Genomic DNA, 230,686 nt, shown 5'->3' with positions numbered 1-230,686 from the left:
TATATACTCAAAAGCAGGTTTCTTGTTACCATCACGATCTATAAATCCAAAGTGTTTTTGCTTGTGTTTTCGCCAGGGTAGTTTACCCACTACAGTACTAGGCACCTCATCAAAATCATATAAGGTCCAGGAGAGGTAATGAATATTATTTTGTTTAATGATTTCTTGAAACTGTTTATAATAATTAGCTTGCTCTTTTTCTGAAGGACCAAAAGGACTCCAAAACCCTCTATTAGATGATAATCCAAATTCTTGCAATACTATAGGTTTTTTAATTTCGGTATTCATAATAGTGTATGCATCAGAAAAGGCATCGATATCCAGATAATAATGAAAAGAAATAAGATCTACTTCATTTTGTAATAAGCCAGCAGATATAGTGTCAGACCAACCGATTGTTATCAAATGATTAGGGTCAAATTGTTTGATCTGGTGGGTCATTTCTTTTAGCCAGGCCAATACATTTTCTTTTCCCCTGGTATCAAAATCCAGATTCGGTTCGTTCTTTATATCCCAGGCAAGGATAGCATTATGATCTGTAAAAGCACTTACAATTTGTTCTGCATGGCGATGGGTTAATGTCCAATCCAATACAGAATAATCTCCATAAAAGTCAAATAAGGTAACAATAACTTTAAGGTTTTTGGTTTCTGCCTTATCTAATACTTGTTTAAGTTTTTCTAATTTTTCGGTTTTCACCTTGGCTTTACCAAAGGCTTTATAGGGTATAAAAATTCGTATCGTATTTAAGCCTGTGTTCTTAATAATATCGAAATCGGCAGCAATCACATTCATGTCAAAATCATCACCAAACATATCCCATGGTGTCTTTTGAGGGTAATAATTAATCCCTTTGATCTGGTATTCTTTATCTTCAACAAATATTTTGTTTTCTTTAACTTTAATCGACCTATTGGTTTGTGTTACAGGGTCTGATGTATGATTTTTGTCTTTTACCATATGGCGTATTCGCCAAAAACCATCTTCTAGCATTAACAACACTTGATAGTCTGATTGTAATTTTGTTTCTAATACCAGTTCATGATCACGATAAACTCTTTGATATTCTTTTACACCGGTATCTGTTATAACCGCTAATTGGCCATCTGCACTATAAAAATCTAATGCTATATTATGTGTAGTTGTAGTGCCATGTATAGCAATATTTTTTTCTTTATTGGATACTAATGATGCAAAAATATGTTTTCGTGCACTTTTGGTATAGTAATCCTCTATTCCTTTTGGAGTATTGGTTTGATATGCTGCATTGCGTATATACCATGCATTAAGATAATCCTGTTCTATGTCTTGCAGTGTTTGTTTTTCTATAGGTCGCCCGGGATTAATGGTATCTTTCCATTTTAATTTAGGTAAATATACTCGTTCTTTATGCAAAGCCAGATGTAGCATCGAACTTCGATCTGCTCCTGTAGTAAGATAAGATAATGTCTGGCCGATGCCAAAAAGCAATAGTATAATAACTCCGACAAAGGAGATAATGATGAATGACCTATATATGTTTCTATTCCAACCCATCATTGTAGTATTATATTTTTAAATTCTTTTTGTATTCCTAAAGCTTTGATCTGCATATCGTAATTTCCTGAAACATAAAATCCTTCTTGTAATAGAAATCTAACCAGCCCATCTGAAGAAGTTTTAATTTTGGTATCTATTTTTTGATTATCCTTAAAAACATCCATCTTTACTATAGTGCCATTAGGGATTAATTGTTCCATAAAACTTACCAGGGGTCCAATAGTAATCTCTCTATTATCGTTATCAAATTTCACTTCAAAATCATCTAAAACCTGGGTATACGCTATGGTGAGTATATTACTCTCTGCCATACCCGGCACATAGGCCTTAATCTGCCACGTATCTTTATGATCGGGATGCAAAATTTTACCTACTGCCTGGCCGTTAATTGTACTTCCTTGCGTATGTAACAATACTCCTTTTGTATCTTTAATTACAAATTTCACAAGGGATCCATCACTTACGATATTGCCATGCTCGTCCTTTATGATAGATGTAATAAACTCCGTAATTTGGTTACCGTCTGCATATGCATGTTTTCGATTGCTTCTAATCTCAAAATTTTCGGGTAGTGAAGGATATACCTCAACAGAAAATTCCTTAGAAACTGTTTCGCTAACCTTCGAAAACATCAATATTCGACCTGATTGATCATAAGAAAATATGTTTGCCCAGGCAATCATATCTTTGCTCTGTAATATGCTTTCTTTTTCTATATCCAAAAATTGATGTCCAATTAGTACCGCAGTACTATCGCGCAATGGATTATCAAAAGAATCTGTAGGAATCACAATTTGCATGGTATAATCTTCTCCCCCTGCTATGATACTGGGAGGTCCTATGTAGGATTCTAAATGTACTTTTGTTTTGGTATTAGATATAATACGTATTTCCCCTTCATATAGACTTTCTGTCTCACCAAGTAAGGTATACGATACTACTCCTTTTTTCTTTGCCATAAACTCCGGAATGGTAAAACGTGTTGTATCATCTGTATCAGGATCGATCACATTGCTACCAAAAGAGGAGTGTATAAAAAGTTGGGTTCGAACAGGTGTATTAAGCTTAAAATCTAACACAATAGGGTTTCCTGCTTCAAACACTCTTTCTTTGGTTAATAACACTGCAGAATTTTCATCTTGTTTTTTTAGAACAGTTGTAAAAGCTATACTTATAGTACAAATTAATGTTCCCAAAAACAGTAGAATGATATGTTTCTTGTTTAGTTTCATTAATTTGGTGCTCCGATATACGTGTTAACTTCTAATTTAACATAACTAAACCCTTTTCCTTTTATTGGTAAAAACTGTACCGATTGATGCTCAACTTTTCTACTAGGAACTACTTTATTACTAATTAAAGTATTTAATAATCCATTTACAAAAACGTTCTTCAAATCTTTATTAATAGTATGTATCCCAGACAAATCCAATAACTGATAATCAAAATATTGTTTACGTTGCGGACGAATACCTTCTGGCAAATATTGATGATCTACCCATACCAACTCATAATTTTCATCATAATATGAAATTAATAGTAAAGGAATGGTTACCTCTTCTAATCCGGAGTTAAACAAGATTCCTTCTACATGATCATTTTTTATAGAGAGTTCATTTATGGCAACTCCTTTGTATAAATCTACTGTAGTTACATTTCCTGCACATTGTAAATTAAATTTAGCAGGTTTTTCATCAAATTTCATTACTGTGAACTGATCAGGATCGAACGTTTTAGGTTTATGATCTTCTTTATTTATCCAGGCAATTCCTTCAAAATTAATGCGAAAACTAGTAATCTCTTTAGGCATTAATTTATGTTTCATTTGATGTTTGACATTATACCTTGCTAATTTTTCATCTTTATCATTATACAATGTACCTGTGACTACAACATCTGCTGGTATATTGTCAACATTTTGTATTTCGCCAATAAGGCTATATTCATCACTACATTCAACAATTTTTGCCGATAACACCTCTAATACGGGTTGTTTAAGAACATCTTCATGATAGGTCTGTTCTGAACTAATTCTACGCCTTCCATGATTATAAAAAGCAGTGATGTTTTCTGCAAATAATTGATCCGGAGGGATATCTAAATCATATGCTAGTGGTTTCACAAACCACTTATTATGATATTTTACCAACTCATGATAGAATGTTTTATCTATTCTTTCTAATGGAGTAATCCAATGCGTAATGGCTTTAACTCTGGCTGTACTATCAGTTTGAGCAGTAATACTTACATTAATTGCGTCCATTTTGGCATACGAACTCAATAAACCATCTGTTACGGCAACTTCTAACATATATTGATCAATAGTTTTATTGCTTTTTGGGTCTAGATAAGAATATGCTCTTTCAAATTCTTTAAAATCCAATGCATCATAATACGCTTCTGTTACATTAACAGGACCTATTTGTTTTACATTTTTTATATATATCAAATAAAAACCATATCCTATAAAAATTAACATTAGGAATCCCCACAGATAAGAAGCTTTAAAAACTGATTTTTGAAATTCCTTGTAGTGTATTCCAAACTTAAAATATACAGGAAAACTCTTATGTTTAGCTTTTAAAGCATGTATCCATATCAACTGCACATTAATAATAAATGCTAGTAATACAGTGCATATAGGAATCAAACCCCACATTAATTTTTGAAACATAGGAACATCCTCTTTGGGTAAAATACTGGATAACGGAGGAACGTTTAACTTTTCCCAAACCATAATCCCATTTTCTAATTGCCGTAGTCTCTGCCAGCCACAGAAATACAAAATAGGGTCATAAAACTTATCATTAGAGAATACATATTTTAAATTATATTTCTCGGGAACAGTTAGAAACTGTTGTAAAGAACCAATACCTTCTACTCCTCTAAATTTAGAATTTTCTAAACGCTCTACTGCTCTGGTTGTTAACTCTGGCAATCTTCTTGCAGAATGATAATTACCATCGACTGTCATTGCATTAGTTTGGGCAGAAAGCCATGCCATCTGATCTCCAAATCCCAAAGGAAGGTATCTCCAGTGATCATGCTGATCCTGGCTTAAAAAATTTAGGATAGGCAGCATTTTAATTTTTTGTGGTTGCGAAGGTCTAAAATACCCAAGACTCATGGTAAAAAGTGTCATAAACACAAGAACTCCTGTAAACAATCCTCCTAAAATCCTATGATATACTCCTCCATATTTTTTTTGAATTTTTTCTTTTAAATCTCCTTCTATAAATCGGTAGCTAAATTCGCCAAACATGGGTAAAGCCATAATAGAGGCCCATAGGGTAAACCGGTCTAGTGTAAGGATATTAAACGCATTATCTCCCAACATCATCCTGGGGATTGGTGTCGTTCCTCCTGTCCCCAAAATTGTTAAAAGCGTTATCGATAACCCAAAAAACAAATATCGCTTACTATAAAATCGATACCATATATAAGGTAATAAGAATAGTAAAACTCCCCACGGAATCAAAAAGAACACTAATCCCGATGAAGTCACTTCGAGAAAATTATCTCTCGATCCATGTGGTATGGGTACTTGAGTTATTGGGTTATTTTTAGTATTAATCCAATACGGAAGAATGCAAACAATGATCAGTAGCAGTGATCCAAAACCAAAACCTACAATCCTTTTAAAAAGTGAAAGAAAGCTTTGTAAGAATATTAAAAACCTAATTTCTTTATATGACCCTGTCTTTTCTCTGGAAACATCCATGATTACCATACCGATTAACGGAAAAATGAAAAATACCATCCCAAAAATCGGGGTTACATGATGAGAAGTCACTGTAACCGCTATTAGGCTCAAAGCATTTAATAAATATTTATATTTTCCAATTTTGAGCCATAGATAAATCTCGGGTAATGCATGCAGCAGGATAGACAACCCAATAATACTGGGTAATTGACCAAAAATATGTAGTGTTTCTATAAAGACAGAAGAAAATACGGCAAGTATAGCTGTATATCCGGCAACTTTTCTATTAGAGGTAAGTACTAAGGCAAAACGATAAATCCCTGTTATAAAAAGGATAATGGCTATAATAGCTACGGTAAACAAGCCAAATTTAAGTCCACCAATATAAGAGAACAATCCAATACTTTGATGCACTAATGGTGGATATCCCATTACTGTAAACCCTGTATACCAACTATAGTTCCAGGGTTCGAACCAATTATTGGCGTAATGATTTCCAAAGAATAAATGAATCAATGCATCATATGTCGATTCTAACGTAAAAAAAATAGTGGTACCATGAAAAACCACTCCGATGAGTAATGCACTTATCAAATACTTATTTGTGGTTTTATCCATAAAGACTCGCCATAGTTTTCGATTTAAATATACGATAAAGGTTTCGGTTTAGAACAAGTCTCAAAACGAATGTAAATTAAAAATTAGCAGTTTATGACTCTGGCTCACTACAAATCAGACTGCTACTAAAAATCTATCACCTATTAAAGTATTCTCAAAACCTTCAAAATATTGGTTTTCAACAATTCTGATGTTTTAATATGTCTATAGACGAATGGTATGTCTTTCGATAAAAACCATTCGCCGATAGCAATATTCTACTCATCGAAATACCATCTCTTACGGCGCAAATCGTAGCTACATTTGAAGTATAAACCTCAAAATACTACCATTATGAAAACAGGAATTATCATACCATGCTATAATGAAGAAAACAGATTAAATGTAACTGCTTTTTTAAATTTTATACAAAAGGAAAACGATTTTCACTTATGTTTTGTAAATGATGGAAGTAAGGATAACACTGTAGAAGTTTTAAAGAAGATTCAATCTCATGATCCACTTAAAGTGAGTGTTATTGATATCAAAAAAAATTCTGGAAAAGCAGCAGCAGTAAGAGCAGGTGCCAGATACTTACACAGTAGAGGTGATATAGAATTTATTGGTTTTATTGATGCCGATTTATCTACCGATTTTGAAGATTTTGATGGGCTTTTAAAAACATTAAAAACCAACAAAAGATTAAGTTTTGTTTTTGGATCTAGAGCTAAAAATGCTTCAGATAATATCAAAAAAGATGGCATTAGATCAATGATCTCTAAATTTATTAATATTCTTATTGTATTCATTTTGGGATTGTCTATTCAGGACACACAATGTGGAGCTAAAGTGTTCAAAGCAGATCTGGTTCCTGTGATCTTTAATAAAAGTTTCTTTAGCAGATGGTTATTTGATGTAGAAATGTTCATAAAAATGAAAAAGCACTTCGGTAAAACCGAAATCATGAATAAAATCTATGAACAACCTCTTAAAAGATGGGTTCATATGGAAGATTCTAAGTTAGGATTAAAAGATTCATTAGAAATTCCTTACAGATTATTATCGATATGGTTTAACTATAACATACTTCAATCGTTACAGGTTTCATTCTCTAAAGAAATTACCGAACCTACAATAGAAGTATACGGAATGGCTACTCCAGCTTTGGCAGCCTAAGATAGAAGATTACCTTATAAAATTTGACTCGAAATTGCCCCTAAATATATCTATCAATAAAGAGCACATACTTGTATCAAGTATGTGCTCTCTTTCTTATTATATATCAACTAATAAGGTTACTTCGTAAATTTTACGATTGTATACTCTCTATTCACCATATCTCCCGATTTGCTTTCGACAGTTTCTATTCTATCAATAGCTTCGATTGACTTGAACGGTATTTTATTTGCCAAAGTTTTGATTTTATTGGCATCATATAATTCGAACCTTGAATCTACAAAAGGTAGCGTTTTCATAAAATTCATATTGGCAAATGCTATAGAACACACCCCATCTTTTTTTAAAACTCTATAGATTTCTGTTAACAAAAAGAGTGGTTTTTCCCAAAAATAAATTGTGTTTACCGACAATATTTTATCAAAATAATGATCTGAAAAAGGAATCGTATTCCCATCGTAAAGTAAAAATTTAGATTGGTTATTTTTCACAACGTTTTTATTGAGCTTCTCAGATTCAATTTTCATAGATTCTGATATTTCTAAACCAACATACGATATATCGTTGGCTTGCTTTAGAATTTCATTAAGATGAATAGCATTACCATGTCCTAATTCTAAAACACGATTCTCTTTTTCAAGTTGTAAACTCTCAATCGTATTAAGAATCATCCCTAAATTGGTTTGATTCATTTTTTTTGCTATTTCCAGACCAGAATCTCCTCTGGGGCAACTTAACTGGGATGCTATTGCTTTCAACTCTTTTTCGGTCATAGCATTTTCTAATATAAATTAATTGATAGTGTATACTGCACAATGCCAGGTAAATTGATATGCTACATTATCATATGTTCCTGGCTTTTTATCCTCGTGTGTAGCTTCAATCACATATCGGGTTTTAAAAGGCAAACTAAAGGTTATCATTCCGTTCTTATCGGTCTTTACTTTTTTTGACCAGTCTTCTTTTATAAATACTGTAACTTCTGCTTCTGCTAGAGGTTTGTCTTTAAAAAGTATTTGAAGTTTAGCCTGCTCTGATGTTGTAGAAAGATCAACTATCGCTATACTTTCGGGATTTATGGCAACCGTTTTATGTGTCGTATTTTTTCCTACTTCTACCTTAGCAACCGAATGGTATTGTGGTCTAAAAATACCATAATCATATTGAGTATAATCTAAAACTTTATATTTCTTATTATCTAAAACGATAGAATAGGTACCTTCTGATTTTGGAGTAAAGTTAGCTACATGATAAGCTGATTTTGCTTTGGTCTCTAGTTTTGTTTTATTTCCTTGTTGATCTACAACCCAAAGTGTAAAATGTTGTGCATTTTGAAATACTTCGCCATCTGTTTTTTCTGCGACTCCACTAGCAAACTCCCCAAAATATATACGTATTTCGTGTTCTTGGTTTAGCGTTCCATTAGGATTGGTTTCTATCCAAAAGAAGTGTGCAAAAGTTTTTGTAGTACATAATAGTAATAGAAGTACTAATCCTGTTATTTTTTTCATTCCTTATTTGCTTTATACTTTGATTAAAAATATAAAACACTCCTAAACGAAATTGTCCAGGAGTGTTTCTTTTCACAAAGATTAGATTAGTTAGTTACTTTAAAAATTCCTTTAAGTGCTAACCCTTGTACTTTAGCACCTTTGGTGGCAGTAGCTGTTTTAGGATCTACAATATATACATGTGTTTCTGTTCCTGCATAACTACTAAGGTAGGCTTTACCATCTTCTACATACATCGGAGATGTATATCGGTTGGCATGGGTTGGTATTCCTTGTACATCGGTAACGGTTTTATTTTCTAAATCAATAACAACCAGTTTGAAAAAATTTCCTGTTTCTTTAAATACACCCCAAGACCCAATTGTGTCGTCTATAATTATTCTAGCAATTGCTTTACCATCTCCCACATAATCCATCCAGAATAATTTTCCTCCATTAGGAGCAGATTCTACATCAAAAAAATAATCTTTATCAAATTCTGTAGCTCCATTTTTAATTCTTAAAATACCTGAAGGTTTTGTAGCAGAAGTAAAACCAGCACTTAATGCCGAAGTAGAAAACGAATAAATATCTCCATTTTCTGTTTTTTCGATCCCTGTACTGTGCCCGTTAACTCCTATCGGACTGGTTCTATCATCGTAAATTATCTTTTCTAATTCGAATTCGGGATATTTAAAAACTGCAACATAGGCTCTACCCACATCTGGTGTTACATAAGAACCATCGGCCATCCATTTATGATACGAAACAAATAGTTTTCCGTCTCTTAAAACCATACCTGTTACCCAAGGAATCGTTCCTGGATTTTTTGCAGAACCATCTCCTTTATCAATATCAATAGGATGCTCAACAATTTTTTCTAATTTACCTGTTTCTGCATTTATAATATGAAATCTCTTATCAGATAACCCACTATAAGTAAGCTCTACAGCTAATAGTGTTTTATCATCTATCGCAGAATAATTATCTAAAGTAGATTGAAATGCGAAATTTCCTTTTTCTATCAATTTACCGTCTTTATCTAATCCATAGGCAATACATTTGTCATCATCAGAATATCCTGCAGTAAAAACTGTATTCTTTACGTTATGAAAAAACCTCCAACCTTTTAATGGTGTTCCTTGCCCTTCTACAGAAATTTCACCAGTAGTAAGTGATTCTAATGACGGTAATTCTAAGATATAGTCTACCGGAGATGCATCTCCTACAGGAAACGCCTGAAAACCAACTACATATTTAGAGACAGAAGCTGGGGGTGGATCTACAATAGGTCCTCCATCATCATCGCTACTACAAGAAGTAGCTAGTATTGATACTACTGCCAGTAGCATCAAATATTTAATACAATTTATTATTTTCATTATGATATGATTTTATAGTTATTATTAGTTTTTGTTTGTTAAATAGTATCTTAGTTTTACATAGAAAGCACGCCCTGGTTGTTGTATTTCAAAATTATCGTATACTCTCTCATCTGTTACATTTCTTGCCTGTACAGAGATATTATAAGTCCCTTTTTTAAAAGAATATCCTAGCTGTACATTATGCGACAATTGTTCTGGTATAATATCTCTCTCGTTTGGGTCTCCTTCTACAAAAGAGGTAAGTGGATAATCATGTACGTAGTATGAACCCCAAGAGAATGTTATCTGATCGTTGGTAGAAAAAATATCTTTTAAATTACATCCTATTCTGGCATTACCGAATAGGTAAGGAATATTAGCTATTCGTTGATTTTTTAGAAAATCAACCCCAGAATTCTCTCCTACATTACGATCAATAATATTTTGATAGGTTGCATTAAGATCCAGAAATAGAATATCATTATATAATGTTCTAATTTCGCCTTCTACTCCTGTACTTCTCGCTGCTGCGGTATTATAAAATCTGGAAAAAATCCCTTCGGATCGAATTGCTACAAAATTCTCTGATTCTCTAAGGAAAACGTTAGTATCAAAACGTAATTTGAGCTTATTAATATCGGTATTTAGGAGAACTCCCAGGTTTGCATTATAGCTTTCTTCTGGTAATAACTCGGGGTTTGATTTCAATAAAAAACCGTCTCCAAATACCTCATAGCCATCAGGAATCCTGAATGTTTTCTCAAACGAGCCTTTTATCTGAACGTGATCTGAAAATTTATAGGTCGATGCAAATCCATATCCTAATTCTTCAAATGTATTCTCAATCTTTGTAAAACGATCAGCTTCTACTGTTGTAAATGAATCTTCGATAATACCTTCTGAGTTTAGCAAATAGCCTTTAGCGAATAAGGTGGTATTCCAGGTGGCATCAAACAGCCTCAAATCATAAGACACACCAAATATATTTTTGTTTATAATATGAGGGTCATTAAAAGGTATTCTTCCTATCCTGGCAGGATCTTCACCTTTTCTTTTAATGTAATTCTTGGTATAATTAATATTAAACTTACTCCAGTCATTGATCTTATAACTCCCATAAGCATTAATCAGATGTGTATTGTCCTTAAACTCAAATAAGGTTTTACTAAATTCAAGTTCTCCTAAATTTTGGTCTCCTCTTTCTATAAAATTACCAAACCAATCATATTTTCGTGCAGAAGTATCTACTACTTTGTCATTATTTTGACCAATAGAAGCATATAGTTTTACTTTAAATTTTTCCTTGAGTAGATTTGCTTTTTCAAAAGTGACAGAAGCTTTAATTACATCGTTCTCTGTAAAAACTTCACCAAATGGATTCTGAGGATCAATAGGATGTTGAATTTCATTTTTATTAGCCGATGCAGTAATACCGATCAGTAATTTATCTGCAAATTTTTTGTCTACAAAACCAGTTTCAACTCTGATCATTTGAGAATTATATGCATCATGAAACCGTCTTACATTATCACGCCTGATCCCTGTATCGTTACCTAGCTCATCTCTTATTTCAATACCATCTATCTTATAGTCATTATCAGAATAATTATAAAAAGAAGAAACTTTTACCGCAAAGCCTTTTTTACTATAATATTGCCCATTTATCGTAGCACGATGTGTATTAAAAGAACCTATATCATAAGATACATCGAGGAAATCATTTTTGCGTTGGTTTGTAATAATATTTACTGCGCCTCCCAAGGCATCTGCTCCTAAATATATAGGAACAACACCTTTATAAACTTCGGCTCTCTCTACTAAAGTGGCCGGAAAATTATTTAGCGACAACGAGCTTCCGAAATTTTCTAAAGGAACACCATCGATAAAAAATTTAACTTGTTTACCCGATAAACCATTTAATGAAAAGTCAAAACCAGCACCTAAACCTCCCCTTTGTCGGACATTTACACCCGGAATAGTCATTAAAATCGAGTTGACATCTACACTTACATTTTTAAGCCCTTTGGTTTGTACAACTTCAACTTCGAATGCTTTTTCTCTTGTATTTTGAGCATTAGATTTTGCTTTTACTATTACATCACTCAATTCCTTAATATCTTCTTGTAAAACAATCGTTAAGGATGTAGTTTTTGAATTGTTTACTACTATTTTCTTGATGTATTTCTTAAAACCTACAAAACTGGCTTGTAAAGTATACGATCCCGAAGGTATTTCTAAATTGAATTTACCGTCAAAATCACTTACTGTTCCTTTATTTTGAAGTTCTAGAATCTGTATAGATGCTTCGGGAATCGGATTAGAATCCTGATCCAAAATCACGCCTGTCACCCTACTCTGAGCATTACAGACCATTACGTATAAAAGCAGAAAAAAAAGAGAACTGCTTTTTCTTAAAATTACCACTGACATTACAATTTTTTTTAAACAATTTAGTTTAGACTTTATATTATTATTTATATTTGGTCTAAATAAATTTAATTGCAAAATTAGTATCTAGGGAAAGAGAAAAATGACGCATTATGGATAAAAAAAGACGCAATACAGAGTCGTCAAAAACAGCAAACTCAAACAATCAAAACAAATGCACATTACATACTGTTACAGAGCTAATTAACACCCAGGAACATTGCGGCATACTTACAAAAAAATTTCAATTCCTACCCGAATATGGAGATGGTTATATCGAGTACAATCATTTTGATGGTTTACATATAGCAATTTTTGATGTATCCTTAAACAAGGATTTCGATATTCATGGGACATATGCGATAAATGCCCTAGAGCTTTCTTACCTAATTGATGGTGAGCAAATCATTAAAATTAATGGAAAAGATTACGACCTGATTTATGAAAGCCAGGAAAGTTATCTTGTGTATGTATCTCAAACTTCTGGATCCATCAAATATCATAAAAACAAATATTTTAAAGAGATTAAGATCAGAATGAGCCTGGATTTTATCAAAAAGCATAAACTCGACTCAGAATATGGAATCCGTGAAAAATATGAATTAGAAAAACAAGACAAAGAGTTTACAAAACCTCTAGGTACCAAAACTCAGGAAATACTTGCAGAACTATTAACCGATACTCGACAAGGTCTTTTAAAACGTTTATTTCTAGAATCAAAAGTACTAGAGTTACTTTCTATACAATTAGACATACAAAAGAATTCTAAAACCGAAATCTCAAACACTGATAACCTAATTAAAAAGCTATATGAAGTTCAGTTTATTATAAGTTCTGATTTAACCAATCAATACTCTGTTCATGAATTAACTCGTATGGTCGGACTCAACGACTTTATACTTAAAAAAGAATTTAAACGTGTTTTTGGTACAACAATCTTTGAGTATGCTTTGAATTTGAGAATGAGTAAAGCAAAAAAACTATTACAACATGGAAAAAAACCAATATATGAGATTTCGGAATTAGTAGGGTATAAAAATTCTACTCATTTTACTGCAGCTTTTAAAAAACTCGAAGGCATTACTCCTAAAAAATATAGACAAAAAGGATTAGAGACCATACGGTAATACAACCTGGTTATTTATGATTGATGCTTCGTAACAAATTTGATCGATTAACTTATCTCATTATTTTCTAGGATATCTTTATATTCTTTATGAAACAAAACCCCCAAGACCAATTCTTCTAATCCATCCAAAATTTCTGGAGTTAACTTAAAATTAATTTCTACTTTAGGCGTATTACATTTAATCGTTTTATAAAAGTTTTTATTATCGCATTTTTTGCACTGACATCCTTTTCGAGCAGAGCGAATAACGGTAAGAAAAGTTTTTATTTCTTTATTATTCATCAAAACAGCAATATCACCTATTTGTAATTGTATTTTTTGTTGTGCCTCGTCTTCATCATTATTATTTTTTACCGTATAAGCGGTACCAGTACTATTACAATATAGCGGATCTAAAATATACATATCTATTAAATTTCGATATTCAAATTTATTGTATTATTTTTATTTAGAATAATTAAAAATAATATATTTTTGTAGAAATATTTAATGATAAACCATTATGAAAAAAATAGGCTTGTTCTATGGATCAGACACCGGATGTACTGATGATATTACCAAAGATTTTGTTTCTCTTTGGGATAGTGAAGCGTTAGATGTGCGAGAAATTGATGACGTTTCTAAAGAAGATTTTGATCAATTTGAAATCCTAATTCTAGGATTATCAACATGGTATGACGGTGATCTGCAAAGTGATTGGGAAGCTTTTTTTGATGATTTTAAGGAAATTGATTTTACAGATAAAGTAGTCGCTATTTATGGTTTGGGAGATCAAATTGGATATGGAGAATACTTTGTAGACGGTATTGGGATACTTGCCAAAGTCATTTTAGAAAATGGAGGAGAAATCATCGGGCATTGGCCTATAGAAGGATACCGATTTACAGATTCTGTTGCAGTCATAGAAGGAAAAGAAGATTATTTTTACGGTCTTGCATTAGATCATGATAACGAATCTCAATTAAGTGATGAACGCTTAGAAAAATGGATTCATCAGTTAAAATTAGAATTAAAGCCTTATTTGGTGGTAGAAGAAGTTGTTTTAAGTTGATCTATTTTAGACTTCTACTTTAGCTTTTCTAGATTGTGCATTTATGAGGATTTCCATTCTACGAAGGTCAAATGTGTTGATCTTCATACATGCCTCTACCCATAAATCTGTAACTTTTAAAAGTTCTTCTTTTTCTAATGGAAAAACACTTTTCTTACATTGTATGTGATGGTATTCAAAATTGAAGTTCTCGGTTATTCTTTTAATAAAGAGGTTTAAAGATACTGGTGCTGCTCCTTTTTCGGCTAGCTCTTCAATTAACCCTAAAGACTGTAAATATCTTGCTTTATAGATTCTTCCGCTTTTTATTATGGCATTGACATCTATTGCGTTTAATTTCCTATACAGTAAACTATAAGCTCCCATTCCCGGAAATAAGTTAAATTTATTTTCGGGTAAGCAAAACTGTACTTTTTCTTCTGCAATTATAAAATCATGTGCTAATGCACATTCAAACCCGCCTCCATACGCATTTCCTTCTACCAAAGCCACACTTATTACAGGTAGGCCAAAAGAAGTGTAAATATTATAAATCGCATCTATACATAAATGCGCATAAGTCGTTAGATTCTCTACATTTTTTGTTTTAATGTTCTTTAAGAAAAAAGAAAGATCTCCTCCCATATTATAGATTCCGTCATGTTCTGAAGCCGAAACAATAAATTTAAGAGGACGGTCTGGGTGCGAAAAGTATTCTTTTACCCAAATTGCGAACTCCTGAAATTCCCTAAGACCATCCAGACAAAAATTTGGCATTCCCTTATCTTTGATTTTCCAAAATAAAAGCTCTTGTTTTTTGAAATATTCTATAGTAATACAATTAAATTGTCGCATGATATTAAGGCTTTTGTAGAGATATTGATTTTTTTGTGATATTACTTTGCTTTTTTGTGTTCTTCGACCAAAACGGTTCATCAAACAGTAATTTTTGGATTCCTAGGGTTAGCATTATATAAAAAGGGATCAAAATCAGAACTCCTGTAATTTCAAATTGCTGGTATCCTAGAGCTCCCATTCCCCAACAAATAATTACCCATTGAATGATGTATATCGTAGTTACTCGTTTACTACAGTAATATAGAAACTCAAAAACTCTATTTGTTTTTATATAGGTAACTAATATATGCGCGAACCACATTAGAACTAAATTAAATCCTGCCAGATAAATAGTTCCTCCAGGCCCTAAATGAAAATAATCTCCGAAGTGATACTTAAAATTATAAAAACACAATCCGCCACCAATTAACATCAAAAGAACACCTGCTATAAACATTCTTTTAAATATATGAGCATTACTTTTATTTTTTTCTTTATACCACATTCCGAAGAACATCCCGATAAGTATAAAAGAAAACCAAGGAAATACAGCAAAATATACATTCCACTTTGCTCCCCACATTAGGTCCAGGATATAATCCACACTTCCTATTCCTAATTGGAAACCGTGTACCTCCTTGGTTACTACAGCTATTATAAATGCAATAATTAATGGTACATATTTGTTTTTTGAAAATTTGTTTATAATTCCCATAAATAATAGAGAAACTCCGGCAAGTTGTAGTATATCACCAGTAAGCAACATATAGATCATGTTATCTACAGTAACAGGAACTGTCCAGCCATAGGCTTCTATAAAAGCATCTGGCATTATCCCAATTAGAACTGGTAAAACAAATTTTAGAAAATTCATAATATACCCTGCAGCGAGAATATATAGTGCCCGTTTTATAGATAATACTATACTTTGATTTCTGGATAAAGTAAATGATACTCCCATTGCAATTAAAAACATCGGAGTTCCTTTTCCTATAAAATGAACTACTTCTCCTAGCCATGTATTTGATTGAGTAGGTATATCGCCATATATCCATAAGGTATGTACTATAATTACCATTAATACACTTACCCCTCTTGCCAAATCAATTGCTAAAATCCTATTATTATTTCTCATTTGTGTTTACGTTTGTGCTTCTTTTTGTGTTCGTTTTATTAATTCGTCTCGAATCCAGGCTTCAGATCTATAATCACTCGCTTTTTTACCTCCATCAATATGATTCCAACCGGGATACATAATCAAGTATTTTAATTTGTCTGATAATTTTTTTGCAGTCTTCATATCAGCCCAAAGCTCTTTCCATAATAGTATTTGAATTTGCCATAAACTCTCACTATTTATACTGTCTCCCATTAATCCATAAACAGGTTTTTCATCCTCTAGTTCTACTTGTAGGGTTCCAAAAATTTTATCCCAAATAGAAAAAGTCTCTCCGTAGTTTGTATCTAAGTATTTATGATTTTTGGCATGATGTACTCTATGCAAAGAAGGGGTTATAAGAATCCACTCTAACCAAGGCTGTCTACCGATTAATTTCTCGCTTACATGTTCATAAAGTCCATACAAATTAGCTATTAACTCAATGATAAAAATCATAAACGGGTCAAATCCTAATAGAGGAAGCCATAATATGGTATGCGGCATGTGCAGGAAAATAAGAAATGATCCTCGTACTGCTACGGTTAGCTTCATTTCTTCTGCAGTATGATGTACCCCATGGATACACCAAAAGAATCTAACTTTATGTCCTATAAAATGTAATACATAAAACATAAAATCATATACAAGATAAGCCAACACCCATATATACCATTCATATCCTAAGGTAAATAAACGATATTCATACCCCCACATCATTATTCCTAAAATCACAATCTTACCCAAAAAAATGTATGGAATCGATTCTAATATATAAGACACTATATTAACTACACCTTCTTTATGGCTTTCTATTTTTCTGGTTATAAATAAAATAACCCATTCTATAACAACAAGAGTTATAATAACAATTCCAGAAATACTCTGAAATTTATCTAACCATATTTGAATTGTTTCGTTCATGATTTGTTAGAATAAACAGGTTAAACTGATTTTCTTTTATGAATTACTCATAGCCAGAATCCTTACTCTATTATTACGATACTCTGCAATAGGGTTTTTAAGGGTTCCTACTAATTGTAAACTCTCTATAGGATCTGCCAGATTCAGCATTTGTTTTGTGTTGTTCAATTGTAATCTATTGAGGCAACATCTATCAAATTCTGGTGTGAAAAGGTCATATTTCTTGAATTGTCCTTCTAATTCAGGGTGTTTTCGTTGATATGTGTTTATACAATCGGCAACCAACTCCCAGAATAGTTCTTCAGGATACTCACAATATTCTTCAATGATATCTCCCATAAACCTAAAAAAGCAATCAAACACATCTGTAAAAATTGAAAGTATTTTCATTTTATCAGAAGTCTCGGTATACAGGCGTTTTACTTCTTTTGGTAGGTTTAATTCAGCATTAAAAACGATTACTTCTTCAGTAATATCTTTCATCAATACTTTTACAGGAGTATGATTTTCCATTACCATAATCAGGTTTTCGCCGTGCGGCATAAAAACCAACTCATACGCAAAGAAACAGTGCAATAAGGGGCTTAAATAACTTTGTAGATATTTCTTTAACCAGGTTGCAGTATCAAATGGAGAAGCTTGTATCAATTCTGCCAATAACGAAGTATTATCATTATCTACATGCAAAAAAGCAGCCATGGTCATTACCTGCTGACCTTCTTTAACCTTAGACCCGGGAGCTTCTCTCCATAAAGCAGAAAGCATCTTATTATGAGCATTTGTTTTACCTAAAGCTTCATAATTAAGGTTTTTAAATCCAACGGTAGCAACTTCACCCAACATAGTAAACCCAGTTTTTTTAAGGTATTTGTCATCTTTAAGCAGCTCGGTTATCCAGGTAGTAATATGAGGTGTGCTTTGCATATAATATGGAGAAAGACCACGCATAAATCCCATATTTAGAATAGATAATGCTGTTTTGGTATATAATTTATCGGGATTAGTTTTATTATATAACGTTCTTATGGATTGTTGCGCAGAATACTGATCTTCTCCTTTCCCCAGAAACACGAGATCCATATTTGCGATATCAGCAGCAAAAATGTGAATGATCTTATTATGCCATTGCCAGGGGTGAACAGGTATAAAAACATAAGATTCCATATCCAACCCTAAATCTTCTAATACATTATTAAATTTGGCGATAGTAGAAACTCCTATTTCTCGCCTCATTAGTGATTTATATTCAAAACCTTTTACCGCAGTAAATGTAGCTTTATCCCGATGGCCTGCCAACCATATAATTTGAAACGAATTATCGGTTTCGGGAGCATATTTAATATAATCTTCGGCGTCAAAACCTATTCGCCCATTATTAGCTACAAAACAAGGGTGCCCTTCGGTCATTGCGTGTTCTATTACCTGAAAACTACATTGTGCCAATTCTTTCGAGGAGCATTTTTTATTATAATATTTATATGCTGCTCCAGACAAAGTACTGGTAATTTCTTCGAGATAGGTAGGTAACATATCATCAGAAATTCCTAAAGTATATCTAAATTCTAAAATGAAATGTATGGCATCTACAGTAACCGGGTTTCCATTTCGTCTTTTTATAAGGCTGTTCTCATCAATATGCCAATGGTCAAGACTTCGCTTTTTGGCTTTAAACTCATAGGTAATTCCCGGTATATCTGAAACCAAAACAAAATGCCCCCAATATTTTTCCTGATACTGTGGTTTTGGTTGTAAAAGTAATTCGTGTGTAAATTCACTAATTGCTTTTTTAATAAGGGCTCGATTTACTTTTTTCCAAATATCGAGTCTTAGATGATCAAGATTAACTTCTGGTTGGGTTACCATATCTAACTTAGTCATTGATTTTATTTTTATGTACTATATTTTTATTGTCTTCTCGCATGAGCGCTTTCTCGTAATCTTTTTTATCACAAAAAGCCAATGCTGCTGTTTTATGAGGTAATTCAATTTCTTTATGATATTGAAATCCTGCTCGTTTATTGAGTACATGAATTTTTTCATTTCTCACATCTGGTTCTACAACAATGCGATGGGTTTGAGGATCACTAAACAGATATTCGAGAATTGTAGAAAATATATGCCAGGTAAAATTTGGAATCTTTTTTTTGATGGGGCTAACCAAAATATGCATCCCGCAATCTCCTTCCTGTACTTCATAATATGCCGAAATAGGATCTTTTACAGCAAGGTAACGTTCCATTAAAAAGATAGGTCGATTATTTAGTATACCTATGAAAGCATTATGATGACCTGATTCGACTATTTCCTGATACGCAAGTCGTACTTCTTCTAAAGTATACTCTTGCATACCCCAGTAAGTAGCATAAGGCCTGGTAACCCAATCGTGAATAATTTCAATATCTTTTTCTATATCCAAAAGACGTAGATGTATATCTCCGAGCCCTGTAATAGTTCTAGAAAAAACTGTGGTTGTTATGGTTGCTGCGTTATTCATAAAAAAGGGATCTTATACTAAAGAGCTGGGTTTTTCTTTCTTAAAAGCGGTAATAGGGTTTTGTAATCGCCCTGCAAACTGAAGTAATGCAACAGGATCATCCAGGTCAATCATCTGTTTATTATTGTTTAATTGTAGTCTGTTAAGACACGACAAATGAAATTCTGGTGCAAAAAGATCGTATTGTTTAAATTTGGCTGCTTTTTCTGGGTAACGTTCTTGATATTGCTGTATATTTTCTGCAACTAATTCCCAGAAACTCTCTTCAGAATACCCAGCATGTTCAACCAGAATATGAGACATAAATCTAAAAAAACCATCAAAAATATCTGTAAAGATTGATAGTAATTTCACATCCTCGGGAACAGGAGCATACATACGTTTCAAGTGCTCGGGCAATTTAACCTCTGGACTAAGAATACAGGCTTCTTCGGTAATATCTTTCATTAATATTTTTACCGGTATATTATTTTCTAATACCATGATGATATTTTCGCCGTGAGGCATAAACACCAAATCAAAATGATAAAAACAGTGTATTAGCGGACTTAGATATGCCTTAAAATAATTTTGTAACCATTCTGATATAGATAATTCTGAAGCAGCAATAATTTTGGGTAGTAATGCTTCTCCGGTTTGATCAATATGTAGAAAAGCAGCCATGGTCATTGGTTTTTGCCCATCATCGATCATACCCATAGGGCTTTCTCGCCATAATGAGGCCAACATTTTATTATAGTCATTATGTGGTCCAAACTCCTTGAAATATGGATTTACATAACTAACAGAACCTATCTCTCCCAGCATTTTAAACCCCGTTTCTTTAATGTAAGCATCATTATATAGTAATTCTTCTAACCAAACTGCCATTTTTGGAGCTGTCCCCAAATAATATAAAGGTAATCCTCTCATAAATCCCATATTTAAGATAGACAGGGCCGTTTTGGTATACATTTTATGGGGATTCGAAACATTAAATAATGTACGTATCGATTGTTGTGCCAGGTATTGATCTGGGCCATAACCCAAACATATTAGGTTTCCTTTGGCAATCTCTGGAGAGAATATATTGGCCAATTTATTAAACCATTGCCAGGGATGCATAGGAATAAAGTAATACTCATCCGGATCAAAACCTTTATTCTTTATTATGGTATTAAATGATAAAATAGTATCTGTATCTAATTCTTGTTGAATTAAGGTTTCGTATGGTAAATCCTCTATTGCAGCATATACGGCACTACTCTTATGACCTGCTAACCATATGAGACAAAAAGAATTTCCTGCTTCGGGAGCATATGATCTATAGTCGCTACTATCAAACCCTATTCGGCCATTATTAGCTACAAAACCAGGATGTCCCTCCATCATTGACTGTTCAATAGTTTGAAAATCTGCAGAGACCAAATCTATAGCCAAAGGATTTTTTTTCACATGTTTAAAAGCGCTTCCGTACAGAGTGCTGGTAATTTCTTCGAGATATACAGGCATTGCAGTAGTATCAATTCCTAATTTTTCTCTAAATTCTTTGATAAATAAAATAGCATCTAACCTTACCGATTTTTCGGATTCATATTTCTGAATAGAAACTTCGCTAATCCATAAATGATGTAAAGCCAACTGTTTTCCTCTAAATTCATATCGAATCTCGGGGTTATCGGCTTCCAAAGTATACATACTCCAACCATCTCCCAATTTCTCTACTACTTTGGGTTGAATAAGTAACTCATGGCTAAATTCGCATATTGCTTTTTTGATTAGTAAAGTATTTACTTTAACCCATAATTCTGGTTGTATATGGGATATAGATTGTTGGGGCGAAACGGCGTTGTCTAACGTATTCATTGCACTTCTTTTATGAATTTGTGGAAATAATTTAAGTTGGTTATGTTTTTGTCTTGTTAAGAAAGCGAGTTGTGCGGTTTTATGCGGAAGCTCAACAATAGTATCTAGTTGAAATCCTACACGTTGGCAAATCGAAAACATCTTTTTATTTCGTATATCGGGTTCTACTATAATTCGATCTACTTTTTTATTCTGAAAAACAAAATTCATGATTGTATCAAACATATACCATGTAAAGTTTTCAATTTTACCCTCGGATGGTGGTGCTACTATAATATGAATCCCACAGTCATTGCTCTGGGCTGGGTAATGCTTCCCGATAAGATCTTGTTGTGGATGGTACCGTTCTAGTACAAAAACAGGTTGATCTCTATATACACCAACAAAAATATCGTAATGATCTGGTCGTATTAATTTGGCATATTCTGCTTTTACCTTCTCAACCGAACTTTGTTGCATCCCCCAGAATAACGCATAATCCCGATTTACCCAATCGTGTAATACAATACTGTCTGTTTCAACATCAAAATGCCGTATATGAATATCACCAAAGTTCTTATATGATGACGAGAACTCATATCCTTCTTTTGCAGATGTTACTAATCCTGTATGTTCTTGTATTGACATATAAAATCTTTATGTTTTTGCTAGATTCTTTGTTCGTGCTCTAAATGTTGTTCTGATAAACATGAAATAGTACATTACCAGTGCAACAGAAAAACCTGCTAATGCTACTGTAAATGGAATTTGTAACCCGTGTTGATCTACCACAATCCCTATCGAAAAAGAAGCTAGTAATACTCCCAGATTTTGAAAAAAATGGACCTTACTGTAATCGATAGCATAAGAGTTTGGTGAACTAAACTCAAACAGTAATACATCAAAACGTACCACTCCCTGAAAAATCGCCCAACCATAAATGATCCTTCCCACGATCACAATGGTCTCAACAGGAAGTCCTTGAAGTATGAGTCCAATCATTCCCAGAAATAATGCCGATATGATACCTTTATTTTTATTTTTCGGACTATACTTTGTATTGATCCACAGCGCAATTAATGCCACAAAACCAGGTATCGCATATATGCTTCCAGAAATTAATTTACCATCATAGTCAGAAAGGCTTTCCCAGTATAACGAGAAAAAAGGGCGGATTAGAAAATCACTAAAATATAAGATCATTGTTACTAACCCAATCTTAAGGATAAAACCTTGGGGAATAATTTTATCCTTAGCATCAAGAGTCGATTGAGTTTCAATAATTTTATTTGTATCATATTTTTTGCTACGCAGTACATACATGCTTATTCCCATTTGTATAAAATCTCCAGCGGCCATCGCCAGAAAAATATAACTGGCATCAACAAGATCTACCGTTAACCCACCAATCACTGCTCCTAAAATTCCTCCTAGATGTACAACAACAGAGAGTACACCTATCGTGCTTGTGTGTTCTTTTTTGCTAATGATTTTTAAGATATAGGGGTATACCAAAAGATAACTTCCTTTAAATAATACCATAATCAAGGATATGATCCAAAAATCAATATATGAGGTTGTCCAATAACAGTATAGTGCTAATATTCCTGCTATACATTGCGTATATACCAAAATATTTAACTCAGCTACTTTTTTGGATATATATGCCCAAAAAGGAAATGCAATCATCACCATAAAGCAAATAGCAGCAAAATAATACCCTACATATTTGGGATCTGTAACCCCAAAGCGAGCTTCAAAAAACTGTGGGTAAAAAGGATGTAGCAAATAATCGCTTACCACCGCTACCAGGGTCATAAGAATAAGGATCTTTTTTAGAGTCATTGTAAGATTACAATTTATAGACCTCACAGGTCTTAAAGACTTGTGAGGTCTGATTATGGCTTACCTTAAAACAGGTTCCTCCATACTAATTTCTTCTTCCTGAGTCACTTCAAATTGCTGAAAAGCAATACGTTTTTCTATCGGGTAATACTCTTTCCCAATTAGTTCTTTAATGATGAAAGAATTGCGATAACATGCCATTCCTAAATCTGGAGTTACGAACCCATGAGTATGTAATTCTACATTTTGTACGTAGATATCCTTACCTAGCTTATCGATACTATAATTGCGATGTACATCATATCTGTTTTTATCATCCCACTTAATTCGATCTGCTATCCCTTCTATAAATTCTGGTTTTTGATAGGTATAACCTGTTGCTAATATTAATGCCTCTGTTTGGTGTCGGTATCGTTTATCTTGTTCTATTTGATGTAGTTCAAGATCAAAAGTATCGTGATTTTCATCATACGTTGCAGTAGTCAGTTCAGAATTGGTACGCAATGATATCTTAACATCATTAGTCAACTGCTTGGTATAGATTAGATCATAGATATCTGCAATTAGATCTTGATTAATTCCTTTATAGAGATGTTTTTGATTTTGAATTAAATGATCCTTTTTACGCTGTGGTAGGTTATAGAAATAATCTACATACTCCGGAGAAGTCATCTCTAGAGTTAATTTAGAATACTCTAACGGAAAGAACCTTGGCGACCTGGTAATCCAGTTTAATTGATATTCTTTTGTTTCAATTTCTTGCAATAGGTCATAAAAAATCTCTGCTGCACTTTGCCCGCTACCTAATATGGTAATAGATTTTTTGGATTGTACTACTGCTTTACTCTTTAGATATGATGAAGAGTGAAATGCTTTTCCTTCTAATTGTCTGCAACATCCCGGAACATAAGGTTGGGTTCCTGTACCTAAAACCAGCTTTCTTGCTTTGTATATTTTTAAATCATCGGTCTGTGTACATTTTGAGGTAACGACATAGTACTCTTCTTTTTCATTATATTGTATATGAGTTACTTCGGTATTAAAAAACAAGTTAGGTAGTTTTTCTATTACCCATTGGCAATATTGATTATATTCATTACGAAGTAGTAAGAAATTTTCTTTTATATAGAAAGAATACATGCGCCCTTGTTTTTTGATGTAATTCAAAAAACTAAATGGACTGGTAGGATCTGCCAGAGTTACCAAGTCTGCCATAAACGGAATCTGTAATGTTGTATCCTGAAGTAACATCCCGGGATGCCAGTCAAACTTGGGGCTTTTATCTAAAAAAACTCCTTCTAGCCCATCAATAGGTTCGGTTAAACAAGCTAGCCCCAGATTAAAAGGACCAATACCTACCGCTACAAAATCTATTATTTTAGTATCACTCATCATCGTATTATTTTAATTATTTGTGGCATAGATTAGCCCTTGTTCTTTGATCATTTTAACAACCTCTATCAGATCTTCTTTTGTCGTTCTTGGATTTAATAAGGTAAATTTTAGGTAGGTTTTACCATTTAGCTTGGTACTGGCTACAGAAGCTTTACCTGCATTAAAAAGGGTGTTTTTAATATATAGATTCACAGTATCCAAGATCTTTTCATCAGATACACCAGGAATCTTAAATCGAAATACAAGAGTGCTTAATTCTGGTTTGTGTGCTACTTCAAAATAGATATCATCCTTAATGATGTAATACACTTCGCGGGCTAGATGATGTACTCTCTCCAGAAACCCTCCCAAATTTTTAGCACCGGTTACTTTTAAGGTAAACCATAGTTTTAAAGCATCAAATCGTCGAGTAGTTTGAATGGATTTTTCGATCAAATCCGGATGTTCTTCATCCCTGTTTTCTATAGGATTAAGATAATCTGCGTAGTAAGAAATATATTTAAAATACTTTGTGTCTCTAACCAGGAAAGCACTAGAGCATACTGGTTGAAACAAAGTTTTATGAAAATCAACAGTCATCGAATCGGCATATTCTACGCCATTAAACATATGTTTATGGGTATCGGTTAACACGTAACATCCTCCGTATGCTCCATCTACATGAAACCAGATATTATACTCATTTGCAATTTTAGAGATCGTTTGCAAAGGATCAAAACTTCCAAAATCTGTTGTCCCGGCTGTAGCAACTATAGCAATTGGTATATTGCCTTGTTGTTTTTCTTTTTCTATAGCCTGTACCAGAGCATCCACTTTCATTTTCATCTTATCATCTGTTTCTACTGGTATCACAGCATCATATCCCATACCCAATAAAGCTGCATTTTTTTTGATACTGAAATGTGCTTTATTTGAACAAAAAACACGAAACTTGCTAACCTCATCAGACCACCCATTCTCTTTTAGGTTGATCCCGTAATGGGTAAATGCATAATGATCCCGTGCCATCAAAAGTGCCTTAAAATTAGATTGTGTTCCTCCACTGGTAAAAACACCATCTGATTCTGCCGGAAAATTCATTTCATTACAAATCCAACGAATCATCTCTTTTTCTATTAAGGTAGCAGACGTACTTTGATCCCAGGTTTCGATGGCTGTGTTAACAGAAGAAGCTATTAAATCCCCTACCAATGCCGGCAATAAAACAGGGCAATTAAGATGCGCTACATAATGAGGATGGTGAAAAGAAATCGCATGGTCAAGAAATACATCTTTAATCTCACGTAATGCCTGATCCAAAGATAAATTGGTTTGTGAATTTACTGAAATTCCTTCTTTACGAGACTTAAGCATTTCTGCAGATTCCCCACTATAAAAACAGTCATTATCTAAAAAAGTTTTAATATACTGAACAGCTTTTTGTATATATTCTTCGTATTCATGTTTAGAATGAGCATCAAAAAGATAGTCAACCGCGAGGTCAGGTTTAAGGGTAATTTGGGTATCCAACATTGTTATTTTTATTTAATCTAAATAAATTTTAATACAAAATTAAGTATCAATCGAAATAACTAAATGACGGGAATTGGATAAAAAATGACGTGAATATTTAACTAGGTGTTACTTAACACATATCTTATACTATTTTAAAAAAATTTAAATAAATACCAAGGTGGTTTAAACATCTGCAACTCCTAAATGCTCATGGTTTAAATGCTAAAAAGTTGAAATTTTTATAGTTTATATTCTTACTATTAAAGCATTTAAACAATCTTCAAAATTATCTACATTTACCTACCTTTCTATACCACTGCTTAGCTCGAAGTATTCTAAAAACTGTATTTTGGTATTCAATATGTAATAATAATCCAGAGTCAAAGTATCTAAGTGACTCTAATGTAAATAGTCTGAAATTTCAACATATCTAACATCTTCTCTATCTTCATAAAAATCTTTCAAAACTGCTCTATGGGCTCCTCCTATAATAACTAAAAGTCTATCTTCTTTTTGAGTTTGCATATCAATATTAGCCATAATATGAAAATTGCGTTCCCACCATTTTGAAACAAACTGCACTCCAATATAGGTTGAATCAGAAACAAACTGGGCAGTTCCTTTTAAATATTGATTTTTATTTTTTAAATCTTCTTCATTTGAATTTTTATACGCAAAATACTCTAATAATGTTGACTTTTTTAAACGCTTAGAATCTTCTCGATCATTTTCTTTGATACTTGATAGAAAAGTTTCAAACTTTTGCTTTTCATATTGTTCTGCATACTTAGACAATGGCCCAAAAGGAAGTGACATTTTTTGATCAATACAATACAGTTTTTGGTGCCCTAACTCTTTGGCAAGACGAAAACCTAATTGATCAATTTCATTAATACTTAGAGCGTATGTACCATTAAGATATTCTTTATAATCATCATTAAGTTTATCCTCTTTTCTGTAAGGGTATTCGACCATAATTTTTGTTGGCCTGTATGTTTTAAGTGCTTCTATTAACAAACGAATTTCCTTTTGCCTTTTAGCAGATCTAAAATCATCAAGATCCATCGACGAATAATCTGAAGTAGTGGCAAAATGGAATGTACCAAATAAAGCAATACCAGGTGATTGTATTTTTTCTTTAGATGATTCTAAAGGTTTGGTTTGCTCACATGACAGAAATAACAAAATAGCAGAGAATATTAATACCGGAAACAGATTTTTAGGATTCATTGGTAACACATTTATAGTAAAGATGTTAATTTACTCGAGTTGTTACAAAAAAAGAGAAGAATGATAAATAGCAATCAAAGAATGATAAGTAATGACTGCTTTTTGAAATAAAAATTCTGAATACTCCTTAAAACCAAAAAAACTCTCACAAAATGCATTGATAATTATTCATTCGCTTATATAAAAATAAGTGATGAACATTTTGTGAGAGTTTATCTACTATCTTTTTTGACTAAGAAATAGTTATTTTTTTGATTTTATGATCGTCTTAATTGGTTTACCAGCATTTTCAACAGAGTATTCATTTCCCATAACTGCAGCAACAGTAGCCGCTATTTGGTTACTGTATAGTTGTTCGGTATTTTTTACCTCTCCCAAAGCTGTTATTCCTTTTCCGAAAGCAACAATCCATACCTGTCCTGCGTTTTTTATCTTTGTTCCATGGCTCTTCCAGGTATCTAGAGGATCTGTTCCTCTACCATGATCTGTAGAGATAATAAAGACGGTATTATCTTTATAATATGTATCCTGCTGTGTAAACTCCCATAATTCTTTAATCATATTATCTGTGTTATGAGCAGCTCTTAAATAAGCTTCATAGTCTCCATCATGAGCAAAATCATCTGTTTCACCATATGCAATATACACTAAGTCAGGATGGTTTTTCTTCATGTGCTCTACCGCATAGTGATGTGTAAAAGCATCTAAACGAACTGAACTCCACGGACTAGGAACCTGATCCTGCAACTGGTTTAAAAACATTTCTCTTTGACTAAGATCATTTCCCGTTACAGCTTCAAAACCTGCATTAACAGGAACCCCAGAACGATCTTCATTTATGATATACGGAAACACATCCCAGCTTCCAAAGGCAGCTACTTTTCCTTTATAGCCTGGTAGATTATTAGTGATTTCCAATACCGTTTTATTTGGGTTATTTATCTTTTTATTACTATTGATATTCTTATCATCTGCAACTCCGGTTAAGATCTCATTGTATCCCGGATATGAAAACCACATATTGTTTGTTAAATCAACTTTACTTCCTGCGTTTCTATTTCCGTGTAGTTGCCCCATTGCAGTGATTTTTTTCCAAAAAAATGGCATCAGAACTTCTCTTCGATCTTTTGCTTTTGGCCTCCAAAAATCTGTTTTTAACTTTGTAGTATCATGTACATACGTCTTATTTGCTACCAATAATGAATCGGCACCTGTGTATAGTTCCTGCCAACGTAATCCATCTAAAGTGATCAGGATTACTTTTGGCGAATTTTCTTTTTGCGCATTACCTTTAACTGCAAACAAATGCAAAGCAAGCGTGATTACAAAAATTATATTTTTTTTCATCTGTTATTTTCTTATTTATTATGCTCTAAACATAATTTCATTACCCAAAACCTGGTAGTCATTAGTTTTCCCACCAGCCTTTTATATTAATATCATTACCTCCCATTTGAGAAACTGCCTGCTCATAACTCTCATTATTAAGTGTTTGTTCGCTATCAGGATATAAAAAACGTACAGGTACACGATCACCATTTACATTGTCTGGTCCCGGAACAATTGCTGAAGGTAATCCCGTTCTTCTGAAATCATACCAGGCTTCAAAACCAACCAAAAATGATGCTAACCATTTTTGAGTAATTATGGTTTCTAACTTATCATCATATGCCACACCTGCTTGTGCAAGATAAGTATTGATATCTTGATTAACCTCCCAATATTCAAAAGATAATCTCACTCCATTTTCGTATGATGTTTTAGCATCTGCAGTGATCCAACCACGTTGTGCAGCTTCTGCAATGATGAAATGAACTTCGGCTGCTTGTATGATCGCTGCTTTTACGCTATTTGGAGAATCATAAAAAAAAGATTGATTTATTCTGGATACATTACTGGCTCCCCCATTAAATGTTGATGCATTGTCCTCACTCAATCCATTAGTTAACCCTACAAAAAGATTAGGATCATCATCTGGGTTATCTGTTGGCTGAAACCACTTTGACAGACGCTGGTCATTAAATTGTTTTAAAATGGTCTCGCTGGTTTCACTAAGTCGGTGTTCATCAAATCCCCCGATTCTACCTGTACTTATGGGCCAAGAATCTATTTGTGTTGTTGCCGGATACGATACTGCTGCATTATCTGCATTGGTAGTTATAAAAACACCACTATCTACTATCTCTTTCATTTCTGAAGAAACATCTACTTTGTTCGAAATTCTTAGTAGATAACGTAGTCGTAACGAGTTTGCCAGCTTTCTCCATTTTTCGAGGTCGCCTCCATACAAAACATCACCACCAAGAATAGGCTGTCCTATTGCCAGTTGTTCTTCTGCTTTTTTTAAATCCAGGAGGATTGCTGTATAAATCTCCTGTTGATTATCGTATTTAGGAGTGAAGTTGTTATTTTGACCATCTATCGCTTCTGAAAAAGGAATATTTCCCCAATTATCTGTTAGAATAGAAAAGACATAAGATCTAAGAATTAATGCCATCCCTTCATAACTTGTATTTCTGGTTTCTTTTTGTAGTGAAGCTTTTAAAATAAGGTCAATTTCTGGGAGAATCCCGTAGTATTCATTCCATAATCCAGATTCTGATCCCCACTCATAACGGTCAAAACCTGTAAAATTGATTTTTGCTGTTAACTGTCCTACAATATTACCCCTATCCCATCCAGATTGTGCTGCTCTATTCGCCACAGTAGAGATCACTGTAGATAATAATAAATCTGAACTTACTTCTTCGGGTTGGTTGGGGTTAGCATTCGTTTCTTCAAAATCGTTAGTACAGGATAGTACTGATACTACTATTGTTATTATTACTATTATATACTTTTTCATCTTTATTGCTTTAGAAAGTTACATTTAGATTAATCCCATAGCTTCTAGAGCTTGGTAATGCCATATCTTCGACTCCTGGCACGATTGTTCCTCCATTAAAAGAGATCGTCTCTGGGTCAAAATGAGGGTTTTCTGTCCACAATGCTAAATTTCTACCTACCAATGACAACGAGAGGCTCTTAATAATCGTTTTCTTAAGGATTTTTTGAGGAAAATTATATCCCAATCGCACTTCTCGTAGTTTTAAGAAAGAGGCATCAAATATCCCTATTTCTTCGTTACCACGATTATAGCGCCACCAATAATAATCTCGTCCAGAAAGCACTACGTCATTTGGTCTATAGCTTCCATCTGCGTTTTGGATAACCCCTTCTGAGATGATACCTGATTCTCTCCCTACCGCTGTAAAATCCATCATTCCCGAAGTACCTCCAATAAGAGTTGTTCTAGACATAATTTCTCCTCCCTGTCTCCAATCAAACAAGAACCCGAAATTAAATCCTTTGTAGGTAAAAGTATTCTGCCAACCTACGGTAAAATCGGGATTATAATTTCCTAATTTCTTTAAGTTTGGATCCCGTACAGAAAAGCCATCTTCATTATGCACTACCTGGCCAAAAAACGGACTGTTAGGGTCGTCTACTGTTACCAGGCCTGTACCATAAATGTCACCCATTCTACCTCCGACCTGTGCTAGTACATTAACATAATTAGAGGATATCTCATAAGTATCTAAACCATCAATTAAAGATTTTACTTCACCACGTGCACTGGTAAAGTTTACATTGGTTTCCCATGTAAATCCACCTTCACTTTTAATAGGTTTGGCATTTAGCACAACTTCTAATCCTTTATTTTCGATTTCACCTGCATTAATAATCCTTGATCCAAATCCAGATGTATTAGATACCGGTAAGGTTAGAATTTGATTTTTTACAGTAGATTTATAATAGGTTACATCAAATCCCAGGCGATTATTAAAAAATCGAATATCTGCTCCAACTTCGGTTGATGAAGCTTCTTCTGGTTTTAAATTTTCGTTTCGCAATATATCTGATGCACTCACCCGTTGAAAATTACCAAAAGGCTCATTAAATGAGAATGTATTTCTAAGTGCATAAGGATCGGTATCGTTACCAACGACAGCCCAACCTCCACGAAGTTTTACAAAAGAAAACATCTCTGGCAACTCTACCATATCAGACACGATAGCACTAAGACCTACAGATGGATAGAAGTAAGAGTTATTATCTTTTGGTAATGTACTGGACCAATCATTTCTACCTGTGATATCCAGAAAAAGAAAGTTTTTATACGAAAAGTTAGCAAACGCATATAACGAATTGATTTTACGCTTGTCATTAAATTGTGTTTTTGACAATGGTTCTGCCGAATTTTCGAAATTATAAATTCCGGGAACTGATAACGAGTTTGCGCTAATCCGTTTATATCGGTTTTCTTCTTCTCTGGTATTACCTCCCAATGATAATCCCATTGTAAAATCTTCACTTAAGGCTTTATTATACTGTAGGAGAAAATCGGTGTTTTGCTCTTTAAAGAAAATATCATCTTCACGATACTGTCCTTTTGCAAATCGTTGCGTACTATAGGCACGTCTGCTGGCACGTAGTTCACTAAAATAATCAATACCTGTACGTAACATCAGAGATAGGCTTGGCGTAATGTCTATATCTACTCTGGCATTACCAAAAATTCGATTTTTATCAAATCCATTAGTGTTTTCATGTAATGTAAAAAATGGATTATCATGCCAATTGTAGTTGTAGTTAAACTGTTGTCTCCCTTCGAGGCCAGGTTGCCAATAGTTTCGAAGCGAATTCATATCTATCTGGCGCCCAAACCAAACCCATAAATACATGATATTCTCTGTACCATAAGAATTATTGGGTCTATTATTACTTTTACTATTAACGTAGTTAACCGACGAAGAGACCTTTAACCATTTTGCTAAATTATAAGAGCCATTTAATGCATATGTTCTTCTGTCGTAATCTGTATTTGGAAGAATGCCTTCACTTTCTAAATTAGTTAAGGAAAGTCTTAAATTCCCAAATTCATTACCTCCTGTTAAAGCCAGGTTTGTTGTTATTGTTGATCCTGTTCTGAAAAAATCTTCGATATTATCGGGATTAGATTTCCATGGTGTAGGAATAATTTCATCTGCAAAAGTACCATCGGGATTCCTTGGCCTTACTGCAAAATCTCCTGCTCTAAACCCACTAGTTGTTGGACTATCATGTTGAGGAATTAATTGACCATTTAAACGCGGTCCCCAGCTCTCATCGATATTATCATTGACACCTCCTCCAAATCCATCAAGAAATGCAAATTCTCCTCCTGCACCCTGACCGTATTGATTTTGATATTTTGGTATTCGTAATGCATTTTCAAAAGTTACGTTTTGAGTAAAACTAATTCCTAATCCTTTTGTTCTTTCGGCAGATTTCGTGGTAATCAAAACGACTCCGTTTAATCCACGAGATCCATAAAGAGCTGTTGCATTAGGTCCTTTAAGAATTGAAACAGATTTAATGTCATCGGGATTAATATCCTGTGCTCCATTACCATAATCTGTTTCAAGATTTCCTTCGGCCCGGTTACTAATCGTACGATTACTTATTGGGATACCATCTACCACAAACAAAGGAGAATTATTTCCTGGGATAAGAGAGCCTTCTCCACGTATTGTAATTAATGAGGTGGATCCTACACCCGATCCTCCTCCTGTTATCTGCACTCCTGCTGCACGACCAGCTAATGAGTTTGTAACATTCGTTTCTCTTGCCGTTGTAAGTTGATCTCCCTGCACTTCTTGCACCGAGTATCCTAACCGTTTTTTTTCTTTTTCTATACCCAAAGCTGTAACTACAACTTCATCCAGAGCTTCTGCAGAAGCAACGAGTTCAATACTTCCTAAATTTTTAATTTCACCTGGATGTATCGTAATTGAAATCACCTTATCTTCAAAACCAAGATAAGAAATAGCAATACTGTATTGTCCTTCCTGAATTCCAACGATTTCAAAATTACCATCGAAATCTGTTACTACCCCTTTTTGAATTTCCTGAAGCATAACATTTGCTCCGGGAAGCGGGGTTTGACCATCTGTAATTATTCCCTTAATACTAGATTCCTGACCGCTGACTACCGTAGAAAAAAAGTAAAATAATACTGAAAAAAGTGTTAATGAACTTTTCATTTGTTAAGTTTAAATTTTACTAATACTAAATTTACCAGCCAAAATTGTATATAAATTTTAATATTAGTAAAATAGAAACGTTATTTAATCATTACTATAATAATGACAAATCGTAAACCTAACGTTAAAAAGATTAACTTAATTTAACCTCGATTTCTAGTTTTAAGGAATGCCGTATTCTTTTCGAAAAAATTACTTCAAAAAGAAATAGTTGTTTAGAATGAAATATCAATCAAACTAAAGAGAAAGTTGTGGTTATGAATTGAAATTGTACAATCTTAAAAAGTGAAGTGCTAGTCAAGAAGCAATATGCAAAAAAACAATAGTTTATATATAATCCTTGTATATCGTACTCTTTGAAAAAAACTTATAATTATCGTCTATTTCTGTGTCTTCTTACATCGACAACATTAAAAATTTTGGCCACATCTTTTATATGGACCTGGATATCTTCATAATAATCATTTAAAGAATGGAGAGTTAGTATTCCTTTTTCAACATCATGCTCTATAATTCTTTTTAAAAGAATTCCTTCTTCTTTATGCACGATTACAAAATCCCATTTATTAATATGTAATTTACTACTCCAAAAATCCTGTCTTACGTCTCGGCAAAGAATAAGATCACCTTCAAGATAACTTTCATAACTACCATTATCCATCGAATCTCCTTTTACCTCAAAAAATACATAATTACCTTTATATTGCCTATCTGCCAGATATGGCATTTTTGGTAATTCTCCTACATAACTTTCATTTTCAAAACCGCTTAAATACCCCGCATATGCGTATTGGTTTACTAAAGGAATCATCATGACATTAACAGAATTTGATTTGATCTGCCCAGTATCATTAGTAGACTCTATACCATGAATCATTTCTGCTGCATCATTATTAAGTTTAATATTTTGAACCAAAGCTAATAATTCTAAAGGCGGAACTTTTAAAACATCTGATATTTTTAGAAAAGCTTCTAAAGTAATAGCTGTTTTACCTTTCATATAATTGAAAAGAGTTCCTTTCTTAATCCCTGTCTCTTCAATCAAATCCTTGATCAACTTGCCTTTTTCGTCTGCTATTTCCTTAATCTTTTGTAAATCCATATTCAAAAAAGTTAATATTATAAACTTTCCAGTTTAAAAACATATTACACATTTCAAAATAACCAAAATATTAAACTATTATTTTGTTTAGTTCAATATTTTAAACTATATTTGTATTACTCACAAACAAATATACAAAAAAATGAACAAAAAAGGATTCTCACCTATATTAAGTCCTATTAAATTGGATTACGCCTCCTACTATCCTACCCAAGAAGTTGAAAATTTTGAATTTTAAGATCAGTTGAAAGCTTATCATAGATCAGAATAAAAGTGTATTAAAAAACAGTAATCATAAAAAACTTAGTTATGGGTATTATTATTAAACACATTAAAACTATAGAACGAATAGATCAACTCACTCGTTTACAAGCCACAGGATCACCAGAACAATTAGCATCTCGTCTGGGGATTTCAAAAACAAAACTCTACCGTATTATAGATCTTATGAAAGAACTAAATGCGCCTATTTGCTATGATGTTGCTATACAAAGTTATATATATGTAGAAGAAGTAGGTTTTAAGTTCGGGTTCTACTCAAAAGAACAAAATTCTAATACCAGATCTCATCTAGCATCAGTTTTGTGATCTCTGGGAGAAGTAAACGTAATCATAACCATGTAGATTACATATTTCGACACATTTTAATCATATATAATAAGACTCTTTTCTAAAGCTTTTTTCAAATTATATATTCCTAATTTTTGATGACAATTCGTTAATTTCTGTCATGATTATTTCACTTTTAAGAAAAGTACTGCTTCTTATCATAAATAGTTGTAAACCTTCTGATTTTAAGCAACAATCATCCTATTTTCCCTTCTTTTTTATGGTAAAACCTTTACTATAATCCCAAAAAACACCACTGTAAACTCCTAAAAAACACGGGTTTATACCTATAGGAAATGTTTTGGTTTAAAGGTATCTTAGTACAAGAGTACATTCATGCTCAATACACCAACTTACACACACAAATCAAAAAGTAAATAGCAATGCCAATAAATTTCAACTATTTCTTTAAACTGGGGCTTTACCGATTTACAACCAGGAGAATTATAACATTAAGCATAGTTGTATTCTTTTTATGTTTTCCGAATCGATCATCATGCGTGTTAGCATCCTGTCCTATAGTGAAATTTAACACCTCTAATATTAATCCTATTGCTTTGAAAGAATTTCAACCTCTTGCTGTAGCAATTGAAACGGCAAAACTCAATACCTGTAAGATTGAAATTACTAGTTTTACCGGAGAATCAATTACTGTAGCTTTTTCGGGACTTCCTGCTAATCAACCATCGACATACAAAAATTTTATAGCTATTTGGGAATCATCTGTTATTCCCTGGACAGTAGAGCCCATTAAAATGATAGAAATAGGAGTTAATACCCAAAGTGGTACTGTAACTATAGATGGTCTTACTATTACATATAACAGCTATGTAGTGGGATATGGGGTAGGTTCTGGGATCGGAAATATTTGTGCCAGTGCTATCCTGGGTGCAGGAGGTATCAAAGCACCGCTATCTAATGTACATATAGGAATTGAAAATCTAGGACAAACTTCATTATCAGTTTTCTATCAAACTCTTTCGGGCTATCTCCCCAAAAAAAACGGAAATTGGGTTGGATTATGGAAAGGTTATGCTTCTCCATACAATCTACCGCCTGACGCTCTTATTAAAACAAAAATAGATAGTTACTCTAATCAAGGAATCGTAGCACTAAATAACCTATCGTTAGGTCGGGATACAGAATATACCTTAATATACTTTATGGGGGCAGATAATACGACTGCTGCAGCCATCTTAAATTTTAACACAAGTGATCCGGCATCGGATAAATAGATACATTTTTAAAACCTAAAATTAACATTTAAATCTAAACAATTATGAGTACTGCAACATTAGAAAAACAAGGAAAATCAACAACGGTATTAACAACAAAAATCGAGATTACTACCATTACGGCCAACTCTCTTGACATTACTTATGATACGCTTTCGGGGAATCAACCAAATACTTTTGGAAACCAAGTAGTATTATGGCAGAATAGTAACGAGATTCCATTTGGTACACCACCACTTCAAAGCAAGATCATACCTAGTAATACTCAGGCAGGATCGTTAAACTTTGACGGTCTGGACCTTAATAACAATAGCTATATTGTTGGGTATGCAGTGGGTCCTACACTAAACGACCCTGCACAGACTTATGGAAACATTTGTTCTTCTTCATTTATTCCTGCTGCTGGACAACCAAGTACTACTAATAATTTTGAAGGAACAATCGTTAACGTAAAACCTGGTACCACTAGTGTGTCTTTTGGTTTGGAAAACTTCCCAAATCAAATCGACCTTAAAGGTAATGGTTCATGGGCAGCTATCTGGCAAGCTGGAGCTCCTTCTTTCTACGCTCGTCCATTGTCTGCGGTTCAGATCACTAGTAATAATGGTGGGGCTTTTAACAATGTTAATATCGGTAGAGGTCTTACCTATACTATAGCCATTTTCATGAGTGGATATAATCCTACAGGGAACAGTAATCAGGAAACTATGGCTGCTGCCTATACATTTACTAATTAATAGCTATTTAGCTTAATTAGTATCTCCTTTACACTATGATGAGGAGTAAGCATTAATTAACGTGTTCAGATAAGTAAAGGCCTATGCACTATGGGCCTTTACTCACCTGAACATCAATAGTGTTACTCTTATCATTATTAATGCTTTTTGTTTAAAAACAAACTAGCAGTGCTCTTATATTCTCTTAAAACAAGGAAAAGTTTATCGCTTTTATACATCTTAATTAGTTAGACATGACAGTTTTCTCTAAGAAGTTTATCAATCAGTTATATATCGCTGAAAATGCAACAGATGATCGTGGTTTTATTGCTTTTGTTACTCCAGAAGGAATAGATCCTCCCAATGGTACTATTAACCTAAAAGATGCGCTGAGCAATACCTATTATAATGGAAACTTTGTGTTTTCTGCGCAGGCACCTTCTATTGAAAATGATACAGATGCCCAAACTTTTGTAAAAAACATAAACGAGTTAATCTCCTCTAGTTCTGCCAATAGGGCTATGATATGGCTCGAACAGATTGATATTAGTGAAATCGACAAGTCTAATACGTCGCTTATGGGACTTAGTGCAGATGGTTCTGCTTTAAATACAGGACTACAAGCACCTCTTACCTCGAGCCTAAACCTTACCATACAAAACGGGATGGGACTCATCCTAGATGATACTACCAATGTAATTACGCTTAATGGTAACCCAGGTAACCTGGTCATCAATTTTTCAGGAACTTCTGCTCCAAAAACAATTCCTACCAAAATAGGGTACATCGATTTCTCAGGAGAGTTACGTGGCTGTATACGCTTTTCTAATTTTTTTATTAACAGGCTTTCCCTTTTAAATGATCTAAAATGGGGGTTTCAATACTTATTTCCAGAAGAAGAAGGTGATGAAGATTCATTATCAGAATGGCTCCCATTAGCCCAAAGCACTCCTGCAGGAGATTATCTTGGGTTTAGTGTTGTAATCGATCCTTCAGATGTTACCAATGAAGCCTTTGATCCTTGTCCGAATGATGATTCTTCTGTATGTAATATCAATACAGCATACAACGCAAGAAGAACCTATTTTAACTTTACCGGTAAAAACAGTGATCAAAGAGATACTACTCTAAATTCGTATTTTACTTCTAACTATGGAAATGAAATAACACTACTACCTAAGCAAGAAGCTAATAATATATACAATGCTCGTCTGGTAATTTCTACAGGAGCTATAAACGATAATAGTAATACAGAAGAATTTCATTTTACTCCCGAAGGAGATTTTGAAATTCAATTTCAAAAAGAAACAACTACTGGTGAATATTACATGATGTGTGGCCTGCAAGGCACAGAATTTTTTACTTTAAGTCAAAAAGGGGATACCATTCGTTTTATTTCTAAAAATGCGGCATTGGCACCTAAATTCCCTTTTGAAGCCGCATCATCTGTAAAAGCACCAGAGTCACCAACAGCTCCCTTATTATCTCATACAAAAGAAACCTCCTGGGCAACTATACTAAACACTTCGGGTAATACGGTTACCTATGTATCTCAACCAAAAGGCTCTGCTCTTTTTGGAGAAGGTAGTTCCTCTTATAAATATCCTGATCTATTTGTTCATAATAATTTAGGCTTTACATATACCGCTAATAATACAACCTTATTTCCGATAGTACCATACCTGGGATTAACTGTTGGAAATGGAATCACTTCTTTTTCTGAATCAGATACCGAAACATTCGAAAGCCAAATCATTAGTCAAACTCGTAGAAATAACATCGGAAAAGCAAGCACGAATACATCATTGCTATCTGCAAAACAAATGGTAAATAAAAACGGAGTAACTCCCACTACTTCTACCACTCCGTCAGGGCTTTTGGCCACTACAACACAAAGTGGAGGGCAAACCTTATGGAACGAAGTTTTCTTAGGTCAGAATACAGATCATGGTGATAAGTATAAATTAGAGTTTTTAAATCCCGAAAACGAACTGGTCGAAGCACTCCAAACCAGCGACCTCTTTTTAGTTACTGCAAATTCAAAATATTTAGGAGCATTAGGTGAAGAAGACCCGCTCACAGCAACATTTAACAATATCATGAGTATTGATAGTTGGGAGTTACAGGCCAATATAGGACAAGGAAGTGAATACAACAACTACAAAAATATTATGATCATTAAGGGCCGTAAAGGCAAATTATATGATCCTAATCCTGACTCAGAAATTAGTGCTAAAGAAAGCCTGGTCGCTAATCCAAAAAAATGGACGCAACGCGATCAATTTGGTTCTCCGTCTACCATTAATTCTGAAGGCGTACAACAAGATCCAGATGCTGATCAATTGATCATACTATCACAATGGCTGCAATCTTATTTTAAAGAAACATACGAGCAATCTGACAACGAGTATTTCTCTAAGTTTAATGAAATTGCTACCGATGAAAACTGGACCGGTATTCTGGTACTGCGAATGGATATTAAAGAAATCCCTACGAATCTTCAGGGTATTATGGCTGGGATCACTAATCCCGAAGCATTTAATGCCCATCATTTTGCAGTAGAAATAAGCCCTGTAAAAAAAGGAGAGTCTAAAAACACAGGAGCTGTTGTTGATCAATCCAGTACTATGTTTGGTTTGATCTATTATGTAGACCCAGACTTTGATGACACTATCAATCCGCCAGAAACCATCTCTCCCACCACTGCAGATACTTATGACTTTAGGCTACTCTCGCTAAAAGTTTTATTCGAAAATACCGCCGTAAAAAACTTTGAAAGCTATTCTCAATTAACCATCAATAAACTTTTTGATAGTGATGTATTAAGTATGGGAAATCCAGAGAATATTTTCAAAAATATTTTACTTAAAGGTAGTTTTCAGATTAATAACGGGAATGCAGTATATAGCATGGGTAGTGTTGAAGATAATGTCTTTTTGTTCGATAGTAATATCTATAATAAAATAGAGATTACTAATGTATTATTAACTACACGAGATGCTCCAAAAGAGGGGTATGACGAGTCTTGGTTTAGTATGCAGGGATTCATCGATTATAAAATCATTGAGAATACGAGTGATCCAGAAAATGTAACCAATTTTGACATTTTCTCTTTCGGAAGCCCTGATAATGATAACCTCACTCCAAGAACCGGCCTTAATTTCAGCAATCTTGGGATTGCTATGATTTATGAAATTGAACATCCGCAGCAAAATAAATCCTTGAATTTTGATGCAGGAGAAATCACCTTTGATATCACTACCAGTACAGCCAGGAGCGAAAGTTTATTTATCAATTTTGCATTGGATCTAAAAGGTCTAATTATCGGAAACAGTGAAAAAAGCCCTCAGGACAAAGGTTTCTTAACTGTAATCCCGGATGTTAAATTATCTGGAGTCGACAACTCTGCCTGGTATGGCTTGGATTTTAAACTAAATATGGGAACTCCGGGAGAACTGGCAGGGAAGGTAAGTTTAGACTCCTTTCTGCTATTAAGTTGGGCACCAGATAGTACCGGAGATACTTATAATGCCAATATTGGTATTTCTCTACCAGGTACTGGCGGCGGAGCAAAATTGATTAGCCTGCAATCGGTTCTCAAACTCTCTATAGGACAACTTCGATTAGCTTTTGACGATAGTAAGAAATCATTCCTTCTTATGTTTACTCAAATTGCTTTGAAATTTTTAGGCTTACTCAAAATTCCGCCTAATGGTTCTTCTCTGTTTTACCTGTTTGGCAATCCTAATTCTGGAGGTAAATCATCTGGGTTAGGCTGGTATGCCATGTATAAGAAAGATGATCCAAGCTCCATAAAAAGCTTAAAAAGCAATAAGAAAACAGCGGCACTGGCAGAATAGTATAGACATGACATTTATAACCAACATATCATAATTCTGTAAAGAATTACACAAATCATAAAAATATTTTAAGATGGGCGACTTCAATGATCTTTTAACCAAATTAATGCAAGGGCAGGATACTAGTGAGTCTACTACCGATGCATCAATAAAGGACATGCTTGCACTTATAAAAAGCAAGGATGAGCTACGATTTTATGTAGATGGCACCCCTAATTTTGGGCATCAGGCCACTACAGTAAATATTATGAAAAGAATAGTTGATGCTACAGACTATTCTAAAAATATTCTAATGATCTATTCTGGTGCAGATACTCCAAAGAAATTGGCTATACTGCTTACCGGTCTTATTCCAGATGACATATCAACGACCAGCATAACTTATGGTAAAGCTACCATCACCTTTTTAGAATATAAAGATAAAAAGCCAAACCTGGAACAAATCGATTTTGGATTTACTGGTGGAGCCGATAACAGTGAAGTAAATTATGCAGATCTCTTTAATGTCACCTATTTTTTAAGACTTCAACCTTATTTATGGGAAAAAGCACCTAATCAAATAGAGCGTAAAGATAAAGACCCATATGATTTAACAAAAGAATCAGCTTCATTTGCAGAGTTAGCGTTTAAATTTCCTGCAGATTCCTTCACAACTGTTCCAGAAACCTTATGGACATGGTATGCAAAAGATCAAACCTATAATACCGATTTAAAAATAAGATCTATAAATGCCGAGTCGATTTATAATGCCCATACTACTAAAAAAGAACTTCGACTCTGGCCAATATATGGTTTACATCAGTTTTCCAGTCCGGCAGAAATGACCTTAAATCTAATTCTTTCTGCGTTTACTGCGCAAATGAGTAATAATACACCCATTGCGCTTTTTATTCTAAGCGATATTGCCAAAATACAAGAAAAATACCAGGAAATGCCTTTTGATTATGCTTCGGCATTTGCTGTAGATCTAAAAAATAGGGACAGTTCTTTACCCGCTCTTAAAGCAAAAATCCAAGAAGTATACATCGATAATGATATGTTTGGGGCTTATGCCCAATTAAGTTTAGATAATTTTATTCTTAAACTGGGGCAGCAAGTTAAACCATTAATGGATGGTGGATATACATTATCATTAGTAGAAGGTTATAAAAATGGAAGTTATGTAAAAATTGATGACCTAACCAGTACACTTACCGGAGCAGGAAATAAAGAAATCGTAGCGATCACTCTTGGGCCAGTTCCTCAGGAAGTTTACAATTATTACTACGCCAATTCGGGATTACCCGGAGTTTTTGAAGGCCAGGGATCTTCTAGTCTACCGATTAGTGTAGGACAACCTTTTTTACAAATCCCGAAAACAGGAGAAGAAGATAGAGCCAATTATCCTTCTACTTTATCTGCCGTAAACTATTCTCCCGTTGCAGAGGCGGCAAAAACTGCAGCATTAAACTTCAGAAATCAGACTTTTGACACTTATCTAAAAAAAACAAACCCCGGTAAACCTGAAGCGTATTACGATGCATTAGCTGTTTCGGGAGCGTTTATGGTAAATTCGTATACCACATCTAATGATGTACACACCTATTTCACGAATTTAGGAGTTTATTATCAAAAAGATATTCATGATAAATTAATGCTCGGTCTGGTAGGAGTAAAACTGGTCTTACCTATTGTTACGCTATTAGCATCTTCAAAAGCGCGTACCAAAACCAGTACTGACACTGATCTAATGGTCTTAGAAGAAGAAGCACTTACATTAGAAGGTGTGTATAATAAACTTATCAATAATTATAGTAATGGTGGTGTAAATATCCTAAATGCATTACCAAATACATATCTATCCTCGTTTTTCAAACTGGTCACCGGTAATTTGTTTTTTATTACTGTCGCCAAAGAGGATATTACAGAAGAAAAAGATGGAGATACGGTAACAAAAGTTACTCTATCTAAAGGAACAACAACTGCCTTCGGTCCTGATTTTAATATCACATTAAATTTTACCAGTCCCGAGGAGTCGGTTGTAACAGAGATTGAAACGGAAATAAATCAACGTTGGAATATCGACGGAATCCCCTGGATAGGTTTCGAAAAGCCCGGTTTCAGTTTAAAAATTAACGAAGCCGGAAGCGCAGTAGAAGGAGGTTTGAAAGGGAATATTATTGGGTCTGGCAAAGATGCCAATAATGATCCTATAGTACTGGAAACAATGATTAAATACCCTGAAGAAGAGAACACCTGGCTTATTACTGGCGGTTTTAGCAGTCCTCTTAGTGTATCCAGTTTTTTCCAGATGGCAGGAGGTATTAATCTGGTTCAAGTACTTCAACCTCCTTTGAATGGAATGGCAGGTTTTGGTTTAAAAGACATTCAACTACACTATAACAACCAAACTCATGCATTTGATTATATGTCGTATGCAATGAGTACCGACACCCCCTGGGAATTGTCTGCAAATCCTCCTTTTCAAATTAATCCCAGTGTAGATGTACAAGTCTACAACGTGCAGGACGTAGCGAACAGAAAAATTGAATTTACGGTAACTGGTGATTTTACAATAGGCAAAGGAACGGTTAGTATTTTAGGTACTTATCCTCATTTTAAAGTCCACGGAGGGTTAAGTGATGGCGTTATCCAGCTTAGTGACTTACTAGAATTATTTGGTACAGGACCCTTAGATTTAGAAACCGCTGTAACCTTATTAGATTTTGATCTAAAACCAAATGAAAAATATTATCAATTAAATACGATTCTCGAAGCAGATAAACCTTTAGTTATAGGACCTCTTTTCACGATTAATAAACTAACCACTAATATCATTCACAACACAGGTAACAATGAAGTGAGTATTGGTGGTGAATTTGTGGTATTACCCGAAAGTATGAAAATTGGGCTATCCCTACAATCTACTTATGCCACAGGAAGTGGTTGGACATTTACCGGCACACAGACCTCTGGCGCCCTAGAAATTGGGCAGCTACTCACTTTTTACATTGCACCAACCTGGAAACCCGAAGATGGATTTGATTATGCAATTGATGGTCTTGGTTTTAAAATCCAGACAAAAACTAAATATTGGGAATTTAGTGGTAAAACTGCTAAACCCTGGGAGATTGATTTCCTGGATCTTAGTGTAGAAGGTAATGCTATGGTAGCATATGGTAAAAAAGATGAAGAAACAGAAGTAGGATACTATGGTAATATAAATGCTAATGTTACCTGGTTAGGTATCAATTTTCAGGCATTCTATGATTTCGATCCCAGTGTAAAATCCTTTGGGATTATCTGGGAATTCTTAAAAGGTGAAGTAAAGGACATTGGCACCAATGGAAAACATCACTATGTAGCAGAATTAAGCTTTACCGAATCTACTACTATAGGTAGTATGGTAGAAAAAATGGTTTCCTGGGCAACAGGAACTCAATTTGGATTAGCTGCTCCCTGGAATCTTCTCGACAAGGTACCACTTAACAACCTGAGTCTAAAATATGATTTCACATCAAAACAGGTGAGTTTTAGTCTGGGTATAGGCCGTATTCCATTAGGATTTGCTACTATAGAATCTATTGGAGTTACTTACAAATCAAACCAAACTGATCCAAAAGATAATGGGGTGATGGTTACTTTAGATGGTAGTTTCTTATGGCAAGACGACACTAAGGAACCTTTAACCTGGGATGCCTCCAAACCAGAAACTACGCCTTCTCCTTCGGGGCAAGGCAACAAATATCTGGATTTAAAATTACTCGCATTAGGACAGCACGTTGCAATACCAGGTTTTCAGAATGTAGAAAAAGTACAGGATGCTATAAAAATTATGGCTGATCTACCACCTACAGAGCCCGGAGAAATTCCTGGTATTACTTTAGACCCTAACAGCAACTGGCTGGTAGGAATGGATTTTGGAGTACTTAAACTCGAGGAAGATAAAAAATCTACATCGGCAGTGGCATTAGCAAATGGATCTGATGCAAGTAGTAGTGGTTATTTTATCACCATGCAGATTGTTTTTAACGATCCTAATTTATATGCGCTACGCCTGGCTCTCGAAGGAGAACCCGCTCGTATTTTTAAAGGTCTGGACTTCCAGATTTTATACAAAAAAATCAGTGATACCATTGGGCTGTATAAAGCAGAAATTGCTTTACCCACAGTAATGCGAAAAATACAGCTAGGCCAGGTTAACCTTACATTACCTATTTTTGGTATAGAATTGTTCACCAATGGTGATTTTCAGGTAGATATAGGATTCCCTTGGAAAGAAGATTTTTCTCGATCATTTACCTTCCAAACCCTGATTTGGACACCAATAGGTATCCCAATCCCTGTTATGGGTTCGGCCGGAGTTTATTTTGGTAAACTAAGCAGTGCGACAACTAATAAAGTACCAGATACCACTCTAGGTACTTTTAATCCAGTTTTGGTTTTTGGTTTTGGTATGCAATTTGGGTTTGGCTATGATTTTGATGCCGGTATTTTGAAAGCAGGGTTTAGCCTTACTGCAGTAGCCATTTTAGAAGGAGTTCTGGCCAAGTACAATCCATATCAATTAACGACTACCTCATCATCTAATGATGCCCAGGTAGCAGAGGCATATTATTTCTGGTTTAGAGGTACAGTAGGAGTTATCGGAAAACTATATGGTACCGTTGATTTTGCGATCATAAAAGCTGATCTTAATATTGATATTAGATTACTGGCTCAATTAACCTTCTCTCCTTACGAGCCTATTGTAATTCAGTTATCAGCTTCGGTAAGTGTTTCATTAAGTGTAAGTATAAACCTGGGGCTATTCAAAATAAAAATGCACTTCAGCTTCTCTGCAAGCATAAGTCAAAGTATTACCATCAAAGCCATAGCAAGTAATCCACCTTGGGAGGATGCTTCTTCTGGTATGGCTTTAAAAGCATATGCGCAGAATGAGTTACAAAATGCAAAACAACTTCGTATTGCTTTACACAACCCACTTACAGTAACATTAACTCAGGTAACACCAAACTGGTCTAACCTAGAAAAAGCTGCAACGATAGCTCCACTAACAGGATACCTGGGACTTGGGCTTACTATGGCCGGTGATAAGGCTACCCAACTAAGCGAGCAACAAGCATGTTATATCGCTATGCTTTTCTTAGAATCTATGACACCACCACAAGAGGATCGTGTAGATGGATACCAAAAAGCTTTTAAAGACACTGCAGATTCTTCTTTTGAATTATTAAGTAAAGAAATCTTTAGATGGACAGTCGCTGCACTTCAGAATGGTCCTATTACTAGTGAACAAGTAGATAATACTCCTGTCACCAGCTCGCAATTAACACAATTACTAGCATATTTTAGTGATCCTTCTAATCCTAGTCCAATCCCAACAGAAGCTATAGATTCTTTTATGACAGACCAGTTTGATCTGCATATTCAGGAACAGCCACAACAAGAAACAGATGTCAATGCCACATTTTTCCCAATGGCATTGTCACTACAATTATCGACACCAGATTATGGTACCGATTACAAAGGAGTGGCCTATGATTTTGAAAGCTATAATACTATTTCTTCTACATATATAAGTGATCTTAGAAAATACTTCGATCAATTGGCAATCCAGATGCAAGAGAAAGATCCTGTAACTTTTGCTGCCTTTGCAGAAGGAGAAGATATCTCTGTCGGTAACTTTGTGTTTAGCGACTATTTCTTACTGATTGCCAAACAAATGGTTCAGAGTGCGCAGGATTCTTTAAAAGATTTTAAATATTATACCAATAGCGGAGATAGCCCAGACAGTATTGTAAAATGGATTAATGATCATGGTGATCTCTCTGGGGATATGGCGTATACTATTGCAGAACTTTTTAATGATAATTCTGGTATAACTTTAACTTCTGGCAAAACCATGTATATCTCTAAAAGTACATATACTGTGCAACAGGGGGATACTTTTGATAGTATTGCTAATCAAGCTATTTACGGAAAGAGTTTTGATGGAAATAGCCTGGCAACACTAAATAAAGAAACTCAAAATATTCTGCAAGAAGGTATCGCTATTAGTTTTACCTATAATAATTATACATACGATTACACCACTTTACCTTCTCAATCTCTAAAACAAGTCGTTGATGCTATCAATGCCACTGTACCCGAAGGAAACAAAATTGATGTCGATATTTTAATTACTGATGGTAATGTCGCCACTATAGCCAACTTACTACTTCCTGTTGCTACATTGAGCATTCCTTTAGTTACATATACTACAGTCGAAGGTGATACCCTGAGAAGTGTAGCTTCTAAATTTAATGTTACTCCAGAAGATCTGGCCAATTCTGGTGATAAAGAGCATAATAACGATAAGATTGCAGATCTATTTGATTCTGCCACTCTGGATATGGCAAATCTGGAGCAGTTTAAAGTAGGAGAACTACTTAAAGAAATTCAGGCTACTCAAGGCATTCAGCACTTGTCTGGTATGACTTCTCGATATTACCTGGCAGGGCTTAAACTTCCGGTAGATGGAGTTACACCAAACTATAAAGGAATGTGGGTAGAGGATAATAATGGTGTTTTATCATACGGGGATTTAGAATCTGCAGGACTATATGCACTAGATGGTCAGCAGTTTCCTATCCCCACTCTTACAGAAGGTAATGATTTTGAAATTACCTTTAGCAAACCAGATCCAGATGGATTAAAATGGTTATCATTTAACGGTGATGACCCTTCAAAAATGGTAATTACTATTACACCCGATAGTGATGATGCTATACGCATAAATAAGGTTGCTGAATATGCTACTAAAAACAAATTAAATACTGGTCTTAGTTTCTTAGGTGTTAATGATTTGTTTACCAATAGTGAAGCTAGTTATCCTTATACATCGGAGATTGTATGGAATGCCGCTTCTTCTATTAACCTTCCGTACGGAGGTACTCCTCCTGGTGTGCCAGCATTGAGCTTATGGCCTTTACCAGACACATTACTTCAACTTCCGGATCTAAGCACTCGGGCGGTTAATCCAAGAATGGAATTTTTAATTGGTCAATATGATGACGTTTCTAAAAAGATGATCAATCATGATGTTGCATATTATGGATTAGGATCCCTGGTAGAAGTTACTATAAAGAGAGTGCCTATCGTTTCTGATAGCCCATCTACACTAACTACTTATGAAGTAGTTGGAGCGAATAGTAATAACGCTAATATTCTGGAAAAAATAGTTAGCGAAATTGGTGATAACAATTCGCTAATTGCCAGTTTGATCCCTGCCTATGCTGTTGATTCTAATGGAAGCACTCCTAATGGTATACAGACCGATGCACAAAATGCACTCACAATGGGATTAGCCCAGGTAAACCTTTCTACGGAAACCAGGCCTGATATGGCTTTTAGTGCATTACTTAAAACTGCATCGATTCCTGAAGATGAAAAAATGCGATTGCTCAATACAGAGACAGATTTCTTACGATTATTATGGCAAGCCAGCATTACCAGAAACGGAGGATATTATTTATACTACTATAATACAGATAGTAAACAAGGGCTACCGGATCGTATTTTTGATGATAACGGGGAGGCTACATTATCATTTATCGTAATGTACAGTAAACCTTCTGAAGAAAGCCTGCAAAACACAATAACTTCGTATATGAATGTTTTTGCTAATGGGGAGGCTATTAATAAAAATAACTCTGTACTCTTTGCACAATCCAATCCGAATATCATAAAATTAGCATCTGCCAATACCCAAACATTAAGTGAACTGGCCTATGCATACTACGGAAATATTGCTGATGTCGCTACCGATAATCAAAATCTAACCCTTGGATCAGGGATTAAATTAAATATCAATGAAGGCATCTACGAAGTTGGAGTTGGTGGCAATACACTTCAGGAAATCGCTACTCGTTTTGAAACGACTGTCGCGGCAATACAGGAAATCAATAAACAAAAATCAGGTAGTGAATTACCAGATCAGTTAAACTTATTTGATTCTATTTTCTTACCGCAGCTTACGATCACTGTAGGTACCAGCCCTGGCGGCACTACTTTCGCTTCATTATCCGATTTTTATGGAGAAAATATTTCTTCTATAGCCAATTACAATCAGGATGTTATTGGGATATTTGCCGATAATCAAGATATTACAAGTACTGGTGGTCCAAAAATCAGGACGGCTAATGTTGCGGCAGGTACTACTTCTATAGATGCAATACGACCTATACCTGCTCCTGTTCCTGATAATCCAAAAACAGCAGATTTTGGAGAGTTATTCTTACAAAATGTCTATAGTTCACTCACCTATCAGGTAGTAGCTAATGATTATTTTAACAGTAGTAACATTGGTTTACCTTCTGGTCCGACAACAGATGCAGAAGATCCAGATAGTACCGATAAAAGACAGGTTCCAAAAACACTAACTGCCGATGATAACTGGAACTACCAGGTAAGCATACCTTATACTCGTTTTAGTAAAGAGGTAGTAGCTTCAGAACATGATCTCCCTGATGGGAACGATAGTCCATATTTAGGATTAGGAGATATTCTTCAAGTTAATTTTGCATGGCAGGATATTTATGGTAACAGTATTATAAGTGAGTTATCAGATCCATCGGCAACCAGTAATGAGCCATTAAATGAACCACCGGTATTAACAGGCTATACAGATGCTATTCTTGGACTTAACCAGTGGCCTTCTGTTAGTTCTTCCTGGATGGTAACCGGTGAAGAAGGGCAAGCCAAACTAGATACAGGATTAAATTTTGATCCTAGTTATTATCAGGGACTGATTTCAACAACAGCAAAAAATAGTACTACCATTCTGGGGCAATATACTGTAACTGTAGATGAGACTAGTGCTGTGGACAAAGCTAATTATACAATCGATCAAAATGTTAATATCGAGTCGATTGTTCTTAATGCCGATAAAAAATCGGTCACTATTACCGTAGATAATATTCCTGAAAATGTAGAAATAACGGTTACCATAAGTAACGTTAAAGCTGATTTAACGAATCCCGACGATACTAATGTTCTTATTTTTAACGGCTGGTCAAAATTTAGTGCTGATAATGATAAAGATCTGGCAACCTCTACAGTGATAGAACAAGCCACCAGGGATCTACAAACTTATACTCAGATTTGGTACCAGTTAACTGATCCTAATGGTATTGCTTTTCAGATAGATACTACGTTAACTTCTAATGCTTTTGTACTAAGCAAAGATGATGTGAATAGCTTGGTTCAGGAATGGATCACTTCTATATATCTATTCTTGGCTAATCGTAGTATAGGAGAAATTACTACTGCGACACCAGATAGTGATCATATGATATCTTTTGATATAGACACGACACAGGTAAACACCGAGCAAATATTCCGACTAGAGTTAAGTTTTACCATCGAGCGTACCGGAGGTTCTATTTCTGGTGATTTTGAAACTACGGGAGGTATTAAATCGGCCAGTACCATTGTTCCTCCTTTATCTAAAGCAGAGGCAGCAAAAACAACAGGTTTAGAAGACTTTGCAGCTGGATTTGAAACTGCTTTATCTAAAAATGATGTGTATCAACTTAAAGTTACTTCTGGTGTAGACCGTGATGAAAATCTAAGTAATGCCGGGGGTACAGAAATATGGGCTACCCGATTAGGTCTTGATTCGGCTACCAGTATTGGATATGAGATCAACGATACCAGTAACCCGGTGATTTTTGCACCAAAACCAATATCTAATAAACTAGAAACAAAAGACCACATTCCTATCTACTATTTTAATCCTAAGACAGGGATAGATTTTTCTACTCCTTCTACATATACCGATTTTAAAAACATTGATATGGATGTTTGGGGTAAACAGATCTTTTCGAGTATTGATAATGTATTAACTCCAGAATTTACAGCTGCTATTCAATTAGTTGATGATTTCGGAAGTACAACATTCCTCACCGATATGTTGGCCAATAAAAAACGACTGGCAGAAATCCTTAAACTATCGATGGTCCCTGTTTTTGCAGGACAGACAGCAGATACCTCCGATATTCAGGAAACCTTTTTACAACAATTATTAGTTAAACTTAGTAATGCGTATACTACTCGTGCCGGAATTCAGTTTGCCGCAACGGTACAAGCAGATACGGTTACCGAAGGTGCAGATACTCCCCAACTATACGGAAATATAAATCAGAATTTTGTCTTTATGGGAGTAGAGTTAGATCAGGATGACGCTACTATAGTGTACCTTTTCTTCTCTAATTTTATGAGTAAAGAAGAAGCAGAAACAATAAGTAACTACACCGTTTCTGATGATATAAATGTTGTAAACGCTTCATTGCTTAGTGAAAATAATCGCATTGTACGTTTAAAATTAAGTGGAGATGCTGTAATCGATAAAACTGTAGTAACTATTGTAGATACATTGTTTGATGAAGTTGGAAACGTTATTACACCTCCGCTAAGTCATACCGTACAGAAAAACGTTGATGGTGGTAACTTCAGCTCATCCTTTAGTCTAAGTTCACCAAAATTAGCGTTAAGTGAAAGTAAAGATGCCAAGTTGCCATTCCTGCTTTCTTCTCCGGATATCATTAGAGGTACCGAAAATGAAGTACTATCTTATGTAGATCTGGATATTAGCTATACTGGCTTTGCGATCGAACACCAAATTAGTTCGGTTCCGGGAATCGAAGATTATAAAGCATCATCATGGTTAAGTTTTATTTCAAAAGGCAAAAGCAAAAACAAAAGCCAAATCAATCCATTAGAAACTTCATTAGGGGCATTTAAAGTTCCTTTAATCCTAAGATCCTTCCCTACTGCACCAGCAATGGTGAAACAAGAAGCTTCTTATCCTTATATGACCAGTACTAATAATGCGATAGATGATATCTTAAATTGGAACTACCAGATTACGTATTCTCAATCTTTCCATTATCCTCAAGATCAGGTTAATTTTGAGATTCTATTTAATGTTCAGGAGAATATGACTAAAGCTCTTGGCAGTTTTGAAGATGCATTTGCACAGATGGCTGAGTTTATTTCTGTTTTCCCTAACATTAATCAGGTATTTAATGATACACTAATCAAGATCGATGCTACGACTACCGATGCTTCTCAGTTCGAATCGGCTGCAGTAGCCTTATCCTCTTATAACCAGATGGTCTCCAGAATGGCAGATGCCGCAGAAACCAGTAATGGTTTTGCTCTTAATGCCTTTAATGAGCTATTAAAACAAGGCTATACAGCAGATCCATACTCATTTTACATCAAAGAAAGTTCTACAACGATAGAAACCACTACAGGAGTATTAGTAGTTAATATTTTTGGTGCAGTACCAGAAGGAATAGGTATACCGATTGTGAATATCCCAGATTATAATGCAATTTCTATTGATCCCGAAGATGGAGCCAGTTATAGTTATTATTATACTTCTAAAGATACAGGCAAAATCCTTGAAGCTTCTATTGGGCAATCTATAGCAGATCGTGTGGTACTTATCCCTACGATGAATATCCTAAACAGACAGGATGCAGATACCACTGCAAACCTGAAACGTAATGTAGAATTGGTTCCTGGTAAACCATCGGCAGATGATTTTGTATATACGACAGGTAATATTGGGTTTTCGAATGCATTTCACCCAACTATAGATAGTAGCGAACCGCTAAATATTGCAACGATTAATAATCCGTCCAGCCCTAATGTAGGGACGTTAGAGCAACAGCTTACCATTTTGTTTGATACGTTATTAGCAGAAAATTCCCAGGATACCGTTAGTATTTTAATGAATGCTAATTATAGCTACCAGGCAAACAGTAAGTTAAGCGATATTTTCCTTCCGGTAGTTATGCAACCATTACAGTCGATACAGGTACTGGGAGATGGATCGGATAAAGCATTGAAGCAAATGATTTCTGATTGGGCCAATAGTATTAAAGAATGGTTTAGTACAAATCAGGTAGATGATACCGAAGCATCACTTTGGTTTGATCTTACTATATTTTCTAATCTAACCGCACAACCAAAACCATTAATTCGATTAAGAACATTAACATTATCACTAGATTATATTACAGACATGTAATACATATGTAAAAACAGGCGAGCCAACCAAAAACCCCATACGACTAGTTGTATGGGGTTTTTCTTCTTGCAGATATGGGCTCTTAAGGATCAGATATGCTCTTATACCAGTTCTGCTTATATCTGCTATGATAAGAATATATAACGATTTGAATATCCCATTTTAATGAGGTTTATTTGTTAGTAGAGTTTATTTTTGATATAGTTTCGCTACATAAATTTCAGCATCCGCAGAAGATTCAAAAAGTCTCACTTCTAGATCTCTATATTTACTTTTAGTCCCATCATAAGGATCTCCTTTTTTTAATGCTTGTGCAATTTTGAAATGTGTTCCTGTAGCATTTGGAAGTAATTGATGAGTCCCATAAACAATCTGCCATACATTTTCACCTTCGGTATGTGACATACCTTGCATATATATCCAATCATCTTGTGAAAAGTTACCTATTTGATATGCCCATAAGTAAGGATGTCTAGTGATAGATCCTTCAACTACTTTTTCTGTAGTCAGATTACCAATAAATAGAATGTATTTTTCACTATAATCTCTGGGAAATGTTATTGTTTGATTAATATTGGGTGAAAAGTCACCATCATTTGCAACAACATAGAAAATATTTCCGAAGTCAAAAGTTAATTCAACTCCCGAATTCCCATCAAAACTCCATCCGTCACCACTATTATTCCCATTTGGATTAGCCAACTGATTTGTGGTGTATGTGACAATTCTATATTGAGAACTGACGCCATTCTCAGCGGTTATTTTATATGTCAATGAATTACTCAAGTCAACAATACTACCAGATGATGGTTCAGAGGTTGCATTTTCTGAAACAGTTAGATTAATTTTCAAGGCAGATAATTCGAGTGGATTTGGAACTTCTAGAAGTATTGATTTCGACTCTTCATCGATAAAACCTATAATATTTTCAGAATCTTTGTTATCGATAACTAAACTTAGAATCTTACTTTCATCATTTGGAGCAATTATAGTGATAGTGTATTTCCTAATATCCCCATTCTCTGCAGTAATGGTATATGTTTTTGGAGATTGAAAACTTTGTGCAACACCTAATGCTGGTATAATTGAAGCATTTTCTGAAGTAATAATATTGGGAGAAATTTGTGTTAAATCAGTTCCATACGGCAGAGACAAATTAATGGTGTTGTTTTCTTGATCAATTTCCGCAGTATAATCCACTGAATTGATTGTTACTACGAAGGATTTTATGGTATTTTCATTATTCAGTTTTATTTCTTCAACTGCGTTATCACTATTACAAGCATTGGCTAAAAATAGTAGAGTTGCTAAAACTGGAAATAATTTTATTCTTTTCATTTCTTTTTTTGTATAAATATTAAAAATTGCTATTAACATTAATGTGTGTAGTAACAAGGCAAAATGTTACCTTGTTTTTTGATTTTTCTGAGTATTGGTTGCGAACTTTTCTTTCTGTAAGCATTGCGCCTTACCATAATTATGACAAACATTCGATTCATCATTTAGCTGCTATGATTACATTTATAGTGTTACTCAGCATTTTTTATCTCACTTTTTATCTTTTCTATCCAATCTTTATCGGTAGGTCTAACAATAATTGCTTTAAAATCAAATCTCTCACTTTCAATTCTAACACCTTCTAAATCATCAATATGTAAATCGAAACCAAAAGCTGGCGGAAATTTAGATGAGTTAATATTCCGAGACTTCAAAACTCGTCGATTTTCTGTTTGGTTTACAATTCGATTGACTTTTATTCCATAATATCCTAAAGTCAATCTTATTTTTCTTTTAGATCTAAATGATGTGGTATAAATATGGATTTTATGACCTTGATTTTGCAAATCGGAAATTAATTTATTTGCCTCTTTTCGTATTTTTTCAATTCCGAACAGCTTAGCAATTCCGTTACGCTTTTCTGTTTCAAACTCGTTCCCGTTTGGAATTAAAGTGCTGTCAAGATCAAAACTGATATTCATTTTTAATGTTGGATAATAGTTTGTGTATGATTAGCTGTGGAATGATATGCAAGTGCAATTCTGGTTAAAGAGCCTAAGATAACAAACACATGAGCCTTGTTGTGCTTTTTTTATCTTTTTCGTATCTGTATTTTGTTAGAATCCAGAATAAACTGTTCAGACTTTACATAGTTGATTTTTTCTTTAAAGATGGTTTCTTCTATATCTGACGAATTTGTAAATAGTGCAGTTTCCAGGCTTTCAATAATCTTTTTCTCCATGACAGATCTTTTGGGAATGAGATTTTCGTTCAAATATATCCTTCCGGGAAGTTTTTGGAATTCAAGAATTTCCCAATTAACGTTTTGCACAAATTCGATTTCGAATTCCTGCTTTTTTTGATTTGTACATTTTAATTTTATCGAACCTCCATCCATCCATATGGCCAGCTCTTGAATTAATATTTGAGAGGTTAAATCTATTTCCAAATCAGAAGTTTATTAATTCTACATAACATTTAGTATATATGGCAAAGCTCCGTTTAGCAGCTGTGAACATCATATACCTTGTTCTCATCAGTCTTCTTTATCATGTTTTAAATATCTTTCTATTTCTTTGAAGCAATCTCTATATTTTTGGGTTTTATTTTGACTTGTTTGACTGTAGGAAGCCAATATGTTTTTGAATAATTTTGATTTATAGATCTCTTCGTCTTGTTTTTTTCCATCGACAAGGTCAAAGTTGTTTTTTAAATACGGGTAGTAATCTTGAATGTAAAGGCTTCTCGAAATTTCATCAAATGATTCAACCCACTTATAATATTCATACAAATTGATTATTTTTTGCTTTGTATCAAAGTTTTTGATAAATCTTATATCGCCTGATTCTACAAGGTTTTGAAAAGCATTTTTTCTAAAATATGCCCCACTTAAATTAAGAAGCTCAATAGATAATTGGTTTATTCTGTTATAATCTTCTTTTTGATTGAGTAGAACAAATATCGTATCAATTTTGGCCAAATTTGATTCACCTAATTTCAATGCAGATTCAAGAAACCTTTTGTTGATTTCTGTTTCTTTTTTTATTTGTTCTAAGTGAATAGAAATTGTTTTCTCTTGCTGGTTTTCTGCTGAGCATTTGTTTAACTGAAAAGCTATAAGAATTCCAATTATTACTACTATGAATTCTAAACCGTGATTTAACCAATCAATATGTTTTTTCCTTGTATTCATTGATTTTAATTGATGAGAACAATATTTATAAAGAATATATGTCCTTTATACTCCAAATATGTTTATTCACAAATCTAGGGGATTTTTAATTAACTTAGAGCTATGTACTGCTATTTGCATGTACATTTCTGTTGTTCTCGTACCACTATGTCCTGATAAGGTATGGATAAGTCAGATGCATGGATTTACATTTTAAACCTGATCAGGATGAAGCTATTCAATTTATCAAAAATCCTGTAGATTTGCCGATAGCTCGGTAACATTTTGTCGCATTACGACACCTACTTATACTGCTGAAGCACATAAAAACTGAATGAAAATATACAAAACATTACATATTGGTGAATTTCATACAAATCACTGCGAAGATTTCTTAATTGAGGAACAAATCGGAACAAATGAAAAGCTATTAGCCGTTTTAGATGGCTGTACAATGGGAACAGAGTCTGTTTTTGCCTCAATTCTTTTCGGAAAAATTTTACGAAATATTGCTAAAAATAAATTTTATGAAGAGTTTGTAACAGATAACTCAATACAATTAAAAGATAAGCTTAAGGAAGTTGTTAAAATATTAATTCATGAGATTAAACTTTTCAAGAATCAGCTAGGACTTGAAACAAATGAACTGCTATCAACTCTAATAATTGGAATTGTCGAAACGAAAGAATCAAAAGCTGAGTTTTTAACAATCGGAGATGGCCTAATTTGTAAGGATGGAGAACTAATTGAATACGAACAAGGTGACAAACCTGATTATCTAGGATATCATTTAAGAGATGACTTTGATAGCTGGTTTGACAGCCAAGAACAAAAAGTTTCAATTTCTAATTTTAAAGATTTATCTATCTCTACAGATGGCATCTTTACATTTAAAAACCTGGAGAATAAATCAAAACAAAAACCCGAAAACGAAATTATCGAATATTTATTAATTGATAATGAAGGAGCAGAATTCGATAATTTCCTGGATAGAAAAATTCGAACGTTAAAAGATAAATGGAATCATCTGTCACCAGATGATTTAGCAATAATTAGAATAAAAAACAATACGCCAACACCGTGTTAACTATTATGAAAAGAAAAAAATGAAATTTCAGTTTTACGTCCTAACCATTATTTCTGTTTTTCTAACCAGTTGTATAAGTGGTCAAACTAACGCAACAAAAAAGAATGAATCGGCTAATTCGATTTTAAAAATTGAAATGAGTCTAAGTGCGTTTGGTGTAGAATCCGATAGTTTCCCTTCAATAGATGTTTTTATCGATTTTGAAAAGGACTCGACTAATTGTGTGAAAACTTTTTACAATCCTGCATATAAAGGTTCTACATATACATTGACTAAAAGTGAAATGGAATCCATCATCGAGCTACTAAAAAATTCTGATCTTGAAAAACTTAAAAAAAATTATACCACTGATATAACAGATCAACCAAGTTCAAAAACTGTGATTCAAACTAATAAAGCTAAATATACCATTAATGATTATGGCCTAAAAGGAGAATATCCATTACAAGAACTATATAAAATCATATATAAATATTAATAACTGCTAATAAACGTCCAGTAATTTAAAACAAATGAACTCAAAACCAATCATCCTTTTAATTACAATTCTATTTTTTGCATCTTTCAGTACTGTAAAGAAGAGTTTTGAAGGTGTCATAACTTACAAAGTCGAAACAAAATTCAAAAAAAATGATGTTCCACATCGAGACTATTTAGAGCAAAAGTTTGGAGATACATTAAAGGTATATTATAATAAAAATGGTGATATTTTTAAAAAGTACCTCAATACAGGAGAAAAAGGTTATGATTTCAATTTGTATCTAAACTCGAATAATCACTATTATGCAAAATGGAAAAATTTAGATACCATTTACCACTATAATGTTTCAGAACAAGCTTTAGAATTTGTCAATAAAACAAGTGGAAAATCAGAACAAATTTTAGGAAAATCATGTGATTATATTCAAATTGAAGGATTTGAGCCTAGTGGAAAACAAAAAGTAATACAAAAATATTCTTATAGTGGCTTTCCGTATTTAGAACCTGAACTTTTTAAAAACTTCAAAGATTTTTATACCTATGATTTGATTAAAGAAGCAAAATCACCTTTTATGAAAATGGAGCTTGATTTAGGAGATTTTATTGTTATATATACTGCAATTCAGATTGAACCGAAAGAATTACATCAAAATATATTCGTAATCCCAAATGACATTCCAAAAAAAGAATATTAATCTATTATATCATAAAGATCAGAATTGTTTAATCTCTGATCAAAAGTCTCTTGTATATTTGCTATAGCACTATTTTTTTATAAGTTTAACCAGAAGTAAAATAAATATAGAAACCAATGTGCTCAGATGCATTTACCTTGCTCTGATTTGTGATAACAATTAAAATGACACACCCTTTACGGCAACATATCGAAGAAATAATCAGCCTTACCGATGAAGAATTCGATTTTGTGTTGAGTCATTTTGAACAAATCAAAAGACGCAAACATCAATATATCGTTCAGGAAGGAGAAATTGTTAACAAAGAATACTGGATCGTAAAAGGGTGCTTAAAAAGCTATTTTATAGATCATACAGGAAAAGAACATATACTACAATTCGGGATGGAAAACTGGTGGATTACAGATTACGAGTCATTTGTAAAGCAAACCAAATCCAAAACCTCTATAGACTGTATAGAAGATAGCGAGTTACTCTATATAACTTTTGAAAATAGAGAGAAGCTAACGACCAAAATGCATAAAATGGAACGTTTTTGGGCGAAAAAAAGTAAAATGGGTCGAATTGCGCTTCAGAATAGAATCTTATCATTATTAAAAAATTCGTCTAAAGAACGATACGAATTACTACTCGAGCACTATCCAAAGCTTTTTCAACGTGTTCCCAAAAAAATGATCGCTGCCTATTTAGGGGTTTCCAGAGAGACGCTTAGCAGATTAAACTCTTAATTATTTTTACTCGTTTATCGCTTAAAGTGATATATATCACACCAAAGAAGTGACAATCCTCCTTCGTAATAATTTCATTCTACAACACCTTTGTATGACTATTAATTTAATAAAAAAGTCATGCCATACATTAACATTAAAGTTACCGACGAGCAGGTAACAACAGATCAAAAACGTCAATTAATAGAAGGAGCTACACAGCTTGTTGTTGACATACTAAACAAAAACCCAAAAACAACTCATGTGGTTATCGAAGAAATACCTATCGAAAATTGGGGAGTGAACAGCAAACAATATTTAGGAACTAAAAAATAAAGAACATGAAAAATAAAACAGTAATTATTACAGGAGCATCTACAGGAATTGGTAAAGAAATTACAAAACACTTTATTGCAAAAGAAAGTAATGTTGTTATGAATTCTTCTAACGAAGAAAACTTAAAAAACGCTTATAAGGAGCTTGGCTCTCCTTCTAACGTAATATATTTGGTCGGAGATATCAGCAAACAAGAAACAGGGCAAAAACTCGTAAGCCTGGCAATAGAAAAATTCAATACTGTAGATGTTTTAATTAATAATGCAGGCGTATTTTCTCCAAAACCTTTTTTAGATGTTGAAGAAAAAGATTTAGACCGTTATTGGATTGTAAACCTAAAAGGAACTTATTTTACATCACAAGCGGTAATTCCTCATATGATACAACAACAAAATGGTTCGATTATAAACATCGGAACCGTTTTAGTCGACCATGCCATAGATGGATTCCCTGCAACAGCTCCTCTAGCAAGTAAAGGTGCTATACATGCTTTAACCAGACAGCTTGCTGCCGAATTTGGTAAAAACAACATCAAAGTAAATACAATTGCTCCCGGAATAATTAGAAGTCCATTGCAAAGTAAAATCGGAATTGAAGATGCCGATAGCTTAGCAGGACTACATTTATTAAACCGAATTGGAGAAGCTAACGAAATTGCCGAAGCGGCATATTATTTAGCTACATCAAATTTTATAACCGGAGAAACGATTAATGTGGCAGGAGGACATACAGTTGGACACGCCATCTAAAAAAATAAATTATGTATAAAGAACATATCAAAGAAATCGAAAGTCTGATTACCAATTATTTTGAGGGAATTTTTTATGGAGATGTAACCAAACTCGAATCTTGTTTTCATAAAAACGTATATATCTACGGAGATATCAAAGGTGTAGATTACTTAAAAAGTGTAACTGAATATCTTGAAGGCGTTAAAAATAGACAAAGCCCTAAGGATCTAAACGAGAATCTAGAAATGAAAATTATAGGAATCGATATTATAGGTAAAATCGCCATGGCAAAATTACACCTTCCCATGTTAGGTTATAATTATTACGACTATTTATCATTAAGCAAAATCAATAATGATTGGAAAATTGTAAATAAGCTATTCACTCATGTGCAATAAATAAAGCGTTCATATTTTAACCCCCAAAAACCAGATTCTGACGAATTAGGATAAAAAAAGATGAGGTGTTTCTTCCAGAAGATAGAGTCCATTATAGCTATGAATTCTAATAAATCCTTTGAAGGATTAAAAAATAACCTCATATTTGCATCATAATTTTGAACCAGAAAAACAAGTTTTAAGCCTATGTTATCATTTTTTACAAATAAAAAGGACGCTGTAAAGCCGTTTTTAAATCAGGAATATAGGTAGCAAACTATACATAAGATATAAAAAACATGAGCGTCCAATAAATTTGGACGCTTTTTTTATGATCTTTTTTGCATATCCATTTCTATCAAATAAAATGGTATTTGAGAGATAAACACCAGAACAGCAATTGGTTACCAAACAGGCTAATATCCGTTAAAAAACGGACAGGGATTCTCATGCCTAAATTCAACATAAAATACTGATTGTCAATAAACTAAATTTCAAATTTTAGTTGTATAATTAAAAAATAGATTACATATTTGCACCGCAGTTTACAAATTGCAAAACCATAATAATTAATCTTTAATAACCGAAGTACTATGATTTTTACAAACATACATTGCCACACTCCAAAAGAACCAGGTTCTTTTACGAGTATGCTTCGGGACTTCACCAGTACATAATTTCCATTATATATGAGAAGAAGTCCGAAGCCATAAAGTTTCGGATTTTTTGTTTTACACTTTTGCCTGGCTGTATGGTCACATCAAGCTTGTAGAAGAGCTGTCAAAGCCGTATCAAGATTTCCTGAAACATTTTATCAAGTTTATGTCAGTAATGATAATTCATTACACCACTCATTATTGACAAATATTAAAACCTGTACTAATGGGAAAGAAACTAAGCGGAAAAGACCTAATCAAATTAGGCTTTCCAAAGAATAATAGTATTAATGTGACTTTGGGTCAGATTAATCGATATCAAAAGAGAGTAAAAAAAGAACATATATTAATTGAAGCTAAAAAGGTATTGCTCAACCCAGAAGCATACCAGGGTGATGGTGTCTGGGGAAAAATAGCAGAGAGTTTATTAAAACCCGTAGAGGTCAAAAGGCATGTATTGAAAACGACTCGATCTCCTTTTCAAATCTATGGTGAGAATGAAATTGATGAGCAAGCCAAATATCAATTGTTTGATGCTTTAAAATTACCGGTCGCAACTGCAGGAGCTTTAATGCCAGATGCACATACAGGATATGGTCTTCCTATCGGAGGAGTACTGGCAACAAAGAATGCTGTGATTCCTTATGGAGTTGGAGTCGATATTGGATGTAGAATGTGTTTAACAGTCTATCCAATAGCCATCTCTTATCTCAAAGGAAAAAAGCATCAGCTAGAGAATATACTTTCAGAACATACCAAGTTCGGAATGTATGAAACTCATAAAGTAAAGCACGACCATGAGATCTTTGAACGAGATGAATTTAAAACCATCCCGTTAGTCAAAAGACTAAAAGACAAAGCGTATAAGCAGTTAGGAACTTCGGGTGGTGGTAATCACTTTGTAGAATTTGGAGTAATTACGATTACCGATACAGCGAATGAGTGGGGATTGAAGACTGGCGAATATTTAGGAGTGTTATCTCATAGCGGTTCGAGAGGCTTAGGTGCCAATATCGCCAAACACTATACGTATTTAGCCACCAAGCAATGCCCGTTACCAAAGCATGTACAACAATTGGCCTGGTTAGATTTAGATACTCACGATGGCCAGGAATATTGGCTGGCGATGAATCTTGCTGGTGATTACGCACAAGCTTGTCATGATGATATTCATGCCAGGATAGCAAAGTTATTAGGGTCAAAACCCATAGCAAAAATTGAGAATCATCACAACTTTGCATGGAAACAAGAGGTTAATGGCGAAGAGTGTATTGTGCATAGAAAAGGTGCTACACCAGCCGCCAAAGGTGAATTAGGGATTATTCCCGGTTCTATGACGGCTCCGGGGTATATCGTAAGAGGGTTAGGAAACCAGGCAAGTTTACAATCTGCATCACATGGGGCTGGTCGATTGCACTCTAGAAGAGCGTGTAAAGAAAAATTTACAAGAAGTGAAATCAAAAAGCAACTAAAAGCACATGATGTAACACTTATAGGAGGAGGAATTGATGAGGCACCTATGGCATATAAAAACATCGAAAAAGTCATGGCAAATCAACAAGAACTCGTAGAAATTGTTGGAACATTTACACCAAAAATTGTTCGAATGGATAAATAAAAGTTATACCATTTGTATTTTGAATTTACTTGGCAAAGAAAATTAAGATTTTTTTGTTTCAGTAAAGAAGAAAAATCAAGCATAGCAGGGCTACGGTTTATTTTTATTCTGAAACTGATATGAAAAAAGAACATTTTATTCCAGTAGATTTAAAGTGCAAATGGTATTAGGGCGTTACCCAAAGGGTCGGGCTTTCGGCAGTCGCTCTCTGCGAGGAGCTTCAACAAAGCCTCAATCCCTAACGCAAAATTAAGACCTCACAGGGTTTTAAAACCTGTGAGGTCTGTAAAAAAACAAGAAAATGAATCAAAAAATTATACAAATAACAGCAGGAAGAGGTCCGGCAGAATGTTGCTGGGTCGTAGCCCAGGTACTTAAGTATTTTTTGGATGATATACGACATACAGGAGTAACCTATAGCATCATACAGAGAGTAAAAGGTATCGAAAACGGCACATTACAGTCTGTTACACTAAAACTGCAGGTCGATCAGGTAAACACTTTGGTAAATTCCTGGTTAGGCACTGTACAGTGGATAGGAACCTCAACTTTTCGTAAATATCATAAACGAAAAAATTGGTTTATCGGAATCTACGAACTAGATCTTATACCTGTAGAGAAAATAGCAGAAAAAGATATTGTATTTCAAACGATGCGAAGTTCGGGCCCAGGAGGCCAGCATGTAAATAAGGTAAATTCTGCAGTTAGAGCTACACATAAACTTACAGGTACAAGTGTCGTAGTAATGGATAGTCGTTCACAACATCAAAATCGAAAAATTGCTGTCGAACGATTAAAGAATAAAGTAACTGATGTCCAGTTAGAACAATTAAAAAAATCGATCTCAGATGAATGGGAAAACCACTTAAATGTTCAACGAGGTAATCCTGTTAGAGTATTTAAAGGAACGGATTTTAAAAAGAAAAAAGTGACGAAAACCTTTAAAAACAAACGAAATCAATTAAAGAATGATTTGTACAATCAATTAAAGAATTAGAAAATGAGTAATGTATTAGACAAATATTTATTTCAGGCATTAGACGCTTATCCTTATAACTTAGAGGAAGCTGTAGAATCTTTAAACTATGCATTGTCTTATGATGAAAAAAATCCAATTGCGTTAAGTCTTTTAGGGCAGATATATGCAGAAAGTTTGAAGAATTATGAGGTTGCCAAAGAGTACTATCAGCAAGCTTTAGCAGAAGATATGTATGCATTAGATGTATATCCTAAATATATCAATGTCTTACTTTGGAATGAAGACTATGATGAAGCCGAAAAACTAGTTGATTTTGCCCTAACCGTAAAAGGAACAGATAAGGCAATGCTATATCTAAAAAAAGGAATTCTTTTTGAGCAAAAAAAGAGCTATAAAAAAGCATTAAAATGTCTGAAATTGGCAAAAGAAAATGCCTACAATAATCACTTTATTAATGATATAAAAGAAGAAGAAGAGCGAATTAAAAATAAAATGCCAAAGCAAAAAAAAGCTAAGGATAAGTCTTCTTCTAAAAAGTCAACAAAGAAATCATAAAACACGAGGGGTCTAAAAAGCAAGTTCGATGTCATATTGAGCCAGTCGAAATATTTTTATCTTACTGGTAATCTATATGGATTTTGACAAGCTCAACCTGACAAATCAAAATATAATGACTTTTTAGTCCCTCATAACAAAGTACAAAAAATGAAAACAACAAATACTATTATAATCATAGATCTAGAAGCTACCTGCTGGAATGGGCCTATTCCTAAAGGTCAGGTTAATGAAATTATAGAAATAGGAATCTGCCTTTTGGATACGCAAACTGGAAGCATTTCTAAAAATAAAGGGATATTAGTTAAGCCCGAACAATCAGAAGTCAGTTCTTTTTGCACAGAACTCACTACGATTACTCAAGAGTTAGTAGATCAGGAAGGTGTTTCTTTTGAAACCGCTTGCGAAATGCTAAGAACTCAATACAGTGGTCATGAATATACCTGGGCAAGTTATGGGCAGTACGATCTAAATATGATGAAGAAACAATGTGCAAACAGAGGAATGAAGTATCCTTTATCACAAAATCATATTAATGTAAAAGCACTTTTTTCTGAAACCAAAGGATTACGAAGAAAGGTTGGAATGAAAGGTGCATTAGGGGTTTTAAAAATCCCTCTCGAAGGAACGCATCACAGAGGAGTCGATGATGCCAAAAATATTGCTAAAATCTTACATTGGTGCTTAAGTCAGTAAAAAACTTCTGGGGTTTTAAAATCCCCAGAAGTTTTTTGACTTGCAGAATTATTATATTTACCCAAAACTAGTAACATCCTATGCAAGACAAATTATTCGAAGATATTATTGATAATTATGATACTTTAAAATATAGCTTACTAAAAGCACAAACATTTGATGAGTCTCACTATGGGTTTCCTGAGATCTATTATAAAATTATGGAGACTGATAAGCAACGTGTAGACGCTTTTCATAAAGCATTCACTTTGAATAATAATTTCAAGGGGGCAACAGTATGTGAAGTTGGTGTAGGAACACTTCCTTTAACCAAATTATATATGCCTTATGTAAAAAAAGCATATCTGATAGAGAATAATCCGGATCTGGTTCCTTTTATTAATAAAGAAATAGCAAAACATCCCTGGGCTGATAAAGTAGAAGTCATCTATGCAGATGCATTAACTGTAAATCTGCCAGAAAAAGTAGACTTTGTAGTTGGAGAACTCATGAGTATCTATTGTGCTAATGAGTTTCAGGTACAGATATTTCAGCATATGAGAACTTTTTTAAAACCCGGAGGGAAATTGTTCCCTAACCGTATTGTGAATTTTGCTAGGTTATGCGAAGCCGAAATAGATGCAGAGATACATCATTATCCGGTAAATTTTACAAGACATCAACCAATGTTTCTAACCCAGCAGTTTTTGGTCAATGAAATTGAATTGCTTAAAGAGAAAAAGCAAGGTGTACGATTAAGTTTTTCTGTTCCCGTTTTATTTTCAGGGACTGTAAATGCACTTTATCTCGAATCTTATGTAGAAGTAACCGAGGGTTCTAATTTTACAGGCACCGATAGCCTCATGCCTCCAACAGTTTTAAAAACGACCAATACCCAGGAGGTAAAAGCCGGAGACCTGGTGCATATTGATTTTAGTTTTGATTATGGTTCTTCTCTGGATGAAATAAGTTGTGTACTTTCCTAATCCAAGATGTCAATATCAAACCCTATAATATCTCTGATTCCTAATCTTGAAGAATCATCAGGTTCTATTGGGGTTACATAATGCCATAGGTCGTTACCAAAGGTAAATTCTTCTCCGGTATCTGCCTGAAAAATAAACTCTCCGGGAGCTAATACTTTTCTATAGATCAATTCATTATGTTCTGGTGACAATTTCTCATAGACCTGGCTTTCTGCACCAATACTATTTTGTCGATTGATTACCAATGCAGACATGATGTATTGTGCTCCATCTTCATGAACTCCTTCTGGTGCATTCTCCCCTTTGATTTTTTCCTGGGAAATGGTACGCATAAAATGACTGGTAATTTGCATCTTCCTGATTTCGGGATGAATCTCTTGTACTAGGCCAGTCATTTTTTTTAATAATTCGAAAAATAATTCATTTTCAACAGCTTCTCTGCTTGCCTGCGTAAATACCCGTTTCCACACTCGAAAATCATCGACATCCTGTTCAAATGCATGCTGTACTATTCTTTCTACAAAAATGGTATCATCCCAAATTTCTATTTGAAAAGAGGCAATATTACGTTGCCGAGTAATAACCGATAAGTGATCATATTGCTGTTTTTGAGAAGCATCTAATTTTTGAATCCAAGGATCCAAAACTTTACTAGTCACATTACCCTCAAAATACGATTTATGTATCTTTTCGATCATTTCTGACTCTTCGGGAAAAGACTCTTTTAAAAAGGTAATTTGTTTTCCTCTGACCAGGTAGTTGTCGTCTTGTAATTCTTCAAAAAAGGGTTTAAAAAAATTTAGAAAAGTAGTCGTATGCATTCCTAAATCTGCAATATCCCCTACCCTAATCGGTGATTTGACAACTCGGCCTAGCTTTTTGGATATATCTTTTTCGGTTATCACTTTTGTATTTGTATTTTTTAGCAATGCATGTCAAATAGCTTTCTTTGTCGAAAACTCATTTAATTAATTGTCTAATTTTCTTCATCTTGCTGAAACCTAAGATATTCTTCTACGGTTTGATTAACAGGCGGAATATCTTCTTCTATAATATTTTTTAATAATTCTTCGGTAAGTGGTGTTATCGATACGATACGATTGGCCTGATATTCAATAATTTTTTCGAATAGATTTCTCGCTACCCGAGCATTACCAAAGCTTTTATGTCGTTTTTCATACAATTTCTCAAAAATAAACTGTAATTTTTCTTTGGCATCTTCTGTGATCACAAAATCATTTTTTGAACAAAATAACTCAAAAATACCAATGAGTTCTTTGGGTTTATAATGATCAAAAGTAAAATATCGATTAAATCGGGATTGCAATCCGGGATTAGATTCAATAAACTCTTCCATTTCGTCAGGATATCCTGCCACGATAATTACAAGCTGATCACGATGATCTTCCATTTTTTTGAGCAGTACTTCTATCGCCTCATTACCAAAATCCTTTTTATTGTCTTTGGCCAGAGAGTAGGCTTCATCGATAAATAAGACTCCATCTAATGAAGTTTTTACTACTTCTTCTACTTTTAATGCAGTTTGACCTACATATCCTGCTACCATTCCTGTACGATCAGTTTCTATCAAATGTCCTTTTTCTAGATATCCCAAATGCTTATATATTTTAGAGACTAATCGCGCTACAGTAGTTTTACCTGTACCCGGAGGCCCCATAAATACAGAATGTAAAGAATTATTCACATTTTTGAGTCCTTTCTCTTCTCGTACTTTTTGGATTTTCAGAAAATTAGAAAGTTCTTGTATGGCCTTTTTTATTGTATCTAATCCAATGAGCTCATTGAGTTCATCCATTACATCATCCAGCGTTTCATTTTCGTCAATCTCGGTATGTTTTACGCCTTCTAACTTTTCTTTTGGATGTGATAGCTTATCATTAATTTTTTTTAATACCTCGGTTTCTTTTTCAGATATTGTACCATCAGCTTTTGTAATCAAAGAAGCGATACGGTACAAAAATGCTCCCGAATTCGCAAAATGATTACTATCTAATCTTTTTAAAATTGAAGGTAGCAGAAATTCATTTTTATAATCATCTCCCAGATTAAAAAGACTAGCTGTTTTAATGATTTCAATATTTTCATCAAATGTCGAAGATTTAACAAAAGCATTGATACGCTCTATAGATAGGGAAGCTATGATATCATTGCCTTGTAATTTTTCGAATAAAAAAGCTAACAGAAACTTAATTTTTATATCGGCAATAGCATTTTCTTTATCACTTAAGGGATATATCATGTTAAACACCTTAATAATATCCTGTAAGATCACATGCTCTGCCTTAAAATGCAAGGCATCATCGGTTTTGTGAACAATGGTATTGATTGTATTCGAAAACCGTTTGTTATGATTAAGATCTTCGGCTAAATTCTGAATTTTTTCACCTTCGTGCTTTAGAATTTTTAAAAACTCATAGTCGATATCGAATTCCTGTTGGGTATCTTCTTTTTGATTGATAAAGTCTTTGAATTTATTGGTAAAATGCTCTAAATTCTTTTTTTCATCCTTTTTGATCAACATTAAATCATCGATTAGATCACTAAGTAAAGTTATGTGTTCCTTAGGAAAGGTACTAAACTCTGGTTTTTCGAATATTTCTTTAGACAGTTTAATTTTCTGATCAGCTACATGAATATTCTGAGAAGTAATGATCATATCAAGATGATCGATAGATTTTTTGGAAGAATACAGTACCAGTAAATCTTCATTTTTGATACTCAAAGTAGGGAATGTTGATGATATAGATAAAATCTTAAGGGGATTGATCGATTTTCCTTTAAAGAAAAAAGGAAGGTTTTCTTCATTCAATTTGGAAAAAAACAGATCCGTGATCTTAGTAAATTTTCTGGTATTCATTATTGTTCAGAATCAATTTGCATCATTGCATCTTCTACTTCGTGTACCAGCTCATCAAAATGTTGAAGCCTTTTGGTTTCTCGGGTTCTTTGAAACGGTAAATCTACATCAATATGTTTCACAAATTGAGATGGAGCATGTTTCATAATATAAATATCATCTGCAAGATATACCGCTTCCTGAATATCGTGAGTTACAAACAATATAGTTGGGCTAAATTTTTCCCAGATACCTATCAATAAATCCTGCATTTGTAGCCTTGTTTTTACATCTAAAGCTCCAAAAGGTTCATCCATCAGTAAAATTTCGGGATTAGACATTAGACTACGTGCAATAGCCACTCGTTGTAACTGCCCTCCTGAAAGTGTTGGGTATTGCGCATATTTCTTTTGATGACCATCTAATCCAACTAGCTGGATCATTTCCATCGCTTTTTCATCTCGCTCTTTTTTAGGAACTCCTTTAAAACGTAATCCTAACCCTACATTATCCAGAACTGTCATCCAGGGCAATGAGGAGTATTGTTGAAACACCATACTCACCCTGTTTTCTTTACTTACAGGTTGTCCTTTTACCAATACTGTTCCTGAGGTAGGTTCCTGCAACCCGGCAATATATCGAAGTAATGTTGATTTACCACATCCCGACATTCCTAAAATCACGGTAAATTGACCTTGCATAGGTTTATCTTCGACCAATAAATCCAGATTTTCTATAATATTAGTTTTCCCGCCGTCATAGGATTGAAAAACATTACGTAACTCTATGATATTGGTAGCACTAGCGTTGTCGTTAAATTGTACCATATTAATGTTTGTTGCCTTTGTTTATGTGTTTAAAAGGAAATAATATTCTATCAATCATTACAAAGAGTCTATCTTGCAAAATCCCAATAACCACAATAATAATAAGTATGGCAAATGCTTTGTCTATTCTACTTTGCCGTTTAGCTGTCCAAATCAATTCACCAATACCACCACCTTTATTAAGCATCTCTACAATAGTAATATAGGTCCATGAAATTGCCGTAAGTACTCTAATATCATCAATGATCTTTGAAAACACATAAGGGATATATACTGTTCTAATCGTCTGCCAGGATGTTGCTCCCAAAGTAAAAACAGTATTAAGATATACATTTTGTACTTCGTCTATTCGCTGAACGACTACCGGAATTAAATACACAATAATACCAAACGCCAGAAAAGATACCTTCATTTCACTACCAAGTCCCAGCCACATAATAAAAATCCCTGTTACTGCTGTGAGTGGAATAAATCGATATGAATTGATAATTTGGCTGAACAATCCTCTAAACAAAGGAATCAATCCCAATATAAACCCGATAGGGATAGATACCAGAATAGCGAGCAGGTATCCAAAAAAATTAAGTTTGATAGAGTAAAAAGTATTTCCGATAACATCATCATGCTGATTAAGGTCGGGAAAAGCCTTTATGACCTTTATTGGAGACGGAAGTAAAGGATATACTTTATTCTTTTTTAAACCAAATGATTCTAATTCTTTTGTACCCATCTGCTCTAACACATCATAATTGGCAACAAGAAGAGAATCACTCTCATAGTATACTCTCTGTTTTTGCGAAAACTTAGAAATGTCTATAGATTCATCTTGGGTAATCACAGATTTTGACAAAAATTCTGCCATAGAAAACCATAATCCAATAAGAATAATTGCCCCTATCACCGTAAGAACAATTTTATCTTTTGGTTCGAGGTTTCCTCTAAGCTCAAATAGTTTTTTGATACCTACCATTTAGTCTACAACTAATTCAAAATCTGTTCTTCGGTTCTTCGATTTACAGTCAGCATTTTGATTACGCTCACATCCTGTAACAGGTTTATCGGGGCCATTACCTAAGATAATAAATCTGTTTACAGGCATATTGTGCTCATTAATTAGATAATCGGCTACAGATTGTGCTCTCTTTTTAGAAAGTGCGATATTAGAATTACGATTTCCTACATTATCTGTATTTCCTTCAATTCTGATTCTTGCATTAGCAAATGCTTTTGCAATAGGAGTAAATTGTAGATCTATCAATTGTTTTGCATTTTCTCCTAATCGAAATTCTCCTGTTCTAAAACTAATACTTACTTTCTTTGATGAAAGAGATTCTTTTGTAGCTAGATTCTCATCGACAGCAGTAAATTCTTTTTGTTTTTCTGAGTTATGACTAGAGCCTGATAATGACGTTTTAGAAACCAGATCTTTTGTAGACAATAACCTCCAGCTTTTTGCTCCAGCTGTGCTATACCCCAGGTTATTATATTTTACTTTCATCTTGTTATAAAGATCTTCACCGGTTACTCCATTATAACTTGTATTTAATCCAAAGAAGTTTTGATTATCTCCATGTGTAGCCAATCTCACATTATTGATAGCATCAAAACAGAAATCTTCTGGTTGAGATAGGCCTTCTGCCAAAATTTTAGCTGCTTTTCTTTTATTACTTTCAGAGTTATTTAATTCTGAAGCTCCGATCATCCATCCTTCGTATAGATCTTTTAGCTGGTCTTTATGCGTTTCTATAAATTCCTTTTTCGCAACAAATACATCTGCAATAATATGGGTTGCATTTTTGGTACTTTCTAATACTTTAGAACCAGCTACCTTACTCACACAATCTGCATCGTCGGGACTCCATACTACAGCGGCATCAACGGTATTACTTTTAAAAGCATCTGCTGCATCTATTGCACTAGGCACCTCAACAATCTTAACATCCTTAGTACTCATATCACCCGCTTCTAACAACCAGATCAAAAACGAGTGTGATGGAGTCATAGGCGCTACTGCAATTTTCTTACCTCTTAAATCACTTACCTTATTAATTCCTCTTCTTGCTACAATGGCATCTCCACCTCGGCTCCAATCTGCCTGAAAAACTACTTGAGGTTGGTATTGAGATAATCCTTCAACTTCTGTCGGAAATGCATCTATAGTAGCCCACATTAAATCAATAGAACCATTTTTAAAAGCATCTCTAGAAGCATCAAAATCATCGATAACTTCAAAGTTTACTTTAAATCCATAATCCTTATAAAACCTGGATGCTGTATTGGCTTTAAATCCTTCATTAAAATATTGCCCTCCGGCATATCCTCCCCAGGTAACCACTCCTACATTAATTACGTCTTTGTAACCGTCTTTGGTTTTTGCATCTGTATTATCAGAAGAGGTTACTTCTTCTATTTTATCTTTTACCGCCGGATCTCTAAGTTTATTCAACAAAAAATATAGTCCACCAATGATGAGTACGACTATAAGTATTTTTGAAAATGGTGTTAATCTTCTTCTTGCCATAATATATTGACTGGTTTTTAGTTGTTAATCCTCAAAATTAAATAAGTCTGAGTATTGATTATTTTGGTGTTTTTGTTTTACAATGGGGGCGTCAAGATCTACACTATGTTGATCATGCACCAATAAATCTTTTTGATTACCTAAAATAAGAGAAACTCCTTCGTTTTCCCATTTCTCAAGCAATTCAAGGCCTTCTTCTTCAAATATTCCGTTTTGAAGATCAATAGAATCCATAAAACTGGTAGACATTTCCATAAAACGTTCCATCTCTCCTATTTTCATACTTACATCATCTGCTATTGCTTCGAGCGCACGATCAAACATTTCTTTTTTATCATTATTACCAGCTATGATATTCATTGCAGATTTCATAGCAGAATGCCCAGCTCTTACCGCTTTTCTTTCTTGCTCCTTTACCATTACCTGATCTTCAATATCTTCAAGTAAAATTTCAGAATTTTCATACATCTTCACTAATACTCTATATAAAATTTCCATTTTTTTATAGAGTTCATCTAGCTTCATATTCGACTCCTTCAGCCTTCCGGCTTTTCTGGATTTAAGAATCATAATCCCCTTCTTATCCTTTTCTTTGGCTGCGCTAGCTAATTTTAAGTTATTATTGATACTTTTCTTATTATCATACATGATTTGCTGTAAACGTTTCATTTGTCCTTTCAGAACAGCAATCTGTTTATTCATTTTCTTAAGATTATCCTTAAGATCATCTATATAACTTTTTAGAATACCAATAGGATCTATTTGAATAAAAATTCCTGTTAGCCATCGCATAAAAGATTTGTACATATAAAAAATGAGGTTTCTCATTTTTGGGTCGAGTACGATATAGATCAATGCCCCTAAAACTGCCAATAAAATACCTAAGTATAATGTATTTTCTACAATGGTAATTAAAAAGGGAAGTACTTTGTACAATCCATATAATCCTCCTGCTCCTAAAAGCCCCATAAATAACATTCCTGTTTTTCCTTCGGGTCTTTTCCAAAATGATTTTGGTTTTATTGAGTTCTCCATTTATTTTAAATATTTCTGCATTTTAACTTTATCTTCCTCAAGTTGAGATTTTAAATGATCATACGATAATTTAAAATCATTTTGTGTCTTATTGATCTTGGCATTACTTTCTTCTATTTTACCTTTTAGATCTGCAATTTGTTTTTGATGTTTAGCAATTTCATCTGTAAGCTTTTTAATCTCTGCAGATTTTTCTTTTATAATAGACTCGAATTGAGCAACTTCTCTTTCTCTACCTGATACTTTATCATTAAACTGATTTTTAAAGGCTCCTAAAAACTGTTCATTTTCTTTGTCGAGAACACCTATATAAAAATTAGTAGTTTGTAATAACTTATCTAGAGTAACTCCCATAGTAGAAGCCGTTGCAAAAGCCGAACGATATTTGGTAGCCTCATCCATAGGCATTTTATCTAAAGCTTTTAATGATTTCTTATATTCGAGATAATCAAATCCTTCTAAATTATTTTTTTCTATCGCTTGTAATAGTTTTTCAATAATCTTGGCATCAACAACTCCTGAAGACTCTAAATTGGTTACCTTATTAGGAAGTGGTGGGGGAGTTTCGGCTGATGGATTTTTATCTGATTTGGTGCTATCATTTTTAGCTGATTCCTGGCTTTGATTATTCTCTTCTTCAGAATCGTCAACTATAAATAAAGACTTTAAATTTTTTAGCATGGTTAGTGAATTTAAACAAATTTAAAAAAATAAGTGTTGCATACCATTGTAAGAAATAAAATTACGCAAACATCTTTTATATAATAAGTGTTGTTTGTCATAAAAATGTTACAAACGATTTTACTTTATAATTTTATCCCAGGCAATTTTCAAACCTAAAAGTAGGATTAAGAAAAATACTACTAAGTACTGAATTTTTCCTACAAAGAAAACCCCAAAAAACATTCTTTGTAGTACATAGGTAATAATAAATGTGATGAGTACTATTATAAAAAGTCCAGATAATCTTTTGAATCCAGGAATTCTCGACATAGGAACCGTTTTGTTGATAATGATCAGAGTAACAACCATCGATATCAACGGGACAAAATAGGTTATCAGATCTACTTGTAGCAGATTTGTTTTTAAAAAGAAAAAGCTATATAAAATTAGTATTAGTGCCAGTACTCCCGGAATCGTAATCGCATACACCAATATCCCATATAAATAGGTAATTGGAGGAGTAAAATTTTTCTGATTTACAAAAAGCAATCCAATCAAAGAAATTGCTATAATTACCATAAAATATCCCAATATTATATTGGGATGATTTGAAAACCAATGTATAAAGTCTTGTACGGTCATGAAGAGTAAATGTACAAATTAAAGTTTTATATATCCAAGCAACTAATTTTAGGCAAATAACAGATCAAAAGTTTGAAAAATCAAAATTAAATCATGCTTTTACCCAAAAACACCATTTTTTATGAAGAACAAAGAAATACTATTTTCTCATATGCATACTACAGAAATTCTTTTCATCAGATTATTTAACTAATTTTGAAGCCAAGTCATGGTACAAATAAGAATGAAAAAATTACGCCCTATAATGTTTGTAGGAACAGGATCAGATGTTGGCAAAAGCATTCTTGTTACTGGTATTTGTAGAGTATTAAAACAAAAAGGATATGCTCCTGCTCCGTTTAAAGCACAAAATATGTCGCTTAATAGTTTTGTAACTCCCGATGGATTAGAAATTGGGAGAGCACAGGCTGTACAGGCCGAAGCATGTAAAATTGATTGTGCTACAGATATGAATCCCATCTTATTAAAACCTTCTGGAGCAAATAAATCTCAGGTCGTTTTACACGGCAAACCTATTGGTAATCAAACTATTAAAGAGTACTTCTTAGGAAATAATAAACAGCACCTTTTTGAAGAAGCTAAAACCGCATTTTTTCGGCTCCAGGAAAAATATAATCCTATCGTTTTAGAAGGAGCAGGAAGCATAAGTGAGCTTAATCTAAAACATCGTGATATTGTAAATATGCGTATGGCACAAGCAGCCGATGCAGATGTATATCTTGTTGCCGATATTGATAAAGGAGGTGTTTTTGCTAGTGTATATGGCTCAATAGCACTTCTCGAGCCCTGGGAAAAGAAACTGTTAAAAGGAGTGATTATCAATAAGTTTAGAGGAGATATTTCTTTATTTGAAGACGGGAAAAAGAGGTTAGAAAAACTAACCGGAATTCCTGTCCTGGGAGTTGTACCCTTTGCCAATGATATCTATATTGAAGAAGAAGATTCGGTAGCCTTACAGAAAAAAGAGAAAACTATAGTAAATGGGTTAGTGAACATCGTAGTAGTTTTACTACCCTACATTTCTAATTATACCGATTTTAATGTATTAGAAAAAGATTCAAGAACACATCTCTTTTATTCTAATGATCCCAAAAGTATATCTGAAGCCGATATTATTATACTTCCTGGTAGTAAAAGCACCATCCAGGATCTTATCTTTCTTAGAGAAAAAGGTATTGCTAAGGTGATACTAGAGGCGCACAAATCACAAAAAAACATTATCGGTATTTGTGGTGGATATCAGATGCTAGGAAAAATGATCGAAGATCCTCTGGGGGTCGAAAGTGATATTAAAACCCTTCCCGGATTAGGTATTTTACCAATAACTACACAGTTGACTTCAGAAAAAACTACTATACAATGTAACTTTACATTTAAAGAGTATCAAAAAACCATTTCGGGATATGAAATCCATATGGGAGAAACTATGGTCGAAGATCATCAACCTCTAAATTATATCGATGGTCAACCTGAAGGATATATACTCGACAATTGCTGGGGAACCTATATTCATGGAATTTTGGATCACGCTATCGTAATTGAAGATTTGTTACAGAATTTTACCAATACCAAAACATCGTTTGATTATAAAGCTTATAAAGAAGAAAATTATGATAAGTTAGCTTCTTTACTAGAAAAAAATGTTGATATCGATTCTATTATTTCTGAAATGCACATCACAATATGATATACGGACACGGCGATGACGGTTATCGTTATGCAATACCATTTAAAGCTAATTTTAGTTCTAATATCTGGCATGAAGGAACTTCAGAGCTGTTACTTTCATATCTTAGAGAACAATTGCCTCTTATTGCTAATTACCCAGCCCCTAATGCAGATGTTTTAACACAACAAGTAGCAGATCACCATGGGGTAAATTCATCACAGGTATTGATAACGAATGGAGCCACAGAGGCTTTTTATAGTATAACTCCCCTTTTTTTGGGTAAAAAAGCTGCCATAGGTATTCCTACATTTTCTGAGTATGAAGATGCTTGTTTACGAAGTAATATGAAAATCAGGCACTTTGATCGTTCTGAGGTCTTAAATACCTCTTTTGAAGAAGATCTTGTATTTCTTTGTAACCCTAATAATCCTAATGGGTATAGCAATACAACACTAGAAATAGAAAAACTAATAACCGATTTCCCCGATACTACATTTGTTATCGATGAAGCTTATATTGAGTTTACTCTTGAGATAGAATCTTGTATCAAATTACTAGAAAAGTTTACCAATCTTATGATCGTAAAATCACTTACCAAATTATTTTCGATACCGGGATTACGGTTAGGATATATATTATGTAATACGGAAATAGGAAAAAAACTACAGTCTTCTAAAATACCGTGGAGTGTTAATACCATGGCAATCGAAGCCGGAAAACACATTTTTGAAAACTATATAGAATTATATCCTGACATGGCAGCACTTCTAAGATATAGTAGTCAGCTACAACAACAAATTGATACTTTAGATGGTTTTACTGTTATCCCATCAAATACCAACTATTTTTTAGTAAAACTAGAAACACCTAGTGCTCCTCTTCTCAAAGATTATTTAGCACATACTCATCAATTATTGATCAGAGATGCTTCAAACTTTAGAGGTTTAGATAGTCATTACATTCGTATTGCCAGTCAGAGTCCCGAAAAAAATGAGCTATTAATTAACGCTTTACAGCAATGGAGTATGCTACAGTAATCATTCCGTTAGTACTTGGGTATATTCTTGATTTGATATTGGGAGATCCCCGGTGGCTTCCTCATCCCATTCGATTATTTGGAAATAGTATTGCTTATGGTGAAAAAAAATTAAACACCACCCCTTTTACTTTTATAAAAGGAATGACACTCACTATTGGGTTACTGGCAAGCACAATTGCATTCTTTTATTATGCTCAGAAACTCATTTCTACATACACCATTGCCTATTATATGTTCTCTTCTATAGTGGTGTTCTACGCCCTGGCTAATAAAAGTTTGATAGACGAAGGTAAAGCTGTTTTTGCAGCCTTACAAGAAGGAATAGCACAAGGCAGAAAACGATTGTCATGGATTGTAGGTCGAGAAACAGATCAATTAAATTCGCAACAAATAAAAACAGCAGTGTTCGAAACACTATCAGAAAACCTTAGTGATGGAGTCATTGCCCCTCTTTTCTACTATGCATTATTTGGTGTGGCCGGTGCTATGGGATATAAAATGATTAATACCCTTGATTCTATGATTGGTTATAAAAATGAAAGGTATATACATTTTGGAAAATTTGCTGCAAAACTAGACGATGTCGTTAACTATATCCCTGCCAGACTTACGGCATTTCTAATGTTACTGGTTACTGGCAAACTTCATAAAATCTCTTTTGTAGTACAATATGGTAAACAGCACTCTAGCCCTAATGCCGGATATCCCGAAGCTGCTCTGGCTGCGATTCTGGATTGTAAATTTGGCGGACCCAATTATTATCACGGAAAACTAGTTGATAAACCGTTTATAGGAACTAATGATCGAATCCTAAAAGATCATGAAATAAAAACAGTAGCGAGGATCAATCAAAAAGTAACCTTTACATTTGTCCTCTTAATCTGTATGATTTATTATTTTCTTTATCCAAACACATAGCGAGACAATAATTTTTCGATTTGAACTCTTCTAGAGTAGTGGTTTTAAGCCGAAAAGTTTGGCTTTTGTGCCATAATGAAGTTCTTTTTTTTCAGCATAGCCTTAGCTACGTTGAAAAAAAATAGCAAAATTAAGGTGCAAAATGTGAGTTTTGCAGGCAAAAGCATTACTCTAGAAGAGTTCTTTATCAGAAAAAGATCTAAAATCTAATAGTGAAACGGTCTAAATTCTAACATCTAAAAAAATATGCCCAAAAGATATATCATCACCGGAGCACCGGGAACCGGAAAAACAAGTTTAATCCAAGCTTTACAAGCGAATGGACATTCGTGTTTTTCTGAAATTTCTAGAAAAATAATACTTGAACAACAGCAGATAAAAAGTAATAAAACTCCGTGGGGAGATCTTCCTGGCTTTGCTAATTTGGTGTATCTTCAAACTCTCAAAGAATTACAGTTACCACTTCAGGAAAATTCTTATGTAGATCGGGGATTGCCTGATATCATAGCTTATCTAAAAGCAAAATCTTATCCTATTCCAGAATATCTGTCAGACTTTCCGTTCAAGACGCATTATGCATCTACTGTATTTTTAATGCCTCCCTGGGAAGAAATTTATATCAACGATCCTCAACGTCCTCAATCATTCATAGAAGCCCAATGTATTCATAAGCATCTTATAGAAGTCTACCAAAACTTCAATTTTACAATAGAAATAGCTCCTAAAACAACTTTAACAAAACGTGTAGATTTTATCCAATCATTTATTTAAACAAAAAAAGTATCTTCGCTGCTGATTTACGGTTCTTTTAGAAATAAAAGATGAAAAGGGAATTTGGTGAAAATCCAAAACTGTTCCCGCAACTGTAATACATATATAAAATTATAATTCACATGCCACTGTAGTATAACTATGGGAAGGCGGTTATAATTGTGTAAAGTCAGGAGACCTGCCATAAATCAAAATATAATATTAACTCTCGGGTAAAGAGTTAGATATAACTACGGGTCTTACTTTCTGTTTAAAAGACTCTTTTTATCTCTATAACTTTTCCCACATAACTTAGATTTTTTAGATGAAAAGAATTATGTTTTGTGGTGTATTGGTTTTGATTAGTCAATCTGTCTTTTCACAATCCAACACTATTTTAAAAGGAATTATAAAAGATGCCAGTACTGGTTATAATATTCCTGATGTATCTCTATCGATAGCAGAGCAAAGTAAAGAAACTATTAGCGACTTAGATGGTCAATATCAAATAACATTGCCTGCAGGAAAGTATGACCTTCGGTTTTCGGCAATAGGATATACCACCATTACCAAGAAAGTAGTACTAAAAGGAGACGAGTACATCCTAAATGTAGGGCTTCCTGTTTCTGCTACAGAATTGTCTGAAGTCATTATTCAGTCTAACAAAAAAAAGGAAATAGGGGTACATCATGTATCCAAAATATCGCTAAAATTAAGACCTGTAAATAGCGCACAGGATTTACTAAAAACGGTTCCAGGCCTTTTTATTGCACAACATGCAGGTGGAGGTAAAGCCGAGCAAATATTTTTGAGAGGTTTTGATAATGATCACGGTACCGATTTTGCCGTATCAGTCGATGATATTCCAATTAATTTGAGTTCTCATGCCCATGGCCAGGGATATGCCGACATGCACTTTCTTATTCCCGAAACCGTAGGTGATGCTAATTATTATAAAGGACCGCATGAAGCTTCTTTAGGTAATTTTGCAGTATCTGGTGCTGCTTCATACACAACAAAAAGCAGGCTAAACCAAAACTCTTTAAAGTTAGAATATGGTCAATATAATTTTGTAAGAGCACTAGGCATGGTTACGCTTCTGGATAAAAAGAATTTTTTATCCAAAAACTATGAGAATGCGTACATCGCGATAGAAGGAACGTACAACAAAAGTTTTTTTGACAGTCCGCAAAATTTAAGACGATTAAATACTTTTTCTAAATATACTGTAGATATTAATGATTATAATACGCTAACGACTTCGGTATCTACTTTTCATAGCAATTGGAACGCATCTGGGCAAATCCCATTAAGAGCAATACAGTCTGGCTTAATCAACAGATTTGGTGCCATAGACGATAGTGAGGGTGGCGATACAAAACGTATCCATATTAATGCCCAATTACAATCTGAGCTATCAGAAAAGATTAGTTTTAAAAACCAACTCTACTACATATCTAACCAGTATAATCTGTTTTCTAATTTTTCCTTTTATCTCAATGATCCAATAAATGGTGATATGATACATCAGTCAGAAAACAGAAATGTATTTGCCTATAACGGAAAACTATCCTTAGATACCAAATTAGGAACAATGAATAGTAAAACAGAGTTTGGATTTGGTGTACAACATAACAACAATAAAATTAGCCTGAATAGAAATATCAGAAGAGTACTATTAGAACCTGTAAACTCCTTCAAAATAAAAGAAACCAATTATAGCATATACCTAAGAGAGCAACTAAAGTTAACCGATAAGCTTTCGATATTGGCAGGACTTAGAGGAGATTATTTCACTTTTGATCTCGAAGAGCTTATTCCAGAACCGGGTAAAGATGATAACGACGCATTTCGATTTAGTCCTAAACTCAGTCTCTTCTATGACCTTACTCAAAAAATCCAGCTATATGCAAAAGCGAGTTCTGGTTTTCATTCTAATTATAGCCAGGCTGCTGTGGATCAAAAATCTATTCACCCTTTGCCAAGAGCTATTGGTTATGATTTGGGTACAGAATTTAAAATTGGCAATAGATTGATTGCTAATCTTGCTGCCTGGTACATAAAAAGTGATGCCGAGTATGTTTTTGTAACTGATGATGGTTTTGAGTTCGAAAATAAAGGTCGTTCTGAGCGTATTGGTGCAGAAGCTTCTTTTCGATATCAACCACTATCATATTTCTGGTTAGATACTGATCTAAATTATAGTTATGGGACTTTACTGGATGAGCCAAAAGAAGCCAATAAAATCCCATCTGCTCCTCGATTTACCTCAACCGGTGGAGCTACCTTAAAACTAAAAAACGGAATCAAAGGATCTCTGCGATACCGATATATGGCAGAACGACCTTTAATTGAAGATGAATCTGTACAAGCAGATGATTACTTCTTGATGGATGCCGTTATTAACTACACCAGACCCTCTTATGAAATCGGATTAGCAGTAGAAAATATATTTGATCAAAAATGGATGGAAGCGGTATTCTATGATTCTTCTCAACTTCAAAATGAAACTACTCCTGTAGATGATTTTCATTTCACTCCGGGAACACCTTTTTTGGCCAAATTAAGTGTAACTTATTTCTTTTAATCATGGGAAAAAATATAAGTAAAGTAAATACTACCTTTCAATTTTGTGATGGAGGGTCCTGCCGAAAAGCAAATAGCGAAATTGCTATACGAGAAGCCAGAGCATATCTTCGCAATAATGGGTTTTGGGATACGACACATACAATAAAAACAAGATGTAATGGTCGTTGCGAAGATGCACCTACCTGGATTGCACAACCTGGTAACTATTGGTATAAAAATTTAACTCCCGATAAAGCTGTTTCAATTCTAAAATCCCATTTAGAAGAAGATCAACCTGTCGAAGAATATTTACTATATAAAGAAGGATGGTCAGAATTAGCTACAGAGAATGAGAAAACTATAGCACCCATTGTTTTTAAAGATAAAATAGATCCAGAACTGGGAGAAGCTTTAGTAGCACGGTCTTTTGCTTCAGATCAACACCTTTACCCTCTATTTAAGTACTTATTTCAAGAACCAAAACCAATTGTGGTGCAACAATATGATACCGCTACGATTGAAGTAAAATCACCTCACCAAGTAGATTATACTGACGATTATGAGGTAAAAATTACCGGAGACGAGCTTCAGTTGCAATTAACTATTGCCGGAATCCCGAAAGACATTTCAGAAGAAATTGCCGATCGTAAAGTAAGTGTTGCAGAAGTCATCTGGCTTAAAAAATCTACTATCTTTACCAAGGCAATACGCTTAAAAAATAAAAAAGGAAAACACCTGGTCACATTTTGGATAAAAGAAGAGGATATAACCACCTGGGAGCATATCCTTACTATTTATCTGGGGATGTCACCAAATGACATTAGAATTAGTGAAGAAGTCTAAACATATAAGCATACTAGGTTGTGGATGGTTAGGATTACCATTGGCAATAGATCGAATTGCTAAGGGAGATACAATAAAAGGATCTACAACCACAGAAAGTAAAATCGAGAAGCTAAAAACCGAAGGCATTACACCTTATCTTTTTACGCTTGGAGAATCTTTGGAAAAAGAATATTTGGATTTTCTATCAGGAAGTGAAATTATTATTATTAATTTTCCTCCTAAACGAATTCCTAATATTATAGAAATATACCAAAACCAAATAAAAAGTATACTTCCTTTTATTTCTGATACTCAAAAAATAATCTTTATCAGTTCTACTTCGGTATATCAAAATACAAATGGAAAGGTAACTGAAACATTAAATATTGAACCAGAAAAAGAATCGGGAAAAGCTGTTGCTGCTGTAGAGCGATTATTGCAAGAACAATTCGAAAATCGAGTAAGTATTATTAGGCTATCAGGTCTTATTGGTGATGATCGTTTACCTGGTCGATTTCTTGCTAATAAAAAAGAAGTTCAGAATGGAGATGTTCCCATTAATGTAATTCATAGAGAGGATTGTATTGGATTAATTAATGCGGTTATAGAAAAAGAAGCCTGGGGAGAAATTATAAATGGTTGTGCAGACCAACACCCAATACGTAAAGAATACTATACACTTGCTGCCCAAAAAATAGGACTCACCCCTCCTACTTTTATCAAGCAAGAAAAGCAGGCTTATAAGATTATCTCTAACACCAAAAGCAAAACACTTTTAGGATATTCTTATATCCATCCTGATCCTTTAAAATTGATTTGATCATGAATATTGTAGCCATAGTAGGTGCTGGTCCCGGAGATCCAGAATTATTAACAGTAAAAGCATCTCGTTTTATCAAAGAAGCAGATGTCATCCTTCATGATAATCTCGTTTCAGATGCTATTTTGGCGATTAATACAACTGGAGAAAAAATATATGTAGGCCGTAAATTTGGAGATACTACAGATCAGATAGAACGCCAGCAAAAGATCAATGAATTACTTTGTGCCCATTACCAGAAAGGCAAAAAAGTAGTTCGCCTTAAATCTGGTGATCCCTATGTTTACGGAAGAGCAGCCGAAGAAGCGCGATATCTGACAGAAAAAAATATTCCTTTTGAGGTGATTCCGGGTATTTCGGCAGCACTGGCAGCTGCTAATATTTTTAATATCCCTATTACCGAAAGGAAGAAGTCTAATGCCATGCTGATATGCACAGCACATACTGCAGATTATTCTTTTGAGCAACTTACAGGAATTGCACATATGCTTAAAGCCGGAAATACCATCTCGATATATATGGGGCTTAAAAGCCTGCATAGAATTATTCCTAAACTTTTAGAAGTGTGCAAGGATGATACCATCCCAGTTAATGCAGCCTCTAATGTATCGCGATCTAATCAGGAAATTATAACTGGCACGCTAGGGAGTATACAAGAACAGATTAAAAATAGTACATTGCAAATGCCTGTAGTATTATTAATTGGAGCGCATCCAATTCAGTAAATTAATGTTTGTCGGTCTGAGCTTGTCGAAGATCAATAAAGTCTTCTCTTTCAATTACATTTCGACAAGCTCAATGTGACATAGAGCATTTTTTACTCATAAAACAATATTGATAACTGTAGATATAAACAAAAACAATGAAATGAGCCATAACAATTGAGTTGATACCAACCGAGATGTTCAATGGCGAATTATATCTGACAACTAAAAAAAGAATAGATGAAAGAAGGAATATTACTTTGTGGACACGGAAGCCGTAGAGAAGCTGCCATCACTTCTTTTAAACGATTAGTAGCCATTCTTAAAGATCGTTATAAGAATGACTATGAAGTAGATTATGGTTTTTTAGAATTTAATCATCCTACATATGAGGCTGCTGTAGAACGTATGTATCTTAACGGAATCCGAAAGATATATGCGCTTCCTGTTATTTTATTCGCAGGATCTCATGCCAAAAACGATATCCCTTACGAATTGAATACCATTCAAAGTTATCATGAAGATCTCGCCATTGCTATGGGAAAGCATATCGGTGTTAATTCCTTTTTGTTAGATCTTGCTGTAAAGCGAATTGAAGAGACAGAGGCAACCTTATCTAAATTAGATCGAAAAGAAACCTGTTTGGTAGTTGTGGGTAGAGGCACTACAGACCCCGACGCTAATAGTGATGTATGTAAACTAACCAGTATGCTTTGGGAAGGAATGGGATTTGGATTTGCGACCACCGCGTATAGCGGAACTGCTTATCCTAAAGTTGATGAATCCCTACAAATGATCGAAAAATTAGGGTTTAAACGAACTATCGTTATTCCTTTTTTCTTTTTTACAGGAGTGTTACTAGAACGTATTTATGGTCATGTTACTGATATGAATACGTCTTCTACCCTAGAATATATCTATACAGATCCTTTTGGTACCGATGAATTATTGATGAAAGCTTTTGATGAACGCCTTGAAGAAGCTAAAAGTGGTACTGCTCATATGAATTGCCAACTTTGTAAATATCGAAAGCAAGTAATAGGGTTCGAACAGGATTATGGTAAAGAACAAGTTGGACACCATCTTAACGTAAAAGGTATTCTTTTTGAAGAAGATGAAAAACCAGGTGAAGTAAAAAATTCATTGAGTAGCAAAATCAAGAAAGTGTTAGGGATTTAGATTTTACTGCTCGCCCATATAGATAAGACAAACTCACAGGTTTATAATTAAGACTGTTAAAAACAAAATAATGTTGCAGTTTTTATCTAAGGAAGCCTTGCATAGGTCGGCCTATACCTCATCAAAGTGCTCCCAATGATAATATAAGGTAATTGTATGCATTAAAATACTATCTACAGTCATCAAAGAACTATCTCTAAGCAGCTCACAAGGTACCTCGAAGGGTTACCAAAGTAGTTCGAAGGATTAAAAAGGTAATTCGAACTACTTTTTTTTGGGTCGTCACCCCTAAAAACATCACAAACATCCCTTAAATGATCGCTTTTACACCTTATTATACGGCTTCGAAGCATTAATTTATCGCTTCGAAGCCATAAAGGATCAGCGTGAAGTATTAAATTAATGCTTCGAACTACTTTTGGCTGGGCTCAACCCCATATCGATTATGGGGTACCCCCTTGTTGACAAGGGGGTATTACAAGTGTGCTCGTTTATGGTTTTACTTGATTTTTGTCATATACATATACCAATTCCATTCCCAGGTCTCTCCATTATCATCAGAGAATGCCTGACTCCAAACCGGATTATTCTTATCTCTTACATCCCATCGAAAAACGACAACAATAGGCTTATCTTCAAAAGTATCTTTGGTGAAAAAATAACCTATATCATTTTCAAAAGATCCAACTACCGGGGGATCAAATTTTCCTCGATTAGAATCTGCCCAGTACATACTCCATAATCGTGTTTCGGGATCAAAAAGCCGTACTGTCATTCCTTCAAATGGTTGCCCGTCTCTTATTGCAAGAAAGTTGTCGATATTACCCAAACCGTTCAATACTTTATACATTTCCTGAGTAGATTCGAATTCTGTCCATTCTTCACAATGATTAAGTATTGATTTCAGCTTTTTATTACGAAGTTTAAATTTTCCTTCAAAGAAATCGAAATCATGTTTAGAAGATGTCGAAGTAGGCGTAATTATTAACTCATTATGAATGTCAAAATTTACTTCCGGAATTTCAGAATCATGATTGTTTTTCATATTATTTCATGCTTTTATTGTTTATCTGGCACAAAAATAAATGAGGAGGGTGACAACATTATGTCAGTCAAAAAAGTGAAGTTTAAAAAATTTTCATATACTCCTGAATAGTATATGAATGTTCTTTTTTAAAAACCTCTGAAGTACGAACTAACCTATCGATTTTACTTACGATAAAGTCGCGATATTCTTCTCTAAGAGAACACCAGGCGATAAGATGCCATTGATTGTTATAAAAAATAATCCCTATAGGCTCTATTGCTCTTTGAGTTTGATTATTATTGTTATCGGTATAATGTATATTGAGAATATTCTTATCAACAATAGCATTCTGAATTGCTGATAAATAATGATTCTCATTATTAGAATCAGAAGGCAGATAAACCTCAACTTTTGAAGAAAATTTTTCGAGTTTTTCCCAGTCCTGATATTTCAAAACAGCTTTTATTTTCTCGAGAGCAGTATCCGAGTTTTTCGTAATTGATTTGTCTGCAAATTTATAAGCAAGTGTTTGCAATAAAAGAAGAGAATTTGCTTCTTCGATGGTAAACAAAAGAGGTGGTAAAAAATAGCCTTTCATGATACAATATCCTTTGCCAGGTTCAAAATAAACAGGAATTCCCACTTCATTTAAGGCTTTGATATCTCTATACACTGTTCGTAAACTAAGCCCATATTTTTCTGCAAAAACCTCTGCAGAAACAAATTTTTTGGATTGCAATGTCCATAACATGCTCATCAACCGGTCTACTCTATTCATTTTTTAAAACTATATTTTGCGTTTTTTAAAATTACACTAATAGTTTAAATAAGTTTGATATGCATTAAGAAAAATGGTGTAAAAAGAATACATCTTCATTTTTGCCAAGTACCTCGTACAGGCATAATTTTAATCATATATTTTAACTACTTCTGGTATTTACTATACAAACCTCACAGGTTTTTAAAACCTATGAGGTTTCTTAATACATACACTTTTCGTAAATGAATTATCTATGTCTTCAGAAAGTTTATTTTGGTCTGGATAACCACTTTTTTATAACTTCCTTTTCTTTTGTAGAAGCATAATATTTCATCTGCTTTCCTTGAACAATCTCTCCAAAGACAATATCGTTATTGGGATATCTGCTTTTGTATCCTTCTAGTTGATCAGATATCATTTCGACCATAGGACGATTAACTAATCCAGCATGGATAGCTTTCTGAACATTAAAATAGTATGCTCCAACAGGTTTTGATCTCCATAAAGGCATTATTTTATAGGGAAGGATGCCATTTTGTATAAGAAAATCTCCATCAATCCAATGCAGTTTTTTTGGCATATCTGTAGCATGAATAAGACTGGATACGTAATCTTTAAAAGGAGTTGGATTAGAAGCGACATTGAAGGCTCCATATATTTTTGATGCTGAACAATGAACGATAAAGTTTGCCAAACTTTTTACATCTGTAACCTGCATGTGATGATTATGAACATTTGGCAAAAGTATTTCTCCTCCTCTATAAAATCTAATCGGCCAGAAAGGTTCTGCATTTGGGTCACCTGGACGAGTAACTCTAAAACTTTTCATTCCATGAGACCTATATATCGTAAAATTATCTATCCGCTCTCTAATGGCTTCTTCGGCGAATGTTTTTCTTATGGCATATCTAAAATCTTCGCTTATTGCTTTTGGAAATTTTGGTAAAGGGTTTAAAGGTTCTGATTCTTCAATAAACTTTTTATCCCATTTGTCATAAACCGATATAGTAGATATGTAGTGATAATGCCCAAATTGCCCTTTAAACTCTTCAAGAAAATCTGAAACCGCTTTTGGAGACTTTTGCCATGTATCGACAACAATATCCCAATAGGTTTCTTTATGTTTTTTATCAATATTTTTAAGGCCTTCCTTATTTTCTTTCTCCCGGTCACAAATGATAACAGGTATATATTTAAAAAGTTCGGGATTGGTTTTTCCTCTGTTTAATAATGTCACTTCATAACCTGAGGCTAAAAAGGTTTCTACAATAGTAGGCCCTAAAAATCCTCTACCTCCCAGGATAAGTACTTTTTTATTAATATCACCAAATATTTTAAACCCCGAAGCAGTTATTGGGCTTAAAAAAGTAGCAGTTGAGGCTATCCCCAAAGTTTTAATAAAATCTCTTTTATTCATGTAATTCATCTTATGTTAGAATACAAATATGGGGGCAAGTAAGAGAAGAATAGAACTTCTTAATTAATCAGTACTTATTTCTTTTTTGAATTGTCCTGGAGTTTTACCCGTATGTTTTTTGAAATGATGAAAGAAAGCCGATTTAGAGTTAAATCCGCACTCATAGCCTATGCCTTCTAAAGTTAAATTTAATTTATCTCCTTCTTTTATCCTTTGTATGGCATATGCTATTCTTTTGGTATTGACCAAATCATAAAAAGTAGTATTCATTTCAGAATTTATGATTTGTGAAAGATGATGCTTAGGAATATGTACAGATTCTGACAAAACAGCTAACGAAAAATCGGGATACAGATATGTTTTATTTTCTTCAAAAAAACGATTAATAGCACCTATAAACATAATTATCTCATCGTCTTTGAGTGGACTATGTTTATACTTCTTTTTATCAGTTGTGGCATCAAAAGGTACTTCTGGTCGATATACCATACCATATTTCAACCCATAAAATCCGATCACAGTTACAAGAATAACATACCGTAACACATCCCAAATTTCGAAATACGCTACTCCTACCAAAAGTTCGATTGTTAACCTTATAAGGCTAATTCCTATACTTATAAGAAACAAAATTGCAATAATCTTAATCCAGGAAAGCTCAAGCATACTGCTATCAGCCTTATGAGTCTTCAAAAATTTATCTGTTTTATAATAAGAATATAATATGTACAACGGATAAAAAGTTAGAGAAATCAATTTTGCTATTAGAATTATTATTTCCCATAATAATCCTGATTCTGGCCTAATAAAAAAACTGAAAAAAGTAAAAACTACAAATGGTAAAAAATGTAAAAGATTGATCTTAGCAATGTATTGATTAAATAAGGATCTGGTATACAACAGAAAAAAGGGGCCGTGCAAAAAGCTAATTGTTGCTATTAATATCCCGGTTGTATGAGTTAGGTATGAGCTTTCTATCCCTAATAATAAATGGACAGCAAACACTAAAAACCAAGTCATCAAAATCAGATCTGATAGTTTTCTTTTCTTTTTCAATACAATGAGTATCGCGAATAAAATACTTTGAATAGATCCAATTCCTAAAATTACAACTAATACATTAGACATTTTATTATAGATTTTGACTTAAGTTGCCAGGTAGTATTAAAAGTTAGAGAAAGATACTATGGTTTTTTCTTTAATTTCAGGAAATCTTTAATTCTAATAACTTAGTAGAACATTCTTTGATGTCTATTTTAGAATTATAATAGGTTTTTAAAATATTTCTAAAATCTTCATTTTTATAATAACTCTCAAATACTTTCTTTTTATCCATGATGAGGTCGTGTTCTATATTACTATTCCCTAAGGCTTCTTTTGTCGCCAGACCACTCAAATAAAACATGGCAGCATGCCACAAATTTCTTGGATATTTAATATTGGTTTCTTTAGATATTTGAAATAACGATTTTCTAAATAGTGAGGATCTATCAAATAGCAGATGAGAGCTTTCATGAAATACAAATTCTACAAACAAGGTCGAATGCATTAACGAATCCATAGACGAAACGACAATATTATCAGAAGCAGGAGAATACGCACTTGCCCAATTACCATAAGCAGTTATATCGACACGTACAACCTTTGACCATTGGTTCCCGGAAAGGTTTTCTAGTTTTTTGATCACATATTTTTCATTTGCAGATATCGTATTCTTAAATCTATCCAATAATAACTGGTTCTGTGTTTTATGTCTTTCCCAAAAATATTTGCTGTATATGGGTTCTAGAGTATTTAATACGTTTGTAAATGAGCTTGAGTAAGTAGTATCTGCTATTTTGTTATATGGTTGCTGCTGAAGCCATTTTAATATTCGTCCTGATTTTATTAAAAGAGGTTGATTTATAACATTTTTCTTATAAAAAGAAACGCTAGATAAGAATATCTCTTTGGCATTATTATCTAATTGCTCTACGGCTAAGCTATCGTTTGTATTAATAAAGTTAACTCCATCGTCTTTTAAATGTTTTTTTTGACCATGACTTGCTTGTTCATAAAAGAAATGATGAAGGTTCATCCATTTGTTATTATGAAATGTAAAATGATCGGTTGTAAAAAGTGTATCTGGTTTTATACTTTTCTGACCTATCAAAGTAAAATTGATACTCATACATAATATCAATACAATCCAAATAGTTTTTTTCATATCCAATTAATTAAACACAACGTAATATAGTAGTAAAGGTATTACCCATACCTTTACTATAGTTTTCTGATAACAATGTACTGATTTTTTGAATAAATAAGATAGTTCTATATTGACTCAAAACCACTTTTGTCCTCAAAACATATATAGACTTCTGTTGTGAATCTAATTGAATATTAGTTTTTACATCCTCTCGTAAACTTCATTTTTTCTTTCCTACATTAAACACATCACATATTATATCCGAAAAGATCCCAAAGTGAGTTGATCTTTGTCGTTTTTCTACAGATAGTACTCCAGAACGTTGTGAAATAACGAATTGTACTTTTTCCATGGTACAACGTGGTTCAATTACAAATTGAATCAAACCAGTTACTTCAAAATCTTTTTTCGAGTCAATGATAAGTTTTTGGGTATAGGTAGTGTTTCGTTTTACAAAGTTTACCCAACCGTCACTCCAGGGATCATATGTTTCTAACGACTTCGGAAATTCTATAATCGAATCTCTAATAGTAAGATGCTTAGTTTCGTCTAAAGAAAGGTTAAAACGCCCCAGGAAATTACCATTAGAATGTGGAGATACAAAATAGGATTTGTCATATAAATCTATAGAAACAATAAGACGCTGCTCATCTTTATCTGTGGTATCCATTTTTAATGCTAACGCATAAGAGGTATCTATTTTGCCAATAGTTGTCCTTATGGCTGTATCTGTTTGAGTTACTTTTGTTGTTCTAGTATCCTCCTGATTGTTTTTAACACAACCAATACTTGATAATGCTATGAATATGATGATAAATTTGTTCATTTTTTAATGATTTGTACAGGTGCTTTTCTTATGATTCTTCTTGTATTATTTTTAGTAAAACTAAATCGAACTATGATTAAAAGTGTCAAAAAAATGTCAAAGAAGTGTCAACCCCTGTAAAATCTCGTAAGATTGTATGTTATTTGTAACCAATGGAGAACAAAAAGATATATACATTAGGAGTTCTGGTGGGAATTATTTTTCTCATTTTAAGTTTTTCGGACACAGAGGAACAAACAGAGGAATTTTCAGAAATAGTAAAAATTGCATTACGAGATGTTGGTAACCAATTACTATTGATCAATCAGGATAGTACTTCTTTGGTTTTGCCAGTAGTTAAACTAGAAGAGTTTAAGTATCGACTTTCTTTTGAAAATACACTTTCTTTCGACCCTGCTGATTTGGTTTCTATTGTGAAAGAAAGTTTTCGAAAAGCAGGATTGCCAGAACAATATCGTGTTGAAGTCTTGCGATGTATTAATAAAGAAGTTCCGTATAGTTACTTAATAAGAAATGACGTTGCAAGAGATATTGTTCCTTGTGGTGGAAGATTTTTACCAAAAAACTGCTATACTATTGAAGTTCGATTTACCGAAACTGCATCAGATAGTTTTACTAATCAGACATTAATTTATAGTGCACTTTTTATTGTATTTGTGCTGCTTTTACTGGTTCTATATAGGCGAAAACGACTTCGAGATACCAAAGAAAATGATGTTAGCTACATACCCATCGGTAGTTTTCAGTTTTATCCTAAGCAACATAAATTAATTAAACAAACTATCGAAATTAGCCTTTCAAAAAAAGAATGTGAACTACTAGAGATTTTTGTTGCGCATCCCAACCAAATTGTCAAACGAGACGAATTAATTAAAAAAGTATGGGAAGACAATGGTGTAATCGTAGGGAGAAGCCTGGATACGTACATTTCTAAACTTCGCAAAAAATTAAAAGACGACCAGGCGATTAAATTAACAAATATTCATGGTATAGGTTATAAGCTAGAAATACAATCTTAAGTAGTATCGTTTTCACCTTTTAAAACTCAATTTTAGATTGTTATAGCAGGCCTTCTCCCGAGGGTTTTAATCTGATAATGTTTTGATATAAAACCCTTGTATTTCTACCAGATCAATAACATCACCCTCTGATAAATTTGTGGTAGCTTCAATTCTAAGTACATTGTCTATATCTTCTAGATCAATCGACCAATCAATAATATCTGAATGATTGTTAAGCACTGGTTTTAAGGATTTAACTTTTTTCTTTGATTTAATATCTGTTCGAAATATTAGTAATTCCATATTAAAATATATTGTTATTCTGAATCTGGTTTTGAAGTGTCTTCTTGCACTTGAGTTGATTGTCGTTCGATATATTGCTTGTAGTATTCATCACCTTCTTCTTTCCAAAACTTATCATAGTATTTCCATTTTGAGAAATCAGTCTTCGAATCTTTTTTACAGTGATCGTTTGAATCTTTTGATGATTTTTTACTGCTACCACTACCACAACCGCCAAGAAATATTTTGGATAATATAAATATTCCAACGGCTTGCCAATAGGTAAGCGTTGTTAGCCCAAAAATCTCGGGCATAAGCCAATTCCATAGCCACATTATGACAAAGCCAAATAAAATAGCTAATCCTGTTATTGCGATAGCACCAAAAATGATTATTCCTACAATCTCTACTGGTGACTTTTTTCTAAATTTATGAGTGAAAAAATTTGTCATGATATATTTTTATTTTTATTAATTTCTACTTCTATTTTTTTATATAATACTCCAATGGCTCTATGTCTTCTAGACATTAATGTTCCTATAGAAATTCCTGTTTTAGTTGAAATTTCTCTATATGTATACCCTTCAAAGTCTACAGCAATAATAATATCTTTATATGCTGGTTTTAACTGTTCGATACACTTTTTTAACACTACTATCATCTGATCAGAAGTGTAATTGTCGTTTGATTGGTGTAATACCTCTGCTAACTCTACTAAATCCTCATCGGCATCTACCGAATTCGTTTTTTTTGTAGTTCGCATTACATCAATGATTTTGTTTTTTATCGATCTGTAAACGAAACCAGCTACATTATTTATAGGAGCATATCGATCTGCTCCCGAAAATAATTTTAGAGCGACATCCTGGATGATATCTTCTGCATCACGATTGGCTGTGTCACTTATTTTAGTTTTCACATACCTTTTGAGAGATTCATATTCTCTTCCAAAAAAATCGGTAAGCTTTTTACTGTTTTCTGATTCCAAACTCATTAAAACCTTTTATGAAGGACCTTCGATTAAGAAGACGATACTTTTTTAATCTATTGCATTTTTCAATACTTTTTTTTGAAAAAAAATAAATTTTATGATGGATTGTTTCTTTTTATCAGCAACTATATAAGCCGTATAGTAGAAAAAAGAGTTTAAACTAAAAGATAAGAATCTGTGTCTTAAACATCTAATTTGATAAATATAAATTCATATGATGCTGAGTTTTACTACTCTATTTATTTTATACATCGAATAGAAAAAGCATATGTGGGATGTTGTGAAGCTTTTCTAATTTTAGTCTTACCTTTTTCTAAGATATACGTCCAAATAAAATGTTCCTCTTCTTTAGAATCTGACCAAAACAATGTGTTTTCTCCAAAATTATTTGGATGTTCTTTATTATTTCCTATTCCCGAAGGCCTTATAGAAAACCCACTATTGTTTGAATTTATTTCTCCCTCCCAAAACTGTTTATCTTTGTAATTGCCAGCTACATTATCTTTTGAGAAATTAAATAGTTGTTCCCAATCCGCATTATTTGGTAATCTCCACCCTTGGGGGCATACCTTGCATGCAGTTTCGAAATCATATAATAATCCATATAATTGAACATTACCAGAATCATTATCAGGAAAAAAATAGTTTATATCGTTTCCATTTATATCTCGTCTAACTTTAAGATTTTCGGTCATCCAGAAAGTTTCTCCGTACTTAGCTATCGAATATTGATTCCCATCAATATCAGTCAGTTTTTTCGTTTCACTTTTACAACTAATGATCGTATAAAAAAGAAATATTCTATAAAATAATTTATTCATATCTAAGCTTTTTATGATGGACAACATTATAAGACGAGTTGTAATGAGATCAAACTCTATCCACAACTTCGTATGGATATTGAGTCTGATTACACACAAGCATTATATTTTTTCTTTCTAAAATCTCGTTATACAACAAATATACGAGAAGCTTCGGCTAATCTCTTACCCACAATGTTTTATCCTCTATTGGGTGTAGTATTTCTTTTTATGGGTAATAATTCTTTATATGTTAAACACCTCCAAACCCACTCTAATGGTCCAAATTGGTAATGCTTTAACCAAATTTTACTCAATAATACCTGAAAAACAAAAACTACAATCGCTGTTAATAATGTTTCTGAAGGGCTTAACGTCTCGTAAAGCCTAAATCCTATTGATGAAAATAAGATCAAACCTATAAAGCTTTGCATGATATAATTTGTAAGCGCCATTCTGCCAGCATATTTTAAAGGCGATACTATAAATTTATATCGTGTGTTATACCAAAACCAACCAATACCCCAAAGATAAAACAGCCCCATTGCTATGTCTGAAAGCACCATTAATTTTATAAATACTGGTCGAAAAGTATCTGTAGAATAAATCGCATAGCCTGGTAGTACAAATAAAAATAGTACTCTGTAGATATTGGTGACAACTACCATAAGCAGCATTGGTTTTTTTATTCGTTGAATAAATACATCTAAAGAATCATAAATTTTGTTTTTACCAAGATAAAGCCCAAGAAGAAACATCGAAATAGCTACCGGTGCCAAAAAACCAAACAGCATAGGAATGTTTGAGAGGTATTCTAATAATCTCAACTGTATTCCTTCCAGGTAAGTTCCATGTTTTATGATTTGGTTGACCGTTTCTCCTGTATAATCGCTCAAATAAATTTCTGGTTTAAAATTTAAAAGATCAAATACATATTCAAAAAGCTGGTCATAAAAAGGGAAGAAGAGAAAAATCACAGATAAAGTGAGAATTAATTTGTTAGACTTTTTTATCATAAACACGGTTATAAGTCCTAGTAACGCATATAGATTTAAAACATCTCCCGACCATAAAAACACGATATGTAAAACTCCTAAAAGGAACAATATGAGCATTCTTCTCGCAAAGAATGAAAACGAGAGTTTGTCTTTATCAAGCATTTTTAGAGCTTGCATCGAAATTCCTAAACCAAAAAGTAAAGAGAAGATGGGAAAGAATTTTGTATAAAAAAATAGTTGTAGAATTTTACTCGAAATTTGGTCGATATTAGAAGTCCACTGTTTTGCAAATTCATCTTGATTAAGAAAAGTTGAATTCATTATCACAATATTAACCACAAAAATTCCGAGAATCGCAAACCCTCGGAAAACATCTAATACATCAATTCTTTTTTTTGCTTTGATCGGTTGTTCATTCAATTTTACAGTGTTTTTTTAGTTTGGCGTATATCCTTAATTAAAAGCTTATTCTTATCATCGTCATAAAAATTAGGAGTAATGTTAATATCCCTACAGCAGTTGTAAATATCCCTATTTTTTTTGATTTAGTCCATCCTGATAATGAAATCATAGCGGTTAGAGAAAAGAGTCCAATCATAAAAGTCAGCATCCCAATTATTCTGGGAATTAAAAAGTCTTTTGCAACAACATTCTTTATATATCCTCCTGGTGTAGTTATCATTGAGATTTGTATCATTGCAAATACAGTAACAAGAAAACAACCAGCAGATAAGGTTGCAGATTTTAAAATTTTATTGGTTAGTTTATCTTTCTTATCAGAAACTAACAGATTAGCAACTACCGTAATAGAAAATCCGCTCAATAAAGAACTTATCAGAATAGTTTGGTTAGCCAAAGTATTCCAATACTCTAATGTTATTTGCATATTCAATTTGATGTTTTTGTTTCAGTATTTGATAGCGGTCTTAAAAACTTCCTTTTAAGTAGCAATATACCTATTTAAACACAAAAAGCGACCCGAGTTTGTACTCGAATCACTTTTGTTTTTATATCTATTTTGCGTTTGCTTTTTCTTCAATCAATTTGGAGAATGTAATCCCATTTTGTTTCCTTCAGAATCAATAAACATTGCAAAATATCCACTCTCATCGGCATGAGGTGTTTTGGGAACAATGATTTTTCCTCCATTTTTCTCGACCTTGTCAAGGATTACCTGAAGGTTATCTCCACCATTTAGATATATTGTCACACCATCTGCAGAGGGTTTAAAATCTTCTCCTTTCACAATAACTCCAGTAACCGCCTGTTCTTCGTACGGAAATATACCCATTTCCATTCCTGGCATCTCCATTTTCTCAATATTAATATCCAAAATCGCCTGATAAAATTCGATTGCCCGTGAAATATCTGTTGCCGGAATTTCAAAAATTGAAATATAATTTTTCATTTCTTTTGCACTTTGTTGTATGACTGAATCACTCTTTTGTTTCTCTAATTTAGGGGTATCTGCCCTATTACAAGCAGCAGAACCCAAGATTAATATTGCTGTAAAAAGACTACATATTATTCTCTTCATGGTTATGTATTAAAATATTGAGGCAAAGTTAAACTGTAAATGAGAAACGAAATTGTAAAAATGCGACAGATCTAATTTATTTGTAGAAAACAGACGAAAGCGTCATGTTTTCATTTCCTAAAAACTCTTTCGGGCTAATTCCTGTAAACTCCTTAAAATCTTTAATAAAATGTGCCTGGTCGTAGTATTCACTTTTATAAGCAATGTTAGTAAGGCTTTCCCCTTCTTCGTTAAGTAACATTTTTAGGGCACCTTGTAATCGAATTACTTTACCTAACTGTTTTGGGCTGATCCCTATCTGCTTTACGAACATTCTTTCTAGTTGCCTTCTTTTGGAAACATCTTTTTTAAGAATATCACGTATAGATGTACTCCCCTTTGTTGATAAGAGGGTATCTATAGTTGTTTTAACAATAGCGTCTACAGTGACCTGCTCACTCAGTTTATTCAAAAGAAAAAACTCGATGATCTCTATTCTTTGTTTTGTATCTGTTGCTTGAATAATGTCTTGCTCTAATTTTTTGGCAGTTTTTTCTTCAAATAACATTTCAATCGGCGTTTCCTTGTTTGCCAATGTTCTAATTGGTGCAGTTACAAAATTGGCAAAACCATAAGGATAAAAACGGATCGCAAATGTGTTGACATATCCTGTTGGTTCGATATAAAAAGGATCAATGATTTGCCCTAACACCATTGAACGAGGTTGTATAATAAAATCATCTTCGGTGGTATATCGTTTTATATCATCCCCAAGTATAAATGCCATTTCGATAGTGCCATCAGGAATTATTCGTTGTCTCTGCGTATCCTCTGTTGCAGGAACTTCTAAAGTCCAATAACAACTAATTAGTGATTCTAAATCTGGATGAGGCTGAAAAGTTTGATAGTTCATTAACTGTTTGTTTTCTTAGGTGACACATAACGTACCATATAAGAAACGTAGGGCAGTTGATAAGCAATATGTTTCAGGTTGGCACTAAACCAAATATAAATATTCTATTCTTATCATTTCGTATAGATGCTAAATTTATATTTGACAATTTTGCAAAAGGATATTAGTCATTCGATTAAGCTTAGTAGTTCTATATTTTCTTATACAATGTTATACATAAGCTTTTTATATATTAGATTTTTACAGCCATCCATTATATAGGAAAATCAAAAAAACGGTATCAATAAAACCATGAACAGCGATGTTGAACCATAAATCGCTCTTGCGTAGATGAAAAATAACAGCAAGTATCATACCTGTTAAACCTGACAAGATCTGTCCGCTAATGCCTTGATAGGCGTGTGTAAAACCAAAAAGAAGCCCTAAGAGTAAAATGTTAATAACAAGACTTATGTTACTTGAGCCAAAAAATTTGGTAAACTGTCGCATTAAATAGCCTCTAAAAACAATTTCTTCGGCAAATGCTGCAGATATCCAAATAAGAACAAGTAAATTTAGTGTTTTTGGTAAGTTACCAACATAGGGTTTGAACACAGAAAAGTCAATGGGTTGCCCTGTAATATAAGTAACACTCGGAAGCATGACGTAGGAATAGAATAAGAAAATTACGGCGCCATAAATTGGCGCTATTATTAGTAAATTTTTTACATTAAATCTTTTACGCTGAAACCCTAAGGAACGAAAAAGGTCTTTTCTGTATTCTACAGCACTGGCTATTATCATTAATATTGCCCCTATAATCATTTGAAAATATCCTGATAGGTATAATAAGCAGCAAAGAGTTATGGTGATTATAAAAGTTAATTTTGTTTTTAAAAAGGTTATGTTCATGTTTTATCGTTTTTAAATTTTTAACGAAGTAACAACGATAAAGCAAGAAGAATGGGGGAAAACCATCTATTTTTACTGAATGGTAGCGAAATAACAGCTGAATAATCAGCCAGACTTACATCTTATTTTCAAACCAGTTCATAAATGCTTGTTTTTTATATCTGCTAATGGTTATTTGAAAAGCATTTTTGTCAGGCAATGTAGGTTTGAGTAGTACTAGTAATTTTCCATTTTCTATGGATTGTACTTGTTCAATAGAACGAGCATGAAGAATTGTTTGTCTATTTGCTCTGAAAAAGCTTTGTTCACTTATTTCAGGTTCGACTTCATTTAAAGTGAAATCTGTAATCATTGAAGAGCCATCAGTTTTTATGATATATACTATTTTATTTTCGCTATAAAAAAATGCGATTTCATCATAACCTATCAATGTGATTTTGCCAGCGTGTTCAACTTTAAGTTTTCCTTTTATAGATGTAAACTTATGAAGTTTATATACATCCGTTGCGAACAAAAGAATAATGAGTACTACGATTGATAGCATAGAAATAGAATATCCTGTTAGAAGATGATACAGGTTATACGAGTTGATTCCATTTATTAATCCATTTAAAGTAAAGTAAAAGAGGATATAGATAATCGAAATATATCCCAAGGTGGTAAATAGAAAACGCACAAGTATCCGCACAGTAATTTTTTCAACGAAATACTTTCTTTTAAAGTAGTTAAAATTGAAATATGCAATAATTAGAGTGATACCTCCAAGAAGAATTGAAACAATTATAGGAAGCCAGGGGAATGTATAGGATTTATGGAGAGGAAAGTTTTCTGGCTCTGTAAGGTGATTAGCTACAATGGATAGTATTATAAGTATTAAACCTGTTTTGACCCAAAAATTCGAAAAATTAATTTTTTGTTTTAAAAAAGTTAGTATTGCTATCATTGAAAATTTTAATCTATCATCTTGGTTGTTCAAACTTATGTATAACAGCTTAAATAAAAAGTCATTTTAATGCTTTTTTATGTTCTGTTATAGAATGTTGTTTTTCTAATATAGGGCTTATTCTTCTTCACAAATGGCGTTCATATAATTATATATTGTAAATACTTTAAGGTTAATTTCTTGAGCTAACCAATAACTGGCATCATCCACACTATGATTTAGGTACAATTCTTCAAATTCATTACGATATTCAATTAACTTATCCATTGAGTCTTTTCCACCACTAGTATCCGGTAGCCAATCATAAAGTTTGATTAACTCATCGAGATAATTAAGTAACAGTTTAATGTCTTCTGATTTATAGCCTTTACCTAAGGGGAGTTTTTTATACTGTTTATTAATTAAGTTGTGATATTTTTCCAATGTTTTTAAATGGTGAAATTTAAACCACTTAAAATAATCGAATGATTTATCTCCCCAATTGGGCTTGTCAAAATCAGGGATTTTGTTTTGAGACTCTTTTGAATCCATAATTTATGGTTTAACATTCTACAACAATGATATAAAGGATATATGTCCTTTATATACTATATGTATATACAAATCTACCGGTTTTTACTTAATCAACTATTTTTAATCTGGTAACTTATCACATGGCCTATCCTACTACTCTACCAATCCTTCACCTTCCATATACAGTTCTTCTAATTGTTTTTTAACCTCATCAGATGGATTGGTCCACATTCCCCGTTGTATGGCTTCCAACAAGCGTTCACTCATGTCTTTTAGTGCCCAGGGATTATTTTGGGTAATAAATTCTTTATTCTCAGGAGTTAACAAATAGCTTTCTGTAATTCCTTCGTACATAAAATCATCGATCAGATTTGTCGTGGCATCATAGGCAAACAGATAATCTAAGGTGGCTGCCATTTCGAATGCTCCTTTATATCCATGCCGTTGTACTCCCGCAATCCATTTGGGATTGATTACTCGTGATCGGTATACTTTTAGTAATTCTTCTTTTAATGTTTTTACTTTAGGTGTTTCTGGTCTGGAATGATCTCCAAAATAGATTTCAGCTTCATTACCTTTTACGGTCTTTACGGCATTGGCCAATCCCCCATGAAACTGATAATAATCATCACTATCCAAAATATCATGTTCTCTGTTATCCTGGTTTTGCATTACGATCTGCATCGCTTGCAATCGATACTGAAACGATTCATGTGCCGAAACTCCTTTTTTAGAGTTACCGTAGGCATATCCACTCCAATTGATATATACTTTGGCAAGATCTTCCTGGGTTTGCCAGTTTTTCTCATCGATTACGGCTTGCAGCCCTGCTCCGTATGCTCCTGGCTTAGAGCCAAATACACGATATAAAGCACGTTGCGAAGCTTCTTCTTGCGGTAGCCCTTGCTCCTGCCATTGTGATTGTTCTGCTAGAAACCGTTTTCTGATGGGATTATCTTCTATAGATTCATCCAGATTCGCTAAACGTGTAACCACTGCATTAAACAGATTGATCACATCGGGAAATGCATCTCTAAAAAACCCTGAAATCCGTAATGTAACATCTACTCTGGGTCTTCCTAGCTTTAATAATGGGATTACTTCAAAATCAGTAACTCTTCGATTGGCATTTTTCCATAACGGGCGTACTCCCATTAATGCAAAAGCTTGTGCAATATCATCCCCTCCTGTACGCATGGTTGATGTTCCCCATACCGAAATTCCTATAGTTTCGGGATAATCCCCGTTTTCCTGCAAATATCGATCAATAATGAGTTGCGCACTTTTCTCTCCCAGGCGATAGGCTGTTTCGGTTGGGATGGTACGTACATCAACAGAATAAAAATTCCTTCCTGTAGGCAACAAATCTAATCGACCGCGTGTTGGTGCTCCCGATGGTCCCGAAGGAACATAACATCCATTAAGGCCACCTAATAAATACTGTAGTTCATCAGTAGTCTGTTGTACCGCAACCAAAGTAGTGATTTTAATGTACTGTAACATCTGGTTTAATACAGGATATTCTTCGGTTACAACATCGTTTTCAATATATGTTATCAGTTGTCTTTTTGCAATACTTTCTAATTGTTGAATCACGTGTCCTGCTGTTTTACAAAAAACATCTTCAATAGTCAACTCCATAGATTCTGTATAGGCAACCTCAAGAATATTTTTGGTAATTCCCAAATCTTTGGCCAGTGCTTGTGTGATTCCTTGCTGATGATATCCCGGTACGCGATGCAAGGCAATTAACAAATCAATGAGTTGTTCATCTACAGGAGCTTTTCCAAAAATATGAAGGCCGTCTCTAATCTGTGCTTCTTTTAATTCACACAAATACCCATCTAATTTGACTAATAACTCATCTACATCGTCTGAGGCAATTCCCAAATCTACATTGAGTTTGGTTTGGGTAACCAGGTCAGCTATTTCCTTTTCTAATACTCGTGATCGTTTGGGATCTAAGGTAGAGGCTTCATAATATTCGTCTACCAAATGTTCTAATTTCATTAGACTACCGTAGCTTTCTGCTCGAGTCATCGGCGGAATTAAATGATCTATGATCACGGCTTGATTGCGTCGTTTTGCCTGTGTTCCTTCTCCCGGGTCATTAATAATAAACGGATAAAAATGCGGTAATGCCCCAAATACAGCTGCCGGGAAACAGGTTTCGGGGTCTAGTGAAACACTTTTTCCGGGTAACCATTCCAGGTTTCCGTGTTTTCCTAAATGGATCACGGCATCTGCCTGATAGTTTTGTTGTAACCAAAAATAATAGGCAAGATATTGATAGGTAGGTGGCAAATCGGGAGAATGATAGATTGCCTGTGGATCCTGATTGTATCCTCGAGATGGTTGAATGCTTACAAAGATATTTCCCAACAAAAACCCAGATATTATAAACCCATCACCAGTATAATACGGATCATCTTCTGGTTTGCCCCATTGTGTTATTATTTTATTTCGTAGTGTTGAAGACAATGCAGAAAAACATATATCAAAATCTGCTCGATCAAAAACCAATGCATGTGGCCTGGTCATCGCGGTGGTAACATCATTTGTGGTGACCTGTGTGATCCAATGCATTAGCTCTGTACCACTTTTTGGTAGTTGCTCTCCTACATCATATCCTTCTGCTTTAAGCGTATCTAATAAAACAATACAGCTTTCGGGAGTATCGAGACCTACTCCGTTTGCAAGCCGACTATCCTTATTGGGGTAATTTGGTAAAATGACTGCTACCTTTTTATCAATATTCTTTTTATACTGTAATGCTGCCCATCGCTGAGCTAATTCCGCCATAAAATCACAGGCAGGAATATAAGCTTCATACTTTAAAATAGAACTATCGGTAAGTGCATCTTTACTAATTTCTTTTTTAAACGAAACGGCACGACCAATAATTCGCCCATCAATTTCGGGCAAGGCAATATTCATCGCAATATCTGTAGGTGGTAAACCAAAGAGTCCTTCTTCCCATACTTGTTTATTAGCCGTAGAAAATATGGCTTGCAAAACAGGGATTCGAAGTTTTTCGAAAATAAACGCTGAACCATCCATGGGCTTAATCGTAAATCCTGTAGTATTGATAATAGTATGCACTGCACGCTTCCCTTCATGAGTCATTAGTGCTTGTACCTGATCTAATAATTTAGGATCTCGCAGGTTACTTGCGAAAACCACAAAAGCATTCATTCCTCGTTCCTGAAGCGCTGTACTCATCGCATGCAACGGCTCCATATTATCAGACAAGAAATGGGTACGATATCCTAATAATGCCACATTGGGTTTAGAAGTATCTATAGCATTTTCTAAAGCCTCTTGAGTTGTCATTCCTAACGCCTTGGTATATAAAAATGCATCTGAAATAGAGATAGCCGGAGTAATGGGAAGTTTAGTATCAAAGAAATGAGTTCGCAAATAGTTCATGAATCCAATCGCATTTTCTTTTCCTCCTTCCTGCAAATATTGCCGGCATTGATGTACAATTTGTATATCGACCGATGACAATTGCATCAATTCAAAATCAGGTTCGTGAGCTGGTAAAAATAATATGATATTCCCTGTTTGTTCGTGTAAATCCACCAAAGACTCAACTAAATATTTATAATAGCTGATTCCTCCCAGCATACTACAAACAATAATTTTGGCCTTACTCAATACTTCTTCAAGGTAGGTATCTATGGTTAATTCTTGTTTGAGATATACCAGGTTGGTCATTCGCAGACTAGGCAATTTGTCACCTTCAGCTTTATATAGTTCCTTGTACGCCTCATTTAAAGTATGAATTTCGGTATCTCCGGCACTCAGAAATACAATATCTCCTGGTTGCTGATCAATATAAAAAATACCATCGTCATTAGGGTTCCACCCTCCGGGTATGGTTGCGATTAAATGCATAAGTCTACAGCTTCTTCTAACGCTGCCCAATACAAATGAATGTAGCTGGCATATACGTTTTTATGTTGATATATTTTTGAGGTAACTTCTTTTTCTCTTGCCGAGAACACTTGACCCACGACGGGTATATTATCATCGTTTAACATTTTGGAATAATGAAATTCATGCCCCCAAATTTCTAATTCGTTGTACACTACTTTTCGATATCCTAAAGATAATTTTTTGTTTTGCATAGAGGTACTAAACGGAAATATTCCTACCATATCATATTCCTTACCTTCTTCATCAATAATGGTATTTCCTAGGTACATCATCCCCCCACATTCTGCCAGAATTTTTGTTCCATGATCAGCTGCTGCTTTTAACCGACCTTTCATTAGTACATTATTAGATAACGCTTCCAGATATAATTCGGGATATCCTCCAGCCAGATAGATCATATCTGCTTCAGGGAGTTCCTGATCATGAATAGGGCTAAAATATACAAGCTCTCCAATAGCTTCTAACCATTTTAGATTTTCGAGATAGGTAAATGTAAACGCCTCATCTTTGGCTATCGCTATCTTATACTTTTTTTTAGAAGTTATAATAGCTGGTGCTTCCTTATCTATTTTAGGAATTACTTTTGTGCATTCTAAAAGTGTTGGTAATGATATATGAGTCGCAATATGTGAAGCTGCTTTTTCGATACTATTTTCAAAAGTATCATCGATATGTAATCCTAAATGACGTGAGGGAATTGCAATCTCTTCATTGGGCGGAATATACCCTAATGATTGAACCCCAACAGTGTCGCATGCTTCTTTAAGGAAAGCATAATGTGATTCTGTTTTTACAAAATTAAAAATAACACCAGCGATCTTAACCTCGGGGTCAAACGTTTTTAACCCGTGTAAGATTGGAGCAATCGTATATGCCATAGCACTGGCATTAACCACCAGAATTACCGGAATATCTAACAATTTAGCTATCGCTGCCGAGCTCCCCTGGTCTTTTACTGCACCATCAAACAATCCCATCACTCCTTCTATAATACTAATATCGGCAGATGTGCTATAACGCTCGAAAACGGTTTTTACATGCTCCTCTGACATCATCACAGTATCTAAATTTACAGCTGGTCTTCGGGCGGCAGTACTGTGATGGATTGTATCAATATAATCGGGTCCGCATTTAAAAGTTTGCACAATATTTCCCTGGTTACTATACCAGCGAGACATTCCTAGGGTAAGTGTTGTTTTTCCTGAATTACTCCACGGAGCAGCTATTAAAAATGCTTTAGACATATGGTTCTGTTTAGATCGTTTCGCTTTTAGAAGTTAGATATTAGATCGCTTTGCTATTAGAAAATAGGTTATAAATTATGTTATCTATATTTGTATGGTTTTATTGATTTAATGTCATATCGAGCTTGTCGAAGGATATTCTTTTTTATAATTGTATATTTTTATATACATAATTATTTACATCATTAAAAACCAGAAACTGTAGTATACTTTAGTTTTAGTTGTTCTGCTAATTGTCTTGCTTTGCCTAATCGTACAAACCCTGTTTCAGTATCAATAACAGTAGTTTTTTGAATCCTTGCCAGATATTTTTTGTAGATAGAAACCGCATATTGAAACGGATTTTCTGCTCCTGCATTTATTTTTCCATCTGTAAAAACAAACAATTGTACCGTTTGAGTATTTACAGATCTCAACAATTCATATACTTTAAAAAAAGCGGCTCCCAAATTCGTTTTTCCTCCTGTTCTTAATTGGTGATTTATGTTCGAAATTTCTTGAGTGTTAGACGTAAATTCTTGGATAATTTTGGCTGTAGTATCCTGCAAACCAACGATAGCATACTGGATTTTTTGTAAAGGATATGACGTAATTGTTTTCTCTATGATTCCTTTTAAGTATGCCATTTGCTGATCTAGGGCCATAGATGCACTGGTATCTACCAGGAATATAATGCGGGCTGTAGCTTTCTGTGTTGCTTGTTTATATACTGTTGCAAATTTCCCGGTCTTTAGATATTGTTTTACAGATCGTAGTACTGATATTTCTTGTTGTCGTTCTGCCGGATATGCTACCGAATGTAATTTCTGTTGAGAATCCAAAAGGATTTCCTGTTTTTTGGTTGCCCTTGAAGCCGAAAATTTCAACCCTTGTTGTACAGCTTTTGGCAATTGAAATGCTGTATTATTTTGCTCATTTTGAGGTGCAGTTTCTTCCTTGGGAGTATGATTTTCTGTATCAGAAGTGTTTTCTTTATTCTGATCTGAGGGAGGTGTATATTCTTTTGTACGATGCTGCAATACAAAAGGTGCTATGGTATCTACCATTTCTGTAGTTACCAGTTTTTCATTATAAAATGCTGCATACGCTCTCGCTGTTTTCAAAAGTAAGATATCTGCACGCATTCCTTCTACCTGATTCGCTATGGTTAATGCAGCACACTGTTCTTGCACTAATTCTGGAATAGCTACAGCATTAAGTTTCTTTTTCGCCAAAATAACCTGATGCTTAATCGCCTGTTCTTCTTCTTGAAACTGATTATAAAATGCTATCGGATCACTATCAAAACTAATGCGTTGCATTGCAATTTTGGTACGTGTCTCTATTTCTTTGGGAGTTTGTATGGTAACACTTAATCCAAATCGATCTAATAACTGCGGTCGTAAGGCTCCTTCTTCGGGATTCATTGTACCTACAAGACAAAAACGACTATCCATCCATTGAGAGACTCCTTCACGCTCCAAATGATACCCTCCTGTTGCCGAAGCATCTAATAATACATCCATTAGATAATCATTCAGAAGATTGACCTCATCGATATACAAAAACCCCTGGTGTGCCTGTGCTAATAGTCCTTTATCTACAATCGTAGTTTTCTGATTAATCAATGCCTCCAGGTTAATGCTTCCTAATACCCGATCTTCAGTAGCACCAATAGGTAAATTAACAAATGGAAAATCTTCTCCCATCAATTGACTCAATCCTCGTACCATAGTAGTTTTGGCAGTACCTTTGTCTCCTGTTGCCAGCACCCCTCCGATACTTGGATCTACCAAGTTGAGTAACAAACATAATTTTAAATCTTCCTGATCGGGGATAGCTGTAAAAGGATAGGTATATTTTGGTTTCATCTGTATTTTTGTATGATTGGTAAAAATACGGAATTAGACGTTGGCAGATTATATAATATTATAATGAAATATCCACTATTCGGATAATTCAATACATAATAACTTTTAGATATCCTTATTTAACCCAAAAGACGTTCCGATGGGTCAAAAAGACCTTCTGTTTAACTCAGAGAGTCCAATTTTTAACATCAAGAGTTGAAATTTCAGCTCTTGATGTTGAATTTTTAAGGCAATCTATCGAAATTTGGACCTATTCGTCTCAAAATTGGAAGTCTATAGTCTAAAACTTCGTCAAAAAGGTCCATGAGAAGGCCTAAGAGGTCCATCGATGGGTCGACGTAGTTAAAATTTGTATAACAAAGGTCAAAAATTTAACTCTATTAAGTAAAAACTAAGAGCTATCTTATATTTCTTAACCCCTCATAGACCACAATACTCACCGCATTAGCCAGATTTAAACTTCTTACCTTATCGCTGTATATTGGGATTTTATAGAGTTGATCTGGATATTTTTCTGTTATCGTTTTTGACAAACCTGTAGATTCTTTTCCAAAAACAAAAAATAGATCATCTTCATAAGGTATATCACAATAGTCTTTTTCTGCATGGCTCGATAGATATACCATATTTTTATCGTTATGCACAGCATAAAATTCATCTATACTATCATATATATGTACCGAGATGTGTTTCCAGTAATCTAACCCGGCTCTTTTTAATCTCGAATCACTTAATTCAAACCCAAATGGTTTTACTAAATGTAGATTCGATCCCGAGGCTAAACTAAGCCTACCTATATTACCTGTATTCGTAGGGATTTCTGGTTCTACAAGTACAATATTATATGCCATTTTTATTGTCTTTTAGGAATTAAACCCGGATTATGCATTAGAAAATCATTCAAAAAAGTACACTTTGTAATACGATACATCCAATGATTATCGAAATGACACCAATAACACCATTCATCCATTTAAATATGGATATATTGCGTTCTATAAAACGGCTCATGGTAAAGATCAATACATAACTATATACCGCCATAGAAAAAATAATCCCAATAGACTCTACTATTAATATTAGGATAGCATCAGAGATTGTATCTGCGCTAATAATTAATGCAGAGGTAAGCGCACCTCCTGTACCTGCCAATCCATGTACCATCCCTATCCAAAACGACCGATTAATAGGGTTCATAGCAATTTCTTCACCTCTTTTTCCATGTAGATGAATAGGATTATTGGCAGCATGCTCGTGTGCTTCTATTTTTTTATGGTCAGCCATCATCTCATTAATCTTATGATTTCTTCGAATAGCTATTACACCTAGCCAGATCATAATCGGGCCAACAGAAAATTCTGCCCAAAAAGAGATACTTTCTACAAATGTAAGTAAGGCAGCTCTAAATGCTAAGGCAATCCCTCCAAACATCAACAAAGTCACCGAGTGTCCAAATGCCCATTGAGATGCTGTAAACACAGTTTTAAAAGATACTTTCTTTTTCTGAATAGCATTTTCTGCAGCCAATACTGATACTGCAGACATATGATCTGGTTCAAAAGAATGTAAAACCCCTGCGATTAGAGGGCGAGCAAGATTCATGATGTTCATATAGTGTATGATATGTGAGTTCCATCATTATTAATCAAGTACATAGCAATCGTTACATTTGGTGCTATTTTTTGACAATGATAATGGCATTCTTGTATTAGTTTTTGATAAAAATTTTCTCCGGCTGTAAAAGTAAAAATTTCCCGAAGACGTCCCGCCATATTTAATGCTAAAACTTTGTTAGCAATCTCCTCTGGATATCCCGCCGATATGGCCAGCTGGTATATAAAATCTTTATCCCATGTTGTTTTTCCACTATGCGTATTTGTTCTGCCTTGTGCCAGTTTTGCTGCTTTTCCTAGCATAATTCCCATAGATACTTTCGTAATCTGGGGAGATTGATGAATTTTCTCAAAAGTTTCCTGTATCCAGTTTCCGTAATGTATACAGGAAACTTCTGAAATGTCAGGAAATATTGACCTCAGCATCTTCTCACTACGCGCTCCAGAGTTTATTAATAATGTTGTTTTGCCATTGGCAATAGCAACATCAATCCCTTGTTGAATGCTTGCAATATAAGATGCCGCAGAAAACGGAGTAACAATACCTGTAGTTCCTAATATTGAAATTCCGTGCAATATTCCTAAGCGACTATTCAATGTTTTTTTAGCAAGGTTTTCTCCGTTTTTTACCGATATAGTAATGGTTACTCCGTGTTTCTCAAGCTGATAATCTGATATTATTTTTTTACAAACGACATGCATCATATCCCTGGGGACTGGGTTAATGGCAGGTTCTCCCACAGGTATTTCTAATCCTGGTAAAGTAATTAGCCCTACTCCTTTTCCTCTTTTAAAAAGAATATCTCCTGTATGATTAAGAGACACAGTAGCTGTGATCTCTACGTTATGCGTTACATCAGGATCATCACCTGCATCTTTTATTGTAGAATATGCCGCCTCTTTTTGTGTTAATTTAGTGCGCTGAACTTTAAATGTAGCGATTTCACCAATAGGCAATTGCACTTGTGTTTCGGTAAGCTCCCGTTGGGTGACCAAACTCCATAATGCAGCTTTAACACAAGCAGTAGCACAAGCTCCTGTGGTATATCCTCTTCGTAAAGGCCTATCGGGTATGTCTTGTAGTTCGCTCAATATTTTTACGTAATAAAATTTAATAAAACTGCATTTTCGATGAAGGCGCAGACCTCACAGGTCTCTAAGACCTGTGAGGTCTAAAGGTTCTTATATTCGTTATTAATCATTTCAATTAATGCTGCTTTGGTATCGATACAAAGATATCGATTAGAAATTTTTGGTTTTTTAAGAATCACTATCGGGATATGTAAAGCTTGGGCCGCAGCTATTTTTTCTTCCAGTTTTCCATTACTTCCACTTTCTTTAGTAAAAATTACATCCGGAGATAGTTTGGTAAATAACTCCATTTCGGCGGCCTTAGATTGTGGAAATCCAAATATTAATTTTACTTCTGGAAACCCCGCCTCATTAGCAATCACTCTAGAGCTATCACGATCCAAAATACGAAACCAGGTAAGGTGATTCTTCCAGTAGGATTGTAATTTACCAATAGTTTGCACTCCCGAGAGTGCCAGTAATGAGCTATAGTTGTTTTTGTTAAAACAGCGTATCGCTTCTTCAAAATTATCTACATAAGATACGTTTTGATCTGGTATTCTTGGGGAAAATTTTCTTTGAAAACGTATCAAAGGCAATGCAATCGAAATATCAGCGATCATTTGATGCAATTGCACTGCAAAAGGATGAGAAGCATTAATAATATGTGTAATCCCATGTTGCTCACAAAAATCCTCTAAGAGAGAGGTAGTCATTACTCCCTCTATAGGAATTCCTTTCCCTTCATAATTCACTTTTGTTTTGGTTGAATAGTAATACGGATATTCTAGCTCATCCAATATTTTGGCGACTTTTTTCCCTTCTGTGGTGCCTCCAAAAACGAGTATCATGAGGATTGAATTTCTTTTTCTTTTTTTCTAAAGATATGATGCCATTTATCATCATATAACCACGATCTGTTTTTACGGGCACCTACAGCTTCACCAACTACAATGAGTACCGTACGGGTTAACTTATTTTTTTTGATGATAGTAGTTAGTTCTGATAGGGTGCCTGTCCATACTTCTTCATCTTCCCAACTCACACGGTATAATACCGCTAACGGTGTGTTTTCTGGATAATGTTCGAGAAGTTGTGCTTGTATTTTTTTAGCGATGCCTACACTTAAGAAAATACACATGGTAGCCCTTAATTTTGCCATATCAGCAATTTTTTCGTGTTCTGGCATTGGTGTGTTTCCCTCGCCCCTAGTAAGAATAATAGTTTGCGCCACTTCGGGAATCGTAAATTCTGATTTGAGATATGCAGCTGCCGCTTGAAATGAGGAAATTCCAGGAACGATATAATAGTCATACCCTTTTTCATCAAAAATAGTCATCTGCTCTTGTATCGCTCCATATATAGAAGGATCCCCAGAATGTAAGCGTACGATAGATTTTCCTTGTTGGTAATATTGATCAATAATCATTATTTGCTCTTCTAGGGTCATCGATGCAGAATTACGTACCAAAGCATCTTCTTTTGCCATATGCGTTAAAGCTTCTGGCACCAAACTCCCTGCATATAAAATACAGTCTGCATTTTCTAGAATATACTGCCCTTTTAAAGTTAATAGCTCTGGATCTCCTGATCCTGCTCCTACAATGGCAATACTTGCTTTGCGCTCATACCTGGCTGACAAACTTAATGCGTAGGTAAATTTCTTACCCGATGGTGTAAGTGCTTTTGTTTTTTCGACCAGCCATGATGATTGACCTGCCATTAATGCTGCGGCAGCTTCAGAAACGCCATAAACACCTACCTTTTTCTTTACAACTTCTGAAGGATTAGCAACTGCAATGGTATTAAGTTCTTCACCAGTATAGGTAATAAAAGGAATATTATAATACGCAGCAAAATCAAGATAGGCCTGTTCTTCATTTTTAATAGTTGCAGATCCTATGGCATAGATACTTTCTATCGCGATATGTTGCTCTTGTAATGCAGATTCTAATCCTTTCATGAGGAGTTGTGGTTCTATATCTTTTGCACATCCACTACCTAATGCCACACAAGGAGGATAGAAAGAAAGAACAGGAGTATCTGTAGCTATAAGTTCATACCCCACATATAGTATCAACTCATAATTACTATGTTTAAAATCTCCCTGATCATAATAAATATCTACAAAATCCGGGCAGGTTTTCTCCAGGTATTGAACTCCTTTATTTTTAACTTTTAGAATTAATGCGGTAGATTTCCTGTTTACAAACAATGATATAATCTTATTTAAAGGAATAGAGCTTTTCGTTTTCCATCCATAGGTTTCTGCCAATGTATCCAATGCCCATAAGTTTTGCAAATCACTAGATGTAGACACTACCGCTTGTGCATTTAGAATTCTACCGATTTGGGCAGTGAGTATATTGGCTTTACCAATATGACCGCTAAGTACAGCTTGTACAAATTTTCCCTGATCATCAACATTAATCACTGCTGGGTCACTTGCTTTATCTTTGATATAAGCGGCGATACTACGCACACAAATCCCTAATGCCCCTACAAAAATCCATGCATCATAGTTATGAAATGAATTTTCTATCAACTCTGATACCGAATTGATTTGCTTTATATCTTTACTAACCTCTACTGTTCTTGTTGTAAACAGCTTAGAGCGATAAAATTCTTTTTGCAAGGTTTTAGCAATCGATACTCCCTGATCTGTAAAACAGAGTATTGCAACTTTTATGGTGTGTTCTGACATGTGTTCTCTGAAAAGCTATTAAATTATATCATTCGTATTTTGAATTTACTGGCAAAGAAAATTAAGATTTTTTTGTTTCAGTAAAGAATAAAAATCAAGCATAGCAGGGCTACGGTTTATTTTTATTCTGAAACTGATATGAAAAAAGAACATTTTATTCCAGTAGATTTAAAGTACAAATGGTATTACTCCTACGACACAAAGATATTAGGTTATTAACGTCTTAAAAAATGTTTATTAAGATTATACATATTTATTATGCAAAAAACCAAAAATCGACAACAGGTTTTTTATCCCATAAGGTGAGCAGTTCTTCTATTTCTTTTTTTCCTGTTGGAGATGCTACTACGATAATGATCTGGGCACCCTCGAGTGTTTCGATATCGTTATAATGCTCTAATTGTACCCCGTAAATATCCTTTCCTATTTTTCTCTCATTATCACATACCCAGCGAAAACTATCATTATAAGATTGTAGGAGTTTGGCCATATCTTTTCCATTTTTCCCGGCACCCCATAGTACTAAAGGTCGTGTTTTGTCTCTATCTAATTCATAGAAAAAGCGTATTTTAAGATCAAAATATCGATTGTCTTTGTATTCGTCCCAGGTACGAGAAATTCTATTAGATCGGTCTCTCCAGTGATGTAGAATTTTATCAATCCCTACAACTGTTAAACCTAGTTTGTAAAATCTGAAACAGAGGTCATAATCTTCAGGATATATGATCGGATCAAAAGCTCCTGCTGCATCAAAATCCTCTTTGTGTAGCAACCAACAATGAGATGGGATAACACATTCTCTATAAATCTCTTGATAGTGGGTACTTGTTCTGGCAACTTCATTAAGCCATTTTTCGTATTTAAGAAACCCATCACCTACAACTCCATCATCAACAAAATGCTCGGTTCCTCCTGCAATCACAGTTCCTTTTCCATACTTACTCCATTCTTCTACAAGTACTTCTATTTTATACGCTGGCATTTTATCATCAGAGTCCATTCTGTTGATCAACGTTCCTCTGGTTTCTGCATATCCTACTTGTAGCGTTGGGATTAATTTAGGTCTATCGCTATTAAAAAATCGAATTCTGGAGTCTTTTTCGGCATATTCCTGTAAAATTTTTGGACTATCATCAGACGAGTGATCATTTACCGCAATAAGTTCCCAGTTTTGATAGGTCTGTGCCAGGATAGAATCCAGGCAATCCCTCAAATAAGGAGCCGTATCTTTAACGGCCATTATAATAGTAACTAGTGGTTGATCTGTCATTGTTTTAAAGGTTTTCTCCAGGAACTCGGTAGTTTTTTTGTTATTTCAATGTTTTGGAATTCTTTACTAGAGCGCGACCCATGGGTTTTTACCCATTTGGCCATTTCTAAAAGCCCTGTCTCTAAATCTATATGTTTTTTGGGATTAAAAACAGTATCAAATTTTGAATGATTAGCATAGGCATGAGTTACTTCTTCTCGTTTTTCTAATCGCTCTATATGCAGTTCGGATTGCATTGCATTACTAACTGCTTTTGCCAACTCTTCTACAGAGTATACCGTATCACTTCCTATATTAAAAACTGTATTATATGCTTCGGGTACTGTTACCGAATTAGCAATATAAGGTGCAATATCATCAATATGTGTAAAAGCCCGGGTTTGCCTACCGTCTCCAAAAATAGTCAACGGTTTATTTTCCAGAATTTGATTCATAAATATCCCAACGACATTACGGTATTTATCTCCTATATTTTGATGTCTTCCGTATACATTATGTGGTCTGAAAATAATATAATCCATACCAAACATCTTGTGTGCATTTATTAAATCTAATTCTACAGCATACTTTGCTATCCCATACGGATCTTCTGGTTGCGGAAATTGTGTTTCTACCAACGGCAATGTATTGGTTCCATAAACCGCAATAGAAGAGGTAAAAACAAAACATTTCACCTCATGAGTTACCGATGCATTGATCAGGTTAACACTACCGATCAGGTTATTTTGATAATTGAAATTTCTAATAAAATGACTTAATCCTTCTGCTGCATAGGCTGCCAAATGATAAACATAGGTGAACTTATATTCATCAAAAAGAGTATGTATTAAGGTAACGTCTAGTATTGACCCTTCATAAAATAGGGCTGCTGAGTTTATATTCTCTTTATCTCCTCCAGAAAGATCATCTAAAACTACAACCTGATGATTTTGTTTTAGTAAATGATTTACCACATGCGAACCTATAAATCCTGCTCCGCCAGTTACAAGTGAGGTTATTTTCACACGTTGAAATTTTTTAATACTTGTTTCATTTGGCAAACCTACATAAATTGATCATATATGAGAAAACTTTTGCTCAAAATGAAGTTTAGATCACTTCTATTTACGTATTGCCTTAAGCAATGTAATTGGGTTGTATGCATCTAGTGATAGTGTGGATTCTTCTACAATAGTATATCCTATTTTATCACAACCTACTTTAAAAGCTTGTACCGAACTCTCTTTTACCGCATTGATCACTATACAGGTCTCAGGTTGTAAAACCAGACTGATCTTTAGAAAAAGTTCTTCTAATCTGCCACCGTGACCCCCTATGAAAATTGCTTCAGGCTTTGCAAGTTGAGTAAGATCCTGCTCAAAAAAATCTCCCATTACAATTTGAATTCCAGGAACTCCAAAACGTTTTTGGTTTTGCTCTAAAATAGCTTTACACTCTGGCCTCTTTTCAAAAGCGATGATATTTAAATCCCCATTTTTTAATTTAGCTTCGAGGCTAACAGATCCAGTGCAAAAACCAATATCCCATAATGTATCAATGTTAAGAACATTTAAGTAATGTAGCGTCGTTAATCGAACAGGCATTTTGGTGATCATCTTGGGTCTTCCCGGCAAGCCTATAAAATTGGCATCTTTTATCCCAAAATCAATATAACGATGTTTTGTTTTTTTAAGTATCAAACAATTCAATGAGTGAAACTTCATCGTCGATGCTTTTTGCAATGATAGTTCCTGAAACTTTTCTTGTTCTCCTTCTATATCCTCTCCTACTAGCATGACATAATTATCATATCCATACTCTAAAAGTCTTTTTGCAATGGTAGCTGGATTTTTTTCTGCGTCTGTAAGTACCCCAATACATTCTTTTTGTTGAATTAAGATAGCGTCTAATGCTTTCCAGCTTCTTCCGTGTACGCTTACGGTTTGTAATGGATTACTATTAAAATTCATGGCATTAGCCAGTAATTGAATTGAACTAAAATAGGATGTTGTTATAATTTCTGCATCTGGATATTTATTTTTTAATGTATTCGAAAATCCGTAAAACAAAGGATTACCAGAGGCAAAAACAATAATTGTAGTTGCTGCTTGTTCATATGCCTCGAATACCTGAGACATGGGAGATTGAATAGTTATCCATTGATGATTTTCTGGAAGGTAATCTTTAACCAATTCGTAATGACGTTTTCCTCCACTAAAAATAAGGGTATCCAGAATATCTCGTTGTTGTTCTGTTGTGAAATCCGGGGTTTTATTTCCGATACCTATAATATGGAAGGTCATAGTGTTATTGTATATATGCTGATAGCATTACCAAATGCTGTAAAAGATTGATTCTCTTTTTAAGTATATTTTTCCTGAATAACGACTTCTTTTTGAAGTTTTTTACGATCCCATTTTTTTAATTCTAATTCGGGTTGGTTATAAAACATATCGGTATACCCAAAGCATAGATACCCAATCAATTGGTTTGGTTCTGGAGCTCCTAGTACTTGTTTTACTTTTTCGGGATCCAAAATACTCACCCATCCCATTCCTATATTTAAGGATCGTGCCATAAGCCACATATTTTGTATGGCACAAACTACACTATATTTCCCCATATTAGGCATACTTGTCTGTCCTAAAACAGGACCATCTGCAGGTTTATAAAACACAGCCATATTTAAAGGAGCTTCTAAAATCCCTTCTAATTTAAGTTTGATGTATTCTTTTTGCTTTTCGTCTGTAAACTGCATTGCGGCACGTGCTGTTTCTTCAGAAAAAGTTTCTTTTACGGCTTGCTTTGTTTTTTGATCCCGGATCAATACAAATTCCCAGGGTTGCGAAAATCCTACCGAAGGAGCTGCTAATGCAGCTTCTATAATCCTATTAACTGATTCCTGAGATATGGGAGTATCTAAAAAGTGATTCCCTCGAACATCTCTACGGTGGATCATGATCTCTTCGAGCAATGCTTGTTCTTTATCGTTAAATATACGTTGTGGATGCTCTTTCATATATTTTATAATTTAGCTTCTTCTAGTGTAAATGCTGCATTAACAATAGCCGCTGCAAAATTACTACCTCCTCGTTTTTCGGTAATTAACGCATACGGAATATGGGATATTGTTTTTAGTCGTTCTTTAGATTCTATGACATTGATAAATCCTACTGGTGCTCCAATAACTCCTGTCGGAGATAATATCCCTTCTTTAATCTGATCTGCAATCTCAATTAATGCTGTGGGTGCATTTCCGATAACAAATAGTGCGTTGGGATATTTTTTTGCTGCAAGTTTTATTCCTGCCTGTGTTCGTGTTAATCCTTCTTTTTCTGCAAGCTGAAGGGATTCTTTATCGTTTAATAAACAAATTACCTGATTATTGTATTTGGCAGTATACGCTTTTGTAATGCCTGCAGCTACCATAGTTACATCGGTAACGATTGTCCCTCCATTTTTAAGATAATCATGCCAGGTAGCAATTGCATGCTTAGAGGTCTCCAGGTAGTTTATATATTCAAAATCACCAGAGGTATGAATACATCGTATTGCGGCCCATAAAGCATCGTTTGCTAATGTATGAGGTGGGATATTATCTAATATTTCTTTAAAGCTAGCTTGTTGTATTTCTTGACCGGTTTCAGGTTTCCTATTCAAATATCCTCTTGGTGTGATCAGATGATCTTTATACTTGAACGTTTGACTATTTCCTATCAATACTACACAAAACATATCTACCTCATCGATATCTAACTCTGCTAAAGTGGTGATTTTAATCTCTTCTTCTGCTCTTCCTAATTGTTTACATATTGCTACAGGTGTAGTTTTGGGTCTATACTTAAGGTAAATAGTTTTTAACGCTCCCAATTGCCAATACCGTTTTTTACTTTTAGGATTATACAGCCCTGTTACAAAATCCCCCATTGCTGCAGCGTGGATGCGTTTCTCGATTGTGGTCCAGGGAGTCATTAAATCTGATAAGGAAATACAACAAAAATCATGACCTAATATAGCTCCTAATTTACTTCCTGCTGTGATAAATGCAGAAATACCCGGTACTGTCTCTACAGGAATATCTAATTTTTGCTCTGCAACTTTTTGATATACTATAGATGCCATTGCATATATACTGGCATCTCCAGAACCAATAACGACAACCTGTTCCCCTTCTAAAGCATGCTGTATTGCAATTTCTGCTCTTTTTTCTTCTTCGCTTAATTCTTTACCGATACATAAAGCATCAGGACATACCAGATGTTGAATAAATTGAAAATAATAGTGATATCCAATGATTACAGAGGCTTCTGAAATTGCCTGTACTGCCATTGGAATAATATAATCTGAATGCCCGGGACCTAGTCCTACAACTTTGATCATTGTTTGATAATTAATAAAGAGAAATATGGAATTTCTCTATTGGCCAGAGTGGTTAAATCTGTTGTTATATATTCTTGATTGGTTCCTAAACGTTCACAATAATAACATTTCCAATCTTTCTGTACTAATTCTGAGTGAAAATCATTCCAACCAGAGCGTATTTTCATTAATATTACAGTATCAAATTCTAAAAAGTATTTAGAGATTTCTGTAATATTTTTTACTCTTGGAACGATTGCAATTTTATCATTAAGTAAACTTAATGGTATTTGGTGTTGTGATGCACCTAACGAAAAAGAATTGATTCCGGGGACCAAAGATACTGGTAATTGTAATTCTTGAAGCCCTGCCAATATATACGAAAAAGAAGCATATAAACTAATATCTCCTTCACATACAATTGCTATTTTTTTTCCAGTTTGATAAGCTTTTTCAATATCTTTTACCGTTGCTACATAGGTTTCTGAAGCCTCTTGGCGATCGTATGACATGTTTAGAAAAAACCCTTTTAGCTCTTTATGCTCTAATCCATGATATTGTAATATAGGATATACAAAGCTCTTTTTTTGATCTTTGGTAATAGATCCTGGATAAAAAATAAGATCGACTTCTTTTAATATCCGTAACGCTTTAAGCGTAAGAAGCTCTGGGTCTCCTGGTCCTAAAGCTATTCCATAAATTGTGTGCAAAATCGTTATGTTCTTTTCTTTTTTCTTTTATACAAAAACAATTGCCATTTTTCTTCAGCTACTCCAGCTTTATCCATTTCTGCTCTGGCCATGGTGAAAAATAAATCTGATAGTCTATTAATATAGGCAACCACATATTCTTCTACAGATTCGGGATCTTCGTGCATTAAAGTAACCAATCTGCGTTCCCCTCTTCTTATTTGTGTTCTACACACATGACATAATGCAGAAATTTCATTTCCTCCTGGTAATAAAAAATAATCAGATGGAGAGCTAATATTGTCTTCCATCTCATCCATCCATTGTTCACAAAAATCTGCTCCGTCTTTAGGTCTGGGATTAGGGTTTTCTTTTTTAGAATCTGATGGCCTCGCAAGGTGTGACATCATATCCATAAGATCTTTTTGGATTTTATGAAGATTTGGCTGCCACTCATGATCATTACCTAATTTTGCACGTAGTAACCCAATAGTAGAATTTGCTTCATCCAAAGCTCCATTACATTCTATACGTGCAGAATCTTTAAATTCTCTTTTTCCTCCAAAGACTCCTGTCTTACCTGTATCTCCTTTACGTGTGTATATTTTCAAGGGATTAAAATTTTAAGTTAATACTAAAAAATCATATCAATGAATGGTTATACTCCTTCTCCTACCAGCAATTTTTCTTCTAATATCTCTTGAATCTTTTGTTCTTCGAGTTCTTCGCCAATAATTACTAATCGAGTAGCTTTGATTTCTCCATCGATCCACTTTCTGTCGAAATAGTTTTCAAACCGATCTGCCACTCCCTGAACAATCATACGCATTGGTTTACCAGGTACATGAATAATTCCTTTAATCCTGTAAATATGATGTTCTGCTACTAGTGTTTTTAAATTTTTGATTAGTGTTTCTGGAGTATGAGGTACTTTAATTTCTATCACAATAGAATTAATCGTATCATCATGATCGTGGTCGTGATGGTGATGACCGTGTTCATCATGGTCATGATGATGATGGTGTTCATGATGAGAATGTTTCTCATCTACATGATCTTCGGCTTTGGCATCAATTCCTAATAACACATCGGCAGGAATATTACCTTTTACTGCAGAAATCAATTTGATGTTACTACCAACACGATTCTGGATAATATCTCTTACTTGGTTATATTCTTCTGTATTGATTAAATCTGATTTTGTCATTATAATCAAATCTGCACAAGATAGTTGATCTTCGAATAATTCTTCGATAGAAGACTCGTGATCCAGGTTTTCATCTTCTAATCGTTGAGATTGTACCTTATCACGGTCACATATTTCGCCTGTGGCCTGTCCTACACAATCGACAACAGTAATTACAGCATCTACCGTGATTTGTGGTTTCAAATCAGGCCAGTTAAACGCTTTTAATAATGGTTTAGGTAATGCTAATCCAGAAGTCTCGATAATAATATGATCAATATCCTGTTTACGCTCCATCAATTGAAGCATGGTAGGTAAAAACTCCTCCTGTACCGTACAGCATAGGCATCCATTACTTAATTCTAATATATTTTCTTCTTCACATCCACAGTCGTTACCTTTTAGGATTTCTCCATCCATTCCTAATTCTCCAAATTCATTAACAATTATTGCCAATCGTCTACCATTTGCATTTTTAGCAATTTGATGTATTAAAGTCGTTTTACCAGATCCCAGAAATCCGGTAATAATCGTTACTGGTATTTTTTGTGTGTTTAAAGCCATATATTCTTATCAAAAATGATTCTAAGCAAAACTATCTATTATTGCTTAAAGGAAAAAACAAATTATGATATGTTTATATTAGATTGTACTCCTAGTTTTTGTAATGGTCTACTTATAAAAATATATTAGATCGTTTTTTTACGATTTCACCTCATCATTAGTCTGTAAACATGCATTCATTTCTATTGACAATCTATAATTAAAAAAGCTGCCTAAAAATCATTTTTCAGACAGCTTACTTTTACTATTATGATGATCGATTACTTAAAGATGATTCCTAAATAGAATACCATTTCTGATATAGACCGTGTTATTGCACCTTGTCTCTATTTAGTATTTCCTCTCATCAACAGCATTTTTAGTTATCCAGTATAAGAACTGGCACATTTGTTTTATTTATGGTTTGTTGAACTTTAGTATTAAACCCAATTGATTTGCTTAGTTTTTGTTTGACTTCTCTTTTTACGCAAAGCAATCCTAATTTATTTTTTTCAATATATTTTGAAAGTCCATTACCATTATCCATTCCTTCTTCAAACTCAAAAATTACTGTATTTTCTGCAATAGATTGCTCTTCGGGTTGCGAAAATGCTGTTGGTTTTTTAAGTATAGAACCTGTTTTCTTTATTTTAAACAATTTAAAAGGTGTATCGGTACACTTTTTTAAATCTTGCACAATCCCTACTTCATTTTGTATAGAAATATCATCAAGAAAACCAAGAGATACATTATGGCCTGATATAAGATGCTTATCACTTCCAGAAATAAGAATTCCTCCTTTGTGATGTTTCAGTAAATAAGAAGTTAGTCCACCTCTTAAAAGATTCACTCGTTTAGGTTTTCGTTTACCAATAACAACAATATCCGGCTTTGTTTTAGCAATGTGACTTTGTACTTCGGTAATAACATTTCCGAAAGCAAAACTGTAAATAACAGGGATATTTTCGGTGTCTGATACAGTATCGACCAATTTTTGCATTGCCTTTTTTGATGCAATTCTTTCTTCGTCCAATGTTCGTAATGCTGCTATTTGGTTGTCATGCTGAACAACCTGCATAGGTGATTTTACATAAAAAACCTCTATTCCTGCATCTATAACCTTTGCCAAATTCACAGCATTACGTAAAGCTGTGTATGAGGATTTGGTTTGATCAATTAATACTAATAATCTGTATTTTGTTTTTAACATACGAGTTTTCATCTGTTCTTTTTATTGTTTTTTTAGTTGTCTCACCATTGAACATCTTGGTTGGTATCTACTCAATTGTTATGGCTCATTTCATAAGTTTTTATTTTAAGCGCTTTTAGGGCGTAATCTGAAAAATTGAATAAAACTGTCTGGGTTTTCTATAGTGCCTCTTTCTGAGATGAGCTGAATGTCGATATTCCTATTTCTTGCTTTTTCAGAAAAATCTTCAAGAATTTCAATAATATCATTATCTAAATATCTTGTTTTTCGAACATCAAGTTCTAAATAAGTATCTCTGGGAAGACTATCCAATTCTTTAAGAATAGCACCTTTATTAAAGAATGTTACTTCTTCTGCCAATGTCATCTTTATTTTATGTTTGCCATTACTCTTATCTTCGATATGTAAGAAATGTGAATTTTGAAAACTTTTAATCAAAATAACTACGATACCTACTAATAATCCCAGTCCAATCCCTATCAAAAGATCTGTAAATACAATACCTGTAACCGTAACTATAAACGGAACAAATTGTTTCCAACCTAATTGATACATGGTTTTAAATAATCCTGGTTTTGCAAGCTTATATCCAACGATAAAAAGAATTGCAGCTAATACAGATAACGGAATCTTATTTAAAAGTTTTGGTATTAAAATTATAGAAATTAACAGCAAAAAACCATGTAGGATTGCTGCCATTTTAGACTTACCACCTGATTGGATATTTGCCGAACTACGAACAATTACCTGGGTAACAGGTAACCCTCCGATAAGTCCAGAAATAATATTCCCCGTTCCCTGAGCCAATAATTCTCGATTGGTTGGTGTTACCCGCTTACGAGGATCTAGCTTATCGGTAGCTTCTACACACAATAAAGTTTCCAGACTAGCTACTAAAGCAATAGTAAATGCAGTTACCCATATTTGTGGGTTAGTAATAGCTCCAAAATTCGGAAAACTAAATTGCGCTAAGAACGAAGATGCATCTTCTGGTACAGGTACACTTACCAAATGTTCTGAAGATATCCCCCAGGTACTATTTCCTGCGGTAACAATAAAGTATATAATACCGGCAGCAACTGCTACCAAAGGTCCTTGAATAAGCTGAAATATTTTTCCTTTTTTAGAGAGTACATTACTCCATAAAAGAAGAACTCCAAGACCGATAATGGCTATTAAAGTAGCTCCAGGACTAATAGCATTAATTGCATTTAAAATTTCTGAAAACGTATTTTCTCCATCTACCTGAAAGAATGCAAAATCACCTTCTGGATCTGCATCATATCCAAAGAAATGTGGTATTTGTTTAAGTATAATAATAATACCTATACCTGTAAGCATTCCTTTAATTACTGATGATGGAAAATAATATCCAATAATTCCTGCTTTCAAAAAACCAAATGCCAATTGTATCACACCACCCAAAACGACAGCCAAAAGGAAGTTTTGATACCCTCCCAATGCGCCAATGGCAGTTAATACAATTGCAGCAAGCCCAGCTGCTGGGCCACTAACACCAATTTGGGATCCACTCATGGCTCCCACTACGATACCTCCTACGATACCTGCAATCAAACCAGAAAACAAAGGAGCTCCACTGGCTAAAGCGATACCTAAACATAGAGGTAACGCCACAAAAAATACGACAATACTCGCCGGAATATCGGACTTTAAATTTTTAAATAAATTTGAATTATTCATAGTTATTTAGATTTGAAAAATGTCATACCCGTTAGGTACAAAACATTGAGCAATTAATAAGTTATTATGTAAATGATAAGCTCCATAGTAATGGAACCTGATTGAAATTTGATAACTACACCTGTTCGGGGGGTGGAATGGGAATTTCGAGATTGAAATCATAATGAGGTTGTAGTACTTGATAACAAAAACATTCTGAAGCATAGATAAAATGACGATCATAAGAATTTAAAATTTTAAATTCATTTTTTTCATCCTTACAATCATCTTCCTGTTTTTCTTCTTCGTCAAAATCTTCTTCCCAATCTACTTCAACTAATTCGATATCATCACTAGCAAAAAGTGCAATAGTCTTCATTATTGGTTGTATCAACATGCTTACAAACACAACGATAAACGAACTATACTTTACAACGCTAAATATGTTATAACAAAATAATCTCATTACACAATAGTTTTTTGTACTAAATCAGTATAAAATCTCACTACATTGTTTTTTCCTTCTTCTACATCGGTTAAAGAAGGAAGGTGTTGAGAAAAATAGCGTTGGTGGTGTGCTCCCTCAATTACTGTTGAAATAAGCATATGCGGGAACTCAAATTTTGGATTTATCTCCAAAACCATATCACTCACTCTTTGTACAACTCTTTTATAAGTTTTATAAAATCCTTTTTTATTTTCTTCGTCTATATCCTTTGTATGATATGCTTTAACAGATTCTGAAATGATAATTTTATTAAGTAGTATCTCGTTAATAAAAGTAAAAGAGTTGTCTTCTTTTACTTCTTGAGTAAATAGTGTGATAGCGATGTTCAATTTATCTTTTGCAGAGGTAATATTTGTCGTTGCAAAAACCAATTTATACTCAATCCAACTCCAATACCAATTGATCAAGTATACCAATAACGCATGCTTACTTTCAAAATAACGATAAATCGAACTTTCATTAGATCCTATAGCAACTCCCAGCTTTCTAAATGTGAAAGACTCAAAGCCTAAATCATTTATCATCTCTATACTAGTCTGTACTATTTTCTTACCCAAATCAGAGGATTCAGGATTTTTGGTGTATAACTCTGGATTAATTGTTATATGTATTGGTAAACTTTCCATCTAGAAAAGCAAAGATATGAAAGTATTACTATTAAATCGAGGTCGTTTAACTATTTTTTATGAAAGTATAATATTTATAAACCTCTGATATAGGCTAACATACCACCTTTAACTCATTATACATTGGATCTTTTTCGATCATATTTAACAGTTTCTTTTTGGCTTCAAATTTCTTTTTTCTGGTATATCCTTCAGAATGTCCTAAGATTTTCGAAATTTCTTTCATTGATTTTCCTTCAAAGAAAAGAGATAACAGTTTCTTATTCTCTATACTTAGTTTTTGAAAGTGTTTTCTATAAAGATGTTCGCGTTCTTGATTTTCGATATCGGCTACTAAAGAATTATGGGTTCCTTCTTCAAAATGATACCACCCATCATCGATAACGAGTTTTTTCTTTTTCTTTAATCGATTCCTCCACAGGTTTTTACAAACCCCATAAAAATAGGTTTTTATTGGTACTCGCAGCTCTAAAAGGCCAGATCGTAATTTCTGATATAACACAACTAAAGCATCCTGAAAAACATCTTCTACATCTTCAAGATTTCCATTATTGCGAAGAATATATCCCTGAATGTATCGTATATTTTCTTTATAAAAACAGGTTAGTATTTTCTCGTCCCCATCAATGATTCCCGCTATGATTATTTGATCGTTATTCATCATTATTGTGAGTTTGTATCTTTTAGGGTTTAGGTAATACCATGTATCTTTTGAATTTACTGAGATAAAATATTCTTTTTTCACTTCAGTTTCAGAATGAAAATAAACCGTTCCCCAACTATGCTTGATTTTCATTCATCACTGAAGCAAAAAAATCTTAATTTTCTTTTCCGGTAAATTCAAACAACAAATAGTATAAGCTCATTGTCATTTATCGCTCACTTGCCTTTATGATACAAACATAAATCGACTACATTAGATGTCAATACAGATTTCTGTAATGGAGTCTATTTTTTTACAAAAAAGTCATTATATCCCTTTTGAAGACGTTTAATACTTCTGTACGATAGAAGTTTAGATTAAGGTAAAAAAAGCTATAATATTCCTAAATCCTTTACAATAGCTACCAGGTGAGTTGTATTTTTTGCTTTGAAGTCATCAAAAAGTTTACTTACTCGTTTATCGATAGCGCTCTCACTGTTTGGAGATATATTTTGTTTTTTAAGTTTGATTCGGATTTCTTTTTTGGTAAACCCCTGTGATAACTCTTCTAACAGTATGATATCCAAATCATCCAGGTGAATCATCGTGTTTGCAGCAGAATTATTGGTAATCTCTGGCGGCCATACTGTATTGCCTTGATACACGCCTTGTACACAAGCTACTAATTCTTGTATTGCATCCTGGCCTTTACAAACGTATCCATCGATATTGAGGTTTTCGAATAGCATATTAATTTTGTCTGGCCTGTCTTCCTGTGAGTATACAATTACTTTAATATCTGGTTGTATGCTTCTGATATCTTTTATGAGTTCGATACCCGAAGTTCTGGTTTGGATTTTGTGATCTTCTCTAAATGAAAGATCTGTGATCAATAACTCAAAAACTTCCTGGTCGTTATGTGCTTTTCTGAATTTTAGATAGGCATCATCACAATATTTAGCTTCCTCAATATTGTGGATTCCAATTTTATCATTTAGTACTTTTATAATGCCTTGGTTGGCAATTTCATAGTCTTCTGCTACCAATACTTTAGAAAACATCTTACTGACTTTTTAATTAGGGATTTGTATTTCGGCTTTAAAGCCTTTTCCTTTTTCTGAGTCAAAGATAAGTGTTCCTTGTATAGCTCGAATACGGTTTTCTGTATTTCGGAGTCCATTTTTGGATTGTAGATGCTCTTCTGTTATCCCTACACCATTATCAGAGTAGGTAATCGTAAGGGTATCATTAGCATTAGAAAACCTTAATTTAACCAGACTGGCCTGGCTATGTTTCTGCATATTGGTCATTAATTCCTGCAATACTCTGTATACCGTTATTTTTACGGTTTTATCCATCACATTCCAATCAATTCTATCAAATCCTATAGCGATTAGCAGAATCCCATTTTGGTTATAGTTTTGCAACATGTTATTTAGTTCTTCGGGGTAGGTGTCCCCGGTTTCAAACTCATTATTTTCGCGTGAGATATCACGTGCTTTGAGGTAAGTAGTATTGAGTTTATCCTTGATATGAGGGTCGTGAGGATCCTTTTGATATTGCATCATCACCTGAAAAATGTCATTCCCCAGTTCATCATGCAATTGTTTAGAAATACGGGTTTCGGTTTCGTAACTGGCTTCAAACTGTATTATTTTATTTTGCTGGTTGAGATGATGCATTTGTTGTCTAAAAAAATAGACTATAAATCCAATACCTGTAATTAATAATAGCATCCCGAGGAGGTAGATTGTATTTTCGTTACGAACCTCAGATATTTTTCTGTTTTTTTCTGCGTTCTCCTTGAGTAAGTTTTCGTTCTCGAATCGTGTAGGTGCATAGATTTCTCGAGTCTTTTTTCGAAGCTGCATAAGCTTAAGACTAGCTTCTTTAAAGCGTTGATGATCTTCTAAAGAATTTGGATCTAACTCGGTAATCAAAGTTAATACTTGCAGTAATGCTTCATAATTGCCAAAATCTTTTAAGCTTTGGTAGGCTTCCCGTGCATGATATTTTGCTTTTTCTACATCTTTATTTCTATAATACTTAGTAAGATGTATATTACTTGCAAATAAACCAACTAAGTTGTTGTTTTTTAACCTTATCCTATACGCTTTCAATAGCATGGTTTCACTCTCTACATTCTTTGGGTTTTGAAGGAATTTGATATACCCCAAGTTATTTAGAATTTGTGCATATCGTGTACGTTTTTTGATTACGTTCTTATCTTTTAGTAAAGATTGTAAAATACCAATACTTTCTTCATATTTTTTTTGCTCTGCTAAAATATTTGCACGAGTGTTTTTAAAAACTGGTAAGAGGTGAATTCCAACTTTCTTTTTAGCAATTGAATCGTTAAGTAATTCTAAGACTTTAGAATTCCAAAACAAAGCTTTTTCAGGGTTTTTTAACTCATTGAAAGATATCGATATACCGTGATACAATCCAGATATCATTTTGTATTCAGAAGAATTCTCTACATATTTTAAACCATCTGTAGCCGTAGTTTTGCTGGCATTGTGATCTCCTAAAGCAATTTGAATATTAGCCATTGCCTTCAAAGACCTCCCTGCATTAGTACTATCCTTAAGATCTCTATGAACCTTAAAAGACTGATTATAATATCCAAAAGCTTCCAGGTAGTTATCCAGTTTTTTATTATAAAACCCTAACTTATACAATGCATTTCCTATATAAATACTATCCTTATTTTGTTGAGCCAGTTGTAATAGCACATAAGATTGTTCTATCGCTTTTTCAGGACCTTTATACTTATTAAGCAACTTTATATATAACGAGAGTCCTTTATGGTGTAACGAATCAATTTCCAACTTCCTGGTTCCTTGTAAAAAGTTGTCTATAGCCTCTAACCTCTTTTCTTCTATATTTGAATTATTGGAGGCTATATCATAATAGCTATGTAAAGAATCGATCTTTTTGATTATAAAGGGAGAAATCGTATTATCAGTAACATCATAATTACAGGAATTAAAGAGAATACCTGTTACTATACCAAAAAAAAAGAGGGATAAAACTGTATATCGTTTCATCCCCCAAAAGTACTAAATTATAATGATTAAGATTAAATCTCATCATCTTCAATTACTTCATCATTCCCAGTAGTACTTAACACTTCTGTTTTTAGGGTTTCGTTTTCTTTAACGCTATCATCTGGCGTACACGAAGCAAGGTTAACTCCTAAAAGTATGGCTATTAGTATGTATTTTAAAGTTTTCATTGTTGCTAAATTTTTTGTTTTCCAAAGTTTAGGGTACGCCCATAGGTGTCAACCCCAGATCGGTATGTTGTTACATACCCATTACCTATGGGAATCATCAATTGGTTTTTGGGAAAGTGTGATCCTATACAGTTGCGATACCCTACTTTCCCCTTTTGGGTAGCAGCAAACTGTAATTTGGATGTTTTTGATGGGTCAGTTTTCTGTATTTTCTATGCAATCCAGGTTGTAACCCTAACAATTTGTTAAGTTTACACGTTGTGGATATTGTTTTTTTAGATATACTTGGTTTTCAGGTTTTACACCAAAAACTATATATAGTTCTAAAAATCCTATAGTGTTATAGAAAATACTGGTTGGTAGTGTCGGTAACAGTTAGAGTATGTAATTAATGTATTAGCAATCTTACATGGTTAGATACTTGATCGATTATTCTGCTTGGTTTTTCATATTAGCACTTGCTAATACGGTGTGTTATTGCTCGAATAGAAATCGATGTTTTTCTTACTATTGTTTAGCTTACCTCGAGAGGCAAACTCAATCACTTATACGAATTATCATTACTCTTATAAAGTTTACGAAACGAATACTTTACAAGAAACATAACTGCCTTTGATTACTACTTCACGGAAGTTTTTACTTATAATTTGAAGTGTTTCTTCCAATCTTTCGCCATCTAATGATTCGGATATCACTTTTGGAAGAGGATTAACAACCGAAGTATATAAACCCATCCCAAGGACTCTTCCGAATGCATCGGTTAACAGATGTTTTCTGTCCTCCTGTCCTTTTTTAGAATTTTGATTATACTTCATTGTTTTATTTTTTGGTTAATTAATTACTATATAAATGTTCAGTATACATACGTATTCTTTTTACGTAGTTAATTACTATTATTTTTCTAAAAACTGAACAAATAATATACTGCTTGTATTGAGATACAAAGATACGGATATTTTTAAGATTCTGCAACTATTTTTTAATATTAATTTATTGATTATCAGTTATTTACATTCAAAAATAAGCAAAGAAATCCCTGTCCGTTTTATAACAGATTTTGGATATTTTGGCAATCATCTAACTATCTGATACTTGCTTTCCAATCACTTACTCTTTATGTCTAATTAGCTTTTAAGCATTCCTTTAAAATTTTACTTACTTCCCTTTAAATTTTTTTTATAATACATTACCATTTAAGTATGTTTTTTTACTATTTCTCTCTACTGGTTTTATCATTACGATCAGGTTTTATGTTTATGAATGTGTTCTATATCAAAAAACCCGAATAAAAAAAGCGTCCAATTTCTTGGACGCTTGCTATATTATATCGTTTTCTAATTTATTTCATTTCAAAAAACAAGTACAATAGTCACATAGCGTCCTCTCTTGCAGAAAGACTCCATTAATCCATCGATAATCACACGGATTAAGCCGCAACATTAATGCCATATGTATACTATTGTGTTTCATTTTGTTATACAAAAAATAACGATTTTCGTCTTATTTTCCAAATTAATGCGCAAATATATGTATTTGAATATGAATTCGATCCTGGTGATGATCAAAATTTAATAAAGTATCTTATTCTATTCTAATTAAGACTGGTAAATGATCTGAAAGCAATAGGTTATTCTTTCTTCTATCATCAACATTGGTATAGCTATTCACTATTATATTTCTGGTCAGGATGTAATCTATTCTTGAAGTTACCTTTTTTTCTAAATTGAAGCCATTAAAAGTTCCTGTTGGACCATATGGAGGAGTTTTACTAATCTCAAATGAATCTTCTAACCTGGTTTTTAATATCTGAATAGGTTTTGAGTTTGGCAAACAGTTTAAGTCACCAATTACTGCAATGCGCTTATCTTCTATTTTCATCTTTTTTATTAGACTCAGTACTAATGTAGAAGAATTTTCCCTTGCTACTTCTCCAAGGTGATCATAATGGCAATTAAAAACATGGATAGTATCATTGGTAGATTTATCTCTAAATTTACCGTAGGTCACAATTCGCTCCATTGCAGCATCCCAACCGATAGATACCGTATCTATTTTTTCTGAAAGCCAAAATGTTTTGGTTGCAATCAACTCAATAGTATTAGTATTAAAAAATAAAGCAGCATATTCTCCTTTTTGGTTACCATCTTCTCTGCCTACACCAATAAAACTATAATTTGTTAACATGGTGTCTACATATTTTACCTGGTCGTTTAAGCCTTCTTGAATTCCTAAAATATCGGGAGAGTAATATTTTATCATCTCTACTACATCTAGTTTTCTATTCTCCCACCAATTTTCGTTATCATTAGGATTATTATATCTTATGTTATAAGACATTATAGATTTTTGAGCACTAAGGTTCAAACTAATGAATACTAATAGAGTGATCAGCTTTATATTTCTCGGCATTTTTTGGTTTTATGATTAATAATGAAAATCTATATATAGAGTAGTATTACTTAAAAATAATACCTTTTAAAAGCTTCGATCCCAGCATAATCTGTCAACCCCAGTTTATGATATTTCTTTGCGGTATCTTTATTACGTTCTTCTGCTCTTACCCAAAATTCTCTGGTATCATCTCCTTGAAACATCACATTATCTTTTTGAGATTGATGAAAAAATATTGCTTTTCGTTTTTTAAGTACCTCATCAGGGCTTAGAGGAACAGCCATTTCGATATCATGGATATCCCATTCCTGCCATGCACCGCGATATAGCCATACCCAACAATCTTTCATAAATTCTTCTTCCTTACTATTTTCTATTACTTTGAACAATATATCCAAACAGACTTTATGGGTTCCATGAGGATCTGCCAAATCTCCGGCTGCATATATTTGATGTGGTTTTATATCTCGTATTAACTTGGTAAGAATGGCTATATCTTTCTCATCATAAGGTTTCTTTTTTACTGTTCCGGTTTCATAGAATGGTAAATCCAAAAAACTCACATGAGTATCAGGCAACCCCAAAAACCGAGTTGCTCCTAATGATTCTACTCTTCTTATGAGTCCTTTAAGGGTTCTGATTGCTATAGCATCAATAGCATTTTCTTTTTTCCTTTTAAGTTCGGCAATGATAGCATCAATATTTACATTTCCTACATTCTCTAATGACATGCTTTTGGCAACTTCTGCATATTTTATAGCTTCTTCGTCAGATACTGCTATATTTCCCGAGGTTTGATACGCTACATATACCTCATGTTTTTGTTCGATCAAACGAAGAAAAGTACCTCCCATTGATATTACATCATCATCTGGGTGAGGACTAAGAATCAAAACTCTTTTTTTATGAGGAGTATTACGTTCTGGTCGATTAGTATCATCTGCATTTGGCTTACCACCCGGCCAACCTGTAATGGTAGATTGTAATTTATTAAACATATCGATATTAAGATCATAGGCAGATCCTTTTTCTGCCAATAATCCAGACATTCCGTTGTCATTATAATCTTTATCGGTGAGTTTCAGTATTGGTTTTTGTACTTTCTGACTTAACCAGGCAATTGACTTATTTTTGATTTTTTCATCCCAAATACAAGGCTCAACTATCCAGGGAGTTTTAATTCTGGTTAATTCTCCAGCCGCTTCCTGATCCAGTACAAAAGTGGTGTTTTTATGTTCTTGTAGGTACGATGCAGGAATATCAGATTTTATAGCTCCCTCTATTGCTTCTTTTACAACTGGTGCTTTTTTATGCCCAAAGGCCATGATCACTATTCGCTTAGCTTTCTTTATCGTTCCTATTCCCATGGTAATGGCTCTTTTGGGGACATTTTCTATCCCAAAAAAAGCTTCAGCAGCATCAGATCGGGTGATGTGATTTAATGTAATAATTCGTGTTCCTGAATTTGGATGTGAACCCGGTTCATTAAACCCAATATGCCCTGTTCTTCCGATTCCTAATAACTGAAAATCTAAACCTCCTACTGCATTTATTTTCAACTCATAATCTATACAATACTGATAAAGATCTTTTTGCGACACCGTACCATCTGGTATATGGATATTCTCTGGTAAGATATCTATATGATTAAATAAGTGTTCATGCATAAAGTAATGATAGCTTTGCACATTTGTTATTTCCATTGGATAGTATTCATCCAAATTGAATACTATAACATTAGCAAAACTTAGATTGTCTTCTTTATGAAGTCGAACTAATTCTTCGTAAACCTTAATAGGAGACGAACCTGTGGCTAATCCCAAAACACAATAGTTTTGTTTTGCTTGCTTTTCTTTTATTAGTGCAGCTATTTCCTGGGCAATTACTATAGATGCATCGTCTGAGTTTTTGAATATAACATTGTGAATTTTTTCAAACTTGGTGTTTTCATAAATTCCCGCTTCTTTATAACTAATATCTATAAACCCTTTTAATTCAGCTTTAGTAATCATAATCCTTTTAAATTGTTATTAGATTTTACGATAAGAATAATTGTACTTACTCTTCTTCAAATTTATTATCACTAACAGTTTATGTAATGAAATCTATTTGTATTAATTTTTAAATTGCTTAATATCTCTAAAATGTACTGTTATAACCGTACATCAATGCTTTATTACCGTTATAATTCTTTAAAAAAATCATTATCTATTAATCTGGCTGCACCTATTAGAGCTGCACTCTCTCTAAGTGTACTTTTATAAATTGGTATGGTAATATTTAGTTTGTTAAGCGTTTGGATTAAGCTTTCTATAAAAAATGTCCAGGCGTTACTAATATTACCTCCGATTACTACGGCTTCTGCCTCAAAATCTTGCAGCCAGGGAGCTAGAAAAATTGCTAAATTCTCTGAGAATTCTTTAAAAATTTGTGAGGTTACCGTATTATCTTTTTCAAATCTAATGAGTTCTTTTACTCCACTGATTTCTTTATTAGTAATTTCTTTATAACGCTTTTGAAACCACACAGTAGAAAAATTGGTGTCTGCTATATCATTTCCGAATGGTAAATGATACAACTCTCCGTATAACGGAACTCCTTTTCCTTCTATAGTAGGAATTCCTTTTTCTAAAAAAGTAGCTCCCAGACCTGTTCCTAAAGTAATTGCAATAGCTTTATTAAAAGAAATCAACTCTCCTACCCAGGCTTCGCCTATTCCGAAACATGCTGCATCATTATAAAATCGAACAGAAACAGAGGGTTGTAGGTTTAATTTTTTAATAATATGAGCTTTAAGGTTAAGATTGCTTAGCTTCTGAAACTTATTTTCTCCATTACCAGGAAAAACCCCTTTTTCATAATCAAAAGGACCCGGCATAGCTATACCTATTCCTTTTAATTTTTGATTTCCTAAATTATCAATCGCTAATTCTATAGCGCTAATCCAGCTATCTAATATAAGATCTGAATCAGATGTATTACTAATTTTCATTGTATAGATGTTTTGTACTTGATTTGGTACATTTTCATCTATAATAGCTACGGAAATATGACTACCTCCGATATCTACTCCTAGAACCATTTTTATATTTTTAAAGTGTATGTTTTATCTTGTATCCAACCAGACCATAGAAAATTAAATACCCATAGCATATCATAGGTATAAAAAAGGATAGTTTAATCCCTATATAATCTGCTACTACTCCTTGTAATAGAGGTATTAGTGCCCCTCCAACTATCATCATTACTAATAATGAAGATGCTTGACTTGTATGTTTTCCTAAATCTTTTATCGCTAGTGTAAATATATTTGACCACAAAATTGAGTTAAATGCTCCAATCGCTATGGCGCTCCAGAAGGCTAGCTCTCCATTACACAAGATCATGGTCAATAATAATATTATAATTATTCCTGCAAATAAGGTTAATACTTTTGAAGGTTTAGTGCCTCCTATGAGGAAAAACAAATAGTTACTAATTAAGAAAACTACAAACAGCCAAATTTTAGAAAATGATAAAAATTGTAATGAAAATGCACCATCGTCAATCTTTATTGCAGTAATAAAATAAAGAACAAAAAAGAACAGAATCGACAACGAAGCCATAAGGAGATACTTTTTCGCTTTACTGGTAATTTCACTCATAGATACCGATCCTAAAAACCTTCCTATCATTGCGCCTCCCCAGTAGTACGATAAAAATACTCCTGCCTCTGCTTCTTCCATTCCCATAATGGTTTCCAGGCCGAAGAAATTTATCAAAAAACTACCAATGGATACTTCACCACCTACATAAAAAAAGATAGCAAACATACCCAAAACAACATGCCTAAATTTTAATACTCCAAGTCCTTTCTCTATCTTTTCGTTATTGATAAAAGATGGTAGCCTAACAAATTTTATAATAATAGCTAATATAAAAAACAGGCTTCCGTATATCAGATATGGTATTTTTAAAGAATCTACTGTAATTTCGCCATCAGAAAATACTTTATACAGCAATATTGCACCTACAATCGGGGCCAGGGTAGTACCAAAAGAATTAAATCCCTGAGCCAGATTAAGTCTACTTGATGCCGTTTCTGACTTTCCTAGTATGGCGGCATATGGATTAGCAGTAATTTGCAAAATTGTTACCCCAGAAGCAAGAACAAACAAGGCTCCTAAAAAAATAGGGTATCGCTGATAACTAGCTGCAGGGTAAAAAAGGCAACAGCCAATCCCACACAATATAAGTCCTATAATAATTCCGTTTTTATATCCTATCTTAGAAATGGGGTCACCTATACTTACCGAAGTAATAAAATAAATAAGAGAAATAATAAAAAAGGCACCAAAAAAAGCAAACTGTATTAATGCCGCCTGAAAATAACTAAGTTCGAAAACAGCCTTTAAATGAGGAATTAACACATCATTCATAACCGTAATAAAACCCCATAAAAAAAACAAAAAGATAATTGCAAAAAAAGGTCTATTATAATTGTTTTGCCTTTCTGCTTTTGTAAGCAAAGAGTTGGTTATATCTGACATATTATTCTTAAGTTATTTTAATTATTTTTTAGAATAAAGGACTGAAGTATCCCATTATTATTTGCTATCAATACTTTCTTACTATTCTTATCTTTAAGTATTTCAATTTTTTTAGCATCTTTTCTGGCAAAAAGACCGCTTTCTTTTCCTAATAAAGCAGAAAAATTACCCTTACCATCTCCCAGCAATAATACTCCGGTCCCTGCATCATTTCTTGGCGTTTCTATTTCTGATACAAATAAATTTCCAACCATTAATGCATCTAGATGACCATCTTTATTGAAATCTTCGACTACAATATCATTAATACTCGAAAACTGCGCCTGATATGGTAACGACGAAATCTTAAACTCTCCTTTACCTATATTTTCGATATAAGAAGAAGCAAAAGTTTCTGTTTTATAGTGTAATGCTCCTTGTAATTTTTTTTCACCATAAACCTGGTTAATTTCTAAAGACGCAAATAAATCATACTTGCCAATTTCTTTTTTGAGAAGCGGTATTTGTTCTGCCGAACATGAAAATCCTCTTAATGGATAGTGTTTATTTTTATTATAATATCCCAAAACTATGTCATTATGACCATTATTATCAAAATCATCATAATAAATGTCAAAAGGAGCCTCTTTGGATGTCTTATACTTATAATTTAGACCAATATTACCTACTATAAAATCTATATCCCCATCATTATCAAAATCTCCTTTTTCGATACTAAACCACCATCCAGATGAGTTTTTTAAACTCTCATTAGTCTCTTTATAAAATTTACCATTTTCATTTTTAAATAAAGTAATGGGCATCCATTCTCCTACGAGTATAAGATCGATATCATTGTCACTATCATAATCGGCCCATACTGCATCTGTTACCATCCCAATATCCTTTAATTCTGGAGCTATTTTATCTGTAACGTTTATTAATTGTCCATTTTCATTATTTAAAAGCATACTTGTGGCCGGCATAGGATATTGATGTGGTATGACTCTTCCTCCTACAAAAAAATCTATATCCCCATCTTTATCATAATCTTTGGCAATTACTTTTGATCCACTATGACGATTTACATTAAGAATTGCTCCTTTAGAGAAATTTCCTTTTCCGTCATTAAGATATAATCGATCTATATAATGAGGATCATTTTTTAGATATTCATTACCGCCACTTACCACGTATAAATCCAGAAACTCATCTCCGTTTACATCTGCAAAAATTGCATCTACATCTTCGTAAGCGTTTTCTTTTTTCCAGAAATTTTTATCACTTCTAACAAATGTCTTTTCTTTATTTTGAATATAAAGCTCTGCATCGAACCCCGTAGCTCCTCCTAGAAATACATCTTCTAAACCATCATTATTAACATCTCCCACTGCCATAGCTGGCCCGAACTGAGATAGTTTATGTGGTAATAATAATTGATTAGCATAATCATCAAATACATTTTCTTTATGCTTAAAATCAATCCCAAACGATAAGGTGTTTTCTGTAAATAAAGAATTTTCTTTATGTATATCTGCCCTACCTATATCTTTAGCAGAAGCATTGTTCATTTCTAATTGCAATACTTTATTTGCCGAAATATTTTTTTGTATCGTTTTACGACCATTAGGCCAGGTAACGATTAGGCTATCTATTTTTTTATAATTACCCACTCCAAAATGCACAAAAGGCTCACTGGTCGAATAAATTCCTCTAACATTAGTGGTCTCCTGAGTTTGCACATTACCATCACAATATAGTTGTATCCTGGTTCCAAAAACAGGTTTTCCTTCTTTGTCTGACAATTGAATTCTAAGAAAATTAGATGTTGGTATTTTCTCAGAATTATTGCGATATATAAAAGCTTCTTCATTGATATTATTCACCACAATATCTAAGTCACCGTCGTTATCAAAATCGGCATAAGCAGCTCCATTTGAAAAGGATTTTTGCTCTAATCCCCATTCATTTATAACTTTTTTGAATTTTAGATTTCCATAGTTTTTAAACACATAATTTTGCAATGGTTGCGATGGTATTAGAGATAGTGCTTTATCCAAATCTAATATTTCCCATATGCTAATCTCTCCTGCATTAGGGTTTTTCTTTATCCATTCTTTTGCTGTTTCAGTAACAAACTCTCCAACTTTTTTATCTGCATCGGTATTACGAATATCACGTAACAATCCATTTGTAACATAGACATCTTTTAGTCCGTCATTATCAAAATCTGCTATAAGATTAGCCCAACTCCAATCGGTAGCGGCCATATTCGTTAGCTGAGCAACATCACTAAAAGTCGAATTCCCGTTATTGAGCTGAACAGTATTATACATATACTGGTAGTGCCCTCCATTTTTTACTACTTTCTGAAAGGCTTTTGGATTCATCCCACTCATGTTTGATTTAGATCGAAAATTATCCTCGGACACCATATCCACTACAAAGACATCTAATAAACCATCGTTATTTATATCTGCAATATCTACCCCCATACTATAATAAGACATATGATTTAAGGCATCATCAGCCTGATTAGTAAAAGTGCCATCCTTATTATTTACAAAAAGAAAATCTGGCGCATAAAAATCGTTTGCGATGTAAATATCTGTCCATCCATCATTATTGATATCACTAGCAGATACAGCATTGGGAAAACCTGTTCGCATAAGTCCTGCTGCTTCTGTTACTTCTACAAAGGACTCTTTTCCTGTATTTTTTAGTAATTTGATATGATACTCTGGTCGAAGTAATTTTGTTCCGAAATAATCTGAATAACTTCCTGGATTGGGAGGCTGCGTTAATAAAAGTAAATCTAAAAACCCATCTTTATTATAATCTAAAAATGTGGCGTGCCTGGTTCTTTGAGAATCTGCAATACCATATTTAGTCGCAGATTCTATAAAAGTTCCATCTCCATTATTAATATACAATAGATTGGTTCTCCATTCTGGTTTATCATCATAGAGTTCTCTACTTACATAAACATCAACATATCCATCATTATTAACATCTGCAATAGTTACTCCTGTAGACCAGCCACCATCATCTTTTACTCCTACTTGTTGGGTTACTTCTTTAAAAACAAGATTTCCCTGATTAAAATATACTTTATCGGGAACCATATTTCCTGCAAAATATAAATCCTGTAAACCATCATTATTAAAATCACCAACTCCAACTCCTGCGCCTCCATAAAAATTGGCATATTTCAGTATGTTTCTTTCTTTTGTATCTTTTATCGTATTTGAGAAAGTTACTCCGCTATAAGAAGAATCCAGTATCGAGAATCTTTTTTGTATACTAGTATTTTTCTCTTCTTTTTTTCCGTAGAAAAGAAGAAGTACTATTATAAGTACGGGTACACAACACAAGTATAAATTACCATTTTTCATTTCATCAAAAATATATTTCTCAAAAAAACGAAGGGGAAAAATGAATTTCCCCTTCATCGATTTGGGCGACAAAAGGCTTCAAAAAAAAACACATAACTATTCCTTATCCCACCACACTCTTGTGGTTAACACATCTGGTCCTTGTCTAGAAATTGCTGCGTTGTAATTTTCGGTATTATTACTTTGTTCGCTAACAGCATATGTTAATCTTCTAGGTATTGTTCCATTGGTAACATTTCCAGGGTAATTAACCGGAGTCAATACAGGATACCCTGTTCTTCTCCAGTTTGCAAATGCTTCATATTCGTTTAAAAATGTCGCTGCCCAATATTGTGTATTAATTTGCTCTAAGGCATTGGCTAAAACAAAAGGGTTGTCAATTAAATATTGGTCTATATCGGCATCTGCAATTGCTCCTGCTGTACCATATAATTCTAACATTTTCATAGCTGCTCTTACTCCTGCATTATAATGAGATTCGGGATCACCTCCTGCAAGCCCCCATCGATGTGCTGCTTCTGCCAGCATAAATTCGACTTCTGCATAGGTTTGGAAAAACATTGGCGCATCTTCTCCTGTAATAATACTTCTATTAGGCTCTGTATAAGCATCTGTGTCTTCTTCTCCTGTTAATGCCATTAGTAGGCTAGCATCTAATCCATTAGGTAGCCCTTTTTGATCTGCCAGAGCAGTACTCCCATCACTTCTTCGTGCTCCAAGAATCGGTAATCTAGGATCTCCCGTTAAGAAATCTACAAATGTTTTACTAAGACGAGGGTTTCCATCAGCAGTAAAAACTTCTCCGATTCCATTTTTATTAATCCCTTCGGGACCTGCTGTATGCTGAATATAAGCAATATCAGCATTAGATGTCATAACACCTCCTGCAATAGCCTTTGCAACCCATTCTTGAGAAGCTGCAGGGTCTGCTTTAATCAATCGCAATCCTAAACGTAACATCATAGAATAAGCAAATTTTTTCCACTTTTCCTGATCTCCATTAAACATTAAATCTCCTGAGCCAAAACCTGAAGTACCAGTTCCTAAAGCAGCAGCAGATTCTTCCAGTTCTTTTAACATATCAGCATAAATCTCACTTTGCGCATCATATTTTGGTTTCAGTATTCCTTCTAAAAAAGCTTTACCAGCTTCACTATATGGAATATCTCCATGCAAATCTGTTAATCGATGAAATACAAAAACACGCTGTATCCTCGTGATTGCTTTCATCTCTTCGGGATGTCCTTCTTCTTCTAATTGGATTAACATATCTTCTAATGTTTTTACAGCATTTCCATAAATCCTGTCGATCATTGAAGAAGCATACCCTTCGTTTAAAGTATATTTATCCCCAGCCCAATATCCTGCAGTTGTAGACATATGCTGCATCATAGTAGAGCAATAAATCAGGTTCGCTCTCCAATTCTCGTATCTTTCTCCAGATGTGTATAGTTGTGTAGCAGATAATTTATTTACTACACTTACTTGTGTTGGCTTAGTAGGGTCAACATTTAATTCTTCAAAACCTTGATCACATGAACCCAATAGTATTGTCAAGAATATTATATAAATTGATTTTTTCATGATTCTTTTTTTTAAAACTTTAAATTCACATTTAATCCGTAGCTTCTGGTAGAAGGAAGTCCAAAGTATTCGAGACCTTGTGCGTTACCAACATTGTAAGCACTTTCTGGATCTATATTATCTACTGTTCGCATGATATAGAACAGGTTAGACCCTATCACAGAAATTGTAGCACTATCTAAAAAAGTATTATCTAGCAACTTATCAGGAAAACTATATCCTAAACTCAATTGTCTGAATTTTATATAATCTGAATCTTCAACAAATTCTTCTGCTATTTGACTAATTCTACCATAATAGGTTTGCAGATCTTCTGGAGCCACTGTAGTGGTAAATTGTTCTCCGGTTTCTGCATTTACACCTGTAACGGTCAATCCGTTTTCTCTACCAGCCAAAGTACCTTTATGTAATCCGTTTCCATAAGTAACTGTATTGGTTCCTGAAAAAATCTGCCCACCAAACTTACCATCGATCAAAAAGTTCAATATTAAATTCTTATAGGTGATTGTGTTTGTAAACCCTAATGTTAAAGGAGGAACTCCTTCTCCCAGAATTTTTCGTTCTCCTCTTTGTGCTAACGGAACACCATCACCATCAATTTCATATACAATGTTTCCATTATCATCCCTCACATAGGATACGCCAAAAATGGTTCCATATGCTTCTCCTACAATTTGTTTGATTTCTACATTTCTCGATCTGGGTTCTCCCAGGCTAATTTCTCCCTCATCCTCGTTGGTTGCTATTACTTTTCCTGTATTATGAGCTCCATTGATAGTAGTTTCCCAACTAAAATTTTCTGTTTTAATAGGTGTTCCTGATACCAAAAATTCAATTCCTTTATTTTCTACTTCTCCAATATTTGCTAAAGCTCTTGAATATCCTGAAAACACCGAAGTACCAACGGGAACTATATCATTTGTTGTTTCATTGTTATAATATGCAATATCAAATGACAGTCTATTAGTAAAGAACCTTGCATCTAAACCTACTTCAAATTCACTTTTATTAAATGCTACCAGATTAGCATTTGGCACCTGGTCTCCTGTTATAGCTCCCAGAGGTTGCCCTTGATGTCCTTGTCCAAAAATCTCATATGTTAAGGCCAATTGATACGGATCCTGTGCTCCTCCAGCTACTTTTGAATATCCCGCTCTTAGCTTCAAGAAATTAATTTTCTCGGGTAACTCCAATGCTTCTGATACGATAAAACTTGCACTTACAGAAGAATAAAAATCATCATTGGGAGTTGTTTTTCCTGGAAATGATAATGTAGAAAACCAATCATTTCTTCCTGTAAAAGTTAAGTAAGCAAAACTATCGTAAGAGAGTTCAACAGATCCATATAACGATCCTATTTTTCGTTTTCCATTACCAGGGTTGTCTCTGTTGGCCCCAAAAATATTTTCCGAAGATTGATTAACAGTATTCCCAAATTGCTCTAATCCAGGTACTATAAAATCATTTCCCCTAAGTATTTTGGTTTCCTGAGAGACGCTATTACCATTTGCCCCAATAAAAATATTTGTGGCTAGTCTGTCTGTTATATTTTTTTCTACTCCAAGTATTAAATCTGCATCAATTTGACTATACCTAATTTCCCTCTCTTCTATACCTCCCAGTGGTTTATATGCAGTACCGAAAGGTTCTACTGCGGTTCTTCTAATTGTGTAATGATCTACACCCGCTCTACCAGAAACATAAAACCAATCAAGAATATCATATCGTAATGATGTAGAAGCTATAATTCTATTTTTTGTGTCTTCATTTCTAAAATTATATGCGGCAAAGTATGGATTTTGAGAAAACGTATTTGACGAATATTGTCGTTCTGATAAATCTTCATTTGCTCCTGGATTCATAAACCGAACATCTACATTTGGAGATAAATTAGCTACTGTAAAGTTTCCATTTCCCGGAGCATCAGACAAACGGGGTCTATTCATTACTTTCTCTACAATATACTTTACATTTACCTGAGTGGTAAGTTTTTCGGCCATAACCGCTCCAGAATTCAATGAAAACGTTTTTCTATTCAATCCAGAATTTGGAGTAATATCGTTATTCGACAGGTCAGAAGCAGAAAATCTATAATTAAAATTATCTCCTCCATTTGTTAATGCTACAGAATTAATATAAGTCGTTCCTGTTCTGTAAAAGTGATCCAAATTACTCCCGACATACGAATACGGTCTGGATACACCATCCCATTGTATAACACTAGAGCCGTCTAACCGTCCTCCCCACGAAGATAGACCTACATCTAATGCCTCTTCCTGATTTACTGGTTTGGCTGCTCGCCTACCCTGGCCATATTCAGTTTGAAAATCTTGTAATGAGGTATCTACTTTATCAAATGTTACAGAGCTACTAATTTCTACTCCAAAACCTTTTTGTTCTTTCCCCGATTTTGTGGTTACTATAATAACTCCTCCTGCAGCTCTCGAACCATATAAAGCTGAAGCAGCTCCTCCTTTTAATACACTTACAGATTCAATATCGTCGGGATTGATACTAGAAATACCATCTCCTCCATCTGAACCTCCCCATAAACCAGCAGATCCATTATTATTATTACTAATCGGAATACCATCAACAATATATAATGGTTGATTATTTCCGGTTAATGAACTTGAACCTCGAATAATTACTCTACTTGAGCCCGCAGCACCAGTTGAATTTTGAGTAACATTAACTCCGGCAACTTTTCCTTGTAATGAATTAACCGCATTGGTAAATTTAATTGTAGATAACTCTTCTCCTCCAACCTCGGTTAAAGAATATCCAAGAGCTTTAGTGCTTTTCTTTATTCCTAAAGCAGTTACTACTACTTCTCCCAGTTGTTCAGAATCTGTGGCTAATGTTACATTTATATTTGCCTTTCCATTTATAGCAATTTCTTTTCCTTCAAATCCAAGAGAAGAAAATATTAAAATGCCAGATGCATCTGAAACCTCTACAGTATAATTTCCATCAAAATCTGTTGATGTACCATTAGATGTTCCTTTTTCAATTACATTTACCCCAACCAGAGGTATCCCGTCTTCACCCGTTACAATACCAGAAACGGTTTTTTTACTTTGCGCTAATGTTACACTACTTGATAAACATAACACAATTGTTAAAAAAATCAGTAATTTATCAATCATACTATCTTCTTTTAGTTAATTTATTTCTATATCGACAGTACAAATGTTACTCTAATGCTAATTTTTTATATAAATTTTTCGATCAATGACAACTCAAAAAGGTTAAATAACATCGAATTGATTCATAAAAGAAGTGGGGTAACACTGCATATTTTTTAAAAAATTATAGTGCCAATTAAATTACTTTATTCATTAATCTTTACTACAAAAGCCAGGGTATTTAAAAGCTTGGTTTTAATTTTTTTGGGAAGGTCTATTTCTATGGTATTATTCTTTTTTACCCATTTTAAAGGAATATCGAACCCTAGTAGTTTTAGTTTCGCTTTATTTGAAGGCACATACCCAGAGAATATAATTTTGGAAGGTATCTCGGTTCTATCTTCTTCTATTAGATAGATGAGGTAGACTGTTCCGTCTCTTTTCTTTGTAACACAAATGTTCTCAAATTTGTAGGGAGGTATAGATCTTGTGTTGTAAATAGCTTCATTATTTACGTTCATCCATTTACCAATTTCTTCAAGTAACGTGTAGGCACCTTCATCCCATTCTCCTTTTGCATTAGGAGCTATATTTAATAATAGATTTCCTCCTTTTGCTACAATATTTACCAATGTATGTATTGCTTCTCTCCCAGTCATATATTTTGCATCCGGTGTCCAGGACCATCCACCACCCGATATGATGCAGGATTCCCATGGGTACGGAAGTGGGCTTTTAGGAACTCTATTCTCTGGGGTTAAATAATTTTGGTTTTTACCATGAACGGCACGATCCACGACTATTAATCCAGGTTGTCTTTCTCTGGCTTTAACAACCAGTTCATCCATTTTGATATCCTGGTTGATTATTCTATGTTTTAAATAGCCATTCTTTTTATTTTTTAATTGTTTGTCGTACCAACTTGTAATTTCGGATTTTGGAGTCTTGGCTACCCATCCGCCATCTAGCCATAAAATATCTACTTTCCCATAGTCTGTAAGCAATTCTAAAATTTGATTATGTGTAAAATCAATATACTTGCTCCATTTTTTGGGATATGCTTCGGGCTCATAATTTACATTCCTATCTTTTGGTGGAAAATATGGATCCCAATAATTCTGGTGGTTCCAATCTGGTTTTGAAAAATAAGCTCCTGTCCAAAATGTCTCTTTTCTAAAAGCATCAAATATCTCCCTGGTAATATTAGCTTTAGGATTTTTAGAAAAAGGAGTTTCTGAACCTGTTATTTTATAATTGGTATACTTAGAATCAAACATTGAGAAACCATCATGATGTTTTGTAGTAAAAATTACATATTTCATGCCTGCATTCTTAGCTGCTTTTGCCCACTTCTCAGGATTAAAATTGATAGGGTTAAACGTTTTTTGAAGTCCTTCGTATTCTTTTTTATAACTGTTGTAATCGCTGGGATTAGTTCCTTTTTTACGCTCACACCATTCATATTCTTCGGGACACAATGACCATGATTCTACAATTCCCCATTGGCTGTATGTTCCCCAATGCATTAGTAACCCAAATTTAAGATCTTGCCATTCTTCCAATTTTTTAAGTACTATTGTGTCTGTTTCGGGAACATAACGTTCTTCTTCATATACTGCTTGAGCCATACTATTCTGTACAAAAAGCAGAACTACCCAAACCATCAAAAAACTTGAATTTACATTTTTCATGTATTAGAATTTATAGTAAGTAGGAAACCTTATTTATTTCAAAATAAACCGTAATCTTCCCTGGTTAATTAATTCCTGATGTGAGATAAAATAACCCTCGTGTGCTTTTTCATTCACCAATATGGTATTAATAAAAGTTTCTTTTTCGGGAGTATTAGAAGTGATTACAATCTTATCTGTGTTATAATACTCTCTATTTAAATGAATTGTTATTTTATCAAATTTTGGAGTACAAAACGCATATATCGGTTGTGCAGGTGAGACTGGATACATCCCCATCATCGAAAATATAGCCCATGCAGACATGGTACCTGTATCATCATTTCCTGGTAACCCATCTGGACCATTTTTATAATATTCTTCTAATAAGGTGTTGACTGTCTTCTGCGTTCTCCATTCCTCCCCTTTTACGTAATTAAATAAAAATGGATATGCTATATCTGGCTCATTTGCCATATCGTATTGTTTATTATCAAATACCTTTTGTAGCTGATTTAAAAAGTTTTTATCTCCTCCCATAAGAGCTTTTAATCCAGAAATATCGTGTGGAACCATAAAAGTATATTGCCATGCATTTCCTTCTATAAATCCAGGATTTTTTACAAAATTAGCTCCTGTATCAGGGTTATAAGGTGCTAACCAAGTACCATCATCATTTTTAGGTCGTAATAAATTAAATTCTTTATCAAAGAGCTTTCTATAAGACAAAGAACGTCTTGTAAAACGATCATAATCATCTTCTTTGTTTAGCTCTTTGGCTAACTGTGCTATGGCAAAATCTGTAATATTATATTCTTGTGTAGTAGATACTGATCCACTATTGGTTGTTTTTGTGGTTAGATATCCTTTACTTATATAATCTTTAATTCCTGGGCGTAGTGGGTTATTATCTAATTGATCTGCACTTTTGAGCATAGCTTCATATGCTTTTTCAATATCAAAATCCTTAATTCCTTTTAAATAAGTATCTGCAATAATAATTCCCGCCGGATCTCCAACCATAGTTGTTGTTTCTGTTGCATTTAATTCCCACTTGGGCAACCATCCTGTTTCATCATAAATCTGCAACATGCTCTTGATTATATCTGATTGTTGTTTTGGATATACCAGACTCATCAATTGATGTAAATTTCGATAGGTATCCCAAAGTGAAAAAACAGTATATCGCGTTCCTTCTGTTTTTAAAGTTTCCCTGGTTTTCATTTTAGGGTATTCTCCATTTACATCATTCAAGGTATTTGGATGTATAAGTGTATGATATAGGGCTGTATAGAATTTTATTTTATCCTCTTTTTTTCCTCCTTCTACTTCAATTTTTGACAAATATTGATTCCATTCTTCCCTGGTTTCTTGTCGAATTTGATCAAAAGTCTTACCTGAAGTTTCTTTTTCTAAATTTTCTCTGGCATTCGCTATACTTACATACGAGATTCCTACTTTCATTTCTACTTGGGTAGGGGCTTCAAAATGATATTTCATATACCCTCCAATACTATCTCCTACTACCTCTTTTGTGTATCCTTTCTTTATTCTTTCTTTTCCATTATACCCCATCCACTGTGCTTCAACCCCTTTGTATTTCTTTGGTTTTTTCCATACTCCAAATTCGTCTGCTGGTTTTGAAAATCGAGCTACAAAATACACCGGGTATGCTTCTTCGGGTTTATAATAACAAAAAGACCCTACAGCACGTATTCCTTCTATTTCTGTTGAAGATACTATTTTGATCATTCCTCCTTGTTCATTGGTAAGTCCTAATCCCAGATTGAGCATTATATTAGATTCTCCTTTTGGAAAAGTATATTTACTTACTCCCGTTCTGGTGGTAGCGGTTGTTTCTACTTTAATAGTATACTTATCCAGCATATTAGAATAATAGCCCACTTCTGCAACTTCATTAGAATACGTACTACCATATAAAGAATGATCAGTTTCAATCGCGCCTGTGGTTGGCATTGCGAGAATCACGCCTAACTCAGGACATCCTACTCCGCTAAGATTTACATGACTAAAACCTGTTAAATACTTATTTTCGTGAACATAAGGGGTAGAAAACCAACGACTATCTTTTTCTAAAGGAAGGTTTTGCTTTCCTGCTACATTAAACGGAGATACGCTTGCCATCCCTCGTACTGCAATTGGCCCCGGGTTGGTTGTTCCAAAGTTTGAGGTTCCGATAAACGGGTTTACATATTTTGTCACATCAACCGATTGCTTTTCAAAAGCATTATTTTCCTTTACCTTTTCTACATTGGCTTCCTTTTGGCAAGAGAAAAACAATAAGGGAATTACTACCCATAGCTTCAAAATATATGTCTGTCTAAAAATTATCCTAGTCATTATCTCTTATTTTTATGTAATGCCTTCGGAATGTATAATACATGAAGGTCTATTTTAAACTAAACTATTCCTTACTTAAAGAATAAGGAACCTCATCATTTGAGTTGGCCCAATCTTTATTTGGAGTACTAGTCATTTTGAAATCTAAATGTCCTCCTTGCTGAATTACTTCATAATCCAAATAGCTATTATGATATGTTTTTCCGTTTAACGAAGCTGATTGAATGTAAACATTCTCCTGATTATTTTCTGGAGCATTAATTACAAATTCATTTCCATTTTCTAATGTAATTGTAGCTTTCTTAAACAATGGACTCCCTATTACATATTGGTTCACTCCCGGAGTAACCGGATAAAACCCTAATGCACTAAAAACATACCAGGCAGAAGTTTGACCATTATCCTCATCTCCACAATATCCATCTGGTGTTGCAGCATACAGTTTAGTTAATACTTCTCGTATTTTTTCCTGAGTTTTATACGCCGCATTAGCATAATTGTAGAGGTAAATCATATGTTGGATAGGTTGATTACCATGAGCATAATTCCCCATATTTACAATTTGCATTTCTCTAATTTCATGGATTGTAAATCCGTAATAGGAAGCGTCGAATTCTGGCGGCATAGTAAACACATGATCCAATTGTTTTTCGAATTCAGATTTCCCTCCCATCAATTGAATCAAACCTTCTATATCATGAAAAACAGACCACGTATAATGCAAACTATTACCTTCGGTAAAGGCGTCTCCCCATTTTAAAGGATTAAAAGGAGATTGAAAACTACCATCTTTGTTCTTACCTCTCATTAATTTAGTAGTAGGATCAAACAAATTTTTATAGTTTTTGGATCGCTCATAGAATGTTTTTGCGATCTCTTTTTTTCCTAGTTTTTCTGCCATTTTAGCAATGGTAAAATCTGCGTACGCATATTCTAAGGTTCTTGCCGCATTTTCGTTGATATTAACATCATACGGAACATAACCTAGTTTGTTATAATAATCTATCCCTTCTCTTCCTACAGAACGGATTTCTTTGCCATTAGATAAGGGACGTCCTTCTGATGTTGTCGCATTTTTGAGGATTGCCTGAAATAATGTTTCTACATCGATATTAGGGACTTCTTTTAAAAATGCGTCTGCTATTATGGGTGCAGAATTAGAACCTATCATACAATCTCTATGTCCCGGGCTAGCCCATTCGGGAAGCCATCCTGATTCTTTATAGGTATTAGCCAATCCTTCCATTATATGGCTATTCAATTCGGGATACATCATGTTGAAGAATGGAAACACCGCCCTGAAGGTATCCCAAAATCCATTATCTGTAAACATATAACCTGGCAATACTTTTCCATTATATGGGCTATAGTGTACAATCTCATTCTTTTCATTGAACTCATAGAACTTCCTTGGAAAAAGCAATACTCTATATAAACAGGAATAAAAAGTTTTGATATGATCTAAATTATCATCTTCGATCTTAATTTTACTTAATTCTTTTTCCCAGGCATTTTTTGCCTTTATTTGAGTCTGTTGAAATGTATCGTTTCCTATTTCCCGATTTAGATTTAGTTGCGCTTGTTCTGGGCTAATAAAAGATGATGCTACTTTTACATGTACTGTTTCTCCTTTTTTAGTTTCAAAACCTATTATCGCCCCTACATGCTCTCCTTCATTTTCTTTTGAATTTTCTATCAATTTCCAACCATCTCCCCAGGTATGATTGATGTTAAAATCTTTATCAAATTCGGCTACAAAATAATTATGAAAATTATTTGGTACACCACCGCTATTATTTCTACAATACCCTATTATCTTGCGTTCTTCTGGGATGATTTTTACCATAGAACCTTTAAAAAAAGCATCTAACATGATATAAGATTGATCTGCTTTGGGAAAAGTAAATTTAAAATGTGCTGCTCTTTCGGTAGGTGCAACTTCTGCTAGTACATCATAATCTGCCAGATATACCTTATAATGATATGGTTTTACAGTTTCTGCTTTATGAGAGAACCAGGAGGCTCTTTCATCTTCTTTATACTTAAGATCTCCTGTTATGGCCATTACCGAAAATGCTGCATAATCGTTAATCCAGGGGCTTGGCTGATGCGTCTGTTTTATTCCTCTTATTTTATTCTCATCATATTTATATGTCCATCCATCGCCCATTTTTGAAGTCATGGGTGTCCAGAAATTCATTGCCCAGGGAGTAGCGATTGCAGGGTAGGTGTTACCATTAGATAGATCAAAAGCTGAGTCGGTTCCCATTAATGGATTCACATAATCCACCAAACTCTGTGCTAGAACGGTTTCTTTATTTTCTGTCTTTTCTATATTTTGTTCTTTACAGGATAGTATTATTATCACCATAAAACAACTCCATATTCGTCTACCTTTCATCTTTTATTTTTTTTATGTATTAATCTGTAATATCATCTATTGTTAATTTAACTCTACAGCATTTCCATGACCTCTATACAGTTTTAATTCTCCTTCTAATTCTATCTCCAAAACTGTTACATAGGTATCTAAGTTTTCTTTTTTAGGAACTTCTATTCTTACAATTCCCGGGATATTGTTCCAGGATGCTCCTCCGTTTCGAACAAAAGTTAATTCTTGATTTTTTCCGACTACTTTAATCGATTTTATTGTATTCTGAATTCCTTTTAAAGAGATATAGTTTTTAGGCTCATTAAACAGGCATAAGTACAATTTTGTAGTATCCTTACTTAATAATGTGGGGCCATAAAAATGACCATATGGCAATCCTGCTTTAGTGTCAAAAACAACTTTTTTATGAGTATTAATCCAATTTCCCAGAATTTCTAATCGTTCTTCCTGTTCTTTAGGAATTGTTCCGTCTGGCTTCATTCCGATATTAAGCAGTAAGTTTCCTCCTGAAGCTATTACCTCAACAAAGGTTCTAATAATCTGCGAAAATGGCTTATAGTTCGTATCCGAAGGAAAATACCCCCAATTATCATTCATGGTCATGCAAAATTCCCATGGACCTTTTGGTCTCACCACAGGAATCCCTTGTTCGGGAGTACTATAATCTCCATGTGTTTTTAGGCGAGAATTTACAATAGTTTTAGGGTTCCAGGATAGTAATGAATCTTTTAGAGATTGTGCTCTCCATTCTTCACTCGATTTTTCCCAATCTCCATCAAACCAATACAAATCAGGTTGATATCGATTACTTAGTTCCTTTAATTGTCCTTTATAAAATCTAACAAAACGCTCCCATCTTGTTAAGTTCTCTAATCCTTTTTGAGGGTAGTCATTTTTAGTATCTGGTCTGGGAAATACAACATCATAATCCGGATGCGACCAGTCGCATAAAGAATAGTATAATCCTACTTTTAATCCTTCTTTTCGTAATGCTTCGACATATGGTTCTATCAAATCTCTATTTGCAGGTGTTTTTTCTTTAACATTTAGAGTACTGTATTGGGTATCCCACAGAGAAACTCCATCATGATGTTTCGTCGTCATTACAGCATATCTTGCTCCTGTTTTTTTAAACAGTTTAGCCCATTTTACCGGATCATAATGTTTTGCAGTAAACCCTTCACCTTGTTTCATATATTCTTCGTAGGAGATTTTTTTATGGTATAAGGACCATGATTCTGCTATTCCATTTACTCCATAATATCCCCAATGGATGAATACTCCTAGTTTGGCATCTTCAAACCAGGATAATCGCTCTTCTTCTGTTGGTTTTTCGTTTTGTGCAACCATCAGATTTGCGATACTCAACAAAACAAACATGCAAATTGTTCTTATGTATTTCATCTGATTTATTTTAAACTAATAACTATCAGTTAATTAAAATTTCATCTATAAATAGCCAAGTATCTCCTCCTTTTGGGTTTTCTTTTAAGTTTGCTATTTTCACTTTAATAAATCTTGCGGTATGCTTTTCGACATTGACTTTGAAATCTTTTAATTCAATAGTAGCATTATCAGCATAGGGTCGTTTTACTTCTCCTACTTTTTTGAAATCTTTTCCATCTATTCCTGTAAACACTTCTATTGCAATCGGAAAATATATTCCCGGACCTTGGTTTTCCATGGATCCAACAATTACCTGGTTTATGGTATCTCCTTTTTTAAGATCAATAATAACTTCCATATCATCCTTTAACCATGCTTGCCATTGCCCATCCTGAAAATTTTTGGTTCCTCTTAGTGTATTTACTAATGTAGATTTTCCTGTTCCCGTATATCGATCACTATAAGGAATAGTATACACTACATTATTAGCTACTCCTTTATGAAATACAATGGTATCTCTAAAAACTTTACCAATCGGTTTGTTCTCTTTAAACATTGATGCTTTAACTATTGTGGTCTGAGTTACCACAATAGGATGTTTATATTTAATAGGAGTATCCTCTAATCTACTATCGTTTAACACATATCGTATATCTGCATTCGTATATTCGTTTTGTAGTGTTAACGAAACTGATTTCTTTTCTAAATTTGTTTCGATTTCTGGTCGTATTAGATACGAACTCTTTGCATAATTAATTCCTAAATATTCATACCGCTGAAACATACTGGTGATTCTATTTGAAAAATCATCCCAATCTTTCTGGTTTTTGGCGCTCCATACCGCTTCTGATAAGGCGGCTAATCGCGGGTAAATCATATACTGTGAATGTTCTTTTGTAGGGATATATTCTGACCACAAGTTAGCTTGCCCACCAAGCACATGATTCGCTTCTTCTGTTGTCATTGAATCTACAATGGGATCAAACTGATATACTTTGCTTAATGGCAGATATCCCCCAATTGCTAAAGGTTCTTCATTTTGAGGCCCCTGGTAATAATCAAAATAACAGTGTGAATTAGGAGTCATCACTACATCATGCCCTTGTGCAGTGGCTTCTAATCCTCCTTTTACACCTCGCCAACTCATTACAGTAGCATCTGGTGCTAATCCTCCTTCTAAAATCTCATCCCAGCCTATTAATTTTTTTTCATGAGAATTTATAAATTTCTCCATTCGTTTTATAAAATAGCTTTGTAATTCTTCTTCATTTTGTAATCCTTCTTCTGCTATTCGTTTCTGGCAATGCTGGCATTTCTCCCAATTGGTTTTAGTCGCTTCATCTCCTCCTATATGTATATATTTTGAAGGAAAGATTTCCATAACCTCGACCAATACATCTTCTAAAAAAGTAAACGTACTTTCTTTTCCTGCGCAGTATATATCTGTAATTGGCCAAACTCCGCCTGACGGTACTCCTATAGGGTTTTCTTTACAAGATAAATGAGGATATGCAGCAATGGCACTCGAAACATGTGCTGGCATTTCTATTTCGGGAATAATTTCTACATTTCTAGACTGTGCATATTTAACTATTTCTTTTAATTCTTCTTGTGTCAAAAAACCACCGTAAGTCCCTTTGTCTTCTGCTTTTACAGGTAATCTGGCATTCCAATGCAAGTTCTCCTGGTCTACTCTCCATCCCCCAACCTCTGTAAGCTTTGGGTATTTTTTTATTTCTATTCGCCATCCCTGGTCATCAACTAGATGTAAGTGTAACACATTCATTTTATGCATGGCTAAACCATCTATTACTTGTTTAATGTAATCCTTATCAAAAAAATGACGAGAAATGTCCAGCATTAGCCCTCTCCACTTAAAACGAGGACCGTCTTTAATTTCTATATTCGGTATTTCCCAGGTTCTATTTTCTAATTTAGTTTTGCTTTCTATCTCGGAAGGTAGCAATTGATGTATTGTTTCTATTGCGTATGAAAAACCTGATGGGCTACTTGCCTTAATTTCTATACGATCGTTATCTACTTTAAGCTCATATGCTTCTGGTTGATTGGTTTTATCTACCGTAAAGGCTACATAATTTTTTTTAGGTTGTTTTTCTGTTACTTTTAGATCCCATCCAGCTACTGTTTTGAAGTTATTTTTTAAAACATAAACCGGTTCATTGGGTATATCATTTGTAATAAAAAACTTAGTATTTTCATTAAATTCGAATACTCCTGGATTAATTTTAATCATTTGCGGCTTAGGAATGATTTTAATATCCTTTTCTGCATAGATTCTCTTTTCATTGGTTTTACAACCTAACACTAATAGAATACTGATGATTATTGTGAGTTGTTTCATCATGATATGGTTGCTTTTAAACATCATAAGTGGTTATTATCTAAAAAAAATCTTCATTTCTAATTTTCCCAAGCCATTTTAAATGGTGCATCTTCTAATCTATTTCCTTTTTCTATATCGTTTACGGCATAATTAAACCCTGATCTTAGGCTATACCCTCCATATTCTCCATTTTTATTTAGTGCTATGAATCCCACCTGAAGGTATTCCATATCTTTATGATTCTTATGCTTATTATAGATTCGCTCTACAATTTCTTTACAAGCTTCGGCAGGAGATTTCCCCTGACGCATTAATTCTACAACCATAGCACTCCCTGCTGTGCGAATAACAGCTTCTCCTAAACCTGTTGCAGCCGCTGCTCCAACTTCATTATCCAGAAATAATCCAGCTCCAATTATCGGAGAATCTCCCACTCTTCCATGCATTTTCCAGGCTGCACCACTGGTAGTACAAGCTCCTGATATATTTCCATCTTCATCTAAGGCTAACATACTTATCGTATCATGGTTTTCGATATTTATTACAGGTTTATAATTAGATTTCTGTAACCACTCTTCATACGCTTTTTTGGTTTCTGGAGTTAATAAATTTTCTTTTTCAAAACCTTGATCTAAAGCAAATTGTAATGCTCCCTGACCGGTTAACATAACATGAGGTGTTTCCTCCATCACTTTTCGAGCTACAGAAATAGGGTGTTTGATATGTTGCAAAAAGGATACAGCTCCACAATTGCTATTATGATCCATAATGCAAGCATCCAAAGTAACATTACCTTCTCTATCAGGAAACCCTCCTATCCCAACACTTTGGTTTTTGGGGTCTGCTTCTGTTACTCGTACTCCTTGTTCTACTGCATCCAATGCATTTCCTCCTTTACTTAATATTTTCCATGCCTCGTCATTGGCTGCAACACCATGATTCCAGGTAGAAATAACAATGGGTTTTACACTCTTTTTAATTTCTTTTTCTTCTTTAATAACAGCTGTTTCCCCTTCTTTTTCATTTGTTTTACAACCAAAAGCTGTTAGTATTAAAAAAAGTGATACGTAGTAATGCTTAGTGTTAATTTTCATCTGTTCTTTTTTATTGTTCTTTTAATTGTCAGATGGAATTCACCATTGATCATATCGGTTGGTATTAACCTAATAATTATGGTTCATTTCATAATCAATATATTTTATTTACCTCAGGTAAGGATGAGTTTTTAAATACTTCATCATTTGGAGAATTACTCATTTCAAATTCGAGAAATCCTCCATTTACAATTTCTTTATGTGTTATATACATACGATCAAGTGATTTTCCATTTAATCTTATGCTCTTGATATATGTATTCTCTTCAGATAGGTTTTTAGCTACTATTAAAAACGTTTTTCCTTCTGGTAGCTGTATTTCTGTTTCTTTAAATAGTGGTGCTGTGATATGATACACCCCTTGTGCCGGGTTTACAGGATAAAGCCCAAGAGAACTAAATATGTACCAGGATGACATCTGTCCGCAATCTTCGTTTCCACAATGTCCATTGGGTTCGTTTTTGTATTGCCCTTCTAAAATTTTATGAGTTAATTTTTGTGTTTTTGAAGGTTGATTTACGTAATTGTACAGATATGCTACATGATGACTTGGTTCGTTACCATGAGCATATTGTCCGATCATTCCTGTACTAAAAATAGGTAGTTTATCTTCTGGTTTAGGGTCATAAGAAAACATAGAATCCAGTTTTTGGATAAATCGCTCTTTTCCCCCTGTATTTTTTATCAACCCTTCTATATGCTGAGGTACAAACCAATAATATTGCCAGGCATTACTTTCACAATAAAAAGGTGTATATTCTTTTGGCTGAAAGGGAGTCACAAATTCTCCCAGTGTATCTTTGGGTTGAATCCAATTATTTTTATCGTTATATAAATTTTTCCAATTCTCAGAACGTTTCATAAAATATGTGTAATCCTCTTCTTTTCCCAGGTCTTTTGCAAACATAGCGATACACCAATCGTCATAAGCATACTCTAAAGTTTTAGAAACAGACCAGTTTTCATGATGTTCTCCTATTGGGATATACCCTAAACGCTTATAAATATCTATTTGCCTATCCTCTACCATAGCACTTTCCTTACACGCCTTGTAAGCTAGTTCGGTATCAAATTGAAAACCTTTAAAATATGCATCAACAATAACCGGAACCGCATGATACCCTATCATCATATTGGTTTCATTTCCTTGCAAAGACCATACGGGTAGTATTCCTGTTTCTCTATAATGAGCCAGTATAGATTGGATCATATCAGGAACTCTTTCTTGCTGAATTATTGTATATAAAGGGTGTGCTGCTCTAAAGGTATCCCATAACGAAAATGTATCATAGCGATTAAACCCTTTTGCATTTACAATAGAATCATTAGCTCCTTTATAATTTCCGTTAGGATCGCTTAATAATGTTGGCGCCAACATAGATTGATACATCATTGTATAAAAAATACTCTTCTGATCATCATCTGTGGTTGTAATTTGAATCTTTTGTAATTCACGTTCCCAAATGGCTTGTGCTTTTCTAATATAGTGATCAAAATCAAAGTCAGGAGCTTCGGTATTTAGTGATTTCTGGGCTCCTTTGATGTTAGCTGTAGACAACCCGGTTTTAATAGTAATCTGTTCATTTTCTTCTGTGCTATAATGTAGTATAATTTTTGTATTTGTTCCTTGAACGGGAAGTGTAGTTAGCTCTTCATCTTTAAACACTTGATATGTCGTAAAAGGCTTCGAAAACTGCATTACAAAATAGATTCGTTGATCTTTTGCCCATCCGGTAGACATGCGATATCCCTGAATAGTATTATCATCTATTTTTTCTATATAAGTATCAGTAGGTTTATCCCAGTTTATAGCATATCCCAGATCAACATGTATTGCAGCTGCGGTATCTTTAGGAAAAGTGTATCTATGTATACCTACTCTATCAGTTGCTGTAAGTTCTGCTTTAATCCCATAATCCAATAAATCTACAGTATAATATCCTGGTGTAGCAAATTCTTTATCATGGCTATATGTAGAGAATGGTTTATAATTATTTTCTTTTACTTTTTTTGAAAACCTACTATTCGTAGGCATTACCAAAATATCATATAAATCTCCGGCTCCAGTCCCAGTAAGATGCGTATGAGAAAAACCACTAATGATAGAATCCTTATAGTAATATCCTGCAATTCTATCCCACCCGGGAATTCCTATATCCGGACTCAATTGTACCATCCCAAATGGAAGTGTTGCTCCCGGATATGTATTGCCTGGACCATCTGTTCCTATAAATGTATTTACATAAGAAGTTAATGATTGTTCTGGTAGATTTACTGAAACCTTCTCTTGATCGCAAGACCAAAACAATAGTAAAAGAATGATATGTAAATAGAATATTTTTTTCATTTTTGGTACGAATAAGACCTCACAAATTTTAAAAACCTGTTAAGTTCGTATATCGGATTACATTTTTGATTTTTTAATTACCTCTAGTTGTTCTTCTGTTATCGCATTTCCGTCAAAAAATGAAATCCCCGACGCTCCATTATCTTTTGCTAATTGTATGGCTTTTGATACATCATCTGCACTCATCGGAGGAAGATATATTCCTGTATGCAACTTAGTTTGCTTTCCTTGCAGATCATTCACTCCTTGTTTGGTTGCATACCCAATCCAATCTACTTCTTCGTTATAAAAGTTGTGATAAATCATGGGTAATACTTCATCTACATTCCATTTATCCCATCGTTGTCTAACCATATGATCTGCCATTTCGGGATATGGAAATACAGCTGCGGTTAACTTTTTATCATATTTATGAGCAATTTCATAAGCCTCATCTACCACTCTTTTTATCTGATTTAACCTAAATTGTTTCCACTCTATATCTATTGCAACATTTTTAGCTTCTTTTGGGTTTTTATGATGCTCTTGCTCAAATGTTTTTATACATACATCGCAATAACAAAAATCGAACTCTGGCAGCTCTTCATCCTGTACTAAATTATATTTTGGTAATAACCCAATCGGTAGATAGATATCTGGGTATCGAATGTAATCGAGATGTACACTGGTTACTCCTTCAACCTTTGCCAGTTGTTCTACTAAACCCAAAATATGTGCTCTGGATTCTTTTCTGGTAGGACATAACCACTGATAATAATCTACATAAGGTCGTGTATCATGGCACGATTTACCTTCTCTACTTACGGCATACCATTCTGGATGTTCTAAAGCCGTTTTATCACCGGGTCGATTCATAGTAAACATCCAGGCATGAACTTCTAATCCTTCTTTTGTGGCTAAAAGTGTTAGTTTTTTTAACACTTCGGGATCAGCCAGCGTATTTATTAATACTGCATCTATGCCATTTTCTTTATATTTTTTAAACTCTTCTCTATAATCATCATTTGATTTTGAAGGGTCCGCAGTAATCCAGGTCCAGTACTTAAATGGTGTTGCCTTCTCTTCTGAAACAACTTCTTTTATGATTTCTTCTCCTTTTTCAGTTTCAGTCTTACAACTAACACTAATAAGTACACTACATAGGAGTATAATTTTGAGCATCTTCATATTAATCTTCTTTTTGGATAATTTTACCGTCTTCTTTAATAACAAACAGGTGTTTTGTATATGGGCTTACTACTGCTATATTCCAACCTGTCTGATGATTTTCTATGGTTTTAACAACTTTATTTCCGTCAATCAACAGATCATCGGATCCTAATTCTTTAAAGGTTAAAGCCCAACGATTATTCTTTTTATAATATTCTTTTTGTTTTCTATACAATTGATATAGCAATCGCTTTACTTTTTCGTCTTCAGGAATTTTGAAGTCATCATTTTCTCCTACTTCTTTTGAAGAAAAATATACGTACCCCCAATTTTCGGGTTGATGCATATTAATCACACCGATAGGAGACCAAACCCAATTATATTCTGGTTTAAATTTTCCGTTATCATCTCTCTTTCTAGAGTATTTATTGTTCTGAAGTTCAAAATCCCAATTCACCCTGGAAAAATTCACTCTCCAAAACTTATCTTTCGGAATGTTTTTGTGATAATATGAGGTCTTAAATACTTTAAACGGAATAGCTATTTCTATGATCCATCCTTTATCGGTGTCGTTTGGATTATTTATAGTTCCGTTTACTTTAACTGAAGATTTAAATCCATTCGCATCCCAATCGTTTAATACAGGAGTTCCTTCTCTATATGGTTTTGTAATAAACAAATCCCATAGTGTATTTAATACATTAACTTCAAATTCATAATAATTATGAGTATCGTTATCCGGATCGATAAAAATTTCGAAATCATTATCATAAAAGATAATAGTATCTCTTTGTTTTAGGTTTCCCCATACATGTGGTTCTTCCATTTCTGCCAAAAAATAGAAATACTCATCATCCCAAAGCATTTTTACCGTAGTCTTATATTTTGGGATTTTGCGTCCTTCAATATCTATAAACAACTCGGTAGGTTTTGCTTTACTCCATGAAGATTCTAAAGCAGATCCATCAATATCTATTGATTCTTTGGTATAATGTGCGACATAAGATTTTGGAGAAATTTTACTTTCATTGCTTTGCCCATACACATTAATTGCATTACTAAGCATTAATACTATGATACAAAGTATTTTATTGATTCGAGCTTGAAAAAGTTTCAATTTCAGTGTACACATTTTTATAATGAATTTTCTTTAGTAAACTTAATGATTTCACTTATCCTTCCAAAAGCCAATGCAACTACAGTATCTGCGGCTCCATAATAAATAGCTACTTTATCCTGTTCTATATCTTGTAGAGTTGCACAAGGAAATATCACATTAGGAACATCTCCTATTTGTTCATAAGTCACAGAAGGAGTTAAGAGGTATGGTTTTGTTCTATATTTTACCTGATCTGGACTATTTTTATCCAAAATAGCAGCTCCCATGGCGTATCTGAATCCATTGCATGTATTTATCACTCCGTGATAAAACATCAACCATCCTTCAGCTGTAACAAAAGGCACAGAGCCCGCCCCTATCTTAGTACATTGCCAGGCGCTTGCTTCAAAAGGAGTTGCCTGCATTACATTTCTATGTTCTCCCCAATATTTCATATCGGGGCTATAACTAATAAATATATCACCAAAAGGTGTATGCCCATTATCACTAGGGCGGCTTAACATTGCATATTTACCATTGATCTTTTCTGGAAACAGTACTCCATTTCTATTGAAAGGTAAAAATGCATTTTCGCATTGAAAAAACTCTTTAAAATCAAAGGTATACGCAATTCCTATAGTAGGTCCAAAATACCCATTACACCATGTGATCCAATATCTATCTTCAATAAAAGTAACACGAGGGTCATACTTATAATCAGAAGCTATCATTTTGGTATTTCCTGCTTCCATGACAATAGGTTCCTCATTAATTTTCCAATCAATCCCATTATGACTAAAGCCAGCAAAAATATTCATCTGTATAGCTTTATTATCACATCTAAACACTCCGGCAAACCCATCATTATAGGGTACAACAGCGCTATTGAATATGCTATTAGAAGTCGGTATGGCATCTCTAGAGATTATGGGATTTTCAGAATACCTCCAAATAACATCAGAGCATCCTTTAGGTTTATCCTGCCATGGTATTTCTTTTTTCATTGCATTTCTTGTATAAATATTACTACTTTTCAAAAAGCATTATTTTGTCTTAAGTTTATCATACCATGTTTTCTTTAATATTATCGATGTAATAATCATTAATAATATCGCAAAAGCCATACTATAATATTCTTTTATTATTAAATACATTGGAACCAAAACAAAGGTCATTTGCCAAATAATCCCTACGCCGCAATTAAACATATCTTTCCAGAAATTTTTATTAGGTGAAAAATCAGGATTTTCTTTTTGTATTGCATTAATTACAGGTTGCCACCATCCCCAGGGCCTGGTGGTTTTATAAAAGTTTTTTAGCACCTCTATATCATCTTGTTTTCCTAATGTTACTCCTATAAAGCACCCAATAAAAGATACCAATAAGATGGCCGGAAATAAATAAATGGAAGTTGTATCGGGAAAAATTATGGGTATTATTGTTGCTGCAATAAGCCCTGCCAGCATTCCTCCGAAATATCCATATGAATTAAATCGCCACCATATCCACTTTAATACATTTGCCGCCGCGTATCCCCCATACAGGGCTGAGGTTAACCATATGGTAAGTTCATTTATAGATGATGCAAAAAAGCCACCAATCACTCCTACCAATACAATAATAATAGATGATAGATAACCATATTTAACGTATGTCTTATCTGATGCATTTGGGTTGATATATTTTTTATAAATATCATTAACAATATATGCAGGTGCAGCATTTATAAAAGCCGCAAATGTGCCCATAAAAGCAGCTAATAAGCCTGCCAGCAATAGTCCTTTAAAACCTATTGGAACAAAGCGATGAATCGCTACTGGTAATATGGTTTCGAAATCTACATCTATCCCTGCCTGTTGTAATTCTGGTCCTAAATATACTAAGCCTAATACAGCAAATCCGGTGATCATCAAATACCTGGGAATAAAGAGAACCACTATGGTAAAAGCACTCATTTTTGAAGCTTCTACTTCATTCTTTGTAGATAAAACACGCTGCATATCGTAACTGGGCACAGGGCCAGCCAGGCTGGCAAAAATGCCTTTAAAAATCATCATCATAAATAAGAAACCAAACAAAGAGAATCCGTCTTTCTCTATCTTTTCGTTCACACTATCGATATATCCGGTCCAATCCAAATCTAATTTCATATCAAAGAACAAATTATTCCAGTTTTCTGGGGTAGCAACTGCAATTTGCTCTGCTGTAACAGTGGTAAAAGCAATATATCCTATGACCAAACATGAAATGGTCATGATCACAAACTGGATGACCTCTGTCCCTACCACACTATACATTCCTCCTTTTAGAGTATATAAAGTAGTGATCCCAATAATTATCAAAGCATAAGATTGCTCTGAAGCCACTGTAAATAATCCCAGATCTATAGATAAATCCCAGGGAAAAAATATAATTGCAAATTTGCCAATCCCTTCAAAAAAGTAGGCTATAAACCCTAAGGTACTGGTAACAGCAAAGATTGTTACTATGATGTGAGACAGTTTTGCTCCCATTGCAGATCCGAATCTATAGGTTATCCATTGTGCTCCTGTTATCACATTTGACCTTCGTAACCACGCAGCCATAAAAATCATAATAAAAACCTGATTCCATACGGGCCATAACCAGGGTAGCCAGGCACTTTTTATTCCATAAACAAAAAGAATAGTAACCGTCCACATCGTACCGGAAACATCAAACATCCCTGAAGCATTTGACAATCCAAGATAATACCAGGGTATTTCATTTCCGCCCAGGAAATAGGATTTTATATCTTTTGATGCTTTCTTAGCAACATAAAATCCAAAAAGAAGAGTAATAACAATATAGCATAGAATTATTACAATATCTACGGTAGCTAGGTTCATTTAGAGTTGGTTATTTCTGTACACCCCAGTTTTTGTTAGGAGATGCACCCATTACAAAATGTAATGTTCCTCCTTCTGTTATTTCCTGATGTGTAATATATGATCGATTAAATTCTTTTCCGTTTAGCGTTGCAGATTGGATATATATATTTTTATCCGAAACGTTTTCGGCTTCTATATTAAAGCTTAAATCGTCTGATAGTTTTAGAGTCGCTTTCTCAAAAACCGGACTTCCGATTTGATATTCTCCTGATGCTGGATTCATAGGATAAATCCCTATAGAACTAAATATGTACCAAGCCGACATTTGCCCGCAATCCTCATTACCACTTAGTCCATTAGGTGTTGTATTATATTGTGTTTTTAATATTTGACTTACCCAGTATTGAGTTTTCCATGGGGCATTGGCTTTATTAAACATATAGGCAATATGATGACTGGGTTCATTACCGTGTGCATATTGCCCTATAAGACCTGTAATATCTGCAGAAATATTATCTCCAGTAATTTCAGAATCTTCGGTAAATAATTGCTCGAGTTTTGTTACAAAAGTGGTTTCGTTTCCAAACAATTGTATTAGCCTTTTAACATCATGAGGTACAAACCAACTATGTTGCCATGCATTTCCTTCTGTATAATCGGCATGTACTCTATGAGCAGAGAATTTGGGATCAAATGGTTCATGCCATTTTTTTCCATCCTCAGATTTTCCTCTCATAAACCCTGTCTTAGCATCAAAGAGGTGCACAAATGCTTTGGATCGTTTTAGAAAATATTCATAATCTTTTTCTTTCCCCAGAACCTTGGCAACTTGTGCAATACACCAGTCATTATAGGCATATTCTAATGTAATGGTAACCGATTCGTCTAGTAAATTATAAGGAATATATCCGTATTTTTTATAGTGTTCTAATCCTCTTTCATCTTGCATCATAGTGGTTTTCATGGCTTCATATGCTTTTTCGATATCAAACCCTTTAATGCCTTTTAGATATGCTTCGGCAATCACAGAAACAGAGTGATACCCGGTCATCGTATTGGTTTCATTGGCATATAAAGTCCAGACAGGTAAAATCTTGTTATTTTCATAATATGCTAACATAGAATTTACGATATCAGAAACTTTATCTGGTTCTAAGAATATGAGTAAAGGATGTTCTGCTCTAAAGGTATCCCATAGCGAGAGTGTAGAGTATGCAGTAAAGTTTTTTGCAAAAACAATGCTGTCATTTTCTTTTCTAAACGCACCATCCTGATCACTGTATGTAACTGGTGCTACTTGAGCATGATACAATGCGGTATAAAAAATGGTTTTTAACGAATCATTTTTAGTATCTACTTTTATTTTAGATAATACGTTTTGCCATGATGCACTGGTGTTTTCTACGATTTTATCAAATTCAAATTTATTTTTATATGTCGAAATATTGTTTTTTGCATTTTCAACACTTACTGAAGAAACCCCAACTTTTACCTGTAATTGATTTTTATTTCCTTTATTAAAAAACAACTGGGCAGATGATTTTATTCCTTTAATAGAATTAATATTTTCAGTCTTTTTTGTATCTGAGTATAAATCGTAATCATTGATGGCTTTAGAGAATTTTATCACAAAAAATACTTTTTGATTTTTTGCCCATCCGGTACTATTTCTATATCCCGAAACTGTAAATTTATCTTCAATATGTATTTGTGATTCTAAGGTTTTATCCCAATTAATAGCATATCCTAAATCTAATACCACAGATTGTGTATCTCCCTCATTATATTCGTATCTATGAAAAGCTGTTCTAACTGTAGAAGTTAATTCGGCATTAATATCAAAATCTTCTAAAAACACACTATAATATCCAGGTGTAGCTTTTTCTTTATTATGAGAATATTTAGATGTAAACGGTATTTCGTCTCTTGTTTTAAAAGAAGTAGATAAATCTACTTCTTTATTAATCGGCATCAATCTAATGTCATTAAGATCTCCAATTCCTGTACCACTAAGGTGTAAATGACTAAAACCGATAGTTAATGAATCAGAATAGTGATACCCTGAGCACCAATCCCATTCTGAAATACCATTATCCGGACTTACCTGTACCATACCAAATGGTGCGGTTGCCCCGGGGTAGGTATGACCATGACCTCCCGTACCTATAAAAGGGTTTACATACTTAATAACATTACTATCTTCATGCGTTATATTACTTTCATGTTTATGCTCTTTCTTACACGAAAAAGTACTCAATATTACTATTATCAATAATTTAATATTACGAGGTATTTTCATCTATTTATATTTATTTTTTTATCATTGTCCTACAAGAAGAGCAAGTAATGACATAAATATTTACAAAACTTATGGTTAAAAGAATAATTTTAGATCAATAACAAAGCAACTCAGTTAAACGTCATAAAATTTGGGGAATATGCTGCAAAAAATTAAAAATGCACTTAATATAACATCGGGTAATAATTATACTATAACGGCAAAACATCATGTTATATTCTGGTTGGTATATTTTCTATTTACCACTTTTAAATGGGGGAGTTACTTTAACGATTATGTCTATTCTTTAAAAACCACTATTCTAGGGTTTATCATACACATGTCTTTAAGTTATTTCAACATATATTACTTAATGCCAAAATTTGTAGAAAAACGTAAATACCTGATATACATAATTTTATTACTCGTATCTCTTTTTACAATGGTCCTGGCAAAATTTTATTTTACGTATTTCCTTGTTAATCATAATGTTTGGCCAGAAGGTCCGGAAGTAACCAATAAATTGACCCTGAATTATACAATAGAAATGATGTTAGGAGAACTTTATGTGGTCTCCTTTGTTTCTGCTATTAAAGTAACTTTAGATCGGTTAAGAGAGCACAAAAAATTAATCGATGTAGAAAAATTACAATTAGAAACAGAATTGCGTTTTCTTAGGGCTCAAATGTCTCCTCATTTCTTTTTTAATACCTTAAATAATATTTACTCTCTTTCTGTCGAAAAATCAGACAAGACTCCAAAAACCATATTAAAGTTATCCGAGTTAATGCGGTATTTATTGCATGAGACTAATCAAAAAAGGCAATGTCTTAGCAAAGAAATTATGTGTCTTCAAAATTATTTGGATTTAGAAAGAATTCGATATGGAGATTCATTAAAAATTCATGTAAATATTTCTGGAGAAATCGAAGGCAAAAAAATTGCTCCCATGTTGCTTTTATCCTTTATAGAAAATGCATTTAAACATGGAGCTAACAAAAATGTTGGAGAAATCGAAATTGATATTTCTTTCAACATAATAGATGACTTTCTATATTTTCAGATTACCAATCCGATTCCTGCTAAAAACAATAAAAACAAGATTGATTCTTTTTCTGGTGGTATAGGGATAGGAAACGTAAAAAAAAGACTTGAGTTGGGTTATAAACCTGATGAATATAATCTAACGATTAGTGAAAATAACAATCAATATATTGTTGAATTAAAAATTAAAGTATAATGGATTTAAAATGTGTTATAATAGATGATGAACCATTGGCTATTAATGTTATAAAAAACTATGTTGACCAAACAAAAGGATTGACTTTTTTAGCTTCATTCAACGACGCAACCGAGAGTATTGATTATTTAAGAAATAACGAGATCGATCTTCTTTTTTTAGACATTAATATGCCTCTATTAGATGGATTGAATTTATTAAAAAGCATACATCAAAAACCACTAACCATAATTACCACAGCTCATGAGGAATTTGCTGTAGAAAGTTATGAATTAGAGGTAGTAGATTATTTGGTAAAACCTATCTCTTTTCACAGGTTTATTATGGCTGTAAATAAAGCTTTCAAAATAAAGGAGTATCAACAAAAAGATAGCTTTACTACTCCTAACAAACGAGCATATATCTTTTTGAAAATCGATAAAAAAAAGATGCAAAAAATATATCTGGATGAAGTATTATCTATCGAAAGCCTCGGAGATTATATTAAAGTAAATACGTCCTCAAACAACTACATTGCTCATCAAACATTAAGTAATTTTACAGATGACTTACCATCTGATAAGTTTATTAGAATCCATAGATCTTATACCATATCAATTGATAAAATAGAATCTATTGAAGGTAATAGTATAGAAATTGCAAATAATCGATATCCAATTGGAAGAAGCTATTTAAATGAGGTGAGAAGTGTTATTTTTAAGGTATAATGACTCTTTAAATCTCATAAATAAAATGGTAAAACACGGTCATTTTTTATACCCTAACCTTAATTACCTGATTTTTTATTTATAGTACAGTGCATCATTTTTTAAAGTTGTCGTCTTAAGAGATGAATACAAATTTTAAAATGATGCAAAACAATAATTTACCCATAGCAATAATAGGTGCAGGCCCAGTAGGATTAGCTGCAGCTGCACATTTACTAAAACAAAATCTTCCTTTCATTGTATTTGAAGCGGGAAGTTCTGTTGGACAAAATATGCTCTCCTGGAGTCACGTTCGTGTGTTTTCTCCCTGGAAATATAATATAGATCGAGTTGCAAAAGAAGTATTAGAACAAACCGATTGGAAAGCCCCTGACGAAGATAAATTACCTACAGGGCAAGAGTTGGTAGAACACTATTTTCGTCCATTAGCAAATTTACCTCAGATTAAACCATACATTCATTTGAATAGCAAAGTTCTGTCTATCGGAAGAAAAGGTTTAGATAAAATGAAAACCCGGGGACGTGAGAATAAACCTTTCTCAATTAAGGTTCAAGAACATGAAAACATTAATTATTATGAAGCAAAAGCGGTAATTGATGCTACTGGGACCTGGAATCAACCCAATCCCATTGGTTCTGGTGGTGTATTTGCCGAAGGAGAACAAGAACTAAATAAGCATATCTTTTATGGTATCCCCAATGTAAAAGCAGAACATTTAGAGCGTTATAAAAACAAAAATGTAGTGGTTGTAGGAGGAGGGCATTCTGCGATTAATGCTTTATTAGATTTAGCAGACATTCAAAAAAAATATCCAAAAACACAGCTTAATTGGGTGTTAAGAAAAGATAATATGAACAAGGTGTATGGTGGAAAACAAGAAGATGCGTTAGAAGCCAGGGGCGCTCTTGGTATTCGTATTGAGCAATTGGTTAATAGCGGAAAATTAAATGTCTATACGCCTTTTCATATCTTAAAACTGACCAAAAAAGAGGATGGTATCCAAATCATCGGTGATCTAAATGGCGAAATAGAAACTATCAATCAAATAGATGAAATAGTCAGTAATACAGGTTCACGACCAAATTTGGAAATGATTCGTGAGATACGAACAGACTTAGATGCCTCATTAGAATCGGTTTTTGATCTTGCTGAATTAATTGATCCAAATGTTCATAGTTGCGGAACAGTAAGACCTCACGGAGAAAAAGAGCTTCGCCACCCCGAAAAAGATTTTTATATCGTAGGTTCTAAAAGTTATGGTAGAGCTCCAACTTTTTTAATGACTACAGGATATGAGCAAGTACGCTCTGTAGTAGCTTATATGGTTGGTGATATTGAAGCTGCAGAGCGAGTAGAACTTAATTTACCAGAAACAGGAGTGTGTAGTACAGATTTTGCAACCAACGAAAAAGGTGAAAGTGTAGCTTGCTGCTCTTCAGAACTAACCATAGAAGAAGTAGAAAGTACAGGTTCTAGCTGTAGAACATCGAGATGTAACTAAAAAATAAAAATGATGCATCATTATAAAAGTCTTGCGTCTTAAAGAGTAAAAACAATACATAATAATATAGAAGTATTAAAATTAATAATTATGAAAAAGAGAAATACAAATAAGCAGGTAGAAACAATTCAACAAAATAGTGGATGTTGTGGATCTGAACCAATAGAAACACAATCTGCACAAAGTTCTTGCTGTGTACAACCTACCGATGGGTCATCGTGTTGTGATAAAGATGAGAGTAAAGAAATTAATATTGAAAAAACCGGATGTTGCTAACCAAAAGCTCTCCTATCTCTAAAGAAAAAAGCTCCTCATTTCGAGGAGCTTTGCGTGCTAGTGGGGTGATGGCTTTTGCAGGATTAGGCGATGCCGTTTTATATCCTGTACTTCCCATTTATGGTAAAGAATTAGGTTTTTCGGTATTTTTTATTGGTATATTATTATCTATAAACCGTTTTGTGAGGATTATTGCAAACACACCTATCGCAAATTGGGTGCATCGAATCGGAATTCGAAAAATGCTGATGATTACCGCAACACTGGCTATGCTAACTACTTTTATATATGGATTGAAATTAGGTTTAATTTCTTTATTGATAGCAAGAATTTTTTGGGGTTTAAGTTATTCGGGATTAAAAATATCCACTTTATCTTATGCTTCACAGGCTAAACAAAAGTCTGGTTTAGCATTCGGATTATCACAAAGCATCAAATCATTAGGAGCATTATTTGTACTTTGGTTTGGGCCAATCGTCATTGGTGAATTTGGTATTCAAAATGGCTTATTTAGCATCGCTTTAATCAGTTCGTTAGGTATATTTTTAGCATATTCATTACCAAAAATTGAACCTGAGGTAAAAAACGATATAGTAAAAACAAACCATACTTTTTATCCAAATGCTGTCAATTTATTAGTGTTTATAATATCTGTTTCAATAGATGGTATTTTAGTCGTATCCCTATCACATTTATTATCAGGAAACATGATCAATTCGAGTAACCTACTGGGGTATGTGGCATTTTATTTGTTATTAAAACGACTATTTGTTTTGTTGTTTTCTATAATCGGAGGTATTCTCTCCATACGTTTTAGACCACTATTCTTATTTTCAATTTCAATTAGTATTTGTTTATTAGCAATGGCATTGATTGCATTCAATAATACTGTTTTGGGTATTATTCTAGCCTTTCTATTCAATACAATTGTGGTTACTTTTTCGCCACTTATTGCTATCAGGAATACACAAAATAAAGATAATTCTTTACAGGCAATTTCAAGTGTAAGCACATGGTGGGACATGGGTGCAGCTATTGGTGCTTTTATCGGAATCTACGCCATCGAATTTCTTGGAATACAAAACCTATATTTATCTTTGTGTATAACCGGAACAATTTTATTCATCAATTTCTCTATAAAAAATGCAAAATCAAGTCATTCAACTATATAATCCATTATTGGGTTACGTTAAAAAGCGTGTTCGCAATCAGGAAGATGCCGAAGATTTAACCCAGGATGTTTTTTTGAAATTATCCAAATCAAATAGTAATGGTGTCGATAATCTTAAAAGCTGGGTGTATGCAATAGCCAAAAATACAATTACCGATTACTACAGGAAAAAGAAGTTACAAACAAACTCAATTGAAGAAGATACCTTTTTTGATTATGATACCAATGAGGATGCTGGCATAGAGCTGGGTAAATGTGTACATTCTTTTGTTAATCAATTACCAGAAGAGTATCGAGAGTTAATGATCTTATCGGAAATAAAGGAAGTACCACAAAAAGAAATAGCCAAACAGCTTAATATGAACTATGTTACGGTACGTTCTAAAATTCAGCGTGGAAGAAAAAAACTTAAAGAACTATTTGAAGGTTGTTGTACCATTTTACAAGGTGGAAAAGGAAGTATTCTGAGCTATGAATCAAAAACCGGTAATAATAAGAAATCATCTTGTTAATGCTTCAAAATTAGCAGCAGACGAACTTTACACCTTACTAGATTGTTATTCATCCTATAGGTATCCTAAACATTCACTATAGTTTCCCATTAGTTTATTAATTCTAAAAGTGAAATTTTATCTAAACTTTTCACCTTTATCATCATCGTCTATTGCAATAGAAATATCTTCGAACTTACCAGTCAAAACAAAATCTTTAATTGATATGATCATCAATTTTTATTTATAATCTGTTGTCCCATATCCAGCGTTTTTTATTTCCTATATAACCACTTATATAGTCTAAAAACTCATCGGCTATATCACTCTTATATTCGAGATTTAGTGCTTGATAGATTCTAGCAATAAAATGTATGGTGTCATACATGTTCTGTTGTGATATGCCTTTGTTTTTATAATGAATCAAACTTATACGCCCTTGTTCTACTAATTCATTAAAATTTGAATTATTACTACAACTTATAATTTGTTGTATTTGGTTGATTAAATCAATTTCAGTAGCTGTAAAATTTTTCATTCTTACCATAGGAATAGGTTTACCTTTAACGATAGGCATCATTACTGTAGTAAAAGAATTAGTGATACCACTTTTTGCAAGTATTAAACTTGCTAGCTCATCAGGGGATTTTACTTTTTGCAAATGATACGATGGCTGGTGATCTATATAGGTAAAACAACAATAATTTCCTGTAATGGTTAGCTCTTTGTTTAACTCGATAGACCTTTTATTAATCGGCACTCCTGAAGGCTGATGTATCTGTAGTTGTTCATTTAAAAAACTGTTTTCATTATCAAATAGCATCCATTCCCACAATTCTTGTATTGTAAAATTACCTTCTATTTCTTCAAAATAAACAGCAGATAATTGTTGTAATATGGAAGCTAAATTGTATTTCATTTTAAAAAATGGCATGTTATTTCATAAACATTTTATCGTACTAACTTTTGACATACAATTTGCATTAAACTCCTAAAACTAGTTTGATGTAACTCTACTTTAAATGAATCTGCAATACATTCGAAAATGCTATCATGAAAACCAAAAAAGAAGTGTTTGGTATTTTTCCAATTATCTGCATTGTAATTGGTATGTACACTATTTATTTTTTTAATTTCTTTTATCCAATTCGAGTTGATAATTTGTAGAGGAGCATAGAGTTCAAGACCTTTACCGTATAATGGATGTCCTTCGAATACTTCATCATTTGGGGAACCCAACTTGGCTGATGTGCAATACTCAAATTCTACTAAAGCTAAAGAGGTCGCTTTATCACTTGCAGTATCTACTATGGTTGTATAGGTTCCGTCCCAGTTTGGATCTACTGATCTTACATAGAAAAGTAAATATGCTTTATGGTCATTCATAAACAAATGAGGAAGTGGAGCTCCTACGTCCCATACTACAGGAAAATCAATAACATCAGCATATTCTTCGTTTTTTGAAACAGCCAGTTGGCGTTCGCATATAAGGAGATGCTTAGAAGCTTCATTAAACTCTGGCCATTCTATACCTGTATTTTTTGTAGAAACAGCAATACTTGCTTTTTTAAGTCTTGCTTTGGCTTCATTTAATTTATGCTCATAGTGTTCAATAATTGTTGGCATGGTTTGATATTCAATTTTTATGGTTTTACTCAGGTATTTTGAAGAGTAATTTTTATTTTGGTAATATTGTTTAGGTCTATATCAATGACTGTTCCTGTATCTCCATAACAAATTAAGTGTTTATCTATGATTTCTGCTTTATGAATTGGGTTTGAAAACGTAAAAAAGATGGCCCAGTTTAATTCTCCTGTTAATGTTGTAGAAGCTACATATCCTTCATTCCCCATAGCGCCATCGCCAAATACAATTTTTTGATTTTCATATTCAAAAGCTCCATGAAAAATACTAACTTCTGTCCAGATGTCATCATCGTATTTTTCAATTCTCTCTAATGTTGTGTCACATAGAGGTGACCAATATTGTTTGGTTTCTCCAGTATTCGGGTCGTAGGTACTATATACATTTCCTATTACAAAATCTCCCTCTCCCATGACAATACAATCAAAACCGGGTAAATAGCCTTGTTTCCATTTTTCTTGTATTTTAGGGTGTAACATATATTCTAATTCATCAAAATTTATTTTTTCTATTTCTTGAATAAAGTATTGTGGTAAATCATCTAAGAACCGTTCTACTTCTTTTATTTTTTTTGATACAAAATCAGTATCATTGAGTAATTTAAGTTCTATCTTTTCTATCTCGCTTGGTTGTAGAATATTGTTAAACGAACTACATAATTGATATTTAAAACCAATTGATTCTTTACTAATACTAAGATAAACCAATGCATTTAAAAAATGGGGTTTTACGGTTTCGTTTGACCATTGATACTCATCAAAATCTAATTCTAATCGCCATTGCTTGTTTCCTCCCCAACTAGCATATTCAAACTGGCAAATAATCGGCAAAGGATGGTCAAACTGTTTTTCTTCTAAAATTTGCTCGTATACAGGATCTATATTTTGTTTTATTTTGGTTAACTGTTCTCTTAAAAGCGCATTGAGTTCTGTATAAAATTTACTTTTTTTTACAATTTCTAAATCCTCCATATTCCTAAATCAATTTTGTCCAGTTTTTATAATACCAATCGTCTTCGGCAGGTAGTTGATGTTCTGAGCAATCAAAGGTTTCTTGTACAGAAAAGATGTCTCCTTTATCTACTGCTTCGCGTGTCCATAAATCCAGTAAATCATGTTTACCTTTAACTTCTTTAAGCTTTTCTTTTACCTTTTTAAAACAATATATATTTCCAAACATTCCATTTCCGTATGGACTATAATTAGAATACTTGCAACTTAAACACGTTTTTAAATAGATGTTTTCTGGTAATTGATTTTGTAATAGTATTAAGGCATCTTCCATCCATTCTAGTTTCTTTTCTACTTTAAACTCTCCAAAGGAAGTGGTTAATGTTAAGCAGTTTAATTCATGATCTAACCCTTTAATCGTTGTGATTTCGCCTACTTCAATTTGGGCGGTTAGGTTTTCTACAAAGGCCTTATTAGTTTTTATGTTAAAGAGTTGTATTGGAATTATTAAGGTGAGTTTAAAATTAGTTATATCTCCAGAACCATCTTGAAACATTTCATAATCGAATTTGGCGTTGTCAATTTCTTCTGCAGTTAATTGATCAAAATCGGGTCCATCAAAATCTATATCTCGTAGAGTAAAGAACATTTCGCTACCATCTGATTTTATTTCGATCATTTCTGTTCCTCTTTTATCCTGATATGTGGCTAAAAATGTTCTCATAGGCTTTTATTATTCTATTAAAAAAGGAAAACCAATATCCAATACACTACTTTTTGTTTCCACGGTAAGTACTTGCTTACATTGAAATTCAAACGTAGCTTCCTCAATATTATCTTGATATGTAAACCCTCCTAAAATAGTAATGGCATAATAACCATTTTCTAATGTGATTTTTTGTCTAACACCTGCTTTAACAGCTTCTTTTAAACGATATATTCCATTATTTTCGGTCCAGTTTTTTAAATAAGGTACCGTTATTAAACAGACTTCATTATTAATTACATTTAGTATATAACCTGTTTTTTCGAACAATAACAAATTTGTATCTTTTTTGAATATAGAAGTTTGACCATTGGTGTTAAAAAAAACGGTGTATGGTTGGTTTTTAATATTACTCATAGGGATCATGATTCCTTCTTGTATCGCCAATTCTGCACTATCGTTTGTAGTAAACTCACCCATCAAATCGTCTGATAAGTTATGCTCTTTCTTAAACTGCAATAAATTAGCCGGGTCTGTTAAAAAGAAATAATCCCAGGTATCATTTAAACATTCTGTAAATTTTATCATTCTGTAAATTTTATTCCTCCATTTTGTTTTAATACATTACTTACTCATTAACAGGTTCTATTCCCTTTTCGGGATTGTAATCAGGAAAAATATAGTAGTTCTTTAATCCTACATTTACACTATCTTTTACCAAAGTTAGCATTGATTTTTTTGGAAATTCTTTTGGTTCATAAGCTATAGAGTAGGCAATATTAAGGGTGTCTCCTTCTAATACAATGGTCTTTGTAATAGGTTCTAAAAATTTGTACTGCACTATTTGTATTTTACTACCTCCTATTCTTTTTATGAATTTAGCAATTACTTTTATGGTATCTTGTTTATGGGTGTATGGATTAAAATTACCTCTAGCATTTTGTTCTTGTTTTATGTTGTGTTGCAGCTTAATATTGGTATTAAAATAATCGGTGATTATTTTTCGGTTGCTACTCGTATGTTTATCAGGAGATATGTTATAATTAGAACCTCTGTAACCTTCTCTCGTATCAAAATAAACATTACCTATTTCCTTTTTGTACGAAAACAAATCATGAATGGTATAATCGGTATCGTATTCGTGTTGGGTATATTCATCAATCCCATCGCCGTATTTAAAAAAAGTTAATCTCCAACTCACATTTTTGTTTTGAATTAAAAAAGAATCCTTCTTTACATAATTAACTACAAAACTGTCTATTTTAATTTTGTGTTGCTCGTTATTTATATCATAATTTTTCACGACAAAAAAATCATTTCTTCTTTTAGAGAATTTTCCATTAACTACAGCTGTATCTGTATAGATTCTATTGGGTTCTAAATGAAATATTTTAAAGGTTTTATCTGTTACTTCTTTTTTACAAGAAATGAAGCTCATAAGAAATAATAAGCAGATTAATTGAATGGTTTTCATCTATTTAAATTTTATTGCTTTTCATCGGTTAGATGTATATTATCAATTTAATAGCCCTTATGGGTTTTGTATGTAATAGGCTCATTCATATTGTAATTGTTGATATAATATTGTATTACTTCATCAAAATCATAAAGTTCTACTGGTTTGTTAAACTTAGGGAGTATAATAAAAGAAGATTCTGTGCAGTAAATATGTTGCCCATCAAAGGTATGAGCTACCAAAATACTATTTTGAATACTATTCTTTTGAGAGTTACTTTCCCATTCCCATAAATCAATATCTTCAATAAAATTATTTTCAAAAAACTTCTTGTCAGGTAATACAATATTGAGGTATTCTATTTTTTCGGTAATAATTCCGTAGCCATAATACTTAATAAAGTTTAAGTACGATTTTGGTATTGTAAAATCTACTTTATTTTTTATCGAATCGATATCTATAGTTGTTCTTTCTCCAATTACATCAAAATTTGTACGCATACTAATTCACTATTTTTTCAAATGCTACTACTATCTCTTTTATATCGTTTAGCGTTTCTTTTCGCTCTTCTTCCATGCACATTTCAAACAAAACATAATCATCGGGATTGTTATAAATCACCTGCAATGCAGAACAAATAGGTTTTACCTCGTTTTTTTGAAATGTAAACGTTACTGTTTTACTACCATAGGCTTTGGTTAAATCTATTTCATTATTTAATTCGGCCTCAACTATTATAACAGATAGTCCGATAATTAAATCTTCGAAATGAATGTATTGTTCATATTCTGTATTGGTGAATTTTACATTATTGTCGGTTCGTTCTTGAAGCAAGTTAGGATTGTCAAGATATTTCTTTACATCAGTGTTTTTATAAATTAAATCCATTGATAGTTTATCATCAGATATTCTTTCGATCAAGTCTAAAAAATCACCTCCAAAATCAGAGCCAAAAGCGGTATCTCTCCATTTTTCGATCATATGTTTTCATTGTTAGTTCTTATATTCTATTTTACTATCCTTATAGTTTAATCTAAACTGGTATTCGTTATTGTCTGCTTTATGAAAATCTAATGCCATAGCTTAACTTGAAAAAACATGTCTAATTCCGTCAAAAATTTTCCAGCAAGTGTTTTTATCTAATCCTTTTGGGTGGCTTACTTTCCAATGTCCCATACTGGCTTTTAGTGTTTGATGCATAGAAAAGAGTTGATATACCAGTTCTTTTTCTATTACAGATTCATTAGCATAATGTTCTTCTAAACACTTTAGTGCTTTTAAAAATTCGGTTATTCGTTCTTCTTCTATATCAAAACTCATTCTAAACAATACATCTAAACCGTCATCTGAAACAAATTCTTTATGTATATGTTTTTTGGCTTCTTCAATTCCCATCTTTTGTTTTTTTTGTTGACTGTCTTTCTATTTTTTTCCAGTGATGTAATTCTTTTGTAGGGATATCATTAAATCGTTTTATACGACCATCGCAATGATGTTGGTAGATTGCATTTTCCAAAGTTTCTAGTTCTTCTAGTTCCTTATCGTCGATCAAAGCATCATTACAGAAAGGAACTCCTAACTCTCTTCTAAGAAAGTATTCTCGTTCTTCCCGGTTTTTAAACTTTCCTTTTCCTGATTCTAATTCAATAGTAAGTTTTGTGTCTGTAGTAATTGTATATGATTTTTCAAAAGGTTTATAGTTCATCCCGAATACACTAATCTTAATGTTATGGTTCACTATTTTTTTAGAGCATACTTCCCAAATACCTATTCCATCATAATCTGTATCAATTACATCAATCCTTTTATTTCCTGAATTAATCACGATAACTGCTATAGGAACTTCGGTATATGAATCTGCATCGATAACTTTAAAAATAGTATGTAACATCCTATTTTCATTATTGGTGGTTTGAGCATTACTATTCAAAAAAAGTAATAGTGCTGATAGATATATTAGTCCTACTATTTTCATCTTATATTATTTAAGAATAATCCTCTGGGTCGTTTCTGTATTCTACTAGTTTACGTTCATAATTCTTTAAAAATTGTTCCTTTTCAATGACATCTAACTTCCCAGAATTTTCTACGTCTTCATAGGTTTTGGACCATTCTAGTGCTTTTAGCAATGACCAAATGATATGAATCCCTGCTTTATAGGCTTCGTTTGTGATTTCCGGGTATATTCCTTTTATGTTTTCCGGAATTTCCTCATTTTCGGTTATCAAACCAAACAGATCGGATAACAATAATTCGGAATCTTTTAGGCCTAACCCTTGCTTTTTTATTTCATCATCTCCTTGTTCTATATCGGGCCTTTGTTCTACCCATGTTAATTGTTCTACCGTTGGCCACATAAATTTTGCAGTAGAGCCATGCAGGAGCAAACCTGATTTGATACGGTTTGTAACTTTTTCTAACTGCTGCTTTGTTGTCTTTTTTTGAGAATATTCACTTAATAAAGACAATAGTATTTGTTTTCCGCTTGCCATAGTATCAATGGATTAGTATCCCGAAATATCTATAATTTTAAGGTTTTGCTCTACAATTTGTTTGTAGGTTCTTCTAGCATTCCTATTTGATCCGTATACATTGTCTCGTTTTGCTAATTTATCTATTAAATCATTTTCGTTTTCTTGTGAAACGATTAATTGAATTGATTTTTCACCTTTTTTTAGATCATCCAATCGTTCAATTAAAATTTTAATGGTTCTTTCTACATAGCCCACTTCTTTAGGGTTGATTTGATCTAATTCATCTATTATCATCAAACAACTATTATCCTCTTTACGTAATATATCATGATGCGAATACACCAATTGTAATGCTGGAAAAGGGGGGTATCCAGCTGTTTTGTAATCGGGGTTATACATTTTTACTTTTTTAATAAAATCTGCATAATCGTCTAATGTTGTTATTCCTCTTGGGGTTCTAACCACTTCTCTATGAACACCTTCTATCAGATTGTTAATAAACAGCCTTCGGTCTGTTTCGGATTTCCCTATAATTAAAAGGTGCTTATTACGATATAATTCTTTTTTGGCTTCTTCTAGCATCCGTGATTATTATTTAATTCTGACTCATGACGAATTCCGTTTTCATCGATACGTATATTCCATTTACAGCTGGTAAATGCACCGCTGTTATTGGGTTCTACTGTTCCACAGGCAATTAAATTGTCTGGTTTTCCAAATTCGTCTTCATCATCCATATACACACAGATGTTCATTCCTTCTTTGAGTTCTATTGTATTTCCGTCTGCATCTTTTTTGAAATCGGTTTTTGATAACAGTACCAAATCACATGTTATCATTGCATTGAAATCAATATATATTTTTCCTTCTTTTTGCATTTTATGATTATATCCTTATACCTTGAAATTCCCATTCAAATGGTTTGCCTAATGATTTTAAGGATTTAAGTTGTTGTATTTCAATTTTTTTCTGAAGATCTTCTTCGTTTTTTTCATCAGTTTCATCATCGAAATACATTCTTGAGGTATTCATTTTTTTAGTGATAAAATTAACCTTGTAATCAGTTTCTTCGCCAGAACCTCTATGCCGTTCACTTGATTCATAAGTTATTAATTCAAAAGCCTTGTTTTGATATCGAAATGTATATTGATGGTCTGACATTTGCCAACTGCCTGCACTGTACCAAAAATGAAAATCAATCTGTAAATCTCCATTATCAAGGATTTTTACACCATCGAAGGGTTCATCCATTGTTGGTGAATCTCGTAATATGATGAATTCATTTGATTGTAGTTTCTTTTCGAAAATATGATCCGATTTTCCAAAATATATCCCCAAAACTCTTGGATTGAGATCAAGTGTATCAATTCCAGGACCATCATTAAATTCTAAATTTTCTGGTAATGTATTTTGTATTGCAAAGACTACATCATCTATGTTGTCATTATTTAAATCCCCAGATGAAGTAGACAAAACTTTCCACCCCTGGGGTATAAGATCACTTAATTTTGTGCCTGACGCAGGCAATTCTACAGCATAGTCTTTTATTTCTGTTTTAAAAAAAATAGCATCGCCTTTGTGACTAATTATCTTATAGATAAATGTAGTTTCATTTATCCAATAAAACTCTTTGAAGGTGCAGATATCGTAATTATTATCAAACTGGGTTAAATACGTAAACTCATCGTTTATCTTTTTTTGCAAAAAATAAGTAATACATTCATGCCCTCCAAAAATACCATTTAAACGATGTGTATTTTGGGGTGATGGAATTATATACTCGGGATTGCCTATAGTTAATTCAGTTTCTCCAGTTTGGATTGAAAAACAGACATCGATACTATGTCCTCCTTCTAAAACTAAAATATCATATTCTGGATAATATCCTGACCAACCTGCAGCAAATACATAATCCTCTGCACTATTGTGATTTACCCTTAGTTTTTGTCCGTTTTTTGTTTTAATGCTTTTAATTAAATCATCTCTTTTATGTTCTTCACTTTCAAATTTAGTAGTCCATTCTATGTGATTTTTCAGCATCTTTTTAATAGAATCCAGGCTACCTATTTTCTTTGGCTTATGAATTTGTCTGGATGATTTCTGTTTTAATTCATTAAATTCGACACTACTTATTTGAGATCTATTTATGATGCTATCATCTATTATTTTTTTTAAATAACCATCAAATACATACCCTTCTTTTACGAATGGTTCGGTTTCTTTTGATACTAAATACAAATAGTTGTTATATTTTATTTTTACCCAGTTTCCTGCGATTATTTTTCCGTTATCATTAATGGTCATTTTTTTGTTGGTATCGAATATTTTTTCTACTAAAACTCCATATGGAATTTTAGCAACTTTTGATGATGATAAATCACTGCCAGAACGCACATTTAAGCCGTTTTTAGCATTTATAAAATAATACTCCTGACTATATATGTTCAGAGAAATAAAAGTTGTAAAAATGATGGTAATTATTTTCAATTGTTTTTCTTTATCTGTTTATATATGAGTGTTCCTGTAAGAAACACTCCTAAAAGTGCTAAAATGCCATATACTTGTTTTGCTTGCTCGTAATAAACAACACCATCTGGGGATAAAAACCTGCCATTAGCATTGTATTCGATATTGGCTCTTTGTAAAAACATCCCTATACAGAAAATGGTTATTAACCCTAGCATTATAGTTAGTATAGACAGTACATGTTTCATTTGTTTAGTTTAAATTAGTTAGTAGGTTATATGTCCTTTGTCTTCTCCCCACCGTCTGTTACTGTCTAGGTAGATTAAAGTTCCTTTATCGTCATATTGGTAACTCCCTATTAGTTTTCCATTCAATTTCTTTTGAATGAGGTTTCCATTAGTATCATATACAAAATCCCAGTCTTCAAAAGGGAAATCTGGATAATGTGTGTATGTACTAATTTTAATAATTCTATTTTGAGGGTTGTAGTGATAGATTAAACGCGTGTTTTTAAATGTTTTATTTCGCCATGTTTTTACGTCACTAACTTTGATTATTTTATTGTGCTTATTGTATTCTAATACTATTTTACTTCGCTTATTTTTTATGATTTCTGATAGTAGTCCTTTGTTATTGTATGTATAATCCAGATCGTTTTTGCCATCTTTTGTGGTGTTTGTAGATGCAATCAATTTATCATCCTGGTACTTGTACTTTCTGGAACAGGATATTTTTTTGGATTTCGCATTGCGATAACACTTTTCAATTAACTGCCCCTTGTTATTATATCTAAATATACTATTTTCTTTTTCTATCAATAACCCATATTTATTGTATTTATAGAGGTTTTCACTTCCAAAATGATGGTCATCTCCATCTGCAATATCGTTTGGACAAATTTCTTTATATCCTGTTTGTAAGCCTAAATCATTATAAAAGTAATTTACAGAGCAAAGTACTATGCCTGCATCAACATATCGATTTGTATATAAATAGGAAGGAAATGTTTCTTCTGAAATTTCTATGCATTCCGGAATTTCCCCATTGTAGATAATATCTTGTACTTCCTTTGGTACTCCATAAGGAGTAGATTTTTTACTGTTTAAATTAACGATCTTTCTTAACTCACCTAAACTAGTATAAAAGTAAATAGAATCGTTTTGCTTTTTTATGGCTATGGTGTCGTTTTCAAAACGAACAATCCCATTTTGCTGCGCATAACTATTGAATTTAAAAAATAATAGTAATGCAATGAAAAAATTTACTCTATATATTAAACAGTACCTCATGACCATATTAAGGTTTATACATATGTATGGTTTTGAACGCTTTTTGTTCGTCAAGAGTTAATTCAAGCCCCCTAAAATCCCATATTTCTCTAGAATTCACTTCATATTTCTTTGGATATAGGACATAATAATATTCTTTACTATGGTCACTATAGCCAATTTTTTCGTTAAGATCAAACTCCTTTTTTAGTTCTGTTTTTAGCTTATTGACATGCACACCACCACTTCTTCCAATTGCATTAACTACTTTTTTGTAATTCGTAATTGTTAATTCTCTATCTTTAATTACTTTGGCACTAAAATTTGCTTCCAAATAGTACCAGTATGCTAATCCTCCAAGCAGTATTGTTGAAATTGCAAGTAAGATGGTTAGTAGTTTTAGTTTCATTTTGATTTTAAAGGTTTATACCATTTTTAGTATGTAACTAATTTAAGCTTATTTATGTTAGTGTACTATAGTTAACCTATATTCGTAGAGGAAGAATTAATATTTGCAAAAAATCGACTCTTAAAAAGTTTTCTTGTTATTACATACGAGAAGATTGTTCTAAATCTGAAGGTATCATTTGATCGAAATCAATATACTTATGGTCATTTCAACACGTATTCGATTTTAAAATTATGTATCCAACAGTTTAATGCTTCTTGCAATTGCATATAGTCCTTGTTGTATTTAACTGCTGTAGGTAATAAACCTAGTTCTTTTGCATCATTACTTTTATAATACATTTCTAATTCACTCAATTTAAACTCAAGGAATTTTAGAATGCATTTTAATTGCTTGCCAGAAAATAATGAAAATGGTTTGGTATATAATTGTTGGTACCCTAATGAATCTTGAGCGTAATCGGTAATAGTTTGTAACCTATTTTCAATATCAGGGTCAGAACAGCCATTCAAAAGTCCTTTCTTTTGCAATTCTTCTTGTTCTTTTTGAAAAACTCCTATGGCATATAGTAAAAACATGGGCGTATGAAAACGCATTCCTTTGGCATCAAAAAATGTTAATGAACTACTACATTGATATAGATGAATTAATGGGATATTATTCCAATCTTCTTTTTCATCTTTAGCTCTTAGCTTTTTACATTCTACATCACTTACTCTATCATCATGTCCTTGTGCTTCCCATAGACCTATACCCTCATCGAGCTTTACGCCTTTAAATGCTTCCTGTATCTCCTGGATCAATGCTTCTTTTTTATTCATTTTCTGGGTCTCTGCTGTTGTTCTTTTTATCGCCTAACCAATGTGTGATGCTTTTAAAATGGTTTTCTGAGAGTTTGCTTCCACAATCTACTCTGGTGGTTTCTCCTCCTTGTCCTTTTTGGTATTGAACGTCAAAGTTGTTTTTATCTGCGTTATATCTGATATATACCATGGGTAAATTATACCGTTCATCATAGTTTTTACCTAAGGAAAGCCCTAAGGCATAATGCGATTGGCTAGGATAGTAGCACTCCCAAAAACCGACTTCTTTACACTCTTTTATTAATTCAAGAAGTGGTTTTAATTCCTTTTTTTCAACATCAATCCATAGTGTACACCATTTGACCATAGTGTGCCATTGCAGCTGTTTATCGTCAGATTTCATTCCGTTAATTATTTCGGTATAGCGATCTCTACTACTCATACTAAAACATTACTCTTTCCAGCGGTATGGGTTTTCTTCTACCAGGGAAAAAGAAGTTAATTGAAAACTGTTTGAGTTTAACCCCTCAACGTCATCAATATTTTCAAAGGTTAATTCAACACCGCTCTTTAATCGTAATAAAACCCCCAGGTTATCGGTTTTCTTTTTATAATCAATATTATGTTCGTTTAGTTTTGTTATCACAAATAACAGGTTGAGCTGGCTAATATCTTCGAAGATCCATTTGTTTAATTTTAGTTGGCTACTGCTGTCCAATTTCCCTTCATACCAATAATCTGAAAATATTAAATAGAGTTTTTCATTTTCAAAATGCAGTTCGATCCCCCCATAGGTCCAGATATTAACCTCCTCTGTCAAAAAATCAGCTCCAAAACAATCAGGGTCAGGAAAATTGTTTACAATCCACTCTTTGGTTTGTCCCAGTTTTAGATAGTCAAACTTTCCTGTTTTAAAAAACTGTAGTAAATCAATTTCTATGGGTGTTGTTAGTTTCATCTGTTTTTTTCGTTTTTTAGAGCGCTAACATCTGCATTTATTCTATTTGAATTCTTCCTGTACAGATTAGTTTTAGATATTTCCAAAAGCCGAAATGGTATTTTTTTATTTCTTTTAGCTCAATTGCTTCATAAATTTCGTCAAAATTTTCGTAGAACAATCCGTTTATTTTAAATGAGGTTCTGGATGATTTATCTACAAGATGAACTGTCCTATAATCTTCATACCGACCATACTCTACAGATTTTATATATCCTTTAAAGTCTTTTAACCTGGCTGTTTTTCCTAAAGGATAATATATCGAACGCCACCTAATTGTTTGGGCTTCTTGATCTATAACGATGTATTTAAAGTCTTTAAAAATAATGAGCACTACCATTACGATTAGACTCAATAGGAATACCATGAAAAGCAGAAATGTCTCAATTCCTTCATATAAAAGTGTTTTTAGAAGTAACCCTATGAGTAAAAGTAACCCCATTGTACTTAGACTCATGGATATGAACCATAGGATAAATCTTAATTTAATTTTGCTTTTTGTCATTTTAACACTTCGGGAGTTTTATTAATTTTTTCGAAAGAAATAATTTTTGCACAGGCATAACCTCCAAAAATTAAGCGCTTTGTTTCATAGTTGAATTTTATGGTGTAGTTCTTCTCCTTCATTTTTATTGGACTTTCGGGATGAAGCTTCTTGAAATCGATTTTAGATATATATAGCCATTCGATATCTTTATTTTTTGTTCTTAAGAATACTCTTTTTTTTCCCAGTAAAGATTCTAACCCATGTCTGAAAATATCCTTCTGTCCCAGGTCAATCATTTTATATTTTACTTCTGATTCTCCTCTAATTATTTTAGAGCGAACCAGTCGGTATCTTAACACAATAAGGGTCGATAAAACTAAAAGTGCTATGACAATAAATAGTATGATTTTCATTTTTTAAGACCTTTGACGTATCGGGTACAAGACCAACTTTGTTTTTTGCATTAGATGAATTTGTAAAAGTTTTGTTTTTATAGTGATAGCTAACATCTTTTGTATTGTATGATTGCATCCTATAAATCACAAATAAACTATCAAATTGATTATTATAGTTTTTATATACTATTCATTATTCCTGTAAATACGTTGTGTTTTTTATTACAACTATGACAATTTATATCTCCTTTAAAATATTGAATTAATGGTCTTAACGAATTAATATTCATTATGTCAATTGGTTTTTCTAACCACTTAAGACTTACATTAGATTCGTTTAAAACAATTCTTAACTTTTCTTGGTTTTTGTTGGTGGTAGGATCTCTACTATACGCATTTAAAACATTTTCTTCATTCCATAAGAAGGTTTCTTCTTCGCAGTTAGGGCATACAAAAATATATTCGTCATTTATATTGAAAGTTTTAAATATTTCAGCTTCTTTATGTCTTTTTATTGAAACTAAAAATGCTATTAAATAAAATCGCTTGGATTCCTCATCTAAAATCTTGGTATTAGTCACATAATGATTTACTAAGCTCTTAAACTTTTCTACAGCATCAATAAATGTTATCTGAATGCTATTTTTTTCCTTTTCATCAAGATTATTTTCTTTGAATACTTGTTCTATGTACGATATGTTGTCAAGGTCAATTAAAACAACTCCCAGAGAAGCTATAACATCCAAATTAAATTCAATGTTATCTGACTCCTCAATTATTTTTAATAAATAGGGTATGGTCGCAAGTGTATTTTCATATACTGATCCTTGATGATAAATATATTCCCAGATTAATTCATCCGCAATCTTTTTATCCAATGTTTTTGAAAGCTCGTTAATAAGTGAAGGTATTAATTCAGAGTTTCCATATGGGCTGCTTAATTTTTTCCAAATATGTAGTTCATCTAATCTTATCATTCGTCTTAGATATAATATGCGATGTAATATTAAGTATATTTAGTTTGCATTACTACCTCTAATCAATATTCGTGGTTTGACAATCTAAATTCGTTGAGAAAGCATCCATTATGGTTTTTACAAATCAAAATATTGATCGTCCCATATCCTAAAAGGTATAAATGGCAAACCATAAAAAATGGCTATTTCGGGTTTGTTTAGTTGTTGTAAAAATGCTTTCTTGTCTAATCCGTTACTCTCTAAATTGACTTCTGTTAAGCACGGTAGTGTATTTAACACACTGATATCCGAAATTTTATTGCTGTATAAGTTAAGTTGCTCTAATTTTTTGAGATTTCGCAATCCATCTATATTTTCTATGGTACCATTTTCTGATAAATCTAATACTTTTAGCTTCGTAAGCTTTTCTAAATTGTTTACGTGATTTATATTACACCAACTTAAGTCAAGTTTTTCAAGGTTAGGTAAATCATCAAAACAGGTTGTTTCTGCTAAATTTAAGTCCCATTGTATTTTTAAAACTTTAAGTTTACTCAGTTTGCCCAAATTAATTTTAGAAGTTCCGCTAATCTTTACATTTTCTATATTAGGAAATTGCTCTAAAGTATCAATTTTAGATGCTTCTGATGCCTCTAGCACTAATGTTTTTAACGATTTTATGGCACGTATTTCGTTTATATCTGTATCTTCATCTAATCGTAAGTACTTTAGGTTATGTAAGGTATCTAATCTGGTATTTTTTAAATTCCCATAAAGCGTAAAATTTTTTAACTTTTGGAGATACGCTATTCCTATCAATTCAATAGAAAAATAACACCAAAGTTCTAGTGTCTCTACGTTCGTTAGAGCACTTACATCTATGGCTATAGTATCTAGTGGTTCGGGTTCTATATCTATAAATAACCGTAATCGTTTAAGGGTTTTAAATGCTACAATACTTTTGGCCTGGGCAATAGAGGTAACGGTTATGTCTAAGGATTCTAATACTGTAAATTCTTTGATACACGATATATTTTTCACCTCATCTTCATCTATTTTTAATTTTTTAAGTTGATGTTTTAACGGTAGGAGTTTTTTTAAATCAATCAACCCTTTTTCGTGAGGATTGGTGTAAAATGTGATTTTTTCTAATTGTGTAAATGCTTTTAATTGTGCTGTCTCTTTTAATTCTGATTGACTGAAATACAATTCCTTTATTTGAGGTGCTATGGGTACAAAATTATCAATGGTAACTGTACTGTATTCAAAATCTAATTTTTCGAGCTGGGTAAAGTGTTGTAAAAACGTCATATCACCAGATACATATTGACGAAACTCTAAGTTTTTGATATAATGTGCTATAGATGCAAGGTTTTGCAAATTGACTTTTGCTTTTGGAGATGACCTTTCTTCTCCTAACATACAGTAATTTATGGTAAATCCCGTTGCTTTATCGTTGGATAGCGCTTGATCTTTAATAACAGTAGCGGTATCCATATCTAAACGTTCTAACTTAGAGAATTGATGAATATTTCTTATCGTATTAATAGTACACTTACTAAGATCAATATGTTGTACATTTTCTGATATGGGTAAAAATATATCTATAGTATCAAAGGTCATATTGGTCAGACAAATACGGATAAAATTCCTATCTGGTTTTGCTTTATGAATGATATCATTGTCTGATTGCTCTATGGTAACATCATCTAATCGTAAATCGTATAGTTTAGGAAAAAGGTTTACTTCATAAAAATTATGAATAACACAATTGGTCATAAAAATATGATCGATTTTTTTTGCCATAGGCTGCAATACCGCTAGATGGTCAATGGTCATATTCTTAATATTGATATGTTTTAAATTACCATCGTAAGCAGTAGTACAAGTCTTGTTATTATAAAGCATGTCTATATTGCCAATGGTTACATTATCTATAGTGAACTCATATAACAACTCGAACTTAATTAAGTCACTAATATCCTTAATTGTACAATTGATAAAGGTTAACCTGGATATTTCTTTAACCAAATGCAAAAACAGGTCCAGATTATCAATGCTTATATTTTGAATCGTTAATGTCGTTATTCTTTTGTAATGTTCAAAATACTCATAGGTGTTGGTTTGCTCTTTGCTATAATCATGTTTTTCAAACTGTATACCGAGTGCTTCTTCTATGTTTTTAAGTTTCTCCATAGTATTCATTTTATTACTGGTTACCCGTTGCTTTCAATTCTTCAATGATTTGCATTTGCTGAACAAATTCATCATAATATGAATCAAATTTTCTTGAAGCATCTTTTTCCCATTCAGAGTATCTTTGTTCATATTCTTTTGTATGTTCAGATTTAGTTTTTTTATCAATCCATTTTAGGGCTGACATGGCATAATTTTGTTCATAATTCAGGTCTTTTCTGGTCAAGTAATAGTCAAGATATTTTTTTAGGTAATCGATGGATTTTTTTGACTTAAAACTTGCAAGTGCTAAAGCAAATCCCTTGCCTTGATGAACTAATTCACTTTTCAGGAAATGTACTCCGATTATATCTTCAAATTCTGTTAAATTCTCAATTGCACAGAAAAATGCTCCAACAATTCTTTCTCGCCAATTATTTTGTCCAATTATCTTTTTAACGATGTCAGTACCTATTTCAGCTTTGATGTTTACATAATCACTTTTAAAATTGGTTAGGTTTATAATACGTACCGTATAAAAAGGTGCTACAAATTTTTTATAGAATTCTTCATCAAATTCATTTTCTGTATGAAATGAATGTAATGTTTCGAATGGTATTTTGTTATTATTATCCTCCAATGTTGATTTTTTAATTACTGTTAATAATGGTTAGTATAAATGATCGTTTTAATGCCATTTATATCGTGCTATAGCGTTTTTTAGTATTCCTCTAAATCGGATTTTATATTATCAGCTTTTACCGTTTCAAAATAAATAATATACTCTTCTCTACTTTTAAATTTTGCATTGGGGTTTGACTCATACCATTCAATAGTTTCGAGTATTTCAGTATTCAATTCTATTCGAGTCTTTTCATTTCTCAGAAATGCTTTCGTTTCATCTCTATGTAGTCCAAAAACCAATTCTATATCAATATACCCTTCATGATCTGAACCTGCACCAAATTTGGCTTCATACAAATCGTATATATCTTCGGTTTTCATATGCTTAAATAGCATAAAAGCACATAAATCAGTTGTATAAACAGGAATATCAAATTGAAACCCTTTTAATTCTTCTTTCAATAACCATTTTATAAGCGGCTTATCGTCAGCAGAATAATTACTGTACAATTCTAAAATAAGATTTTTTCTATTCGAGTAGTTTTTATCATCACTTTCACCGTATCCTTCTTTTCCATTATGAGTACATTTAAAACCAACCAATAAAGATTCATTTTTACCCGATTTAAATTCATTTATTATTTTTCTATAATTATTCATGTTTCCCTTTTCGTTTTATAACACGGGGTAGTTTGAATAAACGCCCGTTTTAATCGTGTTTATTTTTTTGTTAGGCTTGTTCTACTTCATACAATAGCCTTTTTGGATATTGATTCATTATTTTTTTCAGCATATAACTAGCTCTTATACGTCTCATTTCGATAATAAGCAGTTACCAAATTACGATCTTCACTAACATCATCAGTAAAAAAAAACCAATCAAAAGTATCATCGAACATCACACAATAATATATTCCATCTCCAAAAAACTGCTTAAATGCCCATGGTTTAACCCTATACATTTCTCCTCTATGAAATAATACATATATGGATGACTTAGCGATAGAAACTACATACTTTGAAAATGTGTCGTGAGGTATACATGTTCTTGGCAGCTCCTTATCCATTGTATAGATATATGGACCAGCATTTTTAATGTTTAAAAATTCCTTACACTTGAGCTTTCTCCATAAACTTTGTTTTTTATCAAGTATGGAAACTCCTCTTGGTAATTTATCTTCCATCTTATTTTTTAAATTAATTGCAATGTTTTGTAGCTTCTTTGTTAGTTGTTGTTATTTTCTTTTAAAGGTTTTAATATTAAAGGTCTTTCCCCACCCGTCTCCTTTTGAAAAAGGGTATTCTTTGGCTATCTTTTGAAAATCAAATTCTGAAACTAAACCGGTTATTTCAAGGATTTCATTACTATATTTTAATGTCAATTTACTATTTCCTTTACTCATTGCCCCATACATTTCTGCTCGCCCAATACTTTCGCATAACTCTGCCACTTTTTTTATTGTCCTATTTTCAGGTTTTTTGTAAAATTCAATTAACTCATCGTAAAAAGAAGCCTCTAGTATTTCAAGGGAAACCCCTTTATACCAATTTTTATCTATAGAACTATTATATTCTTTACAAAAAGTATTAAATTTCTGTAAATCACTTATGGTTTCATCACTGGTTTCATTATAAGGTAAATAGGCTTTAACCTCTTCTTCCCAAACATCTAATTTTTTAGCCTGTGTGAATTCCCCTAATTTTCGGAACAATGTTCTTGAAAATTCCGAATGATGCAAATTCCGTTCTCTTAATAACAGTTTTATACAGGACAGACCAATTGCATATCTTCCTCTTACAGATATTTCTTTTAAGTGTTTATTCATTTCAATTACAGGTAACTTATTTATATATCTACCTTTATTACAGATACTCCAACATATTTAGGCAATATTATGACCTTATATTTAATACACATATATGCAATCCATATCCGTAGGGATACAATTTATATCCGTTTGTTTTTATCATCATTTACTCCTCTTCTTTAAACTCACTTAGCATTAATTGGTATGCTGCATCTATCCGTTTTTTTTCATCTTCGTTATATGCGTCTAGCTTTACGGTTAGTTCTCTGGCTTCGTTTAATGAAATTTCTTGATTTACCTGTACAAAGGCTACACAACCTAAAAATGAAACTCCTTTGTTTTTAAACTCTCTAATTTTTGATGATAATGATGATATATCATTATACTTGTATTGTGCTGCTTCTTTTTTTATATCTTCTAGTTTCATTAGTCTAGGTAGTTTTTGTACTATATTACAATTCAAAATCCTGATCTTTCCATATCCAGAAAGGTACTTTGGGCAGACCATAAAAAATGGCTATTTCTGGTCTACTTAATTGTCGTAAAACTTCTGGTTTTTCGATAGTGTTTCCTGCTATATTGACTTGTGTTAAATTGGGCAATGTATTCAAAATACGTATTTCAGAAATTTCATTTTCGTATAGATTTAACCGTTCTAAACTTTTTAAATTTGCTAATCCATCAATGTTTTCAATCGTATTTTCAGAAAGGTTCAACATTTTTAAATTCGTAAGTTTATCTAGTCCATTAATTGCAGTCATACAGTTATTTTCTAAACACAATTTTTCTAGATTAGGAACATGATCCAAAAAATCTATCTCTTTAGGGAATATACTCGAAATGTCCAATACTTTTAAATTGGGCAAATGTCCCAATGTAATTTTGTTAGTTCCTTTTATCGAGAGTTCTTTTAGATTAGAGAATTGTTCCAAACCTAAAACTTCATAATCTTCTGTCACATCAATTTCTAATTTTGTAAGTGTATCTATCCCTGGTAATTCATTACTATTTATGACTTCATTTATCTTTAGATATTGCAGGTTTTTAATTTTATGAATGTTTTTTGCACTACAAGCATCTTTTAGACTTAAAACTTTTAACCGTTCAAGTTTTTTAAGCCCCTTAAGCGTAATATGATTTTTATTTTCGATATAGAGTTCTTCTATATTCTTAAGAGCTTTTACACTAAATGTCGGTGTGTTTTTTGCACGGATATGCAGGGATAATTTTTTTAAACTGGGTAGCGAAAAAATGCGTTGCGCTACTTTTTTTGAGGCGTATAAAACGAAAACAGATTCTAAAACAGTAAACTGTTCGATTAATTCTAAGTTTTTTACACGACTCTCGGAAAAATTCCAAAAATCAAATTTCTTTAATTGATGCTTTAGAGGCAAAAGAGTTTTAAAATCTTTGAAATTTTGTGCTGTAGTATCTGCGTTTATTTTTAAAACTTCCAGATTTTTAAAGTGTTGTATTTGTGATCTGTTTTTAATGGTGGATTCTGAAAAATCTAAAGAAACAATTTGTGTTGCTATGGGTAAAAAGTCTTTTAACCTAACGGTAACACGATCAAATTTTAGTGCATTTAATGATTCAAAATTTACAAGGTATGCCAGATTGGAAACATGATCATTTTTAAAAGTAATTGATTCTATGCTGTTGGCTAAAGCACCTAGTTTTTCAATATTAAATGCTACCCTTTTTGAATCATTTTCTTCTTCATTTACTGAAATAATACATTCTTTAATTTTAAAAGGAGATGTATCATCTTTTACTAATGCTACATCTTTAATTTCTGTAGCGGCATCTATTTCAAATTCTTGTAAACTCGTACATTCCGTTAGTTTCCTAATACTACCAATAGTACAACTGTTGAGGGTAAAACCATGCAAACCTTTTATTATCGGAAGAAAATAACTGATATCAGCAACTTCCATTTTGGTAAGGAATAACCAAGTAAAATTTCTATCCTGGCTTGATTCATATCGTATATCCTTATCTGATTGTTTGATGACTACATCTTCTAGCCGTAAATCATACAATTTTGGAAATAGATTCACCTCATAAAAATTATGAATGGTGCAATCGGTAATAAAAACATGGACTAAGTTTTTTGCCATAGGTTCTAAGACCCTCAAATGCATGATTTCCATGTTTTTCAAATTTATTTCCATCAAACACCCATTATAATCAATACAATCTTTGTTTGGATAGTTTTTTTCTAAATCCTGAACAGTAACATTGTCTAGCGTTAGATTACATAAATTTTCAAAGTGAAACAGTCCGTAGATAGTACCAATAGTACAATTAATTAGTTTTAGGGTATGTAGGTTTTTTGAGTAGGGTAATAATTCACTAATGTTATCTATAGAAACATGCTCTAACTTCAATTCTCTTATGCCTTCTAATTGCGTCCAGGTACTATAAGTGTTTACTTGATTTTCTTTTTTATAATCGTACTTTTCAAGTTGAATACCTAAGCGTTCTTCTATATCTCGAATTTGGTTTTTCATACTACTATTAATCACTATTTGCCCAGGTTAATACTCCGTTTAGAGGATAGTTCTCAAACCCACTTATTAATTGAGTATTCTTATCATCATTAATTTTTATTCGTATCCAGGCTTCGTGCGATTCTTCTAATCGTTCTACATCTATTTCTATTAATTTGTTTAATCCTGATTTATTGATAATGGCATTTATTTTTTTGACATCTTCAAGATCAATACCTTTTATGGCTCCGTTACCTTTGTATTTTACTCCTTGAAAATAATTTGATAGTTCTATTTCCGGACTTAAAAACTCCTTTGTTTCTTCATTATAATCATTAGCTAATGGTAAGAATGTACCTTCACATGTTGAATATAGACAAGCGGTTCCTCCTGTTTGATTAGCAATCATAATCCCTATAGGAAGTTCTATTATGATCCCTAATCCAACACTATCCCATATATTAACAACTGGTTTACTCATCTATTTCTGTTTTTACTGCTTCCATTTTTAATTTCTATTCTAAGTAAAATGTGCTAACTAATTGAAACATATCTTGCCTTGATGGGTTTTCAGGGAATTTTTCGTCTAAAACCTGTGTAAAAAACAATCTATAATCTAATACAAAATCTATAAACTCTTTATCTGATAAAGCATTGAAATCTTCAACACTATCGGGATAGGCTCTCGAAAGAATTTTATCGTATAAAGATTCTTCATTTATATTTTGCTCAGAAAAATGACTGTTTTGCCAATCATCGCCTGTATTTTCCCAAATAGAAACAAGACCTAATACTCTTAATGGGTCACCACCAATGAATTTATGATTACCTTTAACTGCACAGAAATCACCAAAATATTCTTCTCTTTTGTCTGGTATAAGGAAAATTTTATACCCTTTAGACAGTATAATTCTTAATGCAATGTTATACGTGTTCATTGCATCTGCAATAGTGCATCCGTTTTTCATGGTTCATTATTTTTTACCTTAGAACTCTGTCCCTTTATCCCATATATAGGTTTCCTTAGGTATTGATTTTTTATCTTGAACTTCGTACCAAACCGTTATCCATGTATCTTGGTCTTTTTCCCAGGTAAGCTCTTCTATAAAAATAGTTTCAGGAGCTCTCTGGTCTGATATATATGTATTGGTAATATTATTTCTAAATTCTCCGTATGCCTCGCCTAAAGTAAACTGCTCTTTTGAAGCTGGTGCTCCGTATTGTTGTATTGCGGCTGTTTTGGAAAGCTTCATTAGCTTTTGTGATGATATACTATCTTTTACGATTTCTGTTTCTTTAACCACAGAAACCTTGTTTACTTTTACCTCTTTTGTGTTTTGAGCACAAGCACTCATTATTATTAAAATTATTAGATAGAAGTATTTCATTTTTATATATCGTAATAGTTATATGATTCTTTTAAATTATATTTTTTTCTAACCTCGTCTTCCCAAGCAAGATATTCTTCCTTAAACTCATTAAAGTCGCTAGGAATTCCTTTTAACCAGTACATGTGCCCATGGGCAATAAGCATAGCCCAATGAAATTCTAACTCGCGTGTTATATAATAGATATCATCTAAAGATTTTGGTTCTTTATATAGAAAATGATTTTTTAGCTTTTTGTCAGCTTCTTGATAAGTGATATTTCCATATTGCACCATGATATGTTTTATGATTTCGCAGAACGAATAATGATTAAAAATGATACCTTCTGTTTCATCTTCAAATTGTAAATTGTCTTTTAATTCTTGATCTTTCATCGTTTCTCTTTCTCCTTAAAAGCATACTCTCCTACCTCCCCGTTTATATAAGTTATGTACCCTATAAGTTGTTTGTCTCGAAGTTTTAAAGATAATCCTTCTGCATACGTACCTTTTATCCTATTAGGGTCAAAATCTATTTTAATTTCTTTATTGGGTAACAATTTCCAGGTATAGGTCCCTATGTTGTAAATCGATTCTTGATCACATGTAGACACTTCTTTTTCTGACACTTGTACTTGCTTTTTATCAAACCATAATGCTAAATAGATTGTGCTGCCTGCACAGGGGTTATCGTCTGGTGTTTCTTCGCAAACCGTCGCTACCTCTGTTCTTAATTCTTTGTGTAAGTATTTTTTCATTTTCTGCGCATGTGATGATAGACAGCAGGTACAAAACAGTATAAAAACTAAAACGTTTTTTTTACTACAGTTATATACGTTTGGCAATTGTACTTTATTTTTCATTTTCTAATGTATTCTTTTTTAACTTCGTTATAATCATTAGATCCATTATCGAAAAGGCTTTCTTCAAACCTGTTTTTTATGTAACCCTGATCTAATTCTGCCAGAAAAACCTTCTTTATTTCGTTTTGAAAATTTTCAACAGCTTTTTTGTGATAGCCACAAAATATGGCCCAAATCATTAAATGTATCAATTCTGGTTCATCTACTGCTTTTATTTCAGCTTGGTCCCACATTTTAGATAAAGCTGGAAAATATCCTCCATTATTTCCAACGCTTTGCCCATCTGATATATCTATTTCTGGAATCCAAAAATTTAGGGCAGATGTATATATATCTTTAAACGTCATTTTTTAATGCAATTCTGTTTCCCAATCTTCATAGGGAGGTTTTACTTTAAAATTAGGGTCGCAATAAGAACGAAGGTAATCTACGGCTCTTTTTTCTGCATATTTTGCGTTTAATACGTTTCTGTTTTCGTCTAACTCAATCACATTGGCAAATATGGCAAAGACTTGTTCTATGGCACTTGGTTCTTCTCCATACAATTTTAGGTAATCAATACCTTTTAACTCATAGTGCGTACCACTTGCCATAAAATAAGCAAATGTTCGTAATGCCCCGCTAAATGATTCACTTAGTCTCATGTATTTATATGTATTATTTTATCATTTTTTTACCCAACCTATTATACTTTGATCTTTTTCTTGTAAAACCACGAAGAACCACTCCTTTTGTTTTTTTATAACAGTTACGGTTTTGTTTTCTATGACTCTTATCTGGTTTCCCATTTTAAGATCTCCTGTACAAGGATCTATTTTCTTTTTATCATCTATAACAGGTTGCGTTCTTAGGGTTCCTGAAATTATTTTCTGTTCGAGTGTTTTATTAATTGTACTCATTTTTGTATCCGAATAGAGCGCTATCGTGTTTTCGGTAAGGGTAGTGTCACTATCAATAACAAGCGTTGATACTATCGTCATATCAAAGCAACCTATAGCACTGCTTACAATATACATTGTGGTTTCTTTTTCTTGTTTTATATCAACTAATACTCCTGGGCCATTCCATACTTCAACAAAATCATTCCCTTTTTTTAGCAGCAGTACAGTTGCTTGATAATGCCGATTATCTTGATAGATGATATCTTTTTCTCCATCATTATTAACATCTACTATATGTACGTTTTTACTATTGATATCAAATACATTTGTATCACCATTTTTGGTATAGAATTTAGCATTTTTAATAGTTGAAAAACCAGTACTGTCTAAAAGAAATTTATGTCCTAATGAATTTTGTAATAGCAGCAATTGTGTTTTTAAACTATTGCCTTGAGCATACCCCGATACGGTTAAAAACAGATACCCTATACCCAAAAAGAAAACTTTGTTTTTCATAGATCATTTTTTTACATATTCTTTTCCATCAAATTGTAATACTGTTGTTTTAGAAGAGGTTTTGCTTTCTTCATCACATTCTCCATTTTCATCTACAAAAGTTTTACTTTCCAGAACCGTGCTTTTTACAATAATATCAAAGTATGTATTCGTCTTTTCTTTAGACATAATGAGTGTATTTTTTATACTCGTGGATTCTCCAGCACATTGGGTATCCCATTCCCCACCATAATCCTCTACGTCATAATTATGTAATACTTTTTTTAAAGTATCTCCTGACTTTACAAACAAAGAAATAGTTCTGTTACTATATGGGTTTGGTTTAGACATGCCGTAATGAAACACTCGTACTCCAAATGCTCTTGTATTTTGGGCAATGATGTATGGGGCAGTATCGATTAAAATTTCTGAAAGTACTACTGCATCAGAAACCCAGCCATTCGTCTTAGAACTCTCAAAGTATTTATGAGTTATTTTTTGAGTGGTATTATCCACCAATACAATATAGCTATTAAGCTCAAAAAGGTGTTCATCGTCCTCACCAGCAATTTCAGGAATCACTACAATGGTTTCATTAGGATTGTGCGGTTGTACTTTAGAAACTATAAACTCTTCTTTAATTTTTAGTTTATCTAGATTCAATTGTTCTATCACACTATCAATAAGATTTTCTTCTTGAGAAATAGGTTCTATTTTTCCATTAGTTTTTATTTGAAATGATGTGGTTTCTATTTTCTTTTTATCAATCCATAAAATGTTATTAATGGTTAATTTGTTTTCTTCGATTTTAGACTCTATTCTCGATTGACCTTCGGCGATTTCATCATAAGAGATAACTTTAGAATCAATGATATTTCCAATCAAATCATAGTTGATCAATACGGATTCCATTTCATTATCTCCTTTACGAATTGTGATAACAATAGTATAAAACTCTTTTGATAGTTCTATTCTATAAGAAGCTATTGCTTTATAGTTATAACCTTCTTTATCAAAGTTTGGATATAATTTTTTAAGTTTTAAAGCTTCTATATTTACTTCATTGTAATCATCGGGATCTATAAAACTGTCAAAATTTGTTTTATCAACCAAGGGAATTGATTTGATTTTTATTTCTCTAATAATACTATCAAAACTTGTATTATTGGTTTTTTCAGGCATATCTCCAGCTAGTTCGACAACGTCTTGCGCCTTTACAACGGTTTCTTCTTTATCTTTTGCTTTTGGAGTACAAGAGATGAATATCAGTAAAATTAGAATATATCGTTTTTTCATTTTTATTGAGTGTTATTTTTTTAGTATAACCTAATAATTAGATTTCATATGGATTGAACTATCATTTATATGGTTTTAATTCCATAACTAAGGTTTCAATTTTGTTGACTATTTCTTGTCTATTTTTGCTTTCGAAAGTAACTTCAGACACTGAACTCTCAGGAACCTTTTCAATTATTTTTTTCTTAGGATCATACTTTTCAATAAGATTAAAAACTTCTAGTATGTATTTTCCATTCAAATCTCCTTTAGGGTGCCAAATCAGTTCAATATTTCTATTAATTTGGGGGTTAGAGATAGAAAGCAATGTAGAACTAGAAAACTCATACAAACAATTATCTTCGTTGATGTCTTGTTCGTAGAATAAATTCCAATTAATTTTCCATCCTGAAGGTATTCTTAACGCTTGTAATTTCATTTTTTTACACTTACTATATTGTTTTTTCCTTTAAATAACATCAACAACCTTTTCTAATATATAATGTACTCCCCCAACAATCATAGCAATACCAAGAAGTAACATAAACCGGGTAAGTGTTGCTTGTATGTTGTTTTTTAATTTCTTTTTCAGGTAAAAAACATCCGAAATAATAAACAAAAGGGCTATTACGCCTCCAATTCTTGCACCTATATGAAGTAGACCTAAATTGTAAAAAATATGGAACAGGTACCATAGCCCCTCAGAAGGTACTTTGTTGGGACCTAAAAGAATACGCATATAAACTATACCTAATGCTAGGGATAAGATCATCCATACTATATAGGTTACTAGTTGCTTCATAGTTTTCATCTATTTTGAATTTTTTGATTTATTTCCAATTTCCCACAACTCGCGTACTTTATACTTTCTATTAATACTTGGGTGCGTTATCCGGGATAGACTACTTTGTATTTCAGAGATACAGATATCACTGTACTTAGTTCCTTTATAGTAACTAATAGGCATTAATGTAACCACATCATTTTTTGAATATATAAAATCTAAGTTAAACTCTTGTACCAAGGGAGTATCTTGAAGCTGAACCGTATCTTGGTAATTATTGTTTAAAAAAACTTTTATTTTTTTGACTCTTCCATTCTCTTTAAAGGTTTTATCTGATTTCACATACCCATTCACAATACTCAATCTAAAAGGATATAGAATAGTATCATTCGTTTTTAAAACATCATCTACCAATAAATTGGTTTGGGTTTTATGCCATTTGTTATTACGATTTAATCGTATCGAAATCGCAGTATTTTCGTTTTCTTCAAACACAAAAGTTGTTCTATATGTTTTGTCTGATAAATTTTCAAATGGATATTTTTTATTCATGCTATTGGTCGTAATATCAAAAAACAATAGTTCTGAATAATCCAAATCTGCTTCGGTACAACACCTGCCAAATAGTTTTTCTGACCATATCGCTACTTCATCTATTTTTTCATGTTGGTAGTACTCATAAATGGTAGATAACTCCTTATCAGTAAATTGTTCTATTTCGTTTATGCTTACAGAATCAATTGTAGCTATGGTTATTTTTTGCTTTTCATCTAATTTTGAAGTGATTATAGTAGTACTTGTATCTATTTTGATAGCATCAATAACTGGTATATTAATATCTTTCTTTTTATTCGAATTACAAGCTATACATACTAATAATAAGATTACCAATTTTATTTTCATTTGAATGAGTTCAATACATTTGTATACTTAGTAAGTTAGTATAAAAAATAAACATACTTACATAGCTACTTTATTAATCACTACTTCTAGTTCTTGAAAAGCCTTTTGCCTGGGCAGAAGCTAGTATTGTTTCCTTTATTTTTTTCAGCAATTATTTCAATTATATTCCTTATTTCTTTAACACTTTTTCCAAATATTTTGAGTGAGATTCCACTGCCCCATTTTTAAAGATTTGGGCGCTTCTGTAACGGTTACTCCAATGATGTTACTACCTATAGTTCTATTGTAGCTAATTGTTAAATCTGTGAAATACGCATTGCTGCCAAACTTGTTTTCAGTTCTTTTCAACACCATAAAAGTATACCTTATGTATAGGATAGGAAATAGGAAATCTATTTCTGAAGTTTTAGAATACATAAGTGCGATACTTCAAAAAATATCCGTAGAAGAAAGAGGTTTAGTTCTTATTCCAATGTAAAAAAGCATTTAAAAAGTGCTCCTTTCTTCGGGAAGATACTGGTATTTTTTTGCCATTTTTTAAATAAATAACACCTGATTTATCATACTTGTCTATAAATTTCAAGTTGACCATAAATGATTGGTGCGGCCGTATAAAATTAGCTTTAGAGAGGCGTTCTTCAAATTCTTTTAAGGTTTTTGAAACCATATATTTTTTATTGTCACTACAATGAAAAGTCGTGTAGCCTTTGTCTGACTCACAAAATAGCAATTCGTTTAAATCTACCACCTGAAAACTATCATGAAGCGATAATATTAATTTAGAGTCTTCATTATTCCAAACTTCTTTTACCGTTTTTATCTGCTTTTTTTGTTCTGTTATTGGTAATGCTATGACTTTTTCTAATGCTATTTGTAATTCATCTACATCTACAGGTTTTAATAGATAATCTACCGCACCTATTTTTAAAGCTTGTAATGCATGTTCTTCATAGGCCGTAATAAAGATCACTTTAAAATTTAGATTTTCTGTCTGCTTTAAAAAATCAAACCCGGTACCATCGGTAAGATTTATATCCAAAAAAATCAATTCTGGCTTACAGGCATTTGCTACAACAACCGCATCTTTTACCGATTCACATTCTCCTATTACTTCTATTTCGGCATCTATTAATTGCAATAGATTAAGTAAGCCTTTTCTAATGTATTCTTTATCTTCTACTATTAATGTTTTCATTGTACTTCCTTTATTTTATAAGGGATGATCAAAGTAACTAGTGTTCCCTGCTCATTATATTTCTTTCTATCTTCAACAGTAACCGAACTTTTCATTTTAAAATCTTTAGATAATATTTTTAATCGTTCAGAAGTTATCGTTGTAGATAATGATTTTTTATTTTCTTTTTTATTTTCTTTTTGAGAGTCAACCCCGATGCCATTATCTGTAATAGTACAAATCAAGTTTTTATTAGTATAAGACAGGTGAACATCGATTATTCTATTTTCTTTTTGATCTGCAAATGCATGTTCTATGGCATTTTCAACAAATGGCTGAATAAGCATAGGAGGTATTTCAAACAGTGACACGTCTATCGTTTTCTCTACAAAAACAGTGTATTTATAAGTTTTGTTTTCTAAATTCTGAAGTGCTAAATAGTTTTCTATAGCAATTAATTCTTGAGAAAGCAGCACTGTTTTATCTCTGGAGTTTTCTAAAATAATGCGTAATAATTTTGAAAACTTTGACAAATAAGAAACCGATTTTTTTTCTTCTTTATTCAATATCATTCCTTGTAAAACAGAGAGTGAATTAAATATAAAATGAGGAGTCATCTGTGAGCGTAGCAACTTCTGTTCTATAATTATATTTTGAGTTTTAGATTTTTCATTCCTTAATTTTAAAAAGAAAATTGTTGCTCCTAAAAGTAAAGTTGTAATTAAAAAAGCAATCACCCCAAGTAATAGATTTCGTTGTGACTTCTCTAAGTTATTGGTTGTCGTTTTAACTGTTTGTGTAAGCCTTAATTCCCTTTTTTCTGCAGAGGCTAACTCATCTTTATACTTGTACTCATATTCTATTTCTGTAATTTTCTGAATGTTTTCCCTATTGAAAAGACTATCATTCAATATTTTTACTTGCTGTTGGCTGGCATATGCTTTTTTGTGTTCCTTTAATTCATTGTTTATTTTAGAAAGCAATTTGTAGGAGTCCCGTTGGTGTATTAAAAAATTGTGTTTTTTTGATAATTGTGCCCCTTTTTCAGCATGGATCAATGCTTCCTTGTATTTTTTCATGTAGTAATACGTAGTTGCCATACCCACATAAGATCCTACTAAATCATATTGTTTTTGATTTGTAGAGGTAATTTTATTTGATTCCTTAAAATTAGCTAGGGCTTCCGGGTATTTCTTAATTCCCAAATATGCAAAACCCAGACCGTTAAGACCGACAGCTAACTGTTCATTATCCTTAATTTTTCTACTTAGGCTAATCACTTCTATAAAATATGGAATAGCTGTAGTAAACTCTTCTTTATCAATATAGATATTGGCCATGTTGGTTTTTATGGCATTAGTACTTTTAATATTTTGACTGGCTTGTTTAATATCTAGTGCCTGATTATAAAAACTCAGTGCTTTATCATATAATTCCTGTTGCTTATAAATGTTTCCAATATTATTTAAGGACTGAAAAACAGCTAATGGATCGTTGGATTTTTTAGCGATTTCTAATGATTTATTGTGACATTCTATCGCCAAAGGATGATTCCCTAAATCCCCATATACTGTAGCCATGGAGTTCCAACAGCTAAGCATCCCGTATTGATGGTTGCTACCTGTAAAGGTCTTTAACGCTTTTTTAAAATTCACTAAAGCTTCGTCATGTTTTCCCATATCAGAGTAAATATTGCCCATATTATAGAGGTAATTGGGGATATTCATTTCAATTCCCAATTTTTGGTCAATCTCCAAAGCTTTTGTATAATACTCTAAGGCAAGTTTTAGATTGCCTCTATATTTGTGCAAAACACCCAAGGCATTATTACAACCTGCTAATCCTTTTAAGTCATCTATCGAAGTGTATAATTGTATTGCTTTTTCATAATTGGCAATAGAAGTTTTAAAATTACCTTGTTCCATATGCGTAATCCCTTTCATATAAAAACTGCGAGCTTTTCCTTTTATGGATTTTATTTCATCGGCAAGTTTCCCTGCTTGTTCAGCATAGGCTAATGACTGAGAAGGATTATTTCTATAGTGATAATACGCTAAATGATTAAGGATTTTTACTCTAACGGTATCTTTTTTGGTATAGATTTTTAGTTCTTTTTTTAAACTGTCTATTTTTTTATTCTGAGATAAAACAGTTGTAGAAAAAGACAAGAAACATACTAAGTAAATAATAGGTGTATTTATTACTTTCATAAAATAAAGAACGGTTATTAATATTTTAAATCAAAAAAACAGGGAATTATTCTACTTAATCTTACTTCACAGGTTTTAACAAAACACTAAAAAAGAGTTCGTGTTTAAGAAGAAAAAACGTTCATAAACTATAATAGCAAGAACAGGATTAACTCTTTCTTTTTAAAAAGAAAATAATCCCTAATTATTTAGTCCCTACAGAACCTATTAAACACAACAAATACAAAAATCAAAAAGTCCTCAAAATTAATATGTTATAACTTAAAAAGCCAAATTGAACGCTAAGGAACGATTTGGCTTTTCTATAACTTATATATGTTTATTTTATTTCTTTTCCGAATTTTCTTCTTCAGCTGCTTTATCTTGATCTTCCTTTATCAATTTGTTATCTTCTTCTGTAATTCGTTTGTGCTCTGCAGCTATACCTTCGTGTTCTTTCTTCATATCTGCATGCTCAGTTTTCATAGACTCATGCTCTGCTGTCATTTGTTCTAAAGTAAACTCTCCAGAAGCATGTTTTGTTTCTAATTCGGCATGCTTTTCGATTAATGCTTTATGAGCTGCAATAAGTTCACTGTGTTTAGCCAATAAAACCGAGTGATTCTTTTCGATTACTAGGTGAATAGAATCGTTTTCAATAGCTTTATGAGCATCTACCATTTGTTGATGATCATCTTTCATAGTATTATGTTCTGTAGCCATTGCTTCATGAGAAGTCTCCATTTCTTTGTGTTCTTCTACCATGGCTTTGTGCTCTGGTGTTTCTGCTGGATTTTGTTTGCAAGAAAAAAATACAGATAATACTGCGATCAATGTTAATTTGCTGAGTGTTTTCATGATTTTGATAAATTAGTTAGACATTAGTAAATGTAATATTACTAAATAATTGTTTAACATTACTATCACTATATTTTTAATGTTTTTGTTATCATTAAGCTCAATTAAAATTATTAAGGAGCATTTTGCGATTTTTTTAGAAGTACACATCTAAATAAATTATAATTTCTTTTTCAATGTTGTAGCATTGTGCAAATCATTACGAGGTTTTATAAATCCAAAATTTTTACCAAAACTTATTCCTTATAAATATCTTAAGATTTAAGAATCCAATTAATTACTATATTTGGCAAATGAGAATGAACATTTGGAAAAATATAATCACTCTTTTTTTTCTATCTACTTTTCTATTTCTTAGAATTGTTAATGTACATGCTATTTCTCATTTTTCTGATGACGATGATCAAATAGATTGTGAGCTGTGTGAAATTATTGCGGTATCCTATAAACTTACTCCTTTTACAGATAGTACATTAGTAGAAGTAGAACAAAAATCTGCGATAGATTTCCATGAATACAAAATCAATTTTTGTTACGAAACATCGCAATACAGTATTACACTCCCCAAAAGCATCTACAATAAGCCGCCACCAAAATATTTAGGGTAGTTGCGTTTTATTTTTGAAAATTTTCTTTTTGTATGTTGATACTTACGACGATATGATTTATAAAATCATATCATAGTGTATACAATAGATCAATTACCCTTCTCTGTTAGTCAGAAAATTTTCTTCCAACATTTTTAGTATTTAATTTTTTTTAGTCATGAAAAAATTACCAGTTACTGTATTGAGTGGTTTCCTCGGTGCAGGCAAGACCACATTACTTAACCATATTTTGCATAATAAAGAAGGGTTAAAAGTTGCTGTAATTGTCAATGATATGAGTGAGGTCAATATAGATACCCAGCTCGTACAAAATGAAAACACCCTTTCTCGTACAGAAGAACGCCTCGTAGAAATGAGCAATGGTTGTATTTGCTGCACTCTTCGAGAGGACCTGATGGTAGAAGTCGAAAAATTAGCTAAAGAAAACAGGTTTGACTATCTAATTATCGAGAGCACAGGTATTTCAGAACCTATTCCTGTGGCTCAGACCTTTAGTTTTGCCAGTGAGGATGGCAATATCGACCTAAGTCGCTTCAGTTATGTCGATACTATGGTTACTGTAGTAGATGCATATAATTTTTTGAAAGATTTCTCCAGTGCCCAGTATCTGTCGGATAGACAGCTTACTAATATTGAGAACGATGAGCGTACGATTGTAAATCTACTTACTGATCAAATAGAATTTGCAAACGTGATTTTACTCAACAAAGTAGATCTGGTTACCGAACAAGAATTAAAAAATGTGTATGATATACTTCATAAATTAAATCCGGGAGCCAGAATATTTCCTACCAAAAATTCACAAATAGCATTACAGGAAATTATCAATACAAGCTTGTTTAACTTTGAAGAAGCCGAAAATTCTGCAGGTTGGATACGAGAACTCGAAAATGAACATATTCCTGAAACCGAAGAATATGGTATTGGCTCCTTCGTATTCCGTAATAAAAAACCGTTTCATCCAGAACGGTTCCTCGATTATGTTTCTAATCATTTCCCTTCAAACATTATTCGAAGTAAAGGCTTGTTTTGGTTGGCCTCCCGCAGTAATCAAGCCTTAATCTGGAGTACTGCAGGAGGTTCTACAAAAATTGACCCCGCTGGGGTTTGGTGGGCGTCTATGTCATTTGCAGAACGAATCAGCTACCCTTCCTTTCTGAATAATCAAAAATTAATAGAGTCAGATTGGATAAACCCTTTCGGGGATCGAAAGATAGAACTGGTCTTTATAGGGCAACATCTCGATGTTACCGAGATAACTCTACAACTTGAAAAATGTCTGCTTACTGATGAGGAGGTGCTGGACTGGGAAACAGGAGAATTCTCTACTATCGACAATTGGCCTATCTCAAGCTATCAAGATTCAAACGTATAAATAATAGTATTATGATCCATATTAACAATCTTACAAAGAAATACGGCGAACACGTTGCTCTGAACCAATTGACCCTTCAAATCAAAGAAGGTGAAATATATTGCCTTCTGGGTGCTAATGGTGCCGGAAAGACTACAACAATCAACCTCTTGTTAGGTTTTACGACACCAACCTCGGGCAATGCCTCTATTAACCAAATAGATGTACAGGAAAATCCCAAGGCAACCAAGCGTTTCTTAGCTTATATCCCAGAGAATCTGATGCTTTATCCAAGTTTGACTGCTTTAGAAAACCTCGATTATTTTTCTGGAATAGCAGGAAAGAAGCTTTCGACAAAAGAATTAAAAGATTTTTTGGAAGAAGCGGGATTGCAGACAGAAGCCTTTGACAAACGTATCGCTACGTTTTCTAAAGGTATGCGTCAAAAAGTAGGAGTCGCTATCGCCTTGGCCAAAGATGCCAAAGTCCTGCTGTTAGACGAACCCACTTCTGGTCTTGACCCCAAAGCTAGCAATGAGTTCGGATTGCTGTTGCACAAATTAAAATCAAAAGGTATAGCCACCCTAATGGCGACACACGACCTTTTTCGTGCCAAAGAAGTAGCCACTCATATAGGTATCATGAAAGATGGAAAATTACGACAACAATTTGTATCCGATGATATTTCTCTTGCCGAGTTAGAAAAGGTATATCTCAATACCATGGACTATAAAGAAATATTATTATGATAACAAAAACTTTTCTTAAGGAAACCAAGGAATTGTTGCGTGACGGTCGCGTTCGCATCTCCTTAATTATTGTATTCATTTTATTAAGTGTTGCAGTGTGGGTTAGTGCTCAACAATATCAAAATGTGAACGCACAGTACTCGGCTGCTAAAACGGCAGAACGTGAGGTTTGGGACAATCAAGGTGAAAAGAACCCACATTCTGCAGCGCATTATGGTACTTATGCCTTTAAACCAAAATATCCTCTTTCGCTAGTAGATCAAGGTGTAGATAAATATACAGGTACCTCCATTTTTCTGGAGGCCCATAAACGCAACGAGGCACAATTCAGCGCAGCGGCAGATCAAACAGGTCTCGCCCGCTTTGGAGATTTGACACCAGATTTTATGTTGCTCTTCATTATTCCTTTACTCATTGTTCTTCTGGGGTATAACGGCTTTACCAAAGAACGTGAAATGGGTACTTTAACATTGCTCAAGAGTCAGGGCATTTCTCAATGGAAATGGATCTGGGGAAAATGGATGGCACTTTTCTTCCCTATTTTGTTGATTACAGCTATTCTGTTCTTAGTAGCAGGTATCTTATTGTCTAATTTGCAAGATTTTGGGGTGTTTAAATGGGAATCATTGTTCCTATTGTTTGCGATATACGTAGTTTACTATATTATCTTTATCAATTTGGTTTTATTGATTTCTATCAAGACCAAAAAATCAGGTATCTCGCTCGTGGCGTCTCTATGTGTTTGGATCATCGCCTGTTTGGCAGCACCAAAAGCGGCTAGTAACTTTGCCGAAAACAAGTATCCCTACCCAACACGACAAGAATTTACAGCCAATGTCTTAAAAGATAAAAAATCCGGGCTTGATGGTCATAATCCCTGGAACAAGGAGGCCAAACTTCTAGAGGAAAAAGTATTAAAAGAATACGGAGTCGATAGTCTATCTCAACTTCCCTTTAACTATGATGCTTATAGAATGCAAAAAGGTGAGGAGCACCAGGCAAAAATCTATTTAAAACACTATAACCATCTCAAGAATCAATATGAGCAACAGTCAGATGTATACAGGGATTTAGCACTTCTATCTCCCTATCTTCCTACCCGATTTTTGAGTATGGCCATAGCTCAGACCGATTATGCCACGCATTGGGATTTTGCCGATGCCGCAGAGGACTATCGCATCGCTACTCAAAAATTTTTGAATGGTAATTTTGCTAAAAACTCAGAATATGGTAATTGGGGATATCAAGCAGATGCCGAAACCTGGAAACAGTTACCTGACTTTGATTACACTCCTCCTCAACTCGGAGCCATTCTAAAACAAAATACTTCTAACCTTATGGTCATCGGGCTTTGGCTTTTGGGCTCTTTCGGACTCCTTTTTTTCATTCCTAAAAATTTATAAATATGCTCAGTTACAATTTTAAATATGAATTAAAGCTGTTGCTCCGTAGCCGGTGGATACAGCTCTTGAGTTTGATAGTATTGCTTCTCTTCGGTTTTTCGGCCTTTAATGGAAAACAAAAAGTAGAGAAGCGTAAAAATATCATTGTAAAAGCACAAGAAGAATTACAGGAAAGCGATGCCGAAATGTTAAAACTTCTCGACTCGGTGCAACGAGGAATGGAAGTAAGTGCTTCTCGATGGACCCTACCTACAAGCCCGATGGCTGTAGGAAATTATCATCCCAGGGTAGCAAGCATGGAACCCCAACCTATGGCATTTGTATCAACAGGCCAAGCAGATCTTTTTACTCATTTTGTAAAACCAACGGCAACAGGCGATGATTTTGCACTAAATTTTACCGAAATGACTAGCCCTGTGCAATTGCTGTTCGGTAGTTTTGATCTGGCATTTGTGATTGTGTATCTGCTACCTCTTTTGATTATTGCTTTTTCGTATAACGTGCTCTCTGCCGAGAAAGAAAGTGGTGCACTACGATTGCTGGCCGCGCAACCCATTAGTATTCCTAGTTGGGTAATGCAAAAACTAGGATTACGTTTCTTCTGGATGTCGGTTTTGGCCATTGCAGCTTTAATACTCGTTTTTCTTATCATCAGTATAGATATCCTAGCTCAAATGAATCTAGTTATAGGGTTACTTATTTTAGTACTGGGATATATGCTCTTTTGGTTTACTCTAGCCTTTTTGGTTAACCTATGGGTAGGTAGTTCGGCCAAAAATGCGGTAGCGATGCTTGGGCTTTGGGTATTGTTTGTATTACTGGTTCCTTCTGTATTGAACCAATTAGGAAATACCCTTTATCCTATGCCATCACGTACCCTTATGGTCAATGAGATGCGTGAAGTGAAAGCAGAAATCACCAAAAAACAGGATGAAATCCTTGACAATTATCTACGTGACCATCCAGAATATGCGATTAATGACACTTCTCAAAAGAGGTCTTTTTGGCACAGGTATATGGCTTCGCAACAGTTGGTCAAAGAAGAATTAGAACCGGTAGTAAGTTCTTTTGAGAATCAATTACAAAAACAACAAGACTGGATGAATAAATTCAAATGGATATCTCCAGCAATTACTGTTCAGGAGTCATTCAACCATTTGGCAGGAACTTCTTCAGAAGATTATGAAAATTACCGAAAACAGGTTATGGCTTTTGCAAAAAATTGGCGGGAATATTTTGTACCTCTTCTATATAATAATAAAGAGTTTACACAAAAAAGCTATGCTACATTACCAAAATTTCAATATAGCTCAGCCTCATATCAATTGGTTCCAGTGGCTTTAACGCTATATCTAATATCCATAGCCCTTTTTGGCCTTGGAATTTTTAGCTCGAAACGCCAAAAAACAAAAGGCATACTCAATTAAGAAAATAATGTTCAATTTTTAAATATAACAATAATGATTACTAAAGAAGAAGTACAAAAAGCACAAGCAGAATGGGGAAATGGAGTTGTCGAGATCGGTGCTAAAAAAGATCAAAGAGAGGAATGCGAGCGTTTTACAAGCAAGTTTCTGGATGAACGCTATGCTTTTGATAAAAAGAAAGTCCTGTTCAAACCTACCAAAACATCAGTCATTCAATTTAGACCTGATAAGGAAGGAGCTCTTTCCTATTTTATTGCAGGAAACGATAGCTATCCAGAGGATGGAGGTTTTGCTATTCAACCCTGGACCAAGGTACGTTTTGAAAACGAGGTTATGATACTCGAAGAAAAAAGAGCTTTGGCCATGGGTAACTATTACTTTACTGACCTGGATGGGCAGGAAGTCAAAGTTGAATATACCTTTGGCTACACTCTTGATTCTTCGGGAAAATTAAAGATAGACGTTCATCATTCCTCCCTACCTTATAATCCTGGGGCATCAGTATGATTTTCTTCGGCAAACGACGAGAAAAAACCCTTTTTCTGGTTTGTCCTATGGATTTTATGGAACCCGTAATCAGGGAAAGGTATAAAGGAAATTCTTTTTTTTACACCGCCCTGGGAGTTGTTCTTGAGTTCGATGAGCCCACCCAACATAGCCTTTATAAGCTAATAAGGAAAGAGGAGATAGATCATATCACATTGGTTGCTAAGGCTGATGGGGATTTCTACCAAGGAGCATTACTCGATTGGCAGACCCCATTACATCTTCCTGTGGAACGATCTTTGGCGAAATTGAAAACGGGTATTGCACCCAGAATAGAACGACAGAAAGGCTCTTTCTTAAAATCAAGAATGATTATTGGCGAACACCTCGATTATCAAAGAGAACGTCTTCTCAATACCGAACTTTTAGGAATTGAATTGCTACGTAATGGGATAGGTGTAAATAGTCTTGTTTATGAACCTTCTAGTAAAAGTTTTACAACTACTGGAGATGTTTTAGACAGGGCAAAGTTATTTGATGGGATGATGGCTAATTAAAATCATGTTTTAGTCTTTTCCTTTAAATGAAAATTCTCTTTGTTATACAAAACGAGAGAGACAACTTTCTGCTTCCAAATACCTATCATTTATTCTGATGGTAGGTATTGGAAGTTGATAAAAAATTAGATTAACCTAACTTTTTTGAACTTAAGTCATTGAAAATAGAAAATCCAAAACTGAAATTTAGAATCAATGGAAATAAAGTCTAAATAAAATAACCTCGAAAGACCTACACTATCTTATGTTAGAGGCAGCAGAGGTTGAGAATACCTTTTAAGACAATAAACAAACTATCTAGTACACTCATTTTTAATACAGTTTTAATCATGTTTAATCGAATCGCTTTTTATATTTTTCTTTTGATACTTTCAGTTTCCTGTAAAGATCAAGAGCAAAAAAAGCACGTCCCACCTGTGATTGATCGAGAAAAGATTGATGCGGCCTTTGGCAAGCATATTTCTGCGATAATGTTGAATCATTTATATATAGTTCTGGATAGTCTCTCATATTCTAGTTTAACAAAGGACACTGGATGGGGCAAAACTTATGGAGCATTAGATAAAGGGCTTCCTTCTTTTGCTCCAATAGATAATAATACACCTATGTGTTATCTAAGAGGACATAAACATTATATAGAAATTTTAGGGCCTGACAATATATTTAATGAACCTGTTGGAAAAAGTGGCGTAGGTTTCACTCTAGAGAATAATGATGAACATTTTCATTTAGGTGTTAAACCAAAGCTAAAAGTAGAAAATACTCGATTTCTTAATGCTACAAAAACGGTAGATATGGAATTAAGTAACCAAAAGGAAACTTGGTTCAAAGCATTCTATACTCCTAGTCCTGGTACTGCTTTACACACCTGGTACGCCTTTTATAATCCTATTTTTCTTGATAGTCTTTACCAAAAACATCATCCTTTCTATTCGCGTGAAGCGTTTTTAGAGCCTAACTATGCAAACCAAAAGCTTTTTAACAGTATAAAATCGATTGCGATGACTTGTACTACTGATGACTATATCCGTATTACACAAGAATTATATCATCTGGGATGTAAATTATTAGAAAAAGACGGTCACATGCTTAGCATTGATGGAGGAGATATAATTATAAAAATTACGGCATCTAATGAGGTTGAATATAGTCAAATCACCCAGATACGATGTCATTTAAATAGATCTGACGATAGTGTTACCAATCTGGGAAATGTCACCATTATCAACAAAGGGAAAGAATCTATATGGAATTTTGATAACCTTCATAAAAATAACTTTTAAATCGTATAAAAATGAAAACTTATTATTTAACTACCGTAATCCTATTCTTATCTATTACTTTAATAGGGTGTAAACAACAGCAAAAAAATGTTACAGAGGAAAAAACTGCAAACCCGCCTGTTGAAGAGTCTGTAGAGACTAAACAATCGATCACTATAGAAAAATTAGAAAATTCTCCGGCTTATACAGATGCTACACTTACTTTGGATGTACCCGAAACCATTAAAATGTCTCAGGGGGGTGACATGGATTTTGTGTTTAACTTAGAGAATTATGAATTAGGTGCTCAAACCCAGGGACCAAATTCTCTAAAGTTGGCGAATTCGGGAAAAGGACAACATATTCATTTTATTTTGGATAACCAGCCCTACTCAGCGCATTACGAACCTAGTTTTAAAAAAGAAATCCCTGATGGTGTGCATCATTTGGTTGCTTTTTTAAGCCGTTCGTACCATGAATCGGTCAAAAATACAAACTCGGTGGTGGTTAGAAAACTTATGGTTGGTGCAAATCCACATGATTCTCTAGGGTTAGATATGAAAGCTCCAACGCTTATCTACAGCCGCCCTAAGGGGGAGTATTCTGGTAAGGATACCGAGAATTTATTACTTGATTTTTTTGTATTGAATACTACTCTTTCTGAAGATGGACATAAAGTTCGCGCTACTATTAATGGTGAAGAATTTATAATTACAGAATGGGGCCCGCAGGTTATCAAAGGGCTTCCAATGGGAGAAGTTAGTATTCAACTAGAATTGCTGGATGAAACCGGAACACTGATTCCTGGTCCTTTCAATGAAGTTACTCGTACCGTACTATTAAAAGAATAATAACATGCTTATCTGTTGGAGCGGGTAAATCATCGATTCCTATGTTTAGAAATGTAAAACGTTATCATTTATTTTTTACAGTTACCAAAAAGTAAAACAATGTAATTAAATAATCACATGGAAAACTCTGTCCTTGAATTTCTACCTAAGCATATTATGTCTAAATACATACGGCATCAAGTGTTAACCAAGCCATTTGATGATTTGAAATATGATCAATTTGAATCGGCAATTAACACCCAAATGATAAAGGAGGCTAGTGTTGAACAACAGGAATTTCTATACGTCTATACAGAAAAATGCATTATAGAGCCTACTTTCGGGTGGGCTCTTTCAGAAAATTTTAAGTTGATTGCAGAATCTTATCCTTATGCTCAATTTGTGCTTGACCAGTTTAAACCATCGATTACAAAAAATGATTATTTTCGGCAAAAAAAGATAACATTAAACAAAGCTGTTTTGTTATCAGAAAATTACACCAATTATTTTCATTTTCTGAATGATTTTGTTGGGCGATTAGCACTACTTGATCGTTTAAACGTATCACGAGATATTCCTGTTATTGTGTCTGAAAAATTAAGGTCAAGTATTTTTTTTCAGCAATTTAATACGTTATGCCCAAAATTCTTCAATCGTAATTGGATATTTCAGGCTACAAATGAATATTATGAAATTGAAGATGCTACTTACTTTGTTCAAAATATAACATGCAAACATGAAAATTTTCGTTCATTGCTCGATGAATTACCTCACGAAAAAAACGCTGTTGCTTCTCCTGGTAAAATATTTATTACTCGCCGAGGGATCTATGGAAGAGGTTTAATAAACTCCTTAGAAATTGAAAATATTGCCCGAAACAATAATTTTAAAATAATCGATGCGCAAAACTTTACCATTGCAGAACAAGTTAAGTTATTTACCAATGCTACTCACATTATCGGATTGCATGGTGCTGGGCTTATGAATATGATATATTGCAAAAACAAGCATATTAAAATACTTGAATTATTTCCTGGCAACTTTTATAAAGCTGTTTACTATTGGCTGGCATCACAATTTTCATACAGTTATGATTGTATCAGAGGTTTACCAACAACAGATAATGAGCAGACCATTACGTCAACATCTGTCATTTTTAAGAGTAATTTTTATTTGCCACCAGATATTTTCTTGAATAAATTAATAGCATGGCTTAAGTAATAATTTTGACAGGAAAGGCTTAACTAGGCTTAAAAAAACCAAAAATCGTTTTGTAGTAGATGGGATCATATTTTAAAGATACAAGATCTCGCTAATTGCATGTCGACCTTTAGAAAGCACAAAAAACAAGAGCTCAAAATCAGAGCTCTTGTATATAAGCTTTACAGTAAGCAATTACCCATAAAACAAGGGACAGGACATCTTGGTGCGTTTGCAGGACTATTTCCTCCAGGACAATAATATCCACCTGATTTACCATTGATTTGCTTGAGTTCTTTTCTGCTTAAAGCTTTTCCTAAATTTAACAATGATTTTTTCATACTTCAAAGTCATTAAATGTTATTAATACGGGCAACACATTCCATTCTGAACGCTACCGTAGCATCTTGCTCCAGGAAAACCACCGGCTCCAGTTGGTTCATATGAACACTCTATACCGTTTCCACCTTCTAAAGTATATTCTGAAGAACAACCGCAAGTTCCAAAACCTCCTCGCAATCCTCCGTGGATATTTTTTTGTTCTGATTTACTAAGTGCTTTTCCTAAGTTTAACAACGATTTTTTCATAAATAATAATAATTTAAAAAAATGATTAAGTCCCCGAACATTTAATGACACTCAAGGTTTGTGTCAGTTCACCCAAACTTTATTTGCCTTTCATATGTTTTTTTACATACTAATCCCCAATTTTAAAAGGCCTATACTTTACTAATGCAGGAATCAAAAAACATAACAGGTATTTTTTCAATTTTTTTCAAATTCTTTTTTGATTATTTTTATCCCTTCTGATTTTTGGTGATAAAAGTTGGTTAAAAGAAATTACTCCTTTATATGAATAGCAGTACGCTGAAAAAGATTATCGAACAGGCAATACAAGGAAACGAATTGCCTTTTGATCGATTTGTTGAAGATCTTTTTGAGCAGCTAAAACCAAAACTTTTATCCTTAACCCAATCTCTGCAAGAAGCCGAAGATATTTTTATTGGTGCTATGCAAAAATTTTGGGAACGATTTGTGGTTCTTCAGGAAAAATTACCAGAAAACAGTGTCGGTTATATTTTTGTGATGTGTAAAAACAATTGGCTTATTTCGAAACGTCACCCCTGGAATTCTGTAGTATTAAAAGAAACAATTTCTGAAGATCAAAAATTTAATGATCAAAATAATAACAACATTAATGATTCTATAGAAAACCTAGAAATAGAATGGCTGCAAAAAAGGGCTTTATCAGAAGCATTGGATAGCTTATCTCAAAAATGTAAAACCCTTATGCAAACAGAGATAGATTCTGATACAAAATTAAAAGATTTACAAGAACAACTAGGGTATGTTAATTATCAAGCACTAGTGCAAGCAAAATACAATTGTAAAAAGAGGCTTATTAAAAAGGTCTACGAGATATTTGAACAATTAATGGCTCACAAACAACGTTAAGATGAAGGAGATACAGGATAAAGACATCACATTGATCACCCGATATTTTGATCTGGATCTTTCTGAGAAGGAAATGAAATCATTTGATCAAAGGCTTCAACAAGATGCTGTCTTTGCCGATAAGGTATCAAGATATCAACACAGCATTAACCTTATTACTAAAAACTACCCCAGTACACATCAGAAACAACGTGCTAAAAAATGGAAGCAGCTAATTACTGAAGATCAAGCTTCTCATAAAAAGACCTCCTGGAAATGGATTGCAGGTATTGCTACTATCTTTTTATTACTCATTTCTTCCTGGTATTTTATGTTCCCTACACAAGAAATCGATCTTAATGAATTAGCACAAAAAGCCTGGAACAAGAATGTAGGTTTTAGTGATTACCAGGTAAGAAATACTACAGAGGAGAATCCAAAACAAGTAGTGATCGATGCTTTTAAATTATATAAAAAGAAAGATTATTTATCAGCAATTGAAACCTTAGAAAAATATGACTATTCTTTATTATATTATGAAGATGCCCTATTGATTAGAGCGCTATCCATTCATAAAATGGGTAATTCTAAAGAAGCAATGCAACTCTTGGATTCTTTGGTCAATCATCCTACAGGAAGATTATCAAATGAAGCGCTATGGTATAAAGGATTAATTTATCTTGATCTAAACGATCTTGAATCTGCAAAAAAATACCTTGAAATACCTGAGAATACTACTTCGGAAATACAACTGAAACAATCAAACCATTGATTTTCTCTTCAAGTAAAACAATACGCTAAGTACTATTAGTACAATTAACACGTATAATATCCAGTTCATATTTGAAACTTTTTCGAACTCTATAGCATCATAATTACCAACCAAATAAAAACCTCCCCAATACACCGGATCCTGAGTAAACACATCAGTGGTTTGTAGAAACTTTAGTTTAGCTTGTCGCAAGGCTTCTGCTTTATTCATTCCCTGACTTAAGTTACTATAAAAATTTTGCATAATCTCTGGAGTGGTATTATCAGACACTTCCCAACCTGTTAATAAAAGGCTTTTTGTTCCTGCATATTGAAAGGCAGTACCAAGGCTTAAAACACCTTCTCCTTTGGCTATTTTACCCATTCCCGTATTACAGGCACTTAGCACAGTCAATTCGGCTGGAATATTCAAAGCATACAATTCATGGCTATATAAAATATTATCCTCTAATGAATCTTTGGTTTTGGTAAAATAAATTTTTGAATTCTCGGGGTTTTGATCATCTACTTCACCATGAAGTGCCAGATGTAAAACATTATAATCTGAAAGATTATTTTTAAAGTTTTGTTCGATTGCCTGTGAGCCAAAAAAGTATCGTCCTTTAACTATAGTGGCAATTTTTTTAATCTCTCTTCTTGTTCCTGGTAAATCCTCATGAGCATCTCTTAGGACTTCAAGATCCATTTGATTACCTACAGATAATGAGTCTTCATTTGAAAACGAAAATGCCAAGCATTCTTTACGAATCTCAGATGTTGTTATCGGTTTATAAATTCCTTCATCAAACAACAAACTAGCTGAATTAGCATAACTAACAGCATATTCTTTTATCAAATATGATAACTCACTATTATTTCCTGTTTTTATATCCGAGGTCAACAAAAGATCAAAGTTAAGATGCCATAGAGATTCATCCGGAATAATTATTAACTGATTGCCAATTATTTGATTCTTTATCGGAGCTAAAAGCTCATTAAACAATGCGTATCCTAATCGTTTATACTCTGCTTTCTTTTTAAGCAAAATACTTGATCTGAAAGCTTCAATTTTTTTATCAATTTCAGAAATTGATAACTCTTTAATCCCTGCATCATTTTTTGTTATTACGAAAGCATATAATGTACTGTCTATCATAAAATATTCCAAAAGCGTAGTGTTTTCTTGCAATCGTTTTTGGACTTCTTTAATTGATAGCGTGTTATTGTCGTACTTTAATTGGTAATATTTAGAATATTTCTTTTCGAGTACCATTTTTAAAGAATCCTGTCGACGGGAAATGTCGGTAATCTTACTTTCGATATCAGAGACTTTAGTTTGATCTATATTTTCTTTTCCGATTGTAGTGTAAAAAGCAGATTTAGCATCTGCCAACTCTTTTCTTAAGCTTTGTTCCAGGTGCAGGAGCTTTTCAGGTAATCCCGAAAATCCTTTGGCATTAGCTTCATTCAACAATTCTTTAAGCAAGTTTGCTTTACTTCTTTCTGCATAATTAAACGCTTTTTCTATCTGCTCATCCTCATTTCCTGTATCAGATAATAATTGGGTAGCAATACCTCCATAAAAAACATTTTTTGCATCCTTAGCAAAAGTTAGCTTATCTTCTTTATTATATTGAGTTCGCCTGATTGTTTCAACCAATCGACCAGCTTTTTCATATGTATTTATACTTTCCTCGAGAATCTTTGGGTCGTTTCCTTTTTCGTATATTGATTTTAGGGTAAATGCTTTCCGCTCCAGCGATTTCAACAATCGAGTTAGACTTAAAAACATATCGAACTCTCCGTAATTTCCTGTCCCACTACTTTTAGGTTGTCTATTTGCAGTAATTGCTTTTTCCAAATAATTCAAAGCCTTGTTATATTCTTTTTTATCAATTTCAAAAGTTGCCATCAGGATATAGGACTCTACGGTATAAAAACTATGCTCCCCAAAAACCTTTAATCGAATATCAAGTGATTTTTCAGCATATTCATTTGCACTTTTATATTGACTGATTTCATGATATAATTCACTTAAGTATGTATAAAAATAAGCCGTTCTTACATTATCCTCTCCATACGCTTTTCTAGCTAGAATAAGTGCTTTTTTGATATAAACAATTCCCTCTTCTCCTCTTATCACCAGTCCTTTAAGACTATAGGGTAATGCAAGGTTAGGAAAGTTTTCTCCAAAAGCCCTGATCCCGATTGTTATGGTTTTATCTACATGAAACAGCGCTTTATCGTTATTTTTCTGAACAAAATAAATGTTCGCAATATTATAGTGCATACGCACCTGATCGGGATGATCAACACCTAAGTGCAATTCGCTTAAATGAAGAGATTTTATGTAATACTCCAGACTTCTATTCTCTTCTTTTTTATAGCTATACATCAGCCCAATATTGTTGTATAGATCTACGAAGTAAAAATTATCTGGTTTGTAAGTCTTATTTGCTATGGCCAATGCTTTTTCAAGATATACTAATGTTTCGTCATATAACCCTTGTTCAAAAAGTGCGTTGCCCATTTGTCTGTAAATTTCAGCTATTTCGATTGGATCTTCATTTGCTTTTTTCTTCCTGATCTCAATTGCTTTGTTAAAATGCCCCATAGCTTCTTCATAAAGCCCTTTATATGTTTTAACAGTACCAAAATTATAATGAGATCTGGCAAAATCCTTATCTTCATCTGCAAGGGTTTCGGATCTTAATTGAAATGCCTTTTCAAAATATTCTAACGAAATATCCAGATCAGATTTACCTTTCATATGATAATTCCCCATATTATCCCAAGCCCTGGCCTTTTGCTTTGGGTTAACATCTGTTTTGTGTTCTATAATTTGTAGAGCTTGCTCTGCGTGGTACAAAGCTTTAGGAAGATTAAATGTATACATATAATTTTCAGAAAGCTTGTTATGAGATGCTATAACCTGATTCCAATCCTGATTCTTTTCATAAATTTGTTTAGCTTCTTCATAATTTTGAATCGCTAGTTTAAAATTTCTATAATACAGTAAAGAATCTCCTTTTTTAAAAAACTTATTTGCCTCATCAATATCATTAGCTTTTTGAGCATAAATGGGTTTATAAAAAATTATACTTAATACCAATAAGGTTTTAAAAAAGATGTGTGAAGTTTGTTGAGACATGAGTTTGTGTTTGAAAGAAAACAAAAATAATTAATTTACCTAATTAAGTATTTTTCGCAAAAAAAACTGATTCGTTAGTCTGTCTTTAAAAGAACAATCCAACCTATTTTATCTGAGAGATTGATTGAGATTATTTGAAAGTGTCGATGATATCCTGAAAAATGTCTTTCAAATTGAGCCTACAAGGTAGAGAGATTTTGATAATTTCATAATCAACTTACTATCTAAGGTAATCGCCTATTGAATATTTACGCAGTTACTTATCTTTTTTAATTTATCAACCTACCTGTCGCCTCTTTTAGTATATAATTACAGTGATCTACATCATCTGTATTAAGTTCAAGAACACCAGTTACCTCTACAATTTGATCTGTTTTAAACTTTGGATTTTGTTTAAAAACAACTTCAACAATACTTTCTGGACCTGCTGCACCACAAAAAAAACAGGAAGACCTGGGGTTTTTAGACACTATAAAGAATTCATCTTCCTCGATAGAAAAATCTAAAAAGTAACCTCTAATACGAATTTGAGCGCCTTGGTATGACTTTATAATAGGTCCGAATCTTGGTTTTAGAAAGATATCATCATATTTTACACTGTAAACATTATAAAATTTTACATCGGCCAAATCGTGCCAGGTTAATTTTTCTTGAGAAAAAAGATTGAATTTAGTTACTATAAAAAACAAGATTAGGAAGGCTATTTTATGCATTAGATATTGTTTTAGAAACATTTAATTTAAATAAAGATAATGAGGCCAGAATCGCTGCCAGGAAGGTAGTTAGAATCACTAGTATCAATATGAATAGTTCTTTATTAGTAGGAAAGCTAAATACAAAATTATATCTATATATATTTTCTGTAAAAACTGAAAAAAACCAGATACTTATTCTTCCTAAAAACCACCCCAAAATGGATCCTAATAGAGATAAAAAAAGAGCTTCTAAAAAAACCAATTTTATCAACTGAAAAGTGTTGGCTCCATAGGTACGTAATAAAGCCAATTCTTGTTTTCTTTCTCTTACCGTTTTTATTAGGTTAATAAATATACTAAGGCCTGCTACCAGCAATATTGCAATAGCAATACCATTAATTGTACGAAAGCCAATTCCTAAAAACCTCATTAATCGCTCGATTTCAAATTTGGGGAGTGCCGCTTGCATGGTCGTTTTTTCATTAATACGTCTAGACATTTGCAAAGCCCCAAAAGGGTTTCTAAATTTAACTAGTAAAGAGGTTATTTCTCTTTGTTCTTCGTGCTCTTCTTCATGATGATTGTGTTCATCATTATGTTCATGTACCTCCCAAATACTTTGCAGATTAGTGATGATAAGATGATCAATAATAGCCCCTGTTGGTTTTAATATTCCGGTAACGATAAAAGGTTTTTCATCATGAGTTTCTAATCCGTTTTCGGCTAAACCATGTGCACTAACAAAAGTATCTCCTATTTGCAGGTTAATTTTTTTTGCTACTTCATTCCCTATAACTACTTCAAAAGGCTTTTCATATAACTTTCCTTCTTGCAAGGTTGCATCATACTTAGTCAAATATTCATTTGACGTACCTAAAATTCTATATCCTCTATAATTATCTCCATAGGAAACAGGTATCGTTTCTTTTACCATAGGATTTTTAGTAATTTTTAAGGCTTCATCTAATGGTATATTACCAGTAGGATCATCAATGTGCAAAACAGAAGACAACACTAGTTGTAGCGGACTTCCTTTAGCACCAATAACCATATCAAATGGTTTAGTATTATTTTCTAAATGTTGATTAAGCTGATTTCTTACTTGCAGAACAAAAGTTGTTAGCGAAATACTTAGCAACAATAGCGAAACACTCAAAATAGTATTTAAAGGTTTGGAAATTAAGTTTTTGTAAGCCAGATACAACAATTTTATAAACTTATATGATTATCAAAATGTGATTTCACTCTTTTATCATGAGTTACAATCACTAAATTACTTTTACAGCTTTGAGCCTCTTTTTTTAATAGAGAAATTACTTTTTCACAATTAGTATCATCCAGGTTAGATGTAGGTTCGTCTGCTAATATAACTTTAGGTTTATGTACGACTCCTAAGGCAATCGAAAGTCTCTGTTGTTGCCCTTCACTTAATTGATGCACTCTTTTGCTTTGAAGATCTGTGAGTCCTAACTGCGTGATTAATTCTTCTTTTCGATAATGATCACTTTTCTTTTTGGAAAGTCGCTCACGCAGCGTTAAATTCTCTAGTAAAGATAAAGATCTGATAAAATAAGCTCGTTGAAAAATTAGCCCAATATTTTGTCCTATGAAATAGTCTAATTGTTTTCGCGTAAGTGTATTCAAACAAGTATTAGCAATAAAAACATCACCTTCTTTTGGAGGCAAAAGACCTGCCAAAAGATGTAATAATGTTGTTTTACCTACACCCGAAGGCCCCAAAACCAATATATCTTCTTTCGGAGGCAAATCAATATCTGGAAAACAAAAAGTACGATTTTTTGTATCACGATAAGTAAATTGAAGAGATTTGGTTCGTATCATAAAATGATTTTTCCAAAAATAAACAAATATTACTAAAGCAACAAAGTTGCATTTGTAAAATAATACTATCTTTGCCCAGGATAAACAAATACATTTTCTTTTGAATATATCTCACATACGTAATAACTCAGATACTTTAGGAATTATAGCAAGTAGCTTATGTTTGGCGCATTGCTTAATTACTCCATTTCTTTTTATCGCCCATACAGGTTCGATAATGTTACAAGATGTACATCCCACCTGGTGGAAATCTTTAGATATTATTTTTTTAGGATTTTCTTTTATAGCGATTAGCAGATCTGTTAAAACTACTTCAAAACCCAAAATGAAATATGCTTTTTGGGTAAGTTGGCTGCTGTTATTCGTTATTGTTCTAAATGAAAAACTTCTTTTAATTTCTTTACCAGAAGCGCTCATTTTTGTAGCATCTCTATTATTAGTGGCTTTACATTTCTACAATCTAAAATACTGTCGATGCAAACAAAAATGTTGTAAAACCAATTAGTACCAGTAAAATGAATAGAAAGAAAATAGAATTGATAGGAGATGCACATATTTCCAATACTGTAGAAACTCCTTTACGAGAGGATGCCTTTGAAAAATCTGATAATGAAAAGATCAAGACTATTCAACATCACTTTTCTGAAATAATGAAAGAGCTGGGACTCGATTTAACAGATGATAGTCTTTCGGGAACTCCGTACAGAGTAGCCAAAATGTATGTAAAAGAACTTTTTTATGGTTTAGACCCTAAAAACCGTCCAAAAATTTCAACTTTTGATAATAAATACGGGTATCAAAAAATGTTGGTAGAACATAATATTACTATTGATTCTGCTTGTGAGCATCATTTTTTGCCAATAGTTGGTACTGCGCATGTAGGGTATATTCCAAAAAACAAGGTAGTAGGATTGTCAAAAATTAACAGGTTAGTCGATTATTACTCACATCGCCCTCAAGTACAAGAAAGACTATGTCTTCAAATCCTAAAAGACTTACAACAAACTTTAGACACCAAAGATGTTATTGTTGTAGTAAATGCTAAACACTTATGTGTTTCTTCCCGAGGAATTAAAGATAAAAGTAGTTTTACTACTACGATTGAGTATGGAGGTCAATTTATAGAACCTTCTCTACGAAATGAGTTTTTTGGGATGATTAAAAAAAATAATGAGTGATTTTTTTCTTTGGTTAATACATCCTTCGATTTCAAACGTTTTCTATAATGCCTCAAAATAACAGTATAGATTTTTTTAGATGTACTATTAATAAAAGATCCAATAAATAGTAAGGTCTCTTGAGTACTCTGCTTAAATTATTGTCAGTAAAAAAAGCTTCACATATATGTGAAGCTTTTCTTAGTATCGGAAGAGATTGAAATATCTAACCACTCTATTGATAATTTATTTGAATTAGAAGCATTTACAAAAGTCCATTCTACATTATTAATAGCTTCATAAGAACTACACTTTTAAGCCTTTATCGACCACAAAGGGACAAAATTCAAACTTTTTCGTGAAAGACATGATGTTGATTCTTAGGAGTTCAATCATAACGAATTGAAACCTTTTGCAACGTTCTCGAATCCTCAACAAGAGCAATAGAAATAAACAGCAAAAAATGACATATTACTTTTGTCTTAATCAGTTGTTATCGTTTACTTTGATATTCCTTATTAAACTTTTAAGAATGTTTACCTCCTTTTTTAACAGAATAAGTCAGCACTATAATGGGAAAAGATAAGTTGTATTTTTTAACGTTTATTTCTATTGCGCTTATCTTCCTAGTCATGGCCTCACTAGGGATTAATTATAGTATAAAGATTTGTGTTAATCTACTGGTTGATTTACAGTTAGAATCTAGTAAGAGAGAAGTTAAAGAAATAGCACGCTTATCGTATTTACAAATAAAAAACGGAGAAAGTGAAGTTGATATCATTGATCATATTCAAGAGGCTTTATACGAAACAGAGCCCGGAACTACCTTTATTGTAGCTATCAATAAAAATGATGAAATCTTATCTCATCCAAAACCAGAACTAATCCATAAAAAAATTATTGCTAGTAGACGTTTAAAGCATTCTATTAGTCAAAGCAGTAGTATCAATGAAATTTATGATATACTAATGGACTATGAAAAAAAGTTTGACGGTGTTTATCAGCCTAATAATTCTGAGATACTCTACGAAATACCAATAAAGCAAACTAATATTAGTATTGTTTCAGTTGTAAATCTCAACAAACTATTAATACATATTACAAAGCTAAAAAGACGTTTATATACGATTTTTATATTGATGGGTATTCTAATTATCATCATTTCATTTTTTGCAGTTCGTTTTATTGGTAGTTTTTATGAAAAAGAGCTAGAAGTAAAGAATTCTGATTTAGAGAAAGATATTATAAATCTTACTAAATTAAATTTAGGAGTGTTTAACTATCAGCAAAGAGTTTTTGACGAAGAGCGAAAAAATGAGGCTTCTTTTTTAAAGACTAGTCCCGACTTGAAACAAGCAAATAAAAAAAGGTTACTCACTTTTAAACGAAATGAATTAATTCCTACCAATACTAAAGACATCACATATATAAACACAGAAAACTCCATAACATACGTAGTAAATACAGATGGTAAGAGATCGACAAGTAATTTAAGCTTAGATGAGATCTATAATGATTTAGATAACACCCTTTTTTTTAGAGCCAATCGTCAATTTATAGTTCGTATTACAGCTATAAAGAAGATTATCAAATATGGCAATAGCCAGTTAAAAATCTTGATTCATTTTTCTGAAATTGAAATTCTTATTAGCAAGAATAAGGCAGCAGAGTTTAAAAAATGGTTAAACGCTTGAAGTGAATAGCCTTTTACGAACCTTACCAAAAAAAACTCAGCCTTAATATTTCCTATTCAACCTCTTTTTTTCGGTTTCACGAAAGTTTTAGGTGCTAAAAACAAACAACTTACATAAAATTGAGCAACCAATTCTTAGAGGGGTAAACACAACCTTCTCTAAGATTTTAAACTCATTTTAAATTTAAACATTTATTAGTATGACATTTTCAGATCCGACTATCGAAGCTGCAAAAACACAAACCACCCAAGGTCTTGTATTGCAAGGCTACTGTAATAGCATTTTACAACAACCTTTTGTTGATTTTTCAGAATTCACCAATTTATCAAAAATCCAAACTAATATAAATGATGGGTTGCAAAACGCTAAAGATAATGCGAAAACCTACCTTAATGGCATCCAGAATAATATTATTAGTAATATTAATAGTATTTCGAATTTCTATAATTTGTATTCAGCAGTACCTACCGTCCTTCCACCTGATGCTACCGAAGCACAATGGCTGAGTATTTTACAAGCTATGAAGAGTCAAACAGATACCTTTATTGAAGCGAGTGATCTCGTTATAATAGACCTGGGGAATTTAAATTCGAATATAAATGCAGATGTGGCATTTTTTAATAAAACGATCAACGACCTCAACGCTATCGTTGGTGGTAACGATGGTATGTTAGCCTCTTTAGATAAAGATATTGAAAGACTTGATAAACAAATTGCAGGCACCATTGCTGGTACTGTCATTAGTGGACTAGCTATTGTAGGTGGTGCTGTTATGATTGGTGTTGGAGCCATTGGCAGCCCTTTTACGGCAGGAGGGTCTACCCCATTAATTGCTGGTGGTGTAGCTGTTGTATTGGTAGGTACAGCAGGTACCGTGGCCAGTGCTCTTACGCTTAAAGGCCTCTATGATGCAAAAGCTTCGGTATTACAACAAAAATCTTCACTAACAAGTGAGGTCAACTTAGCTGAAGGGATTAAAAGTGGCTATAGTTCTTTAGGTTTTGGAGCTTCAGAAGCAGTGACAGCTACCAGCCAAATGAAAAATGCCTGGGTTTCGATTAATAGTGATTTAGATAATCTATCTCTTAATCTTCAAAATGGTATTATTAGTACAGATAGCGTTAGACAATTATTCTTAACAGCTGCAAATGAAACCATTCCATTCATTCTTGAAGATGTTAGTTTGATAAAACAACAAATGGCAGGTGTACATGTAAGCATTAGTGCTGAAGACATGAATGTTGGAGAATATGCAGTGCATTTAGCGGAGCAAGCAACGGCTGCCTAAAGATTTTTTTAATCACTAAAAACAAAGTCATGGAAATTTTAAGAAATTATATAAAAAATATAGAAGTCTCACAAAAAGAAACGACTACAAATGGTCTTGTATTACAGAGTTATTGTAATTCTATTTTACAGCAACCGAACTTAGACTTTTCTTCATCTGAAGATTTAGTAGGTATACAGAATAGTATAAATGATAGTATTGAGAACGCTAAAGAAAGTGCCAATAGTTACTTAAGTGATATAAACCCTAAAATCATCAGTTCACTATCTGACCTTAAGAGTTATTTTACAGTCTATCGTGTGGTACCTGTTACCTTACCAGAGGGGGCTACCGTAGATCAATGGTTATCTGTACTTACGGTAATTAAAGGCCTCACTGAGAATAACCTTAGAAATAGTGAAATTATAGTACAAGGGTTAAGTGATTTAAGTATTCGACTAAAAGCAGATGCCAATGCATTTAATGAATTAGCCCAAAAAGCAAATGAAATGATCTCAGGAGATCAAGGAGAGCTAGCAGATATATCTGATGAGCTTAAGTCTATCGATCGTAGTATCAATGCGCAAATTTCAGCCATTGTTGGTGAAGGAATTGCTATAGCAGGGGGAGCCGTGATGATTGGTATGGGTGCTGTTGCTTCACCCGTTGGAGCCGAACTAATTGCTGGAGGGGTAGTTACTGTAGCTGCAGGTGGAGCTTTACTGGCTGCTTCTATTATAGAATTGAAGGATTTATACAATCAAAAAAATGGTTTATTTCAATCTAAAGCAACATTGGAACAAGAAATCTTGCTATTGGGAGGTATCGAATCTGTAATGGACAGTCTATCAGATCAAGCTAAAATCGCGGCAGAAGCGTCTGAAGGAATGACAACTATTTGGAAAGATGTATCCCTAAATTTAGACCGTTTGATCAATGATTTAACAAATGGTATCACTAGTACTGATGAGGCTAGAACTTTCTTTTTAAATAGTGCAAATAATGAAATAGCGGATTTACAAGACACCATAACAACGATTACCCAACAATTGGCGGGTGTTGTGACCATTACCTTGCCAGAAGGAGAAACTGTTATTGATTACCTAGAGAAGGTAAGCTAGTAGTAATTTAACCCAAAGAGGTTGTCTGCTTAAATAATTCATATAGGTTAGGCAACCTCTTTACTCAATTTAGTATAACTAAACTTATTCATAGAAATCAAAATGGTAAAAGGGTATTTATCACAGCTTGTTAACGTAATTAATGAGTGCCAGATTCAACTTAGTAAAGGAGAAACATTACCCGTTGAATCTGAAAAAATCAAACAACAAGCATTGCTTATTATTGATGAAAGCGTTTCTTCAATTCAGAATGTTCAAAAATTACTACAAAAACAAGCAATATCTATACATAATGATTTATTACAAGCATTATCAATGGTCTATACCGATAAAGAAAAATGTTTGTTATTGCTATCCAGAGTTGATAAGATGGCATTGGAAGCGAATCATGGTCTTAACGAAGAGTTAAAAAAAAATTACATTATTCAAGAACAATTTTTTTCTTATTCACAAGAATTATATAAGCATTTTAGAGCATTAGAAATTGAAGATGCTAAGATTAGGGTCGAAGCTCAAAAAGCTAAGGATAAGGCGAAAAAATATGAAAAGGAACGCTATTATTTTTTGGCACTTGGCCCCTTTGGATTAGCAGGCTTGGCCACTGCAACTGGACTTTTTACCTCCTGGAGTACTAAAGCAAGTAATGCTAGTAAAAAGGCATCGAAGAGTAAGGCACAGCTTGAAGGATTACAAGCATCCCGAGATCAGATTAAAATGACTCAAGATAGTTTTGGGTTATGCATAGGCGCGTTGTCAGGGGTAAAAAACACCTTAGCATTTCTATCATCAGGGCTTCACAATATTATGCAAAATAATGAGAATAAAAATGAGACTCTAACACTATTAACACTTTACCTAAATGCATCAATTAGCGAAGTTACAATACTTATGCAAGATATTGCTTAACCCTCAATTCATAGAGATAAATACTTACAAAAGGAAATTCAAAAATAGGGTAGACTAGAAGGATCTAGGGAGAAGAAATATAGGCAAAATTCTACTCTGAAGAATGGTTGGCACCGAAATATACCAGAGTTTCCCAACCATCCACATCGGAATTTTGAGACCATTACCTTTCTTAAGTCATAAGGATTTGTAAATAACCAATTCTGTATAATATAATAAATATTTATAATTCAAATCTAGGTGGTTATAAATTTTAAGAATTTTCCTACTAACCTAAGCCAGATTTTTGAAGTTATCAAACCTATTTTTTTTCTGATTATCAGTGACTTAATAAAAATTTAGAATAATAAACAAAAACAATAAACCCTTATAAATACTGGTATTTACAAGGGTTTTATAAAAAAGTAACGGAACCAGGATTAACTCCTTCACTACGTTCTGTCGTTGGACCTTAAAGGGAGTGAGCTTGCACAAAGAAAACCAATGATGAGTGCATCATCTCTTTTTTATACCCTACAATCTTTGATATAAGGCATCTGATTTTCGGGTATAAAAAAACCAGTTGTTTTCACAACTGGTTTTCTTCGTAGCGGGAACAGGACTCGAACCTGTGACCTTCGGGTTAGGAGCCGACAAAATGTTTTACAGAGATTTTTGTTTTTAAATTTTACAGGTGTTCACAGATATTATATTCCTCATAAACCCATATAAATCAAAGCATTTCAATACATTTTAGTTAATTAAAAATGAGATAATTGGTCGTTTTATCATCAGGTTTAATGACCCGAAGGTGACAATAAAATACTTGGTAAAAAGAAAGATTAGTACGGTAGTATATATTAGGGGAAAGTAGTTCCATACTAAAGCTTTCCAATCTGTTATAATTTCCAACAAAGATTCTTGTTCAAAAAGAACTGGTTTTAGTAAGGGTTCAATAGCAAATACTAATAATAATCTCCCTAAAATACATATCAAATAAGTACTAAATAAAAGCAAGAGAATTGAAATGACATATCTCTTCTTTAATACAAATGTTGGAATTAAGAAATACGCTAAGTAGTAGGTAGCTACTATTTTTGGAATCAAAAATAACAGGTTATATATAAGTACATGTGAAAGTGGTTCAACACTTTCTATCGAACGTCCGAAAGTCAATATTAACAAAAGACATATCCAAAATATGAGGTGATATTCCCATTTTGAAATGAGTTTGTACTTAGGTGAGGTTGCAAGATATTTCAACGATTTGTTTTTTAGTGAAGATTTGTTAGTGAAGATTTTCTACAAAACTTCAATATAAACTAAAATTAGATAAAATATTCTACCGACAAAATAGAATAGACGAATCTATTAAAAACGCTCCTGAATTAGCAGTTATAATGCTTGAATAGTTTTTGTCGACTATATAGGGTTATTCGACAATGTTTTAATAGAACTTAGCGAAAAACCAAAATATATAGTGAAAATAACGTGATTTTTGAACAGATATAAAATTATAGTAAAATGAAGAAAATACTTAAAATTGTTTTAATCGTGTTTGGAGTTATAATAGTTCTTTTTTCTGGACTTAAGGTGTACGACTACATAAACACTCCTGAATGTATAGTAGAATTTAAAGGGGAAACTGTTCAATTTAAATCAAAGGATGGTGTACAAATTACTGCCGATGTATACCAAATTAATAATGCATCCGCTCCTTGGATAATTTTATTCCATCAAGGTAATTATAGTAGAGGTGAGTATCGCCCAATAGCACCAAAATTAAATAAACTAGGGTTTAATTGTATTGCAATAGATCAAAGATCGGGAAACACAATAAATGGCGTTGATAATCAAACTCGTTTAGAAGCCAGCAAACTGAATAAAGGAACCCGTTATTTTCATGCCTATATAGATATGGAAATCGGTTTACAATATGTTAAAAGTAATTTTAAACCTAAAACCTTATTGGTTTGGGGAAGCTCTTATTCGGCATCACTTGTAATGGTTCTTGGAAAACAATATCAAAATGAAATAGATGGTATAGTGGCATTTTCACCTCCTGCATTGGAATATGAGAATATACAAGTAAATGAATATGCTAAAGGTATAAAATGTCCTGTTTTTATAGCTTCTTCAAGTTCTGAACAAGAAGGCGCAAAAGAAATCCATACACTGATTCAAAACTCAAACAAGAAGATTTTTGCTCCAGAAACTGGAGGATTACATGGTTCAAAATCTCTTTGGGAATGCTCAGAGCGCTATCAAGATTATTGGACAGCTTTACAGCCTTTTTTAAACCAATTTAAATAACTCAAAGAAGTGTTTTCATTTAAGTCCACAAAATAACATTTTAAAAATGAAAGATTACTTAATCGATAGATCAAAAAATCAAGCTCAAAATTCTGTTAAATCTACTTATTTAGAAACATCAGAACGATTAACAAACTTTTTTAATTCAAACGGTATAAGAGGAAGAGATAGAGATTTTGCTAATGTAGTTGATGTTAATTTATCTGCGTTAGATGTTTTTCATAGAATTAGAGGAATGGTTTTGCAACATCGTTGGGATACTATTAGCTAGCAACACCTAAATATTTTTTAGATTAGGTGAGTTAAAGAAATGTTTCACAGAGAGCATAAAAAAAGCTTCACATCTCTATGAAGCCCTTTGTTTACTAGTAGCGGGAACAGGATTAACTCCTTCACTACGTTTCGTCGTTGGGCCTAAGGAGAGGGCTTTACAACAAGCGATATTTGATACTCAAATCATTCTTTTTATGGATTTCAATTCCTGAAGTAAACTTCAGAATTGCATCCACAAAAAAACCAGATACAAAAGTATCTGGTTTGTTGTAGCGGGAACAGGACTCGAACCTGTGACCTTCGGGTTATGAGCCCGACGAGCTGCCTACTGCTCTATCCCGCGATGTATATTATGTAAATCAGAAATCTGATTTGTAAATTTTATCTTATAAAGAACTCTCGATTATCCCTTGTCATAACTCATCTCATAATCGGAGTGCAAATATACAACCATTTTTAGTTTAAACAACACTATTTTTATTAAAAAAAAGCAAAAACATTGTAACCCTCTTGCAATAAGGTGTTTAGCATTATTGTTCGATATTCAATACCTCAAAAGATAGTAATACGTGATTCTCAAATCGAGGATGCAACTCTATAGGATTACAACATACTTCACAATCTTCAACATATACCTGATACGGTACAGAAGGATCCAGGAGCATCGAAATCTCTTCCCAGCAATATGGACATTGAAAATAGTGTTCGAACATATATTAAATATAACACCTCTTATTCTTTTGAGTGATCTGGAGTCTAATTTTAACAATTTTTGTTAAAAAACCTGACAAAACCACCAAAAGGGTACTTATATAAGTGGGGAGGGGTACTTGTTATAGTGGGAGTACTACAGAAAGTAGAGCGTTGTACCCACTTATACAAGTGGGTCTATCTTGTTACCATACAGCAGATACCTACTTCAGAAGTCCCCAAGGGGTACTTCAAACAGAAGATGAACCGAGTAAAAAGAGAGGTGGCACCGAGTGTTGAGGCAGGACCATCCTGTGTTTGAAGTAGGGAATCCCTACTTCTATAAGTGGGAGGGGGTACTTATGAAGTACCCCCTCTCTATTAAAAATTCTTATTTTTTTAACATTAGAGAAGAGGTTATAACTTAATACTTAAATAAGAACACTGGTTATGGCTTAATGAATAGATAAGAAAACTGTGATTATGG

Annotated in this window: 203 protein-coding genes, 1 tRNA gene and 1 riboswitch (1 of these 205 cut by a window edge); of the genes, 56 read left to right on the top strand and 148 right to left on the bottom strand. The window is 33.4% G+C overall.

Going from position 1 to position 230,686, the window contains the following annotated elements:
• The 3 genes in view from ATO12_RS12260 to ATO12_RS12250 are tightly spaced (each overlapping or abutting the next) and all read right to left on the bottom strand, a layout consistent with a single transcriptional unit that may run on beyond the window.
• Positions 1-1,539, bottom strand: the 5' portion of a protein-coding gene (locus tag ATO12_RS12260; RefSeq protein WP_034242312.1) for a cellulase family glycosylhydrolase. Its footprint begins 9 nt before the window's first position; only the first 1,539 of its 1,548 coding nucleotides appear in the window; the start codon lies at positions 1,537-1,539; its stop codon lies beyond the left edge, outside the window.
• Positions 1,536-2,771: a hypothetical protein gene (locus ATO12_RS12255; protein ID WP_034242311.1), complete on the bottom strand. Its 1,236-nt coding sequence runs from the start codon at positions 2,769-2,771 to the stop codon at positions 1,536-1,538. The genes ATO12_RS12260 and ATO12_RS12255 overlap by 4 nt, the downstream gene beginning before the upstream one ends.
• The gene (locus ATO12_RS12250; RefSeq protein WP_034242309.1) at positions 2,771-5,860 is read right to left on the bottom strand and encodes a membrane protein; all 3,090 of its coding nucleotides are present in this window, start codon (positions 5,858-5,860) and stop codon (positions 2,771-2,773) included. The genes ATO12_RS12255 and ATO12_RS12250 overlap by 1 nt, the downstream gene beginning before the upstream one ends.
• 333 nt (positions 5,861-6,193) lie before the next feature.
• On the opposite strand from ATO12_RS12250, the gene ATO12_RS12245 reads away from it, so the two are divergent.
• The gene (locus ATO12_RS12245; protein WP_034242307.1) at positions 6,194-7,015 is read left to right on the top strand and encodes a dolichyl-phosphate beta-glucosyltransferase; all 822 of its coding nucleotides are present in this window, start codon (positions 6,194-6,196) and stop codon (positions 7,013-7,015) included.
• 119 nt (positions 7,016-7,134) lie between these two features.
• Here the strand turns inward: ATO12_RS12245 and ATO12_RS12240 are convergent, their stop codons facing one another.
• The 4 genes from ATO12_RS12240 to ATO12_RS12225 form a co-directional block, all read right to left on the bottom strand.
• Positions 7,135-7,788: a class I SAM-dependent methyltransferase gene (locus ATO12_RS12240; protein ID WP_034242306.1), complete on the bottom strand. Its 654-nt coding sequence runs from the start codon at positions 7,786-7,788 to the stop codon at positions 7,135-7,137.
• Positions 7,789-7,806: 18 nt separating this feature from the next.
• Positions 7,807-8,526 (bottom strand): DUF4198 domain-containing protein, encoded by a 720-nt coding sequence (locus ATO12_RS12235; RefSeq protein WP_034242303.1) that lies wholly within the window; start codon positions 8,524-8,526, stop codon positions 7,807-7,809.
• An 86-nt stretch (positions 8,527-8,612) separates the two neighbouring features.
• Positions 8,613-9,887 (bottom strand): DUF4374 domain-containing protein, encoded by a 1,275-nt coding sequence (locus ATO12_RS12230; RefSeq protein WP_034242301.1) that lies wholly within the window; start codon positions 9,885-9,887, stop codon positions 8,613-8,615.
• A gap of 24 nt (positions 9,888-9,911) precedes the next feature.
• Entirely contained in the window at positions 9,912-12,299 is a 2,388-nt protein-coding gene (locus tag ATO12_RS12225) for a TonB-dependent receptor (protein WP_081802053.1), read from the bottom strand.
• A 110-nt stretch (positions 12,300-12,409) separates the two neighbouring features.
• Between ATO12_RS12225 and ATO12_RS12220 the strand changes: the two genes are divergently transcribed.
• On the top strand, positions 12,410-13,423 hold the full coding sequence (locus ATO12_RS12220) for an AraC family transcriptional regulator (RefSeq protein ID WP_117590039.1): 1,014 nt from the start codon (positions 12,410-12,412) through the stop codon (positions 13,421-13,423).
• Between the two features lie 47 nt (positions 13,424-13,470).
• On the opposite strand, the gene ATO12_RS12215 is transcribed toward ATO12_RS12220, so the two are convergent.
• Positions 13,471-13,830 (bottom strand): hypothetical protein, encoded by a 360-nt coding sequence (locus ATO12_RS12215; protein ID WP_034242298.1) that lies wholly within the window; start codon positions 13,828-13,830, stop codon positions 13,471-13,473.
• 97 nt (positions 13,831-13,927) lie between these two features.
• Here ATO12_RS12215 and ATO12_RS12210 point away from each other — a divergent pair, with 97 nt between their 5' ends.
• The gene (locus ATO12_RS12210; protein WP_051575799.1) at positions 13,928-14,476 is read left to right on the top strand and encodes a flavodoxin; all 549 of its coding nucleotides are present in this window, start codon (positions 13,928-13,930) and stop codon (positions 14,474-14,476) included.
• Between the two features lie 6 nt (positions 14,477-14,482).
• Here the strand turns inward: ATO12_RS12210 and ATO12_RS12205 are convergent, their stop codons facing one another.
• The 14 genes from ATO12_RS12205 to ATO12_RS12140 form a co-directional block, all read right to left on the bottom strand.
• The gene (locus ATO12_RS12205) at positions 14,483-15,310 is read right to left on the bottom strand and encodes a crotonase/enoyl-CoA hydratase family protein (RefSeq protein WP_034242296.1); all 828 of its coding nucleotides are present in this window, start codon (positions 15,308-15,310) and stop codon (positions 14,483-14,485) included.
• A gap of 4 nt (positions 15,311-15,314) precedes the next feature.
• Complete coding sequence (locus ATO12_RS12200) at positions 15,315-16,427, bottom strand: heparan-alpha-glucosaminide N-acetyltransferase domain-containing protein (RefSeq protein ID WP_034242294.1); 1,113 nt, start codon at positions 16,425-16,427, stop codon at positions 15,315-15,317.
• Positions 16,428-16,433: 6 nt separating this feature from the next.
• Positions 16,434-17,372 carry a sterol desaturase family protein gene (locus tag ATO12_RS12195; protein ID WP_051575798.1) on the bottom strand — a complete coding sequence of 313 codons (939 nt, stop codon included), beginning with the start codon at positions 17,370-17,372 and terminating at the stop codon, positions 16,434-16,436.
• A gap of 36 nt (positions 17,373-17,408) precedes the next feature.
• A complete protein-coding gene (locus tag ATO12_RS12190; RefSeq protein ID WP_051575797.1) occupies positions 17,409-19,250 on the bottom strand; it encodes an IucA/IucC family protein in 1,842 nt (613 codons plus the stop codon).
• Entirely contained in the window at positions 19,243-19,866 is a 624-nt protein-coding gene (locus tag ATO12_RS12185; RefSeq protein WP_034242292.1) for a GNAT family N-acetyltransferase, read from the bottom strand. Before ATO12_RS12185 ends, ATO12_RS12190 begins: the two co-directional genes overlap by 8 nt.
• Before the next feature lie 12 nt (positions 19,867-19,878).
• On the bottom strand, positions 19,879-22,338 hold the full coding sequence (locus ATO12_RS12180) for a GNAT family N-acetyltransferase (RefSeq protein WP_051575796.1): 2,460 nt from the start codon (positions 22,336-22,338) through the stop codon (positions 19,879-19,881).
• A gap of 9 nt (positions 22,339-22,347) precedes the next feature.
• The gene (locus ATO12_RS12175) at positions 22,348-23,535 is read right to left on the bottom strand and encodes an MFS transporter (protein ID WP_240486128.1); all 1,188 of its coding nucleotides are present in this window, start codon (positions 23,533-23,535) and stop codon (positions 22,348-22,350) included.
• Between the two features lie 60 nt (positions 23,536-23,595).
• Positions 23,596-24,927, bottom strand: coding sequence for a lysine N(6)-hydroxylase/L-ornithine N(5)-oxygenase family protein (locus ATO12_RS12170; protein ID WP_081802052.1), 1,332 nt, complete (start codon positions 24,925-24,927; stop codon positions 23,596-23,598).
• A gap of 12 nt (positions 24,928-24,939) precedes the next feature.
• Positions 24,940-26,442 (bottom strand): pyridoxal phosphate-dependent decarboxylase family protein, encoded by a 1,503-nt coding sequence (locus ATO12_RS12165; RefSeq protein ID WP_034242288.1) that lies wholly within the window; start codon positions 26,440-26,442, stop codon positions 24,940-24,942.
• Positions 26,443-26,823: 381 nt separating this feature from the next.
• Positions 26,824-27,654, bottom strand: a complete 831-nt coding sequence (locus ATO12_RS12160) for a DUF5694 domain-containing protein (protein ID WP_034242287.1) — start codon at positions 27,652-27,654, stop codon at positions 26,824-26,826.
• Positions 27,655-27,897: 243 nt separating this feature from the next.
• On the bottom strand, positions 27,898-29,001 hold the full coding sequence (locus ATO12_RS12155) for an alkaline phosphatase family protein (RefSeq protein ID WP_034242285.1): 1,104 nt from the start codon (positions 28,999-29,001) through the stop codon (positions 27,898-27,900).
• Between the two features lie 61 nt (positions 29,002-29,062).
• Positions 29,063-30,499: a SusD/RagB family nutrient-binding outer membrane lipoprotein gene (locus tag ATO12_RS12150; protein ID WP_034242283.1), complete on the bottom strand. Its 1,437-nt coding sequence runs from the start codon at positions 30,497-30,499 to the stop codon at positions 29,063-29,065.
• A 10-nt stretch (positions 30,500-30,509) separates the two neighbouring features.
• Positions 30,510-33,719, bottom strand: coding sequence for a SusC/RagA family TonB-linked outer membrane protein (locus ATO12_RS12145; protein WP_034242282.1), 3,210 nt, complete (start codon positions 33,717-33,719; stop codon positions 30,510-30,512).
• A 373-nt stretch (positions 33,720-34,092) separates the two neighbouring features.
• Positions 34,093-34,821 (bottom strand): LexA family transcriptional regulator, encoded by a 729-nt coding sequence (locus tag ATO12_RS12140; protein WP_051575795.1) that lies wholly within the window; start codon positions 34,819-34,821, stop codon positions 34,093-34,095.
• Positions 34,822-35,130: 309 nt separating this feature from the next.
• Between ATO12_RS12140 and ATO12_RS12135 the strand changes: the two genes are divergently transcribed.
• The 5 genes from ATO12_RS12135 to ATO12_RS12115 all read left to right on the top strand — a co-directional run bounded on the left by ATO12_RS12135 (position 35,131) and on the right by ATO12_RS12115 (position 53,302).
• Complete coding sequence (locus tag ATO12_RS12135; RefSeq protein WP_051575794.1) at positions 35,131-35,409, top strand: hypothetical protein; 279 nt, start codon at positions 35,131-35,133, stop codon at positions 35,407-35,409.
• A gap of 404 nt (positions 35,410-35,813) precedes the next feature.
• Complete coding sequence (locus tag ATO12_RS12130) at positions 35,814-36,665, top strand: hypothetical protein (RefSeq protein ID WP_131248825.1); 852 nt, start codon at positions 35,814-35,816, stop codon at positions 36,663-36,665.
• Between the two features lie 44 nt (positions 36,666-36,709).
• Positions 36,710-37,402, top strand: coding sequence for a hypothetical protein (locus ATO12_RS12125; RefSeq protein ID WP_034242280.1), 693 nt, complete (start codon positions 36,710-36,712; stop codon positions 37,400-37,402).
• A gap of 233 nt (positions 37,403-37,635) precedes the next feature.
• Positions 37,636-41,241 carry a hypothetical protein gene (locus ATO12_RS12120; protein ID WP_051575792.1) on the top strand — a complete coding sequence of 1,202 codons (3,606 nt, stop codon included), beginning with the start codon at positions 37,636-37,638 and terminating at the stop codon, positions 41,239-41,241.
• 73 nt (positions 41,242-41,314) lie between these two features.
• Positions 41,315-53,302, top strand: a complete 11,988-nt coding sequence (locus ATO12_RS12115) for a LysM peptidoglycan-binding domain-containing protein (RefSeq protein WP_034242279.1) — start codon at positions 41,315-41,317, stop codon at positions 53,300-53,302.
• A 189-nt stretch (positions 53,303-53,491) separates the two neighbouring features.
• Here the strand turns inward: ATO12_RS12115 and ATO12_RS12110 are convergent, their stop codons facing one another.
• The 4 genes from ATO12_RS12110 to ATO12_RS12095 all read right to left on the bottom strand — a co-directional run bounded on the left by ATO12_RS12110 (position 53,492) and on the right by ATO12_RS12095 (position 56,492).
• On the bottom strand, positions 53,492-54,640 hold the full coding sequence (locus ATO12_RS12110; protein WP_131248824.1) for a hypothetical protein: 1,149 nt from the start codon (positions 54,638-54,640) through the stop codon (positions 53,492-53,494).
• Positions 54,641-54,831: 191 nt separating this feature from the next.
• Positions 54,832-55,281, bottom strand: a complete 450-nt coding sequence (locus tag ATO12_RS12105; RefSeq protein ID WP_034242275.1) for a hypothetical protein — start codon at positions 55,279-55,281, stop codon at positions 54,832-54,834.
• A 110-nt stretch (positions 55,282-55,391) separates the two neighbouring features.
• Positions 55,392-55,748: a hypothetical protein gene (locus ATO12_RS12100; protein ID WP_034242273.1), complete on the bottom strand. Its 357-nt coding sequence runs from the start codon at positions 55,746-55,748 to the stop codon at positions 55,392-55,394.
• Between the two features lie 87 nt (positions 55,749-55,835).
• Entirely contained in the window at positions 55,836-56,492 is a 657-nt protein-coding gene (locus ATO12_RS12095; protein WP_034242272.1) for a DUF6090 family protein, read from the bottom strand.
• 313 nt (positions 56,493-56,805) lie between these two features.
• Between ATO12_RS12095 and ATO12_RS12090 the strand changes: the two genes are divergently transcribed.
• The 12 genes from ATO12_RS12090 (at position 56,806) to ATO12_RS12035 (ending at position 66,353) form a co-directional block, all read left to right on the top strand.
• Positions 56,806-57,558 (top strand): protein phosphatase 2C domain-containing protein, encoded by a 753-nt coding sequence (locus ATO12_RS12090; RefSeq protein WP_034242270.1) that lies wholly within the window; start codon positions 56,806-56,808, stop codon positions 57,556-57,558.
• Positions 57,559-57,577: 19 nt separating this feature from the next.
• Entirely contained in the window at positions 57,578-58,036 is a 459-nt protein-coding gene (locus ATO12_RS12085; RefSeq protein WP_034242267.1) for a DUF6438 domain-containing protein, read from the top strand.
• 34 nt (positions 58,037-58,070) lie between these two features.
• Complete coding sequence (locus ATO12_RS12080) at positions 58,071-58,733, top strand: hypothetical protein (RefSeq protein ID WP_034242266.1); 663 nt, start codon at positions 58,071-58,073, stop codon at positions 58,731-58,733.
• A 164-nt stretch (positions 58,734-58,897) separates the two neighbouring features.
• Positions 58,898-59,461, top strand: coding sequence for a Crp/Fnr family transcriptional regulator (locus tag ATO12_RS12075; protein ID WP_034242264.1), 564 nt, complete (start codon positions 58,898-58,900; stop codon positions 59,459-59,461).
• A 120-nt stretch (positions 59,462-59,581) separates the two neighbouring features.
• The gene (locus ATO12_RS12070; RefSeq protein WP_034242262.1) at positions 59,582-59,776 is read left to right on the top strand and encodes a tautomerase family protein; all 195 of its coding nucleotides are present in this window, start codon (positions 59,582-59,584) and stop codon (positions 59,774-59,776) included.
• A 5-nt stretch (positions 59,777-59,781) separates the two neighbouring features.
• The gene (locus ATO12_RS12065) at positions 59,782-60,525 is read left to right on the top strand and encodes an SDR family NAD(P)-dependent oxidoreductase (RefSeq protein WP_034242260.1); all 744 of its coding nucleotides are present in this window, start codon (positions 59,782-59,784) and stop codon (positions 60,523-60,525) included.
• An 11-nt stretch (positions 60,526-60,536) separates the two neighbouring features.
• Positions 60,537-60,905 (top strand): nuclear transport factor 2 family protein, encoded by a 369-nt coding sequence (locus ATO12_RS12060; protein ID WP_034242258.1) that lies wholly within the window; start codon positions 60,537-60,539, stop codon positions 60,903-60,905.
• Between the two features lie 861 nt (positions 60,906-61,766).
• Positions 61,767-63,158 carry an RtcB family protein gene (locus tag ATO12_RS12055; RefSeq protein WP_034242256.1) on the top strand — a complete coding sequence of 464 codons (1,392 nt, stop codon included), beginning with the start codon at positions 61,767-61,769 and terminating at the stop codon, positions 63,156-63,158.
• Between the two features lie 301 nt (positions 63,159-63,459).
• Positions 63,460-64,155 (top strand): peptide chain release factor H, encoded by a 696-nt coding sequence (prfH, locus tag ATO12_RS12050; protein ID WP_034242255.1) that lies wholly within the window; start codon positions 63,460-63,462, stop codon positions 64,153-64,155.
• A 3-nt stretch (positions 64,156-64,158) separates the two neighbouring features.
• Entirely contained in the window at positions 64,159-64,692 is a 534-nt protein-coding gene (locus ATO12_RS12045; protein WP_034242253.1) for a tetratricopeptide repeat protein, read from the top strand.
• A 150-nt stretch (positions 64,693-64,842) separates the two neighbouring features.
• Positions 64,843-65,388, top strand: coding sequence for a 3'-5' exonuclease (locus ATO12_RS12040; RefSeq protein WP_034242251.1), 546 nt, complete (start codon positions 64,843-64,845; stop codon positions 65,386-65,388).
• Positions 65,389-65,468: 80 nt separating this feature from the next.
• Positions 65,469-66,353 carry a methyltransferase domain-containing protein gene (locus ATO12_RS12035; protein ID WP_034242250.1) on the top strand — a complete coding sequence of 295 codons (885 nt, stop codon included), beginning with the start codon at positions 65,469-65,471 and terminating at the stop codon, positions 66,351-66,353.
• On the opposite strand, the gene ATO12_RS24920 is transcribed toward ATO12_RS12035, so the two are convergent.
• The 8 genes from ATO12_RS24920 to ATO12_RS11995 form a co-directional block, all read right to left on the bottom strand.
• Entirely contained in the window at positions 66,350-67,258 is a 909-nt protein-coding gene (locus ATO12_RS24920; protein WP_051575791.1) for a 2OG-Fe dioxygenase family protein, read from the bottom strand. The two genes, ATO12_RS12035 and ATO12_RS24920, sit on opposite strands and share 4 nt — an antisense overlap.
• A 71-nt stretch (positions 67,259-67,329) precedes the next feature.
• Positions 67,330-69,231: an AAA family ATPase gene (locus ATO12_RS26370; RefSeq protein WP_205625238.1), complete on the bottom strand. Its 1,902-nt coding sequence runs from the start codon at positions 69,229-69,231 to the stop codon at positions 67,330-67,332.
• A complete protein-coding gene (locus ATO12_RS12020) occupies positions 69,231-70,037 on the bottom strand; it encodes an ABC transporter ATP-binding protein (RefSeq protein WP_034242248.1) in 807 nt (268 codons plus the stop codon). Before ATO12_RS12020 ends, ATO12_RS26370 begins: the two co-directional genes overlap by 1 nt.
• Position 70,038: 1 nt before the next feature.
• Complete coding sequence (locus ATO12_RS12015) at positions 70,039-71,007, bottom strand: ABC transporter permease (protein ID WP_034242246.1); 969 nt, start codon at positions 71,005-71,007, stop codon at positions 70,039-70,041.
• The gene (locus tag ATO12_RS12010; protein ID WP_034242244.1) at positions 71,008-72,558 is read right to left on the bottom strand and encodes a phosphate ABC transporter substrate-binding/OmpA family protein; all 1,551 of its coding nucleotides are present in this window, start codon (positions 72,556-72,558) and stop codon (positions 71,008-71,010) included.
• A 24-nt stretch (positions 72,559-72,582) separates the two neighbouring features.
• Positions 72,583-73,593, bottom strand: a complete 1,011-nt coding sequence (locus ATO12_RS12005; RefSeq protein ID WP_034242242.1) for a PspA/IM30 family protein — start codon at positions 73,591-73,593, stop codon at positions 72,583-72,585.
• Positions 73,594-74,274 carry a hypothetical protein gene (locus ATO12_RS12000; RefSeq protein WP_034242238.1) on the bottom strand — a complete coding sequence of 227 codons (681 nt, stop codon included), beginning with the start codon at positions 74,272-74,274 and terminating at the stop codon, positions 73,594-73,596.
• 120 nt (positions 74,275-74,394) lie between these two features.
• On the bottom strand, positions 74,395-74,898 hold the full coding sequence (locus tag ATO12_RS11995; protein ID WP_034242236.1) for a hypothetical protein: 504 nt from the start codon (positions 74,896-74,898) through the stop codon (positions 74,395-74,397).
• A gap of 223 nt (positions 74,899-75,121) precedes the next feature.
• Here ATO12_RS11995 and ATO12_RS11990 point away from each other — a divergent pair, with 223 nt between their 5' ends.
• From ATO12_RS11990 to ATO12_RS11950, 9 genes are all read left to right on the top strand, one after another.
• Entirely contained in the window at positions 75,122-76,585 is a 1,464-nt protein-coding gene (locus ATO12_RS11990) for a cobyric acid synthase (RefSeq protein WP_034242235.1), read from the top strand.
• The gene (locus ATO12_RS11985; RefSeq protein WP_034242233.1) at positions 76,582-77,604 is read left to right on the top strand and encodes a pyridoxal phosphate-dependent aminotransferase; all 1,023 of its coding nucleotides are present in this window, start codon (positions 76,582-76,584) and stop codon (positions 77,602-77,604) included. Before ATO12_RS11990 ends, ATO12_RS11985 begins: the two co-directional genes overlap by 4 nt.
• Positions 77,586-78,524, top strand: a complete 939-nt coding sequence (gene cbiB / locus ATO12_RS11980; protein ID WP_034242232.1) for an adenosylcobinamide-phosphate synthase CbiB — start codon at positions 77,586-77,588, stop codon at positions 78,522-78,524. Before ATO12_RS11985 ends, cbiB begins: the two co-directional genes overlap by 19 nt.
• Before the next feature lie 246 nt (positions 78,525-78,770).
• Complete coding sequence (locus tag ATO12_RS11975) at positions 78,771-79,295, top strand: AAA family ATPase (RefSeq protein ID WP_034242230.1); 525 nt, start codon at positions 78,771-78,773, stop codon at positions 79,293-79,295.
• Between the two features lie 12 nt (positions 79,296-79,307).
• Positions 79,308-79,495: riboswitch (cobalamin riboswitch) on the top strand.
• A 104-nt stretch (positions 79,496-79,599) separates the two neighbouring features.
• Positions 79,600-81,861, top strand: a complete 2,262-nt coding sequence (locus ATO12_RS11970) for a TonB-dependent receptor (protein ID WP_034242227.1) — start codon at positions 79,600-79,602, stop codon at positions 81,859-81,861.
• A gap of 2 nt (positions 81,862-81,863) precedes the next feature.
• Positions 81,864-82,685 (top strand): (2Fe-2S) ferredoxin domain-containing protein, encoded by an 822-nt coding sequence (locus ATO12_RS24915; RefSeq protein WP_051575790.1) that lies wholly within the window; start codon positions 81,864-81,866, stop codon positions 82,683-82,685.
• A complete protein-coding gene (locus ATO12_RS11960; RefSeq protein ID WP_034242225.1) occupies positions 82,657-83,487 on the top strand; it encodes a Rossmann-fold NAD(P)-binding domain-containing protein in 831 nt (276 codons plus the stop codon). The genes ATO12_RS24915 and ATO12_RS11960 overlap by 29 nt, the downstream gene beginning before the upstream one ends.
• A 2-nt stretch (positions 83,488-83,489) precedes the next feature.
• Complete coding sequence (gene cobA, locus ATO12_RS11955) at positions 83,490-84,212, top strand: uroporphyrinogen-III C-methyltransferase (protein WP_034242223.1); 723 nt, start codon at positions 83,490-83,492, stop codon at positions 84,210-84,212.
• A gap of 219 nt (positions 84,213-84,431) precedes the next feature.
• Positions 84,432-85,370, top strand: a complete 939-nt coding sequence (locus tag ATO12_RS11950; protein ID WP_034242221.1) for a sirohydrochlorin chelatase — start codon at positions 84,432-84,434, stop codon at positions 85,368-85,370.
• Between the two features lie 499 nt (positions 85,371-85,869).
• On the opposite strand, the gene ATO12_RS25325 is transcribed toward ATO12_RS11950, so the two are convergent.
• The 6 genes from ATO12_RS25325 to ATO12_RS11920 form a co-directional block, all read right to left on the bottom strand.
• Positions 85,870-86,415 (bottom strand): hypothetical protein, encoded by a 546-nt coding sequence (locus ATO12_RS25325; protein ID WP_081802051.1) that lies wholly within the window; start codon positions 86,413-86,415, stop codon positions 85,870-85,872.
• Positions 86,416-86,497: 82 nt separating this feature from the next.
• Positions 86,498-87,175 carry a helix-turn-helix transcriptional regulator gene (locus ATO12_RS11940; protein WP_034242219.1) on the bottom strand — a complete coding sequence of 226 codons (678 nt, stop codon included), beginning with the start codon at positions 87,173-87,175 and terminating at the stop codon, positions 86,498-86,500.
• 250 nt (positions 87,176-87,425) lie between these two features.
• A complete protein-coding gene (locus tag ATO12_RS24910; RefSeq protein ID WP_051575788.1) occupies positions 87,426-88,574 on the bottom strand; it encodes an NAD-dependent epimerase/dehydratase family protein in 1,149 nt (382 codons plus the stop codon).
• A gap of 63 nt (positions 88,575-88,637) precedes the next feature.
• Complete coding sequence (locus ATO12_RS11930) at positions 88,638-89,702, bottom strand: helix-turn-helix domain-containing protein (RefSeq protein WP_034242217.1); 1,065 nt, start codon at positions 89,700-89,702, stop codon at positions 88,638-88,640.
• A 76-nt stretch (positions 89,703-89,778) separates the two neighbouring features.
• Positions 89,779-90,780: a hypothetical protein gene (locus ATO12_RS11925; RefSeq protein WP_034242215.1), complete on the bottom strand. Its 1,002-nt coding sequence runs from the start codon at positions 90,778-90,780 to the stop codon at positions 89,779-89,781.
• A gap of 202 nt (positions 90,781-90,982) precedes the next feature.
• Positions 90,983-91,588: a hypothetical protein gene (locus ATO12_RS11920; RefSeq protein ID WP_034242213.1), complete on the bottom strand. Its 606-nt coding sequence runs from the start codon at positions 91,586-91,588 to the stop codon at positions 90,983-90,985.
• Positions 91,589-91,740: 152 nt separating this feature from the next.
• Between ATO12_RS11920 and ATO12_RS11915 the strand changes: the two genes are divergently transcribed.
• The gene (locus ATO12_RS11915; protein ID WP_034242209.1) at positions 91,741-92,607 is read left to right on the top strand and encodes a winged helix-turn-helix domain-containing protein; all 867 of its coding nucleotides are present in this window, start codon (positions 91,741-91,743) and stop codon (positions 92,605-92,607) included.
• A gap of 66 nt (positions 92,608-92,673) precedes the next feature.
• On the opposite strand, the gene ATO12_RS11910 is transcribed toward ATO12_RS11915, so the two are convergent.
• From ATO12_RS11910 to ATO12_RS11645, 55 genes are all read right to left on the bottom strand, one after another.
• Entirely contained in the window at positions 92,674-92,892 is a 219-nt protein-coding gene (locus tag ATO12_RS11910) for a hypothetical protein (protein WP_034242207.1), read from the bottom strand.
• A 14-nt stretch (positions 92,893-92,906) separates the two neighbouring features.
• Positions 92,907-93,323, bottom strand: a complete 417-nt coding sequence (locus ATO12_RS24905; protein WP_051575787.1) for a hypothetical protein — start codon at positions 93,321-93,323, stop codon at positions 92,907-92,909.
• Complete coding sequence (locus ATO12_RS11900; RefSeq protein WP_034242206.1) at positions 93,320-93,865, bottom strand: RNA polymerase sigma factor; 546 nt, start codon at positions 93,863-93,865, stop codon at positions 93,320-93,322. The genes ATO12_RS24905 and ATO12_RS11900 overlap by 4 nt, the downstream gene beginning before the upstream one ends.
• A 236-nt stretch (positions 93,866-94,101) precedes the next feature.
• Positions 94,102-94,683 (bottom strand): fibrobacter succinogenes major paralogous domain-containing protein, encoded by a 582-nt coding sequence (locus ATO12_RS11895; RefSeq protein ID WP_034242205.1) that lies wholly within the window; start codon positions 94,681-94,683, stop codon positions 94,102-94,104.
• Positions 94,684-94,862: 179 nt separating this feature from the next.
• Positions 94,863-95,981 carry a DUF418 domain-containing protein gene (locus ATO12_RS11890; RefSeq protein ID WP_240486127.1) on the bottom strand — a complete coding sequence of 373 codons (1,119 nt, stop codon included), beginning with the start codon at positions 95,979-95,981 and terminating at the stop codon, positions 94,863-94,865.
• A 136-nt stretch (positions 95,982-96,117) separates the two neighbouring features.
• Positions 96,118-96,546 carry a hypothetical protein gene (locus ATO12_RS11885; RefSeq protein ID WP_034242202.1) on the bottom strand — a complete coding sequence of 143 codons (429 nt, stop codon included), beginning with the start codon at positions 96,544-96,546 and terminating at the stop codon, positions 96,118-96,120.
• 153 nt (positions 96,547-96,699) lie between these two features.
• Positions 96,700-97,197, bottom strand: a complete 498-nt coding sequence (locus tag ATO12_RS11880; RefSeq protein WP_034242201.1) for a VOC family protein — start codon at positions 97,195-97,197, stop codon at positions 96,700-96,702.
• A 76-nt stretch (positions 97,198-97,273) separates the two neighbouring features.
• Positions 97,274-98,089 (bottom strand): AraC family transcriptional regulator, encoded by an 816-nt coding sequence (locus tag ATO12_RS11875; protein ID WP_034242200.1) that lies wholly within the window; start codon positions 98,087-98,089, stop codon positions 97,274-97,276.
• A gap of 240 nt (positions 98,090-98,329) precedes the next feature.
• Positions 98,330-98,980 carry a CPBP family intramembrane glutamic endopeptidase gene (locus ATO12_RS11870; protein WP_034242199.1) on the bottom strand — a complete coding sequence of 217 codons (651 nt, stop codon included), beginning with the start codon at positions 98,978-98,980 and terminating at the stop codon, positions 98,330-98,332.
• 115 nt (positions 98,981-99,095) lie between these two features.
• Complete coding sequence (locus tag ATO12_RS11865; protein ID WP_034242198.1) at positions 99,096-99,923, bottom strand: LytR/AlgR family response regulator transcription factor; 828 nt, start codon at positions 99,921-99,923, stop codon at positions 99,096-99,098.
• A gap of 117 nt (positions 99,924-100,040) precedes the next feature.
• Positions 100,041-100,454, bottom strand: a complete 414-nt coding sequence (locus ATO12_RS11860; protein WP_034242197.1) for a hypothetical protein — start codon at positions 100,452-100,454, stop codon at positions 100,041-100,043.
• A gap of 135 nt (positions 100,455-100,589) precedes the next feature.
• Positions 100,590-104,336 carry a cobaltochelatase subunit CobN gene (gene cobN, locus ATO12_RS11855; RefSeq protein ID WP_034242195.1) on the bottom strand — a complete coding sequence of 1,249 codons (3,747 nt, stop codon included), beginning with the start codon at positions 104,334-104,336 and terminating at the stop codon, positions 100,590-100,592.
• Positions 104,327-105,622, bottom strand: coding sequence for a cobyrinate a,c-diamide synthase (locus tag ATO12_RS11850; protein ID WP_034242194.1), 1,296 nt, complete (start codon positions 105,620-105,622; stop codon positions 104,327-104,329). The genes cobN and ATO12_RS11850 overlap by 10 nt, the downstream gene beginning before the upstream one ends.
• Positions 105,623-105,807: 185 nt before the next feature.
• On the bottom strand, positions 105,808-107,472 hold the full coding sequence (locus ATO12_RS24900) for a VWA domain-containing protein (protein WP_051575785.1): 1,665 nt from the start codon (positions 107,470-107,472) through the stop codon (positions 105,808-105,810).
• 398 nt (positions 107,473-107,870) lie between these two features.
• Positions 107,871-108,323 (bottom strand): tRNA (cytidine(34)-2'-O)-methyltransferase, encoded by a 453-nt coding sequence (locus ATO12_RS11840; RefSeq protein ID WP_034242192.1) that lies wholly within the window; start codon positions 108,321-108,323, stop codon positions 107,871-107,873.
• A 49-nt stretch (positions 108,324-108,372) separates the two neighbouring features.
• Entirely contained in the window at positions 108,373-109,083 is a 711-nt protein-coding gene (locus tag ATO12_RS11835) for a hypothetical protein (protein ID WP_034242191.1), read from the bottom strand.
• Positions 109,080-110,177, bottom strand: a complete 1,098-nt coding sequence (locus ATO12_RS11830; protein WP_034242190.1) for a cobalt-precorrin-5B (C(1))-methyltransferase — start codon at positions 110,175-110,177, stop codon at positions 109,080-109,082. The genes ATO12_RS11835 and ATO12_RS11830 overlap by 4 nt, the downstream gene beginning before the upstream one ends.
• Before the next feature lie 80 nt (positions 110,178-110,257).
• Positions 110,258-111,007: a precorrin-6A/cobalt-precorrin-6A reductase gene (locus tag ATO12_RS11825; protein ID WP_034242189.1), complete on the bottom strand. Its 750-nt coding sequence runs from the start codon at positions 111,005-111,007 to the stop codon at positions 110,258-110,260.
• Complete coding sequence (gene cobM / locus ATO12_RS11820) at positions 111,004-112,860, bottom strand: precorrin-4 C(11)-methyltransferase (protein WP_034242188.1); 1,857 nt, start codon at positions 112,858-112,860, stop codon at positions 111,004-111,006. Before cobM ends, ATO12_RS11825 begins: the two co-directional genes overlap by 4 nt.
• A 256-nt stretch (positions 112,861-113,116) precedes the next feature.
• Positions 113,117-114,130 carry a glycosyltransferase family 2 protein gene (locus ATO12_RS11815; RefSeq protein ID WP_034242187.1) on the bottom strand — a complete coding sequence of 338 codons (1,014 nt, stop codon included), beginning with the start codon at positions 114,128-114,130 and terminating at the stop codon, positions 113,117-113,119.
• Positions 114,127-115,134: an NAD-dependent epimerase/dehydratase family protein gene (locus tag ATO12_RS11810; protein ID WP_034242668.1), complete on the bottom strand. Its 1,008-nt coding sequence runs from the start codon at positions 115,132-115,134 to the stop codon at positions 114,127-114,129. Before ATO12_RS11810 ends, ATO12_RS11815 begins: the two co-directional genes overlap by 4 nt.
• A gap of 96 nt (positions 115,135-115,230) precedes the next feature.
• On the bottom strand, positions 115,231-116,412 hold the full coding sequence (gene cbiE / locus ATO12_RS11805) for a precorrin-6y C5,15-methyltransferase (decarboxylating) subunit CbiE (RefSeq protein ID WP_034242186.1): 1,182 nt from the start codon (positions 116,410-116,412) through the stop codon (positions 115,231-115,233).
• 59 nt (positions 116,413-116,471) lie between these two features.
• Positions 116,472-117,128: a 5,6-dimethylbenzimidazole synthase gene (gene bluB, locus ATO12_RS11800; RefSeq protein WP_051575784.1), complete on the bottom strand. Its 657-nt coding sequence runs from the start codon at positions 117,126-117,128 to the stop codon at positions 116,472-116,474.
• Positions 117,129-117,133: 5 nt separating this feature from the next.
• Positions 117,134-118,489, bottom strand: a complete 1,356-nt coding sequence (cobJ, locus tag ATO12_RS11795) for a precorrin-3B C(17)-methyltransferase (RefSeq protein WP_034242185.1) — start codon at positions 118,487-118,489, stop codon at positions 117,134-117,136.
• Positions 118,486-119,178 (bottom strand): precorrin-2 C(20)-methyltransferase, encoded by a 693-nt coding sequence (gene cobI / locus ATO12_RS11790; RefSeq protein ID WP_205625237.1) that lies wholly within the window; start codon positions 119,176-119,178, stop codon positions 118,486-118,488. Before cobI ends, cobJ begins: the two co-directional genes overlap by 4 nt.
• Positions 119,179-119,183: 5 nt before the next feature.
• Complete coding sequence (locus ATO12_RS11785) at positions 119,184-119,768, bottom strand: cob(I)yrinic acid a,c-diamide adenosyltransferase (protein ID WP_034242183.1); 585 nt, start codon at positions 119,766-119,768, stop codon at positions 119,184-119,186.
• 47 nt (positions 119,769-119,815) lie between these two features.
• Positions 119,816-120,907, bottom strand: coding sequence for a cobalamin biosynthesis protein CobW (gene cobW / locus ATO12_RS11780; RefSeq protein WP_034242182.1), 1,092 nt, complete (start codon positions 120,905-120,907; stop codon positions 119,816-119,818).
• A gap of 358 nt (positions 120,908-121,265) precedes the next feature.
• On the bottom strand, positions 121,266-122,108 hold the full coding sequence (locus ATO12_RS11775) for a universal stress protein (protein ID WP_034242181.1): 843 nt from the start codon (positions 122,106-122,108) through the stop codon (positions 121,266-121,268).
• A 93-nt stretch (positions 122,109-122,201) separates the two neighbouring features.
• The gene (locus tag ATO12_RS11770; RefSeq protein ID WP_034242180.1) at positions 122,202-123,797 is read right to left on the bottom strand and encodes a SulP family inorganic anion transporter; all 1,596 of its coding nucleotides are present in this window, start codon (positions 123,795-123,797) and stop codon (positions 122,202-122,204) included.
• Between the two features lie 115 nt (positions 123,798-123,912).
• The gene (locus ATO12_RS11765; protein ID WP_131248823.1) at positions 123,913-124,242 is read right to left on the bottom strand and encodes a hypothetical protein; all 330 of its coding nucleotides are present in this window, start codon (positions 124,240-124,242) and stop codon (positions 123,913-123,915) included.
• Complete coding sequence (locus ATO12_RS11760; protein WP_034242178.1) at positions 124,242-124,910, bottom strand: TetR/AcrR family transcriptional regulator; 669 nt, start codon at positions 124,908-124,910, stop codon at positions 124,242-124,244. Before ATO12_RS11760 ends, ATO12_RS11765 begins: the two co-directional genes overlap by 1 nt.
• Positions 124,911-125,004: 94 nt before the next feature.
• Positions 125,005-125,571: an RNA polymerase sigma factor gene (locus ATO12_RS11755; protein WP_165583371.1), complete on the bottom strand. Its 567-nt coding sequence runs from the start codon at positions 125,569-125,571 to the stop codon at positions 125,005-125,007.
• A 374-nt stretch (positions 125,572-125,945) separates the two neighbouring features.
• The gene (locus tag ATO12_RS11750) at positions 125,946-126,614 is read right to left on the bottom strand and encodes a DNA-binding response regulator (RefSeq protein WP_034242175.1); all 669 of its coding nucleotides are present in this window, start codon (positions 126,612-126,614) and stop codon (positions 125,946-125,948) included.
• A 12-nt stretch (positions 126,615-126,626) separates the two neighbouring features.
• Positions 126,627-128,603, bottom strand: a complete 1,977-nt coding sequence (locus ATO12_RS24895) for a tetratricopeptide repeat-containing sensor histidine kinase (protein WP_051575782.1) — start codon at positions 128,601-128,603, stop codon at positions 126,627-126,629.
• A gap of 32 nt (positions 128,604-128,635) precedes the next feature.
• The gene (locus ATO12_RS26085) at positions 128,636-128,791 is read right to left on the bottom strand and encodes a hypothetical protein (protein WP_165583370.1); all 156 of its coding nucleotides are present in this window, start codon (positions 128,789-128,791) and stop codon (positions 128,636-128,638) included.
• A gap of 575 nt (positions 128,792-129,366) precedes the next feature.
• Entirely contained in the window at positions 129,367-129,606 is a 240-nt protein-coding gene (locus tag ATO12_RS11740; protein WP_034242174.1) for a hypothetical protein, read from the bottom strand.
• A gap of 766 nt (positions 129,607-130,372) precedes the next feature.
• Entirely contained in the window at positions 130,373-131,128 is a 756-nt protein-coding gene (locus ATO12_RS11735; RefSeq protein ID WP_165583369.1) for an endonuclease/exonuclease/phosphatase family protein, read from the bottom strand.
• A gap of 122 nt (positions 131,129-131,250) precedes the next feature.
• Positions 131,251-133,194, bottom strand: a complete 1,944-nt coding sequence (gene nagB, locus ATO12_RS11730) for a glucosamine-6-phosphate deaminase (RefSeq protein WP_051575781.1) — start codon at positions 133,192-133,194, stop codon at positions 131,251-131,253.
• A 170-nt stretch (positions 133,195-133,364) separates the two neighbouring features.
• Positions 133,365-134,264, bottom strand: coding sequence for an ROK family protein (locus ATO12_RS11725; protein ID WP_034242173.1), 900 nt, complete (start codon positions 134,262-134,264; stop codon positions 133,365-133,367).
• A gap of 10 nt (positions 134,265-134,274) precedes the next feature.
• Complete coding sequence (locus ATO12_RS11720; protein WP_034242172.1) at positions 134,275-135,711, bottom strand: sugar MFS transporter; 1,437 nt, start codon at positions 135,709-135,711, stop codon at positions 134,275-134,277.
• Positions 135,712-135,728: 17 nt separating this feature from the next.
• Positions 135,729-139,142 carry a VCBS repeat-containing protein gene (locus ATO12_RS11715; RefSeq protein WP_240486126.1) on the bottom strand — a complete coding sequence of 1,138 codons (3,414 nt, stop codon included), beginning with the start codon at positions 139,140-139,142 and terminating at the stop codon, positions 135,729-135,731.
• 39 nt (positions 139,143-139,181) lie between these two features.
• The gene (locus tag ATO12_RS11710; protein ID WP_034242171.1) at positions 139,182-140,669 is read right to left on the bottom strand and encodes a SusD/RagB family nutrient-binding outer membrane lipoprotein; all 1,488 of its coding nucleotides are present in this window, start codon (positions 140,667-140,669) and stop codon (positions 139,182-139,184) included.
• Between the two features lie 11 nt (positions 140,670-140,680).
• Positions 140,681-143,818, bottom strand: coding sequence for a SusC/RagA family TonB-linked outer membrane protein (locus ATO12_RS11705; RefSeq protein WP_034242170.1), 3,138 nt, complete (start codon positions 143,816-143,818; stop codon positions 140,681-140,683).
• Between the two features lie 185 nt (positions 143,819-144,003).
• The gene (locus tag ATO12_RS11700; protein ID WP_034242169.1) at positions 144,004-145,488 is read right to left on the bottom strand and encodes an alpha-L-fucosidase; all 1,485 of its coding nucleotides are present in this window, start codon (positions 145,486-145,488) and stop codon (positions 144,004-144,006) included.
• 33 nt (positions 145,489-145,521) lie between these two features.
• Entirely contained in the window at positions 145,522-147,828 is a 2,307-nt protein-coding gene (locus tag ATO12_RS11695; protein ID WP_081802048.1) for a GH92 family glycosyl hydrolase, read from the bottom strand.
• A 64-nt stretch (positions 147,829-147,892) separates the two neighbouring features.
• On the bottom strand, positions 147,893-150,229 hold the full coding sequence (locus tag ATO12_RS11690; RefSeq protein ID WP_034242168.1) for a GH92 family glycosyl hydrolase: 2,337 nt from the start codon (positions 150,227-150,229) through the stop codon (positions 147,893-147,895).
• A gap of 42 nt (positions 150,230-150,271) precedes the next feature.
• A complete protein-coding gene (locus ATO12_RS11685) occupies positions 150,272-151,624 on the bottom strand; it encodes an alpha-L-fucosidase (RefSeq protein ID WP_034242167.1) in 1,353 nt (450 codons plus the stop codon).
• Between the two features lie 25 nt (positions 151,625-151,649).
• Positions 151,650-153,971: a beta-N-acetylhexosaminidase gene (locus tag ATO12_RS11680; RefSeq protein ID WP_316932924.1), complete on the bottom strand. Its 2,322-nt coding sequence runs from the start codon at positions 153,969-153,971 to the stop codon at positions 151,650-151,652.
• Positions 153,972-154,027: 56 nt separating this feature from the next.
• Complete coding sequence (locus ATO12_RS11675) at positions 154,028-155,044, bottom strand: isoaspartyl peptidase/L-asparaginase family protein (RefSeq protein ID WP_034242166.1); 1,017 nt, start codon at positions 155,042-155,044, stop codon at positions 154,028-154,030.
• A gap of 94 nt (positions 155,045-155,138) precedes the next feature.
• Positions 155,139-157,391, bottom strand: coding sequence for a GH92 family glycosyl hydrolase (locus ATO12_RS11670; RefSeq protein WP_034242165.1), 2,253 nt, complete (start codon positions 157,389-157,391; stop codon positions 155,139-155,141).
• A 57-nt stretch (positions 157,392-157,448) separates the two neighbouring features.
• Positions 157,449-158,558, bottom strand: coding sequence for a putative glycoside hydrolase (locus ATO12_RS11665; RefSeq protein ID WP_034242164.1), 1,110 nt, complete (start codon positions 158,556-158,558; stop codon positions 157,449-157,451).
• 1 nt (position 158,559) lies between these two features.
• Entirely contained in the window at positions 158,560-159,657 is a 1,098-nt protein-coding gene (locus ATO12_RS11660; RefSeq protein WP_240486125.1) for a carbohydrate-binding family 9-like protein, read from the bottom strand.
• Positions 159,658-159,674: 17 nt separating this feature from the next.
• Positions 159,675-160,643: a glycoside hydrolase family 130 protein gene (locus ATO12_RS11655; protein ID WP_034242161.1), complete on the bottom strand. Its 969-nt coding sequence runs from the start codon at positions 160,641-160,643 to the stop codon at positions 159,675-159,677.
• A gap of 39 nt (positions 160,644-160,682) precedes the next feature.
• On the bottom strand, positions 160,683-162,506 hold the full coding sequence (locus ATO12_RS11650) for a sodium:solute symporter family protein (RefSeq protein ID WP_034242160.1): 1,824 nt from the start codon (positions 162,504-162,506) through the stop codon (positions 160,683-160,685).
• Positions 162,507-162,516: 10 nt separating this feature from the next.
• The gene (locus ATO12_RS11645; protein WP_034242159.1) at positions 162,517-164,787 is read right to left on the bottom strand and encodes a GH92 family glycosyl hydrolase; all 2,271 of its coding nucleotides are present in this window, start codon (positions 164,785-164,787) and stop codon (positions 162,517-162,519) included.
• 139 nt (positions 164,788-164,926) lie between these two features.
• On the opposite strand from ATO12_RS11645, the gene ATO12_RS11640 reads away from it, so the two are divergent.
• From ATO12_RS11640 to ATO12_RS11615, 6 genes are all read left to right on the top strand, one after another.
• Positions 164,927-166,006 (top strand): sensor histidine kinase, encoded by a 1,080-nt coding sequence (locus ATO12_RS11640; RefSeq protein WP_034242158.1) that lies wholly within the window; start codon positions 164,927-164,929, stop codon positions 166,004-166,006.
• Positions 166,006-166,713, top strand: coding sequence for a LytR/AlgR family response regulator transcription factor (locus tag ATO12_RS11635; RefSeq protein ID WP_034242157.1), 708 nt, complete (start codon positions 166,006-166,008; stop codon positions 166,711-166,713). The genes ATO12_RS11640 and ATO12_RS11635 overlap by 1 nt, the downstream gene beginning before the upstream one ends.
• A gap of 122 nt (positions 166,714-166,835) precedes the next feature.
• Positions 166,836-168,215, top strand: coding sequence for an NAD(P)/FAD-dependent oxidoreductase (locus ATO12_RS11630; RefSeq protein ID WP_205625236.1), 1,380 nt, complete (start codon positions 166,836-166,838; stop codon positions 168,213-168,215).
• Between the two features lie 90 nt (positions 168,216-168,305).
• The gene (locus ATO12_RS11625; RefSeq protein WP_034242156.1) at positions 168,306-168,491 is read left to right on the top strand and encodes a hypothetical protein; all 186 of its coding nucleotides are present in this window, start codon (positions 168,306-168,308) and stop codon (positions 168,489-168,491) included.
• A complete protein-coding gene (locus ATO12_RS11620) occupies positions 168,482-169,663 on the top strand; it encodes an MFS transporter (protein ID WP_034242155.1) in 1,182 nt (393 codons plus the stop codon). Before ATO12_RS11625 ends, ATO12_RS11620 begins: the two co-directional genes overlap by 10 nt.
• Positions 169,635-170,174 (top strand): sigma-70 family RNA polymerase sigma factor, encoded by a 540-nt coding sequence (locus ATO12_RS11615; protein WP_034242154.1) that lies wholly within the window; start codon positions 169,635-169,637, stop codon positions 170,172-170,174. Before ATO12_RS11620 ends, ATO12_RS11615 begins: the two co-directional genes overlap by 29 nt.
• Positions 170,175-170,397: 223 nt before the next feature.
• On the opposite strand, the gene ATO12_RS11610 is transcribed toward ATO12_RS11615, so the two are convergent.
• The 46 genes from ATO12_RS11610 to ATO12_RS11385 form a co-directional block, all read right to left on the bottom strand.
• Positions 170,398-171,072 carry a hypothetical protein gene (locus tag ATO12_RS11610; protein WP_034242153.1) on the bottom strand — a complete coding sequence of 225 codons (675 nt, stop codon included), beginning with the start codon at positions 171,070-171,072 and terminating at the stop codon, positions 170,398-170,400.
• Between the two features lie 32 nt (positions 171,073-171,104).
• The gene (locus ATO12_RS11605; protein WP_034242152.1) at positions 171,105-171,779 is read right to left on the bottom strand and encodes a hypothetical protein; all 675 of its coding nucleotides are present in this window, start codon (positions 171,777-171,779) and stop codon (positions 171,105-171,107) included.
• A gap of 29 nt (positions 171,780-171,808) precedes the next feature.
• A complete protein-coding gene (locus tag ATO12_RS11600; protein ID WP_034242151.1) occupies positions 171,809-172,768 on the bottom strand; it encodes a hypothetical protein in 960 nt (319 codons plus the stop codon).
• Between the two features lie 4 nt (positions 172,769-172,772).
• Positions 172,773-173,471 carry a DUF6304 family protein gene (locus ATO12_RS24890; RefSeq protein WP_051575778.1) on the bottom strand — a complete coding sequence of 233 codons (699 nt, stop codon included), beginning with the start codon at positions 173,469-173,471 and terminating at the stop codon, positions 172,773-172,775.
• Positions 173,472-173,480: 9 nt separating this feature from the next.
• On the bottom strand, positions 173,481-174,041 hold the full coding sequence (locus ATO12_RS11590; RefSeq protein ID WP_051575777.1) for a hypothetical protein: 561 nt from the start codon (positions 174,039-174,041) through the stop codon (positions 173,481-173,483).
• Positions 174,042-174,081: 40 nt separating this feature from the next.
• Positions 174,082-174,927 (bottom strand): hypothetical protein, encoded by an 846-nt coding sequence (locus ATO12_RS11585; RefSeq protein ID WP_034242150.1) that lies wholly within the window; start codon positions 174,925-174,927, stop codon positions 174,082-174,084.
• Between the two features lie 47 nt (positions 174,928-174,974).
• Positions 174,975-175,409: an SMI1/KNR4 family protein gene (locus tag ATO12_RS11580; protein WP_034242149.1), complete on the bottom strand. Its 435-nt coding sequence runs from the start codon at positions 175,407-175,409 to the stop codon at positions 174,975-174,977.
• Position 175,410: 1 nt separating this feature from the next.
• Positions 175,411-175,890 carry an imm68 putative immunity domain-containing protein gene (locus tag ATO12_RS11575; RefSeq protein ID WP_034242148.1) on the bottom strand — a complete coding sequence of 160 codons (480 nt, stop codon included), beginning with the start codon at positions 175,888-175,890 and terminating at the stop codon, positions 175,411-175,413.
• 102 nt (positions 175,891-175,992) lie between these two features.
• The gene (locus tag ATO12_RS11570; RefSeq protein WP_034242147.1) at positions 175,993-176,304 is read right to left on the bottom strand and encodes a hypothetical protein; all 312 of its coding nucleotides are present in this window, start codon (positions 176,302-176,304) and stop codon (positions 175,993-175,995) included.
• Positions 176,294-176,884, bottom strand: coding sequence for a hypothetical protein (locus tag ATO12_RS11565; protein WP_034242146.1), 591 nt, complete (start codon positions 176,882-176,884; stop codon positions 176,294-176,296). The genes ATO12_RS11570 and ATO12_RS11565 overlap by 11 nt, the downstream gene beginning before the upstream one ends.
• A gap of 10 nt (positions 176,885-176,894) precedes the next feature.
• Positions 176,895-177,401: a hypothetical protein gene (locus ATO12_RS11560; protein ID WP_034242145.1), complete on the bottom strand. Its 507-nt coding sequence runs from the start codon at positions 177,399-177,401 to the stop codon at positions 176,895-176,897.
• A 12-nt stretch (positions 177,402-177,413) separates the two neighbouring features.
• On the bottom strand, positions 177,414-177,965 hold the full coding sequence (locus ATO12_RS11555; protein WP_034242144.1) for an AAA family ATPase: 552 nt from the start codon (positions 177,963-177,965) through the stop codon (positions 177,414-177,416).
• On the bottom strand, positions 177,959-178,261 hold the full coding sequence (locus ATO12_RS11550; protein WP_034242143.1) for a hypothetical protein: 303 nt from the start codon (positions 178,259-178,261) through the stop codon (positions 177,959-177,961). The genes ATO12_RS11555 and ATO12_RS11550 overlap by 7 nt, the downstream gene beginning before the upstream one ends.
• 7 nt (positions 178,262-178,268) lie before the next feature.
• The gene (locus ATO12_RS11545) at positions 178,269-179,870 is read right to left on the bottom strand and encodes an SH3 domain-containing protein (RefSeq protein ID WP_034242142.1); all 1,602 of its coding nucleotides are present in this window, start codon (positions 179,868-179,870) and stop codon (positions 178,269-178,271) included.
• Positions 179,867-180,097 (bottom strand): hypothetical protein, encoded by a 231-nt coding sequence (locus ATO12_RS11540; protein WP_034242141.1) that lies wholly within the window; start codon positions 180,095-180,097, stop codon positions 179,867-179,869. The genes ATO12_RS11545 and ATO12_RS11540 overlap by 4 nt, the downstream gene beginning before the upstream one ends.
• Before the next feature lie 18 nt (positions 180,098-180,115).
• Entirely contained in the window at positions 180,116-181,138 is a 1,023-nt protein-coding gene (locus ATO12_RS11535) for a hypothetical protein (RefSeq protein ID WP_131248822.1), read from the bottom strand.
• 7 nt (positions 181,139-181,145) lie between these two features.
• Positions 181,146-181,526, bottom strand: a complete 381-nt coding sequence (locus ATO12_RS11530; protein WP_034242139.1) for a hypothetical protein — start codon at positions 181,524-181,526, stop codon at positions 181,146-181,148.
• A gap of 203 nt (positions 181,527-181,729) precedes the next feature.
• The gene (locus tag ATO12_RS24885; RefSeq protein ID WP_051575776.1) at positions 181,730-182,347 is read right to left on the bottom strand and encodes a DUF6714 family protein; all 618 of its coding nucleotides are present in this window, start codon (positions 182,345-182,347) and stop codon (positions 181,730-181,732) included.
• Complete coding sequence (locus ATO12_RS11520; protein WP_034242138.1) at positions 182,340-182,771, bottom strand: hypothetical protein; 432 nt, start codon at positions 182,769-182,771, stop codon at positions 182,340-182,342. The genes ATO12_RS24885 and ATO12_RS11520 overlap by 8 nt, the downstream gene beginning before the upstream one ends.
• Before the next feature lie 9 nt (positions 182,772-182,780).
• Positions 182,781-183,287, bottom strand: a complete 507-nt coding sequence (locus ATO12_RS11515) for a hypothetical protein (RefSeq protein WP_051575775.1) — start codon at positions 183,285-183,287, stop codon at positions 182,781-182,783.
• Between the two features lie 37 nt (positions 183,288-183,324).
• Positions 183,325-183,783, bottom strand: coding sequence for a hypothetical protein (locus tag ATO12_RS11510; protein ID WP_165583368.1), 459 nt, complete (start codon positions 183,781-183,783; stop codon positions 183,325-183,327).
• Between the two features lie 44 nt (positions 183,784-183,827).
• A complete protein-coding gene (locus tag ATO12_RS11505; protein ID WP_034242136.1) occupies positions 183,828-184,226 on the bottom strand; it encodes a hypothetical protein in 399 nt (132 codons plus the stop codon).
• Positions 184,227-184,387: 161 nt separating this feature from the next.
• The gene (locus tag ATO12_RS11500; protein ID WP_034242135.1) at positions 184,388-185,185 is read right to left on the bottom strand and encodes a hypothetical protein; all 798 of its coding nucleotides are present in this window, start codon (positions 185,183-185,185) and stop codon (positions 184,388-184,390) included.
• Between the two features lie 117 nt (positions 185,186-185,302).
• Positions 185,303-187,360, bottom strand: a complete 2,058-nt coding sequence (locus ATO12_RS11495) for a leucine-rich repeat domain-containing protein (RefSeq protein WP_131248820.1) — start codon at positions 187,358-187,360, stop codon at positions 185,303-185,305.
• Positions 187,361-187,373: 13 nt separating this feature from the next.
• A complete protein-coding gene (locus ATO12_RS24880; RefSeq protein ID WP_051575774.1) occupies positions 187,374-187,979 on the bottom strand; it encodes a DUF6000 family protein in 606 nt (201 codons plus the stop codon).
• 80 nt (positions 187,980-188,059) lie between these two features.
• Complete coding sequence (locus ATO12_RS11485) at positions 188,060-188,623, bottom strand: hypothetical protein (RefSeq protein ID WP_034242133.1); 564 nt, start codon at positions 188,621-188,623, stop codon at positions 188,060-188,062.
• Between the two features lie 137 nt (positions 188,624-188,760).
• On the bottom strand, positions 188,761-189,147 hold the full coding sequence (locus tag ATO12_RS11480) for a hypothetical protein (protein WP_034242132.1): 387 nt from the start codon (positions 189,145-189,147) through the stop codon (positions 188,761-188,763).
• A 51-nt stretch (positions 189,148-189,198) separates the two neighbouring features.
• Positions 189,199-189,789, bottom strand: coding sequence for a hypothetical protein (locus ATO12_RS11475; RefSeq protein ID WP_034242131.1), 591 nt, complete (start codon positions 189,787-189,789; stop codon positions 189,199-189,201).
• A 148-nt stretch (positions 189,790-189,937) separates the two neighbouring features.
• A complete protein-coding gene (locus tag ATO12_RS11470) occupies positions 189,938-190,198 on the bottom strand; it encodes a hypothetical protein (protein WP_034242130.1) in 261 nt (86 codons plus the stop codon).
• A gap of 25 nt (positions 190,199-190,223) precedes the next feature.
• Positions 190,224-192,284, bottom strand: coding sequence for a leucine-rich repeat domain-containing protein (locus ATO12_RS11465; RefSeq protein WP_034242129.1), 2,061 nt, complete (start codon positions 192,282-192,284; stop codon positions 190,224-190,226).
• Positions 192,285-192,291: 7 nt separating this feature from the next.
• Positions 192,292-192,744, bottom strand: coding sequence for a DUF6210 family protein (locus ATO12_RS11460; protein ID WP_034242128.1), 453 nt, complete (start codon positions 192,742-192,744; stop codon positions 192,292-192,294).
• 34 nt (positions 192,745-192,778) lie between these two features.
• Complete coding sequence (locus ATO12_RS11455) at positions 192,779-193,231, bottom strand: hypothetical protein (protein ID WP_034242127.1); 453 nt, start codon at positions 193,229-193,231, stop codon at positions 192,779-192,781.
• 18 nt (positions 193,232-193,249) lie between these two features.
• The gene (locus ATO12_RS11450; RefSeq protein ID WP_131248819.1) at positions 193,250-193,651 is read right to left on the bottom strand and encodes a hypothetical protein; all 402 of its coding nucleotides are present in this window, start codon (positions 193,649-193,651) and stop codon (positions 193,250-193,252) included.
• A 2-nt stretch (positions 193,652-193,653) separates the two neighbouring features.
• Entirely contained in the window at positions 193,654-194,025 is a 372-nt protein-coding gene (locus ATO12_RS11445; RefSeq protein ID WP_034242125.1) for a hypothetical protein, read from the bottom strand.
• Entirely contained in the window at positions 194,022-194,387 is a 366-nt protein-coding gene (locus ATO12_RS11440; RefSeq protein WP_034242124.1) for a hypothetical protein, read from the bottom strand. The genes ATO12_RS11445 and ATO12_RS11440 overlap by 4 nt, the downstream gene beginning before the upstream one ends.
• Before the next feature lie 101 nt (positions 194,388-194,488).
• Positions 194,489-194,839, bottom strand: a complete 351-nt coding sequence (locus tag ATO12_RS11435) for a hypothetical protein (RefSeq protein ID WP_034242123.1) — start codon at positions 194,837-194,839, stop codon at positions 194,489-194,491.
• 3 nt (positions 194,840-194,842) lie between these two features.
• Positions 194,843-195,136, bottom strand: a complete 294-nt coding sequence (locus ATO12_RS11430; protein WP_034242122.1) for a DUF7677 family protein — start codon at positions 195,134-195,136, stop codon at positions 194,843-194,845.
• 21 nt (positions 195,137-195,157) lie between these two features.
• Entirely contained in the window at positions 195,158-195,889 is a 732-nt protein-coding gene (locus ATO12_RS11425) for a hypothetical protein (protein WP_034242121.1), read from the bottom strand.
• A 3-nt stretch (positions 195,890-195,892) separates the two neighbouring features.
• Positions 195,893-197,164 carry a PA3715 family protein gene (locus tag ATO12_RS24875; protein WP_051575773.1) on the bottom strand — a complete coding sequence of 424 codons (1,272 nt, stop codon included), beginning with the start codon at positions 197,162-197,164 and terminating at the stop codon, positions 195,893-195,895.
• A 61-nt stretch (positions 197,165-197,225) separates the two neighbouring features.
• Positions 197,226-197,582: a hypothetical protein gene (locus ATO12_RS11415; RefSeq protein ID WP_034242120.1), complete on the bottom strand. Its 357-nt coding sequence runs from the start codon at positions 197,580-197,582 to the stop codon at positions 197,226-197,228.
• Between the two features lie 30 nt (positions 197,583-197,612).
• A complete protein-coding gene (locus tag ATO12_RS11410) occupies positions 197,613-197,945 on the bottom strand; it encodes a hypothetical protein (protein WP_131248818.1) in 333 nt (110 codons plus the stop codon).
• 9 nt (positions 197,946-197,954) lie between these two features.
• Complete coding sequence (locus ATO12_RS11405) at positions 197,955-198,830, bottom strand: NADase-type glycan-binding domain-containing protein (RefSeq protein WP_034242118.1); 876 nt, start codon at positions 198,828-198,830, stop codon at positions 197,955-197,957.
• Positions 198,831-199,007: 177 nt separating this feature from the next.
• Complete coding sequence (locus ATO12_RS11400) at positions 199,008-199,247, bottom strand: hypothetical protein (RefSeq protein WP_034242117.1); 240 nt, start codon at positions 199,245-199,247, stop codon at positions 199,008-199,010.
• Between the two features lie 40 nt (positions 199,248-199,287).
• Positions 199,288-200,025, bottom strand: coding sequence for a LytR/AlgR family response regulator transcription factor (locus ATO12_RS11395; protein WP_034242116.1), 738 nt, complete (start codon positions 200,023-200,025; stop codon positions 199,288-199,290).
• Positions 200,022-202,214, bottom strand: a complete 2,193-nt coding sequence (locus ATO12_RS11390; RefSeq protein WP_034242115.1) for a tetratricopeptide repeat-containing sensor histidine kinase — start codon at positions 202,212-202,214, stop codon at positions 200,022-200,024. Before ATO12_RS11390 ends, ATO12_RS11395 begins: the two co-directional genes overlap by 4 nt.
• A 324-nt stretch (positions 202,215-202,538) precedes the next feature.
• Positions 202,539-203,051, bottom strand: a complete 513-nt coding sequence (locus ATO12_RS11385) for a hypothetical protein (RefSeq protein WP_034242114.1) — start codon at positions 203,049-203,051, stop codon at positions 202,539-202,541.
• Positions 203,052-203,344: 293 nt separating this feature from the next.
• Between ATO12_RS11385 and ATO12_RS11380 the strand changes: the two genes are divergently transcribed.
• The 10 genes from ATO12_RS11380 (at position 203,345) to ATO12_RS11335 (ending at position 212,948) form a co-directional block, all read left to right on the top strand.
• Positions 203,345-203,659 carry a hypothetical protein gene (locus tag ATO12_RS11380; protein ID WP_131248817.1) on the top strand — a complete coding sequence of 105 codons (315 nt, stop codon included), beginning with the start codon at positions 203,345-203,347 and terminating at the stop codon, positions 203,657-203,659.
• Between the two features lie 157 nt (positions 203,660-203,816).
• Entirely contained in the window at positions 203,817-205,034 is a 1,218-nt protein-coding gene (locus ATO12_RS11375) for a GTP-binding protein (protein WP_034242112.1), read from the top strand.
• 11 nt (positions 205,035-205,045) lie between these two features.
• On the top strand, positions 205,046-205,762 hold the full coding sequence (locus ATO12_RS11370) for an ABC transporter ATP-binding protein (protein ID WP_034242111.1): 717 nt from the start codon (positions 205,046-205,048) through the stop codon (positions 205,760-205,762).
• Positions 205,759-207,165, top strand: coding sequence for an ABC transporter permease (locus ATO12_RS11365; RefSeq protein WP_034242110.1), 1,407 nt, complete (start codon positions 205,759-205,761; stop codon positions 207,163-207,165). The genes ATO12_RS11370 and ATO12_RS11365 overlap by 4 nt, the downstream gene beginning before the upstream one ends.
• 2 nt (positions 207,166-207,167) lie before the next feature.
• A complete protein-coding gene (locus ATO12_RS11360) occupies positions 207,168-208,592 on the top strand; it encodes a DUF3526 domain-containing protein (protein WP_081802047.1) in 1,425 nt (474 codons plus the stop codon).
• 33 nt (positions 208,593-208,625) lie between these two features.
• On the top strand, positions 208,626-209,099 hold the full coding sequence (locus ATO12_RS11355) for a hypothetical protein (RefSeq protein ID WP_034242109.1): 474 nt from the start codon (positions 208,626-208,628) through the stop codon (positions 209,097-209,099).
• Positions 209,096-209,635 carry a hypothetical protein gene (locus ATO12_RS11350; protein WP_034242108.1) on the top strand — a complete coding sequence of 180 codons (540 nt, stop codon included), beginning with the start codon at positions 209,096-209,098 and terminating at the stop codon, positions 209,633-209,635. Before ATO12_RS11355 ends, ATO12_RS11350 begins: the two co-directional genes overlap by 4 nt.
• Positions 209,636-209,964: 329 nt before the next feature.
• Complete coding sequence (locus ATO12_RS11345) at positions 209,965-210,918, top strand: DUF5829 family protein (RefSeq protein WP_034242107.1); 954 nt, start codon at positions 209,965-209,967, stop codon at positions 210,916-210,918.
• Between the two features lie 11 nt (positions 210,919-210,929).
• Positions 210,930-211,748, top strand: a complete 819-nt coding sequence (locus ATO12_RS11340) for a hypothetical protein (protein ID WP_034242106.1) — start codon at positions 210,930-210,932, stop codon at positions 211,746-211,748.
• A gap of 117 nt (positions 211,749-211,865) precedes the next feature.
• Positions 211,866-212,948, top strand: a complete 1,083-nt coding sequence (locus ATO12_RS11335) for a glycosyltransferase family 61 protein (protein ID WP_034242104.1) — start codon at positions 211,866-211,868, stop codon at positions 212,946-212,948.
• A gap of 342 nt (positions 212,949-213,290) precedes the next feature.
• On the opposite strand, the gene ATO12_RS11330 is transcribed toward ATO12_RS11335, so the two are convergent.
• Positions 213,291-213,515 carry a hypothetical protein gene (locus tag ATO12_RS11330; protein ID WP_034242103.1) on the bottom strand — a complete coding sequence of 75 codons (225 nt, stop codon included), beginning with the start codon at positions 213,513-213,515 and terminating at the stop codon, positions 213,291-213,293.
• Positions 213,516-213,779: 264 nt separating this feature from the next.
• On the opposite strand from ATO12_RS11330, the gene ATO12_RS11325 reads away from it, so the two are divergent.
• Together ATO12_RS11325 and ATO12_RS11320 are read left to right on the top strand one after the other, a co-directional pair.
• Positions 213,780-214,382 (top strand): RNA polymerase sigma factor, encoded by a 603-nt coding sequence (locus ATO12_RS11325; protein WP_034242102.1) that lies wholly within the window; start codon positions 213,780-213,782, stop codon positions 214,380-214,382.
• Position 214,383: 1 nt separating this feature from the next.
• Positions 214,384-215,133: a tetratricopeptide repeat protein gene (locus ATO12_RS11320; RefSeq protein ID WP_034242101.1), complete on the top strand. Its 750-nt coding sequence runs from the start codon at positions 214,384-214,386 to the stop codon at positions 215,131-215,133.
• On the opposite strand, the gene ATO12_RS11315 is transcribed toward ATO12_RS11320, so the two are convergent.
• From ATO12_RS11315 to ATO12_RS11300, 4 genes are all read right to left on the bottom strand, one after another.
• Positions 215,122-218,262 carry a CHAT domain-containing protein gene (locus ATO12_RS11315; protein ID WP_034242100.1) on the bottom strand — a complete coding sequence of 1,047 codons (3,141 nt, stop codon included), beginning with the start codon at positions 218,260-218,262 and terminating at the stop codon, positions 215,122-215,124. The genes ATO12_RS11320 and ATO12_RS11315 overlap by 12 nt on opposite strands.
• A 269-nt stretch (positions 218,263-218,531) precedes the next feature.
• On the bottom strand, positions 218,532-218,975 hold the full coding sequence (locus ATO12_RS11310; RefSeq protein ID WP_117590047.1) for a hypothetical protein: 444 nt from the start codon (positions 218,973-218,975) through the stop codon (positions 218,532-218,534).
• Positions 218,968-220,113 carry an ABC transporter permease gene (locus tag ATO12_RS11305; protein WP_131248816.1) on the bottom strand — a complete coding sequence of 382 codons (1,146 nt, stop codon included), beginning with the start codon at positions 220,111-220,113 and terminating at the stop codon, positions 218,968-218,970. Before ATO12_RS11305 ends, ATO12_RS11310 begins: the two co-directional genes overlap by 8 nt.
• Before the next feature lie 53 nt (positions 220,114-220,166).
• Entirely contained in the window at positions 220,167-220,799 is a 633-nt protein-coding gene (locus ATO12_RS11300; RefSeq protein ID WP_051575770.1) for an ATP-binding cassette domain-containing protein, read from the bottom strand.
• 100 nt (positions 220,800-220,899) lie between these two features.
• Here ATO12_RS11300 and ATO12_RS25320 point away from each other — a divergent pair, with 100 nt between their 5' ends.
• The 8 genes from ATO12_RS25320 (at position 220,900) to ATO12_RS11260 (ending at position 229,507) form a co-directional block, all read left to right on the top strand.
• Positions 220,900-221,304 (top strand): MerC domain-containing protein, encoded by a 405-nt coding sequence (locus ATO12_RS25320; protein WP_316932923.1) that lies wholly within the window; start codon positions 220,900-220,902, stop codon positions 221,302-221,304.
• Between the two features lie 10 nt (positions 221,305-221,314).
• Positions 221,315-221,977 (top strand): GTP cyclohydrolase I FolE, encoded by a 663-nt coding sequence (folE, locus tag ATO12_RS11290; RefSeq protein WP_034242095.1) that lies wholly within the window; start codon positions 221,315-221,317, stop codon positions 221,975-221,977.
• A gap of 551 nt (positions 221,978-222,528) precedes the next feature.
• A complete protein-coding gene (locus ATO12_RS11285) occupies positions 222,529-223,650 on the top strand; it encodes a LytR/AlgR family response regulator transcription factor (RefSeq protein WP_034242094.1) in 1,122 nt (373 codons plus the stop codon).
• 199 nt (positions 223,651-223,849) lie between these two features.
• A complete protein-coding gene (locus ATO12_RS11280; RefSeq protein WP_051575769.1) occupies positions 223,850-224,938 on the top strand; it encodes an HBL/NHE enterotoxin family protein in 1,089 nt (362 codons plus the stop codon).
• Positions 224,939-224,967: 29 nt separating this feature from the next.
• Positions 224,968-226,038: an HBL/NHE enterotoxin family protein gene (locus ATO12_RS11275; protein ID WP_034242093.1), complete on the top strand. Its 1,071-nt coding sequence runs from the start codon at positions 224,968-224,970 to the stop codon at positions 226,036-226,038.
• Between the two features lie 102 nt (positions 226,039-226,140).
• On the top strand, positions 226,141-226,944 hold the full coding sequence (locus ATO12_RS11270) for a hypothetical protein (RefSeq protein WP_034242092.1): 804 nt from the start codon (positions 226,141-226,143) through the stop codon (positions 226,942-226,944).
• Between the two features lie 1,503 nt (positions 226,945-228,447).
• Positions 228,448-229,236: an alpha/beta hydrolase gene (locus tag ATO12_RS11265; protein ID WP_034242091.1), complete on the top strand. Its 789-nt coding sequence runs from the start codon at positions 228,448-228,450 to the stop codon at positions 229,234-229,236.
• 46 nt (positions 229,237-229,282) lie between these two features.
• Positions 229,283-229,507 carry a hypothetical protein gene (locus ATO12_RS11260; RefSeq protein ID WP_034242090.1) on the top strand — a complete coding sequence of 75 codons (225 nt, stop codon included), beginning with the start codon at positions 229,283-229,285 and terminating at the stop codon, positions 229,505-229,507.
• A gap of 272 nt (positions 229,508-229,779) precedes the next feature.
• On the opposite strand, the gene ATO12_RS11255 is transcribed toward ATO12_RS11260, so the two are convergent.
• Positions 229,780-229,852 (bottom strand) — tRNA-Met (locus tag ATO12_RS11255).
• 187 nt (positions 229,853-230,039) lie between these two features.
• Entirely contained in the window at positions 230,040-230,222 is a 183-nt protein-coding gene (locus ATO12_RS25315; RefSeq protein WP_081802046.1) for a CPXCG motif-containing cysteine-rich protein, read from the bottom strand.
• Positions 230,223-230,686: the final 464 nt, after the last annotated feature.

The sequence above is a fragment of the Aquimarina atlantica genome (assembly GCF_000626715.1).
Taxonomy (GTDB): Bacteria; Bacteroidota; Bacteroidia; order Flavobacteriales; family Flavobacteriaceae; genus Aquimarina; species Aquimarina atlantica.
Note: the sequence above shows the minus strand (reverse complement) of the source record. Positions and strands in the feature narration are given on the sequence as shown.

Coding starts and splice junctions, on each gene's coding strand:
- ATO12_RS12255 (WP_034242311.1), bottom strand. CDS start 2,771: ATGAAACTAAACAAGAAACATATCATTCTACTGTTTTTGGGAACATTA.
- ATO12_RS12250 (WP_034242309.1), bottom strand. CDS start 5,860: ATGGATAAAACCACAAATAAGTATTTGATAAGTGCATTACTCATCGGA.
- ATO12_RS12245 (WP_034242307.1), top strand. CDS start 6,194: ATGAAAACAGGAATTATCATACCATGCTATAATGAAGAAAACAGATTA.
- ATO12_RS12240 (WP_034242306.1), bottom strand. CDS start 7,788: ATGACCGAAAAAGAGTTGAAAGCAATAGCATCCCAGTTAAGTTGCCCC.
- ATO12_RS12235 (WP_034242303.1), bottom strand. CDS start 8,526: ATGAAAAAAATAACAGGATTAGTACTTCTATTACTATTATGTACTACA.
- ATO12_RS12230 (WP_034242301.1), bottom strand. CDS start 9,887: ATGAAAATAATAAATTGTATTAAATATTTGATGCTACTGGCAGTAGTA.
- ATO12_RS12225 (WP_081802053.1), bottom strand. CDS start 12,299: ATGTCAGTGGTAATTTTAAGAAAAAGCAGTTCTCTTTTTTTTCTGCTT.
- ATO12_RS12220 (WP_117590039.1), top strand. CDS start 12,410: ATGGATAAAAAAAGACGCAATACAGAGTCGTCAAAAACAGCAAACTCA.
- ATO12_RS12215 (WP_034242298.1), bottom strand. CDS start 13,830: ATGTATATTTTAGATCCGCTATATTGTAATAGTACTGGTACCGCTTAT.
- ATO12_RS12210 (WP_051575799.1), top strand. CDS start 13,928: ATGAAAAAAATAGGCTTGTTCTATGGATCAGACACCGGATGTACTGAT.
- ATO12_RS12205 (WP_034242296.1), bottom strand. CDS start 15,310: ATGCGACAATTTAATTGTATTACTATAGAATATTTCAAAAAACAAGAG.
- ATO12_RS12200 (WP_034242294.1), bottom strand. CDS start 16,427: ATGAGAAATAATAATAGGATTTTAGCAATTGATTTGGCAAGAGGGGTA.
- ATO12_RS12195 (WP_051575798.1), bottom strand. CDS start 17,372: ATGAACGAAACAATTCAAATATGGTTAGATAAATTTCAGAGTATTTCT.
- ATO12_RS12190 (WP_051575797.1), bottom strand. CDS start 19,250: ATGACTAAGTTAGATATGGTAACCCAACCAGAAGTTAATCTTGATCAT.
- ATO12_RS12185 (WP_034242292.1), bottom strand. CDS start 19,866: ATGAATAACGCAGCAACCATAACAACCACAGTTTTTTCTAGAACTATT.
- ATO12_RS12180 (WP_051575796.1), bottom strand. CDS start 22,338: ATGTCAATACAAGAACATACAGGATTAGTAACATCTGCAAAAGAAGGA.
- ATO12_RS12175 (WP_240486128.1), bottom strand. CDS start 23,535: ATGACTCTAAAAAAGATCCTTATTCTTATGACCCTGGTAGCGGTGGTA.
- ATO12_RS12170 (WP_081802052.1), bottom strand. CDS start 24,927: ATGAGTGATACTAAAATAATAGATTTTGTAGCGGTAGGTATTGGTCCT.
- ATO12_RS12165 (WP_034242288.1), bottom strand. CDS start 26,442: ATGTTGGATACCCAAATTACCCTTAAACCTGACCTCGCGGTTGACTAT.
- ATO12_RS12160 (WP_034242287.1), bottom strand. CDS start 27,654: ATGAATCCTAAAAATCTGTTTCCGGTATTAATATTCTCTGCTATTTTG.
- ATO12_RS12155 (WP_034242285.1), bottom strand. CDS start 29,001: ATGAAAAAAAATATAATTTTTGTAATCACGCTTGCTTTGCATTTGTTT.
- ATO12_RS12150 (WP_034242283.1), bottom strand. CDS start 30,499: ATGAAAAAGTATATAATAGTAATAATAACAATAGTAGTATCAGTACTA.
- ATO12_RS12145 (WP_034242282.1), bottom strand. CDS start 33,719: ATGAAAAGTTCATTAACACTTTTTTCAGTATTATTTTACTTTTTTTCT.
- ATO12_RS12140 (WP_051575795.1), bottom strand. CDS start 34,821: ATGGATTTACAAAAGATTAAGGAAATAGCAGACGAAAAAGGCAAGTTG.
- ATO12_RS12135 (WP_051575794.1), top strand. CDS start 35,131: ATGGGTATTATTATTAAACACATTAAAACTATAGAACGAATAGATCAA.
- ATO12_RS12130 (WP_131248825.1), top strand. CDS start 35,814: ATGCCAATAAATTTCAACTATTTCTTTAAACTGGGGCTTTACCGATTT.
- ATO12_RS12125 (WP_034242280.1), top strand. CDS start 36,710: ATGAGTACTGCAACATTAGAAAAACAAGGAAAATCAACAACGGTATTA.
- ATO12_RS12120 (WP_051575792.1), top strand. CDS start 37,636: ATGACAGTTTTCTCTAAGAAGTTTATCAATCAGTTATATATCGCTGAA.
- ATO12_RS12115 (WP_034242279.1), top strand. CDS start 41,315: ATGGGCGACTTCAATGATCTTTTAACCAAATTAATGCAAGGGCAGGAT.
- ATO12_RS12110 (WP_131248824.1), bottom strand. CDS start 54,640: ATGAAAAGAATAAAATTATTTCCAGTTTTAGCAACTCTACTATTTTTA.
- ATO12_RS12105 (WP_034242275.1), bottom strand. CDS start 55,281: ATGAATATCAGTTTTGATCTTGACAGCACTTTAATTCCAAACGGGAAC.
- ATO12_RS12095 (WP_034242272.1), bottom strand. CDS start 56,492: ATGAATACAAGGAAAAAACATATTGATTGGTTAAATCACGGTTTAGAA.
- ATO12_RS12090 (WP_034242270.1), top strand. CDS start 56,806: ATGAAAATATACAAAACATTACATATTGGTGAATTTCATACAAATCAC.
- ATO12_RS12085 (WP_034242267.1), top strand. CDS start 57,578: ATGAAATTTCAGTTTTACGTCCTAACCATTATTTCTGTTTTTCTAACC.
- ATO12_RS12080 (WP_034242266.1), top strand. CDS start 58,071: ATGAACTCAAAACCAATCATCCTTTTAATTACAATTCTATTTTTTGCA.
- ATO12_RS12075 (WP_034242264.1), top strand. CDS start 58,898: ATGACACACCCTTTACGGCAACATATCGAAGAAATAATCAGCCTTACC.
- ATO12_RS12070 (WP_034242262.1), top strand. CDS start 59,582: ATGCCATACATTAACATTAAAGTTACCGACGAGCAGGTAACAACAGAT.
- ATO12_RS12065 (WP_034242260.1), top strand. CDS start 59,782: ATGAAAAATAAAACAGTAATTATTACAGGAGCATCTACAGGAATTGGT.
- ATO12_RS12060 (WP_034242258.1), top strand. CDS start 60,537: ATGTATAAAGAACATATCAAAGAAATCGAAAGTCTGATTACCAATTAT.
- ATO12_RS12055 (WP_034242256.1), top strand. CDS start 61,767: ATGGGAAAGAAACTAAGCGGAAAAGACCTAATCAAATTAGGCTTTCCA.
- prfH (WP_034242255.1), top strand. CDS start 63,460: ATGAATCAAAAAATTATACAAATAACAGCAGGAAGAGGTCCGGCAGAA.
- ATO12_RS12045 (WP_034242253.1), top strand. CDS start 64,159: ATGAGTAATGTATTAGACAAATATTTATTTCAGGCATTAGACGCTTAT.
- ATO12_RS12040 (WP_034242251.1), top strand. CDS start 64,843: ATGAAAACAACAAATACTATTATAATCATAGATCTAGAAGCTACCTGC.
- ATO12_RS12035 (WP_034242250.1), top strand. CDS start 65,469: ATGCAAGACAAATTATTCGAAGATATTATTGATAATTATGATACTTTA.
- ATO12_RS26370 (WP_205625238.1), bottom strand. CDS start 69,231: ATGAATACCAGAAAATTTACTAAGATCACGGATCTGTTTTTTTCCAAA.
- ATO12_RS12020 (WP_034242248.1), bottom strand. CDS start 70,037: ATGGTACAATTTAACGACAACGCTAGTGCTACCAATATCATAGAGTTA.
- ATO12_RS12015 (WP_034242246.1), bottom strand. CDS start 71,007: ATGGTAGGTATCAAAAAACTATTTGAGCTTAGAGGAAACCTCGAACCA.
- ATO12_RS12010 (WP_034242244.1), bottom strand. CDS start 72,558: ATGGCAAGAAGAAGATTAACACCATTTTCAAAAATACTTATAGTCGTA.
- ATO12_RS12005 (WP_034242242.1), bottom strand. CDS start 73,593: ATGGAGAACTCAATAAAACCAAAATCATTTTGGAAAAGACCCGAAGGA.
- ATO12_RS12000 (WP_034242238.1), bottom strand. CDS start 74,274: ATGCTAAAAAATTTAAAGTCTTTATTTATAGTTGACGATTCTGAAGAA.
- ATO12_RS11995 (WP_034242236.1), bottom strand. CDS start 74,898: ATGACCGTACAAGACTTTATACATTGGTTTTCAAATCATCCCAATATA.
- ATO12_RS11990 (WP_034242235.1), top strand. CDS start 75,122: ATGAAAAAATTACGCCCTATAATGTTTGTAGGAACAGGATCAGATGTT.
- ATO12_RS11985 (WP_034242233.1), top strand. CDS start 76,582: ATGATATACGGACACGGCGATGACGGTTATCGTTATGCAATACCATTT.
- cbiB (WP_034242232.1), top strand. CDS start 77,586: ATGGAGTATGCTACAGTAATCATTCCGTTAGTACTTGGGTATATTCTT.
- ATO12_RS11975 (WP_034242230.1), top strand. CDS start 78,771: ATGCCCAAAAGATATATCATCACCGGAGCACCGGGAACCGGAAAAACA.
- ATO12_RS11970 (WP_034242227.1), top strand. CDS start 79,600: ATGAAAAGAATTATGTTTTGTGGTGTATTGGTTTTGATTAGTCAATCT.
- ATO12_RS24915 (WP_051575790.1), top strand. CDS start 81,864: ATGGGAAAAAATATAAGTAAAGTAAATACTACCTTTCAATTTTGTGAT.
- ATO12_RS11960 (WP_034242225.1), top strand. CDS start 82,657: ATGACATTAGAATTAGTGAAGAAGTCTAAACATATAAGCATACTAGGT.
- cobA (WP_034242223.1), top strand. CDS start 83,490: ATGAATATTGTAGCCATAGTAGGTGCTGGTCCCGGAGATCCAGAATTA.
- ATO12_RS11950 (WP_034242221.1), top strand. CDS start 84,432: ATGAAAGAAGGAATATTACTTTGTGGACACGGAAGCCGTAGAGAAGCT.
- ATO12_RS25325 (WP_081802051.1), bottom strand. CDS start 86,415: ATGAAAAACAATCATGATTCTGAAATTCCGGAAGTAAATTTTGACATT.
- ATO12_RS11940 (WP_034242219.1), bottom strand. CDS start 87,175: ATGAATAGAGTAGACCGGTTGATGAGCATGTTATGGACATTGCAATCC.
- ATO12_RS24910 (WP_051575788.1), bottom strand. CDS start 88,574: ATGAATAAAAGAGATTTTATTAAAACTTTGGGGATAGCCTCAACTGCT.
- ATO12_RS11930 (WP_034242217.1), bottom strand. CDS start 89,702: ATGTCTAATGTATTAGTTGTAATTTTAGGAATTGGATCTATTCAAAGT.
- ATO12_RS11925 (WP_034242215.1), bottom strand. CDS start 90,780: ATGAAAAAAACTATTTGGATTGTATTGATATTATGTATGAGTATCAAT.
- ATO12_RS11920 (WP_034242213.1), bottom strand. CDS start 91,588: ATGAACAAATTTATCATCATATTCATAGCATTATCAAGTATTGGTTGT.
- ATO12_RS11915 (WP_034242209.1), top strand. CDS start 91,741: ATGGAGAACAAAAAGATATATACATTAGGAGTTCTGGTGGGAATTATT.
- ATO12_RS11910 (WP_034242207.1), bottom strand. CDS start 92,892: ATGGAATTACTAATATTTCGAACAGATATTAAATCAAAGAAAAAAGTT.
- ATO12_RS24905 (WP_051575787.1), bottom strand. CDS start 93,323: ATGACAAATTTTTTCACTCATAAATTTAGAAAAAAGTCACCAGTAGAG.
- ATO12_RS11900 (WP_034242206.1), bottom strand. CDS start 93,865: ATGAGTTTGGAATCAGAAAACAGTAAAAAGCTTACCGATTTTTTTGGA.
- ATO12_RS11895 (WP_034242205.1), bottom strand. CDS start 94,683: ATGAATAAATTATTTTATAGAATATTTCTTTTTTATACGATCATTAGT.
- ATO12_RS11890 (WP_240486127.1), bottom strand. CDS start 95,981: ATGAATTCAACTTTTCTTAATCAAGATGAATTTGCAAAACAGTGGACT.
- ATO12_RS11885 (WP_034242202.1), bottom strand. CDS start 96,546: ATGCAAATAACATTAGAGTATTGGAATACTTTGGCTAACCAAACTATT.
- ATO12_RS11880 (WP_034242201.1), bottom strand. CDS start 97,197: ATGAAGAGAATAATATGTAGTCTTTTTACAGCAATATTAATCTTGGGT.
- ATO12_RS11875 (WP_034242200.1), bottom strand. CDS start 98,089: ATGAACTATCAAACTTTTCAGCCTCATCCAGATTTAGAATCACTAATT.
- ATO12_RS11870 (WP_034242199.1), bottom strand. CDS start 98,980: ATGAACATAACCTTTTTAAAAACAAAATTAACTTTTATAATCACCATA.
- ATO12_RS11865 (WP_034242198.1), bottom strand. CDS start 99,923: ATGATAGCAATACTAACTTTTTTAAAACAAAAAATTAATTTTTCGAAT.
- ATO12_RS11860 (WP_034242197.1), bottom strand. CDS start 100,454: ATGGATTCAAAAGAGTCTCAAAACAAAATCCCTGATTTTGACAAGCCC.
- cobN (WP_034242195.1), bottom strand. CDS start 104,336: ATGCATTTAATCGCAACCATACCCGGAGGGTGGAACCCTAATGACGAT.
- ATO12_RS11850 (WP_034242194.1), bottom strand. CDS start 105,622: ATGTCTAAAGCATTTTTAATAGCTGCTCCGTGGAGTAATTCAGGAAAA.
- ATO12_RS24900 (WP_051575785.1), bottom strand. CDS start 107,472: ATGAAACCAAAATATACCTATCCTTTTACAGCTATCCCCGATCAGGAA.
- ATO12_RS11840 (WP_034242192.1), bottom strand. CDS start 108,323: ATGGCATATAATATTGTACTTGTAGAACCAGAAATCCCTACGAATACA.
- ATO12_RS11835 (WP_034242191.1), bottom strand. CDS start 109,083: ATGAACATCATGAATCTTGCTCGCCCTCTAATCGCAGGGGTTTTACAT.
- ATO12_RS11825 (WP_034242189.1), bottom strand. CDS start 111,007: ATGATACTCGTTTTTGGAGGCACCACAGAAGGGAAAAAAGTCGCCAAA.
- cobM (WP_034242188.1), bottom strand. CDS start 112,860: ATGTCAGAACACACCATAAAAGTTGCAATACTCTGTTTTACAGATCAG.
- ATO12_RS11815 (WP_034242187.1), bottom strand. CDS start 114,130: ATGACAGATCAACCACTAGTTACTATTATAATGGCCGTTAAAGATACG.
- cbiE (WP_034242186.1), bottom strand. CDS start 116,412: ATGACCTTCCATATTATAGGTATCGGAAATAAAACCCCGGATTTCACA.
- bluB (WP_051575784.1), bottom strand. CDS start 117,128: ATGAAAGAGCATCCACAACGTATATTTAACGATAAAGAACAAGCATTG.
- cobJ (WP_034242185.1), bottom strand. CDS start 118,489: ATGATCAAAGTTGTAGGACTAGGTCCCGGGCATTCAGATTATATTATT.
- cobW (WP_034242182.1), bottom strand. CDS start 120,907: ATGGCTTTAAACACACAAAAAATACCAGTAACGATTATTACCGGATTT.
- ATO12_RS11775 (WP_034242181.1), bottom strand. CDS start 122,108: ATGAAAACTCGTATGTTAAAAACAAAATACAGATTATTAGTATTAATT.
- ATO12_RS11770 (WP_034242180.1), bottom strand. CDS start 123,797: ATGAATAATTCAAATTTATTTAAAAATTTAAAGTCCGATATTCCGGCG.
- ATO12_RS11765 (WP_131248823.1), bottom strand. CDS start 124,242: ATGAGATTATTTTGTTATAACATATTTAGCGTTGTAAAGTATAGTTCG.
- ATO12_RS11760 (WP_034242178.1), bottom strand. CDS start 124,910: ATGGAAAGTTTACCAATACATATAACAATTAATCCAGAGTTATACACC.
- ATO12_RS11755 (WP_165583371.1), bottom strand. CDS start 125,571: ATGAATAACGATCAAATAATCATAGCGGGAATCATTGATGGGGACGAG.
- ATO12_RS11750 (WP_034242175.1), bottom strand. CDS start 126,614: ATGTTTTCTAAAGTATTGGTAGCAGAAGACTATGAAATTGCCAACCAA.
- ATO12_RS24895 (WP_051575782.1), bottom strand. CDS start 128,603: ATGAAACGATATACAGTTTTATCCCTCTTTTTTTTTGGTATAGTAACA.
- ATO12_RS26085 (WP_165583370.1), bottom strand. CDS start 128,791: ATGAAAACTTTAAAATACATACTAATAGCCATACTTTTAGGAGTTAAC.
- ATO12_RS11740 (WP_034242174.1), bottom strand. CDS start 129,606: ATGAAGTATAATCAAAATTCTAAAAAAGGACAGGAGGACAGAAAACAT.
- ATO12_RS11735 (WP_165583369.1), bottom strand. CDS start 131,128: ATGTCTTATAACATAAGATATAATAATCCTAATGATAACGAAAATTGG.
- nagB (WP_051575781.1), bottom strand. CDS start 133,194: ATGATTACTAAAGCTGAATTAAAAGGGTTTATAGATATTAGTTATAAA.
- ATO12_RS11725 (WP_034242173.1), bottom strand. CDS start 134,264: ATGGTTCTAGGAGTAGATATCGGAGGTAGTCATATTTCCGTAGCTATT.
- ATO12_RS11720 (WP_034242172.1), bottom strand. CDS start 135,711: ATGTCAGATATAACCAACTCTTTGCTTACAAAAGCAGAAAGGCAAAAC.
- ATO12_RS11715 (WP_240486126.1), bottom strand. CDS start 139,142: ATGAAGGGGAAATTCATTTTTCCCCTTCGTTTTTTTGAGAAATATATT.
- ATO12_RS11710 (WP_034242171.1), bottom strand. CDS start 140,669: ATGAAAAAATCAATTTATATAATATTCTTGACAATACTATTGGGTTCA.
- ATO12_RS11705 (WP_034242170.1), bottom strand. CDS start 143,818: ATGATTGATAAATTACTGATTTTTTTAACAATTGTGTTATGTTTATCA.
- ATO12_RS11700 (WP_034242169.1), bottom strand. CDS start 145,488: ATGAAAAATGTAAATTCAAGTTTTTTGATGGTTTGGGTAGTTCTGCTT.
- ATO12_RS11695 (WP_081802048.1), bottom strand. CDS start 147,828: ATGACTAGGATAATTTTTAGACAGACATATATTTTGAAGCTATGGGTA.
- ATO12_RS11690 (WP_034242168.1), bottom strand. CDS start 150,229: ATGAAAGGTAGACGAATATGGAGTTGTTTTATGGTGATAATAATACTA.
- ATO12_RS11685 (WP_034242167.1), bottom strand. CDS start 151,624: ATGAAATACATAAGAACAATTTGCATGTTTGTTTTGTTGAGTATCGCA.
- ATO12_RS11680 (WP_316932924.1), bottom strand. CDS start 153,971: ATGATGAAACAACTCACAATAATCATCAGTATTCTATTAGTGTTAGGT.
- ATO12_RS11675 (WP_034242166.1), bottom strand. CDS start 155,044: ATGAAAATTAACACTAAGCATTACTACGTATCACTTTTTTTAATACTA.
- ATO12_RS11670 (WP_034242165.1), bottom strand. CDS start 157,391: ATGAAAAAAATATTCTATTTACATATCATTCTTTTACTATTGTTTTGG.
- ATO12_RS11665 (WP_034242164.1), bottom strand. CDS start 158,558: ATGAAGATGCTCAAAATTATACTCCTATGTAGTGTACTTATTAGTGTT.
- ATO12_RS11655 (WP_034242161.1), bottom strand. CDS start 160,643: ATGAAAAAAGAAATACCATGGCAGGATAAACCTAAAGGATGCTCTGAT.
- ATO12_RS11650 (WP_034242160.1), bottom strand. CDS start 162,506: ATGAACCTAGCTACCGTAGATATTGTAATAATTCTATGCTATATTGTT.
- ATO12_RS11645 (WP_034242159.1), bottom strand. CDS start 164,787: ATGAAAATACCTCGTAATATTAAATTATTGATAATAGTAATATTGAGT.
- ATO12_RS11640 (WP_034242158.1), top strand. CDS start 164,927: ATGCTGCAAAAAATTAAAAATGCACTTAATATAACATCGGGTAATAAT.
- ATO12_RS11635 (WP_034242157.1), top strand. CDS start 166,006: ATGGATTTAAAATGTGTTATAATAGATGATGAACCATTGGCTATTAAT.
- ATO12_RS11630 (WP_205625236.1), top strand. CDS start 166,836: ATGAATACAAATTTTAAAATGATGCAAAACAATAATTTACCCATAGCA.
- ATO12_RS11625 (WP_034242156.1), top strand. CDS start 168,306: ATGAAAAAGAGAAATACAAATAAGCAGGTAGAAACAATTCAACAAAAT.
- ATO12_RS11620 (WP_034242155.1), top strand. CDS start 168,482: ATGTTGCTAACCAAAAGCTCTCCTATCTCTAAAGAAAAAAGCTCCTCA.
- ATO12_RS11615 (WP_034242154.1), top strand. CDS start 169,635: ATGCAAAATCAAGTCATTCAACTATATAATCCATTATTGGGTTACGTT.
- ATO12_RS11610 (WP_034242153.1), bottom strand. CDS start 171,072: ATGAAATACAATTTAGCTTCCATATTACAACAATTATCTGCTGTTTAT.
- ATO12_RS11605 (WP_034242152.1), bottom strand. CDS start 171,779: ATGCCAACAATTATTGAACACTATGAGCATAAATTAAATGAAGCCAAA.
- ATO12_RS11600 (WP_034242151.1), bottom strand. CDS start 172,768: ATGGAGGATTTAGAAATTGTAAAAAAAAGTAAATTTTATACAGAACTC.
- ATO12_RS24890 (WP_051575778.1), bottom strand. CDS start 173,471: ATGAGAACATTTTTAGCCACATATCAGGATAAAAGAGGAACAGAAATG.
- ATO12_RS11590 (WP_051575777.1), bottom strand. CDS start 174,041: ATGATAAAATTTACAGAATGTTTAAATGATACCTGGGATTATTTCTTT.
- ATO12_RS11585 (WP_034242150.1), bottom strand. CDS start 174,927: ATGAAAACCATTCAATTAATCTGCTTATTATTTCTTATGAGCTTCATT.
- ATO12_RS11580 (WP_034242149.1), bottom strand. CDS start 175,409: ATGCGTACAAATTTTGATGTAATTGGAGAAAGAACAACTATAGATATC.
- ATO12_RS11575 (WP_034242148.1), bottom strand. CDS start 175,890: ATGATCGAAAAATGGAGAGATACCGCTTTTGGCTCTGATTTTGGAGGT.
- ATO12_RS11570 (WP_034242147.1), bottom strand. CDS start 176,304: ATGGGAATTGAAGAAGCCAAAAAACATATACATAAAGAATTTGTTTCA.
- ATO12_RS11565 (WP_034242146.1), bottom strand. CDS start 176,884: ATGAAAATAGTAGGACTAATATATCTATCAGCACTATTACTTTTTTTG.
- ATO12_RS11560 (WP_034242145.1), bottom strand. CDS start 177,401: ATGGCAAGCGGAAAACAAATACTATTGTCTTTATTAAGTGAATATTCT.
- ATO12_RS11555 (WP_034242144.1), bottom strand. CDS start 177,965: ATGCTAGAAGAAGCCAAAAAAGAATTATATCGTAATAAGCACCTTTTA.
- ATO12_RS11550 (WP_034242143.1), bottom strand. CDS start 178,261: ATGCAAAAAGAAGGAAAAATATATATTGATTTCAATGCAATGATAACA.
- ATO12_RS11540 (WP_034242141.1), bottom strand. CDS start 180,097: ATGAAACATGTACTGTCTATACTAACTATAATGCTAGGGTTAATAACC.
- ATO12_RS11535 (WP_131248822.1), bottom strand. CDS start 181,138: ATGAGGTACTGTTTAATATATAGAGTAAATTTTTTCATTGCATTACTA.
- ATO12_RS11530 (WP_034242139.1), bottom strand. CDS start 181,526: ATGAAACTAAAACTACTAACCATCTTACTTGCAATTTCAACAATACTG.
- ATO12_RS24885 (WP_051575776.1), bottom strand. CDS start 182,347: ATGAATAAAAAAGAAGCATTGATCCAGGAGATACAGGAAGCATTTAAA.
- ATO12_RS11520 (WP_034242138.1), bottom strand. CDS start 182,771: ATGAGTAGTAGAGATCGCTATACCGAAATAATTAACGGAATGAAATCT.
- ATO12_RS11515 (WP_051575775.1), bottom strand. CDS start 183,287: ATGAAACTAACAACACCCATAGAAATTGATTTACTACAGTTTTTTAAA.
- ATO12_RS11510 (WP_165583368.1), bottom strand. CDS start 183,783: ATGAGTCTAAGTACAATGGGGTTACTTTTACTCATAGGGTTACTTCTA.
- ATO12_RS11505 (WP_034242136.1), bottom strand. CDS start 184,226: ATGAAAATCATACTATTTATTGTCATAGCACTTTTAGTTTTATCGACC.
- ATO12_RS11500 (WP_034242135.1), bottom strand. CDS start 185,185: ATGATAAGATTAGATGAACTACATATTTGGAAAAAATTAAGCAGCCCA.
- ATO12_RS11495 (WP_131248820.1), bottom strand. CDS start 187,360: ATGGAGAAACTTAAAAACATAGAAGAAGCACTCGGTATACAGTTTGAA.
- ATO12_RS11485 (WP_034242133.1), bottom strand. CDS start 188,623: ATGAATAATTATAGAAAAATAATAAATGAATTTAAATCGGGTAAAAAT.
- ATO12_RS11480 (WP_034242132.1), bottom strand. CDS start 189,147: ATGGAAGATAAATTACCAAGAGGAGTTTCCATACTTGATAAAAAACAA.
- ATO12_RS11475 (WP_034242131.1), bottom strand. CDS start 189,789: ATGAATAAACACTTAAAAGAAATATCTGTAAGAGGAAGATATGCAATT.
- ATO12_RS11470 (WP_034242130.1), bottom strand. CDS start 190,198: ATGAAACTAGAAGATATAAAAAAAGAAGCAGCACAATACAAGTATAAT.
- ATO12_RS11465 (WP_034242129.1), bottom strand. CDS start 192,284: ATGAAAAACCAAATTCGAGATATAGAAGAACGCTTAGGTATTCAACTT.
- ATO12_RS11460 (WP_034242128.1), bottom strand. CDS start 192,744: ATGAGTAAACCAGTTGTTAATATATGGGATAGTGTTGGATTAGGGATC.
- ATO12_RS11455 (WP_034242127.1), bottom strand. CDS start 193,231: ATGAAAAACGGATGCACTATTGCAGATGCAATGAACACGTATAACATT.
- ATO12_RS11450 (WP_131248819.1), bottom strand. CDS start 193,651: ATGAAATACTTCTATCTAATAATTTTAATAATAATGAGTGCTTGTGCT.
- ATO12_RS11445 (WP_034242125.1), bottom strand. CDS start 194,025: ATGAAAGATCAAGAATTAAAAGACAATTTACAATTTGAAGATGAAACA.
- ATO12_RS11440 (WP_034242124.1), bottom strand. CDS start 194,387: ATGAAAAAATACTTACACAAAGAATTAAGAACAGAGGTAGCGACGGTT.
- ATO12_RS11435 (WP_034242123.1), bottom strand. CDS start 194,839: ATGACGTTTAAAGATATATATACATCTGCCCTAAATTTTTGGATTCCA.
- ATO12_RS11430 (WP_034242122.1), bottom strand. CDS start 195,136: ATGAGACTAAGTGAATCATTTAGCGGGGCATTACGAACATTTGCTTAT.
- ATO12_RS11425 (WP_034242121.1), bottom strand. CDS start 195,889: ATGAAAAACAAAGTTTTCTTTTTGGGTATAGGGTATCTGTTTTTAACC.
- ATO12_RS24875 (WP_051575773.1), bottom strand. CDS start 197,164: ATGAAAAAACGATATATTCTAATTTTACTGATATTCATCTCTTGTACT.
- ATO12_RS11415 (WP_034242120.1), bottom strand. CDS start 197,582: ATGAAATTACAAGCGTTAAGAATACCTTCAGGATGGAAAATTAATTGG.
- ATO12_RS11410 (WP_131248818.1), bottom strand. CDS start 197,945: ATGAAGCAACTAGTAACCTATATAGTATGGATGATCTTATCCCTAGCA.
- ATO12_RS11405 (WP_034242118.1), bottom strand. CDS start 198,830: ATGAAAATAAAATTGGTAATCTTATTATTAGTATGTATAGCTTGTAAT.
- ATO12_RS11400 (WP_034242117.1), bottom strand. CDS start 199,247: ATGTATTCTAAAACTTCAGAAATAGATTTCCTATTTCCTATCCTATAC.
- ATO12_RS11395 (WP_034242116.1), bottom strand. CDS start 200,025: ATGAAAACATTAATAGTAGAAGATAAAGAATACATTAGAAAAGGCTTA.
- ATO12_RS11390 (WP_034242115.1), bottom strand. CDS start 202,214: ATGAAAGTAATAAATACACCTATTATTTACTTAGTATGTTTCTTGTCT.
- ATO12_RS11385 (WP_034242114.1), bottom strand. CDS start 203,051: ATGAAAACACTCAGCAAATTAACATTGATCGCAGTATTATCTGTATTT.
- ATO12_RS11380 (WP_131248817.1), top strand. CDS start 203,345: ATGAGAATGAACATTTGGAAAAATATAATCACTCTTTTTTTTCTATCT.
- ATO12_RS11375 (WP_034242112.1), top strand. CDS start 203,817: ATGAAAAAATTACCAGTTACTGTATTGAGTGGTTTCCTCGGTGCAGGC.
- ATO12_RS11370 (WP_034242111.1), top strand. CDS start 205,046: ATGATCCATATTAACAATCTTACAAAGAAATACGGCGAACACGTTGCT.
- ATO12_RS11365 (WP_034242110.1), top strand. CDS start 205,759: ATGATAACAAAAACTTTTCTTAAGGAAACCAAGGAATTGTTGCGTGAC.
- ATO12_RS11360 (WP_081802047.1), top strand. CDS start 207,168: ATGCTCAGTTACAATTTTAAATATGAATTAAAGCTGTTGCTCCGTAGC.
- ATO12_RS11355 (WP_034242109.1), top strand. CDS start 208,626: ATGATTACTAAAGAAGAAGTACAAAAAGCACAAGCAGAATGGGGAAAT.
- ATO12_RS11350 (WP_034242108.1), top strand. CDS start 209,096: ATGATTTTCTTCGGCAAACGACGAGAAAAAACCCTTTTTCTGGTTTGT.
- ATO12_RS11345 (WP_034242107.1), top strand. CDS start 209,965: ATGTTTAATCGAATCGCTTTTTATATTTTTCTTTTGATACTTTCAGTT.
- ATO12_RS11340 (WP_034242106.1), top strand. CDS start 210,930: ATGAAAACTTATTATTTAACTACCGTAATCCTATTCTTATCTATTACT.
- ATO12_RS11335 (WP_034242104.1), top strand. CDS start 211,866: ATGGAAAACTCTGTCCTTGAATTTCTACCTAAGCATATTATGTCTAAA.
- ATO12_RS11330 (WP_034242103.1), bottom strand. CDS start 213,515: ATGAAAAAATCGTTGTTAAACTTAGGAAAAGCACTTAGTAAATCAGAA.
- ATO12_RS11325 (WP_034242102.1), top strand. CDS start 213,780: ATGAATAGCAGTACGCTGAAAAAGATTATCGAACAGGCAATACAAGGA.
- ATO12_RS11320 (WP_034242101.1), top strand. CDS start 214,384: ATGAAGGAGATACAGGATAAAGACATCACATTGATCACCCGATATTTT.
- ATO12_RS11315 (WP_034242100.1), bottom strand. CDS start 218,262: ATGTCTCAACAAACTTCACACATCTTTTTTAAAACCTTATTGGTATTA.
- ATO12_RS11310 (WP_117590047.1), bottom strand. CDS start 218,975: ATGCATAAAATAGCCTTCCTAATCTTGTTTTTTATAGTAACTAAATTC.
- ATO12_RS11300 (WP_051575770.1), bottom strand. CDS start 220,799: ATGATACGAACCAAATCTCTTCAATTTACTTATCGTGATACAAAAAAT.
- folE (WP_034242095.1), top strand. CDS start 221,315: ATGAATAGAAAGAAAATAGAATTGATAGGAGATGCACATATTTCCAAT.
- ATO12_RS11285 (WP_034242094.1), top strand. CDS start 222,529: ATGGGAAAAGATAAGTTGTATTTTTTAACGTTTATTTCTATTGCGCTT.
- ATO12_RS11280 (WP_051575769.1), top strand. CDS start 223,850: ATGACATTTTCAGATCCGACTATCGAAGCTGCAAAAACACAAACCACC.
- ATO12_RS11275 (WP_034242093.1), top strand. CDS start 224,968: ATGGAAATTTTAAGAAATTATATAAAAAATATAGAAGTCTCACAAAAA.
- ATO12_RS11270 (WP_034242092.1), top strand. CDS start 226,141: ATGGTAAAAGGGTATTTATCACAGCTTGTTAACGTAATTAATGAGTGC.
- ATO12_RS11265 (WP_034242091.1), top strand. CDS start 228,448: ATGAAGAAAATACTTAAAATTGTTTTAATCGTGTTTGGAGTTATAATA.
- ATO12_RS11260 (WP_034242090.1), top strand. CDS start 229,283: ATGAAAGATTACTTAATCGATAGATCAAAAAATCAAGCTCAAAATTCT.
- ATO12_RS25315 (WP_081802046.1), bottom strand. CDS start 230,222: ATGTTCGAACACTATTTTCAATGTCCATATTGCTGGGAAGAGATTTCG.